The sequence below is a fragment of the Sulfitobacter sp. M39 genome (assembly GCF_021735935.1).
In the GTDB taxonomy this organism is placed as follows: Bacteria; Pseudomonadota; Alphaproteobacteria; order Rhodobacterales; family Rhodobacteraceae; genus Sulfitobacter.
The window spans coordinates 1,927,350-2,154,705 of record NZ_WMDZ01000001.1; the positions used below are offsets into that span (position 1 = coordinate 1,927,350).

Annotated in this window: 213 protein-coding genes, 2 tRNA genes and 1 pseudogene (2 of these 216 only partly in view); 119 read left to right on the plus strand and 97 right to left on the minus strand. The window is 60.5% G+C overall.

Going from position 1 to position 227,356, the window contains the following annotated elements; all coding sequences use genetic code 11:
- The 4 genes from GLP43_RS09380 to GLP43_RS09395 form a co-directional block, all read left to right on the plus strand.
- Window positions 1-1,192, plus strand: partial view of a helix-turn-helix domain-containing protein gene (locus GLP43_RS09380; protein WP_237279103.1) — the 3' portion only. The gene continues 53 nt to the left of window position 1, outside the view; only the last 1,192 of its 1,245 coding nucleotides appear in the window; its start codon lies beyond the left edge, outside the window; it ends in the stop codon at window positions 1,190-1,192.
- Window positions 1,193-1,290: 98 nt separating this feature from the next.
- Complete coding sequence (ispG, locus tag GLP43_RS09385) at window positions 1,291-2,424, plus strand: flavodoxin-dependent (E)-4-hydroxy-3-methylbut-2-enyl-diphosphate synthase (RefSeq protein WP_237279104.1); 1,134 nt, start codon at window positions 1,291-1,293, stop codon at window positions 2,422-2,424.
- A 60-nt stretch (window positions 2,425-2,484) separates the two neighbouring features.
- A complete protein-coding gene (locus tag GLP43_RS09390) occupies window positions 2,485-3,639 on the plus strand; it encodes a DNA cytosine methyltransferase (protein ID WP_237279105.1) in 1,155 nt (384 codons plus the stop codon).
- Window positions 3,636-4,175, plus strand: coding sequence for a GIY-YIG nuclease family protein (locus GLP43_RS09395; protein ID WP_005853274.1), 540 nt, complete (start codon window positions 3,636-3,638; stop codon window positions 4,173-4,175). Before GLP43_RS09390 ends, GLP43_RS09395 begins: the two co-directional genes overlap by 4 nt.
- Window positions 4,176-4,178: 3 nt before the next feature.
- Here the strand turns inward: GLP43_RS09395 and GLP43_RS09400 are convergent, their stop codons facing one another.
- The gene (locus GLP43_RS09400) at window positions 4,179-4,661 is read right to left on the minus strand and encodes a disulfide bond formation protein DsbA (RefSeq protein ID WP_237279106.1); all 483 of its coding nucleotides are present in this window, start codon (window positions 4,659-4,661) and stop codon (window positions 4,179-4,181) included.
- Between the two features lies 1 nt (window position 4,662).
- Window positions 4,663-5,406 (minus strand): DsbA family protein, encoded by a 744-nt coding sequence (locus GLP43_RS09405; RefSeq protein WP_074635200.1) that lies wholly within the window; start codon window positions 5,404-5,406, stop codon window positions 4,663-4,665.
- A gap of 139 nt (window positions 5,407-5,545) precedes the next feature.
- Here GLP43_RS09405 and GLP43_RS09410 point away from each other — a divergent pair, with 139 nt between their 5' ends.
- From GLP43_RS09410 to GLP43_RS09430, 5 genes are all read left to right on the plus strand, one after another.
- Window positions 5,546-6,688, plus strand: coding sequence for a pyridoxal phosphate-dependent aminotransferase (locus GLP43_RS09410; protein WP_237279107.1), 1,143 nt, complete (start codon window positions 5,546-5,548; stop codon window positions 6,686-6,688).
- 68 nt (window positions 6,689-6,756) lie between these two features.
- Window positions 6,757-7,971 (plus strand): N-acetylmuramoyl-L-alanine amidase, encoded by a 1,215-nt coding sequence (locus GLP43_RS09415; RefSeq protein WP_237279108.1) that lies wholly within the window; start codon window positions 6,757-6,759, stop codon window positions 7,969-7,971.
- 129 nt (window positions 7,972-8,100) lie between these two features.
- Entirely contained in the window at window positions 8,101-10,653 is a 2,553-nt protein-coding gene (locus GLP43_RS09420) for a penicillin-binding protein 1A (RefSeq protein ID WP_237279109.1), read from the plus strand.
- A gap of 102 nt (window positions 10,654-10,755) precedes the next feature.
- A complete protein-coding gene (gene prfB, locus GLP43_RS09425; RefSeq protein WP_237279110.1) occupies window positions 10,756-11,880 on the plus strand; it encodes a peptide chain release factor 2 in 1,125 nt (374 codons plus the stop codon).
- A 116-nt stretch (window positions 11,881-11,996) separates the two neighbouring features.
- A complete protein-coding gene (locus GLP43_RS09430; protein ID WP_237279111.1) occupies window positions 11,997-13,409 on the plus strand; it encodes an amidase in 1,413 nt (470 codons plus the stop codon).
- A 3-nt stretch (window positions 13,410-13,412) separates the two neighbouring features.
- Here the strand turns inward: GLP43_RS09430 and GLP43_RS09435 are convergent, their stop codons facing one another.
- A complete protein-coding gene (locus GLP43_RS09435) occupies window positions 13,413-14,195 on the minus strand; it encodes a helix-turn-helix domain-containing protein (protein WP_037944174.1) in 783 nt (260 codons plus the stop codon).
- A gap of 209 nt (window positions 14,196-14,404) precedes the next feature.
- Between GLP43_RS09435 and GLP43_RS09440 the strand changes: the two genes are divergently transcribed.
- Window positions 14,405-14,749 carry a hypothetical protein gene (locus tag GLP43_RS09440; RefSeq protein ID WP_237279112.1) on the plus strand — a complete coding sequence of 115 codons (345 nt, stop codon included), beginning with the start codon at window positions 14,405-14,407 and terminating at the stop codon, window positions 14,747-14,749.
- Window positions 14,750-14,792: 43 nt separating this feature from the next.
- Here GLP43_RS09440 and ilvN read toward each other — a convergent pair whose 3' ends face one another.
- The 4 genes from ilvN to GLP43_RS09460 form a co-directional block, all read right to left on the minus strand.
- Window positions 14,793-15,353: an acetolactate synthase small subunit gene (gene ilvN / locus GLP43_RS09445; protein WP_009826946.1), complete on the minus strand. Its 561-nt coding sequence runs from the start codon at window positions 15,351-15,353 to the stop codon at window positions 14,793-14,795.
- A gap of 76 nt (window positions 15,354-15,429) precedes the next feature.
- Window positions 15,430-17,181 carry an acetolactate synthase 3 large subunit gene (locus GLP43_RS09450; RefSeq protein WP_237279113.1) on the minus strand — a complete coding sequence of 584 codons (1,752 nt, stop codon included), beginning with the start codon at window positions 17,179-17,181 and terminating at the stop codon, window positions 15,430-15,432.
- 334 nt (window positions 17,182-17,515) lie between these two features.
- Window positions 17,516-18,178 carry a response regulator transcription factor gene (locus GLP43_RS09455; protein WP_237279114.1) on the minus strand — a complete coding sequence of 221 codons (663 nt, stop codon included), beginning with the start codon at window positions 18,176-18,178 and terminating at the stop codon, window positions 17,516-17,518.
- 35 nt (window positions 18,179-18,213) lie between these two features.
- Complete coding sequence (locus GLP43_RS09460; protein WP_237279115.1) at window positions 18,214-19,617, minus strand: cache domain-containing protein; 1,404 nt, start codon at window positions 19,615-19,617, stop codon at window positions 18,214-18,216.
- A 260-nt stretch (window positions 19,618-19,877) separates the two neighbouring features.
- On the opposite strand from GLP43_RS09460, the gene GLP43_RS09465 reads away from it, so the two are divergent.
- From GLP43_RS09465 to GLP43_RS09475, 3 genes are all read left to right on the plus strand, one after another.
- Window positions 19,878-20,966, plus strand: a complete 1,089-nt coding sequence (locus GLP43_RS09465; protein ID WP_005853304.1) for a TRAP transporter substrate-binding protein — start codon at window positions 19,878-19,880, stop codon at window positions 20,964-20,966.
- A gap of 141 nt (window positions 20,967-21,107) precedes the next feature.
- A complete protein-coding gene (locus tag GLP43_RS09470; protein WP_237279116.1) occupies window positions 21,108-22,076 on the plus strand; it encodes a TRAP transporter small permease subunit in 969 nt (322 codons plus the stop codon).
- A gap of 15 nt (window positions 22,077-22,091) precedes the next feature.
- Window positions 22,092-24,446: a TRAP transporter large permease gene (locus GLP43_RS09475; protein WP_237279117.1), complete on the plus strand. Its 2,355-nt coding sequence runs from the start codon at window positions 22,092-22,094 to the stop codon at window positions 24,444-24,446.
- Window positions 24,447-24,542: 96 nt separating this feature from the next.
- On the opposite strand, the gene GLP43_RS09480 is transcribed toward GLP43_RS09475, so the two are convergent.
- The 3 genes from GLP43_RS09480 to GLP43_RS09490 form a co-directional block, all read right to left on the minus strand.
- Window positions 24,543-25,364 (minus strand): arginyltransferase, encoded by an 822-nt coding sequence (locus GLP43_RS09480; protein WP_237279118.1) that lies wholly within the window; start codon window positions 25,362-25,364, stop codon window positions 24,543-24,545.
- A 67-nt stretch (window positions 25,365-25,431) separates the two neighbouring features.
- The gene (locus GLP43_RS09485) at window positions 25,432-25,878 is read right to left on the minus strand and encodes an RDD family protein (RefSeq protein ID WP_005853312.1); all 447 of its coding nucleotides are present in this window, start codon (window positions 25,876-25,878) and stop codon (window positions 25,432-25,434) included.
- Between the two features lie 69 nt (window positions 25,879-25,947).
- On the minus strand, window positions 25,948-26,355 hold the full coding sequence (locus tag GLP43_RS09490) for a DUF2852 domain-containing protein (RefSeq protein ID WP_237279119.1): 408 nt from the start codon (window positions 26,353-26,355) through the stop codon (window positions 25,948-25,950).
- Between the two features lie 227 nt (window positions 26,356-26,582).
- Between GLP43_RS09490 and GLP43_RS09495 the strand changes: the two genes are divergently transcribed.
- From GLP43_RS09495 to GLP43_RS09515, 5 genes are all read left to right on the plus strand, one after another.
- On the plus strand, window positions 26,583-29,396 hold the full coding sequence (locus tag GLP43_RS09495) for a bifunctional [glutamine synthetase] adenylyltransferase/[glutamine synthetase]-adenylyl-L-tyrosine phosphorylase (protein ID WP_237279120.1): 2,814 nt from the start codon (window positions 26,583-26,585) through the stop codon (window positions 29,394-29,396).
- Window positions 29,393-29,665 (plus strand): hypothetical protein, encoded by a 273-nt coding sequence (locus tag GLP43_RS09500; RefSeq protein WP_237279121.1) that lies wholly within the window; start codon window positions 29,393-29,395, stop codon window positions 29,663-29,665. The genes GLP43_RS09495 and GLP43_RS09500 overlap by 4 nt, the downstream gene beginning before the upstream one ends.
- Window positions 29,666-29,813: 148 nt before the next feature.
- Window positions 29,814-30,431 (plus strand): DUF6778 family protein, encoded by a 618-nt coding sequence (locus GLP43_RS09505; RefSeq protein ID WP_237279122.1) that lies wholly within the window; start codon window positions 29,814-29,816, stop codon window positions 30,429-30,431.
- Window positions 30,432-30,488: 57 nt separating this feature from the next.
- On the plus strand, window positions 30,489-31,715 hold the full coding sequence (locus tag GLP43_RS09510) for an RSP_2647 family RNA methyltransferase (protein WP_237279123.1): 1,227 nt from the start codon (window positions 30,489-30,491) through the stop codon (window positions 31,713-31,715).
- Entirely contained in the window at window positions 31,715-32,260 is a 546-nt protein-coding gene (locus GLP43_RS09515; RefSeq protein ID WP_237279124.1) for an RSP_2648 family PIN domain-containing protein, read from the plus strand. Before GLP43_RS09510 ends, GLP43_RS09515 begins: the two co-directional genes overlap by 1 nt.
- Here GLP43_RS09515 and GLP43_RS09520 read toward each other — a convergent pair.
- The 6 genes from GLP43_RS09520 to GLP43_RS09545 all read right to left on the minus strand — a co-directional run bounded on the left by GLP43_RS09520 (window position 32,257) and on the right by GLP43_RS09545 (window position 37,483).
- On the minus strand, window positions 32,257-32,940 hold the full coding sequence (locus GLP43_RS09520; RefSeq protein WP_237279125.1) for a M48 family metalloprotease: 684 nt from the start codon (window positions 32,938-32,940) through the stop codon (window positions 32,257-32,259). The genes GLP43_RS09515 and GLP43_RS09520 overlap by 4 nt on opposite strands.
- A 111-nt stretch (window positions 32,941-33,051) precedes the next feature.
- The gene (locus GLP43_RS09525; RefSeq protein ID WP_237279126.1) at window positions 33,052-33,477 is read right to left on the minus strand and encodes an OsmC family protein; all 426 of its coding nucleotides are present in this window, start codon (window positions 33,475-33,477) and stop codon (window positions 33,052-33,054) included.
- 83 nt (window positions 33,478-33,560) lie between these two features.
- On the minus strand, window positions 33,561-34,748 hold the full coding sequence (locus tag GLP43_RS09530; RefSeq protein WP_237279127.1) for a vWA domain-containing protein: 1,188 nt from the start codon (window positions 34,746-34,748) through the stop codon (window positions 33,561-33,563).
- 3 nt (window positions 34,749-34,751) lie between these two features.
- On the minus strand, window positions 34,752-34,925 hold the full coding sequence (locus GLP43_RS09535; protein ID WP_005853331.1) for a hypothetical protein: 174 nt from the start codon (window positions 34,923-34,925) through the stop codon (window positions 34,752-34,754).
- Window positions 34,926-34,943: 18 nt separating this feature from the next.
- Complete coding sequence (locus GLP43_RS09540) at window positions 34,944-36,308, minus strand: DUF2927 domain-containing protein (RefSeq protein WP_237279128.1); 1,365 nt, start codon at window positions 36,306-36,308, stop codon at window positions 34,944-34,946.
- A 335-nt stretch (window positions 36,309-36,643) separates the two neighbouring features.
- Window positions 36,644-37,483: an AAA family ATPase gene (locus GLP43_RS09545; RefSeq protein WP_037945011.1), complete on the minus strand. Its 840-nt coding sequence runs from the start codon at window positions 37,481-37,483 to the stop codon at window positions 36,644-36,646.
- Window positions 37,484-37,646: 163 nt separating this feature from the next.
- On the opposite strand from GLP43_RS09545, the gene dksA reads away from it, so the two are divergent.
- Window positions 37,647-38,069 (plus strand): RNA polymerase-binding protein DksA, encoded by a 423-nt coding sequence (gene dksA / locus GLP43_RS09550; RefSeq protein ID WP_037945012.1) that lies wholly within the window; start codon window positions 37,647-37,649, stop codon window positions 38,067-38,069.
- Window positions 38,070-38,182: 113 nt separating this feature from the next.
- A complete protein-coding gene (locus tag GLP43_RS09555; RefSeq protein WP_237279129.1) occupies window positions 38,183-39,352 on the plus strand; it encodes an FAD-dependent monooxygenase in 1,170 nt (389 codons plus the stop codon).
- A gap of 24 nt (window positions 39,353-39,376) precedes the next feature.
- On the opposite strand, the gene GLP43_RS09560 is transcribed toward GLP43_RS09555, so the two are convergent.
- Both GLP43_RS09560 and rocF read right to left on the minus strand, forming a co-directional pair.
- Window positions 39,377-40,426, minus strand: coding sequence for an ornithine cyclodeaminase (locus GLP43_RS09560; RefSeq protein WP_184582176.1), 1,050 nt, complete (start codon window positions 40,424-40,426; stop codon window positions 39,377-39,379).
- Window positions 40,427-40,447: 21 nt separating this feature from the next.
- Entirely contained in the window at window positions 40,448-41,368 is a 921-nt protein-coding gene (gene rocF, locus GLP43_RS09565; RefSeq protein WP_009826964.1) for an arginase, read from the minus strand.
- A gap of 111 nt (window positions 41,369-41,479) precedes the next feature.
- Here rocF and GLP43_RS09570 point away from each other — a divergent pair, with 111 nt between their 5' ends.
- Window positions 41,480-41,917, plus strand: a complete 438-nt coding sequence (locus GLP43_RS09570; protein ID WP_184582174.1) for an Lrp/AsnC family transcriptional regulator — start codon at window positions 41,480-41,482, stop codon at window positions 41,915-41,917.
- Window positions 41,918-41,938: 21 nt separating this feature from the next.
- Here the strand turns inward: GLP43_RS09570 and GLP43_RS09575 are convergent, their stop codons facing one another.
- Entirely contained in the window at window positions 41,939-42,406 is a 468-nt protein-coding gene (locus tag GLP43_RS09575) for a disulfide bond formation protein B (protein ID WP_237279130.1), read from the minus strand.
- Window positions 42,406-42,984, minus strand: a complete 579-nt coding sequence (locus GLP43_RS09580; protein WP_184582170.1) for a YqaA family protein — start codon at window positions 42,982-42,984, stop codon at window positions 42,406-42,408. The genes GLP43_RS09575 and GLP43_RS09580 overlap by 1 nt, the downstream gene beginning before the upstream one ends.
- 123 nt (window positions 42,985-43,107) lie before the next feature.
- Between GLP43_RS09580 and GLP43_RS09585 the strand changes: the two genes are divergently transcribed.
- Window positions 43,108-43,191 (plus strand) — tRNA-Leu (locus tag GLP43_RS09585).
- A 171-nt stretch (window positions 43,192-43,362) separates the two neighbouring features.
- Here the strand turns inward: GLP43_RS09585 and GLP43_RS09590 are convergent.
- The 7 genes from GLP43_RS09590 to GLP43_RS09620 form a co-directional block, all read right to left on the minus strand.
- A complete protein-coding gene (locus GLP43_RS09590) occupies window positions 43,363-44,289 on the minus strand; it encodes a carbohydrate kinase family protein (protein WP_237279131.1) in 927 nt (308 codons plus the stop codon).
- Window positions 44,286-45,842 carry a mannitol dehydrogenase family protein gene (locus GLP43_RS09595; protein WP_237279132.1) on the minus strand — a complete coding sequence of 519 codons (1,557 nt, stop codon included), beginning with the start codon at window positions 45,840-45,842 and terminating at the stop codon, window positions 44,286-44,288. Before GLP43_RS09595 ends, GLP43_RS09590 begins: the two co-directional genes overlap by 4 nt.
- A 50-nt stretch (window positions 45,843-45,892) precedes the next feature.
- Window positions 45,893-46,897 carry an ABC transporter ATP-binding protein gene (locus GLP43_RS09600; RefSeq protein ID WP_237279133.1) on the minus strand — a complete coding sequence of 335 codons (1,005 nt, stop codon included), beginning with the start codon at window positions 46,895-46,897 and terminating at the stop codon, window positions 45,893-45,895.
- Between the two features lie 12 nt (window positions 46,898-46,909).
- The gene (locus GLP43_RS09605) at window positions 46,910-47,740 is read right to left on the minus strand and encodes a carbohydrate ABC transporter permease (RefSeq protein WP_237279134.1); all 831 of its coding nucleotides are present in this window, start codon (window positions 47,738-47,740) and stop codon (window positions 46,910-46,912) included.
- A gap of 10 nt (window positions 47,741-47,750) precedes the next feature.
- Window positions 47,751-48,617: a carbohydrate ABC transporter permease gene (locus GLP43_RS09610; protein WP_005853360.1), complete on the minus strand. Its 867-nt coding sequence runs from the start codon at window positions 48,615-48,617 to the stop codon at window positions 47,751-47,753.
- Window positions 48,618-48,734: 117 nt separating this feature from the next.
- Entirely contained in the window at window positions 48,735-50,036 is a 1,302-nt protein-coding gene (locus tag GLP43_RS09615) for an ABC transporter substrate-binding protein (RefSeq protein ID WP_237279135.1), read from the minus strand.
- A gap of 114 nt (window positions 50,037-50,150) precedes the next feature.
- Window positions 50,151-51,182 carry a LacI family DNA-binding transcriptional regulator gene (locus GLP43_RS09620; RefSeq protein WP_237279136.1) on the minus strand — a complete coding sequence of 344 codons (1,032 nt, stop codon included), beginning with the start codon at window positions 51,180-51,182 and terminating at the stop codon, window positions 50,151-50,153.
- 1,263 nt (window positions 51,183-52,445) lie between these two features.
- On the opposite strand from GLP43_RS09620, the gene GLP43_RS16330 reads away from it, so the two are divergent.
- Window positions 52,446-57,677 (plus strand): Hint domain-containing protein, encoded by a 5,232-nt coding sequence (locus GLP43_RS16330; protein ID WP_443069466.1) that lies wholly within the window; start codon window positions 52,446-52,448, stop codon window positions 57,675-57,677.
- A 114-nt stretch (window positions 57,678-57,791) separates the two neighbouring features.
- Here the strand turns inward: GLP43_RS16330 and GLP43_RS09640 are convergent, their stop codons facing one another.
- Window positions 57,792-58,394 (minus strand): nucleotidyltransferase family protein, encoded by a 603-nt coding sequence (locus tag GLP43_RS09640; protein ID WP_237279137.1) that lies wholly within the window; start codon window positions 58,392-58,394, stop codon window positions 57,792-57,794.
- 174 nt (window positions 58,395-58,568) lie between these two features.
- On the opposite strand from GLP43_RS09640, the gene GLP43_RS09645 reads away from it, so the two are divergent.
- Window positions 58,569-59,936 (plus strand): DUF2254 domain-containing protein, encoded by a 1,368-nt coding sequence (locus GLP43_RS09645; RefSeq protein WP_237279138.1) that lies wholly within the window; start codon window positions 58,569-58,571, stop codon window positions 59,934-59,936.
- A 9-nt stretch (window positions 59,937-59,945) separates the two neighbouring features.
- Here GLP43_RS09645 and GLP43_RS09650 read toward each other — a convergent pair whose 3' ends face one another.
- Window positions 59,946-61,250 (minus strand): HlyC/CorC family transporter, encoded by a 1,305-nt coding sequence (locus tag GLP43_RS09650; protein WP_237279139.1) that lies wholly within the window; start codon window positions 61,248-61,250, stop codon window positions 59,946-59,948.
- Between the two features lie 64 nt (window positions 61,251-61,314).
- On the opposite strand from GLP43_RS09650, the gene GLP43_RS09655 reads away from it, so the two are divergent.
- Window positions 61,315-62,142, plus strand: a complete 828-nt coding sequence (locus GLP43_RS09655) for a metallophosphoesterase family protein (RefSeq protein ID WP_237279140.1) — start codon at window positions 61,315-61,317, stop codon at window positions 62,140-62,142.
- Here GLP43_RS09655 and GLP43_RS09660 read toward each other — a convergent pair.
- From GLP43_RS09660 to GLP43_RS09670, 3 genes are read right to left on the minus strand one after another with little or no spacing between them, the layout of a single operon-like run.
- A complete protein-coding gene (locus tag GLP43_RS09660) occupies window positions 62,079-63,053 on the minus strand; it encodes a site-specific tyrosine recombinase XerD (RefSeq protein WP_237279141.1) in 975 nt (324 codons plus the stop codon). The two genes, GLP43_RS09655 and GLP43_RS09660, sit on opposite strands and share 64 nt — an antisense overlap.
- Window positions 63,053-64,621 (minus strand): hypothetical protein, encoded by a 1,569-nt coding sequence (locus tag GLP43_RS09665; protein WP_237279142.1) that lies wholly within the window; start codon window positions 64,619-64,621, stop codon window positions 63,053-63,055. Before GLP43_RS09665 ends, GLP43_RS09660 begins: the two co-directional genes overlap by 1 nt.
- Window positions 64,618-64,767: a hypothetical protein gene (locus tag GLP43_RS09670; protein ID WP_005853380.1), complete on the minus strand. Its 150-nt coding sequence runs from the start codon at window positions 64,765-64,767 to the stop codon at window positions 64,618-64,620. The genes GLP43_RS09665 and GLP43_RS09670 overlap by 4 nt, the downstream gene beginning before the upstream one ends.
- An 80-nt stretch (window positions 64,768-64,847) precedes the next feature.
- On the opposite strand from GLP43_RS09670, the gene GLP43_RS09675 reads away from it, so the two are divergent.
- Together GLP43_RS09675 and aroB are read left to right on the plus strand one after the other, a co-directional pair.
- Window positions 64,848-65,438 (plus strand): shikimate kinase, encoded by a 591-nt coding sequence (locus GLP43_RS09675; protein WP_009826981.1) that lies wholly within the window; start codon window positions 64,848-64,850, stop codon window positions 65,436-65,438.
- The gene (gene aroB, locus GLP43_RS09680; protein WP_237279143.1) at window positions 65,438-66,553 is read left to right on the plus strand and encodes a 3-dehydroquinate synthase; all 1,116 of its coding nucleotides are present in this window, start codon (window positions 65,438-65,440) and stop codon (window positions 66,551-66,553) included. Before GLP43_RS09675 ends, aroB begins: the two co-directional genes overlap by 1 nt.
- Window positions 66,554-66,638: 85 nt before the next feature.
- Here aroB and GLP43_RS09685 read toward each other — a convergent pair whose 3' ends face one another.
- On the minus strand, window positions 66,639-67,163 hold the full coding sequence (locus tag GLP43_RS09685) for a single-stranded DNA-binding protein (protein ID WP_272903189.1): 525 nt from the start codon (window positions 67,161-67,163) through the stop codon (window positions 66,639-66,641).
- Window positions 67,164-67,383: 220 nt separating this feature from the next.
- Between GLP43_RS09685 and GLP43_RS09690 the strand changes: the two genes are divergently transcribed.
- On the plus strand, window positions 67,384-67,968 hold the full coding sequence (locus GLP43_RS09690; RefSeq protein WP_237279144.1) for a lytic transglycosylase domain-containing protein: 585 nt from the start codon (window positions 67,384-67,386) through the stop codon (window positions 67,966-67,968).
- A gap of 173 nt (window positions 67,969-68,141) precedes the next feature.
- Window positions 68,142-68,669 carry a hypothetical protein gene (locus tag GLP43_RS09695; protein ID WP_237279145.1) on the plus strand — a complete coding sequence of 176 codons (528 nt, stop codon included), beginning with the start codon at window positions 68,142-68,144 and terminating at the stop codon, window positions 68,667-68,669.
- Window positions 68,670-68,742: 73 nt separating this feature from the next.
- Here the strand turns inward: GLP43_RS09695 and GLP43_RS09700 are convergent, their stop codons facing one another.
- The 5 genes from GLP43_RS09700 to miaA form a co-directional block, all read right to left on the minus strand.
- Window positions 68,743-70,830: a dipeptide ABC transporter ATP-binding protein gene (locus tag GLP43_RS09700; RefSeq protein WP_237279146.1), complete on the minus strand. Its 2,088-nt coding sequence runs from the start codon at window positions 70,828-70,830 to the stop codon at window positions 68,743-68,745.
- Window positions 70,831-70,926: 96 nt separating this feature from the next.
- A complete protein-coding gene (locus tag GLP43_RS09705; RefSeq protein WP_237279147.1) occupies window positions 70,927-72,351 on the minus strand; it encodes an ABC transporter permease in 1,425 nt (474 codons plus the stop codon).
- 13 nt (window positions 72,352-72,364) lie between these two features.
- Window positions 72,365-73,450 carry an ABC transporter permease gene (locus tag GLP43_RS09710; RefSeq protein ID WP_237279148.1) on the minus strand — a complete coding sequence of 362 codons (1,086 nt, stop codon included), beginning with the start codon at window positions 73,448-73,450 and terminating at the stop codon, window positions 72,365-72,367.
- 260 nt (window positions 73,451-73,710) lie between these two features.
- Entirely contained in the window at window positions 73,711-74,499 is a 789-nt protein-coding gene (locus GLP43_RS09715) for a helix-turn-helix transcriptional regulator (RefSeq protein WP_237279149.1), read from the minus strand.
- A 103-nt stretch (window positions 74,500-74,602) separates the two neighbouring features.
- Window positions 74,603-75,493, minus strand: a complete 891-nt coding sequence (miaA, locus tag GLP43_RS09720) for a tRNA (adenosine(37)-N6)-dimethylallyltransferase MiaA (protein ID WP_237279150.1) — start codon at window positions 75,491-75,493, stop codon at window positions 74,603-74,605.
- Window positions 75,494-75,592: 99 nt separating this feature from the next.
- Between miaA and pyrH the strand changes: the two genes are divergently transcribed.
- The 13 genes from pyrH to lpxB all read left to right on the plus strand — a co-directional run bounded on the left by pyrH (window position 75,593) and on the right by lpxB (window position 87,719).
- Window positions 75,593-76,321, plus strand: coding sequence for a UMP kinase (gene pyrH, locus GLP43_RS09725; RefSeq protein WP_237279151.1), 729 nt, complete (start codon window positions 75,593-75,595; stop codon window positions 76,319-76,321).
- A gap of 99 nt (window positions 76,322-76,420) precedes the next feature.
- Complete coding sequence (gene frr / locus GLP43_RS09730; RefSeq protein WP_009826991.1) at window positions 76,421-76,984, plus strand: ribosome recycling factor; 564 nt, start codon at window positions 76,421-76,423, stop codon at window positions 76,982-76,984.
- 63 nt (window positions 76,985-77,047) lie between these two features.
- On the plus strand, window positions 77,048-77,791 hold the full coding sequence (uppS, locus tag GLP43_RS09735) for a polyprenyl diphosphate synthase (protein ID WP_237279152.1): 744 nt from the start codon (window positions 77,048-77,050) through the stop codon (window positions 77,789-77,791).
- A gap of 23 nt (window positions 77,792-77,814) precedes the next feature.
- Window positions 77,815-78,609, plus strand: coding sequence for a phosphatidate cytidylyltransferase (locus GLP43_RS09740; RefSeq protein ID WP_237279153.1), 795 nt, complete (start codon window positions 77,815-77,817; stop codon window positions 78,607-78,609).
- A gap of 10 nt (window positions 78,610-78,619) precedes the next feature.
- Window positions 78,620-79,792 carry a 1-deoxy-D-xylulose-5-phosphate reductoisomerase gene (gene dxr, locus GLP43_RS09745; protein ID WP_237279154.1) on the plus strand — a complete coding sequence of 391 codons (1,173 nt, stop codon included), beginning with the start codon at window positions 78,620-78,622 and terminating at the stop codon, window positions 79,790-79,792.
- 4 nt (window positions 79,793-79,796) lie between these two features.
- Window positions 79,797-81,149 (plus strand): RIP metalloprotease RseP, encoded by a 1,353-nt coding sequence (rseP, locus tag GLP43_RS09750; RefSeq protein ID WP_443069467.1) that lies wholly within the window; start codon window positions 79,797-79,799, stop codon window positions 81,147-81,149.
- Between the two features lie 119 nt (window positions 81,150-81,268).
- The gene (locus tag GLP43_RS16335) at window positions 81,269-81,391 is read left to right on the plus strand and encodes a hypothetical protein (RefSeq protein ID WP_005853414.1); all 123 of its coding nucleotides are present in this window, start codon (window positions 81,269-81,271) and stop codon (window positions 81,389-81,391) included.
- Between the two features lie 250 nt (window positions 81,392-81,641).
- A complete protein-coding gene (gene bamA, locus GLP43_RS09755) occupies window positions 81,642-83,912 on the plus strand; it encodes an outer membrane protein assembly factor BamA (protein WP_237279156.1) in 2,271 nt (756 codons plus the stop codon).
- 7 nt (window positions 83,913-83,919) lie between these two features.
- Window positions 83,920-84,471: an OmpH family outer membrane protein gene (locus GLP43_RS09760; protein ID WP_237279157.1), complete on the plus strand. Its 552-nt coding sequence runs from the start codon at window positions 83,920-83,922 to the stop codon at window positions 84,469-84,471.
- 68 nt (window positions 84,472-84,539) lie between these two features.
- Window positions 84,540-84,998: a 3-hydroxyacyl-ACP dehydratase FabZ gene (gene fabZ / locus GLP43_RS09765; RefSeq protein WP_005853421.1), complete on the plus strand. Its 459-nt coding sequence runs from the start codon at window positions 84,540-84,542 to the stop codon at window positions 84,996-84,998.
- On the plus strand, window positions 84,998-85,780 hold the full coding sequence (gene lpxA / locus GLP43_RS09770; RefSeq protein WP_237279158.1) for an acyl-ACP--UDP-N-acetylglucosamine O-acyltransferase: 783 nt from the start codon (window positions 84,998-85,000) through the stop codon (window positions 85,778-85,780). The genes fabZ and lpxA overlap by 1 nt, the downstream gene beginning before the upstream one ends.
- Window positions 85,780-86,571, plus strand: coding sequence for an LpxI family protein (locus GLP43_RS09775; RefSeq protein WP_237279159.1), 792 nt, complete (start codon window positions 85,780-85,782; stop codon window positions 86,569-86,571). The genes lpxA and GLP43_RS09775 overlap by 1 nt, the downstream gene beginning before the upstream one ends.
- Window positions 86,568-87,719 (plus strand): lipid-A-disaccharide synthase, encoded by a 1,152-nt coding sequence (gene lpxB, locus GLP43_RS09780; protein ID WP_237279160.1) that lies wholly within the window; start codon window positions 86,568-86,570, stop codon window positions 87,717-87,719. Before GLP43_RS09775 ends, lpxB begins: the two co-directional genes overlap by 4 nt.
- A gap of 96 nt (window positions 87,720-87,815) precedes the next feature.
- Here the strand turns inward: lpxB and mnmA are convergent, their stop codons facing one another.
- Window positions 87,816-88,958: a tRNA 2-thiouridine(34) synthase MnmA gene (gene mnmA, locus GLP43_RS09785; RefSeq protein WP_237279161.1), complete on the minus strand. Its 1,143-nt coding sequence runs from the start codon at window positions 88,956-88,958 to the stop codon at window positions 87,816-87,818.
- A gap of 167 nt (window positions 88,959-89,125) precedes the next feature.
- On the opposite strand from mnmA, the gene sciP reads away from it, so the two are divergent.
- From sciP to GLP43_RS16340, 5 genes are all read left to right on the plus strand, one after another.
- Window positions 89,126-89,404, plus strand: coding sequence for a CtrA inhibitor SciP (gene sciP / locus GLP43_RS09790; RefSeq protein ID WP_237279162.1), 279 nt, complete (start codon window positions 89,126-89,128; stop codon window positions 89,402-89,404).
- Between the two features lie 97 nt (window positions 89,405-89,501).
- Window positions 89,502-90,221: a response regulator transcription factor CtrA gene (gene ctrA / locus GLP43_RS09795; RefSeq protein WP_005853432.1), complete on the plus strand. Its 720-nt coding sequence runs from the start codon at window positions 89,502-89,504 to the stop codon at window positions 90,219-90,221.
- 85 nt (window positions 90,222-90,306) lie between these two features.
- Window positions 90,307-92,427, plus strand: a complete 2,121-nt coding sequence (ligA, locus tag GLP43_RS09800) for an NAD-dependent DNA ligase LigA (RefSeq protein ID WP_237279163.1) — start codon at window positions 90,307-90,309, stop codon at window positions 92,425-92,427.
- A complete protein-coding gene (gene recG, locus GLP43_RS09805) occupies window positions 92,424-94,514 on the plus strand; it encodes an ATP-dependent DNA helicase RecG (protein WP_237279164.1) in 2,091 nt (696 codons plus the stop codon). The genes ligA and recG overlap by 4 nt, the downstream gene beginning before the upstream one ends.
- A 98-nt stretch (window positions 94,515-94,612) precedes the next feature.
- Window positions 94,613-94,741, plus strand: a complete 129-nt coding sequence (locus tag GLP43_RS16340; protein ID WP_005853439.1) for a hypothetical protein — start codon at window positions 94,613-94,615, stop codon at window positions 94,739-94,741.
- Between the two features lie 275 nt (window positions 94,742-95,016).
- On the opposite strand, the gene GLP43_RS09810 is transcribed toward GLP43_RS16340, so the two are convergent.
- Window positions 95,017-95,472 (minus strand): iron-sulfur cluster assembly scaffold protein, encoded by a 456-nt coding sequence (locus GLP43_RS09810; protein ID WP_237279165.1) that lies wholly within the window; start codon window positions 95,470-95,472, stop codon window positions 95,017-95,019.
- 75 nt (window positions 95,473-95,547) lie between these two features.
- Here GLP43_RS09810 and hisI point away from each other — a divergent pair, with 75 nt between their 5' ends.
- Window positions 95,548-95,913: a phosphoribosyl-AMP cyclohydrolase gene (gene hisI / locus GLP43_RS09815; protein WP_206338386.1), complete on the plus strand. Its 366-nt coding sequence runs from the start codon at window positions 95,548-95,550 to the stop codon at window positions 95,911-95,913.
- A 3-nt stretch (window positions 95,914-95,916) separates the two neighbouring features.
- Here hisI and gluQRS read toward each other — a convergent pair whose 3' ends face one another.
- The 3 genes from gluQRS to GLP43_RS09830 all read right to left on the minus strand — a co-directional run bounded on the left by gluQRS (window position 95,917) and on the right by GLP43_RS09830 (window position 99,162).
- Window positions 95,917-96,753 carry a tRNA glutamyl-Q(34) synthetase GluQRS gene (gene gluQRS, locus GLP43_RS09820; RefSeq protein ID WP_237279166.1) on the minus strand — a complete coding sequence of 279 codons (837 nt, stop codon included), beginning with the start codon at window positions 96,751-96,753 and terminating at the stop codon, window positions 95,917-95,919.
- A complete protein-coding gene (trmFO, locus tag GLP43_RS09825; protein WP_237279167.1) occupies window positions 96,750-98,102 on the minus strand; it encodes a methylenetetrahydrofolate--tRNA-(uracil(54)-C(5))-methyltransferase (FADH(2)-oxidizing) TrmFO in 1,353 nt (450 codons plus the stop codon). The genes gluQRS and trmFO overlap by 4 nt, the downstream gene beginning before the upstream one ends.
- Window positions 98,103-98,382: 280 nt before the next feature.
- The gene (locus GLP43_RS09830) at window positions 98,383-99,162 is read right to left on the minus strand and encodes an enoyl-CoA hydratase (protein WP_443069480.1); all 780 of its coding nucleotides are present in this window, start codon (window positions 99,160-99,162) and stop codon (window positions 98,383-98,385) included.
- Window positions 99,163-99,225: 63 nt separating this feature from the next.
- On the opposite strand from GLP43_RS09830, the gene GLP43_RS09835 reads away from it, so the two are divergent.
- The gene (locus GLP43_RS09835) at window positions 99,226-99,645 is read left to right on the plus strand and encodes a PaaI family thioesterase (RefSeq protein WP_138923348.1); all 420 of its coding nucleotides are present in this window, start codon (window positions 99,226-99,228) and stop codon (window positions 99,643-99,645) included.
- 87 nt (window positions 99,646-99,732) lie between these two features.
- Here the strand turns inward: GLP43_RS09835 and GLP43_RS09840 are convergent, their stop codons facing one another.
- The gene (locus GLP43_RS09840) at window positions 99,733-99,963 is read right to left on the minus strand and encodes a DUF1127 domain-containing protein (RefSeq protein WP_005853453.1); all 231 of its coding nucleotides are present in this window, start codon (window positions 99,961-99,963) and stop codon (window positions 99,733-99,735) included.
- A gap of 98 nt (window positions 99,964-100,061) precedes the next feature.
- Here GLP43_RS09840 and GLP43_RS09845 point away from each other — a divergent pair, with 98 nt between their 5' ends.
- The 4 genes from GLP43_RS09845 (at window position 100,062) to GLP43_RS09860 (ending at window position 103,786) form a co-directional block, all read left to right on the plus strand.
- Window positions 100,062-101,492: an aminotransferase-like domain-containing protein gene (locus GLP43_RS09845; protein ID WP_237279169.1), complete on the plus strand. Its 1,431-nt coding sequence runs from the start codon at window positions 100,062-100,064 to the stop codon at window positions 101,490-101,492.
- 162 nt (window positions 101,493-101,654) lie between these two features.
- Window positions 101,655-102,116 (plus strand): 50S ribosomal protein L13, encoded by a 462-nt coding sequence (gene rplM, locus GLP43_RS09850; protein ID WP_005853457.1) that lies wholly within the window; start codon window positions 101,655-101,657, stop codon window positions 102,114-102,116.
- Window positions 102,117-102,118: 2 nt separating this feature from the next.
- Window positions 102,119-102,619, plus strand: coding sequence for a 30S ribosomal protein S9 (rpsI, locus tag GLP43_RS09855; RefSeq protein WP_005853459.1), 501 nt, complete (start codon window positions 102,119-102,121; stop codon window positions 102,617-102,619).
- Between the two features lie 177 nt (window positions 102,620-102,796).
- Window positions 102,797-103,786 carry an LLM class flavin-dependent oxidoreductase gene (locus tag GLP43_RS09860; RefSeq protein ID WP_237279170.1) on the plus strand — a complete coding sequence of 330 codons (990 nt, stop codon included), beginning with the start codon at window positions 102,797-102,799 and terminating at the stop codon, window positions 103,784-103,786.
- On the opposite strand, the gene GLP43_RS09865 is transcribed toward GLP43_RS09860, so the two are convergent.
- From GLP43_RS09865 to guaA, 8 genes are all read right to left on the minus strand, one after another.
- Complete coding sequence (locus GLP43_RS09865) at window positions 103,783-104,400, minus strand: TetR/AcrR family transcriptional regulator (RefSeq protein WP_005853462.1); 618 nt, start codon at window positions 104,398-104,400, stop codon at window positions 103,783-103,785. The two genes, GLP43_RS09860 and GLP43_RS09865, sit on opposite strands and share 4 nt — an antisense overlap.
- Complete coding sequence (gene ppk2, locus GLP43_RS09870; protein ID WP_237279171.1) at window positions 104,393-105,262, minus strand: polyphosphate kinase 2; 870 nt, start codon at window positions 105,260-105,262, stop codon at window positions 104,393-104,395. Before ppk2 ends, GLP43_RS09865 begins: the two co-directional genes overlap by 8 nt.
- 52 nt (window positions 105,263-105,314) lie before the next feature.
- Window positions 105,315-106,277 (minus strand): alpha/beta fold hydrolase, encoded by a 963-nt coding sequence (locus GLP43_RS09875; protein ID WP_237279172.1) that lies wholly within the window; start codon window positions 106,275-106,277, stop codon window positions 105,315-105,317.
- Between the two features lies 1 nt (window position 106,278).
- Complete coding sequence (gene metA / locus GLP43_RS09880; RefSeq protein ID WP_237279173.1) at window positions 106,279-107,211, minus strand: homoserine O-acetyltransferase MetA; 933 nt, start codon at window positions 107,209-107,211, stop codon at window positions 106,279-106,281.
- 83 nt (window positions 107,212-107,294) lie between these two features.
- On the minus strand, window positions 107,295-108,149 hold the full coding sequence (locus GLP43_RS09885; RefSeq protein ID WP_237279174.1) for an ATPase: 855 nt from the start codon (window positions 108,147-108,149) through the stop codon (window positions 107,295-107,297).
- 162 nt (window positions 108,150-108,311) lie between these two features.
- Window positions 108,312-109,418, minus strand: coding sequence for an OmpP1/FadL family transporter (locus GLP43_RS09890; RefSeq protein ID WP_237279175.1), 1,107 nt, complete (start codon window positions 109,416-109,418; stop codon window positions 108,312-108,314).
- Window positions 109,419-109,561: 143 nt separating this feature from the next.
- The gene (locus GLP43_RS09895) at window positions 109,562-110,425 is read right to left on the minus strand and encodes a DMT family transporter (protein WP_237279176.1); all 864 of its coding nucleotides are present in this window, start codon (window positions 110,423-110,425) and stop codon (window positions 109,562-109,564) included.
- 73 nt (window positions 110,426-110,498) lie between these two features.
- On the minus strand, window positions 110,499-112,061 hold the full coding sequence (gene guaA / locus GLP43_RS09900) for a glutamine-hydrolyzing GMP synthase (protein ID WP_237279177.1): 1,563 nt from the start codon (window positions 112,059-112,061) through the stop codon (window positions 110,499-110,501).
- 200 nt (window positions 112,062-112,261) lie between these two features.
- On the opposite strand from guaA, the gene GLP43_RS09905 reads away from it, so the two are divergent.
- The gene (locus GLP43_RS09905; protein WP_237279178.1) at window positions 112,262-113,800 is read left to right on the plus strand and encodes a trimethylamine methyltransferase family protein; all 1,539 of its coding nucleotides are present in this window, start codon (window positions 112,262-112,264) and stop codon (window positions 113,798-113,800) included.
- On the opposite strand, the gene GLP43_RS09910 is transcribed toward GLP43_RS09905, so the two are convergent.
- Window positions 113,793-114,092: a DUF6477 family protein gene (locus GLP43_RS09910; RefSeq protein WP_237279179.1), complete on the minus strand. Its 300-nt coding sequence runs from the start codon at window positions 114,090-114,092 to the stop codon at window positions 113,793-113,795. The genes GLP43_RS09905 and GLP43_RS09910 overlap by 8 nt on opposite strands.
- A 243-nt stretch (window positions 114,093-114,335) precedes the next feature.
- Between GLP43_RS09910 and GLP43_RS09915 the strand changes: the two genes are divergently transcribed.
- Complete coding sequence (locus tag GLP43_RS09915) at window positions 114,336-115,430, plus strand: DUF6456 domain-containing protein (RefSeq protein WP_237279180.1); 1,095 nt, start codon at window positions 114,336-114,338, stop codon at window positions 115,428-115,430.
- A 114-nt stretch (window positions 115,431-115,544) separates the two neighbouring features.
- The gene (gene lipA, locus GLP43_RS09920; protein ID WP_005853478.1) at window positions 115,545-116,492 is read left to right on the plus strand and encodes a lipoyl synthase; all 948 of its coding nucleotides are present in this window, start codon (window positions 115,545-115,547) and stop codon (window positions 116,490-116,492) included.
- A gap of 68 nt (window positions 116,493-116,560) precedes the next feature.
- Here the strand turns inward: lipA and GLP43_RS09925 are convergent, their stop codons facing one another.
- Window positions 116,561-116,734: a hypothetical protein gene (locus GLP43_RS09925; protein ID WP_237279181.1), complete on the minus strand. Its 174-nt coding sequence runs from the start codon at window positions 116,732-116,734 to the stop codon at window positions 116,561-116,563.
- Window positions 116,731-117,267 (minus strand): hypoxanthine phosphoribosyltransferase, encoded by a 537-nt coding sequence (gene hpt / locus GLP43_RS09930; RefSeq protein WP_005853480.1) that lies wholly within the window; start codon window positions 117,265-117,267, stop codon window positions 116,731-116,733. Before hpt ends, GLP43_RS09925 begins: the two co-directional genes overlap by 4 nt.
- A 67-nt stretch (window positions 117,268-117,334) precedes the next feature.
- Between hpt and GLP43_RS09935 the strand changes: the two genes are divergently transcribed.
- Complete coding sequence (locus GLP43_RS09935) at window positions 117,335-117,790, plus strand: type II toxin-antitoxin system RatA family toxin (protein ID WP_237279182.1); 456 nt, start codon at window positions 117,335-117,337, stop codon at window positions 117,788-117,790.
- Between the two features lie 52 nt (window positions 117,791-117,842).
- On the opposite strand, the gene GLP43_RS09940 is transcribed toward GLP43_RS09935, so the two are convergent.
- The 4 genes from GLP43_RS09940 to GLP43_RS09955 form a co-directional block, all read right to left on the minus strand.
- Window positions 117,843-119,024, minus strand: coding sequence for an ammonium transporter (locus tag GLP43_RS09940; RefSeq protein ID WP_237279183.1), 1,182 nt, complete (start codon window positions 119,022-119,024; stop codon window positions 117,843-117,845).
- Window positions 119,025-119,184: 160 nt separating this feature from the next.
- Window positions 119,185-119,652, minus strand: coding sequence for a CinA family protein (locus GLP43_RS09945; protein WP_272903190.1), 468 nt, complete (start codon window positions 119,650-119,652; stop codon window positions 119,185-119,187).
- Window positions 119,645-120,142 carry a phosphatidylglycerophosphatase A family protein gene (locus GLP43_RS09950; protein WP_005853484.1) on the minus strand — a complete coding sequence of 166 codons (498 nt, stop codon included), beginning with the start codon at window positions 120,140-120,142 and terminating at the stop codon, window positions 119,645-119,647. Before GLP43_RS09950 ends, GLP43_RS09945 begins: the two co-directional genes overlap by 8 nt.
- The gene (locus GLP43_RS09955) at window positions 120,139-121,281 is read right to left on the minus strand and encodes a bifunctional 2-C-methyl-D-erythritol 4-phosphate cytidylyltransferase/2-C-methyl-D-erythritol 2,4-cyclodiphosphate synthase (RefSeq protein WP_237279184.1); all 1,143 of its coding nucleotides are present in this window, start codon (window positions 121,279-121,281) and stop codon (window positions 120,139-120,141) included. The genes GLP43_RS09950 and GLP43_RS09955 overlap by 4 nt, the downstream gene beginning before the upstream one ends.
- Window positions 121,282-121,463: 182 nt before the next feature.
- Between GLP43_RS09955 and dusB the strand changes: the two genes are divergently transcribed.
- The 5 genes from dusB (at window position 121,464) to ntrX (ending at window position 128,677) form a co-directional block, all read left to right on the plus strand.
- The gene (dusB, locus tag GLP43_RS09960) at window positions 121,464-122,450 is read left to right on the plus strand and encodes a tRNA dihydrouridine synthase DusB (RefSeq protein WP_237279185.1); all 987 of its coding nucleotides are present in this window, start codon (window positions 121,464-121,466) and stop codon (window positions 122,448-122,450) included.
- The gene (locus GLP43_RS09965; RefSeq protein WP_237279186.1) at window positions 122,450-123,541 is read left to right on the plus strand and encodes a two-component system sensor histidine kinase NtrB; all 1,092 of its coding nucleotides are present in this window, start codon (window positions 122,450-122,452) and stop codon (window positions 123,539-123,541) included. The genes dusB and GLP43_RS09965 overlap by 1 nt, the downstream gene beginning before the upstream one ends.
- A gap of 2 nt (window positions 123,542-123,543) precedes the next feature.
- A complete protein-coding gene (locus GLP43_RS09970) occupies window positions 123,544-124,917 on the plus strand; it encodes a response regulator (protein ID WP_005853488.1) in 1,374 nt (457 codons plus the stop codon).
- A gap of 132 nt (window positions 124,918-125,049) precedes the next feature.
- Window positions 125,050-127,272: a sensor histidine kinase NtrY-like gene (locus tag GLP43_RS09975; RefSeq protein WP_237279952.1), complete on the plus strand. Its 2,223-nt coding sequence runs from the start codon at window positions 125,050-125,052 to the stop codon at window positions 127,270-127,272.
- Complete coding sequence (gene ntrX / locus GLP43_RS09980) at window positions 127,265-128,677, plus strand: nitrogen assimilation response regulator NtrX (protein WP_237279187.1); 1,413 nt, start codon at window positions 127,265-127,267, stop codon at window positions 128,675-128,677. The genes GLP43_RS09975 and ntrX overlap by 8 nt, the downstream gene beginning before the upstream one ends.
- Before the next feature lie 9 nt (window positions 128,678-128,686).
- On the opposite strand, the gene GLP43_RS09985 is transcribed toward ntrX, so the two are convergent.
- Window positions 128,687-129,157, minus strand: coding sequence for a hypothetical protein (locus GLP43_RS09985; RefSeq protein ID WP_237279188.1), 471 nt, complete (start codon window positions 129,155-129,157; stop codon window positions 128,687-128,689).
- A 153-nt stretch (window positions 129,158-129,310) separates the two neighbouring features.
- On the opposite strand from GLP43_RS09985, the gene trkA reads away from it, so the two are divergent.
- From trkA to GLP43_RS10010, 5 genes are all read left to right on the plus strand, one after another.
- Window positions 129,311-130,687, plus strand: coding sequence for a Trk system potassium transporter TrkA (trkA, locus tag GLP43_RS09990; protein WP_005853494.1), 1,377 nt, complete (start codon window positions 129,311-129,313; stop codon window positions 130,685-130,687).
- Between the two features lie 34 nt (window positions 130,688-130,721).
- Window positions 130,722-132,257: a TrkH family potassium uptake protein gene (locus tag GLP43_RS09995; RefSeq protein WP_237279189.1), complete on the plus strand. Its 1,536-nt coding sequence runs from the start codon at window positions 130,722-130,724 to the stop codon at window positions 132,255-132,257.
- A 141-nt stretch (window positions 132,258-132,398) separates the two neighbouring features.
- On the plus strand, window positions 132,399-132,638 hold the full coding sequence (hfq, locus tag GLP43_RS10000; RefSeq protein WP_005853497.1) for an RNA chaperone Hfq: 240 nt from the start codon (window positions 132,399-132,401) through the stop codon (window positions 132,636-132,638).
- Window positions 132,639-132,694: 56 nt separating this feature from the next.
- Window positions 132,695-133,933, plus strand: a complete 1,239-nt coding sequence (hflX, locus tag GLP43_RS10005) for a GTPase HflX (RefSeq protein WP_237279190.1) — start codon at window positions 132,695-132,697, stop codon at window positions 133,931-133,933.
- Window positions 133,934-134,045: 112 nt separating this feature from the next.
- A complete protein-coding gene (locus tag GLP43_RS10010; protein ID WP_237279191.1) occupies window positions 134,046-134,447 on the plus strand; it encodes a DUF2177 family protein in 402 nt (133 codons plus the stop codon).
- Window positions 134,448-134,524: 77 nt separating this feature from the next.
- Here GLP43_RS10010 and GLP43_RS10015 read toward each other — a convergent pair whose 3' ends face one another.
- A complete protein-coding gene (locus tag GLP43_RS10015; protein ID WP_037944262.1) occupies window positions 134,525-135,088 on the minus strand; it encodes a pseudouridine synthase in 564 nt (187 codons plus the stop codon).
- A complete protein-coding gene (locus tag GLP43_RS10020; protein WP_237279192.1) occupies window positions 135,085-137,553 on the minus strand; it encodes a penicillin acylase family protein in 2,469 nt (822 codons plus the stop codon). The genes GLP43_RS10015 and GLP43_RS10020 overlap by 4 nt, the downstream gene beginning before the upstream one ends.
- A gap of 98 nt (window positions 137,554-137,651) precedes the next feature.
- On the opposite strand from GLP43_RS10020, the gene GLP43_RS10025 reads away from it, so the two are divergent.
- Window positions 137,652-138,524, plus strand: a complete 873-nt coding sequence (locus GLP43_RS10025; protein WP_237279193.1) for an NAD(P)-dependent oxidoreductase — start codon at window positions 137,652-137,654, stop codon at window positions 138,522-138,524.
- A gap of 45 nt (window positions 138,525-138,569) precedes the next feature.
- Here GLP43_RS10025 and GLP43_RS10030 read toward each other — a convergent pair whose 3' ends face one another.
- Together GLP43_RS10030 and hemB are read right to left on the minus strand one after the other, a co-directional pair.
- Complete coding sequence (locus GLP43_RS10030; RefSeq protein WP_005853509.1) at window positions 138,570-139,136, minus strand: YSC84-related protein; 567 nt, start codon at window positions 139,134-139,136, stop codon at window positions 138,570-138,572.
- A gap of 143 nt (window positions 139,137-139,279) precedes the next feature.
- Complete coding sequence (gene hemB, locus GLP43_RS10035; protein ID WP_237279194.1) at window positions 139,280-140,278, minus strand: porphobilinogen synthase; 999 nt, start codon at window positions 140,276-140,278, stop codon at window positions 139,280-139,282.
- 153 nt (window positions 140,279-140,431) lie between these two features.
- On the opposite strand from hemB, the gene GLP43_RS10040 reads away from it, so the two are divergent.
- Both GLP43_RS10040 and mfd read left to right on the plus strand, forming a co-directional pair.
- Entirely contained in the window at window positions 140,432-140,959 is a 528-nt protein-coding gene (locus GLP43_RS10040; RefSeq protein WP_237279195.1) for a component of SufBCD complex, read from the plus strand.
- Window positions 140,960-140,990: 31 nt separating this feature from the next.
- Window positions 140,991-144,479, plus strand: a complete 3,489-nt coding sequence (mfd, locus tag GLP43_RS10045) for a transcription-repair coupling factor (protein ID WP_237279196.1) — start codon at window positions 140,991-140,993, stop codon at window positions 144,477-144,479.
- Window positions 144,480-144,530: 51 nt separating this feature from the next.
- On the opposite strand, the gene GLP43_RS10050 is transcribed toward mfd, so the two are convergent.
- The 5 genes from GLP43_RS10050 to mazG all read right to left on the minus strand — a co-directional run bounded on the left by GLP43_RS10050 (window position 144,531) and on the right by mazG (window position 149,233).
- Window positions 144,531-145,352 (minus strand): DUF533 domain-containing protein, encoded by an 822-nt coding sequence (locus tag GLP43_RS10050; RefSeq protein WP_237279197.1) that lies wholly within the window; start codon window positions 145,350-145,352, stop codon window positions 144,531-144,533.
- 141 nt (window positions 145,353-145,493) lie between these two features.
- Entirely contained in the window at window positions 145,494-146,906 is a 1,413-nt protein-coding gene (locus GLP43_RS10055) for a protein adenylyltransferase SelO (protein WP_237279198.1), read from the minus strand.
- 42 nt (window positions 146,907-146,948) lie between these two features.
- Window positions 146,949-147,398 carry a GNAT family N-acetyltransferase gene (locus GLP43_RS10060; protein WP_005853523.1) on the minus strand — a complete coding sequence of 150 codons (450 nt, stop codon included), beginning with the start codon at window positions 147,396-147,398 and terminating at the stop codon, window positions 146,949-146,951.
- Window positions 147,395-148,336, minus strand: a complete 942-nt coding sequence (locus GLP43_RS10065) for a nucleoside hydrolase (RefSeq protein ID WP_237279199.1) — start codon at window positions 148,334-148,336, stop codon at window positions 147,395-147,397. The genes GLP43_RS10060 and GLP43_RS10065 overlap by 4 nt, the downstream gene beginning before the upstream one ends.
- Window positions 148,337-148,408: 72 nt before the next feature.
- Window positions 148,409-149,233: a nucleoside triphosphate pyrophosphohydrolase gene (gene mazG, locus GLP43_RS10070; protein ID WP_237279200.1), complete on the minus strand. Its 825-nt coding sequence runs from the start codon at window positions 149,231-149,233 to the stop codon at window positions 148,409-148,411.
- Window positions 149,234-149,295: 62 nt separating this feature from the next.
- On the opposite strand from mazG, the gene GLP43_RS10075 reads away from it, so the two are divergent.
- From GLP43_RS10075 to GLP43_RS10085, 3 genes are all read left to right on the plus strand, one after another.
- A complete protein-coding gene (locus tag GLP43_RS10075; protein WP_237279201.1) occupies window positions 149,296-150,465 on the plus strand; it encodes a M20 aminoacylase family protein in 1,170 nt (389 codons plus the stop codon).
- A gap of 1 nt (window position 150,466) precedes the next feature.
- On the plus strand, window positions 150,467-151,444 hold the full coding sequence (gene speB / locus GLP43_RS10080; RefSeq protein WP_237279202.1) for an agmatinase: 978 nt from the start codon (window positions 150,467-150,469) through the stop codon (window positions 151,442-151,444).
- A 72-nt stretch (window positions 151,445-151,516) separates the two neighbouring features.
- On the plus strand, window positions 151,517-151,948 hold the full coding sequence (locus tag GLP43_RS10085; RefSeq protein ID WP_237279203.1) for a DUF1499 domain-containing protein: 432 nt from the start codon (window positions 151,517-151,519) through the stop codon (window positions 151,946-151,948).
- On the opposite strand, the gene GLP43_RS10090 is transcribed toward GLP43_RS10085, so the two are convergent.
- Complete coding sequence (locus GLP43_RS10090) at window positions 151,889-152,194, minus strand: hypothetical protein (RefSeq protein ID WP_237279204.1); 306 nt, start codon at window positions 152,192-152,194, stop codon at window positions 151,889-151,891. The two genes, GLP43_RS10085 and GLP43_RS10090, sit on opposite strands and share 60 nt — an antisense overlap.
- Before the next feature lie 62 nt (window positions 152,195-152,256).
- On the opposite strand from GLP43_RS10090, the gene prfA reads away from it, so the two are divergent.
- The 3 genes from prfA (at window position 152,257) to GLP43_RS10105 (ending at window position 155,054) form a co-directional block, all read left to right on the plus strand.
- Window positions 152,257-153,312, plus strand: a complete 1,056-nt coding sequence (gene prfA / locus GLP43_RS10095) for a peptide chain release factor 1 (protein WP_005853534.1) — start codon at window positions 152,257-152,259, stop codon at window positions 153,310-153,312.
- The gene (gene prmC / locus GLP43_RS10100) at window positions 153,309-154,151 is read left to right on the plus strand and encodes a peptide chain release factor N(5)-glutamine methyltransferase (protein WP_064216527.1); all 843 of its coding nucleotides are present in this window, start codon (window positions 153,309-153,311) and stop codon (window positions 154,149-154,151) included. Before prfA ends, prmC begins: the two co-directional genes overlap by 4 nt.
- A gap of 216 nt (window positions 154,152-154,367) precedes the next feature.
- Complete coding sequence (locus GLP43_RS10105) at window positions 154,368-155,054, plus strand: DUF4167 domain-containing protein (protein WP_237279205.1); 687 nt, start codon at window positions 154,368-154,370, stop codon at window positions 155,052-155,054.
- 84 nt (window positions 155,055-155,138) lie between these two features.
- Here GLP43_RS10105 and rsmA read toward each other — a convergent pair whose 3' ends face one another.
- The 6 genes from rsmA to lptF are packed head-to-tail and all read right to left on the minus strand — an operon-like array spanning window position 155,139 to window position 162,592.
- A complete protein-coding gene (gene rsmA, locus GLP43_RS10110; RefSeq protein ID WP_237279206.1) occupies window positions 155,139-155,981 on the minus strand; it encodes a 16S rRNA (adenine(1518)-N(6)/adenine(1519)-N(6))-dimethyltransferase RsmA in 843 nt (280 codons plus the stop codon).
- A 40-nt stretch (window positions 155,982-156,021) separates the two neighbouring features.
- The gene (gene pdxA, locus GLP43_RS10115) at window positions 156,022-157,008 is read right to left on the minus strand and encodes a 4-hydroxythreonine-4-phosphate dehydrogenase PdxA (protein WP_237279207.1); all 987 of its coding nucleotides are present in this window, start codon (window positions 157,006-157,008) and stop codon (window positions 156,022-156,024) included.
- Entirely contained in the window at window positions 157,005-158,222 is a 1,218-nt protein-coding gene (locus GLP43_RS10120) for a peptidylprolyl isomerase (protein ID WP_237279208.1), read from the minus strand. The genes pdxA and GLP43_RS10120 overlap by 4 nt, the downstream gene beginning before the upstream one ends.
- Window positions 158,223-158,227: 5 nt before the next feature.
- A complete protein-coding gene (locus GLP43_RS10125; protein ID WP_237279209.1) occupies window positions 158,228-160,366 on the minus strand; it encodes an LPS-assembly protein LptD in 2,139 nt (712 codons plus the stop codon).
- 1 nt (window position 160,367) lies between these two features.
- Window positions 160,368-161,465 (minus strand): LPS export ABC transporter permease LptG, encoded by a 1,098-nt coding sequence (gene lptG, locus GLP43_RS10130; protein WP_237279210.1) that lies wholly within the window; start codon window positions 161,463-161,465, stop codon window positions 160,368-160,370.
- Window positions 161,462-162,592 carry an LPS export ABC transporter permease LptF gene (lptF, locus tag GLP43_RS10135; RefSeq protein ID WP_237279211.1) on the minus strand — a complete coding sequence of 377 codons (1,131 nt, stop codon included), beginning with the start codon at window positions 162,590-162,592 and terminating at the stop codon, window positions 161,462-161,464. Before lptF ends, lptG begins: the two co-directional genes overlap by 4 nt.
- Before the next feature lie 139 nt (window positions 162,593-162,731).
- Between lptF and GLP43_RS10140 the strand changes: the two genes are divergently transcribed.
- The gene (locus GLP43_RS10140) at window positions 162,732-164,204 is read left to right on the plus strand and encodes a leucyl aminopeptidase (protein WP_237279212.1); all 1,473 of its coding nucleotides are present in this window, start codon (window positions 162,732-162,734) and stop codon (window positions 164,202-164,204) included.
- 5 nt (window positions 164,205-164,209) lie between these two features.
- A complete protein-coding gene (locus tag GLP43_RS10145; RefSeq protein ID WP_237279213.1) occupies window positions 164,210-164,668 on the plus strand; it encodes a DNA polymerase III subunit chi in 459 nt (152 codons plus the stop codon).
- 27 nt (window positions 164,669-164,695) lie between these two features.
- Here the strand turns inward: GLP43_RS10145 and GLP43_RS10150 are convergent, their stop codons facing one another.
- Genes GLP43_RS10150 through abc-f form a run of 3 tightly spaced genes read right to left on the minus strand, consistent with a single transcriptional unit; the run spans window position 164,696 to window position 167,883 of the window.
- Window positions 164,696-165,280 (minus strand): retropepsin-like aspartic protease family protein, encoded by a 585-nt coding sequence (locus tag GLP43_RS10150; protein WP_237279214.1) that lies wholly within the window; start codon window positions 165,278-165,280, stop codon window positions 164,696-164,698.
- 51 nt (window positions 165,281-165,331) lie between these two features.
- The gene (locus GLP43_RS10155) at window positions 165,332-165,967 is read right to left on the minus strand and encodes a MarC family protein (RefSeq protein WP_237279953.1); all 636 of its coding nucleotides are present in this window, start codon (window positions 165,965-165,967) and stop codon (window positions 165,332-165,334) included.
- 53 nt (window positions 165,968-166,020) lie between these two features.
- Window positions 166,021-167,883 carry a ribosomal protection-like ABC-F family protein gene (gene abc-f, locus GLP43_RS10160; protein ID WP_237279954.1) on the minus strand — a complete coding sequence of 621 codons (1,863 nt, stop codon included), beginning with the start codon at window positions 167,881-167,883 and terminating at the stop codon, window positions 166,021-166,023.
- 104 nt (window positions 167,884-167,987) lie between these two features.
- Between abc-f and ndk the strand changes: the two genes are divergently transcribed.
- Window positions 167,988-168,410: a nucleoside-diphosphate kinase gene (ndk, locus tag GLP43_RS10165; protein WP_237279215.1), complete on the plus strand. Its 423-nt coding sequence runs from the start codon at window positions 167,988-167,990 to the stop codon at window positions 168,408-168,410.
- Window positions 168,411-168,501: 91 nt separating this feature from the next.
- On the opposite strand, the gene GLP43_RS10170 is transcribed toward ndk, so the two are convergent.
- A complete protein-coding gene (locus GLP43_RS10170; RefSeq protein WP_237279216.1) occupies window positions 168,502-168,918 on the minus strand; it encodes a DUF4112 domain-containing protein in 417 nt (138 codons plus the stop codon).
- A 93-nt stretch (window positions 168,919-169,011) separates the two neighbouring features.
- Entirely contained in the window at window positions 169,012-169,338 is a 327-nt protein-coding gene (locus GLP43_RS10175) for a TfoX/Sxy family protein (protein WP_237279217.1), read from the minus strand.
- 377 nt (window positions 169,339-169,715) lie between these two features.
- Between GLP43_RS10175 and GLP43_RS10180 the strand changes: the two genes are divergently transcribed.
- From GLP43_RS10180 to GLP43_RS10200, 5 genes are all read left to right on the plus strand, one after another.
- Entirely contained in the window at window positions 169,716-169,883 is a 168-nt protein-coding gene (locus GLP43_RS10180; protein WP_235183784.1) for an RSP_7527 family protein, read from the plus strand.
- 83 nt (window positions 169,884-169,966) lie between these two features.
- Window positions 169,967-170,185: a DUF1127 domain-containing protein gene (locus GLP43_RS10185; protein WP_237279218.1), complete on the plus strand. Its 219-nt coding sequence runs from the start codon at window positions 169,967-169,969 to the stop codon at window positions 170,183-170,185.
- Window positions 170,186-170,506: 321 nt separating this feature from the next.
- Window positions 170,507-171,259, plus strand: coding sequence for an amino acid ABC transporter substrate-binding protein (locus GLP43_RS10190; RefSeq protein ID WP_005853554.1), 753 nt, complete (start codon window positions 170,507-170,509; stop codon window positions 171,257-171,259).
- Between the two features lie 6 nt (window positions 171,260-171,265).
- On the plus strand, window positions 171,266-171,940 hold the full coding sequence (locus GLP43_RS10195; RefSeq protein ID WP_005853555.1) for an amino acid ABC transporter permease: 675 nt from the start codon (window positions 171,266-171,268) through the stop codon (window positions 171,938-171,940).
- Window positions 171,937-172,719, plus strand: a complete 783-nt coding sequence (locus GLP43_RS10200) for an amino acid ABC transporter ATP-binding protein (protein ID WP_237279219.1) — start codon at window positions 171,937-171,939, stop codon at window positions 172,717-172,719. The genes GLP43_RS10195 and GLP43_RS10200 overlap by 4 nt, the downstream gene beginning before the upstream one ends.
- Window positions 172,720-172,722: 3 nt before the next feature.
- On the opposite strand, the gene GLP43_RS10205 is transcribed toward GLP43_RS10200, so the two are convergent.
- The gene (locus GLP43_RS10205) at window positions 172,723-173,490 is read right to left on the minus strand and encodes a DeoR/GlpR family DNA-binding transcription regulator (protein ID WP_237279220.1); all 768 of its coding nucleotides are present in this window, start codon (window positions 173,488-173,490) and stop codon (window positions 172,723-172,725) included.
- 169 nt (window positions 173,491-173,659) lie between these two features.
- On the opposite strand from GLP43_RS10205, the gene GLP43_RS10210 reads away from it, so the two are divergent.
- The 16 genes from GLP43_RS10210 to cysG all read left to right on the plus strand — a co-directional run bounded on the left by GLP43_RS10210 (window position 173,660) and on the right by cysG (window position 193,462).
- Window positions 173,660-174,628, plus strand: coding sequence for an ABC transporter substrate-binding protein (locus GLP43_RS10210; protein WP_237279221.1), 969 nt, complete (start codon window positions 173,660-173,662; stop codon window positions 174,626-174,628).
- Window positions 174,628-176,331 carry an ABC transporter permease gene (locus GLP43_RS10215; RefSeq protein ID WP_237279222.1) on the plus strand — a complete coding sequence of 568 codons (1,704 nt, stop codon included), beginning with the start codon at window positions 174,628-174,630 and terminating at the stop codon, window positions 176,329-176,331. The genes GLP43_RS10210 and GLP43_RS10215 overlap by 1 nt, the downstream gene beginning before the upstream one ends.
- Entirely contained in the window at window positions 176,319-177,362 is a 1,044-nt protein-coding gene (locus GLP43_RS10220) for an ABC transporter ATP-binding protein (RefSeq protein ID WP_237279223.1), read from the plus strand. The genes GLP43_RS10215 and GLP43_RS10220 overlap by 13 nt, the downstream gene beginning before the upstream one ends.
- 51 nt (window positions 177,363-177,413) lie before the next feature.
- Window positions 177,414-178,430 (plus strand): MBL fold metallo-hydrolase, encoded by a 1,017-nt coding sequence (locus GLP43_RS10225; RefSeq protein ID WP_237279224.1) that lies wholly within the window; start codon window positions 177,414-177,416, stop codon window positions 178,428-178,430.
- Window positions 178,430-178,975: a histidine phosphatase family protein gene (locus GLP43_RS10230; protein ID WP_237279225.1), complete on the plus strand. Its 546-nt coding sequence runs from the start codon at window positions 178,430-178,432 to the stop codon at window positions 178,973-178,975. The genes GLP43_RS10225 and GLP43_RS10230 overlap by 1 nt, the downstream gene beginning before the upstream one ends.
- On the plus strand, window positions 178,972-179,436 hold the full coding sequence (locus tag GLP43_RS10235; RefSeq protein WP_237279226.1) for a phosphatase domain-containing protein: 465 nt from the start codon (window positions 178,972-178,974) through the stop codon (window positions 179,434-179,436). Before GLP43_RS10230 ends, GLP43_RS10235 begins: the two co-directional genes overlap by 4 nt.
- A gap of 185 nt (window positions 179,437-179,621) precedes the next feature.
- Complete coding sequence (locus GLP43_RS10240; protein WP_237279227.1) at window positions 179,622-180,206, plus strand: ANTAR domain-containing response regulator; 585 nt, start codon at window positions 179,622-179,624, stop codon at window positions 180,204-180,206.
- On the plus strand, window positions 180,203-181,348 hold the full coding sequence (locus GLP43_RS10245) for a CmpA/NrtA family ABC transporter substrate-binding protein (protein ID WP_237279228.1): 1,146 nt from the start codon (window positions 180,203-180,205) through the stop codon (window positions 181,346-181,348). The genes GLP43_RS10240 and GLP43_RS10245 overlap by 4 nt, the downstream gene beginning before the upstream one ends.
- Window positions 181,349-181,598: 250 nt before the next feature.
- Window positions 181,599-182,969 (plus strand): CmpA/NrtA family ABC transporter substrate-binding protein, encoded by a 1,371-nt coding sequence (locus GLP43_RS10250; RefSeq protein ID WP_237279229.1) that lies wholly within the window; start codon window positions 181,599-181,601, stop codon window positions 182,967-182,969.
- A gap of 80 nt (window positions 182,970-183,049) precedes the next feature.
- Window positions 183,050-184,123 (plus strand): ABC transporter permease, encoded by a 1,074-nt coding sequence (locus tag GLP43_RS10255; RefSeq protein WP_009825830.1) that lies wholly within the window; start codon window positions 183,050-183,052, stop codon window positions 184,121-184,123.
- A gap of 5 nt (window positions 184,124-184,128) precedes the next feature.
- Window positions 184,129-185,793: an ABC transporter ATP-binding protein gene (locus GLP43_RS10260; protein ID WP_237279230.1), complete on the plus strand. Its 1,665-nt coding sequence runs from the start codon at window positions 184,129-184,131 to the stop codon at window positions 185,791-185,793.
- A 5-nt stretch (window positions 185,794-185,798) separates the two neighbouring features.
- On the plus strand, window positions 185,799-188,225 hold the full coding sequence (nirB, locus tag GLP43_RS10265) for a nitrite reductase large subunit NirB (protein ID WP_237279231.1): 2,427 nt from the start codon (window positions 185,799-185,801) through the stop codon (window positions 188,223-188,225).
- A complete protein-coding gene (nirD, locus tag GLP43_RS10270; RefSeq protein ID WP_237279232.1) occupies window positions 188,222-188,557 on the plus strand; it encodes a nitrite reductase small subunit NirD in 336 nt (111 codons plus the stop codon). Before nirB ends, nirD begins: the two co-directional genes overlap by 4 nt.
- Complete coding sequence (locus GLP43_RS10275) at window positions 188,554-191,130, plus strand: nitrate reductase (protein WP_237279233.1); 2,577 nt, start codon at window positions 188,554-188,556, stop codon at window positions 191,128-191,130. The genes nirD and GLP43_RS10275 overlap by 4 nt, the downstream gene beginning before the upstream one ends.
- Window positions 191,127-192,062, plus strand: a complete 936-nt coding sequence (locus GLP43_RS10280) for a glycosyl transferase family protein (protein ID WP_237279234.1) — start codon at window positions 191,127-191,129, stop codon at window positions 192,060-192,062. Before GLP43_RS10275 ends, GLP43_RS10280 begins: the two co-directional genes overlap by 4 nt.
- On the plus strand, window positions 192,059-193,462 hold the full coding sequence (gene cysG / locus GLP43_RS10285; protein WP_237279235.1) for a siroheme synthase CysG: 1,404 nt from the start codon (window positions 192,059-192,061) through the stop codon (window positions 193,460-193,462). The genes GLP43_RS10280 and cysG overlap by 4 nt, the downstream gene beginning before the upstream one ends.
- A 62-nt stretch (window positions 193,463-193,524) precedes the next feature.
- On the opposite strand, the gene GLP43_RS10290 is transcribed toward cysG, so the two are convergent.
- On the minus strand, window positions 193,525-194,244 hold the full coding sequence (locus tag GLP43_RS10290) for a TetR/AcrR family transcriptional regulator (RefSeq protein WP_237279236.1): 720 nt from the start codon (window positions 194,242-194,244) through the stop codon (window positions 193,525-193,527).
- A gap of 350 nt (window positions 194,245-194,594) precedes the next feature.
- On the opposite strand from GLP43_RS10290, the gene GLP43_RS10295 reads away from it, so the two are divergent.
- Both GLP43_RS10295 and GLP43_RS10300 read left to right on the plus strand, forming a co-directional pair.
- A complete protein-coding gene (locus GLP43_RS10295; protein ID WP_237279237.1) occupies window positions 194,595-195,803 on the plus strand; it encodes an efflux RND transporter periplasmic adaptor subunit in 1,209 nt (402 codons plus the stop codon).
- A complete protein-coding gene (locus tag GLP43_RS10300) occupies window positions 195,800-198,973 on the plus strand; it encodes an efflux RND transporter permease subunit (protein ID WP_237279238.1) in 3,174 nt (1,057 codons plus the stop codon). Before GLP43_RS10295 ends, GLP43_RS10300 begins: the two co-directional genes overlap by 4 nt.
- A gap of 115 nt (window positions 198,974-199,088) precedes the next feature.
- On the opposite strand, the pseudogene GLP43_RS10305 reads toward GLP43_RS10300, so the two are convergent.
- From GLP43_RS10305 to GLP43_RS10320, 4 genes and pseudogenes are all read right to left on the minus strand, one after another.
- A pseudogene (locus GLP43_RS10305) lies at window positions 199,089-199,475 on the minus strand (IS5 family transposase); the annotation flags it as partial.
- 277 nt (window positions 199,476-199,752) lie between these two features.
- Window positions 199,753-200,820, minus strand: a complete 1,068-nt coding sequence (gene tcuB / locus GLP43_RS10310) for a tricarballylate utilization 4Fe-4S protein TcuB (RefSeq protein ID WP_237279239.1) — start codon at window positions 200,818-200,820, stop codon at window positions 199,753-199,755.
- On the minus strand, window positions 200,810-202,195 hold the full coding sequence (gene tcuA, locus GLP43_RS10315; RefSeq protein ID WP_237279240.1) for an FAD-dependent tricarballylate dehydrogenase TcuA: 1,386 nt from the start codon (window positions 202,193-202,195) through the stop codon (window positions 200,810-200,812). The genes tcuB and tcuA overlap by 11 nt, the downstream gene beginning before the upstream one ends.
- Entirely contained in the window at window positions 202,192-202,872 is a 681-nt protein-coding gene (locus tag GLP43_RS10320) for a GntR family transcriptional regulator (protein WP_237279241.1), read from the minus strand. Before GLP43_RS10320 ends, tcuA begins: the two co-directional genes overlap by 4 nt.
- 88 nt (window positions 202,873-202,960) lie before the next feature.
- Here GLP43_RS10320 and GLP43_RS10325 point away from each other — a divergent pair, with 88 nt between their 5' ends.
- Window positions 202,961-204,007: an AbrB family transcriptional regulator gene (locus GLP43_RS10325; protein ID WP_237279242.1), complete on the plus strand. Its 1,047-nt coding sequence runs from the start codon at window positions 202,961-202,963 to the stop codon at window positions 204,005-204,007.
- Here GLP43_RS10325 and GLP43_RS10330 read toward each other — a convergent pair.
- The 6 genes from GLP43_RS10330 to GLP43_RS10355 all read right to left on the minus strand — a co-directional run bounded on the left by GLP43_RS10330 (window position 203,982) and on the right by GLP43_RS10355 (window position 210,230).
- Complete coding sequence (locus GLP43_RS10330) at window positions 203,982-204,956, minus strand: D-2-hydroxyacid dehydrogenase family protein (protein WP_237279243.1); 975 nt, start codon at window positions 204,954-204,956, stop codon at window positions 203,982-203,984. The genes GLP43_RS10325 and GLP43_RS10330 overlap by 26 nt on opposite strands.
- Window positions 204,957-204,966: 10 nt before the next feature.
- Window positions 204,967-205,125 (minus strand): hypothetical protein, encoded by a 159-nt coding sequence (locus tag GLP43_RS10335; RefSeq protein WP_009826174.1) that lies wholly within the window; start codon window positions 205,123-205,125, stop codon window positions 204,967-204,969.
- Window positions 205,126-205,132: 7 nt separating this feature from the next.
- Window positions 205,133-205,948 (minus strand): universal stress protein, encoded by an 816-nt coding sequence (locus GLP43_RS10340; protein ID WP_237279244.1) that lies wholly within the window; start codon window positions 205,946-205,948, stop codon window positions 205,133-205,135.
- Between the two features lies 1 nt (window position 205,949).
- Window positions 205,950-207,038 (minus strand): 4-oxalomesaconate tautomerase, encoded by a 1,089-nt coding sequence (locus tag GLP43_RS10345; protein WP_237279245.1) that lies wholly within the window; start codon window positions 207,036-207,038, stop codon window positions 205,950-205,952.
- Window positions 207,039-207,049: 11 nt separating this feature from the next.
- Window positions 207,050-209,080 carry a tripartite tricarboxylate transporter permease gene (locus tag GLP43_RS10350; RefSeq protein WP_237279246.1) on the minus strand — a complete coding sequence of 677 codons (2,031 nt, stop codon included), beginning with the start codon at window positions 209,078-209,080 and terminating at the stop codon, window positions 207,050-207,052.
- 73 nt (window positions 209,081-209,153) lie between these two features.
- Window positions 209,154-210,230: a tricarboxylate transporter gene (locus tag GLP43_RS10355; protein ID WP_237279247.1), complete on the minus strand. Its 1,077-nt coding sequence runs from the start codon at window positions 210,228-210,230 to the stop codon at window positions 209,154-209,156.
- A gap of 149 nt (window positions 210,231-210,379) precedes the next feature.
- Between GLP43_RS10355 and GLP43_RS10360 the strand changes: the two genes are divergently transcribed.
- Window positions 210,380-211,051, plus strand: a complete 672-nt coding sequence (locus GLP43_RS10360) for a response regulator transcription factor (RefSeq protein WP_237279248.1) — start codon at window positions 210,380-210,382, stop codon at window positions 211,049-211,051.
- The gene (locus tag GLP43_RS10365; RefSeq protein WP_237279249.1) at window positions 211,048-212,406 is read left to right on the plus strand and encodes a sensor histidine kinase; all 1,359 of its coding nucleotides are present in this window, start codon (window positions 211,048-211,050) and stop codon (window positions 212,404-212,406) included. The genes GLP43_RS10360 and GLP43_RS10365 overlap by 4 nt, the downstream gene beginning before the upstream one ends.
- A gap of 74 nt (window positions 212,407-212,480) precedes the next feature.
- Here the strand turns inward: GLP43_RS10365 and GLP43_RS10370 are convergent, their stop codons facing one another.
- Entirely contained in the window at window positions 212,481-213,350 is an 870-nt protein-coding gene (locus GLP43_RS10370) for a LysR family transcriptional regulator (RefSeq protein WP_237279250.1), read from the minus strand.
- Between the two features lie 164 nt (window positions 213,351-213,514).
- Here GLP43_RS10370 and GLP43_RS10375 point away from each other — a divergent pair, with 164 nt between their 5' ends.
- Window positions 213,515-214,630 carry an S-(hydroxymethyl)glutathione dehydrogenase/class III alcohol dehydrogenase gene (locus GLP43_RS10375; protein ID WP_237279955.1) on the plus strand — a complete coding sequence of 372 codons (1,116 nt, stop codon included), beginning with the start codon at window positions 213,515-213,517 and terminating at the stop codon, window positions 214,628-214,630.
- Window positions 214,631-214,736: 106 nt separating this feature from the next.
- Here the strand turns inward: GLP43_RS10375 and GLP43_RS10380 are convergent, their stop codons facing one another.
- Window positions 214,737-215,645 carry a LysR family transcriptional regulator gene (locus GLP43_RS10380; protein WP_237279251.1) on the minus strand — a complete coding sequence of 303 codons (909 nt, stop codon included), beginning with the start codon at window positions 215,643-215,645 and terminating at the stop codon, window positions 214,737-214,739.
- Window positions 215,646-215,740: 95 nt separating this feature from the next.
- On the opposite strand from GLP43_RS10380, the gene GLP43_RS10385 reads away from it, so the two are divergent.
- The 3 genes from GLP43_RS10385 to GLP43_RS10395 all read left to right on the plus strand — a co-directional run bounded on the left by GLP43_RS10385 (window position 215,741) and on the right by GLP43_RS10395 (window position 217,591).
- The gene (locus GLP43_RS10385) at window positions 215,741-216,028 is read left to right on the plus strand and encodes a DUF2218 domain-containing protein (RefSeq protein ID WP_237279252.1); all 288 of its coding nucleotides are present in this window, start codon (window positions 215,741-215,743) and stop codon (window positions 216,026-216,028) included.
- 240 nt (window positions 216,029-216,268) lie between these two features.
- The gene (locus GLP43_RS10390; protein ID WP_237279253.1) at window positions 216,269-216,679 is read left to right on the plus strand and encodes a nuclear transport factor 2 family protein; all 411 of its coding nucleotides are present in this window, start codon (window positions 216,269-216,271) and stop codon (window positions 216,677-216,679) included.
- Between the two features lie 63 nt (window positions 216,680-216,742).
- Window positions 216,743-217,591, plus strand: a complete 849-nt coding sequence (locus tag GLP43_RS10395) for an NAD(P)H-binding protein (protein WP_237279254.1) — start codon at window positions 216,743-216,745, stop codon at window positions 217,589-217,591.
- A gap of 162 nt (window positions 217,592-217,753) precedes the next feature.
- Here GLP43_RS10395 and GLP43_RS10400 read toward each other — a convergent pair whose 3' ends face one another.
- Complete coding sequence (locus GLP43_RS10400; RefSeq protein WP_237279255.1) at window positions 217,754-218,935, minus strand: MFS transporter; 1,182 nt, start codon at window positions 218,933-218,935, stop codon at window positions 217,754-217,756.
- An 84-nt stretch (window positions 218,936-219,019) separates the two neighbouring features.
- Between GLP43_RS10400 and GLP43_RS10405 the strand changes: the two genes are divergently transcribed.
- Window positions 219,020-219,916: a LysR family transcriptional regulator gene (locus tag GLP43_RS10405; protein ID WP_237279256.1), complete on the plus strand. Its 897-nt coding sequence runs from the start codon at window positions 219,020-219,022 to the stop codon at window positions 219,914-219,916.
- Window positions 219,917-220,472: 556 nt separating this feature from the next.
- Here the strand turns inward: GLP43_RS10405 and GLP43_RS10410 are convergent.
- Window positions 220,473-220,562, minus strand: a tRNA-Ser gene (locus tag GLP43_RS10410).
- A 147-nt stretch (window positions 220,563-220,709) separates the two neighbouring features.
- On the opposite strand from GLP43_RS10410, the gene GLP43_RS10415 reads away from it, so the two are divergent.
- From GLP43_RS10415 to proB, 9 genes are all read left to right on the plus strand, one after another.
- Window positions 220,710-221,552, plus strand: coding sequence for a DUF2059 domain-containing protein (locus GLP43_RS10415; RefSeq protein WP_237279257.1), 843 nt, complete (start codon window positions 220,710-220,712; stop codon window positions 221,550-221,552).
- 2 nt (window positions 221,553-221,554) lie between these two features.
- The gene (locus GLP43_RS10420; RefSeq protein ID WP_237279258.1) at window positions 221,555-222,364 is read left to right on the plus strand and encodes a hypothetical protein; all 810 of its coding nucleotides are present in this window, start codon (window positions 221,555-221,557) and stop codon (window positions 222,362-222,364) included.
- A 223-nt stretch (window positions 222,365-222,587) separates the two neighbouring features.
- Entirely contained in the window at window positions 222,588-223,301 is a 714-nt protein-coding gene (locus GLP43_RS10425) for a 50S ribosomal protein L21 (protein ID WP_005853569.1), read from the plus strand.
- A gap of 12 nt (window positions 223,302-223,313) precedes the next feature.
- Entirely contained in the window at window positions 223,314-223,583 is a 270-nt protein-coding gene (rpmA, locus tag GLP43_RS10430; protein WP_005853571.1) for a 50S ribosomal protein L27, read from the plus strand.
- 98 nt (window positions 223,584-223,681) lie between these two features.
- Window positions 223,682-224,278, plus strand: a complete 597-nt coding sequence (locus tag GLP43_RS10435; protein ID WP_237279259.1) for a GNAT family N-acetyltransferase — start codon at window positions 223,682-223,684, stop codon at window positions 224,276-224,278.
- A complete protein-coding gene (locus GLP43_RS10440) occupies window positions 224,275-224,877 on the plus strand; it encodes a LysE family translocator (protein WP_009824636.1) in 603 nt (200 codons plus the stop codon). Before GLP43_RS10435 ends, GLP43_RS10440 begins: the two co-directional genes overlap by 4 nt.
- Window positions 224,878-224,879: 2 nt before the next feature.
- Window positions 224,880-225,416, plus strand: a complete 537-nt coding sequence (locus tag GLP43_RS10445; protein ID WP_005853576.1) for a GNAT family N-acetyltransferase — start codon at window positions 224,880-224,882, stop codon at window positions 225,414-225,416.
- A 27-nt stretch (window positions 225,417-225,443) separates the two neighbouring features.
- Window positions 225,444-226,481, plus strand: coding sequence for a GTPase ObgE (gene obgE, locus GLP43_RS10450; protein WP_005853579.1), 1,038 nt, complete (start codon window positions 225,444-225,446; stop codon window positions 226,479-226,481).
- Window positions 226,469-227,356, plus strand: the 5' portion of a protein-coding gene (gene proB / locus GLP43_RS10455; protein WP_237279260.1) for a glutamate 5-kinase. It continues 222 nt past the right edge of the window; the window shows 888 of its 1,110 coding nt (coding positions 1-888); the start codon lies at window positions 226,469-226,471; its stop codon lies off the right edge, out of view. The genes obgE and proB overlap by 13 nt, the downstream gene beginning before the upstream one ends.

Sequence of the window (227,356 nt, forward strand, 5' to 3'; positions counted from 1 at the left end):
AGGTTTCGACGCGTTCGACTTGCGCCTTGGTGATCTCATGCGCGGTGAACGCGCGACGCTTGGTAAATCGCTGCTGGATGTTCAACGCGAGCTTCGGATCAAAGCCTCTTACATTGCCGCGATCGAAAACGCTGATCCCGAGGCCTTCGATACACCTGGATTCATTGCCGGTTACGTGCGGTCTTATGCGCGCTATCTGAACATGGACCCGGACAAGGCGTTCGCAGCCTTCTGTGCTGAATCCGGTTTTGCCGTGGCGCATGGCATGTCCTCTAAAGCGTCCGTCGTCAAAAAGCCCACCCGCGAAGAGCGTATGACACGCAATGGCGAGAGCGATATCTTTGCCCGCCCTGCGACGCCCTTCACCCCCGTCGGTGATTCCCTTCTGGCGCGAATAGAGCCCGGTGCTTTGGGCTCGCTGCTGGTGCTCGTCGCTTTGATCGGCGGGATTGGTTACGGCGGGTGGAGCGTTCTGAAAGAAGTGCAGCGCGTGCAGGTCTCTCCCGTGGATGAAACCCCTGTTGTGCTGTCGGATCTTGATCCGCTTCAAGGCGCGCTTGCCTCCGCCCCCGAAACGACAGAAGACCCCGATGCGCCGACCGCGATGGCGACGCCACGTTCCGACGCGCTGGACCGTCTTTATCGTCCTGCCGCACTGGATGTGCCTGTTCTGGTCGCGCGGGATGCGCCGATTTCTTCGATTGATCCGCGCAGTATCGGCAGCTTTGCCTCGACTTCGCCTTCGCCATCCGTAGGGGATGCGTTGCGCACCGCAGAGAATACCGTGGTCCAGCGGGATGCGCCCGATGTGCTGCCGGGGGGCGTGCCGCAGGTGGTCGAAGGGCCCGCGCCGCAACTGCGTATGGTTGCAGCCTATCCATCCTGGGTGCGCGTACGCGCCGCAGACGGCAAGGTTATCTTTGAAGGCATCATGAACAAGGGCGACAGTTGGGATATCCCCGCGACCGAAGAGCCCCCGACGCTGCGCACCGGCGAATCCGGCGCGCTGTATTTCGCGATGGACGGGCAGTACTTCGGGCCTGTTGGCGATCGTGGGGCTGTGACGTCGAACCTGCCGCTGCACCGTCAGGCGCTGGCGGAGCTTTACGAGCCAGCCGTACTGGAAGAGAATTCCGCGCTCGCGACAATGGTGGCCGAGCTGAAGAATGCGGCGACTTCGCCGACGGAATAAGCCGGATACCATTGCAACAAAGCGACGGGCTGAATAGGTGTAGGGCGAACCGAACCTGACAGACCCTTCGACTGTTTCATTGCCAAAGGTAGCTTTGCATGTCCCTCAATCACATTCGCCCGTGGCGCAACATTTACCGCCGGAAGTCCCGTCAGATCATGGTGGGGAATGTGCCGGTCGGGGGCGATGCGCCGATCACGGTGCAGACGATGACGAATACGCTGACGACGGATGTCAAAGCGACCATCGCGCAGATTCAGGCCGCTGCCGATGCGGGGGCGGATATCGTGCGTGTGTCGGTGCCGGATGTCGAAAGCTCCAAGGCGCTGAAAGAGATCGTGCGCGAGGTCTCGGTGCCGATCGTGGCGGATATCCATTTCCACTACAAACGCGGGATCGAAGCCGCCGAGGCGGGGGCCGCCTGTCTGCGGATCAACCCGGGCAATATCGGCGATGAAAAGCGTGTAAAAGAGGTGATTAAAGCCGCGCGGGACAACAATTGTTCGATCCGTATCGGCGTGAATGCTGGATCGCTGGAACGTCACCTGCTTGAGAAATACGGCGAACCATGCCCCGATGCGATGGTCGAAAGCGGGATGGATCACATCAAGATCCTGCAAGACAATGATTTCCACGAATTCAAGATCAGCTGCAAAGCTTCTGACGTCTTCATGGCCGCCGCCGCGTACCAGCAGTTGGCCGAGGCGACGGATGCACCGATCCACCTTGGCATCACCGAGGCGGGGGGGCTGACCTCTGGCACGATCAAATCGGCCATTGGCCTGGGCAATCTATTGTGGATGGGTATCGGTGACACGATCCGAGTGTCCCTGTCTGCGGACCCCGTGGAAGAGGTCAAGGTTGGCTACGAGATCCTGAAATCCCTTGGTCTGCGTCACCGTGGTGTGAACATCATCAGTTGCCCCAGCTGCGCGCGGCAGGGGTTTGACGTGATCAAGACCGTCGAGGCGCTGGAACAACGGCTGGAGCATATCAAGACCCCGATGAGCCTGAGCATCATCGGCTGCGTCGTCAATGGCCCCGGCGAGGCGCTGATGACGGATGTGGGCTTTACCGGCGGGGGCAACGGGTCAGGCATGGTCTATCTTGCAGGCAAACAAAGCCACAAGCTGGGCAATGACGCGATGATCGATCACATCGTCGAACAGGTTGAAGCCCGCGCCGCCGTCATCGAAGCAGAGACCCAAGCGGCTGAGCAAGCAGCCGAGTGACTTTGCCCCAAGCGGCGCATTTGCCATCGACAGATATTTGCGTATTCCATATCAATAGATATGCCTGATCACGCCGCCAAGACCCCGACGTACGCCGAGTTTTTCTGCGGCGGTGGCATGGTGCGCGCGGCCTTGCAGGACCGGTGGGATTGCGTGCTGGCCAATGATATCGATGCGATGAAATGCAAGGTCTATGCCCAGAATTGGGGGCAGGCGGCCTTGCATCAGGGCGATATCGCGGCCATGCCCGATGACCTTCTGACGCGTCAGATCGATATGTATTGGGCGTCGAGCCCTTGTCAGGATTTCAGCCTTGCGGGCAAGGGGCGGGGATTGGGCGGCGCGCGCAGCGGTGTCTTTGCCCATTGGGCCGACAAGATTGCCACGGCCATAAAAGCAGGATTTGCGCCGCGTATTATCGCCTTTGAAAACGTCGTCGGGTTGGTGTCGCGCAATGGTGGCGCGGATATGAACACCGTACTCGCGACCTTTGTGCGGCTTGGCTATAAGGTCGGCGCGCTCGAGATCGACGCGCGGCGTTTCCTGCCGCAAAGCCGGCCGCGTCTGTTCGTTGTCTGCGTGCGCGAGGATATCGACATCTCGGGGCTGACGGTGCCAAAACCGTCCCATGTCTTTCACGGCAAGAAGCTGCAGAAGTTCCTGGCCTCTGCGTCGCGTCCTGTGCGGTCGAACTGGGTCTGGTGGAAGCTGGGGGACGCCCCCGCCGACGAACAGGCGCTTGAGCGCGTGCTGGAACGGCGTGCCACCATGCCGTGGTTCAGTGCGGCGGATACCGACCGTCTGCTGACGCTGATGTCGCCCCCCAGCCTTGAACGGCTGCGCGTGGCGCGCAAGGCGGGGCGCACGGTGGTGGGCACGATCTATAAACGCGGGCGCCCCGATGCGGATGGGAATGTCCGCCAACGGGCAGAGCTGCGCACCGACGGGATTGCGGGCTGCTTGCGGACGCCTGCGGGCGGGTCCTCGCGGCAGATCCTGATGTTTATCAAGGGCAACCAGACCAAGGCCCGGCTTGTTTCCTCGCGCGAGGTGGCGCGGCTGATGGGGTTGCCGGACAGCTACAAGATGCCCGATACCTATAATAACGCCTACCGCGTGGCGGGGGATGGGGTCGCCGTGCCTGTCGTGCGTTATCTGGACGAGGTGCTATTCGCGCCCCTGCTTGAACGTCAGTCACTGGGGGCAGTCGCGTGAACGCGGCGCAGGCGTTTCGGGGCAAGGCACTGGCGGCGCTGACCAATCAGATCGGCGTCTATGCGCTTTGTGATCTGGACGGCAATCCGATCTATGTAGGCCAGTCGGTCGATGGTATCCGGACGCGGGTGCGCCGGCATCTGACATCGGCGCGGTCCGACGTGATTGCCAACCGTCAGATCGACGTGTGGGAGATCGCCTTTGTCTGGGCCTGGCCGGTGGCGACGAAGGCTGAGGTGGAACCGCTGGAACGCGCGATCTTTGCCCATTACGACGCCGAGCTGCCGTTGATGAACGGCAAGGCGATGGTGGCCGATGCGCCGCTGTTCGACTGGCCGGAAAAGCAGGTGGTGCAGGTCATCGACGAAGAGGAACGGCAGTCGCGCCTGACCCCGTCAAACCGGCTGCCGCGCCAGATCAAACAGTATGACTTGCTGGTCGATTATATCCTCAACGTGAAAGAGGCCCCGCATCTCAAGCGATCGCTTGATGCGCATTTCAAACGCATGGTGCGCTATCATCAGCGGTTTCTCTAGGCGCTACGGAGCCAGATACCGACGCAGCACGATGTCGGGCATATGGCCACGCAAAATGCGGTCTGCCATCACGTAGAAGGGAGGATCGGTCATGCCAAGCTGTGCGGCAAGAGCGGCGCTGGCAGGATTGGACATCATGTGATGCGTGAGGGTGATGTTATATGTATCTGTTATCGCTTCTAATTCCGCCACTGCGCGATCACAGTCTGCGCAATCGTCGCCGGTAAACAACGCAATCGGCGCTCCGGCCAATACTTGATCTGTCAGGGATGCGATAAGCGCGAGATCCGCCTGCGCCTTCTCATGATAGGCTTCGGCAGCATAGTTGCGAGGGGCCACAGCGGGTGCTGCAAGCTCGGGCTCTGCCAGAAGCAACGCCCGCACTTCTTCCCCCAAGGCGCGCCGTTCTGCATGGGTTAACGCGCCAAAGTCGGTCTGCGCGGCAACCGGGAAGGCCGCCACGCAACAGGCTAGTGCCAAGCGCATCTTAGCCGCGTTTTTCTTCCAGAATGGCTTTCATCTGGTCGTAAGGCAGATAGCCGCGCAGCAGTTCGTCCTGCATCACAAAGGTCGGTGTGCCGGAAATTTGCAGCGTTTGTGCCAACGCGCGGGTCTTTTCGATCTCGGCGGTGACTTCGGCGCTGTCCATCTTTTCCTGAATGGCCTCGGCGTCCAGATCAAAGCTGCTGGCCAAGCGACCCAGCGATGTTGGTGTGATGTCGCCGTTAAAGCTCATCAAGGCGTCATGCACGGATTTATAGGCCTCGTCCCCTGCAACGATCTTGGTCGCGATGGCAAAGCGCGAGGCGACCATGGATTGTTCGCCCAGGATCGGCAGCTCTTTCACGATAAAGCGGATGTTGCCGTCGCCGTTGACCAGTTTTTCGACCTCGGAGAACGCTTTTTTGCAGTAACCGCACCGGTAGTCCATGAACTCTACGATGGTCATGTCGCCTTCGGGATTGCCACCGACATAAGAATAGCCGTCGTCAAAGATCGCGGCCGCATTGTCGGACACCAGCGTGAAATCCGCCTGCGCCTGTGCTTCGGCCTGACGGGCCTGCAACTGGTTCACCGCCTCCATGATCACTTCGGGGTTTTCCATCAGATAGGCGCGGACCTCGGCGCGGAATTGCGCGCGTTCGGCATCGGTCAGTTCGGTCAGGTCCATCGCGTGGGCGGGGGCTGTCAGGGACAGGGCCATCAGGGCGGGGGCGATCAGCTTTTTCATCAGGGTCACTCGCTTGTTGTTGCGCGGGGGTGCAGGCACCGGTTGCAAGGGTGGTGCGCGATTTTGCCAGCGCGCACAAGGGTTGACGGCACCGGCGGGGTGCGGTGAAAGGTCCGGGCTCAACAGTAGGATCAAGCCCATGCGCATTTCAACCCGATCTCAGGTCGATCCCTTTATCGTGATGGATGTGATGCAGGCCGCCGCCGCCGCCGAGGCGGAGGGCCGCCACATCATCCATATGGAGGTCGGCCAACCCGGCACGGGCGCGCCCAAAGGGGCGAGCACCGCATTGACCGCCGCGATGGAGCAGGGCGCGCTTGGCTATACCGTCGCATTGGGACTGCCCGCGCTGCGCCAGCGGATCGCGCGGATGTACGGGGAGTGGTACAATGTCGATCTGGACCCGAACCGTGTGGTGATCACCTCTGGCTCTTCGGGCGGGTTCATCCTGACGTTTACCTCGCTCTTTGACACCGGGGACCGTGTGGGCATCGGGGCACCGGGTTATCCCAGTTACCGCCAGATCCTCAAGGCGCTGGACCTCGCTCCCGTCGATCTGCCCACTTCGCTTGAAAACCGCTTGCAGCCGGTGCCTGCGGATTTCGCTGGCATGGATCTGCAGGGGCTGTTGGTGGCGTCGCCGGGCAACCCGACGGGCACGATGCTGGATCACGCTGCCATGTCCGCGCTGATCGACGCGACAAAAGCGCAGGGGGCCTCGTTCATCTCGGACGAGATTTACCACGGCATCGAATACGAGAAAAAGGCCGTGACCGCGCTTGAGATCACCGATGATGTCTATGTCATCAATTCGTTTTCCAAGTATTTCTCTATGACCGGTTGGCGTGTCGGCTGGATGGTTGTGCCAGAGGATCACGTGCGGGTGGTCGAACGGATCGCGCAAAACATGTTTATCTGCGCCCCCCACGCCAGTCAGGTTGCCGCCCTTGCCGCGATGGATTGTACGGACGAGCTTGAGGCGAATATGGATGTCTACCGCGCAAACCGCGCGATGATGATCACCGGCCTGCGCGAGGCTGGCTTCACTCGTTTTGCGCCCCCCGACGGGGCTTTCTATGTCTACGCCGATGTGTCCGAGCTGACGGATGACAGCCGCGCGTTGGCACGCGATATTCTGGACAAGGCAGGTGTGGCCGTGACCCCGGGGCTCGATTTCGATCCGCTGCGCGGGCATCACTGGCTGCGGTTTTCCTATGCGCGCAGCACCCAGGATATTGCCGAGGGGCTGGGGCGGCTCAAGTCCTATATGGCGGCTCGCTGAAAGGCTGGTTCGGGTCGCGGCGGGGTGCTATACCTGCCGCAACCACCCCGAGCAGAACGGTGACAGGCATGCGTATTCTTCCCATTATCGCAACGGTTTGCGCGCTGTCCTTGCCAGCGTCCGCGCAGGATCTGACCGCGCTGGCGCGCGTGGACCCTGCCAAAAGCGCCATCTCTGATGGTTGGTTCGGGGGCACGACACTGACGCTGGGGCTCAGCCAAGGGGTGCCGTTTCGGGTGTTCTTGCTGGATGATCCGGCGCGGCTGGTGGTCGATTTCCGCGAGGCCGACTGGAGCGGTGTAAACACCGAAGACTTGTTGCCTGAACCCGGGCGGATTACCGGTCTGCGCTTTGGCCCGTTCCAGCCCGGTTGGTCGCGGCTTGTCGCGGATCTGGCCGAACCGATGATCCCGCGCGAGATCGGGATGCCGGTCAACAAGGGCTCAGGCCACGCCACGCTTGAGATCGCGATGAAATCCGCCACCCCCGAGGAATTTGCCGCCGCCGCCGGTGCGCCCGTCGATCCGGCGTGGACCATGGCGCTGGCCGCACCGCCCAAAGCGGTTGCCGACCTGAAAGAGGTGCCGTTTCGCGTGGTGCTGGACCCCGGTCATGGGGGCGTTGATCCGGGGGCAGAGACAGACGGTATCCTGGAAAAAGACCTGATGCTGTCCTTTGCCCAAGCGCTGCGCGACACGTTGGTCCGCGACGGGATCGATGTGGTGATGACGCGCGACACGGATCATTTCGTCGCACTGGAAACCCGCGTCGCCATTGCGCATCAGGCCGAAGCCGATCTATTTATCTCGCTTCATGCGGACAGTCTGCAGCACGGCGGGGCAAAGGGCGCGACGGTCTATACGCTGTCGGACGACGCCAGCGATACCGCCACCGATCATCTGGCCGCACGCCACAACCGCGCCGATATTATCGCGGGGGCCGATCTGACCGGATCGGATGACGAGGTCGCCAGCGTGCTGCTTGATCTTGCCCGCCAAGAGACAGAACCACGGTCGGTCGCCGCCGCCAAGGTGCTGGTTGAAGGGATGAAAGCCGCCGGCGGGCCGATGAACCGTCACCCGCTGCGCAACGCGGGTTTTTCGGTGCTGAAATCGGCTGACATCCCGTCGGTCCTGATCGAAATCGGGTTCCTTAGCTCGAAACGTGATCTGGCCAATTTGCGAGACCCGATCTGGCGGGCCGTGATGGTGTCGGCGATTGCGGATTCTATCACAACATGGCGCGATGCGGATGCCGCGCTCAAGCCCTTGATTCGCCAGTAAACCGGACCCGAACGCCCCCTCTAGGTGTTGCGCGGGTTACCGCACAGGGCCACTGCATCGTGTTTTGACGATTCCCGCAGGGTTGCGTATAGACGGGTCACCAACCCTCCTTGCAAGGAACTGCCAGCCGTGTTTCGTTTGATCCTGTCTTTCTTCGGGGGTATTTTTACCACCCTCACCATGAGCATCGGTATGGTCGCGCTGACCATCGGCGCGGTGTTCTGGATGTATGGCCGCGATCTGCCCAGTCACGAATCCCTTGCGCAATACACGCCCCCGACGATCAGCCGGATTTATTCAGGGCAGGGGCGGTTGATCGACGAATTCGCCAAGGAACGCCGCCTGTTCGCGCCGGCCAACACGATCCCGCCGCTGATCAAGCAGGCCTTCATCTCGGCTGAAGACAAGAACTTCTACACCCACGAAGGCTATGACCTGCGCGGCATCGGTGCGGCGGCGGTAGATGCGGTGCGCACACGGGGCAAGGACGTGCGCGGTGCATCGACCATCACGCAGCAGGTGATGAAGAACTTTCTTCTGTCCGGCGACCGTCGGGCCGAACGCAAGATCAAGGAAATCATCCTCGCCGCACGGCTTGAGGAAACGCTGCCCAAGGAAAAGATCCTTGAACTTTATCTGAACGAGATCTTCTTGGGTCAGAACTCCTACGGTGTGGCTGCTGCGTCGCAGACCTATTTCAACAAGACATTAGGGGAACTCGCCCCTCACGAGGCTGCTTTCCTTGCCTCGTTGCCCAAAGCACCGTCGGACTATCACCCTGTACGCCGCAAGGACCGGTTGCTGGCACGCCGGAACTTCGTGCTGCGCGAGATGAAGGAAAACGGCTACATCACCCCCGCCGTCTATGAGACCGAGGTCGCGCAGCCGCTGCGATCGGTGCAGAACGGGGACTTTGAAAGCTTCAAGGCCGAACTCCCGCCGCGCGATTACTTTACCGATGAAATCCGCCGCCAACTGTCCGAGAACTTTGGCGAGGGCGAATTCTTTACCGGCGGTCTGACCGTGCGTGCCACCATCGACAACGAAATGCAGCCCATTGCCGCACAATCCTTGCAGCAGCAGCTTGAGGAATATGATCGCGGCATCGGTATCTACCGTGGCACCGGCAAGAAGATCGCACCCGAAAAGCTGACCACCGAGGCGGATTGGCGCGAGGCGCTGTCGGACACCCGCGTGCCCCGCGACGTTGATCTGGAAAACCCGTGGTATCCCGCCGTGGTGCTGAGCCTGACCAATGACGCCGCCCGCATCGGGATCGAAGGCGTGGATGAGGACGCAGACGGTCATTTCATCCCTGCCAAGGATGTCCAATGGGCGCGCAAACGTCTAGAAAACGGCAAGCTCGGCAACCGCGCCCAAGTGCCCGCAGACCTGCTTGAGGTCGGCGACGTGGTGCTGGTGCGCCGCATGACTGCGGATAGTGACGGGTCGTTCATCCGTTGGACCCTGCGTCAAATCCCGGAAGTGCAGGGCGGCTTTGTCGCGATGGATGTGAACACAGGGCGGGTGATCGCGATGCAGGGCGGTTTCTCCTATCAGGCGTCGGTGTTCAACCGTGCCACACAGGCGAAACGTCAGCCGGGGTCGAGCTTTAAACCCTTTGTCTATGCCGCGGCATTGGACAGCGGCTATACCCCTGCGACCATCGTCGTGGATGCCCCGATCGAGATCAACACACCCCAAGGCATGTGGCGGCCGCGAAACTCGTCGAACAAGTTCTACGGCCCGACGCCCCTGCGGACGGGTATCGAACAGTCGCGGAACCTCATGACCATCCGTCTGGCGCAAGAGGTCGGGATGAACACCGTTGGCGATTATGCCGAACGGTTCGGAGTTTATGACAACCTGTCGCCGGTACTGGCCAACGCGCTTGGCTCGCAGGAAACGACGCTCTACCAGATGGTGTCGGCCTATGCGATGTTCGCCAATGGCGGCGAACGGGTGCAGCCGACGCTGGTGGACCGTGTGCAGGACCGCTATGGCCGCACTGTCTACAAACACGACCAGCGGATCTGCAACGATTGCCAGCTTGAAACGCTTGCCCCCGGTGTGGGGCCGCGCATCATCTCGAACCGCGAACGGGTGATGGACCCGATCACGGCCTATCAGCTGACATCGATGATGAAGGGCGTCGTGGATCGCGGGACGGCGCGTGGGGCGGTGAACCTGCCCGTGCCAATCGCGGGCAAGACCGGCACCACCAACGACGCCAAAGACGTCTGGTTCGTCGGCTTCTCAAGCAACATCGTGGCGGGCTGCTATATCGGTTTCGACAACCCGCGCTCGCTGGGGCGTCGCGCCTATGGGGCGGGGATGTGTGGTCCTGTGTTCCAGCGGTTCATGAGCGAAGCGATCAAGAAGTACGGCGGCGGCCCGTTCGAAGTGCCCCCCGGCGGTCACTTCATCAAGATCGACCGCTTCAGCGGTGCGCGTCTGTCTGACAGCGCCGCAGGCCCCAACGTGGTGGCCGAATACTTCCGTGACGGCGAAGAGCCGCTGTTCGGGATCACCTTTGATGGCGGCTTTGCGATGGGTGCGGATCTGCCTTTGGTCGAAGAAGCCGGCGGCGGCGCGCGCGAGGTCACGACCTCTACCGGTAAAAAGGCGCGTGTCGGGCCAAAGGCAAGCTTTGGCAGCATCAACTCTGGTGGGTTGTACTAGGCTCGACCCCATTCTACAGCGCTTGCCCAAGTTGCGGCGCTGGTCTATTTGAAACGCGGCCCCGGCTATTCGGGGCCGCGATCTATTTAAAGGCAGGATACCATGCGCGCAGATGCACAAAACACAGCGGATAAGATCAGCAAATCGCTGGAGCTGTTGGCGCAGCGTCTGGACGTCGAAACCGCGCCATACCGCCTGGAAGAATTCAACGCCCGTGTCGAAGACCCCAATCTGTGGGATGATCCCGATGCGGCACAAAAACTGATGCGCGACCGTCAGGCGCTGGTCGATTCCATCGCCACCTACGAGGGCATCAAGCAAGAGCTGGCAGACAACATCGAGCTGATCGAATTGGGCGAGATGGAAGGCGACGAAGAAGTCATCGCAGAGGCCGAGGCCGCGTTGAAAAAGCTGGCCGAGACAGCCGCCCAGAAAGAGCTGGAAGCGCTGTTGAACGGCGAGGCCGACGGTAATGACACCTTCCTTGAAATCAACGCAGGGGCAGGCGGCACCGAAAGCTGTGACTGGGCCAATATCCTGTCGCGCATGTATGTCCGTTGGGCCGAGAAAAAGGGCTATAAGGTCGAACTGCAAGCCGAAAGCGCCGGTGAAGAGGCGGGGATCAAATCGGCGACCTACAAGATCAGCGGCCCGAATGCCTATGGCTGGCTCAAGTCGGAATCCGGTGTGCACCGTCTGGTGCGGATCAGCCCCTTTGACAGCGCCGCTAAACGGCACACGTCCTTTACCTCTATCTGGGTGTATCCGGTGGTAGACGACAATATCGAAATCGACATCAACCCCAGTGACATCCGCATCGACACCTATCGGTCCTCGGGGGCCGGTGGTCAGCACGTAAACACCACTGACTCGGCCGTCCGGATCACGCACCACCCCACCGGCATCGTGGTTACCAGCTCTGAGAAATCGCAGCACCAGAACCGCGACATCGCGATGAAGGCGCTGAAATCGCGGCTGTATCAGATGGAGCTGGACCGCCGCAATGCGGCCATCAACGAGGCCCATGAAAACAAGGGCGACGCGGGCTGGGGAAACCAGATCCGGTCCTACGTCTTGCAACCGTACCAGATGGTAAAAGACCTGCGCACCAACTTTGAAACCTCGGATACCAAAGGGGTGCTGGATGGCGACCTTGACGGGTTGATGGGGGCCGCGCTGGCACTTGCCGTGTCGGGCAAGACCCGCGCCGAGGCGCAAGAAGGCTAAGGCCAAATATCAGGCATCTTCGCACGGGCGGCTTTGTCGCGCGCAGCAGTTTTGCCGGCACCCCTTGCATCCCGCTGCCGCCTTCCGTTCTATGACCCCGAACGGAGGGCTCGGCCATGAACATACTAGACATCGGGGCCTTGGCCCAATCTGAGGCTTTGGCGAACGGCAGCCTGACGGCGCGTGCTTTGATGGAGGCCACGCTGGAGCGCATCGACGCCGTGAACGGCGCGGTCAACGCCATCGTCGCGCTGCGCCCGCGGGCCGAGCTTTTGGCCGAAGCCGACAAGGCGGATGCCACGCCGCGGGTCGGATGGCTGCACGGTATTCCCATTGCGATCAAGGATTTATCCGATGCCAGGGGCTTGCCAACCGCCAAGGGGTCACCGCTGTTCGCCGATACGATTGCCCAGAAGGACAGCGTTTTCGTCGCCCGCATCCGCGCGGCGGGGGCCATCATCATCGGCAAGTCGAACACGCCTGAATTCGGCCTTGGCAGCCACACGTTCAACCCCGTCTATGGCCCAACGCGGAACCCCTATGACCAGACAAGGTCGGCTGGCGGGTCTTCGGGCGGGGCGGCGGCTGCCTTGGCCTCGGGGATGCTGAGCGTCGCGGACGGGTCCGACATGATGGGCAGCCTGCGCAACCCCGCGGGCTGGAACAACGTCTACGGCATGCGCCCCAGCTGGGGCACCGTACCGGCGGAGCCAGAGGGCGATATGTTCCTGCATCAGCTGAGCATGGCAGGCCCGATGGCGCGCTGCCCCCGCGATCTGGCAGCCTTGCTGGACACGATGACCGGAGAGGACCCCAAACAACCCCTCGGCCTGTCACCCGCGCCGAGCTTGCCGCAGATGGACACCGCGTCGCCCGCGCGACGCATCGGGTGGCTGGGCGATTGGGGCGGGGCCTTTGCCTATGAAGACGGGATCGAGGACGTGAGCAAAGCGGCCCTGGATCAACTGGCCGCTCTGGGGCATCAGGTGACCGATGTGCCAGCCCCCTTTGACGCAGACGCGATGTGGGACAGCTGGACCATGCTGCGGTCTTTTGCCGTTGCTGCCGGATTGGGCGCGCTCTACCGCGACCCGGAAACCCGCGACAAGCTCAAGCCCGCCGCCCAATGGGAGATCGAGCGCGGGCTCGGGTTTACGGGGCAGCAGGTGCAGCAAGCCAGCCTGACGCGGTCGGATTGGTATCGCCGTGTCACCGCGCTGTTTGACGAGGTTGACGTGCTGGTGCTGCCTTCGGCGCAGCTTTGGCCCTTTGACGTGGATCAGGTGCATCCGACACAGATCGCCGGACGGGACATGGATACCTATCACCGCTGGATGCAGGTCGTGGTGCCCGCCGGTCTGGTGGGGTTGCCTGTCGTCAACATCCCCGCCGGTTTCGGCGCGGCGGGGCTGCCGGCAGGGCTACAGATGATCGGACCGCGGGGAAGCGATACGGCGCTGCTTCAACTGGCGCAGCAATGGCACGCGGCAACGCAGTGGCCCCAGATGCGCCCGCCGCAGCTGGCGTAGCGGTCATTCAAAGGCGAATTCGGTACGCAGGAGGTGGCGGTGAAAGGGTTCAAGATCGTTTGCCTCGCACAGCCCCTTCAAGCGGGCGGCCTGCAACACGGCCGACGGGGTTTGCGGCAGGTATTCATAAACCAGCCGCGTCGCTCGCAACCCGATCGAATTTTCCGGCACGGTCCGGGTGATATATCCGACCCAAAAATTGTTGTTGAACGACGCGATCCGCCCCAGATAGTTGAACGAAGAGGTCATCGCGCCGCGCCGCGAGGCGATAATGGCGATGCCTTCTTCCTGCTGCAGCACCACGCCGCGATACTCGCGCAATTCCGAATGGGTGGGCAGGCTTTGGATGCGCATAGCGTGAGGGGCCTCGTAGCCGCGCAGATAGGTATGCCGGCCACTGCGAAACACCATAACCAATCCCAAGGCGAATTTCTCGGGGTAAAGGAAACTGCGACGCGAGAACCGGTAGAAACCGCTGGGAAACGTGGCTTCGGGCAGGTCCAGCGCGCCCGAAACGATGAAGTCGCCCATGAAATCCGGCGGGGTGGGTTCGATCTTCTTGATCTCTTCCAAGGGCTCCAGAAGGACACGCGCATCAACGTCGAAAAACTTGCACATCCGGTCCAGAATATCGGGGCGCGGAAAGCTTTCCCCCGATAGATATCGATTGAACTGTGTGCGATTGATCCCCAGTTCCTGCGCGAGGTAGGTGATGGAGGGGTAACCTACTGAAAGTTTTTTTAAATTTGACCCGAAAATTGTCCTGATATCGGCGGGGTTCGTCATGAAATCAGTCCGTTAAAATTAATTGAACTAAACTTCACAACCTTTGAACGAATTTGCAAGGAGATTTGCAATATACGGCTGTGTAGTGACGCTATTCAGCGTCAATTTTGGGTGCGCGCGACACAAATTGATTTCGTAAAAAAATCGACAATTTGTAAAAATGACATGATTATCTCTCATGTCTGCAAGCATCTGGAAGGAACAGTTAAATGTACGGTGTGGTACTTTGGAGCGATGCCCGAGCCAACAAAGCTGTGTTCTGGTGCGAGGATCACGGCGACCTTGCATATTTCCAGGGTGACCCCGCGACAGTGAACCAGACGACAAGCTGCTTCGATGCTGGTGATCTGGTCCAGTTCGATGTCTACCACGAGGCCAAATTGCGCAAAGCGCTTAACCCCAAGGTCGTGCGATCCAAGGCGGACGCTGATTTGCCGAACAAACTGCTGCGCCATTCCGCCGGCATTACGCGAAAGCAAACAGGCGGCGAGGTGCTTCCATTCCGCCCAAAAGCCGCCCCGCCGGTAGAGTTCCGCCATCGCGGTCAGGCCTAGTCCGGCCGAAGCCGGCCAGACGTCAACCTGCCACCTCGGCGTATCAGTCGCCGCGCGACAGGGCTGCCACACCCGTACGTGCCACTGACACCAGCCCCAAGGGGCGCATCAATTCGGCAAATGCGTCAATCTTCTCGGGCGCGCCGGTGATCTCGAATACGAATGTTTCCAAGGTGCTATCGACAACGTTGGCGCGGAAGATATCCGCCAGACGCAGGGCTTCGACACGTTTATCGCCGGTGCCATTGACCTTGAACATCGCAAGCTCACGCTCGACCACGGGGCCTTCGACGGTCAGGTCATGCACCTCGTGTACCGGCACAATCCGCCCCAGCTGCGCCTTGATCTGCTCGATCACCTGCGGCGTGCCCGAGGTGACGATGGTGATGCGGCTGAGGTGACCTGTGTGGTCGACCTCTGCCACGGTGAGGCTGTCGATATTATAGCCACGGCCCGAAAACAGACCAATGACGCGCGCCAGCACACCGGGTTCGTTTTCAACCAATACGGCCAGCGTGTGGCGTTCGATCACATCCGAGAAATTGGGACGTAGGTTATAGGCGGAATGGCTGTTGGAGCCTTTTTTGATCTTTAGGGCTGACATGACACTGTCCTTCTAAGATTTGTTCAATCTCGGCGCGCGACCCCGCGCCGATGTGTTTCCTTGTGCCGTTGGCGGCTTAGACCAAGACCGATCCCTTGGCGTCAATCACACCTTGCGTATCGACACCGGCCAGCATCATGTCGTTATGCGCCTTGCCCGACGGGATCATCGGGAAACAGTTTTCGTGTTTTTCGACCAGACAGTCAAAGATCACCGGACCGTCATAATCGAGCATCTCCATGATCGCGTCGTCCAGATCGTCGGGGTCCGAACAGATGATCCCCTTGGCCCCGAAGGCTTCGGCCAGCTTGACGAAATCGGGCAGGGATTCAGACCAGCTTTGGGAATAGCGCTCGCCATGCAGCAGCTCTTGCCACTGGCGGACCATGCCTAAGCGTTCGTTGTTCAGGATGAACTGTTTCACCGGCAGACCGTATTGCATCGCGGTGCCCATCTCCTGCATGTTCATCAGCCAGGACGCTTCGCCCGCGACGTTGATGACCAACGCGTCAGGATGCGCCATCTGCACGCCGATGGACGCAGGGAAACCATAGCCCATGGTCCCCAGCCCACCAGAGGTCATCCAGCGGTTCGGATCCTCGAAACCAAGATATTGCGCGGCCCACATCTGGTGCTGGCCCACTTCGGTGGTGACATAGCGGTCACGTCCTTTGGTCAGCGCTTCAAGCCGCGAGAGCGCGTATTGTGGTTTGATGATCTTGCCCTTTTGCTCGAACTTGAGGCAGTCAACGTTGCGCCATTCCTCGATCTTCTTCCACCATTTGCCAAGGGCTTCGGTGTTTGTCTTGCGGCCGCGCGATTTCCAGACCTTCAGCAGGTCTTCCAGCACATGGCCCACGTCGCCGACGATAGGGATGTCCACGCGGATGATCTTGTTGATCGACGAGGGGTCGATGTCGATATGCGCTTTCTTGGATTTCGGGCTGAACATGTCGACGACGCCGGTGATCCGGTCGTCGAAGCGCGCGCCGATGTTGATCATCAGATCGCAGTCGTGCATCGCCATGTTTGCCTCGTAAAGACCATGCATCCCGAGCATCCCCAGCCATTTGTCACCCGACGCCGGATAGCTGCCAAGCCCCATCAAGGTAGAGGTGATGGGAAAGCCTGTCGCCTCGACCAATTCGCGCAGCAGTTGCGACGCCGCAGGGCCCGAGTTGATGACGCCGCCGCCAGTATAAAAGACAGGGCGTTTGGCGGATTCGATCGCGGCCACCAGTTCGGTGATCTCGGTCATGTCGCCTTTGACGGGCGGCTGGTAATGCGAGGTGGACGGCTTCTTGGGCGTGTATTCCCCCGTGGCGAATTGCACGTCTTTCGGGATGTCGACCAGAACGGGGCCGGGGCGCCCGCTGGTGGCCACGTGGAAAGCCTCGTGCAGGACGCCGCCCAGCTTGTCGGTCTCTTTCACCAGCCAGTTGTGCTTGGTGCAGGGGCGCGTGATGCCCACGGTATCGGCCTCTTGAAACGCGTCAGAGCCGATCATGAAGGTCGGCACCTGACCTGTCAGGACCACCAGCGGAATGGAATCGAGCAAGGCATCCGTCAGGCCGGTCACCGCATTGGTGGCACCGGGGCCCGAAGTTACAAGAACAACGCCCGGCTTGCCGGTCGAGCGCGCATAGCCTTCGGCGGCATGGACCGCCCCTTGTTCGTGGCGCACCAAAACGTGTTTGATGCTGTTTTGTTGGAACACCTCGTCATAGATCGGTAGGACAGCGCCGCCGGGATAGCCAAATACGGTATCGACACCCTGATCAATCAGGGCTTGAACGATCATCTTCGCTCCGGTCATTTTACGTGTCATCTTGGTGCTCCGTCAGGCGGTGGTTTATCAAAAAATACGTTGCGCAAAAAAAAGCCCCCGATTTTGACGGGGGCGCATGGTGACTATTATGGTCTGCCGTTACCGGCCCATGCGCGTGTGTCTTAGAATGACGACGATATCTGTCAAAGCTAGATCTGTCATAGCCAAAGGCCCCTCATTGCGTGCATGGACATTATGAGCGCCACAAAGGGGCGTCAATGCCCTATTGTCGATAAATGTGTCGCTAGATGCGAATAATCTTTTCATTTATTGCGCGAAATCCTGAATTTTCTAATTTTTGCAAAATCGAGCGCATTTCTTGGCCCGATATCAGCTAGAGTCGCACTCCGGTTCCTTGCAGCACGCCGTGTTCCATCGCATAGCGCGTCAGCCCTGCGGTGGAAGAGATGCCAAGCTTGCGCTTGATATTCTTGCGGTGGGTTTCGACGGTGCGCACAGAGATATCCAAGGTTTGCGCGACCTCTTTGTTGGATTTCCCCTGCGCCAGTTGCAGCAGGATCGTCTGTTCGCGTTCGGTCAGGGATTCACGCGCGGCGTCCTTGGGTTCAAGCGAGCCTTGCGCGCCGGTGCACAGATACCGTTCGCCGCGCATCACCGTATCGATCGCCAGCTTGATCTCGTCTGTCGGCACATCCTTGAGGATATACCCCATGGCGCCGTGGCTCAGCGCCGAAGAGATATATTCGGGGTTATCATGCATCGACAGGATCACGATGCGGGTGTCGGGCTGGCGTTCCAGCAAGATCTCGGTCGCGGACAGCCCGCCGATCTCTGGCATGTTGAGGTCCATGAGGATCACATCCGGGTCCAGTTCCGCGACGCTCTCAATCGCGGCGCGGCCATTGGGTAGGCAGCCGACCACATTGATGTCATCATAACTTTCAAGAATGGACTGGATGCCTTCGGCGACCATCGGGTGATCGTCCACGATCATCACTTTGATCAACTCGGGTGGCTGGGTGTCTGTAAGGGGCATGGGGCAGCTTTCGGCGGATGTGAAACGGTCAGAGCTTAGGGCAGGGCTATGGGTGGCGGGCGCAGCATATGGGTCAGCGGGACGGTGGCGGTAATCTCGGTGCCGCCTTGGGCAGAGGTTTGCATGGTCAGCGTTCCGTCTAGCTGCTCGATCCGCTCTTGCATATTGCGCAGGCCCAACCCTCCGGCGGTGGAGCGTGTTCTGGCCAGCCCCAGCCCGTTGTCCGAGATCGACAGCGTCGCGCCCTGTCGGTGACCGCGCAGATCGACGATGACTTCGGTGGCGCGGGCGTGGCGTTCGATATTGGTCAGCGCCTCTTGCGCGATCCGGTAGAGCGCGGTCTTCGCCTCGTCGTCCAACCGGTTGCGGAACACCACGGTGTCGAACTGACATTGAATACCGGTGCGTAGGGCGAATTGTTCGACCAGTGTTTTCAGCGCGGGACCAAGGCCCAGATCATCAAGGATACTGGGGCGCAGGTCGCGGCTGATGCGGCGCACTTCCGATATCGCCTGCGCGAGGCTGTCGATCCCTTTGCCCAATGGCTCTGCCGCGCGGGCGTCGCCCCTTTCCAGCCGGCGTCGCGCATTGTCGAGCGCATAGCGCACCCCCACCAGGATCTGGCTAATGCCGTCATGCAGTTCGCGCGCCACGCGGCCGCGCTCTTCCTCTTGGGCGTCAAATACCCGCTGGGTCAACTTTTTGAGCTTCGCGTCCGCAAGCCGCCGTTCGCGCAGGTTGACCAGCATGCCCGTGCCAAACACCAGCAGCAGGGCGGTCACCGTAATAACGCCGATATAGAAGAATGTCCGCTCTACTCGTGCCTGCACGTCGGCGCGGGCGTTGGCCCCGCTGGCAAGGACATCGTCGATGAACACACCGGTGCCCACGGCCCACTGCCAGCTGGGGAAGGACGTCACATAGGTGATCATCTGCGCATTTTCTCCGGTGGAGGGTTTGGGCCACATATAGGTGTGATACCCGCCGCCATTACGTGCGATGCGGATCAGCTCGTCCACCACGGGCGTGCCGTCGCTGTCCGTTTCGCCGGCAAAGTTGCGGTTGATCCGGTCGGTCTGGCGCGGGCTGACAAGGGCGGTGCCGTCGTAGTCATAGACAAAGAACTGACCTTCCTCGCCATAGATCATCGCCGCGAGGATCTGCGCCACCTGCGATTTCGCTGCCCCGTCATCAGGAGAGGCGGACCCGTAAACAAAGTAAAACCCGTTGCGCGCCTGCGTCACATAATTGCGCAGCTCGACCTTCTTGGCGTCCAGCAACTGCTGCTCGAGCGTTGAAATCTCGCGGTCGGCCACCGCGCGCGCCTGCAGTGCCACGACAAAGGCAATCGCCGTCACCGCCAGCACAAGCGGCACAGAGGCGATGAGCGTCAGCTTTTGGGCGTAGGTGGGGGCGATGAGGAAAGACGGGCGGCGCATGCAGCGCTGATACTGGGAAATCCACGCGAATCAAAGTGCTAGATGCGGTCACAATTCACCCGCTAAACGCGTGTATGCACAACATATGGCAGGTGTGGCGGAACATTTGCCGCATATTTGGGCGGTAAATATATGTGCTCTACGTAGTAGTTGGTATTTTCAACGTCCCGCTTTTGCGTAGAGTAAACGACACTTGAAATGACCCGCGCGCACAAAATGAAGCGCGGGCACCCTCATATAACTCGGGAGGAGTATCCAATATGGACCGTCGTTCATTTCTGAAGACATCCGCGCTTGGCGGGTCTGCCGCCGCTGCATCGACACTGGCCGCACCGCTGTACGCCCAAGGCAAACGCACGCTGACAATGGTCACCGCATGGCCCCGTGGCTTTGCCGTGCTTGATGACGCCGCGACCTACCTCAACAACATGGTTAACGAGATGTCTGACGGCACGTTGACCATCGAAAAGAAAGCCCCGGGCGAACTCGTCGGCGCGTTCGAGGTCTTTGACGCTGTTTCCTCCGGTCAGGCGGATATGTATCACGCGGCTGACTACTACTTCATCGGCCAGCACCCCGGTCTGGCGTATTTCACCGCCGTGCCTTTCGGTGCCACAGCGCAAGAGCTGACCAACTGGTATCTGCACGGTGGCGGCCATGACCTGCACAACCAGATCGGTGAAATCTTCAACATGAAGATGTTCCTCGCCGGTAACTCCGGTTCGCAGTCCGGTGGCTGGTTCCGCAAGGAAATCAACTCTGCCGCGGACTTCAACGGCCTGAAATTCCGTATGCCCGGTCTGGGTGGCAAGGTGCTGGGTAAACTGGGCGCGTCCGTTCAGAACATCCCCGGTGGCGAACTGTATCAGGCGCTGTCCTCCGGCGCGCTTGACGGGCTGGAGTGGGTTGGCCCCTTCGCGGATGAGCGCGCGGGCTTCCAGGAAGTCGCCAAGATCTACTATACCGCTGGTTTCCACGAGCCAGGGTCGGGCCTGACCGCATCGGTCAACCTTGATGTGTTCAACGACCTGACACCGGCGCAGCAGAAGATCATCGAATACGCGTCGATGGCGACCACGCACACCGGTCTGGCCGAAACGCTGGCCAACAACGGTGCCGCCTTGGCGCGTCTGCAGCAGCAGGGCGTGAAAACCATGCAGTTCCCCGATGACGTCTGGGATGCATTCGGTGCGGCCTCCAAAGAGGTTATGGACGAGAACATGGACGACTCCCTGTTCGCCGACATCCGCAACAGCTTCGAATCCTCGCTGTCCGCATCGGCTGAATGGCTGTCCAAATCCGACGCCTACTATGTCGAACAGCGCCAGCGCGTTCTGGGCAAAATGTAAGCCATCCCCACGGGATGACAGGGGGGCTGCCTTTGGGCGGCCCCACACGCGACTTTGCGATCCGGAAAACGGGCGCGCAAAGCGAGGATTATTTTCGCACCAAGCCCACGCTGAAACCGGGCGGGCGAAGGGGGGATAACAATGGCAGAAGATGCAGTATGCGCTGGATTTTTCCGCGCGGCGGAAGGAGCCAAGATCAGCTGCTTGGACCAGTTCCAAGAAGGCAACCTGATCAGCTTTGTTCTGGGCAACCTACTTGAAGCGTTCTACAATTTCTTTGCAGCGGTGCTGAACCCGTCCATGTGGCTGGACTGGTCCAATAGCGAAGCCTTGATGCGGTTCATCTATTACGGTGCCTCGGTAGAGCTGTTCTTTGTCTTGCTGGTCGGGCTGCTGATTGTCACGGCTGTCGGCATCTGGAAACGCAGCTTTATGTGGGGCTGTGTGCGCGGGCTTGAGGGCTTCGCCAATGTCACCGGGCGTTTCTTTGCCTGGGCCGGGCTTTTGATGGTGCTGCAACAGATCATCATCGTCTTCATGCAACGTATTTTCACCCGGCCTGATATCTCTATCGGCTTTGGTATTCCGCTGCAATTCGACATCAGCTGGTTCGCGGAAGAGTTGAAGCTTTTCAACGCGTTGGTCGTCTGTCTTTGTGTGTCCTACACCTTTGTACAAGGCGGGCATGTGCGCGTTGACCTCTTCTATGCCGGCGCAAAATTCCGCACCAAGCGCGTGATCGACATGTTCGGCGCGCTGTTCTTCATGATCCCGTTTGCGATTGTCACATGGCTTTATGGCTGGTTCTTCCTGTGGCGCCATCTGGTGACACCGAACCCATCGGCCTCTGACCGGTTAGAGCTGCTGCTGCGCAAGGCGCGCTTGCTCAAGTGGAACGTGGAAACCATCGGCTTTTCGCCCAACGGGTTCAACGGCTACTTCTTGTTCAAGATCCTGCTGTGCGCCTTCTGCGCAATGGTGATCTTACAAGCAATATCAGTGTTTTATCGCGCTTTGTTAGAGTTCCGTGAAGGGCCTGAAAGCGAAGATAAATATCTCGACCGCGATACGTTGGGCGAGGGCGAAGAAGCCTATGAGGGCACACATTAATTCAAGGGGCGTCCCATGCTATTTGGTCTCGACGGGGTCGAAATTGGCCTGATCATTGTTTTTGCCTGCCTCTTTGGCGGCATCCTGTCCGGTTTCCCGGTGGCCTTTGCCATCGGCGGTGCTGGCATCATCTCTTTCGGTATCATCGCCGCACTCGATAGTGCGGGTCTGATGGTGCATCAGGCGATTGATCAATCGTCGCAAGCCTATCGCGATCTGGTGAACTCGGGCGTTCCCAATGACGCGGTATCGAAATTCCGCTATCCCGATTTACCGCTGATCGGTGAATCTGTCTTCCCCCAAGGCTGGGAAGTCGCGCTGGACCGGAACGTCAGCTTCATCGTGAACCGTATGAACGAACGCGTTCTCGCGGGGCAGTCGATCGAAACGTTGCTGGCGGTTCTGATGTTCGTTTTGATGGGCATCACGCTTGAACGGTCGAAGATCGCGAACGACCTGTTGACCACGATGGCGCGCGTCTTTGGCCCGCTGCCCGGCGGTTTGGCGGTGTCGATTGTGGTTGTGGGCGCGTTTCTTGCGGCCTCCACCGGGATCGTAGGCGCGACGGTTGTAACCATGGGGCTGCTGGCGCTGCCGACCATGTTGCGCAACAACTATTCGCCTGAAATCGCGACAGGTGTCATCGCAGCCTCCGGTACTTTGGGCCAGATCATTCCGCCTTCTATCGTTATCGTCCTTCTGGGCACTTTGGCGGGCGATCTATACTCCGCCGCCCAAGAAGCGCGCGCGACGTCGGTAGGCTGTACCGATGCGCTGACCTACCTTGGCCAGCCTGCGGTTGTGTCTGTGGGGACGCTGTTCCAGGCCGCGTTGCTGCCGGGGATCATGCTGGCGTTGCTTTATGCGCTTTACGCCTTTGTCTATGCGTTGCTGAACCCTGAAAAGGCTCCGGCCGTGCCGATGGGGGCGACCAATGCCGAACCCATCACGCGAGGCGAAGGTTTTACCTGGTTCCTTGGCATGCCAGCGCTGCTGATCGTAGGCACGATTGTTCTGGGCAACCTTGGCATCGTGGGCAGCCAGTCGACTGTCGTGTCCAGCTTTAGCGATATCGGGCAGGGTGCCAGTCTGCGCACCAATGTAGGCGAGGCCTGTCAGGCCGCGATGATCGAACTGCACGGGCAAAGCGCTTGGGATCAAGCGGTGACCGAGCAAGCCGCGATCGAGGCGGCGGGCGGTCAACAGGCCAGCGAAAAACTGACCGAAGAAGCCCTGGCCGCCAAGCAGGCTGAAAAGATTGCCAATGCCGCCCCCATCGGGACCGGTGTCGCGATCATCCTGATCCTGCTGGCGCTGGTCATGACGACCGGTCGCGGTGTCGCTCCTTCGGCGGACAAACGGCCGCTGATCATCGGTGGCATCGGACTGGTGCTGACGGTGCTGGTCGATATCCTGCTGGTCGGTCCGGCCACGTCCTCGGGCACGATGGTGCTGCTGATGGCGCTGCCTTTCGTGGCTGTCATGTATGGTGTGGTCTATGCGCTGAAGCTTTGCGCCGGTAACGAGCTGATCCGCGTGGTCTTCCCGCCGCTGGTCCTGATCGTTGCGGTACTGGGGTCGATCCTTGGCGGGATCACCAACCCGACGCCCGCCGCGGCCTTGGGGGCAGGTGGCGCGATCATGCTGGCCGCCTATCGCAAGCTCAAGGATATGGACCGGTCGCCCAAGGTGATCATCTGGTCCACGCTGGCCATCCTGATCGCGATCCTTGTCGGCGTGAACTTTGACCTGCGCATCAACCAAGAGGGTGTGAGCGTCGAAAGCTGGTTCGCCTTCTTCGTTGCCTACGGCGCGTATCTATACGCGGTGTTCGGTCTGCTGTTCTCGTGCTGGATCCTCTATACTTCGGGCGTGCTGAGCCCCGTGGTCCGCGAGACGGCCAAGGTGACCTCGATGGTGTTTACCATCCTGATCGGGTCGCAGTTGCTGAACCTTGTGGTGATCTCCTTTGGTGGGGAACACTACATCCAGCAGTGGCTGAAAAGCTTCGACAACGAGCTGACGGTCTTCCTGATCGTGATGCTAGTGCTCTTTGTGCTGGGCTTCGTGCTCGACTTCCTCGAGATCATCTACATCGTGATCCCGATTGTCGGGCCGGTGATCTACGGCGGCACCTTTGACCCGAAGTGGGTGACGATCATGATTGCGGTGAACCTGCAAACGTCGTTCCTGACACCGCCCTTCGGCTTCGCGCTCTTCTACCTGCGCGGCGTCGCCCCGGCGAGCGTCACCACCTCGCATATCTACCGCGGGATCATTCCTTTCGTCTTGATCCAGGTCGGGGCACTGGCGCTGTTGTGGATGTTCCCGGTCATCGTGACCATCGTGCCGGACCTGATCCCCAACTGATCGGGGGTTAGGCACCAAAAAAACAAAAGGCACCCTGCGGGGTGCCTTTTTCGTTTCAGCGGGTGACAGCGGTCCAATGTGCCGCGGCGTTACGATTTACCCTTTGGTAGGGCTCAGATCGGGGAGGGCGATATTGGCCACCTGTTCGGCAATCGGGTCGGTGATCAGCGGATGCTGATCGGGTTCGAAATCATCGGGGTTGCGCATCTTCTGCCACGCACCGCCCATATAGACCTCAAGCCCCGAGAATTTGGCCTTATATCCCATCTTGGGGCTGCCGGGCACCCAGTAACCCAGATACACATAGGGCAGACCCGCCGCACGGGCGATTTCGATGTGGTCGAGGATGATGTAGTTGCCCAACCCGTCACGGGGCCGGTCAGGGCTATAGAACGAATAGACCATGCTCACCCCGTCATCGAGCACATCTGTCAGGCAGACGCCAATCAGCTCGCGGGTTTGGGTATCGGTATATTCGATCACACGGCTGCGGATCGGGGTTTCCTCGATCATCGCGGCGAATTCAAAGACATCCATATCGGCCATGCCACCGTCTGCATGGCGGCTGTCAAGATAGGTGCGGAAGAGGTCGTATTGCTCTTCCGTGGCCCAAGGCGACGTCGCCCGCCGCGTCAGCCCCGCGTTGCGCTTGATCGTGCGCTTCTGGCTTTTGCTGGGGGTGAAGTCGGCCACGTTGATGCGCGCCGACAGACAGGCCGCGCAATCCGTGCAAGACGGGCGATACAGTACATTCTGCGACCGCCGGAAGCCTTGCCCCGACAGGCTGTTATTCAGCTTGGTCGCAGAGTCGCCCTGCAGCGCGGTGAACAGTTTACGTTCCATCCGGCCGTCCAGATACGGGCAGGGCTGGGGCGCAGTCACATAGAACTGCGGAGCGATGGGAAGTGTATGGCGCATGAAAATCCGTTGTTGTTCGGAGGAAATTCTAACAACTGGTCCAAAGCGCGCCAAGCACAAGTTTGGGTCAGTTCACGCTTTCGACACGACGGTTCAGCGGGACTGTGCCGAGGATCACGTCGCTCAGGCTCTGATGGCGCGAGGTCGCACAGATCAGAATAATCGAAATCACCTGCAAAGGCATCATGGCAACGCTGACCGTATAGCCCGAAGTATGCAAAAACGCCGAGGCCAGATCCAGCGGTTCATCGCGTGCCGTGCGCAACTCCATGCCGAACAGGCGCATGCCCCAGGTGGCCGACCCGCTGGCAAGCGTCGCGACACGGTAGGTAAAGCCCACCATCAGCATCAGCAGCGGGAAAAAGAACAGGCCGGTGAAGGCGGTGAACGGCAGTATCAACACGCTGGCGATCAGCACCAGCAGGGCGTCAACAACCCAAGCCATGAACCGCTTGGTCGGAATACCGCTATAGAATTCAGGCTGGTCGAATGGATCGGGGGTGGTGGGGGTCATCATGTCCTGTCCCTTGAAAATTGTGGTCCCCCCGCCAAGGCGGAGGGGGTGTTGATTGAACGCGCAGCCTTAGGCCTTTTGCGTATCATCGTCGTTTTTGGAGCCTTCGGCCATGAACTGGTCGAACTCTGCCTTGTCCTTGGCTTCGCGCAGACGGCTCAGGAAGGCTTCAAAATTGGTCTGCTCTTCCTCCAGACGGGCCAGTGTATCGGCCTTATAGGCATCAAAGGCGGCGTTTCCGGTTGAACGTCCGGTGATAGACCCACGGCGGGCGCGTTTGCTGCAAGACGAAGATTTAAACATGCGTTTGCTCCAGATCATATAGGCAAGAAGGGCAAGGCCAAGCGGCCAGAAAAGAATGAAACCGACAACCATGGCGGCGATCCAGGCCCCTTTGCCCTTGTCGTCAAGAAAGTCCTCGGTACGGCCCAGCCAACTGCGTTGTGCGGTGTAGGTGGGTGCATAGGTCTGTGTCATCAAGTTCCCTTTCGGTCAGAGTGTGGTGGCCCTGAACGCTGCGGGCCGGTGCGGTGGCGGGCAATGTAAACGCCTTTCACATTACATTAGATCGGGGTGCGCCCTGTGGTTTGCAAGGGATAATGTAAATCTTTTTTACATTATTTGGATTTGCACGTGTTTGGTGGGGGTTAGCAGGTGCCACGGCCCCATTGACGACGGGCATAGAACCAGCGAATGCTTGGCGTATGAGAACACTTGCCAGCCAGATCACCCGCTTTCCCCGCATCTTTACGGCCGATCAGGCGCAGGATGCGCGCGCGCTCTTTCCCGATGCGCAGTCCGAAATTGCCGCGCTTGTGGCGGGGGCGGGATCGACGTCGCCCTATCTTCTGGGGTTGATGCAAAAGGAAACCGACTGGTGTCGTGCGGCCTTCGATGATCCCGCAGGGGCGGTGCAGCAGGTGATCGACAGCGCGGGCGCAGTCGCCCCGGACCAGTTGTCCAGTCATCTACGGCAGGGCAAGCGGCGCGTGGCGCTGATGACGGGGCTGGCCGATCTGGCGGGGGCTTGGTCGCTTGAGGACGTGACCGGCGCGCTGACCGATTTCGCCGACGCCGCCGTCCAAGCCGCGCTGACCGCAGGGCTAAAAGCGCAGATCAAACGCGGCAAGCTGCCCGGCATGACGGAAGAGGACGCCGACAGCGGCGCAGGCATGGTCGTGCTGGCTATGGGCAAGATGGGTGCGCGCGAGCTGAACTATTCCTCCGATATCGATCTGATCTGCCTGTTCGACGAAACACGCTTTGACGCCAGCGATTTTCACGACGCCCGCACCGCCTTTGTCCGCGCCACTCGCGCGATGAGCGGGACGCTCAACGATCTCACGGGCGAGGGCTATGTCTTTCGCACAGACCTGCGGCTGCGGCCCGATTCCGGTGTGACGCCCGTCTGTATCGCGATGGAAGCGGCCGAACGGTATTACGAAAGTCTGGGCCGCACATGGGAGCGTGCCGCCTATATCAAGGCACGCCCTGCGGCGGGCGATCTGGCGGCGGGTGATCAGTTCCTCTCGGTGCTGCGGCCCTTCGTCTGGCGCAAGCATCTGGATTTTGCCGCGATACAGGACGCCCATGACATGCGCCTTGCGATCCGCGAGCACAAAGGGTTGGGGGGCAGTGTCTCGCTTTCGGGGCACAATATGAAGCTGGGGCGCGGCGGTATCCGCGAGATCGAATTTTTCACCCAGACCCGTCAGCTGATCGCCGGCGGGCGCGACGCAGATCTGCGCGTGCGCGGCACTTGCGAAGGCATGGCCGTGCTGGCGGAAAAGGAATGGATCCCCTCAGAGGTTGCCGAGACGCTGTGCGATCACTACCGCGCGCATCGCACCGTGGAACACCGCGTCCAGATGATCCGTGACGCCCAGACCCATACGTTGCCCCAAACGGAAGAGGGGTTCGACCGGCTGGCCGCGATGATGGATATGGATGTCCCCGCGCTGCGCAGTGACCTTGAACGGCGGCTGGAAGAGGTTCACCAACTGACCGAAGGTTTCTTTGCTGGCTCGACCTCAAGCCCTGAAGCGGCTGCCACGCCCGAGGAGCATGTGTTTGACGCCGCGATTGTGGACCGTTGGCTGAGCTATCCCGCTTTGCGCAGCGCGCGGGGGGCAGAGCTGTTCGCAGAGCTGAAACCCGGATTGCTGGCGCGTCTCGCACGGGCCACCAAACCGGACGAGGCCTTGCTGGCCTTTGACGGCTTTCTTGGCGGTCTGCCCGCGGGGGTGCAGTTATTCTCTTTGTTGAAGATCAACCCGCAACTCTCTGATTTGCTTGTCGATATTGTCAGTGCGTCACCTGCGCTCGCTGCCTATCTGTCGCGTAATGCGCAGGTGTTCGACGCGGTGATCGGCGGTGATTTCTTCAGCGAATGGCCGGCAGAGGACGCTTTGGTCGACAGTCTGACAGAGGTGCTGGAGGCCGAAGAGGATTATGAGGCGCGGCTGGATACCTGTCGTCGATGGGCCAAGGAATGGCATTTCCGGATCGGGGTGCATCACCTGCGCGGGCTGATTGATGCCGCGACGGTGGGGGCGCAATATGCCGATCTGGCGCGGGCGGTGTTGCGCGGGCTCTGGCCGGTGGTGATCGACGAATTCTCGCGCCGTCACGGGCCGCCGCCGGGGCGCGGTGCGGTGCTGGTCGGGATGGGATCGCTTGGCGCGCGCCGCCTGACCGCTGCCTCTGATCTGGATATGATTGTGGTCTACGATTCCGCTGGCGTCGAAAGCTCTGACGGCGCGCGCCCGCTGGCGTCGCGGCTCTATTATGCGCGGTTGACGCAGGCGATGATCACCGCGATGACCGCGCCGATGGCCCAAGGCAAGCTCTACGAAGTGGACATGCGCTTGCGGCCCTCGGGGACACAGGGGCCGGTGGCGACCAGCCTTGCGAGTTTTGAAAGCTATCAGATGGGGCAGGCCTGGGTGTGGGAGCATCTGGCCCTGACCCGCGCCGATTGTGTGACCGGCCCCGATGATCTGATGCAGGATGTTGCGCGCCTGTGCGACAAGGTGCTCGCCCGTCCGCGCGGCCGTGCCGATACCCTGCACGAGGTCGCGGCGATGCGTGGACGTCTGGCAACGGCCAAGGTGGCGGGCGGCATTTGGGACGCCAAGAACGGGCCCGGGCGCTTGCAGGATATCGAATTGCTGGCGCAGGCCGGGGCCCTGCTGGCGGGCACCACGGCGCGGGATATCACCTCTGCGCTTGGCGATGCGGAGGCACAGAACGTCATCACCGCCGATCAGGCAGAGGTGCTGCGCCGCGTCTACCGCACCTGCTGGGCGCTGCAATCCGCGACACGGCTGTTGTCATCCTCTGTCCTGCGCGAGGATTCACTGGGGCAGGCGGGTCTGGGCTTCTTATGTCGGTCGCTTGATGTAGACACGCCCGAAGACCTGCATGCCCATCTCGCGCAAAGCTACGATCAGGCCGCGACGATCATCGGCGATGCACTGGCCGCTTACGTGAACAAAGCAGACGGGGGCGCGACATGAGCAAATGCGACCCCGACGATCCCAAAGGGCTGATCTTTGAATCCTACCGCATAGAGGGGATTACGCAGGCGGAGTGTCGGTCAATCTTTCTGGATTGGGCACTGAGCCTGCCGGTTGAGGCGGATACCAAAGCCGCCCTGCGCGCCTTGTTGGACCGCGTTGCGCCTGAAAACCATGACCACCCCATGACCCAAGTGATGCAAGAGGGGTTGATCGACATGGCCACGCCCCGGCGACGCGGCGGATGGAGAACCCGACCGCGCAGCTAGACAGGCTGACATTAAGGCGCAAACGTGCCGAAATACCCTAATGATGCCTCAGGTTTTGAACATTCTCGCCCCATTCCTGCCTTAATTGAGCAGCATTACCGTTTCATAGCTGCACAATCCGTATCATCAGCAGCTTTTGGAGGGGTAAATGAAACATCATAAACTGTTGATCGCTTTGTCCTGTGCCGCTGCCGTGTCCGGTTGTGCACCGGCGGATATTGCCAGCCGTAACGCGATGTATGACACATCCTCGACCCGCATGTCCTTGCTGGACAATCTGAACGCCTACCAGCCCGATACCTTGCTGGACGCAGTGCATATCCAGCACACCAACGTCTCTGTGCCCGATCACCTGCGGGTCGCACAAGAGCCAAGCCTGCTTCAATCGGCGGACATCGTCTGGCATGGCGAAGCAGACACTGACCGCCGCGATCAGGTTCGCGCGATCTTCGAGGCCGCGATCCGCCAGGGGGCGGTGACCGCCTATGGTCCCGTGCCTGCCGCGCTGGAGGTCGAGGTATTGCGGTTCTACAACCCCGCGTCAGAATCCCCGTCGGCAGAGTTTATCCTGACCGTTGTCGATGCGCGCAATGGCAACCCGCTGGCCGAACCCCGTCAGGTCGCGGTAGAGCTGAGCAGCTTTGCGCCCCCCGTCGCAGAGGCGCAGCCGGACAATGCGGTGATGGTCCATGATCTGGCCCGTGCGATCGAACAGCAGCTCGCCACACCGGGCAGCTATAAACGCACGAAACTTGCCGCCTATTAGGGCAGCAATCGAACTCTGCGCTTCCCCAAACGCGCGGAACCGACTAATGGGGGCGGTATGACAACGCCCCTTTCCCCTCCCGCTTCGACCGACCCTTCCGATTTGCCTGTGGTGCGCCTGCTGCCCAAGGCGAATGCCCGCGCCATCCGGCACGGGTTTCCCTGGGTCTATGCCAATGAAATGGTCACCGACCGACGCACCAAGGCGCTTGCGCCCGGCAGTCTCGCGCTGCTGGAAGACAGTGCCCGTCAGGTGATGGGGGTGGTCGCGGTGAACCCGGCCTCCAAGATCTTCTGCCGGATGCTGGACCAGAACGCCGAAGCCGTGGTGAACCAGAACTGGTTCGAGGCCCATATCAATCGCGCCGTGCAACTGCGTGACCAGATGTATGACGCACCCTATTATCGGTTGATCCACGCCGAAGCCGATGGGTTGCCCGGTGTGGTGATTGACCGCTTTGGCGACACGGCCGTCATTCAGGCCAATGCCGCATGGGCTGATGTGCATATCGATGCGCTGACAGCAGCGTTGGTGGAACAAACCGGCGTGCGCCACGTGCTCAAGAACGCGTCGGGCCGGACCCGCAGCCTTGAAGGGCTGGATGACGTAAGCGGTGTGCTGCATGGCGAGGCACCAAGCGCGCCTGTGCAAGTGCCGATGAACGGCGCGATCTATATGGCTGACCTCACCGGAGGCCAGAAAACCGGCCTGTTCTATGACCAACGCCCGAACCACGCTTTCGCGGCAAACCTGTCCAAAGGCAAGCGCGTGCTGGATGTCTTCGCCCATGTTGGCGGGTTCTCACTCGCGGCGCTGGCAAATGGCGCGTCCTCTGCGGTTGCGGTCGACGGATCGGCACCCGCGCTTGAGCTGGCGCAGCAGGGCGCGGAGGCTATGGGCGTGTCAGACCGTTTTGCCACGCGCCAAGGCGATGCCTTTGACATCCTGACAGCACTGCGGGCCGAGGGCGAAGAGTTCGACGTGGTGATCTGCGATCCGCCCGCCTTTGCCCCCGGTAAACCCGCGCTCGAGGCCGGTCTGCGGGCCTATGAACGTGTGGCGCGTCTGGCGGCGCAGCTGGTTGCCGAAAACGGCGTGCTGGGTCTGTGTTCCTGTTCCCATGCGGCGGATCTGACCCAGTTCCGCACCGCATCTGTGCGCGGTATCGGTCGGGCAGGGCGGCGCGCAGCGCTGCTGCATACGGGCTTTGCCGGTCCTGACCACCCACAGCTGCCGCAACTGGCCGAGACGGGATACCTCAAGTCGTTGTTCTTCCGCCTGTAATGGCGCTGCGCATCCTGATCGACGCCTGCGTGCTCTATCCCACCGTCATGCGCGAGATGGTGATGGGTGCGGCGCGGGCGGGGGTGTTTGAACCGCTGTGCTCCGCGCGCCTGTTGGAGGAATGGGCGCGCGCCGCGATCAAGCTTGGCCCCGAGGGCGAGGCACAGGCCCGCGCAGAGATCGCCTTGCTGCGCGCCGCCTGGCCCAAGGCGGAAGTACCCCCAAGCCCCGGTGTGGCGACACGGCTGTACCTGCCGGATGAAAACGACGTGCACGTGCTCGCCGCCGCGATCACCGGCCATGCCGATATTATCATGACACTGAATGCCAAGGATTTTCCCCGTGGCACCTTGGCTGAAGAGGGATTGGCGCGGGTTGATCCCGACAGCTATCTGCACGGCGTCTGGCTGGTGCAGCCCGAGGTGATGGAAGCTGTCGCCGAAAATGTCCTGGAAGAGGCACGCCGCCTGTCGGGCCATCCGTGGGAGATGCGACCGTTGCTAAAGAAAGCACGGCTGCCGCGGCTGGCAAAGGCGCTTGGTTAACGGTCCCAGGCGGATTGCAGCGCCGTGAGCGCGCCGATCCTGTCTGCGGTCTTCGGGTGGCTCAGCAACCAGGCGGGGGCGGTGCCGTGGTTGCCTTGGGTCAGCGCCTCCAGCTTCTCGAACAAGGAAATCTGAGGCGCGATGCCGATACCCGCTTTGGTCAGCAGGGCGGCGGCATAGGCGTCCGCCTCGTATTCATCGCTGCGCGACAAGCGCGCGGCCAGTAGCGTCGCTAGCATATTGGCGATCCAGATGCCGACACCGGGGAGGATACGCCCCAAGATCATCCCAAGTGCTGCGCGCATGGCGTTCTGGCCGGAAAAATCGATCATGCGTCGACGTGAATGCCCCAAGGCCACATGGCCGAGCTCATGTGCAATCACGCTCGCAAGTTCTTCGGCGGTGACGGCACCGGATTTGAATTTCTCGTAAAAACCGCGGGTAATGAAGATCCGTCCATCGGGAGCGGCAAGACCATTGACGGGGGCGACTTCGTAGATATGCACCTTGATCCGCGGCAGATCGAGGGCGCTGGCCAGTTTCGATGTCATCTCGCGCAGGGCAGGGTCGAGCAGTTCAGTCGATTTCTCATCCAGTTCCTTCGCGGTGCGCCAAGCAGAAAAGCGATACATGGCCAGCCCGTAGAGCACGGCGAGAAGTATGGGGAGGATGCGGATCATGCACCCAATATGGACGCAGGCGAGCGGGGTGCAAGGGTGGAATGAGTATTTGGGAAAAGGGTGAAGGGGGCGTGGTAGGGGCCGCGAGCGCGAGCGGCCCCTGAGGCAGGATCAGGACAGTTTTGCGTCCATCGTGATTTCGGCGGTCATCAGTTTGGAGATGGGGCAATTTTCCTTGGCGGTTTTGGCCGCCTCTTCAAACTGCTCTTGTGTGGCATCGGGGATGACACACTCCACATCAAGGTGGATCGTCGGCACGTGGAAGCCGCCGTCTTTTTGTTCAAGGAAGACCGTCGCCTTGGTTTCGATACTATCGGCGACCAGATCGTAGTCTTCAAGGATCATCGACAGCGCCATCGAAAAACAGGACGCATGGGCCGCGCCAATCAGCTCTTCCGGGTTGGTGCCGTCTTTGCCTTCGAAACGGGTATTAAAGCCGTAGGGCTGGTCACTGATCACGCCGGTCTGGGTGGAGACATGGCCTTTGCCCTCTTTGAGGTTGCCTGTCCATTTTGCGGAGCCTGATTTCTTGATCATGGGAATTCCTTTCACCATTTGGGTTCATGGTGAAAACGCGGGGGCGCGGGGGAATGTTCCGATCAGTGGTGGGCGGCGGCTGATTACCGGGTCAGGGTCTTCATCCCGCGGCTTAGCCCTTCGAGGGTCATGGGCACCATTGCCTCTGCGCCAAAGATTTCCTGAACCATCTTGATGGATTGCGTGTAGGGCCAGTATTTCTCGGGGATTGGGTTGATCCAGAGGTTGCTGTTCCATTGTTCCCGCGCGCGAGAGAGCCAGACCGATCCGGCCTCGGCGTTCCAGTGTTCATTGGCACCACCGGGGTAGGCGATTTCGTAAGGGGACATGGACGCGTCGCCCACGAAAATGCATTTGTAATCCGGTCCGTAAGTGCGCAGCACTTCCATCGTGTCCAGCTGTTCTGTCCAGCGGCGGCGGTTGTCACGCCAGACGCCTTCATACAGGCAGTTGTGGAAATAGAAATATTCGAGGTGTTTAAATTCGGCCTTGGCAGCGCTGAACAGTTCTTCGACGGTTTTGATATGCGGGTCCATAGAGCCACCCACATCCAAGAACAGCAGCACCTTGACCGCGTTGCGCCGCTCGGGCCGGGTTTTGACGTCGAGGTAGCCGTGTTCGGCGGTGGCACGGATGGTGCCGCCCAGATCAAGTTCGTCATTTGCGCCGTCACGGGCCCACCGGCGCAGACGTTTTAGCGCGACCTTGATGTTGCGGGTGCCCAGTTCGACCGTGTCGTCGAGGTTCTTGAATTCGCGTTTGTCCCAGACCTTGACCGCGCGCTGGTGGCGCGATTCATTCTGGCCGATGCGCACGCCTTCGGGGTTGTAGCCATAGGCCCCGAAGGGCGAGGTGCCTGCGGTGCCGACCCATTTATTGCCCCCCTGATGGCGGCCTTTCTGTTCCTCGAGCCGTTTGCGCAGCGTCTCCATCAGCTTGTCAAAACCGCCCGCGGCCTCGATCTCGGCCTTTTCCTCGGGGGTGAGGTGCTTTTCCGCCATTTTTTCCAGCCACTCGTGCGGGATGTCCACGGCCTCCATCACATCGTCGAGGCTGATGTTTTCGAGACCCGAGAAGGCGGCCGCAAAGGCGCGGTCGAACTTGTCGATGTTGCGTTCGTCTTTGACCATGCTGGTGCGCGCGAGATAGTAGAAAGCATCGACATCATAGGTCGCGAGCCCGGCTGCCATCCCGTCGAGAAAGGCGAGAAACTCGCGCATGGACACCGGCACCTTGTGTTGGCGCAGTTGGTCAAAGAATGGCAGAAACATGAACTACGCTCCGGTTAGGACTCGGTCCAGAACGACTGTAAGGATCATGCCGACGATGATAAAGGCCATCGCAAACCCGGCCGCGTATTGTGCGATATCCTTGCGGTTGCCGTTGCGTTTACGGGCGGTCAGCCCCCCGATAACAGCGCCGATCACGGCGAGAAGTATGACGATCATTTTAACCCGTTTCGCTAGTTATTTGAGCGGGTTAAGCGACGCGATCTCGCGCATTTTTGCCCGCACAGCCCAGTCAGAGCCAAATCCGTACCGTGCCCAGCCCAAACTGTCCACCCTGACGGCCTGTGCCTCGGCCGCGCGGTTCTCAAGCTCAAGCGCTTCGGCACGCAGCAACAGCAGGGTGCTGAGCAGGGCGGCGTTCTCGCGGCGGCGTGCGGTGTCGATATGCGGCGCGATCAGGCGCAGTGCCTCGGCACCCTGACCCTTGGAGACCGAATAGGCCCCCAGTTGCGTCGCCACATAGGCGCGGTGCAGATCGGTGCCGGGGGTGCGGGCGTAGAAGAGGTCGGACATCTTGTATTGTTCATGCGCGGCTTCGGCATCCCCAGATTGCAACGCGCGCCCCATGGCGTAATGGGCAAACGCGCGGCGGTGATCCTGCCAGCCCAGGCTTTGTGCGATCTTGATGGCGCTATAGGCCGCGTCCTGGCGTTGCCCGCTGGAGCGTCCGGGCCCAAGCGCGCCCTGAACGGCGGCATTCCAGGCGCGGGGGGTGCGGATCAGGAAGCGTGCTTTGGTCGATGTGCCGCCCGGATTGATCCGCGCCAGAATACCGGGCAGGGCGTTTGCCACCTGGCCCCGTGTCATGCCCGACCGCAGCGCCGGATCATAATAGGCGCGCAGGATCATCATATCAAATCCGGTCAGCACGGTATGCACGTTGTCATCGTTAAAGACGGAATCCGGCAGGCGATACAGATCGTTAAGCGGGCCAAGCGCTTGGGCCAGTTCTTCGTGCAGACAGTCGCGGACCTCTTGCGGGCTGGCGTCATTGGGGATGAAGATCGACACGCGGCTGCGGGTTTTGAGCAAGGACCAGTTGGTCTGCGCGGTGCGGCGGACTTTCTTGTATTCATCAAGGCTGCTGACATTCGGGGCCACAAAACATGCGGCTTGCGGCAGCACTTTGCTGATGGTGCGGCGGCTGACAGCCTCGACGGTGATATTGGCATTCGGGCCGCTGGTCGGGCTGATGTTGATGCGGGCCTCTTGCCGCAAGCGATTGAGCAGCGCGGTCAGATCGGGGCCAAGGGTCGGGGGCGGCGCACCGATGACGCGCACGGTGACCGGACCTTCGAAACGGGTGAAAACGGGCAGCTCCTTGCCGCTTTCCATGCGGAACGACAGTTCGATAAAATCGAGGCTGAGGTCGTTGTTGGAGCGCGGTGCCGGCAGCGATTGGTGCACGGTGAACCGTTTCATCGCGGGCAGGGATGAGGTCGAAGCGGGCTCCATCGCGGCACGTGTTACCACACCGGGATGCGAGGCTGGAACGCAGGCGCTGATCGCCAGCATCAAGGGCAGCAAAAGGTATTTCTTCATGGATGCGACCCCGTTGTGGCAGGTGCAGGGACCGCAAGGACAACTTTAACAGTCTCCAACACGCGGCGCACGAACGGTGCAAAAATCATATCCATCATCTACCTGACTGCCCTTTTGAGCTGATTACAGGTGTTTTTCGCCCGCCATCCAGACCATTCTAGGGAGCAACCATGTCAAAACAGAGAAAAATGTTAACAAATAAGGCAGGCTTATGACCATCGTTGCTTAGACGTCACAAATAGGACGGGCGCGTTTGCAGCCGTGAAATAACGCGCGGGCGGTTGGATATTCCTTTTATGCGGGATCAGGGCGCGGCGCACCGCGCCCCTTTGGGGTCACTTTTGCGCGCGTGCCATGAAGGCAAGCCGTTCGAACAGATGCACGTCCTGTTCGTTTTTCAGCAGCGCACCGTGCAACTTTGGCAGGGCGGACTTGCCGTCTTTTTTCAGATCGGCGGCATCCATATCTTCGGCCAGCAACAGCTTGAGCCAATCCAGCACTTCCGACGTGGATGGTTTTTTCTTCAGCCCTTGCTGTTCGCGGATTTCGTAGAATTGGGTCAGCGCCGTGGTCAACAGGGATTCCTTGATGCCGGGGTGGTGGACCTCGACGATCTTGCGCAGTGTGTCCATCTCGGGGAACTGGATGTAGTGGAAGAAGCAGCGGCGCAAAAAGGCGTCGGGCAGCTCTTTTTCGTTGTTCGAGGTGATGATGACGATGGGGCGGTTTTCGGCTTTGATCGTTTCGCCTGTCTCGTAGACGAAGAACTCCATCTTATCGAGCTCTTGCAAAAGGTCGTTGGGGAATTCGATGTCGGCCTTGTCGATCTCGTCGATCAGCAACACGGTTTTGCCTTCGGCCTCAAACGCCTGCCACAGCTTGCCCTTGCGGATGTAGTTTTTGACATCATGCACACGCTCTTCGCCAAGCTGGCTGTCGCGCAGACGGCTGACGGCGTCATATTCGTACAGACCCTGTTGCGCGCGGGTGGTTGATTTGATGTTCCATTCGATCATGGGCAGGCCAAGGGCGGCTGACACTTGTCGGGCTAGTTCCGTTTTACCTGTGCCGGGCTCACCTTTTACAAGCAGAGGTCGTTCCAGCGTCACAGCCGCATTTACCGCAATCGTGAGGTCATCGGTGGCGACGTAATCTTGAGTACCTTGGAATTTCATCTTGTTTTCAACCTTCTTCAACGCGCTATTCTTGGTCCTTAAACCAACAAACATAAGCATTGTGTAGTGACAATCCGCTAACGCTGCGTTAGATGCACGCCACGGGAGTGATGTCGGGAGACGCGCCTTCATGACAGGATTAAAGACCGCGATGGGGAATGATATGAAGCAGGAAGTTTTTTTGGCGGATGGTTATACACCTGCTGAAGACGAGCCGTTCATGAATGATCGGCAAGTCGAATACTTCAGACGCAAACTACTGAACTGGAAAGCCGAGCTGCTGGCAGGAAGCCGGGACACGATCGAGGGCTTGCAAGACGGGACACGCAACATCCCCGATGTGAACGATCGCGCCTCCGAGGAAACGGATCGCGCGCTGGAACTGCGCACACGGGACCGCGCCCGCAAGCTGGTCAGCAAGATCGACGGGGCGCTGCGCCGCATCGACGAGGGTGAATTCGGCTACTGCTCCGTCACCGGAGAGCCGATTTCGCTGAAGCGTCTGGATGCGCGTCCAATCGCCACGATGAGCCTTGAGGCGCAAGAGCGTCACGAGCGCCGCGAGAAAGTCCACCGCGACGATTGATCGTCCGATAACGGGCTGCAAATGACGGCATTTGCGCGAGAATGATAATGAAAGCGCCGCGGTGTGAGCCCGGCGCTTTTGTGTGTGAAGCTGGCAAGACAGGCTAAAACGACATGGGCATCAGCAACGCAATCGTCATTGGAGGGGGTATCGGTGGCTTGGCCGTCGCAGCGGCTTTGTCGCGCCGCGGCATGGCTGTCACGCTGCTGGAGCAGGCTGAGGCGATCACAGAGGTCGGTGCCGGTCTCCAGATTAGCCCCAACGGCATCGCGGTGTTGCGTGCGATGGGGCTGGAGGCCAAGCTGACCGAACGCGCGGCGGTGCGCGGGCAGGCGGTGGTCTTGCAGGATTACAAGGCTGGGGCGCGTGTGGCGCGGCTGGACCTGATGCGCGGGCAGGGGGCGCATCCTTATATGTTCGTGCACCGCGCCGATCTGGTGGATATCCTCTTGGGCGCGGCCAAACGGGGCAATGTCACGATAGAGCTTGGGGCCGAGGTAGCAGAGGTTACCCCCGGTGCCACACCACAACTGCGCCTGACCGATGGCTCGCGCCGACGGGCAGAGCTGATCGTTGACGCCAGCGGGATCCACAGCCGTGCGCGTGCGGTGTTGAATGGCGCGGATCAGGCGAAGTTCACCGGTCAGGTCGCATGGCGCGCGGTTGTGCGGAATGACTTAGACCACCCAAACGAGGCCCATGTCACTATGGGGCCGGGTCGGCATCTGGTCAGCTACCCTTTGCGCGGCGGGCGGCTGGTCAATCTGGTCGCGGTAGAAGAGCGTGACAGTTGGGCCGCCGAAGGCTGGAACCATGCGGATGATCCGGCAAACCTGCGCCACGCCTTTACAGACTTTGGCGGGCGAGCAGCGGCGATGATCAACGTGGTAGAGAAGTGCACGCTTTGGGGGCTTCACCTGCATCCGGTTGCACAGACGTGGCATCAGGGCGGGGTTGCTTTGCTGGGGGATGCCGCGCATCCGACGCTGCCGTTCCTAGCGCAGGGGGCCAATATGGCGCTTGAAGATGCATGGGTGCTGGCCGACAGCGTGCTGAACCACCCCGCAGAACAAGCACTCGCCCGCTATCAAAACCTGCGCCAACCCCGTGTTACCCGTGTTGTCAAAGCCGCGGCAGGCAATGCCGCGCGCTATCATTTGCGCCCCGGGCCTTTGCGGTCGGCCGCGCTTTTCGGGTTGAAACTGGGCAGCACCCTTGCACCTTTGGCGATGGTCGGCGCGTTCAACTGGCTGTACCACCATGATGTGACCGCGCCGAAATAGGCTGACTTCGCACTTACTTCGCCGTTACTTGGCCCGTTGCAACATGCCGAACAGATCCCGCGGATCCTCGGGGTCGGCCAGCAGGTCAAGCGGGTCGAACAGATCGGTCGCCTTGATCTGGTCGCGCACATAGCGCAGCGCCGAGAAATCCTCGATCGCGAAACCGACGCTGTCGAACAGGGTGATCTGCTTGTCATCGGTACGCCCCTGCGCCTGACCAGTCAGCACCTGCCAGATTTCGGTCACGGGGTGATCCGGTTCAAGCTGCTGTATCTCGCCCTCAATCCGGGTCTGTTCGGGGTATTCCACAAAAATCCCTGCGCGGTGCAGGATCGCGGGGGCAAGTTCGGTCTTGCCCGGACAGTCGCCGCCGATGGCGTTGATGTGGATGCCGCTGCCGACCATATTATCGGTCAGGATGGTGGCATATTGCTTGTCCGCCGTGCAGGTGGTGACAATCTGCGCGCCCAGCATCGCTTCTTCCGCGGTGTCGCAGGGCACGACCTTGATGCCCAGACCTTGCAGGTTGGCGGCGCATTTGGCGGTGGCATCTTTGTCAATGTCATACAGCCGCACCTCGTCGATGCCGACGATGGCCTTCATCGCGAGGGTCTGGAATTCGGACTGCGCGCCGTTTCCGATCATCGCCATCACATGCGCGCCCTTGGGGGCCAGCAACCGCGCCACCACGGCAGAGGTCGCCGCCGTGCGCAGCGCCGTTAGCATCGTCATCTCGGACAGCAACACCGGATAGCCGTTCGCGACATTCGCCAGCAGGCCAAAGGCGGTCACGGTCTGCAACCCCTCCGCCGTGTTCGAGGGGTGGCCGTTCACATATTTGAACCCGTAGACCTCGCCATCCGAGGTCGGCATCAGCTCGATCACGCCCTGTTCCGAATGGCTGGCCACGCGCGGGGTCTTGTCAAACAGCTCCCACCGTTTGAAATCCGCCTCGATATACTCCCCAAGCCCGATCAGCATCGGTTCAATCCCGATGTGGTGGATCAGCTTCATCATATTGTCGACGGAAACGAAGGGCACCAGCGCCTTGTCAGAAGGGGTCAGATTGGTCATGGTCGTGGTCCTTTACTCAAATCAATAGGCGCGGGTGGGGCGGTCGAATACGCGGCGGCCAAAGGCAGAGGCGGCCAGATCGACCATCAGCTGCGCGGTGCGGCCCCGTTCATCCAAGAATGGGTTCAGCTCTACCAGATCAAGCGAAGTCATCAGCCCGCTGTCATGCAGCATCTCCATTACCAGATGGCCTTCGCGCACGGTCGCACCGCCGGGGACGGTCGTGCCAACCGCGGGGGCAACGGACGGATCAAGAAAATCGACATCGAGCGAGACATGCAGCATCCCGTTCGCCGCAGCGACCTTTTCGAGGAAGGTGTTCAGCGGCGTGGCGATGCCCGTCTCGTCAATCTCGCGCATGTCGACGCGCTGGATGGTGGTTTCCTGCAGCGCCGCACGCTCTGCCGCGTCGACAGACCGCAGGCCGATGATTGCGATATTATCATGCGGCAGCGGGTAGGGCAGATCGGGGAAGGCATCAAAGCCTTCGCGCCCTGTCACATAGCCCAAGGGCGTGCCGTGCAGGTTGCCGCTGTCGGTGCTTTCGGGCGTGTGGAAATCGCTATGCGCGTCCAGCCACAGCACAAACAGGGGGCGTTCCTCCGCCTGCGCATGGCGCATCGCGCCCAACACGGTGCCGGAGGCGAGCGCATGATCGCCGCCCATGATGATCGGGGTGCCGTCCTGCAAGGCGGCTTGGGTGGCCTCGGCCAGACTGTGTGTCCAGGCGATGGTTTCCTCAAGCGCGTGCAGTTTCGGATGCTGGCCGGGCGTGAAGGGCGCAGGCGCGACATTGCCACGGTCTGTGACGCTATGGCCCAGATCGGTCAGCGCGCCCGCCAATCCGGCGGTGCGATAGGCATCGGGGCCCATCAGACAGCCCAACCGGCGCTTGCCGCTATCCAGCGGGGCCCCCAGAAGAATACAGTTTTGTCCAGACATAGGTGAGATCCTTTCGTCAGCGTTTCCGCGACGATATCTAGCTGGTCTGGTCAGAAACAATCTTCTAAAGTGACCAAATCGGAGATAATTTGACCAAATTGGACAGCTAAGATGGACGCAACGGACGAAGCAATTCTGGCAGCGCTGCGCGACGACGCGCGGGCCTCTCTGTCTGATCTGGCGGCGGCCCTGCGGCTGTCGCGTACCACCGTGCGTGCGCGTCTCGCCCGTTTGCAACAAAGCGGAGAGATACTGGGCTTTACCGTCGTGACGCGCTCGGACGTGCGTGCCGATCCGGTGCGCGGATTAATGATGATCGAGATCGAGGGCCGTGGCGCTGAACGCATCACCCGCACGCTGGCCGGTATGGCGGCTTTGCGGGCAGTACATTCGACGAATGGCAGATGGGATGTGATCGTCGAGATCGGCACCAAAACGCTTGAGGAGTTCGACGAGGTTCTGGCCCGCATCCGCAAGCTCGACGGGGTGGTCGCGAGCGAGACGAGCCTCTTGCTCAAGACGCGCAAGGCAGGGCAGGCCGCCTCCTAGGGCGGCGGCCTGCGAGATTGTTCAGCGCGGCGTGCGCGCGGCAGAGACCCAGAACGCCAGCAGGACGGCGCATGCGACTGCGTTCCAGCCCGCCATCGACAGACCGAAAAGCTGCCAGACGATGTCGTCACACATGACCAGACCGGACGGCGCGCTGGTGGACAGAAGATCGCTACCGCTCATCGTGCCAAGGTCCATGCCGCCGCCCGTGCAGGACGACGGACCGGGCCAAAATTTCCATTCCACCCCCGCATGATAAACGCCGATGCCGCCAGTGATAGCAACCGACAGCGCGCCCAGCCAAATCAACGCCCGCGGCGCACCAAAGAGCACGATCACCCCGATGATAATCGCCGCGGCATGGGGCCACCGCTGCCACAGACACATTTGGCAAGGCGCATAGCCGCCGATGTGTTGGAAGCCGAATGCGCCTAGCAATAAGGCCGCAGATCCTAGTGTGGCGATCAGGACATAAAAATTTCGCGTCATCAGAGATACCTCAGCAAGAAGAAGCTGCCGAACAGCAGCACGACAAATACCGTAAATACCAAAGGCAGACGGCGTTCAATAAAGTCGCGGATAGGTGCGCCAAATTTCCACAGCAGCGCCGCCACGATGAAGAACCGCAGCGCGCGCGCAAGGATCGAGGTCACGATAAAGGTCGCCAGTGGCATCCCCGTCCACCCCGACATGATCGTGATCACCTTGTAGGGGAAGGGGGTGACGCCCGCAGTCAGCACAGCCCAGAAGCCGACGCCGTTGAACCGGTCCGAGAATTCCGCCATCGCGTCGCCTTTGCCAAGGCTGGCAAGGATCGGTTGGCCCAGTTGTTCAAAGGCCAGCGCACCAATGGCGTATCCCAGCAGCCCCCCCAAGACCGACGCGACCAGCGCGATCCCCGCAATCAGCCAAGCGCGGTTCGGGCGCGCAAGGATCATCGGGATCATCAGCACATCCGGCGGAATGGGAAAAACAGAGCTTTCAAGGAACGCCACAACCGCAAGGGCCCAAAGCGCGTGCGGGTGGTTTGCCAGGCCCAGAACCCAGTCATATAGCCGTCGGATCATACTGCGGTCTCCGGTATTGATTTCTGTTCAATGGCAACACCAGAACAATCGGACGGGGTCAAGCAAAAGCGGTAAAATTGCTCTTGCCGTGGGGCGCGTGGCACGGTAACAGACCCCCATTGTGCCCAAGTGGCGGAATGGTAGACGCAGGGGATTCAAAATCCCCCGCCGCGAGGCGTGCCGGTTCGAGTCCGGCCTTGGGTACCACCTTGTTTTGGCAAGGCTTTCCGTAAAATTAAGTTTCGATCGTCGATAGGTGTGAAGGTTGCTTTTGCAGCCTTGGCGATGTCGCGTCGTCTTTGGCGTTATATGCACAAAGCCACGCAGGGTAGTGCTGCGTGGCTTTGTGAAAGGGTCCCTCTGGCCTTGTGGTCGGCGCTAAAGCTCGTTCGCCCAAGGCGGGTTGGCACCGGCGCGTGACACGGTGATGGCGGCGACGCGGGCACCATATGCCATCGCGTCGCGCAAAGCGTCAGGATCAAGCGCGCCAAGGGCTTCAGGGGTCAGCAGACCCAGTTCGGACAGCTTCGCCAGAAAGCCCGCATTGAACGTATCACCGGCACCGATTGTATCGACGACGTTGGCTTTCACTGCAGGGACCGTGATCGATGTGCCGTCCGAAAGCGTTGCTGTGGCACCCTCGGCCCCTTGGGTGACAATCACAACCGACGGACCGGTGTCGAGCATTGCGCTGATCTTTTCGGCCTGCGTCAACGGGGCGGGGTTCAGCCAGTCGAGGTCCTCGTCCGAGACCTTGACGATATCCGCCTGGCCAATCATCTCCGCCATCCGCCGGCGATAGCCATCCTCGTCAGTGATGAAAAGGGGGCGGATGTTGGGGTCGATCATCACCGCCCGCGGCCCGCCCTGACGTTCCAGCAAGGCAGCATAGGCACTGGCACTGGGGTCGCTGGCAAGGCTGATACCGCCAAAGAAAAGCGCGGTGATATCGCTCGGCAGCGCTGGCATATCCTCGGCGCGGATCATCCGACCGGCGGAATTTTCGTCGAAGAATGAATAGCTTGCCTGCCCATCTTCAAGTTTCACAAAAGCCAATGTGCTCGGACGGTCAGCGCGGATGATATGCGCGGTGTCCACGTCACTGGCCTTGAGCGCGTCTGCCAACTGGTCCCCGAACATATCACGCGACAATCCGGTAAGCATGCCTGCGCGCGCGCCCAATCGGCCAAGCGCGATGGCGGTGTTAAAGACCGCGCCGCCCGAATGGGGCACGAACCCGTCCGGCCCGTCGAGCGACGGGGCAGCGACCATATCGATCAATGCCTCCCCGCAACACAGGATCATTGCCCCATCCCCGCGCGGTCACCGGCCAATGCGGCGGCCACATCCGGCTGATCAGTATAGACCGCAAGCGCGGCCTCGCAGCCTTCGGCCCAGATAAGCGACAGCCAGTTTTCAAACGCCTCGGCAAAGGCCTGATGCTCGGCCAGATCGCCATAGATATGACGCTGCGCGAGCCAGAGCTGGGGTGCTTCGCGCGCCGCCAGGGCCACAGCGTTGAGGCTCGCCCATTGCGGGTCGTTCGGCTCGATCTCTGTCCCGTCCATGCGGGTGCCAGCACACATACGGGCCCACAGCGCCTCTACCAGGGCCAGACCGGTGCAGCTGCCCTTTGCCGCCAAGGCGTCGCGCAGAACCGGCAGGACAAACCCCGGATGTCGTGATGACCCGTCAAAAGCCACGCGCCGTGTCGTGTCGCGGATCGCGGGGTTGGCGAAACGTTTGGCGATCAAGTCCACATAGGCCGCCGGTTCTTGACCGGGCACGGCGGCGATGTAGGGTGCGATTTCCTCGGCCTCGATCTTGCGGAACATGGCAGAGGTCAACGGGTGCGCCATACAATCGGCAATGGTTTCCAAGCCCAGCAACTCTCCGGCGTTGGCCAAGACCTGATGGCCGGCGTTGAGGATGCGGATTTTCATTGCCTCATAGTCATGCACCGCATCGGTAAAGATCGCCCCCGCCTTGTCCCAGTCAGGGCGTCCGGCGCAGAAGTCGTCTTCGATCACCCATTGGCGGTAGTTCTCGTGGGTCACCGGTGCCGCGTCATCGACGCCAAGGCTTTGCGCCAGCGCGATTTCGTCAGGGCCGGTGGCGGGCACGATGCAATCCACCATAGAGTTCGGGAAGCTGCAGTTTTGCTCGATCCACTGGGCAAGCGCCGCGTCACTTTGGCGGGCCAGGGTCACGACGGCTTGGCGCGTCGCGGTGCCATTGCCGCGCAGGTTGTCGCAGCTTTGGACCGTGAACGGACCATGGCCCGCATCGCGCCGCAGCTTGAGCGCGGCAATAATCGCGCCGAAAACCGTCTTGGGCTGTTCGGGCTGCGCGCGGTCATGCTGGATATCGGCGTGGGTCAGATCAAGCCCGCCGGTTTCGGGGTCGATGAAATACCCGCCTTCGGTCACGGTCAGCGACACGATGCGGATCGCGGGGTCCGCCATCGCGGCAATCAGTGGCGCGTTGTCTTCGGCAATTGGGATGTAATCGATCATCGAGCCGACGACCTCTGCCGTGACACGACCGGGGGCCAGTTCGATCAAAGTGGTCAGATAGTCCTGCGCTTTAAGCTTGTCGCGCATCGCGCTGTCATAGGCCCGCACGCCGGCCCCGATCAGCGCCCAATCCTGCGCTAGCCCCTGTTGCATCAACTTGTGCAGATACCACGCCTGATGGGCGCGATGGAAGTTGCCCAGGCCGATATGGATGATCCCCGCCGAGAGCGCGCCGCGATCGTAGTCGGGCGTACCGATACGGGCTGGCAGGTCGCCAAGGCGATCCAGGGACAGCGGCACCGGAGGCGGCGCGTCTGTGTTTGTTGTGGTCGGTTCATTCATGAGACCGCTTTCGTAGAAATCAAAATTAAAGGGCAGTGTCACACGGCGCTTCATGCGATGCGCAAGCCGTTACCGTCGAAGCGGTGCAGCGCATCTTCGCGGGGGGTCAGGAACACACGGTCACCGTGGCGCAAGCCGACTTCGCCGCGGGCACGGACGGTCATCATTTCGGTCAGGCCTGTGTCATAGACGTGGAAAAACGTATCCGACCCCAAATGCTCCGACACTTTGACCACGCCGCTCCAGGTGCCTTCGGTTGTCGATACGTCAATGTGTTCAGGGCGGATGCCGATGGTATGCGCACCGTGTTTCGCCGCCTCGGGGCCCGAGATCAGGTTCATCTTGGGCGAGCCGATAAAGCCCGCGACAAAGGTGTTGCGGGGTGTGTGGTAAAGCTCGAGCGGGGAGCCGACCTGTTCGATCACACCGGCCTGAAGCACCACGATCTTGTCGGCCATGGTCATCGCTTCGACCTGATCGTGGGTTACATAGATCATCGTCGTTTCAAGCCGTTTATGCAGCTCGGAGATTTCAAGCCGCATGCCCACGCGCAAAGCAGCGTCAAGGTTGGACAGCGGTTCGTCGAAAAGGAAGGCCGCGGGTTCGCGGACAATCGCCCGACCAATCGCCACACGCTGGCGTTGCCCGCCCGACAGCTGGCCGGGTTTGCGGTCCAGATAATCGGTCAGGTTCAGCGCTTTCGCAGCGGCATCGATGCGGCGGTTCTGTTCGTCCACGGGGATGCCCGCCATGCGCATCGGAAAGGCGATGTTCTTGCGCACGGACATATGCGGATACAGCGCGTAGGACTGGAACACCATCGCCAGACCACGCTTGGCGGGGGGCACATGGGTGGCGTCCTGCTTGTCGATGCGGATCTGCCCGCCCGAGGTATCTTCGAGCCCTGCAATCAGGCGCAGCAGGGTGGATTTGCCGCAGCCCGAGGGGCCGACAAAGACGGTGAATTCGCCGTCTTCGATGGTCAGGTCCAGCGGCGGGATGACTTCGACGTCACCGAAGCGCTTGGAAACCTTGTCTAATGTGATGCGTCCCATGGTGTTGTTTCCTTATTTCACTGCGCCAAAGGTCAGGCCGCTGACAAGTTGTTTCTGGCTGAACCAGCCAAGGATGAGGATCGGCGCGATGGCCATGGTCGAGGCCGCGCTGAGCTTGGCGTAGAACAACCCTTCGGGGCTGGAATAGCTGGCGATAAAGGCCGTCAGAGGGGCAGCCTTGGCGGCGGCGAGGTTGAGGGTCCAGAAGGCTTCGTTCCAGGCGAGGATCACGTTCAGAAGCAGCGTGGAGGCGATGCCGGGGATCGCCATCGGCGTTAGGATATACAGCACCTCTTCGCGCAGGCTGGCACCATCCATACGGGCTGCCTCTAGGATCTCTCCGGGGATTTCCTTGAAGTAGGTGTAGAGCATCCAGATAATGATCGGCAGGTTGATCAGCATCAGCACGACCACCAGACCCAGTTTGCTGTCCAGCAGACCCAATCGGATAAAGATCAGGTAGATCGGATAAAGCACCCCGACCGCTGGCAGCATCTTTGTGGACAACATCCACAGCAGGATGTCTTTCGTGCGGTTGGACGGCACAAAGGCCATCGACCAAGCCGCGGGAACGGCGATCAGGATGCCCAGAATGGTAGAGCCCCCCGCGATCACCACCGAATTCCACAAGAAGCGGCCGTAGTTCGAGCGTTCCTGCACCGCGGCGTAATTTTCCAGCGTCCAGTCAAAGAACAGGAACACCGGCGGGTCTGCAATCGCCTGGGCTTCGGTCTTGAAGCTGGTCAGGATGGTCCAGAGGATGGGGAAGAAAATCAGCAGCCCGACGCCCCATGCGAGTGCGGTGTTCAGAGCCTTGCGTTGTGTGGTCGTTGCACGTGCCATGACGGGCTCCTTATGCGTCGAGGTTCTTGCCAACCATGCGCATCAGGAAGATGGCAACGATATTGGCGAGGATGATGGCATAGACACCGCCGGCAGAGCCGAGCCCGATGTTCTGGCTTTCCAGCACACGCTGGAAGATCAGATAGGTCAGGGTTTTGGTGCCAAAGGCGCCTTGGGTGGTCACGAAAATTTCGGCGAAAATAGAGAGCAAAAAGATCGTCTGGATCAGCACCACCACGGTGATTGCCCGCGACAGGTGGGGCAGGGTGATGAAGCCAAAGCGTTTGACGGGCGATGCGCCGTCCATCTCGGCGGCCTCCAGTTGTTCGCTGTCCAGCGACTGGATCGCGGTCAGCAGGATCAGCGTCGCAAAGGGTAGCCACTGCCAGCTGACAATCAGAATGATGGATTGGGTCGAGGCTTCGGTCAGCCACACCAGCGGTTCAGCCCCAAACAGGCCCCACAAGTGGGCGAGCAGCCCGTTGACAGGATCCATGAACATGTTCTTCCAGACCAGCGCCGATACGGTCGGCATCACGAAGAACGGGGCAATCACGAGGATCCGAACGATCCCTTGACCCCACATCGGCTGGTTCAGCAAGACGGCCAGCAACACACCCAGAACGACGGTGATGAACAGGACGCCGCCCACGATCACCAGTGTCGCCTGAACCGACGGCCAGAAGGCGCTGGACGATACGAAGCGGACGTAGTTGTCAAAGCCGACCCATCCCAGATCACCGCCGCGCAGGGGCAGGTATTTGCGAAAGGAAAAATACAGCGTCATCGTCAGGGGGACGAGCATCCATCCCAGAAGCAGCACGACAGCGGGGGCCATCATCAGACGGGCGGCCGATCGTGAGTGTTGCGTTGCCATTGAATATACCTCCTCCGTTGACGGGCTAGGGCCGTCCCGGACGATCATGCACGTGTTGGAAAAAAGGGGCCAGTCAGCAAGGGGGAGCTTTGCTGACTGGCCCCGAGGGCGATCAGATCAGTAGCCGGCGGCTTCCATCTCATCGGTGGTCAACGCTTGGGCGTTGGCCAGGGCTTCATCGACGGACTGCTGTCCTGCCAGCGCGGCAGAGAACTCTTGTCCGACCTGTGTGGCGATGCCTGCGAACTCTGGGATAGCTGCAAACTGCACACCGACGTAGGGCACCGGATCAACGGTTGGTGCGGTGGGATCAGCCGACAGGATGCTGTCCAGTGTCATCTGCGCGAAAGGCACTTTTTTGTATTCGGCGTTTTCGTACAGCGATGTCCGCGTGCCGGGAGGAACATTTGCCCAACCGTCTTTCTCGGCGACCAGCTCAAGATACTCTTTGGACGTGGCCCATTCGATGAATTCTTTCGCGGCGGCTTCGTTATCGGTGCCGGCAGGGATGCCAAGCGCCCAAGCCCACAGCCAGTTGCCGCGTTTGCCTTTGCCGGTGTCAGGTGCCAGCGCAAAGCCGACCTGATCCGCGACGGTGGAATCTGTCGGGTTGGTCACAAAGGACGCCGCAACAGTCGCGTCGATCCACATGCCGCATTTGCCCTGTTGGAACAGCGACAGGTTTTCGTTGAACCCGTTGTTCGCCGCACCCGGAGGGCCCGCGTCGTTCATCAGGTTCACATAGAACTCAAGCGTTTCTTTCCATGCAGGCTGATCAAATTGCGCGGCCCAGCTTTCGTCGAACCAGCGCGCACCAAAGGCGTTTGCTGTCGCGGTGAGGAACGCCATGTTCTCGCCCCAACCGGCCTTGCCACGCAGGCAGATACCGTTGATGCCAGCGTCACGGTCGGTCATTGCGCGGGCCGCTTCAGCGACGAATTCCCATGTGGGCGCGTCGGGCATGTCCAGTCCGGCTTTCTCCATCAGGTCCTTACGGTACATGATCATGGAGCTTTCGCCGTAGAAAGGCGCCGCATAAAGCGTGCCGTCGACGCTCAGACCGCCGCGCATCGCGGGCAGGATGTCGTCGGTGTCATAGTCAGCCGACAGATCGTCCAGCGGTACCAGCCAGCCTTGTTTGCCCCAGATCGGGGTCTCGTACATGCCGATGGTCATGATGTCGAACTGCCCACCTTTGGTGGTGATGTCCGTGGTCACACGTTGACGCAGGACATTCTCCTCCAGCGTGACCCATTCGACTTCGTGGCCGGTTTTGGCTGTAAAATCATCGGTAAAGCCCTGCATCCGGACCATGTCGCCATTATTAACCGTGGCGATCGTGATCGTATCTGCAGAAGCAGCGGCTGCCGTCAAAAGTGAAATGGCGGTCGCCGTTCGAAACGCGTTCAAAACAAACATCTTCTACCTCCCTGATGAGATGTTAGCGACAAGCTTACGGCTATTGGTGAACTCGCGTCAATTTGAATTTTACGCGCGTCTATTTTTACGATTTAGATGCGTGTTTTCAATTCTCTAGGCGGAGCCCCTGAGCACGAGCTTGCCGTCAAACAGCGTCTCTGTACGCGAATCAAGAGAATCATCTGCCTCGATCAGCGCCAGCAGGGTGGTCGCGCTTTTCTCGGCAATGGCTTCGTAGTCTTGGGACACGGTGGTCAGGCGCGGGCAGGTGAAGCGCGAGAAAGGATGGTCGTCATGGCCCGCGACGCGGAAGTCGTGGCCTGCCTCAATCCCGACGCTCATCCCCGCCTCGAAAATGGCGGACAACAGCCCGATGGCCAAACGGTCGTTGCTGCACAGTATTGTTTTCGACGGCAGGCTTCGGTCGCGGATCACGCGGGTGCCTTCGCGAAACCCGATCTCTTCGAATTCCCATCCCTCGCCACCGACCTGGATCAGATGCGGCGTCTGGCCCAGACGTTCCATCGCCCTGACATAGGCCGCGCGCCGTTTGTACGCGTTGGGGTTCATCGGGTCTTTCATCTCGAAAAACGCAGGCGGCTCGCCCGTGCGGCACAGGTAGTCGACGATCAGATCAACGCTTTGTTCATTGTTGGAACCTATGAACGCCTTGCCGACCTTTTCGATGTTCGCATCGAACAGGACGGTAGGGACCTCTGCGGTAAAGGTCTGGATCTGCGCGTGGTCAGAGCTGCGCCCGAAAGCGGCCAGCAATACGCCCGCCGGTTTCAACATGCGCAGGTTTTCGAGGTTCTCCAGCTCCATCTCGGGGCTGCCGTGCGACCCAAGCAGGACGGGCCGGAAGCCCTGACGCAGGATGTGTTCTTCGATCGTGCGGGCAATTTTGGCAAAGAAAGGGTCGGCCAGATGCGGCACCACGACGCCGATGTTCTTGGTCAAACGGCGGTTCTGGTTCATGGCGTAAAGATTGGGCCGATAATCATATCGGTCCAGCGCTGCCTCAACCCGCTTGCGGGTGCTGCTACGCACGCTGGTGGGGTCGTTGAAGAACTTGGAAAGCGTCGGACGGGAGATCCCGCTGACGGCGGCAAACTCTTCCATATTTTTGATTTTCCGACTGCTCATCAAACGCTTCTTCTGGTGGTGGCAGAGGCCAAGTGACGACGCCATGTTCCTGTATCTGTTGGATCAGCATACTTGTCGCGCGGCAAATATCACCCCCTAACATGATGAGACAGTAGGATTTTGCTGCGAATTATTCGAAAATACTCTCTTACGGTTGTAGCGGCAGATGTTCGCTCAGGCTGATGCTGCGGCGTCACATCTGTGGTGTCGCCTCTTTGCATTTGGTGTATGGCCGCCCCACCTAAAGGGCTGGCGACTATACTTCAGGTAGCGTTGCGATTCGGTTTCGTACTGGCAAACTATCCGCAAATTTCGAAAAAATACGCGCCTCAGCAACCTATTGGTTCCAATTCAAGAATTAGGGCCACCGTGCGGATCAGCTGCTCTGAATTTAATCGAGGGCACGATTTACTGTGTCCTGTTGCGAAACAGTGGACATGTGTTCGTTTCTAAATTCGTTAAATTTCCGTAAATATAGACGTGATTTCGATGTCTAAGCGCGCCAGAATCTGCAGCCTCGGAAACAGTTTGCTACCTATGCGGGTTTTCATAAGGTCTCTGTCGAGTCAAAAAAGGCGGAAAAGAGGCGCGTCTGCGAATTCTTGCCACTTTTCTCTTCCCGCAGCGTCAACGCCCAGTTATCAAAGGCATGCCCAACTGGGGGGCAAAGTTTTTTAGGTTTCGGGGGCGACCGCATCGAACGCACGTGTTGTGCGGGGAAGATGTGTTCGCTTGGCTCTCAAGAGCCGATGAATATACCACTGCCGGTTGCGCGGCAGCGGGCAGCTGTCTGCGGTTGATCCTCCCTTCAGAACGGTAGAGTTCTTTGTGTGTCGTCTGTGACCGCGGAGCTTTGCTAGGGGTATTATGCGCCGTTTTTAACGGCCCGCCACGTTGGCGGAAGGAGGAGAAACTGATGGGAAACTGTATCTACAGACCACAACTGCCGGACCGTTCGGGTATGGGTGATGTTGCAACTCTGCGTTGCTCCGCCGCTGCCGGCACCGTCTTGATTTCTTCCCCGAAGCGCCGTTTTCGGATCACATCAAGAACACAAATGACCCGTATCCAGACGGCTGCAGATTTGGGCGTGTCACGCGATGCACCCGTCCGCGCGCCGTATGTTTCATTGCAGCAGCGTCGCGGGCAGGGCGTTGCTTTGTCCCGCCTTAGTACCCCGGCACAGAATTGGTGCCATGTGAATTAATAAGCTTCGCCCCTGACTGGGCACCCGATTTTTACGGCTGACGGTACAACCGTAGCGTGCCTGACCTGATTTTGGAGACGACCGATATGACCATCTTTTTGAATAAACTGTGGCTTTTTGGAAAAACCTCGACCGCCGAGGCCGAGAAAACCGCGACCGAGGCTCCGGCCGACGGGCCGAACGGGATCGTGGACGGCAACCAGCAGGGCAACAAGATCGACGCCAGCTATAATGATGACCCAAGCGGGGACCGTGTTGACGGCAACGACGCGGTTTTTGGCAACGTCGGGTCCAATGATGACATCATCCTCGCGCGTGGCGGCAATGATACGGTCAACGCTGGTTTGGGGAATGATACGGTCGTTGCAGGGTCGGGCAATGATTACGTCGACGGTGGTAAGGGCAACGACATCCTGATCGGTGATGGCGCGACCAAGGGCAACTACGGCGATACCCGCGAAAGCTTTGAATGGTCCAAGGCACCTGACCCATCTGGGGACGGCTCCGCGATCGACGACAATGACAACCTCAAGGGCGGGTTCACGCAGAACACCGGCACCGTAAACGTCACATTCGAGCTTAAAAGCTTTTCGCCGCGCAACAATGCGGATCAGGAATTCAGCGACAGCAAACAGTTCACTGGCAATGTCGAGGGCGATGCCCACGGCGTGAACGATAACAGCTCGTTTGAATCGCTGGCCAATTGCACGGGCGAAACAAAGTTCGAACTGCGGTTTGACGAGGCCGTGGGCAACGTGTCCTTCAACGTGAACGACATCGACAACGGCGGCGCTGTGAAGGTGCTTGCCTATGATGCGTCGGGCAAGATGATCGACGTTGATCTGATCGCCAACAGCAGTTCCAGCGGTGTGACGCTCAAAGACACTGACGGCAAGTTCGGTGCCGACAAGGCGATCAGCAAGGGCGGCGACGAAGGCCCCTCTGGCAGCAAGTATTCTGTCAACGTGTCCATCGACGGTCCCGTATCGCGGATCGAATTCATCCACACCGGTGAGACAAGCAGCAACTCTGGCGTCAACGTGACAGATGTTTTCTTCGACAACCCTGCGGCCTTGCTGGCGGATGACGACGGCACTGTCGGTAACGACACCCTGCACGGCGGCGAAGGCGATGACATCATCTTTGGCGATAGCGCCGGCCTGACCAAAGCGCAGCCCGTCTCGAAGACTGTTGAGCCTGTATCGGGTGCGGATCATACCGTTCTGACATGGGATCTGGCAAATGTGACGGTGGCTGGCGGTTCAAGCCCCTTCCAGAACAGCGATGTGGGCTCCGGCGATCTGTCTGGCAAGTCGTTCACCATCAACGAAAATTCAGCACCTGTCGCGGTTGGCATCAATGATGACGACGACAAGTTGAATGACAACGATAATTCGCAAACCCTGGCAAAGACCACCAAGTTGGACGGCAACACCGAATACGCCGGCGACAAGATCATCCCCGAGTATTCCTATATTGTGCGCCCCGAAGGCGCAGTAGATTCCTCGCAGGATGTGACAGTCTACGTCGTGAACTTTGACGGCAACGATGCCGTCGGCTTCGTGACAGACAAACCGCTGGAAATCGGCAAATCCTACGATTTCGTCAGCCACAACTCTAACCTGCCGTCGATCAAATACGACCACATCGCCAAAACCTTTACCGTGAGTGATGACAGCACGTCCCCAACCGATGGCACCGTTGGTGGCGACGATGTGCTGACCGGCGGAAATGGCAACGACACGATCTTTGGTGAAGGCGGCAACGACAGCATCGAAGGCAATGCGGGCCACGATTCGATCGAAGGCAACCACGGCGATGACACCATTTCCGGTGGCACCGGCGATGACACGATCTATGGCGACAACAACACCGGCGGCGCCTCTGCGCCCGGCGGCACGACAGAGCGTGAGAGCTTTGAGTGGGACAAGGCACCAGACCCCCACGACAACTCGGCTGTCGATAATAACGACAATCTGGGCGGTGGATTTGTTCAGGACACGGGCAACGTCAATGTGACCTTCTCGGTTACCGGCAGCAGCAAAACGCCCGAGACGACGTTCTCCACTGACCAGCAGAAGGTGCATTCGATCACCGGCGACGGTCAGGCGACCAATGCGAACAGCTCTTTGGCGTCTCTGGCGAACCAGGATGGCGAAAGCGCGACCTATCGCCTGGACTTCTCGAAGGATGTGACCAACATCAGCTTCCGCATCAATGACATTGATAACGCGTCGAAAGTTGTGATCGTGGCCGTTGGCCCCGATGGTACACGGACGCCGATTGACGTCAGCACAGGTGGCGGCATTCAGGCGCAGAACCAGGACGGCGTTGGCGGGAATGAAACGCTGATCAGCCGCGGTGCCGATGGCCCGGATACAGATCCAAGCCACTCGGCGCTGGTGAACATCTCGGGTCCGGTGGATTACCTTGAAATCACCCATACGATGGATCAAAGCCTGTCGCCCGGGAACCACGCGGGCATCAACATCACCGACGTCTATTTCGACGCGCCTGTGGGCGGCGTTGACGGGGGTGCTGGCAATGACCTGCTCATGGGCGACGAGGGCGATGACCTGATCGACGGCGGTGCGGGCAATGACACGCTGTTTGGCGGCGATGATGAAGATACGCTGATCGGCGGCGACGGTGATGACCAGCTCACTGGCGGCGAAGGCAAAGACAACATCAGCGGCGGCGCGGGCAAGGATACCATCTTTGGCGGCACCAACGGCGATGAGGTTGACGGTGGTGCAGGCGGCTTCAATGCCGACCCTGCGCTGAACACCGATGACGACACGCTGGACCTGACCGGCTTGAACTTCCGCCTGCGCGATCTGACACCCGATGACAATGGCAACGGTCAGAACGGTACGGTTGATCTTTACAACGACGACGGCACATCCGCGGGCTCGTTCAAATTCACCGAGATCGAGAACATCATCGGGACGGAATATGTCGGGCCGGTTGACGGTCTTGATGATAGCGAGGCCATGACCCCCGGCTACACAGATGCCCAAGGCGACCAGATCGACGGCACCGACGGGATCAACGATACGATCTTTGGCAACGGCGGCGACGACACCATCGACAGCGGTCTTGGTGACGATACGGTAGACGGCGGCGCGGGCGATGACCGGTTCACGCTGACCGACGGCATCGATAACGATGTCATCATCGGCGGCGAAACCGACGAAACTGACGGGGATGTCATCGACAGCACTGCCGTGGACGATGACCTCACCGTCACCTTCACCGCCCCCGAAGAAGGCACCCTGACCGACGGTGCCGACACCACCAAATTCACCGAGATCGAGAACCTCGAACTTGGCGGTGGGGATGACACGGTCACCGGCTCGGACGGAAATGAAAATATCCTGACCGGCGGCGGCAATGACGTTGTTGAAGCGCGCGGCGGCCATGACGTGATCGACGGGCAAGGCGGCAATGACACCATCGACGGTGGCACCGGCGACGACACGCTGACCGGCGGTCAGGGGAACGACTCCCTCGTCGGTGGTGAGGGTGACGACGTTCTGACCGGCAACAAACCCGGCGTGATTGGTGTGCCCGACACGGACGTTCCATTGGTGCCCACACCCTTTGATCAGGATCCCAACCCCAACGACGACAAGGACACGCTGATCGGCGGTGCCGGCAATGACACGATCGATGGCGGTGATGATGCCGACTATATTGACGGTGGCGACGATGATGATGTCATAGAAGGCGGCATCGATAATGACACCATCTATGGCGGCAGCGGCAACGACACCATCACCGACATTCAAGGCGCGGATAGCATCTTTGGTGGTGATGGCGACGATCTGATCAACGCAGGTATCGACACCTTCTCTGATTACGAAAATGATCAGCCGACCTTTGGTGGTAAGCCGAACCCCTTCTATGAAACCGGCGATCCGAACCAGGAGGATGGCCGTGATTACGTCGATGGCGGCAGCGGCAACGATACCATCCGTACCGGCGACGACTCAGACACGATCTATGGCGGTACAGGCCAAGATTACATCAACGCGGGAATCGACGACGATCTGGTCTACGGTGAAGATGGCGATGATGTTATCATCGGCAGCCACGGGTCGGACAGCCTGTATGGCGGTGAAGGGAACGACACCATCTACGGCGGCTTTGGCCCCGAACCGATCGCGGGCTACGAGGGCGAAGAAGTCGACGCCACCGATCCACAGCCAAACAACGGTAAGGATTATATCGAAGGTGGTGCCGGTAAAGACGTCATCTACGGCGAAGACGACGACGACACCATCTATGGCGGTGCCGACAACGACTATATCGACGGCGGTATTGATGACGACCTTCTTGACGGCGGCGATGGCGATGACACCATCGTGGGCGGGCAGGGCGACGATACAATCGTCGGGGCCGCAGGCAACGACAGCATGCGTGGCGACGCCGGTCGGGATACCTTTACCAACGTTAACGGTGGCGACACCATCGACGGTGGTGCCGGCACGGACGAAACCGACTATGACGTCATCGATCTGCGGGGATCGCTAAGCCCCGGTGGCGGCTACCGCATCGTGAACGTCACAGAGGATACGGATCCGGGCGATGATACGGACGGCGACAGCCCGAACGATGGTATCGACGGCACGATCGTCTTTACGGATGCGTCCGGCACTGAAACCGGTCGTCTCGACTTCACCAATATCGAAGAGATCATTCCCTGCTTCACGCCGGGGACCTTGATCGCTACGCCTAAAGGGGAACGTCGGGTCGAAGATTTGGTGGTGGGCGACCGTGTCATCACCCGTGACAACGGTATTCAGGAAATCCGTTGGGTCGGTGCCCGTGAGATGACCGGACAAGAGCTGGCGCATAAAGCGCATCTGTTGCCGGTTCTGATCCGTCAGGGCGCTTTGGGCAACAACCTGCCCGAGCGTGACATGCTGGTCAGCCCCAACCACCGCGTTCTGGTGGCCAACGACAAGACAGCGCTCTACTTCGAAGAGCGCGAGGTTCTGGTCGCGGCGAAACATCTGACCGGTCTGGAAGGCGTTGATATCGTTGAAACCTCTGGCACGACCTACATCCACGTGATGTTCGACCAGCACGAGGTGATCCTGTCTGACGGCACATGGACCGAAAGCTTCCAGCCGGGTGACATGAGCCTTGCAGGTGTCGGCAACGCGCAACGCAACGAGATCCTGGAGCTTTTCCCGGAACTGGCGACGCGCGAAGGGGTGGACGGCTACGTCGCCGCGCGCCGCACGCTGAAAAAGCACGAGGCGAAACTTCTGACGAAGTAAGCGCCACTAAATATGCAGCGACACGCCTGTATCCCCTAGGGGGTGCGGGGCGAAGAACGGGGCAGGCGACTGTCCCGTTTTTTCTTGTTGAGGGTTACGTGGGTCAGGGGCCGGTTAACGTGCGGCGCGCCATGCGGCCCATGCTTCGGGCGTATCAAGGTCCAGTCGCGCGCGGTTCTCCGGCAGGAGGATCAGCAGCGTTTGGTCCTGGGCCTGTGTGGTGATCTCTTTCCCGCCGGTGTCACCTTGCATCTGGGCAAAATGATCAAAATGGCAGGCGGCAAAAACCGTCGGGTGACCCGGCTTTCCATCTGCCGTCGCACCGCGCCATATCGTGTAATTTGATTTTAGATCAACGGCTTGAAAGACGGTGGTCAAGTCATCCTCGGTCAGTTCCGGCAGGTCGGCAAGCAGCACCATCGCGGCAGGCGTACCGGTGGGAAGCACTGAAAACCCCGCGCGGAGCGAGGCGTTCATCCCCTCTGCCGCATCGGCAACGGGGAGCGCTTCAACCTCCATATCAGACACAAGCGCGTAGCGCGGGTGGGGCGCAGGTGGCAGGGCTACGATGACCTCCCCCCGCGTCGCCGCCCGCGCAATCCGTGCCTGCCGGCGCAGCAGCGGTTCGCCCTCCACGAGCTCTAGCAATTTGTCGCGCCCCCGCATCCGCGAGGATTGCCCCGCGGCCAGCAGGATGATGGGGATGTCATGGCTCATACACCGACCATAGCCAGAATTCTCAACCACCGTAAGAGCATAGCATCGTTCACCCCCCTCGATTAGCTCTGGGTATATTTGAACCATCGGGCGGAATAGGGCGTTGGGCTTGTAAGCCAAGTGATCTCCGCGCAAGCTTGTTGAACATGGCACTTCATGAAGCGGACTTACCCTATGAATCTTGACTTCCTTTTGCCATCGACACTGATCCGCAAGGGCCGTGAATACAGCCGCAAGCTTTGGGTGCGGGTGCTGATCATGGGGTTGCTGGCGGTGCTGTCGCTGCTGCTGAGCATGTTGATCGAACGCTGGATACCCCAATCGCTCGCGACCTATCTGACCGGCAGTGCGGCGGACCGGTTGCTGTCGATCATCGCCAACGCGATGCTTGCAGTCACCACCTTTTCGCTTAGCGTCATGGTCACGGTATATCGCAGTACCTCGACCCAATGGACCCCGCGCATTCACCGCTTGATCGTGCAGGACCGCACCACCCAGAATACGCTGGCCGTCTTCATCGGGGCCTATGTTTATGCGCTGATCGCCATCATCCTGCGCGAACTTGGCGTGTTCGACGACAAGCGGTCTTTCGTGTTGTTCGTCATGACGGTGATCGTACTGACGGTGATCGTGTTCAGCCTGATCCGCTGGGTGCTGCATCTGCAAACCTTTGGCAGCCTGATCGATACCTCGCGTCAAGTCGAGGATCAGACGCGCCGCACCTTCAAGGAACGTCTGCGTAACCCCTGCCTCGGGGCCAACCCGCTGACGGGCGATATCCCCGACAGTGCAAAGCCGTTCACCGCGGATGAAAATGGCTATATCCAGCATATCTACCCCGAAGCGTTGAACACCGTGGCGGAAAACCACGGGGTGAAGATCTATCTCAAGCGCAACATCGGCAGCTTTGTTTTCGTCAACGAACCTTTGATGATGATCGACCGCGTGGGGCAGCCCAAGGACGATGAACACACCGATGAAACGCTGCACGCCGGGATCAATGCCAGCATCATCATCGGCGATTTGCGTACCTATGATCAGGATCCGCGCTTTGGCCTCATCGTGATGGGAGAGGTCGCGTCAAAGGCGCTGTCGCCCGGCGTAAACGACCCCGGCACCGCAATTGATGTGATCACCCGCATTGGCCGCATCCTCAGCTTTTACGAGGACGAGACCGAAAGCGACCGCGACGAGGTGCTGGACCACATCTATGTTGCACCGCTGGATCCGTCGGACCTGATGCAGGACGCTTTTGGCGCACTGGCACGGGATGGGTGTACCGTGGTCGAAGTGCAGCAGCGGCTTCAAGCGACGCTGAACGGCCTTATGCGTCACCCCGACAAAGGGCTACGCACCGCAGCGCGCACCGCCGCCGAACGTCACCTCAGACGCGCGCTTGCCAAGATCGACTTTGAACCCGACCGGGCGCAGTTGATGGAAAGCGCCAGCCAAGACGTGCGCGATGCAGTGCGTGACGCGGTAAAGCGCAGCGATACAGAGGATGACGCGCCAAAGATGGACAATGACACCGACACCACCTGAGGGCGGCTTTTACAGGGGGCGGATTTTCAGCTGTGTGATCCGGTTGCCATCGCGGGCGATGACCTCGAACCGGAAGCCGTGGAAAGAGAACACCTGATTGGGCGTCGGGATCATCTGCGCTTCGTGGATCACCAGACCGGCGACGGTATTGGCCTCTTCGTCGGGCAAGTCCCATTCCGTGGCGCGGTTCAGGTCACGGATCGTCATGGCACCATCGACGAAATATTGCCCGTCCTCGGCCTTGGTCACCCCGTGGTCCGCGTCTGGATCGAATTCATCGGTGATCTCGCCGACGATTTCTTCGAGGATATCCTCGAGCGTGATCAACCCCTGCAGCGAGCCATATTCATCCACCACCAGCGCGAAATGGGTGCGGCGTCGCAGGAACTGGCGCATCTGTTCGTCCAGCGTAGAGGTCTCGGGCACGAAGTAGGGCTTCATCGCGATATCGGCGATTTTGAACGTCTTGAAGGGCGCATCATCCTCGGCACCGCTGATGTGCTTGTACATGGCCCGCAGCAGGTCCTTGGCATGGATCACACCGATGATGTTCTCGGGGTCATCGCGGTAGACGGGCAGGCGTGTGTGGTTGCTTTCAAGGATCTGCTCAAGGATCTGTGAGGGGTCATTGGCGGCATCGATCATCTCGATCCCTGACCGGTGGAGCATGACCTCTTCCACCATCCGTTCGCGCAGGTCGAGCGCGCCTAGAATACGGTCGCGGTCTTCCTTCTCTACCACCCCTTCAGAGCGGCCGATTTGCAGCGCGCCTGCAATTTCCTCGCGTACGGCAAGGATGTTGCTGTCAGGGTCGATGGTCACGCCGAAAAGGCGCAGGATGCCGCGGACCAGGAACCGCACGGCCGACACCACGGGGCTGAAGATCAGCACGACCAGCGCAATGGGCCGCGACACGGCGGCGGCGGCGGTTTCAGCATTGGTGATCGCATAGGTCTTGGGCAGAACCTCGGCAAAGATCAGGACCAGTAGCGTCATCACCAGCGTCGCCAGCGCCACACCGGATTCGCCAAAGACCCGCGTGAACAGCGCCGTCGCAAGCGAGGCTGCAAGAATGTTCACAAGATTGTTGCCCAGCAGGACAGAGCCGATCAGCCGCTCATTATCCTCGGTGATCTTGAGCGCACGTTCCGCCCCCTTGGACCCTTTATCCGCTTGACCCCGCAGCTTGCCCCGCGATGCCGCCGTCAGCGCCGTTTCCGAGCCCGAAAAGAAGCCGGAAAGCACCAGAAGAAACAGGATGATACCGCTGCTGATCCAAAATGCGCCGTCTAGGATTGCGGGGGCCGTGTCCATTTGTGAGTATACCTTATCCGTTTGCTCATAGGGTTATGGGCGTGTGTGCGGTTTCATTCAAGGGATGAGCAGGGTGAACCATCAAGATTTGGGGCAATTGAACGGGCCGATTGTGCTGTTCGGCGGTCCGTATTCCAACCTGCAGGCGCTTGACGCGCTGTTTGACCGTGCGCGGGCATTAGGGGTGGGGCCGGACCGGATGATTTGCACCGGGGACGTGGTAGCCTATTGCGCCCATGCCCATGCCGTCAGCGACAGGATGCAGGACAGCGGCATCGCGGTGGTGGCGGGGAATTGTGAAAAGCAGCTTGCCGCAGGTGCGATGGACTGCGGCTGCGGATTCGAGGATGGCAGCGCCTGCGATCTGCTTTCGGTCGGCTGGTACGGCTACGCCAGCGCGCAGATCACCCAAGCGCAACGCGACTGGATGGGGCAGGTGCCGGATATCCTCAGCTTTCACCACGCCGGAAAACGCTATGCCGTGATCCACGGGGGGCACCACGATATCGCGCGGTTCATCTGGCCCGTCTCGCCCGAGGATGTGTTTGACGCGGAGTGGCAGGCGGTGGAGCGGAGCATCGGTCCGGTGGATGGGATCATCGCAGGGCACAGCGGGGTGGCTTTTGAACGGCAGACGGCGCGGGGGAGGTGGATCAATGCCGGTGTCATCGGCATGCCGCCCAACGACGGCACGCCGCAGACCCGTTTTTCGGTGCTTGATGCGGGGCAGGTGTCGTTTCACCGGCTTGACTATGACCATGCCGCCGCCGCCCGCGCGATGGTGCAGGCGGGGCTGACCCAAGGCTACCACAAGGCGCTAGAGACCGGCTATTGGCCGTCAGAGGATGTCTTGCCGCCGGAGTTGCGCCGGCCCGCCTTGGCCAGCGGATGATTTTCCAGCACCAGCTCGGACAGACGTGCCTCTAGGACATGGGTGTAGATTTCGGTCGTGGCGACATCGGCGTGCCCCAGCATCGTCTGGATCGCCCGCAGATCGGCCCCATTGGCCAGCAGATGCGTTGCAAAGGCGTGGCGTAGGGTGTGGGGGGTAACCTTGGACGGATCAACACCGGCGGTCAGGGCAAATTCCTTGATCAGCAGATAGAAGCGGTGGCGCGTCAGATATCCGGCGCTGCCGCGACTGGGAAACAGGTAGATCGACGCGGGTTTGCCCTTGGCCTGCGCGGCCTCGTCGGTTTTATCGCGCTGCACCAGCCATGCCGCCAACGCCTCGCGCGACGGGTCAGACAGGGGCACCAGACGTTCCTTGCCGCCTTTGCCCATGATCAACAGCAAACGCGGATCGCCGCGTGCTGCGCTGACCTTAAGGCTCACCAGCTCGCTCACCCGCATACCGGTGGCGTAGAGCAGCTCCATCAAACAGGTGTTGCGCAGCTGGTCCGAGGTGTTGCGCCCCGAGTGGCGCGCCGCGTCGAGCAGCTGGTCAACCTCGTCTTCTGACAACACCTTGGGCAGCCGTTTGTCCTGTCCCGGACCCGCAATCTGAATCGCGGGGTTATCCGTGCGCCACCCTTCTTCAAAAGCGAAGCGGTACAGTTGCTTGATCGCCGACAACCGCCGTGCGCGGGTGGATTTGGCTAGTCCCTGCGCGTCGCACCAGACCAGATAGGCCTCGATATCCTTGCGACCGACCGAGACGAAATCCAGTGCGCGGCGGGCGAGGAAACTGTCAAAATCCTTCAGGTCGCGCCCATAGGCAAGTTGCGTGTTCGTGGCCGCGCCCAGTTCCGCCGCCTGCGCCTCTAGGAAGGTCGAAATCCAATGCAGCAACTCGGTCTGCATCAGTCACGCTCCAGCAAAGACGTCTGCAAGGCAGCCCGCCGCGCGGCATCTTCAAGCCCTAGGGCCCGCAGGGTAGAGATCGCATCGCGCAGGGCAGCCGTGTCACCGCGGGCACCGTCCTCTAGCAGGGCAATCGTATGCAGGATGGCGCTGCCCAACTGACCGTTTTGCGCCATCTCGACCAGCCTCTTACGTGGTGTTGGCGTCGTGAAAGCGCTGGCAATCCCCTGTGCGTGGGAGATGTCGGGCGTGGTTTTCGGGGTCTCTCCCTTCGCGATCTGCGACAGGAATGTAATCTCTGCCGGTGTCGTATCGGCGCTGGCAACCTGCTCGTAAAGCGGTGACAGAAGCAGGATACGGTCGCGCAGGGCCGCGCTGGCACCGGTAAGGTCGGTGCTCTGCAAAGCCTCGGCATAGAGGGTGGCGAAGGTCACTTCGGTTTCGGCCTGCTGCATGGCGCGCCACGCGGGGCGCAGGGCTTTGGCGATTGCCTCTGTATTGCCGCTGGACATGGCCGTGTCGAACCGCTGCAAGGCCTCGACACGGTCCCACACCCCGCCAGAGGCCGCAGGCTCACGGTCGGTATAAATGCCCAGAAACCGGTTGTCGGGCAGGGCACCGATACGGGTCAGACGCTCCGCCGCATCCAGCTGCGCCTTCCAGCCCGCGATATCGCGCAGATCGGCCACCGCATAGGCGGCGGGCAGGTTCCGCGTGGGCTGCGGCTCTCCGATTGCCTCGAGAAGCCGGAACTTGAGCGGCGTCATCTCGCGCGGGCCGGGCAGGGGCGCGGTCCCTTCGTAGAGGTCAGGGTTGAGGAACCGGTCCAGCAGCGACAGATCGCTTTCGGGCAGCAGCGCCAGCGCTTGGGCAGACCCCAGCGTCAGCGCCGCCGTGTCCCATTCCCCCGACCGCGCAGCGCAAAGGATGCGCACGCCATAATCCGTTGTCAGGAAGGGCTTATCCTTCAGCCGCAGGCAGGCACGGTCTTCTGTGCCCAAAAGCAGGCTCACCTGCATCCATAGGCCAAAGTGATCCGGCGAGGTCTCGACGCCCGCCTGTTCGATCAGCGACATCGCAGGGTCGAGCGCCGCAGCATCCATCAAGGTGCGCACACGGGCGAGGGCAAGCGCATCGCCCTGTTTTGCGTCCCCTTGCGGCGCGGTTGCTTGCGCCAGCAGCAGGGTAAACAGCAGCGAATGGGCCACGGGTAGGCGAAGCTCTGGCAGACGGTCAAGCTGATGGGCGATGTCTTCCGCGGTGCTGCCCGTCCATAGATCCTGCGGCAGCCCTGTCACCTTGGTTGGCACCAAGCCGATGGCGCGCGGCCCGCCTTTGCCCAAGGGGGCCACGGTCACGACAGGGGGCAGCGCGGTCCGCGCCACGGGGGCCTCGTCCGGCTTTACGGGGGCCTTGCGCGTTGGTTTCGGCGTCTTGGGACGCTCGCCCAGCCAGTCGATCACCGACAAAGGCGCGTTGCGGTCATTCTGCGCCGCGGTTTGCGCGGCGACACCAAGGGGGAGGGCAATCAGGCAAAAAACGCTTAGCTGCCTGACAAATCGGATCATTGCTGCTCCAACGTCACGGATTCGCGGATTTCGACCTGGGGTGGTGCAAAGTCCGCCCCGAAGAACGGCCCCACATAGGCATAGACCGCAAGGCCGATGAACCCGATAATTGCGAGGTAAATCAGAAACTTGATCAGCTTGCCCATGGAATCCGCCTGCTTTCTTCTGCATCTTTTGACTATTCTATATATGGCCTTTTCGGCAAGATCACGTCATTCACACAAGAATGAGCGAAATTCAGCAATCCCCAGCCGATACGGCCCAAAACACCCCTCGGTACCATCTTAAGAAGACGGTTGTCATGGTGGGTATGATGGGCGCAGGTAAAACCGCCGTGGGCCGCGCTTTGGCCGCGAAACTCGGCGTGCCCTTTGTGGACAGCGACCACGAGATAGAGGCCGCTGCCAATCTGACCGTGCCCGAAATCTTTGAACGCGACGGCGAGCCCTTCTTTCGCAAGCGCGAGACCGAAGTGATCTCGCGTCTGCTGGATAAAGAGCCCGGCATCCTGTCGACCGGCGGCGGCGCCTTTCTGGCGGAAGCCAACCGCGAGAATATCTCGGCGCGCGGGGTGTCGGTGTGGCTGGATGCGGATCTTGACCTGCTGTGGAACCGTGTGCGGTACAAGACCTCGCGCCCGTTGCTGCGCACCGCTGACCCCCGCGGCACCCTGACCGAGCTTTACGAAAAACGTGTGCCGATCTACCGGCTTGCGGATATGACGGTTGCCAGCACGCCTGCGCTGTCGATTGACGCGATGGCGCAGCGCGTGGTGGATGCGCTGGCGGATCGCCCAGATGTACTTGAGGTGCTGTGATGCGAGAAACGGTTCATGTCGGTCTTGAGGGCCGCGCCTATGATGTGGTGATCGGCCCCGATCTGTTGGCCGAAGCAGGCACGTTAATTGCCCCGCTGTTGCGCCGCAAACGTGTTGTGGTGGTTAGCGATGAAACCGTTGCGGCGCACCATCTGGACAGTTTGCGCGCCGGACTGGACGCCGCTGACATCAGCGTCGAGGCGCTGGCATTACCGCCGGGCGAGGCCACAAAATGCTGGGCAGAGCTGACCCGCACGGTCGATTGGCTGATGGATCAGAAGGTCGAACGCAACGATATCGTGATTGCCTTTGGCGGCGGTGTCATCGGTGATCTGGTGGGCTTTGCCGCCGCGATCCTGCGCCGTGGTGTGCGCTTTGTGCAAATCCCGACCTCGCTTTTGGCGCAGGTCGACAGTTCGGTCGGGGGCAAGACGGGGATCAACGTATCGCAAGGCAAGAACCTTGTCGGCGCGTTTCATCAGCCGTCCCTTGTATTGGCCGATACGGCTGTGCTTGGCACATTGCAGGCGCGCGATTTCCTTGCCGGATATGGCGAGGTCGTCAAATACGGGCTGCTGGGGGATGCGGCGTTTTTTGACTGGCTCGAGGTGAACGCCCCCGCGATGGCCGCTGGCGATATGGCGCTGCGCGTAGAGGCGGTGCGCCGGTCTGTCCAGATGAAGGCCGATATTGTGCTGCGCGACGAAAAGGAACACGGCGACCGCGCGCTGTTGAACCTCGGCCATACCTTCTGCCACGCGCTTGAAGCGGCGACGGGCTATTCCGACCGGTTGCTGCATGGCGAAGGTGTGGCGATCGGCTGTGCGATGGCGTTCGAATTGTCCGCCCGTTTGGGGCTTTGCGCGCAAGAGGATCCCAGCCGCGTCCGCGCGCATCTGCGGGCCATGGGGATGAAAACCGACCTGCGCGACATCGACGGTGATCTGCCGGACGCCGCCTATCTGCTTGATCTGATGGGGCAGGATAAAAAGGTCATCGACGGCAAACTGCGCTTTATTCTGGCCCGCAGCATTGGTGATGCGTTTGTCACAGCCGATGTCCCCAAGGACGCGGTGCTGCAGTTGTTGGATGACGCACTGGCTGAACGCCACTAGGCCGCCACGCCCACCGGTCTTAAGTCACGACAAAGAAAAAGGCGGGGAATTCCCCGCCTTAACTATGTTTGGTATCCGATTGATATCAAAATGGAATTTCATCATCCAAGTCGCGCGAGGAACCGCGACCAGCGTCGTTGCCGCCGCCCGAGGGGCCGCTGTCATACCCGCCGCCGTAGCCGCCCTGATCCGACGGGCCGCTGTCGTAGCCGCCACCGCCGCCGCCGTAGTTGCCGCCACCACCGGAGCCACCACCGTCGCGGCCATCGAGCATGGTCAGCGTCCCGCCAAAGCCCTGCAAAACGACTTCTGTGCTGTATTTATCTTGACCGGACTGGTCTTGCCATTTGCGGGTTTGCAGCTGGCCTTCGATATACACTTTGGAGCCCTTTTTCAGGTATTGCTCTGCAATGCGCACAAGCCCTTCCTGAAAAATCGCGACCGAATGCCATTCGGTCTTTTCGCGGCGCTCGCCGGTGTTGCGGTCTTTCCATGTCTCGGAGGTCGCGATGCGCAGGTTGCACACTTTGCCGCCGTTCTGGAACGAACGCACTTCGGGATCGCGCCCCAGATTCCCGATTAGGATCACTTTATTCACTGAGCCGGCCATGATGCCCCCATTTGCTGCAAGTTTACGGGCCACGCGCGAATCCCGCACGCACCTTGGATTGGCCGACGTTATACCCAGCAGGGTTTGCGATAAACAGGGGGGAGGCGCGATTATCGCCCTTGCGACCCACGCAGATGTGACAGGGGGCAATAAAGGGTGGCACCAACGGGTCAGTTTGATATGGTCTGCGGGAATTGAGACTGCGTGGGGCAGGGACAATATGCGATTATTACTAACGGCGGCGCTGTGCTGCCTTTCTGTGGGCACAGCACCGGTTGCCGCCGATGTGTTTTCATCCAAGAACCGGACCAAGCTTTTTGCGTCCCAGACCAAGATTTTGGACACACGCGCGTCAAAGCAATATGCGGCCTCTGTGCGGCTGCAGCCACAACGCGTGGTCACCCCGACAAAATGGGACACACCCAAATATCGCGGCAAGTACAAGGGCGTCTATCTTGGCATGGCGCGCGAAGCCGCGATGCGCCATGGCATTCCGGCGGATCTTTTCCTGCGCCTCGTGCAGCAGGAAAGCGGCTGGAACCCCGCGGCGCGGTCGCATAAAGGCGCGCTTGGTCTTGCGCAGCTTATGCCGGAAACGGCGCGTATCCTGCGTGTGGACCCGACCGACCCCTACGAGAACCTTGATGGTGGTGCACGTTACCTCAAGCGTCAATATCAGGCGTTCGGGTCATGGAACCTCGCGCTTGCGGCCTATAACGCGGGGCCGGGGGCGGTGAAGAAATACGGTGGCATCCCGCCCTACGCCGAAACCAAGAACTATGTGAAGGTGATCGCGGGTCTGTGATGCGCCGCGGTAAGTGATTGTACAGAATACATATATCGCCGTGCTATGCTGATTTCCGCTTGCCGTTTTTCGGGGCAACGGAACCTTATTGCCCCGACTGATGTTCCCTTTCCACAGCGTCAGCAGGTCGTCTTCTACGGTCTGCGCGCATCAGAAAGATAAGGAGCATTCACATGTTCAACTCAGTTAAATCGATCGCCTTGGCCACTGGTGTAAGCTTGGCCGCATTGTCCTCTGCCGCACTTGCGGACGAAAAGGTTGCCTTCTCTGCGATTGACGTAAGCTCGTCCATCAACGCCGCGCAGGACGCTAACGCGATGGAGTATTACCCCCAGATCACCGAGGATCTGAAAGCCGCCGTGGCCGCCCGCGTATTGGGCAGCGATGATGCCAGCGATCCGACGATCAACATCGACATCCGCAAAATCTCGCTGGATGGGGATACCATGCTGAGCGATAGCCAGGAATTCAACGAGATCGAAGGTGTGGTCGATATCACATCACCCAATGAATCCATCGGCGCGCGTAGCTTCCCTGTGAATGTCGCCGCCTATTCGGTCGATCAGGTCGTGCCCGAGGGCTATATCGCCGTGGCCCCGACCGAGGGTGTTTTTTACGAAGTGATGATCAACGGTTTTGCCGATGAGGTGGCCGAACAGGTAGGCAATCTGAACACCGCAGGTAGCGGCGTCAGCAAATAAGCCACCCTGCCTCGATCAGGCAGAAGCGGCCATCGCACATGCGGTGGCCGTTTTTTCATGCGTAGCGAAGGGTTTAGCGCGCCGACACGTCCATCTCGATCACCGGCTCCATCGCTGCAAGCTGCGCGTCATCCAGATGACATTTCACCGTATGCCCCTCCGCCAGCGCCCGCAGCTCTGGCACTTGCGTCTCGCACAGATTTCCCGGCACCTGAGATTTCCATCGGCAGCGCGTCTGAAAAGGGCAACCGGGCGGCGGGTTCATCGCCGAGGGGACATCGCCTTCCAGCACGATATGTTTTTTCTTCACCCGCGTGTCGGCGATCGGCACCGCCGAAAGCAGCGCTTCGGTATAGGGGTGATAGGGCGGAGAGAACACCTGATCCGTGGTGCCCAGCTCGACGACATGCCCCAGATACATCACCATTACACGATCGCTGAGGTAACGCACGATGCTCAGGTCATGGCTGATGAACAACAGGCAGGTCTGTTGCGCCTGCTGGATCTCCATCAACAGATCCGTCACCGCCGCCTGAACCGAGACATCAAGCGCCGAAACAGGTTCATCCGCCACCACGATCCGCGCGTCTCCGGCAAAGGCACGGGCAATCCCCACGCGCTGTTTCTGCCCGCCCGACAGTTGGCGCGGCATGCGGCTGGCGAATTCCCGCGGGAGTTTGACCAGATCCAGCAGCTCCAGCATACGTGCCTTACGGTCACGCGCGGATGTGCTTACGCCAAAAACCTCAAGCGCGCGGATGATCTGGCGGCCCACAGTCATTGACGGGTTCAATGTGTCGAAAGGGTTCTGAAACACCATCTGGATATCAGCGACGGTCTGTGTTCCCCGATCCTCGATCGCGGTGGTGCCAATATCACGGCCATCCAGCAGCAGATGACCGGCTGTGGCCGTCTCCAGCCCCATAAGAACCTTCGCAAAGGTGGACTTGCCGCAACCGGATTCCCCCACGATGGCAAGGGTTTCACCCGCACGCGCTTCAAAGCTCAGCTCTTCGTTTGCCTTAACCACTTTGGTACCGGTGCCGCCAAATATGGAGTGCGCCGCCACCTGATAGTATTTCTTGAGCTTGTCCATTTTCAGAACGACGTCGCCAACCTCTCCCTTCGACTTGGTCGCCGCATGCGCCATCGGCGCGGACCAGTCGATTTCATCGTGGCGGATACAGCGGGTCGCGTGTCGCGTGTTTTCGGGCACGTGCAGCATCGGAATGGCACCCTGATTGCAGCGCCCTGCGACAAAGTAATCGCAGCGCGGGCCAAAGTTACAGCCTTCGGGGCGTTCATGGGGCAGGGGGAAATTGCCGGGGATGGCGACCAGCGGACGCGCGGTTTTGTCGGCACCGGGCAGCGGGAACGACCGGAACAGAGCCTGTGTATAGGGATGGCGCATGCCGTCGAACACATCCGCAATCGACCCGCGCTCGACCGCCTCGCCGGAGTACATGACACAGATGCGATCGCAGGTGTCCAGCACCAGCCCAAGGTTGTGGCTGATGAACAGCATAGAGGTGCCGTATTTGCGCCCCAGATCCTTGACCAGATCAATGATCGCCGCCTCGACCGTGACATCCAGCGCGGTGGTCGGCTCGTCCAGGATCAGCAAGGACGGCTCTGACATCAGAGCCATCGCGATGACGATGCGCTGCTGCTGTCCGCCTGACAGCTGATGCGGATAGGCCTTAAGGATACGTTCAGGGTCCGGCAGCTTGACGTCGGTCACCAGTTGCAAGGCGCGGGCATGGGCCTCGCGTTTCGACATGCCACCGTGGATCATCGGCACTTCCATCAACTGCTGCCCGATCCGCATGGCGGGGTTCAAAGAGGCCATAGGCTCCTGATAGATCATTGCGATCTCGCTGCCCCTGATCTGACGCAGCTCGGTCGCGCTCATCTGGGACAGATCGCGCCCCTTGAACTTGATGGACCCGCCTACGATCCGCCCGTTCACCCCAAGGTCCTGCATCACGCCCAAGGCGACAGTTGATTTACCACAGCCGGATTCACCAACCAGCCCCACAGCCTCGCCCGGTTTGACCGAGACAGAGAAATCCATCACCGCCGGAATTTCGCGCAGCCGTGTGAAGAAAGAGATCGACAGCGCGTCGATCTCCAGAATTGGCCCGTCATATGCCTCGCCCATGTCCAACTCCCTTACCTTCAACCGCAACCATATACTTCATTTTGCCAAGTAAACTCCGGGGGTGCGGGGGCTGGCCCCCGCGGCGGTTCCCCCAAATCAATCCCGCAAACTCTCTTCGCGCAGCCCATCCGCGAGCAGGTTCAACCCCAGCACCAGGCTCAGCAGGGCCAGCGCCGGCGCGATTGCCGCATGGGGGTAGAGCGCCAGCAGGCGCCGCCCGGCATTGATCGTGGTGCCCCAATCGGGGCTTTCGGATTCCAGCCCCAGCCCAAAGAACCCCAGCGTGCCAAGCAGGATCGTGGTATAGCCGATACGCAGGCAGAAATCGACGATCAGGGGGCCGCGGGCATTGGGCAGGATCTCCCATAACATGATGTACCACGGTCCTTCGCCGCGGGTCTGCGCCGCCGCCACATAGTCGCGTGTCTTTATGTCCAGTGCGAGCCCGCGCACGATCCGGAATACTGTGGGCGCGTTGACGAAAACCACCGCGACAAAGACCACGAGCAACCCCGGCCCGATATCCAGGAAATCCAGAAACGCAGGAAGGCCCGGGATCTCGTAGGTCTGGGTTCGCACCAACGCCCCATCGTCCGAGATCATCGCGAGGTAAAGCCAGCCCACCAGCCCCAGTACCACGACCAGCACCGGCGTGCGGGTGCTTGGCTGCGTGCGCAGACGTGTGTTGAGCAGCACCCCAAGGAACACCAGCGGAAAGATGAACAGCACAATTGCCATGTAATTCGGCAGTCCGGTCAGCACGATCTCGGGGGTGACCAGAAGATAAAAGATCAAGATCACCGGAAAGGCGAGGATCAGATTGGCAAGAAAGCTCAGGAATACGTCCAGTTTACCGCCATAGTAGCCCGCAGGCAGCCCCAGCGTGATCCCGACCATAAAGGCAAAGACCGTCGCCATCGGCGCGATCTGGATCACCACCCAGGCGCCTTTGATTAAGCGGCTGAACACATCGCGGGCAAGGTTATCGCCGCCCAGCAGGAACCACGGGTAGTCGCCTTCCTTAGCACGGGCCAGCGGTGTGCCGGGAAGCTTGTTCTTCATGCCCGAGGTCTGGCTGAGGCTGTCATGGGTCACGATCATGTCGAACACCCCGCCGAACAGCCCCGTATAGACCCAGAACATCACCAGCCCAAAGCCGATCATGCCAACGGTGCTGTCAAACAATTTGCCATAAAGCCCCAGCCGGCGTTTGAAGGTGATCGACAGGGCAAAGGTAGCGATTAGCGCAATCCAGACCGGCAGCAACCGCTGCGACATGCCACCAATGATCCCCGCCTCGTCTCCCATGACGATGCCCCCGACAACATAGACCATCAGCGCCGCCGTCGCCGCCGCGATCCCCGCCGAGGTGAGCTGCCCCAAGCGGCGCGTCCCCGCAGGGGAAGTGGGCAGCAGGGGCCAGACCATCTGCATCGCGATGCCAAGCAGCACGACCAACACCGCGCCCCCCAGCAATGGGTTCACCCAGTCCAGCGCACCTGTCCATGTCAATGGGTCCATCTGCATTGTCTCCTCAGGTGATCCGGATGCGCGGGTTCAGCAGGACATAGCCGATGTCCGAGATCAGCTGCGTTGTCAGCACCACGATCACCGACACGACCGACACAGCCAGCAACAGCTCGATGTCATTATTCGACGCGGCGCGGACCAGCAGCCAGCCGAAGCCCTTGTAGTTAAAGAGGGTCTCGACGATGACGACCCCGTTCAGAAGCCACGGGATTTGGAGCATGATCACCGTGAACGGCGCGATCAATGCGTTGCGCAGGGCGTGTTTCAGGACGATGTTGCCAAAGCTCACCCCCTTCAGCCGCGCCGTGCGGATGTATTGCGCGGTCATCACCTCGGTCATCGAGGCACGGGTCATGCGCGCGATATAGCCCATCCCGTAAAGCGAGATGGTCAGCACCGGCAAAAAGAAATTCCAGAAGGTCGCGTCTTTCATCGCACTGGCGGCGGAGCCCAGAAACAGCGTTTTGCTGTCGATCCAGCCCCAGTCGGTCAGCAGGGGCGACAGCCCAAATCGAGAGGAGGCAAGCAGGGCAATGAACACGACACCAGAGACATATTCAGGCGTCGCGGTTGTCAGGATTGAAAAGGTCGACAGGGTCCGGTCCGTCCGCGACCCTTCGCGCATCCCCGCCAGCACGCCCACAATCAGCGCCATCGGCACCATCAGCAGGATCACGCAGCCCATCAACTTGCCCGTCAGCGCCAATCGCGTCAGGACAGTGGGGCCGACATCCTCTTGGAAAACAGTCGAAAATCCCCAATCCCCTTGCAAGATACCGCAAAAGCGACGGCGGTCGCCCTCGGGCGTGTCTTTGGTGTAGCACCGCCCGAAACTGGTGCCGTCATCCTCTTGCGTCACCCATCCGGGCATGACGCCCAGCCATTGCCCGAATTTGACCGGCAGCGGGTCAAGATAGCCGCGATCCCCCAGGTAGCTTGCGACCGCTTCGTCCGACATGCGGAAGTTGCCTTGGGTCTTGGCGAGCTTTTCGAGGTTTGGATAGAGGTTGGTCAGCCAGAACACGATAAAGGTCAGGCATAGCGCTGTTACCACCATCACGCCCAAACGGCGCAATATGAAAATACCCATGTGATGACCCTGTTGCGCGGCGGTACGGCGACACCTTGAAGGCGCGCGGCTGCGTTTGAATTTGTCGCAGCGCGGTCCGGCTTTTGCCGATACGTTGCGCGCTGCGCGGCTCCCTTATTCTCCGCGTTCCGCCATGACATTGGCGGTGCGGATGTGTTTTTCTTGAATGCCAGTCAGCCACAGGTGGCGGTGGCAGGTCAACTCGGTACTTTGGAAAAGGCGCTTACCCGAGCGTCCTTGCGGCCACTGGTCCTGACTCGTCAGGCCGCCGTTGCCCGCAGGCGCGAGGGTGTCAGGCCGGTGTGTTGCTGCATGAACCGAGTGAAATAGGCGGCAGAGCCAAAGCCAAGGTGGCGCGCGATGTCCTGTGCGGAATGCTCTGTCGTGCCAAGCAGGTGCCGTGCCTCATGCACCACCCGTTCGGTCAGGATATCCGCCGCAGTCTTGCCGGTGGCGGATTTTACGGCCCGTGACAGATGCGTCGGCGTGACCTCTAGGCTTTCGGCGTATTGGGCCATCGGTGCGCCGCTGCTGTAGCGTTCAGAGACCATCTGGCAGAACCGCGCGCTGAGCCGTGCGGCGGCGTTGCGCCGGTTGGGCACATGTTCGTCCTGCATGATCTGACGCCGCAACCAGACCGACATCAGCGCCGCGTGCCCCTCTAACGCGTCATGATACAGCGGGCGCTTGGCCTGTTGTTCGCGCTGCGCGGCTTCGATCAGGCCGGTCAGTTCGGTCTGGGCCTGCACATCCCGAATACGCAGGTGGCGCGGCATTTGGGGCAGGCGCAGCTCGGTGCCGTCGGGGATCACCACCGCTTGCCCGATGCCCTGCCGCCCCATATCGAGAGCAAAGAGCGCACGGGCAGGGATGAACACCGCGTTATGCGCCCCCAAGCCGCGCCGCTGGCCGTCAAGCTGCAGCAACCCCTGACCGCGGGTGATCCAGATCAGCATATGCGCAGGCCGGTCATGACAAAGCTGCACGCGCCAGTCCTGCCCTTGCGACAGTTGCGCCAGCGTCAGCAATTCGATCGTGTTCTCCGTCATTGCATGACCCTATCAGCAAAAGACAAGTGAACACTATCGTTATACAGAGATACGGAAAGATAAAGGCAGTAAAAGATAATTTCGCCGTTTCGGCAACTGCGTGCTACGCCGGCACATATTGCAGCCAATCGGCGGTGTTCTTGCGCATCCACGTGCGCTGCCGCTTGGCATACTGCCGTGTCGCGATGATGGCATCCTGTCGCGCCACGTCAAGCGGTGTCGCGCCGTCAAGGTAGCGCATCAGCTCGGGCACGCCGATGGCACGGTGCGCGGGCAGGGCGGGGTCGTAATCGGGGCGCACGGCGGCGACTTCGTCCAGCGCGCCTTGGTCCAGCATCTGGTCAAAGCGACGGATGATCCTGTCGTTCAGCCAGTCCTTTGACGCGGCAACGGCGACAGGCTGACAGCGCTCCATCGGCAGGATGGGGGGCGGCGTATCATCTTGCCACGCGGCCAGCCCGCGCCCTGTGGCTTGCTGCACCTCCCACGCTCGCTGGACGCGCATGGGGTTATAAAGATCGATGCGGCGCGCCGTCTCTGCGTCAAGCGCGTCGATCATCGCCGCGCGGGTCATGGTGTTGCCCGCGGCGCGCACCGCATCGGGGGTCGGGGGGATGTCCACCAACCCCTTGGTCAGCGCCGCGAAATAAAGCCCCGTGCCACCGACAATGATCGGGCGTGCGGGCTGGCGCAGCACCTCGGTCACCTCGCGCAGCCAGTGGCCGACCGAATAGGGGTCGTGTGCCGCGACATGGCCATACATCAGATGCGGTGCCAAAGCCTCTTCCTCGGCCGGGGGGCGGGCAGAGATCACGCGCCAGCAGCTGTAGACCTGACTGGCATCCGCGTTCACAATCACCCCGCCCTGAGCCTGCGCAATTGCCAGCGCCAGCGCCGATTTACCCGACGCCGTGGGCCCCGCAATCAGGACAGGCCCGGCAGGGTCGATACAAGAGACTACGTCAGAGACGCGGGACAGCGGGGCATCTGGCATTTCTTTGCGTGAACCTCTGACGGAGCATTGAATGTTTGCGCTATTTGCGACATTTTACGGCGCAATGAAAACCCCTCCCACACCCTGAAAGGTGCGCCCATGCCCGAGAGCCAGTCAAAAGTAACATTCAACCGGGTCATGCTGAAGATTTCAGGCGAAGCATTGATGGGCGATCAGGGGTTCGGGCTGAACCCGCCAACCGTGCAACGCATCGCGAACGAGGTCAAATCGGTTCACGATCTTGGCGTCGAAATTTGCATGGTCATCGGGGGCGGCAACATCTTCCGCGGGCTGCAAGGTTCGGCCCAGGGGATGGAACGTACCACCGCCGATTATATGGGGATGCTGGCCACCGTGATGAACGCGCTGGCGATGCAATCCGCGCTGGAGGAACTGGGAATTCATACCCGGGTGATCTCCGCGATCACGATGAACGAGGTCGCCGAACCCTACATCCGCCGCCGCGCTGTGCGCCACCTTGAGAAGAAGCGGGTCTGCATCTTTGCCGCAGGCACCGGCAACCCGTATTTCACCACCGATACCGCCGCGACGCTGCGCGCCAATGAAATGGCCTGCGAAGCGATCTTCAAGGGCACCAAGGTCGATGGCGTCTATGATAAAGACCCCGCCAAATTCGACGATGCGGTACGCTATGACACCGTCAGCTATGACGACGTTCTGCAAAAGCGCTTGGGGGTCATGGATGCCTCGGCGATCGCCTTGGCGCGCGACAATAACCTTCCAATCATCGTCTTCTCTTTGGACGAACCGGGCGGCTTCAAGGGGATTCTCGCGGGCGAGGGCACATACACACGGGTTCAGGGCTAGGCCCCAACCTACGATAGATGCGGGCCTCCCTATACAAGGGGGGCTTGTTCGCGTTATATCGGTTCAAATTTAGATAGTTACAAAACCACCGGGGACATCATGTCAGACGATTTTATGCTGGACACAGACGATCTTGAGCGGCGCATGAATGGCGCGATCACATCGTTGCGTACCGAATTTGCCTCTTTGCGCACAGGCCGCGCCTCCGCCTCTATGCTGGAGCCTGTGATGGTCGATGCCTATGGCAGCAGCACGCCGATCAACCAGGTGGGCACCGTCAACGTGCCCGAGCCGCGCATGGTCACCATCAACGTCTGGGACAAGGCGCTGGTCGGCAAGGTCGAGAAAGCGATCCGTGAATCCGGTCTGGGCATCAACCCGCAGCTGAACGGCACGATCATCATGCTGCCGATCCCCGAGCTGAACGAGGAACGCCGCACCCAGCTGACCAAGGTCGCGGGGCAATATGCCGAAAGCGCCCGTGTCTCCATCCGCAACATCCGCCGCGACGGTATGGACCAGATCAAGAAAGCCAAGGCCGACGGCATGTCGGAAGACGATCAGAAAGTCTGGGAGGGTGAGGTTCAGGACATGACCAACAAATTCATCGCCCAGATCGACGAGCAGCTTGAAAGCAAACAAGCCGAGATCATGCAGGTTTAAGTACCTTACTCGATGCGCGCGACCCCAAGGTCCGCGCATCGGCCTGCAGTTCGATAAGGATAGATGATGCCTGCTGCGACCGACCAGACCTTCCAGCTTGTCCCAGGGGCACCGCGCCATGTTGCGATCATCATGGACGGAAACGGCCGTTGGGCGACCCAGCGAGGGCGTCCGCGTCTGTTCGGGCATCATGCCGGTGCCAAGCGTGTGCGCGAAATCGTCGAGGCATGCCCCGATTTCGGCGTCGAATATCTGACGATCTTTGCCTTCTCGACCGAGAACTGGAAACGTACTCAGGTCGAGGTGGCGGGACTCATGAGCCTGTTCCGCCGCTATATCACCAAAGAGACCAAGGCGCTGAAAGCCAAGGGCGTGCGCGTCCGATTTATCGGTGACCGTGTCCGGCTGGATGCGAAACTGGTCAAGCTGATGAATGTGCTAGAGGCAGAGACAGCGGAAAACACCCGGACCCATCTGACGATTGCCCTGAACTACGGCGGTCGCGACGAGGTCGCGCGCGCGACGCAGCGGCTGGCACAGGACGTCGCAGCGGGTCTGCTCAGCCCTGTGGACGTCGACGAAGAAACCCTGCCGCGCTATCTGGACACCCATGTTTTGCCGGACCCCGATCTGGTGATCCGCACCAGTGGCGAGGCGCGGATATCGAACTTTCTGCTGTGGCAATCAGCCTATGCCGAATATGAATTCATTGATACGCTCTGGCCCGACTTCACCAAGGCCGAGTTTGGCAATCTTTGTGCGGCCTTTGGCAATCGCGACCGGCGCTTTGGTGCCGTGTCCTCCTGATCGTACGACGAAAGGAAAGCACTATGACACCTTCTTCGGAACGCTGGTCCGACCTCACGGCGCGCGTCGGTTCGGCGCTGGCGATGATCGTGGTCGGTCTGGGCGGTATCTATCTGGGCGGGCCCGTGTTCCACGTTCTCGTCGCGATCATTTGCGGCGTCATGGCGTGGGAGTTGGTGGGCATGCTGAACCCGTCAAACCGTGGTGCGCGGATGCAGATGGGGCTGCTGGTCGGGGTGGCGACGCTCGCCGCGATCTACCTACCCGTGGGCTTTGCCCTGCCGGTGCTGCTGGCCCCCGCGTTGGTGGGTTTTGGCCAGTTGGAAAAGCACCGCACCATTTTCATGTGTTTCACCGTGATGATCATGCTGGCCGGTTTCGGGCTGACGCAGGTCCGCGATGATTTCGGCTTTGGCTGGCTGATGTGGTTGGTGCTGGTTGTGGTGATCACCGATGTCGTTGGCTATTTCGCCGGACGTGCCATCGGTGGGCCGAAGTTCTGGCCCAAGGTCAGCCCCAAGAAAACATGGTCCGGCACGGCTGCGGGCTGGATCGGGGCCGCGGCTGTCGGTTTCCTGTTCTCGATCAACACCGGTGTGGGCTTGCAGCTGGTCGGTGTCTCTGTCGCCATGTCGATGGCGTCGCAGATGGGTGATATGGCAGAATCCGGGATGAAGCGTCGCTTGGGGGTCAAGGACAGCTCTAACCTGATCCCCGGTCATGGTGGCTTGCTGGATCGGTTCGACGGTATGCTGGGGGCGGCGCTGTTCCTGCTGATCATTGGTCGTTTCCTGACCATCACCCCCGCGCTAAGCTGATCTTCACCCCATGAAGAAAGTCAGTATTTTCGGGGCCACGGGCTCTATCGGGCAGAACACCATTGATCTGATCGCGCGCGCGCCCGACGCCTATGATGTCGTCGCGCTGACCGGTGCCAGCAATATTGCGCAGCTGGCAGAAGATGCGCAGCGGTTGAATGCGCAGCTTGCCGTCACGGCCCATGAGCATCTGCTGGACGACCTGCGCGACGCGCTGTCGGGCACGGGGGTAGAGGCCGCCGCCGGTATCCAAGCCATTAACGAGGCCGCCGCACGCCCCGCCGATTGGGTCATGTCCGCCATCATCGGGGCCGCGGGTCTGGCACCGGGGGTGGAGGCGTTGAAACAAGGGGCGACGCTGGCCCTTGCCAATAAAGAGTCGCTGGTCTGCGCCGGTCAGCTGATGCTGGACACCGCCGCGGCACATGGGGCCACCATGCTACCGGTCGATAGCGAGCATTCCGCCGTGTTTCAGGCCCTGATCGGCGAGGATATCTCGGCGGTGGAACGGATCATTATCACCGCCAGCGGCGGGGCGTTTCGGGATTGGCCGCTGGAAAAGCTCGCCGATGCCACGCTAGAGCAGGCGTCGAGCCATCCGAACTGGGACATGGGCCAACGCATCACCATCGACAGCGCGTCGATGTTCAACAAGGCGATGGAAGTCATTGAAACGCGTGAATATTTTCGCGTTGACCCTAACCAAATCGAAGTGTTGGTACACCCGCAGTCGATGATCCATGCGCTGGTGGGGTTCAACGACGGTGCCTTGATGGCGCATATCGGCCCGCCCGACATGCGCCACGCCATCGGCTTTGCCTTGCATCACCCCGACCGTACCCATTTGCCGGTAGAGCGGCTGGATCTGGCGAAGATCGGCAGTTTTGATTTTCGCGCCCCCGATGACACCCGTTGGCCCGCCCTGCGCCTCGCGCGCGAGGTGATGGCGCGTGGTGGCATGGCCGGTGCGGTGTTCAACGCCGCCAAAGAGGTCGCGCTGGACGGGTTTATCGACGGCAAGCTGCGCTTTCCCCAGATGGCAGAGATCGTTGAAGACACGATGGAAGCGCTTTTCCCTGACAATGGGGTGATCGATGCGGCCATCACACTTGATAACGTCGCGCAGGTGGACCATCTGGCAAGGCAGGCCGCATGGGCCGCAATAACAAAGAGGGCAGGGTAGAGTTTTGGATATAATGGCATTGATCCCGCAGTTTGGCGGGCTGATCTGGACGCTTCTGGCTTTTGTAATTGCCCTGTCGGTCATCGTCGCGATCCATGAATACGGTCATTACATCGTCGGACGCTGGTCCGGCATCCATGCCGATGTCTTCTCTCTCGGGTTTGGCCCTGTGATTTATAGCCGCTACGACAAACGCGGCACCAAGTGGCAGATCGCGGCGCTACCCTTTGGCGGCTATGTGAAATTCGCGGGCGATGCGGATGCGGCCTCGGGCAAGGATGTGGCCGCAATGGAAGCGGCCGAGGCGGACCCGAAGCGGTTGCGTGCGACCATGCATGGTGCGCCGCTATGGGCGCGTGCCGCCACCGTCGCTGCGGGGCCGGTGTTCAACTTTGCCCTGTCCATTCTGGTTTTCGCGGCCATCGGCCTGTCGGTCGGCGTGCCGCGCGACCCGATGACGGTCGGGGAATTGCACCCGCTGCCGTTTGAACAGAATGAACTGGTTGAAGGGGACGAGATCGTCTCTATCGGCGGGGTGACCCTGCCGCCGGTGTCCGATGCCACCGCCTATGCCGACGCCTTCGCCAGCATCCCGCTGGATCAGCCGCTTCCCTATGAGGTGAACCGTGGCGGGGACGTCGTGACTGTAGATGGGCCTTACGTCATGCCGTCGCTGGTCAAGCAAGTGATGCCCCAATCCGCCGCCTATGAGGCCGGTCTGAAAAGCGGCGATGTGATCACCTCGGTCGACGGGGCAGAGATTTTCGCCTTTCGCCAGCTGAAGACCGCTGTTGAAGCGTCTGAAGGCACACCGCTTGAACTTGATATCTGGCGCGACGGGGAAACGCTGGACATCACCCTGCGCCCCAAAGTGACGGACGAACCGCAGCCGGATGGCAGCTTCAAGTCGCAGATGCGCATTGGCATCGTGGGCGGCACCGCCTTTGACACCGCCACCACGAACCCTGGCGTGCTGACTGCGCTCTGGGGCGGGGTAGAGAACACAGGCCGGATCATCAGCGGGTCGCTGTCGGGTCTCAAGCATATGATCGTCGGCAATATCAGCACCTGTAACCTGAGCGGTCCGGTGGGGATCGCGCAAACCTCTGGCGCGATGGCGTCGCAGGGCGCGCAAAGCTTCATCTACTTTATCGCGGTGCTGTCGACGGCGGTGGGTCTGCTGAACCTCTTCCCGATTCCGGCGTTGGATGGCGGACATCTGGTGTTTTACGCCTATGAAGCCGTGACCGGCAAGCCACCCAGCGATGGCGCGTTGCGCATCCTGATGTCCATTGGTTTGACCTTGGTACTGGGGTTAATGGTCTTTGCCTTGGGTAACGATTTGTTCTGCCCTTAGGCGATATTTTGCCGTCAAAACTGGGCTAAAAGTTATAAAAGTCTTATTGCTGCCTTAATTGGTCAAACGAGCGCCGCAATCGCCTGCGATAGTCAATCCAAGTTACAAAGGATACGAGTATGCAGACGTTTAAGACAAGTTATCGCGGTTTGAGCCTTTTGGTTGATCTGAACTGGGACCGCGCTTTGTACTTCGGCTTCCTGATCATCGCGCTGACCGCCGGCGCGTGGATCGGCGCATAACGCCGTTCTCTCTCCCTATCCAAGTGCCCTCCCGCACTCTATCGTGATCCAACTGGCCGCCATACACTCTATATAGGTGTATGGCGGTCTCTTCGTTTTGACAAAGGCCGCTAACCTGTCTAGTCAGGACGAAAGAGTTTTTTGACAGCGGGTAGGGCAAATGATGCACAACGACAGGTGGAATAAGCCCACCGAAACAGCGGTTTTCACTCCTTTTGCGAAATCCTTGCGCAGCGCTTCTTTTTGCGTAATGTTATCAGTCGCTTGGCTGGTTCCAGCACCACATGCTGACGCGCAAAGCTATCAGTTCAATACAGTTCAGATCGACGGCAACGAACGGATCGGCGACAGCGCCATCCTAAGCCGCGCAGGAATCGCGCGCGGTCGGGCGATTAGCGCGGGCGAATTGAACGATGCTTATCAGAACCTTCAGGCATCCGGCCTGTTTGAAAGCGTCGCGCTTGAACCGCGCGGCGGGACACTGGTGATCACGGTCGTAGAATTCCCCACGATCAACCGCATCAGCTTTGAAGGCAACGCGCGCATCGATGACGAAGCGCTGGCTTCGGTCGTTGATTCAGACGAACGCCGCGTCTTTAACCCGACCCAAGCCGAAAAAGACGCCAATGCCATCGCGCAGGCCTATAGCAACGATGGCCGTATCGCGGCCCGCGTCCAGCCCAAGGTCATCCGCCGCGACCAGAACCGCGTTGATCTGGTGTTCGAAGTCTTTGAAGGCGACAACGTCGAGATTGAACGCCTGAGCTTTGTCGGCAACCGTGAATATTCGGACCGTCGTCTGCGCCGCGTGCTGGGAACCAAGCAAGCGGGGCTGTTCCGCCGTCTGATCAAACGCGACACCTTTGTGCCCGAACGCATCGAGGCCGACCAACAGATGCTGCGCGATTTCTACCTGTCGCGCGGGTATGTCGACATGCGCATTTCGGCGGCGAACGCTCAGCTGACCGAAGAACGCGACGGCTATTTTGTGCAGTTCAACGTGCAAGAGGGGCAACAGTTCAAGTTCGGCGAACTGACCGTGACCTCGACCATTAACGGGGTGAACGCTGAAGATTATCGTGGCGTGATCAAAACCAAGTCCGGTGCCGTCTATTCGCCGTCGCTGGTCGAGACGGATATCGCCCGGATGGAGCGCAAAGCTATCCGTGACGGTGTAGACTTTCTGCGGGTCGAACCGGTTGTCACGCGCAATGATCGCGACCTGACGCTGAACGTCGAATATCGTATCTCTCGTGGTCCACGCGTCTTTGTCGAACGGATCGACATCGAAGGCAACACCACCACGCTTGACCGTGTTGTGCGCCGACAGTTCGACAGCGTAGAGGGTGACCCGTTCAACCCGCGCGAGATCCGCGAAAGCGCCGAACGCATCCGCGCGCTTGGCTATTTTGAAAGCGCCGAAGTCAACGCCCGCGAGGGGTCTTCCCCCGAGCAGGTCGTCGTTGACGTGAATGTTGTGGAACAGCCGACAGGCTCGCTCAACTTCGGTGGGTCGTTCTCGTCCAGTGACGGGATCGGCGTCGCGGTCAGCTTTGCCGAGGATAACTTCCTGGGGCGCGGTCAGAAGCTCAAGCTGACGGTCAGCACGGCTGAAGATGCACAGCGTTATGGCTTCAACTTTATCGAGCCGAGCCTCTTGGGGCGTGATGTGGCGTTCGGCCTGAACCTTGATTATGCCGAAACAAGCTCGTCCTATAACTCCTTCGACACAGAGCGTATCATTCTGCAGCCGACGCTGTCGTTCCCTGTCAGCGAAAACGGGCGGTTGAGCCTCAACTATACCTATGACGATCTTGAGATGTCAGAGCGTGACGACACCACAACCGGTTTCGTCGTCGCAAATGACATCGCCGCAGGGCGTCAGGTGACCTCGTCTATCGGGTTTAACTACAGCTACGACACCCGCCGCGCCGGTTTGGACCCGACATCGGGTGTGCTGCTGCAATTCGGGCAGGATTTCGCAGGTCTAGGGGGCGACACCAAGTTCGTGAAAACCACCGCCAAAGCCATCGGCGAAAAGCGTATCTTCAACGAGGAAGTTACCCTTCGCGCCACCTTGCAAGGTGGGGCATTGGCATGGAGCGAAGGCAACAACCGCGTGTCCGACCGCTTCTTGATCGGCCCGTCGATCATGCGTGGCTTTGAAACCGGCGGCATCGGGCCTCGCGACCAAAGCAACGGGTCTGACGACTCCCTTGGGGGTAACCTCTTCGTGGTTGGCAGTCTTGAGGCGGAATTCCCGCTGGGTCTGCCCGAAGAGTACGGCATCAGCGGCGGCGTCTTCTATGATGTCGGCAACGTCTGGAACCTTGACGATGTTGAGATCCCTCTTGGATCGTCGATCGTCGGAGAATCCGGATCGTTCCGCCACGTGATCGGTGTCTCGCTCTTCTGGGATACGCCTGTTGGTCCACTGCAGTTCAACGTCTCTAAAGCCTTGAAAAAAGAGGACTATGACGAGGAACAGAAGTTCGAAGTGACCCTACGGACCGATTTCTGAGGCCGTTATGAAACTGCGGGCACTCTTGATTTGCCTTCTGCCGGTACTGCCCCTTGCGGCGGTGCCGGTTTTTGCACAACAGCAGTCTGAACGGCGCGTGGTGCAAAGCCCGATCCTAACCATCGATTCCGACCGTGTGTTCAACGAAAGCGCTTTTGGTCTGCGGGTCGCGGATGACGTCGAAACCCAAAGTGCTGAAATCTCTGCCGAAAACCGTCTGATTGAAGCGGATTTGAAGGCCGAGGAGCGCAAGCTTACGGACCAGCGCAGCAAGCTTAGCCCCGACGCGTTCAGCGGGCTGGCAGATGCCTTTGACGAGAAAGTTCAGAAAACTCGCGCTTCACAGGCCGCCAAGGGGCGGGCGCTGAATGAATTGGTCGAGAAAGAGCGCCAGGTGTTTCTGGCCGCTGCGGGCCCTGTGTTGGAACAGATGATGCGTGAAGCCGGGGCGGCCGTGATCCTTGAACGCCGGTCGGTCTTTGTCAGCGCCAACGCCATCGACATCACCGACGAAGCCATCGAGCGGCTTGATGCGTCGGTCGGCAGCGGCAAGAACTGATCCCCCCGCTTGCCCATGGCGGCCAGAATTGGTAGCCAACTTACAGCTTATAACAGACAGGACATGCAATGACTGACACCCTGCCAAGTGCCGATATCCAGATGATCCAGCGGATCATTCCGCACCGCTATCCCTTTTTGCTGGTCGATAAAGTGGTCGATATCCAGGGCACGCAAAGCGCTGTCGGGATCAAGAATGTAACGATGAACGAACCGCATTTTCAGGGGCATTTCCCCGGCATGCCGATTATGCCCGGCGTCACCATCGTAGAGGCGATGGCGCAGACCGCTGCGGTGATGGTCGGTGTCACGCTTGAGATGGCGGATAAGGACATGAAGGTTTACTTCATGGCCATCGACAAATGCAAATTCCGCCGCAAGGTCGTTCCCGGTGACGTCGTCCGGATGGAGTTGAACACCCTGCGCGGCAAACCCGGCGGCAAGGTCTGGAAATTCGGCGGCGTCGCGTCGGTCGAGGGCGAAATGGCGGCCGAGGTCGAATTCACTGCGATGATGGACCTGTCCTGATGGGCAACATCCACCCAAGCGCCGTGATCGAGGAAGGGGCGCGGATCGCAGCCTCTGCCACGGTCGGCCCGTTCTGCGTCATCGGCCCTCGGGTCGTGCTGCATGACAATGTTGAGGTGAAATCCCACGCCATCGTCACCGGCGAGACGGAAGTCGGCGAAGGCACGGTGATCTTTTCCTTCGCGGTGATTGGTGAAATCCCGCAAGACCTTAAGTTCAAAGGGGAAACGAGCCGGCTCGAGATTGGAAAACGAAACCGTATCCGTGAACATGTCACCATGAACGGCGGTACCGAAGGCGGCGGCGGTGTGACCAAGATCGGCGATGACGGGCTGTTTATGGCGGGCTGTCACATCGCCCATGATGCGATCCTTGGCGATCGGGTGATCGTGGTGAACAACGCCGCCGTCGCGGGCCACTGCATTATCGAAGACGACGTTCTGATCGGCGGGCTGGCCGGTATCCACCAATTCGTGCGCATCGGTCGCGGGGCCATCATCGGTGCTGTGACGATGGTCACAAATGACGTTATCCCCTACGGTCTGGTGCAAGCGCCCCGCGGGGTCTTGGACGGGCTCAACCTTGTCGGGCTCAAGCGTCGCGGCGTCACCCGCGCCGACATCACGGCCCTTCGCGCGGCGTTCCAGATGCTGGCGCAGGGTGAGGGGACATTCCACGACCGCGCCCGGCGCTTGGGCGAGGAAACCGGCAGCGACTACGTCCGCGAGATCGTTGATTTCGTGCTGGCCGACACGGGCCGCCATTTTCTGACACCGGGTTGATGCTGGCGCTGATCGCGGGGGGCGGCGGACTGCCTCAACGGGTGGCCGGCGCGCTGACTGACGTGCCTTTGATCTGCGCCTACGAGGGGACGACACCCACCGGGCTGGTGCCGGATCTGGTGTTCCGACTTGAGACGCTTGGCACGTTGCTGGCCGAGCTGACTGCGCGCGGCGTGACGCAGGTGTGTTTCTGCGGTGCCGTGGCAAGGCCGGCCTTCGACCCGTCCAGGCTGGATGCGGCAACGCTGCCCTTGGTGCCGGTCTTCCAGAAAGCCCTCGCTGCGGGGGACGACGGTGCCCTGCGCGCCGTGGTCGATATTTTCCAGACAGCCGGGCTGACCGTCGTTGCCGCGCATGACCTCGCGCCCGACTTGATGGCGCGCGAAGGTGTGCTCAGCCAGCGTCAGCCGGATGCGCAGATGCGCGATGACGCCGCGCGCGGTGCTGCCTTGGTGCGCTGCCTTGCCTCGATGGATGTGGGGCAATGCTGCGTCGTCGGGCAGGGGCAGGTCATGGGGATCGAGGCGATTGGCGGCACGGATCACCTGCTGTCGACCCTGCCTGATCGTGCGCGCTCGACCAGCGCGGTGCTGTTTAAAGGTCCGAAACCGGGCCAAAGCCATCTTGTCGATATGCCCACCATCGGGCCCGACACCCTGCGCCGCGCCCATGAGGCAGGGCTGGCAGGTGTCGTGATCGAGGCTGGATCTGTCATCCTGCTGGAACCAGAAGTCTGCATCGCATTGGCGGATGAATTAGAGCTCGTGCTATGGGCAAGGGCCGCGACATGAAGGTGTTCATCATCGCGGGCGAACCTTCGGGCGACCGTTTGGGGGGGGCGCTGATGGCGGGGCTGAAATCCCTGCGCCCCGACATCACCTTTGACGGGATCGGCGGGACGGATATGGCCGCCGAGGGGCTGACCAGCCGCTTTGATATGTCCGAACTGTCTGTCATGGGCATTGCCGAGATCCTGCCGAAATACAAATCCCTGATGGCGCGGATCAACGAGACGGCGCAGGCCGTGATCGACGCCAAGCCCGATGTGATGATCACCATCGACAGCCCCGATTTCTCGCTCCGGGTGGCCAAGCGGGTCAAGGCGGCGTCTGATATTCGCACGGTGCATTATGTCGCGCCCACGGTCTGGGCCTGGCGACCCGGGCGCGCGAAAAAGATGGCGCGGTATATCGATCACGTGCTTGCACTTTTCCCCTTCGAGCCGCCCCTGATGGAGGCCGAGGGCATGGCCTGCGATTTCGTCGGGCATCCCGTAGTAGGAGAGAAGATCGCCACACACCGCGAAGCCGCTGCCTTTCGTCAAGCGCATGAGATCGGCGATGCGCCCCTGATGCTCGTCCTGCCCGGATCTCGGCGGTCAGAGGTGGCGCGGCTTTCGGATGTGTTCGGCAATGCGGTTGCCCGTTTTGCCCAGACACATCCTGATCTGCGCGTGGTCATTCCCGCCGCTGGTCCTGTGGCAGATGCGGTGATTGCGCAGACCCAAGGCTGGACGGTGCGCCCCATCGTGCTGGACCCGCGTGCGGGCAGCAGGGAGGAAGCGGCCGCGATGAAACGGGCAGCTTTTGCCGCCGCGGACGTGGCCCTTGCGGCCTCTGGCACCGTGTCGTTGGAACTGGCCGCCGCATCGCTGCCGATGGTGATCGCCTACCGGATGAACTGGCTCAGCTTCCGTCTGATCAAGGCGATGGCGCTGATTGATACGGTGACTTTGGTGAACCTTGTATCCGACACGTGCGTCGTACCGGAGTTTCTGGGCCCTGATTGCACCGCCGATAAGATCGCTGGCGGTTTAGCGCATGTCCTTGCGCATCCCGAGGATCAAAAGGATGCGATGGCGCTGACGATGGAGCGGCTTGGCAAGGGGGGCGAACGCCCGGGCCTGCGCGCGGCGCGGGCGGTATTGGCACGTCTCTAGATCTAGAGACAAATATAGATCTAGAGACAAGCTGTAGAGTGAAATGAGGGGCCCTGCCCCTCAAACTCCCCGGGATTTTAAGCCATTTGGAAGGGGTTAGCCTTTGTGAATCCAGCCGCCGCCGAAGATGCGGGTGCTTTCGGGGTCGTAGAAGACGCAGGCTTGACCCGGCGAGATCCCTTCCTCGGGGGTGAGCAGTTCTACCGTCGCTTCGGTATCCGAGATCGGACGCAAGATCGCGTCTGTCGGAGGGCGGGTAGAGCGTACGCGCACAGCAATGGGCCATTCGCTTTGCGACATGAGTGGGGTGTCACCAAGCCAGTTGATCTCTTTCACGGGCACGGTACGGGTGGCCAGCAACGATTTCGGCCCCACGACGACCTGCGCGTTATCCGCATCCAGTTTCACCACATAGAGCGGATCGGCCAAGCCGCCGATACCAAGGCCACGGCGCTGCCCAATGGTGTAGTTGATCACACCGTCGTGCTGCGCCAACACAGTGCCGTCGGTGTCGACGATATTGCCGGGGTTGGCGGCTTCGGGGCGCAGTTTGCGGATCACCGAGGCGTAGTCGCCATTCGGAACAAAGCAGATATCCTGACTGTCGGGCTTGTTCGCCACGCTCAGCCCGTATTTCGCTGCCAGCGCCCGCGTGTCATTTTTTGACGGCAGGTGGCCAAGGGGGAAACGCAGATAGTCCAGTTGTTCGGGCGTGGTCGAGAACAGAAAATAGCTTTGATCACGATTGGCATCCGCGGCGCAATGCAGTTCAGCCCCGTCTGGGCCCATCTTGCGCTGGATATAGTGACCGGTCGCCATGCAATCGGCATCCAGATCCTTGGCCGTTTCCAGCAGATCCTTGAACTTCACCCGTTCGTTGCAGCGGATGCAGGGCACGGGCGTGGCCCCACCCAGATAGCTATCGGCGAATTCGTCAATTACGGCGTCCTTGAACACGTTTTCATAATCCAAAACATAATGCGGGAACCCCATGGATTCCGCGACACGCCGCGCATCATGGATATCGATGCCCGCACAGCAAGCCCCCTTGCGCGCCAGTGCCGCACCGTGGTCGTAAAGTTGCAGGGTGACGCCGACGACGTCATAGCCTTCTTCGGCCAGCATGGCGGCGACCACGGAACTGTCGACACCGCCCGACATCGCCACAACGACGCGGGTGTCGGCAGGTGCTTTGGCAAAGCCCAACGAATTGAGCGGCGGGGTGCGATCAAGCGGCATGAGAATACTCCGGGAGGTTTGAGGCTTAATATAGGAAAATTAGCGGTACTCTCAAGGGGCGACTTCACGGGTCGTTAACATGCGGCGACCTAGCCTGCACCGGATTAAGAACGGGCCGTGAACAGGGGCGCGCGTCTTATGTGTAAGGGGTGAAAAGGGGAAAACTTGTGTATTTGAAAAAGGTCGAACGACCCAGGGCGGTGACCTTGCCCGACGGGTCCAGCTTTAGCCTTGCGGATCTGCCGGATCGCAATACCAGCCGATGGGTCGCATCGCGCAAGGCTGCGGTGGTGCGGGGTGTATTATACGGGCTGATCTCTGAGGCGGAGGCGGAAGAACGCTATGGTGTGGGGCGGGCGGAATTTGTCGAATGGGTGCGCGCTGTCTCTGAACATGGGGAAGCGGCCTTGCGGGCCACAGCGCTACAAAAGTATAGACAACTTTAAGTTGCTCACCTAACAAGTTGAGCACTATTAACGAGTGGTTAAACTATTTTGTTCACGGTGCCTTTTATACCAAATCCATTTGAGCGGAGTGAGACACATGCGAATTTTGTTGGTCGAAGATGACCCAACCACCTCCAAAAGCATCGAACTGATGCTGACCCATGCCAATCTGAACACCTATACCACCGATCTTGGGGAAGAGGGCATCGATCTGGCAAAGCTCTATGACTACGATCTGATCCTGCTGGATCTGGATCTGCCGGATATGAACGGGCATGATGTCTTGCGGCAATTACGGCTGAGCAAAATCCAGACGCCGATCCTGATCCTCTCCGGCTCTGACGACACGGAAAACAAGATCAAGGGGTTCGGCTTTGGTGCCGATGATTATCTGACCAAACCCTTTCACCGCGAAGAACTGGTGGCGCGTATCCATGCGATCATTCGGCGGTCCAAGGGGCATTCGCAATCGGTGATCAACGTCGGACGCGTGTCGGTCAATCTGGACGCCAAATCGGTGACCGTGGGGGATAAGCCCGTGCATCTGACGGGCAAGGAATATCAGATGTTCGAACTGCTGAGCCTGCGCAAAGGGTCGACCCTGACGAAAGAGATGTTTCTGAACCATCTTTACGGCGGCATGGATGAACCCGAGCTCAAGATTATCGATGTCTTCATCTGCAAATTGCGTAAAAAGCTTAGCAATGCCACGGGGGGCGAGAATTACATCGAGACGGTCTGGGGCAGGGGCTATGTGCTGCGCGATCCGGCCACCATGGGCTACCCCGAACAGGAAAGATTGGCCGTCGGCGGCTAGCCACAAAGGAGAGGGAAATATTCTAGACGCGGGGGAGTTCCCTGCGTATCTAGACCCCAGTTGAAACAGCAGGCTGGGGCTTACCGTGACTGATAAAACCGCACTTCAGGACCTTTCCGAGGAGGAGGCCAGAGCTGAATTGGCGCGGTTGGCTGACCTGTTGGGGCGGGCAAATGCGGCCTATCACACGCAGGACGCACCCGACCTATCGGACGCGGAATACGATCGCCTGAAACGTCGTAATCAGGCGATCGAGGAACGGTTCCCCGGCCTCAAACGCGCTGACAGCCCCAGCGACAAGGTCGGAGCCGCCCCGGCGGAAGGGTTCGGCAAGGTCCGGCATGACGTGGCGATGCTGTCCTTGGGCAATGCCTTCGAGGATGAGGATGTTGTCGATTTCGATGCGCGCATCCGCAAATACTTGGGGCTGCCGAGCGGCACGCCGCTGGCCTTCACCGCAGAGCCCAAGATTGACGGGCTGTCGCTGTCGCTGCGCTATGAAAACGGGGATCTGGTACAGGCCGCGACCCGTGGGGACGGTGCGGTCGGCGAAAACGTCACCGCCAACGCGCGCACGATCGATACCATTCCAGCGCGGATCGAAGGCGCACCGGCGCTGCTTGAGGTACGCGGCGAAGTCTATATGCGCCACGACGACTTTGATGCGCTGAACGCCCGCCAGACGGCCAACGGGGGCAAGACCTTTGCCAATCCGCGCAACGCCGCCGCCGGATCCCTGCGCCAGTTGGACGCCGAGATTACTCGCGCACGACCGCTGGCGTTTTTCGCCTATGCCTGGGGGGCCTTGTCCGAGCCGCTGGCCGAAACGCAGTTTCAGGCGATAGAGCGGCTCAAGGCATTCGGGTTTGACACCAACCCGTTGACGACGCTCTGCGATGGCCCGCAAGAGATGATCGCGCATTACCGCAAGATCGAAGAGCAACGCGCGACGCTTGGCTATGACATCGACGGCGTCGTCTACAAGGTGAACAATCCGGCGTTGCAAGACCGGCTTGGCTTTCGCTCCACCACCCCCCGTTGGGCAATTGCGCATAAATTCCCTGCGGAACTGGCCTGGACCCGGCTGGAGGATATCACCATTCAGGTCGGCCGCACTGGCGCGCTGTCGCCGGTTGCGCGGTTGCAACCGGTGACCGTGGGCGGCGTCGTTGTCTCGAATGCGACGCTCCATAACGAGGATTATATCAAAGGGCTCGACAGTAAGGGGGCCCGTATCCGCGAGGGCAAGGATATCCGCGTCGGCGACTGGGTGCAGGTCTACCGTGCGGGGGACGTGATCCCCAAGATTGCGGATGTGGACTTTGGCAAGCGACCCGAGGACTCCGAAGCCTATGTCTACCCAAAGACCTGCCCGGAATGTGGCAGCGATGCCATCCGAGAGGAAGGTGATGCGGTGCGTCGCTGTACGGGTGGACTGATCTGCCCTGCCCAAGCCGTTGAAAAGCTGAAACATTTTGTCTCGCGCGCGGCTTTTGATATTGACGGTCTGGGCGCGAAACAGGTCGAACAATTCTATGCCGATGGCTGGATCGCGGAACCAGCGGATATCTTCACGCTCAAGGCACGCTATGGCAGCGGCATGCAGCAGCTCAAGAACCGCGAAGGCTGGGGCGAGAAATCTGCCGACAAACTGTTTCAGGCCATTGAGGATAAACGTAAAATCCCCTTGTCGCGGCTGATTTTTGCGCTTGGTATCCGCCATGTGGGCGAAGCGGCGTCGAACCTGATCGCGCAGCATTACGGCAGCTGGACCGCGTTCGAGGCCGCGATGGGGCATGCCAAATCCGGGGAGGGCCCCGCCTGGGACGATCTAATCGGTGTGGACGGCGTCGGTCAGGTCATGGCGCAAAGCCTGGTAAGCACCTTTGCCCAAGAAGCCGAGCGGGCCTCGATCGACCGGCTGGTGGCGGAACTTTCGGTGCAGGATGTGGCACGCCCTGATACCGAAGGGTCCCCCGTGGCGGGAAAAACCGTGGTCTTCACCGGTACGCTTGAAAAAATGACCCGCGCCGAGGCGAAGGCGCGCGCCGAACGTTTGGGGGCCAAGGTCTCTGGCTCGGTCAGTGCGAAAACCGATATTCTGGTCGCGGGGCCGGGGGCTGGCTCCAAGGCCAAGAAAGCGGCGGATCTGGGCATTCAAACATTGGACGAGGACGGCTGGCTTGCGCTGATCGACGGCGCATGACCGGCCGGCCCGAGGCGCTTTTCCCCCTCTTTGCCAAGCTCGAAACGTTGGAAGGGGTCGGGCCGAAGACCGCGCAGAACTTTGCCCAGCTTGGGGTGATGGCCCCGCGGGACCTGTTGTTTACGCTGCCGTATTCCGGCATCGACAGACGGCTGCAGCCCAGTGTCAAGGATGCGATCCTGCCCGCCACTGTTACCGTGGCGGTCACCGTTGGCGCGCATCGGGCCCCTGCAAACAAGGGCGGGGCCTACCGTATTCATGTCGAAGACAGCGCCACCGCCTTTCAACTGGTCTTCTTTCACGCGCGCGGGGATTACTGGAAGCGACAGATGCCCGAAGGGTCACGGCGCGTGGTGTCGGGGCGGGTAGAGCTTTTTGACGGCATTCCCCAGATGGTGCACCCGGATTTCGTTGTGCCCGAGGCCGAGGCGGGCGATATTCCGACGTTTGAACCGGTCTATCCGCTGACCAGCGGGATCACGCAAAAGCTGATGTATAAGGCTACGCGGGCCGCATTGTCGCGGGTGCCAGAGGTCGGCGAATGGATTGACCCCAATCAGAAAAACCAAGAGAACTGGCCAGATTTTCCCGATGCGCTGCAACAGGCGCATGCCCCGAACGACATGGCTGACCTTTCTGCCGCGGCGCCAGCGCGGGCGCGGCTGGCTTATGATGAATTGCTCGCCCATCAACTGACGCTTGCCCTTGCGCGCGCCAAGGACCGGCGGAAGGCGGGGCGCAAGACGGTTGGGGATGGCCACCTGCAGCAGCGCGTGCTTGGCGCATTGCCCTATGCGCCCACCGGTGCACAGACACGCGCCATCGCCGAGATTGCAAAAGACATGGCCAGCGGGGCGCGGATGAACCGCTTGCTGCAGGGGGATGTGGGCGCGGGCAAAACGCTGGTCGCCTTCATGGCATTGTTGCGCGCGGTCGAGGCAGGCGGGCAGGGCGTGCTGATGGCCCCGACAGAAATCCTTGCGCGTCAACATCTTGAAGGCTTGCGCCCCCTGGCCGAACAGGCGGGTGTGGTGCTTGAGCTTTTGACCGGACGCGACAAAGGGCCCGAACGGCGCGCCAAGCTGAGCGCGCTGGAAAGCGGCGCGATCCAGATCCTTGTGGGCACCCATGCGGTGTTTCAGGCCGATGTCGCCTTTGGCGATCTGCGCCTTGCGGTGGTGGATGAACAGCACCGTTTTGGGGTGCGCCAGCGGCTTGAGCTTGGCAAAAAAGGGCAGGCCGTCGATGTTTTGGTCATGACCGCGACGCCGATCCCGCGGTCGCTGGCCCTCGCGCAATATGGCGATATGGACGTGTCTGTGCTGGATGAAAAGCCGCCCGGGCGCACACCCATCCGCACCGCCCTGATTGCCACCGACCGGATGGAGGAGGTCGTGACCCGCTTGCGCGTCGCCATCAGCGAAGGGCGGCAATGCTATTGGGTGTGCCCGCTGGTCGAAGAAAGCGAGGTCAGCGATCTGATCGCCGCAGAAGCGCGGTTCAAACACCTGCGTGCGGCATTGGGCGAAGGCGTGGTCGGGCTGGTCCATGGGCAGATGCCGCCCGCCGATAAAGACGCGGCCATGCGTGCCTTTCAGCAAGGGCAGACCAAGCTGCTGGTCGCCACCACGGTGATCGAGGTGGGCGTCGACGTGCCGAACGCCAGCATCATCGTGATCGAGCGCGCCGAAAGTTTCGGGCTGGCACAGCTGCACCAGCTGCGCGGGCGCGTGGGACGGGGGCAGGCGGCCTCTACCTGTTTGCTGATGTATCAAGCCCCGCTCAGCGAAAGCGGCCGCCAACGACTGGAGGTGCTGCGCGAAAGCGAAGATGGTTTTGTGATCGCCGAGACGGACCTGAAGATGCGCGGCACCGGTGATCTGATCGGCACGGCGCAATCCGGCGTACCGCGGTTTCGGGTGGCGGATCTTGAGAAACAGGCGGCCTTGATGCAGGTCGCCCAATCGGATGCGCGCGCCTTGCTGGCTGTGGACCCTGATCTGACCACCCCGCGCGGCAAAGCCGCCCGGCTGCTGTTATGGCTGATGCGCCAGGACGAGGCGATCCGTTTGATATCAGTGGGTTAGCAATTTAATCCCATTTTGTTCTCCTTTGTTCTCATAAAGTTCTTTACACAGGGGTTTGAAAATGAGAACAAATAGGCAACGGAAACGGGAGAACGCAAATGACCACGATCCTTACAGTCAAAGCCATTGCCAAACGGTCGAAAGACACGCTGTTGCAAGATGCCGCAGGGGCGGCTGCCTTGGTTGTCATCCTCGTGGTCGGTCTGCACCTTCCCGCCTTCGTTTGACTTCTGCCTGCGTAAACCGTGTTGTTTTGATCTAGCCCGCGCATCTGTCCCAAACTCTATGCGTTGGCGAAGTCTGCAATACCTTCGTCCCTGTGCCCGAGTTGTCCCCTCTGTCACGGATCAAAACGAGCCTTCACGGTCACCGCACCCTTACGCCGCCATCCTGCCCGGATGTGCGGCGTTTTTTTTTTGCAGGCGTTCGGTGGGGGGGGCGTTCACGGCTCGGGCGGCATCGCCGCCGCGGCGCTATTGGCGCAGGTGGCCGCGGAACGGGCCTAGCCGTTTTGCGCGACCGTTTGGGTTTGTTCCATCGCTTCGGCCAATGCCTCTATCGTCAGCAGGATGGACGCATGACGGTTTTTATAGGCCACCGCGGGGGTCAGGACCTCGAACCCGTCAAAGGGGGCGTCGGGCACGGGGCCTTTGCCTTTCAACATCGCTTTCAACTGATCCCGCGCCGTCTGGATCTGATCTAGCGACGCACCAACCGCCGCCGCACCGGCCACCGCGGCAGAGGCTTGCCCCAAGGCGCAGGCCTTCACATCCTGACCCATCTGCGCCAGCTTGCCATCTTCCACCACGACATCGACCGTGACGGTGGACCCACAAAGGGGCGAGCGCCGCGTGACGCTTGCCTCGGGATTTTCCAAGCGCCCCAGATGCGGGATGTCAGCCGCAAGCCCCAAAATCCGCGCTGAGTATAGCTTGATCAGGTCTGTCTCGTCACTCATGGCTGTTCCTCTGTCTCATTAACCCCTACATAAGCCTCCACGCGGATGATGCAAAAACAAACTGAAGGCACGGCGATGGACTTTGACACCAGCACATTGAAATTCAACGAAGCAGGGCTGATCCCCGCGATTGCGCAGGATGCGACCACGGGCGACGTGTTGATGATGGCGTGGATGAACGCGCAGGCCGTTACGCAAACGCTGGAAACCGGCCGCGTCACCTATTGGAGCCGCTCGCGCCAGTCGTTCTGGATTAAGGGCGACACCAGCGGCCACGTGCAAGAACTGGTGGAGCTGCGCATCGACTGTGACCGCGATTGCCTGCTGGTGAAGGTGCACCAGACGGGGGCGGCCTGTCACACAGGACGGCGAAGCTGTTTTTACACGCTGGTCGAGGATGGTGCCGAACGCATCACGCTTGACGTAATGGATGATGAATAGACGCTAAAGACCTATCATTGCACGAATATCTTGTGGTGACGCGCCTTCACTCCGGTACAGGGAAATCGCGCGCGCGTCATCGCGTTTTGCCAGCCGTTTGCCATTTTCATCACGGATCAGATCGTGGTGGAAATAGCGCGGGGGTTTGTGGCCCAGCAGATCCAGCAGCAACACTTGCACCTGAGTGAAGTCAAACAGGTCCACGCCGCGCACCACATGGGTGATCCCCTCGCGGATATCGTCGATGGCAGAGGCAAGGAAATACGCGGCGGTCTGGATGTCTTTGCGTCCCACCACGATATCACCGATCTTCGCCAAAAGGGATGCGTGATCAAGGGGATGCGGGCCAGCGTGTAGCGGCCCGTCTTCAACAAAGCTCAGCCTGTCTGACGCCTGCTTAAGCGCGCGGTCCATATGCAGGCGAATTGCGTCATTCGGTCCGCGGTCGTCCATGCTGCGCGTTTTGCAGGTTTGCGGATAGACGCTGTGCGGTGCCCCTTCCTGCGGCGCGGCGAGCGCGGCGGCAATAGCTTTGCGGCTACAGCGGCAGGGATAGGTCAATCCACGTAAAGAAAGCGCCTCAACACTTTGATTATACACATCAAGGTTTTCGGATTGCATCAGAGGCGGTGCATCCCATGTGATACCCAGCCACGCCAGATCGTCCAACGCTTGGCGGATGTATTCCGGCTTTGATCGCTCCAGATCCGTGTCCTCGAACCGCAGCAAAAAGCTGCCACCTTTTGCGCGCGCCATATCGTGGGCCACCAGCGCCGAATAGGCGTGACCCAGATGCAGCGGCCCGGTGGGCGACGGCGCGAACCGGGTGCGAAAGCTCATGCTGCGGGAGTGGCGCCGTCCAACCAGCCCTGCCAGTCAGTCTTGGCGCGGTCGGTGTAGGCTTTATAGCGATCCTTGCGGCCGCGACGGCCGGATTTAAGCCCCTCGACCGGTGGGAACAGGCCAAAGTTGACGTTCATCGGCTGGAAGGTTTTCGCATCCGCGCCGCCGGTGATATGGGTGATCAAGGCACCGGTCGCAGTGGTCGGCGGGGGTGGTGCGGCCGCTTCGCCCTTGATCTCGGCCACGGCCAGACGCCCGGCAAGCAGCCCCATCGCGGCGCTTTCCACATAGCCTTCGACGCCGGTGATCTGCCCCGCGAACCGCACGTTCGGCTGGCTGCGCAGACGCATCTGATCGTCCAACAGCGTGGGCGAGTTCAGGAACGTATTGCGGTGGATACCGCCAAGCCGCGCGAAGGAGGCATTTTCAAGCCCCGGGATCATCCGCAGCACTTCGGTCTGGGCCCCGTATTTCATCTTGGTCTGGAAGCCGACGATATTATACAGCGTGCCCAGCTTGTTATCGCGGCGCAGCTGCACCACGGCATAGGATTTGGTGTCGGGATCATGGGGGTTGGTCAGGCCAACGGGCTTCATCGGACCAAAGCGCAGCGTTTCGCGCCCGCGTTCGGCCATCACCTCGATCGGGAGGCAGCCATCGAAGTAGCCCGCCGTCTCGCCTTCCTTGAATTCAGTTTTATCCGCGGCGAGCAGCGCGTCGATGAACGCCTCGTATTGGTCCTTGGTCATCGGGCAGTTGAGGTAGGCGGTACGCTCTTCCTCGGTCTCGCCCTTGTCATAGCGCGATTGCATCCACGCTTTGCTCATATCGATGCTGTCGTGGTAGATGATCGGCGCGATCGCGTCGAAAAAGGCCAGCGCTTCGGCACCGGTTTCGGCAGCAATGGACTGCGCCAGATCGCCCGAGGTCAGCGGGCCGGTCGCGATGATCCAGTGACCCTCGCGCGGCAGATCGGTGATCTCGCCATATTCGACCGAGATATTCGGATGCGCCATCAGTGCGTCTGTCACCGATTGCGCGAAGGGATCACGGTCCACCGCCAAGGCACCGCCGGCGGGCAGGCGGTGTTTCTCCGCTGTCGCCATGATCAGCCCGTTGGCGGCACGCATCTCCCAATGCAGCAGCCCCACGGCGTTCTGTTCGTTATCATTCGAGCGGAAGGAGTTGGAGCAGACCATTTCCCCCAGCAGCCCCGTCTGATGCGCGAAGGTGCCGACCTTGGGCCGCATTTCATGGAGCACAACCTGAATGCCCGCGTTCGCCGCCTGCCAGGCAGCCTCTGATCCGGCCATGCCGCCGCCGATGATATGGAGTGTATGTGTCATGCCAGCGATGTAGGGCAGGGGCTGGCGCGGTGCAATAGCCAGCGGTGGCTGTCGCCCCTTGGGCCGTCAAACATATCGATTGAATGTGAAGGAGGATTTTTGGGGTCGCCGCTGCGGGAACGGTCGGTCAGTGAGAGGCTGACCTGGAGGGACCTTCCGCCGGCGGCGACCCAAAATTATCAAGGCATATGCCTTGTCTTATTTGTGCCACAAAAGCGCCCGAATTGAAAGCACGAATTCGTGATCTGTGCGGCATCATCGGAAACAGTCTGTTTCCGGCTTACTGATCCCACTCAGGGGTGCGTTTTTCCAGGAAGGCCGCGATGCCCTCGGCTGTGTCGGGGTTGAGCATGTTTTCCACCATCACGTCGCCCGTGTAGACATAAGCTTGCGCGACCGGCATGGCGAGCTGCGCATAGAAGGCCTGTTTGCCGATCTTGACCGCTGTGCCCAGCTTGTCCGCGATCTGCTGGGCCAGCGCTGTCGTCTGCGTCGCAAGCTCGTCTGGTGGGGCGAAGCGGTTAATCAACCCCAGCTCGCGGGCGCGGGCTGCATCGATAAACTCGCCCGTGGTCAGCATGTCGAACGCCTGTTTGCGCGGGATATTGCGGCTGAGCGCGACCATCGGGGTCGAGCAGAACAGGCCGATATTCACCCCGTTTACGCCAAAGCGCGTATCCTCGGCCGCGACCGCAAGATCGCAGGTCGCGACCAGCTGACATCCTGCGGCAGTGGCGATGCCGTGGACTTGCGCGATCACGGGTTGAGGCAGGGACTGGATACGCGCCATCAGACGGGCGCAGCGTTCGAACAGGTCTTGGAAGCCGGCGACACCCCCATCCTTGGCGTCGCGCAGTCCCGTCATTTGCTTTAGATCGTGCCCGGCGCAGAACGCTTTGCCCGCCCCGGCAAGGATGACGACCCGTATATCGGGACGATGCGCGATCTCGTCCAGGCGCGCCTGCAACGCGGCCAGCATCTCGTCCGACAGCGCGTTCAACCGGTCCGGCGCGTTCATCGTCAACCGGACTACCGCACCGTCACATGCCATTTCGACCATTGTCATCTTGAACCCCTCCCGCTTTTCCCAGAGCCTAGCCGCGACATATGAGGGAGGACAAGTATGCCAATTATGATGGATGCCGATGCGCTTTCGGTTTTTATGAAAGACGTGTTCAAACAGGTCGCCGATGATTTCGCCATCGACCATGTCGGAGAGACGGATCTGACCACACGTTTGCTCACCGCGGACCGGCACCTGCGCCCCGGCGGCACCGTGTCCGGCCCGTCGATCTTCGCCCTGGCCGATGTCAGCGCCTATCTGATGACCTTGGCGCGGATCGGGCCCAAGGCGCTGGCGGTGACCACAAACTGTTCGATCGATTTCATGCGCAAGCCTGCGGCCAACACCGATCTGATCGCCAAGACGCGGCTGCTCAAGCTCGGCAAACTGCTGTCGATTTGTGATGTGTTGGTCTATTCCGACGGGCTGGATGACCCTGTCGCGCGGGCATCGCTGACCTATGCCATTCCGCCACGCTGATTGTACCCCACGCTGACAGGTACAATTGAAAAAAGGGCCGGTATTTACCGGCCCGAGTGAAGAGGTCTGGAATGCGCCACAGGGACGTTACGCCTTCCAGAACACCCGAATAGACTCGTCATGAGCCTGTCGCGGTGTGAGTCCCACGTCTGCCAACTGCCAAGGCTCAAGCTGTGCGAGCGCTTTGCGTGTCCGGCGACGCGATGCCATCTTCGTGACGCAGACCGCAAATTTGACCGCAAGAACAGCGGCAAACGGTGTGCTGCGCTGGTTCAGGATTGCCACAGTTTCGTGGTTGAGGGTCAGGGTCTGTGTCATGAGAATCTCCTATTTCTAAATTGTATTGACACAATGTTACGTTTTGCCGTAACAAAGGGGTACAAAATGCGATACATTTTGAAAAGGAAAACATTGTAATGGGTACAATTTGGCGACCTGATCAAATTGACGGGCCTGGCCCCAAATACAAAGCCGTTGTTACAATGATACGAAACGGTATCTCGAACGGCGCTTTATCGGCGGGGGAAAAACTGCCGCCGGTGCGGGAACTGGCATGGAAGCTTGGCGTCACGCCGGGGACCGTGGCACGGGCCTATACGATGCTGACCGAAAGCGGGACGTTGCAGGCCGAGGTCGGGCGCGGCACCTTTATTGCGCTGCCGCCCACGACCCCCGATCGCAACAGCCCGATCGAGATGGATGTGATCGCCCACCACGTGCATCAAGGGACAAAGAACTACCCCGCGGACACCTATGCGGTGAACATGTTTTCACCGCACCTCCCATCGGCGGGGCAGGCGACGCTGATCCGCAATCTGATGGCGGAGGTCGCTCAGGATCCGGCGTCGGGGGTGATGCATTATCCCAGCCGCACAGGCGCGCGCCCCGCACGCGAAGCTGTGGTCAAATGGCTGGCCGGCACGCCGCTGGGATCCTTTACCGAGGCCGATGTGATCCTGTCTCACGGCGGGCAAAACGGTCTGTCGCTCGTGTTCCAGTCCATCCTGCAAGGCCGGCGCCCCGCCATCGCGATTGAAGATCTGTCGTACCCCGGTTTCCGCCGCGCGGGCGAGCTGCTGCGCGCCGATGTCATTCCGGTGGCCATGGATAAAGACGGCGTGATCCCCGAAGCGCTGGACGAGGTGGCGCGGAACCATGATCTTCAGATTTTCTGCACCTCGCCCGAAGTCCATAACCCGACCGCCGGTTTCACACCTGTGGCGCGCCGCGAGGCGCTGGTCGAGGTGGCGCGCAAACATGACTTTCAAATTGTCGAGGACGATTGTTATCGCATGCGCGTAGAGCGTGCGCCGACCTACCGGATGCTTGCCCCTGAACGCGGCTGGTATGTCTCGTCACTGGCCAAGACCCTGACCCCTGCGCTGCGCATCGGCTTCGCCATCGGCCCGCGCCAGCGCACACCCGATCTGCGTCGCGTGGCCGAATATAATTGCTTTGGCCTTGCGACCCCGCTGATCGACCTTTGTGCCAAGCTGCTGGTTCATCCAGATATCGACGCCATCGCCGAAGGCACGCGTCAGGGCTTTAACGCCTATGTCCAAAGTGCGGTGAATATATTGGGCGGATACGATGTGGCGTGGCGGATCAACGTGCCGTTCCTGTGGCTAAGCCTGCCGGTTGGCTGGCGGGCGGGTGCGTTCTGTCAGGCTGCTGAAGGACAGGGTGTGCAAATCCGCTCGGCCGAGGAATTCGTTTGCCGCGATGCCCGCGCGCCCCATGCGGTGCGGCTTGCGATTAACGCAGGCGTGGCGCTGCATAGCTTTGAGGATGCAATCATGCGCCTGCGACATCTGCTGGACTCTCCGCCGGAGCAGTTGAGTGTGTGATTTTCATGGGGTATAATAATACCTAATTTGCAAGGCATTGTTTTTGTTTAACAAAATAGGGAATGTGGCGCTTGACGTGGCGAAGGGCGTGTTTATAACCCAGTCATCAGATAGCGGGGTTCGGTTTCGGACCCTTTCACCAAAGTAACGGGAATTCCCTCCATGAAAACCTTTTCTGCAACACCGGCAGATATCGACAAGAAATGGATCATCGTCGACGCTGAAGGCGTCGTCCTTGGCCGTCTTGCGTCGATCATTGCCATGCGTCTGCGCGGCAAGCACAAGCCTTCCTACACACCTCACATGGATTGCGGCGACAACGTCATCGTGATCAATGCCGAGAAAATCCAGATGACCGGCAAGAAGCGTGAAGAAAACTTCTACTGGCACACTGGCCACCCCGGCGGGATCAAAGAGCGTACCAAAGCTCAGATCCTTGAAGGTGCGCACCCCGAGCGTGTTGTGACCCAAGCGGTCAAGCGCATGCTGCCCGGCAACCGCCTGAGCCGCCAGATCATGACCAACCTGCGCGTTTACGCCGGTTCCGAACACCCCCACGAGGCGCAAAGCCCCGAGGTTCTGGACGTGAAATCCATGAACTCTAAAAACACGCGGAGTGCATAAGCATGGCTGATGAAATCAAAACACTCGAAGGCCTCGAAGCGGCCGTAACCGAGAACATCGGTGGCGTTCAGGGGACAGAAGTTGAAATGACCCCACGCGAGCCTGTGCGTGACGCGCAAGGCCGCGCCTATGCAACCGGTAAGCGTAAAGATGCGGTTGCCCGCGTCTGGATCAAACCAGGTTCCGGTAAAGTCATCGTAAACGGCAAAGCGCAGAACGAATATTTTGCACGCCCCGTTCTGCAGATGATCCTGGCACAGCCATTCACCATCACAGGCACCGACGGTCAATTCGACGTTGTTGCAACTGTGAAAGGTGGCGGTCTGTCCGGTCAGGCGGGCGCGGTGAAGCACGGTGTTTCCAAAGCACTGCAGCTCTACGATCCCTCCCTGCGCGGCGCGCTGAAAGCGGCAGGCTTCCTGACACGTGACAGCCGTGTTGTTGAGCGTAAGAAGTACGGTCGTGCGAAAGCGCGTAAGAGCTTCCAGTTCTCCAAGCGTTAAGCTTTACTTTACAGTTTTTGGAAAAGGCCGCTCCTGCCGGGGCGGCCTTTTTCGTATGCGCCCGCAGCAAGGCGACCCTTCGGGGAGAGTTTATTTGGCAAAATGAAGCCAGCGGGGTGGTTTTGTTTTCGATGCCGCATGCTTAGGTAAAGGATGCGTTAAAAACGGAGCCGCCTCATGCGATATTCAGTCCTTGATCTTTCCCCCGTGCCCGAAGGGTCAGATGCCCGCCAAGCCATTGCGAATACGATTGATCTGGCAAAGCGGACCGAAGCGGCGGGTTATCATCGCTACTGGATGGCAGAGCATCACAACATGCCGGGGATCGCCTCTGCCGCGACATCGGTGTTGATCGGGCATGTGGCGGATCACACCTCTCGCATCCGTGTGGGCGCGGGGGGCATCATGTTGCCGAACCACGCGCCGCTGGCGATTGCAGAGCAGTTTGGCACGCTTGCCACGATTCACGGAGACCGGATTGATCTGGGCCTTGGTCGCGCGCCCGGTGGGGATCAGGCCGTGTACCATGCCTTGCGGCGCGGGATGCAGGGCGGCGACCGTTTCCCCGAAGATGTGGCCGAGCTGATCGGCTATCTTGGCGAGGCCCCTGCGGGCGCGCGTGTGATGGCGCATCCGGGGCAGGGCACGCATGTGCCGGTGTGGATCTTGGGCTCTTCGCTCTATGGCGCGCAGCTGGCGGCGCATTTCGGGCTGCCGTATGCCTTTGCCTCGCATTTCGCCCCCGACGCGTTGGAAGACGCCGTGGCGATTTACCGTCGCGATTTCAAACCCTCGGCGCAGTGGGAGAAACCGCATTTCATGTTGGCGGCGAATGTTTTCGCGGCGGATACCGATGAAGAGGGGGCCTACCTTCGGACCTCCATGCAGCAGGCTTTTGTGCGATTGCGCACCGGCAAACCGGGCAAGCTGCCGCGTCCCGTGCGGGATATTGATGCCGAGGTTGGCGTTCAGATGCGTCAGGCCGTTGATCAGGCGCTGCGGGTCACTGCCGTGGGCAGCCCCGAGAGCGTCGCGCGGCAACTGTCGCAGATGATTGAGACATATCAACCGGATGAATTGATCCTGACAGGGCAGATCCACGACCACGACGCGCGGGTCAAATCCTTCGAGATCGCGGCGCAGGCCTTGGCGGAGATCGCCGCCTAGTCGTCCGGCCCCACCAGACCAAGGCCGCGCAGGTAGATGCCAATGCCGCTTTCCAGCAGATCATCTGCGGGAAAGGGCGAGGCCCTGCCGGGGGAATTCCGCGCGAAAAGTTCCACCACCCCGTGGCTAAGCGCCCAGATATGAGCCGAGAACATCGAAGCGGGCGGGCGTTTTTCCAACGGGATATGCTGGCTGAGATCGCTTGCAGCCTGTTCCAGGACCCCATTGGCCCGCGCCGCAGCGGCGGCCAGATCGGGGGTGCGGTTGACGGAAATGCCGCTTTCGAACATCGCGATGTAATGGCCCGGATAATCGCGGGCGAAAGCAAGATAGGCGCGGCCTGTCGCCTCGAACGCCTTGAGCGCGGAAGGCTGGCCGGATTGATACGCGGCTTCCATCAATTCGGCAAAGATATCATAGCCTTGCAATGCGCCTTCGGCGATCAGGTCTTCGCGGCCCTCGAAATGGCGATAGACGGCTGCGGGTGTGACACCCGCCTGTTTCGCCGCCTCTGACAGGGTGAACCCCGTGGGGCCGCGGTCCTCGATCAGTTTGAGCGCGCCGTCGATCAGCGCCTGTCGCAAGTTGCCGTGGTGATAGCCGCGTTTAGGCATCCCAGATATCCGGCCCGCCGCAAATCTGGTCATCAATCGCGCCGATCGCCTTGGTATCTTTGCCTGTATAGTCAAACGCGTGGAGCACGGTCCGGATCGCTGCCAGCCGCGCGCGGCGTTTATCGTCAGAGCGGATCACCGTCCACGGGGTCTGCGGCGTGTGGGACCGCAGCAGCGTGTCCTTGATCGCGGCGCTATAGGCGTCCCATTTCGCCAGCCCTTTGACATCGATGATGCTGAGCTTCCATTGCTTCAGCGGGTCGCCTTCACGCGCGAGCATCCGCCGCAGCTGTTCGCCGCGGCCTACGTTGAGCCAGAATTTGAACAGGTGCAGCCCATCGTCCACCAGCATCTTTTCCAGCGGGACCACCTGATCGAAGAAGGCTTCACGCTGGGCCTCGGTGCAAAAGCCGAACACCGGTTCGACGACGCCGCGATTGTACCAGCTGCGATCAAAGAACACCATGTCACCGGCGGTAGGCAAATGTTTGATATAGCGCTGAAAATACCACTGACCTGCTTCGGTTTCGGTGGGTTTGGGCAGGGCCACCACATGTGCGGAACGCTGGTTCAAATTCTGACGGAAGCGCGAGATCGTGCCGCCTTTGCCGGCAGCGTCGCGGCCTTCAAAGATCATAGCGATACGCGTGCCGGTGTCGCGCGCCCATGCTTGCAGCTTGACCAGTTCGATCTGGAGCCGATCCATCTCGCGGTCATATTGCTTGCGCCCCAGACGTTCGGAATGGGGGTAGCTGTCGCTCAGGATATCGTCCTTGTCGGCGCGTTTGATCGCCTTGTTGATGGGCGCGGGCGCGTCGTTTTCGAAATAGGCGCTGATCGCACCGTCAAAGGGCAGGTCCATGGGGGCCTCCTCAAATATCCTGTTCACCCTAACTTATGGAGCGTTCTGCCCCCTAGCGCAAACCCGCACGTGTCGCTGCGCGGTCGATGGCGGCAATGACGTCGGGTTGGGTCACATGTTGCGGCATATGGCCGATGCCGGGCAGGGTGGTCAGCACCGCATCGGGTAGCTGCGGGGTCGCGATTGCCGCGTGGACATCCAGCGGGACGATGGTGTCTGCGGTGCCGTGGATCAGCTCGACCGGCATGGTCAGCGTAGCATATTTCGGGACCATCCTTTTGATTTCGGGCAGCAGCGAGTTCACCTGGTGCGCATTGGCGCGCATGGACATGCGGCGCAGGGATAGGCCGGTGCCGATGTGGTCACTATAGCCGTCAGGCGCGTCTTGCGGGGCAAAGATCGCGTCGACGCTGGCGCGTACAAATCCCTGCGGCACAAAGGCGGTGACCAGCGGTATCACAATACCCGACCCAAAGGCAGAGCCGGTGAGCTTGTACTGCCAGCCAAGGTCACCTTCCCACGGCTCGGACACGCCAGACACCAACACCAGCGCCGCCGTGTCATCGGGCCGCGATAGCCCCCACGCCAGTGCCACGGCGCCGCCGTAGCTGTGGCCCAGGACGATCGGCGTGTTCACCCCAAGCCGGTCCGCTGCCTTTTGCAACAGCGCGGCCTGTTCATGTGGTGTGGCCGCAGTGGCATTCCATGCGCCCGCGTGTTGGGGCAGGTTGTCGGTCCAGCCGAGCCCCGGACGGTCGAACAGGATAACGCGGTAGCGGTCGGAAAGCTGGTCCACCATATCAAAGGTGAAATCCCGCATATTCCCTGACGCCCCGTGGATCAGCACCAGATCCGGCCCGCTGCCCTGCACCTTGGCATGGACCTTGACGCCGTCGATATCGATCAGCTCGCCAATCGGCGGGTAGGCGGCGTTGGCCGCAGCCTCGCGGGTGCTGGCCCGCCAGTGCACCACGATCACCAAGCCCACGGCGACCAGCGTCAGGATCAACAGCATGCTACGTCCCAAAATTGCTGCGACCGATGTCGTTCAGATCGTAGTGGGTGGTCTGGTAGATCTCGTTGATCCAGTTGCCGTACAGCAGATGCGCGTGGCTACGCCAGCGGTTCAGCGGCACCTGCGTGGGGTCGTCATCGGGGTAATAGTTGCAGGGCACGTTGATCGGCGTGCCTTGGGCGACATCGCGGTCATATTCGTCCTTCAATGTGTCGCGGTCATATTCAAGGTGATTGAAGATATAGAGCGCCCGATGCCCTGCATCCTCGACCAGACAGGGGCCGACCTCCTTGCTGCCGAGCAGGGTGGTCAGGCTCGGCACGGCGTCGACCTCTGCCGCCCGCATTTCGGTCCAACGGCTGACCGGCACAACCAGATCATCCGAGAACCCGCGCAAATAGGGCGACGAGGGTTCAAGGTTGCTGTGGCGGAAACAGCCGAATGCCTTGTCCTCTAGCAGATGCTTTTTGATACCGTGGAAGTAATTGATCATCGCCATGCCGCCCCAGCACACACCGAAGGTCGAATGGACATTGGTCTGGGTCCAGTCAAAGACGCGGGTAAGCTCTTCCCAATAGGTGACGTCATCAAAGTCCAGATGTTCTATCGGGGCACCGGTGATGATCAGCCCATCGAATTTCTCGTGGGTGACTTCCTCGAAGGGGCAGTAGAAGCTTTCAAGGTGATCTGCGGCCGTATTGCGCGACTGGTGGTCGGACATGCGGATCAGGCTGAATTCGATCTGCAGGGGCGTCGCCCCGATCAACCGCGCGAACTGGTTTTCTGTCTGGATCTTTTTCGGCATCAGGTTCAGCAGGGCAATGCGCAAAGGCCGGATATCCTGACGCGCCGCCATTTCCTCGTCCAGCACCATGACACCTTCGCGCGTCAGCACGTCGTAGGCAGGCAGGTCGGAAGGCAGTTTAATCGGCATGTCGGTATTCCACGTCTAGGGGCTGAGGTCTTGCATCATCTGCGCCGGATTTAGATAAGCGCCCGCGCAGAGGGCGCCAAGGGTCACGCGCTTAACGTCCCCGCGATCAGGTCATTGAAGTCATCCTCGGATTTGAGCCCGGCCACCTGATCGGCAGTCACGGTCACCCCCCATCGCGACATCGCCTCGTAGCGCGGCTGTCGGTGGGCGAGCGCTTGGGCGTAGGTCCAGCGGATAAAGGCATCCGGATCGACATCATCCTCTTGGCAGTTGTTTTCGCTCAGATATTCTTGCCACACCCGCAGCAGGAACTCGGGCTGGTAGGCCATCGGCTTGGGGGCTTTGTCAAAGCGGCGGATCAGCTCTTGGGTGTGAGCATCGTCGCCCTTGATCCAGACCGGCAGACATTCCGCCGACAGGGTTTGCATCAGCGGATCATTGTCGTCATCGGGGTCCACCCATTCACAGATCGAGCCGCCGGTGTCACAGATGAAATGCGGATAGCCATAAAGCGTCTCCGCACGGCGGGCGAAATGGCCGGTGTCGCACAGGGCCGCGATCTCTGCCTGTTTGAACGCTTCCTGTCGGGAGGTATACTCCGCCATCGGCAATCCCCCCTTGGCCGCATCGCCGGGCTTGCCCAGCCAGGTCGCCACGGGCGAAAGGTTATCGAAAGTGATGTTTGACCCGATGTAGATGCTGTCGCTCAGGAGAAGATCCCGCAGGAACGGCACCTTCATCGCTTCGGCCTTGGCATTGTCGGCGATGGTTTCACCCAGGTATCGCGTGCCGATCCGGTAGTCGATAGAGTAGTGAAACCACCCCCCCGATTGCCGCAGCAGATGCGCCATATGCGTCTTGCCCAGACCCGACATGCCAAAGACCAGCACATGTTTATGCGGCGCGGCACGCCACGCATCGGCAGAGGGGTAAAGCATGGGTCGTCTTCCTTGGAACGTCTTGTTTCGCAATGAGTAGCCTAGCCTGTGCCCAGACACCAGACGCGAGCCATCGGCCACGAGACATCAGACATCGCGCCCCCATGAAAAAGCCCGCCACATTGCTGGGGCGGGCTGATAGAGCGTTAAATGCGGTAGAGCTTAGAAGGTGAAGCCGACTTTCACACCGATTGCGACAGCGTCGTTGTCTTCGAATGTCGCCGCGGTCTGACCGCCACCGAGCGTCGTTTCGGCGTCACCGATGTTGATGTAGCGGATGCCGGTCGTAACTTTCATACTGTCGCGCGTATAGGTCGCTGCCAATGCAAGGCTCTTGTTGCCGTCAGTCGGTCCCAAGTTGCTCGAAAAGCCACCGTTGGATTTCTCGTAACCGACGGACGCCGCAACGGACCACGTGTCACTCAGTCGGCGACCGACACCTAAGGAGTAGGTGTAGACGTCGTCTTCGTAGCTCAGCAGTTTTCCACCGCCTGTAAGGGTTGAATAATCGTTTGGCGCGATTTCGAATGATGACCAGTCGACCCAACGCACACCACCGAAGACAAGCGTGTCTGCTGCAACGCCGGTTTGAAATTCAAGATTAACCGACTGAGGTGTTTCTACCTCTGTCTCAGTTACATTGGATCCAAGAAGCGAATTCTCAGAGGTGCGGACGTCGTAGCTGATCTTGGAATTATAAGTCAAAGACACGCGCAGCGCGATTTCAGGCTTTTCATACGCGACACCGGCAACATACCCGACGCCTGTATCACGGTCTCCGTCTACGCTGTAGTTCGCGATGAAGGGGATGGCAGCGCTGGCTTCAATGGTTTGCACCCGAATACCGCCATGCACACTGAAGTTGTTCGGCATCTTGTAGCGCAACAGGCCTGTCAGCGCGTGGCTGTTGAACTCGGCGCTGGACCCTGCCGCGAAGTAGTCTGCGTCTGCCGGGTAATCTACGTCGGCACCGAATGGTTGATCATAAATAATAGCGTATGAAAGCTGATCGTTGATATCCGCCTTATAGGCTGCGCCGAATGTGAAGAAATTGTCGGTCATGTTTCCGGAGTTGCCTACCCCAGTTGGAGGTATCGCATTCGGGCCAACCCCCGATGTATTCGGCGACACCGACCCAAGGCTGAACTCAGCATAACGGCCACTCTCGAACAGGGCCGTGATCGACTGACCCGACCGGTCAATACCCCCCGCGTGCAACGTGGATGCGCTGCCCAACAGGGCCGCCATTGCGATTACTCGATACGTCATCTCTAAATACTCCTCCCCAGAAGCGATGCAGCCACAACGCGCAGCCACAATTTATACAGCTACTGAACGGCAGGGTGCGTCAATCTGTCAATTCTTGACCAAAGGGAAGTCTGCGCCCCTATGCCAGAACTGTTGCAGTTTCGTTACGAAACGCGGCGGGATTCGGTCCAGAGGTTCATGTAATTGCCGGCAAAGATAATCGCGCCGCCGATGAATACCCAGATATCCAAGGCCTCGGCATAAACCAGCATACCGATGACGGCGATCAGTGGCAGGCGGACAAAGTCAATCGGGACGACCACTGTCGCAGGCGCAATGGACAAGGCGTTGGTCAGACAGAAATGCGCCATAAGCCCTGCGATCCCGATCAGCAACAACAGCGGCATCTGTGCCACCTCGGGCACCGTGATATCCCCGTCGTAACCGGCCATGATCACGCCGAAAACCAGTTGCGTCACGGTCAGGTAGAACAGGATGCAGGTGATCGTCTGGCTGCGCGTCAGCCGCTTGGTCAACATAATCGTCAGTGCAAAGAAAATCGCCGAGGACGCCGCCGTGATCACGCCAGCATTCAGCCCGGCAATTGTCGGACGGGCAACACAAAGGATGCCGATAAACCCAAGAACCGCCGCCAAAGCCCGCATCTTGGTAAGCCGTTCGCCCAAAATCAGCGGCGACAGGACAATCACCCAAAGCGGAGAGGTGAACTCAAGCGCAAAGACCTGCGCGAGCGGGATCACGGTAACTGCGTAAAACCACAGGTTCTGTCCGGTGAAATGCGCCAGATTGCGCCCTATCTGCGTGCCGAAATCGCGGCGGTTGATCTGCCCCCAGGTTCCGTAAACGGTCGCGAGCGTAAACACAGCGATCACGCCCACCAGCGACCGGTACATCATGATCTCGAACGTATCGAGGCTGCCGCCAAGCTCGCGCCCGGCGACGGCCATCGCAGAGAAAGACGTGATCGACCCCATCATCCACAAAGCCGCCCTGAGTGTCGGGGTCATGGTCTCTCTTCCAAATGGAAAAAAATCCCCGCCGGAGGCGTCTGTGTTATGCGGCCGATCACAGCCATTCAGATCACTCCCATTCAATCGTGCCGGGAGGTTTCGACGTAATATCGTAGGTCACCCGGTTGATGCCCGGAATCTCGTTGATGATCCGCGTCGCGGTCTCGCCCAGGAATTCATGGGTGAACGGATAGTAATCCGCCGTCATCCCATCGACCGAGGTGACAGCCCGCAGGGCACAGGCGAAATCATAGGTCCGCCCGTCGCCCATCACACCCACGGTGCGGACAGGCAGGATCGCCACAAAGGCTTGCCAGATTTCATCGTACAGCCCGTGTTTACGGATTTGGTCAATATAAACCGCGTCCGCCTCGCGCAGAATGTCGAGCTTTTCGCGGGTGATCTCGCCGGGGCAGCGGATAGCGAGGCCGGGGCCGGGGAAGGGGTGGCGGCCGATAAAGGACGGGGGCAGACCCAGCTCGCGGCCAAGCTCGCGGACCTCGTCCTTGAAAAGTTCGCGCAGCGGCTCGACCAGCTTGAGACCCATCTTTTCGGGCAAGCCGCCCACGTTGTGATGCGATTTGATTGTCACCGACGGGCCACCGGAAAATGACACGGATTCAATGACATCGGGGTACAGCGTGCCCTGTGCGAGGAAGGTGGCATCGCCGACGTCCTTGGCGTGCTTCTGGAACACGTCGATGAACAGTTTGCCGATGATCTTGCGCTTGGTTTCGGGGTCAGACACGCCGTCCAGCTCGCCCAAGAACAGCTCTTGTTCGTCGGCGTGGATCAGCGGCATATTGTAGTTGTCACGGAACATGGTGACGACCTCTTCGGCCTCGCCCTTGCGCAGCAGACCGTGGTCGACAAAGACGCAGGTAAGCTGGTCACCAATCGCTTCGTGGATGAGCACGGCCGCGACCGAGGAATCGACCCCGCCGGACAAACCGCAGATGACCTTTTGATCACCGACCTGTTCACGGATCGCAGCGATGGCCTCGTCGCGGTAGGCGCTCATTGTCCAGTCGCCCTTGAACCCCGCGAGACGCACAAAGTTTTCGTACAGGCGCGCACCATTGGGGGTGTGGTGCACTTCGGGGTGGAACTGCACGGCATAGAAATTGCGCGACACATCGCCGGTGACCGCGAAAGGCGCATGGGGCGAGGTGCCGTAGACTTCGAAACCAGGCGCGATGGCGCTGACGTGATCGCCGTGGCTCATCCAGACTTGCTCTTTCTCGGTGAGGAACCAGCCTTCCAACAGCTCAAGACGGGCCTCGGAGGGGGTCACATAGGCGCGTCCGAATTCAGCGGTGCCGTGACCGCGTTCAACCTTGCCGCCCAGGCAATGCATCATGACCTGTTGGCCGTAGCAGATGCCAAGGATCGGTACGCCAAGCTCGAACACCGATTGCGGCGGCATGGGTGCACCTTCGGCGAAGACCGAGGACGGCCCCCCCGACAGGATCACCGCCTTGGGCGCAAAATCCTTGAGAAAGGCATCATCCACCGTGTTGAACGGGTGGATTTCGCAAAACACATTAAGTTCACGCAAACGGCGGGCGATCAGCTGGGTGACCTGGCTGCCGAAGTCGATGATGAGAAGGCGGTCATGGGAGATATCTGTCATGCAGACTGATTATGGGCGGATGGCCTGCGTGGCAAGAGTGGAGTGGGGGCCAGCCCCCAGACCCCCGGAGTTTATTTTGGCAAAATGAAGGGGTCGGCGGATCATGATGTCGGTTTTTGACCTCTAAGGCCGTAAACCGCGTAAAGCCCGCTGCGTGAATGGGGTAGCTAGGCGTCAGTTTTGGCGGAAAGGAAGACCTCATGGCGGAATCAGCAAGACGCGGGCGCGGTGGTGGCGGTGCGGCACGTCGGGCGGCACGCTCGGCTGTGTCCTTCGAGACAGCGAAATACATCGAACGCAACATTCCCAACTACGAGGTGCTGACCGAAGAGGCGCTACAGATCATCGAGTATAACGCCGATACGGTGTTGGAAGAGATCGGCGTGAACTTTCCCGACAACCCCGAGGCGCTGGCGCTGTGGCGCGCGGCCGGGGCAGATGTGACCGGCGACCGCGTGCGTATCCCCCGCGGGCTGGCGCGCGAGCTATGCAAGACCGCGCCGTCGCAGTTCACCCAGCACGCGCGCAACCCTGCGCGCAACGTCGAGATCGGCGGGCGCAATCTGGTGTTGGCCCCGGTCTATGGCCCGCCCTTCGTACGCGACACCGCCGGGGGCCGTCGCTATGCCACGATGGAAGATTTCAACAAATTCGTGAAGCTTGGCTATATGTCCAAGTGGTTGCACCATTCCGGCGGCACGGTCTGCGAGCCCACCGATGTGCCCGTCAACAAGCGCCATCTGGACATGCTTCATGCGCATATGACGCTGAGCGATAAACCCTTCATGGGATCCGTCACGGAACCGAGCCGCGCGCAGGATTCCGTGGACATGTGCAAGATTCTGTTCGGGGCGGAGTTCGTCGACCAGAACACGGTGATGACGTCGCTGGTGAACATCAATTCGCCCATGACGTTTGATGATGTGATGATGGGTGCGCTGAAGGTCTTTGCCGAGAACAATCAGGCGTCGATCATTTCGCCCTTTATTGTTGGCGGCGCGATGGCACCGGTATCTGTGGCTGGGACGTTGACGCAGGTTCTGGCCGAGGTCATGGCGGGCATCGCCTATAGCCAGCTGATCCGTAAGGGCGCGCCAGTGATTTTCGGGGCGTTTGTGACCTCGATCGACATGAACTCGGGCGCACCGACCTTTGGCACGCCGGAGGCCGCGCATATTACCTATGGGGCGGGGCAGTTGGCGCGGCGGATGAACCTGCCATTCCGGTCCTCGGGTTCGTTCTGCGGGTCAAAACTGCCCGACGCGCAAGCAGCCTATGAGACGGCGAACAGTTTGAACATGGGGCTTTTGTCGGGGGTGAACTTTATGCTCCATGCCTGTGGCTGGCTGGAAGGCGGTCTTGTCGCGTCGTTCGAGAAATTTGTAATGGATGCGGATCAGCTGGGCGCGTTGCACCATTTGGCGCGCGGTGTCGAGATTGACGAAAACGCGCAAGCGCTGGATGCGATCCGCGAGGTTGGTCCCGGCGGGCATTATCTGGGCTGCGCGCACACACAGGCCAACTTTAAGGAAGCCTTCTGGAAATCCGATCTGCTGGACTACAAACCATTCGAGACATGGTCAGATGAGGGCGCGCGCGATACCCAGTCGCTGGCAGCGGCGCGTGTTGAAAAGCTGTTGGGCGACTATGTGCAACCGGCCATGGACCCCGAGACGCGTGCGGCGCTTGATGCCTTTGTCGCGGAACGCAAAGCGACGGAGCCTGACAGCTTTATGTAGCCGCATCTCGCAGAGTTTCGCGCAAGAGCGCGGCCTCGGCAATGAGCGCGATCATCACCTCTACATGACGGACCAGGTTATAGCCTGCGTCCGTCTTTTTGCGTCTGGCGTTCAGGTCTGCCTCAATGTCGATCAGCTGAAGCAGTGCGATGGTGCTGCGCGGCAGGGTCGTGCGCCCCAGAATGCGGCGCAGGGCGGGACCGCGGCGATAGGTTTGGGCACCGATATTGCCTGCCCGGACAAGAATAGCGGGACGGTGGATGCCGCTGAGACGCGATAGAATATCTTGCATAAAATCAAATCCTTGCTGGTTGCGCTGGCATGCATTGGCATGGCCGACCACCGTCAGGATTTCACGCTAGATACTGGTGTTGCTCGCGCAGCAGGGTCATCGTGCGTCGCGGTTACCACTGTTTACCAAATGGAAACAATTATGGGCTGTATCGGTAAATATTAACAAATCCCTAACCAATTAACCTTTTGGTATTGTGGATAAGGCTGTGGATAAGCGCACGGCCTTGGGAAAGGAGATTGCATGACCCAACTATCAAATACGTCACCGGACGGGCGCGGATTGCCCGGATGGGTACCGGCCGCCGCGCGGCATTATGTGTCGCATGTGGAGATGGGCCAGCCGATCCGGGCGCTGGCGCGATCAGCTCAGTGTCACGCCTCTACCATCCTGCGTCAGATCCGGCGGCTGGAAACACGGCGCGATGATCCGCTGGTGGACGACGTCCTTGATCTGCTGGGGCAGGTCAGCCGCTTTGAAACCCACCCTATGCAGGAGCCCGCCGCGATGAATGACACCTCCCACCCCATGATGCCCGATGATGAAACTCTGAGCAGCGAGGCGCAACGCATCTTGCGGCGCTTGTGCGAAACCGGTGCGTTGCTGGCCGTGGCGGCCGAGATGGACAAGGCCGTTGTCGTGCGCAGTGGTCCGGACGGCGCGCAGACGCGGACTGCCGTGGTGGACCGCTGTGTCGCGCAGGCTATGGCGCTTAACGGGTGGATCGCGACCGATGGTGAAGGGCGCATCCTGCGCTATCACATCACCGCCGCTGGACGGCATGCGCTGGAAGAGATGATGGGTCAGGGCGCACAAAACGGTTTTGCCGAAGCCCAAACCACTTTTGCCCCTGCGCCGCCGCTGCCAGAGGGGGCGCGGCAGAAAACGGCACGACGCTTGCGCTACACGCTGGCCGAAAGCCCGTTGGCCGCGCTCGCCCGCAGACGCGACGCAAAAGGCGCGCCGTTCCTGTCCGACAGTCTCGTCCAAGCCGGAGAGCGCCTGCGCGAGGATTTTGAGCTGGCGCAAATGGGCGAGGCGGTGACGCAGAACTGGGACCGGTTTCTGGCACCGGGCGGGCAGGGCGACAGCGTCAGCTTTGAAGGCAGCGCACCCTCTGCAGCCCGGGCACGGGTGGGATCGGCGCTGGCGGATCTGGGACCGGGTCTGTCGGATATTGTGCTGCGGTGCTGCTGCTATCTGGAAGGGCTGGAAACCACGGAAAAGCGCCTTGGCTGGTCGGCGCGGTCGGGAAAGATCGTTCTGCGTATCGCCCTGATGCGCTTGCGCAAACACTATGCGGAAACGCTTGGCCCCGGGAGTGCGATGATCGGCTAGGCAGCGGATCTGGATCGGCGCGCACCGCATGGCTGCCCCGCAGGTGACAACTGCCTCTTTCATGCGCCGCGCGAACCTACTACATAAGGGGCGTATTCCAAACGGAGCCTGATCATGCGAGACCTGAAAATCCCCGAGCAGCGCCACCCTGAAAAGGCCCGACGCCCCGACAATCCACAGCCGAAAAAGCCGTCGTGGATCCGGGTGAAGGCGCCGGGTGGCAAAGGCTATGCGGATACCGCAAAGATCATGCGCGAGAACAAGCTGGTGACGGTTTGCGAAGAAGCGGGCTGCCCGAATGTCGGCGAATGCTGGTCGCAGGGCCATGCCACCATGATGATCATGGGGGAGGTCTGCACCCGCGCCTGTACCTTCTGTAACATCGCGACAGGGCGCCCACCGGAAGCGCTGGATATCTTTGAACCCGGGCGCGTGGCCGATGCGGTGTCCAAACTGGGGCTGAACCACGTCGTAATCACCAGCGTGGACCGCGACGACATCGAAGACGGCGGAGCAGAACATTTTGCCCAGACCATCCGCGCCGTGCGCAAACGGTCCCCGGGCACCACGATCGAGATTCTGACCCCCGATTTCATCCGCTGCGATCCCAAAGTGCTGGAAACCGTGGTCGAAGCGCGGCCGGACGTGTTTAACCACAATCTGGAAACAGTGCCCGGCCTCTACCCTGAGGTGCGCCCCGGCGCGCGGTATTTCCATTCGCTGCGTCTGTTGCAGCGGGTGAAGGAGCTTGATCCGACGATGTTTACCAAATCCGGCATCATGGTCGGTCTGGGCGAGGATCGTCAGTCCGTCATGCAGGTCATGGAAGACATGCGCGCCGCGGACATCGATTTTCTGACCATCGGGCAATATTTGCAACCGACACCAAAGCACCACGCGGTGGACCGTTTTGTACACCCCGATGAATTCGCCGCCTATGAAAAATCGGCCTATGGCAAGGGGTTCTTGATGGTATCTGCGACGCCTCTAACGCGGTCGAGCTACCACGCGGGCGATGACTTTGCGCGGCTGCAGGCGGCGCGGTTGGCGAAGCTGGGGTAACTGCGTTGCATTGAATTTGAGGGGCGCTGCCCCTCAAACTCCCCGGGATTTAAATCCATTTGGAAAGGTTAGAACGGGTTTTTGATCCGTTGGGTCGTGGCCCATTCAGGCCAGTAGCCAAAGTATTCTGCGGCAAAGATCAGCGCGCCGGCCAAGACCACAGCAAAGACGAATTTGACGCGGCCGGCCGACGGCGGGTTTTGCACCCACCGTTTCATCCGCATCAACCAAGCGACGTTCATGTAAAACGAACCTTGCCGATAAAGGGCTGGTTGCGGTCGCGCTGCGCGAAATCGATGCCGTAGCCCACAACAAATTCATCCGGAATTTCAAAGCCGATCCAATCGGCCTTCATATCCACCTCGCGGCGGCTGGGTTTGTCGAGCAGGGCGATGGTTTTCAGCCGGGCGGGTTCGCGCGACATCAGCAGGTTGCGCACATGATGCAAAGTATGGCCCGTGTCGACAATATCTTCGACGACCAGCACATCACGCCCTTCGATTGCGCCGCGCAAGTCCTTGAGAATACGCACTTCTCTGCTGCTTTCCATGCCATCGCCATAGCTGGAGGCCTCGAGGAAATCCACCTCGATCGGGAGGTCAAGCTCGCGCACCAGATCGGCGATAAACACGAAAGATCCGCGCAGCAGCCCCACCACTGTCAGCTTTTCGGTGCCGGCGAATTCGCTTTGGATTTCGCGGCAAAGGGTTTCGATCCGCGCGGCGATTGCCTTGGCCGAGATCATTTCATCGATGACATAAGGTCGCGTCGTCATGGGTTTTACCTTGAAAAAGGGGGAGATAGGATTTCATAAGGGCTAACTTCATGACAGATGGAAATCAATGCCTACCCATTCAGAGACCCGCGAACTGCCCTACACCGCCCAACAGATGTATGATCTGGTGGCCGATGTGGCGTCATACCCAGAATTTTTGCCCTGGACCGCCGCCGCGCGGATCAAAAGCTGTGAGGACAAGGGCGATCACGAGGTAATGGACGCCGATCTTGTCATCAGCTTCAAAGTGTTTCGCGAACGTTTCACCAGCCGGGTGGTGTTGTGGCCCGAGGCCAAGAAGATCGACACCGAATATCTGGATGGTCCGTTCAAATACATGAAATCGAACTGGGCGTTCGAGGACAATGGCGACGGCAGCTGCAAGGTGCATTTCTTCGTCGATTTCGAATTCAAGAACGCGATTTTGCAAAAGATCATAGGCGTCGTCTTTAACGAGGCGATGCAGCGGGTAGTGCGGGCGTTCGAGAAACGCGCGGCGGCTCTTTATGGGGCCGGGGCCTAGAAACGACAAAGGCCCCGATGCGGGGCCTTTGTGTGGGTCTTTGACTTCCCGATCAGCTGCTTAGATCATAGGCCCGTTCACCGTGGACGGACAGGTCAAGCCCGTTGACCTCGACCTCTTTGCTGACACGTAGCGGGGTGATCGCCTTGCAGACCAGCACCAGCACGACGGTCACCACCGTGGTATAGACACCGACGATCGCCAGCGACCCCAGTTGTGCGGCCCAAGACCCAGCCCCGAGGGCTGCGATCATGATGGTGCCGAAGATCCCGCCCACGCCGTGAACCGCGAAAACATCAAGCGTGTCGTCGATCTTGGCCTTGTTGCGGATCAAGACCACCGCTTCCTGGCACAAGATCCCGGCAACCGCGCCGATCAGCAGCGCTGCCCAAGGGCCGACGAAACCCGACGCAGGCGTGATGGAGGCCAGCCCCGCGATGGTGCCTGTGACGATGCCGACCAGGGAGGCTTTGCCGAATTTGATCCGCTCCCACAGCGCCCAGGTGAGAGAGGCGGTGGCGGCGGAGATATGGGTCACCGTGATCGCCATGGCCGCACCTCCGTCTGCGGCCAGTTGCGAGCCGCCGTTAAAGCCGAACCAGCCGACCCAGAGCATCGCAGCACCGATCATCACGAAGCCTGGGTTATGCGGCGGGGTGTTGTGGTTAAGGCGTGGACCAAGGAAGACTGCAAGGATCAGCGCCGCAAGGCCAGCTGTTTCATGCACCACGATGCCGCCCGCGAAATCGCGCACGCCGACCTCGCCAAAGATGCCACCATCGGCCAGGAAACCGCCGCCCCAGACCCAATGCACCACGGGCGCGTAGCACAGCAGCATCCAGAGCCCCGAGAAGAGCATTACGAATCCAAAGCCGATCCGCTCCACATAGGCACCGACGATCAGCGCGGGCGTGATCACTGCGAATGTCATCTGGAAAGCGAAGAACAGGATCTCGGGCAGGGTGCCTGACAGGCTGTCAGCAGTGACGCCCGACAGGCCGATCTTGCCCAATCCGCCCCAGAGCCCCGATGTGTCAGGACCAAAGGCGATGGAGTATCCGGCGAAGAACCACAGCACGCTCATCAGACAGGCGACGCCGTAGCAATGCATGAAAACGCTCAGCACGTTGCGGCTGCGCACCAGCCCGCCATAGAAGAGCGCGAGCCCCGGTAATGTCATGAACAGGACCAAGGCCGTGGCGGTCATGATCCAGGCCGTATCAGCTGCGTTCATCTTGGTTTCCTCCCGAAAGGTTTTTGATTGCAGACGGGTGAAACGGATGTGCGCGCGCGACAAAAGTTAAAATGTGGGCAAAGCCGGTGATTAAACGGGCATTTCGACATTCGCCACATATTTAGGCAGCAATTTAGCCATGCCGCCTGTTTTGCGGGCGTTATGTAATCGCCTCAGAAATCAGCCCCAAGGCGAAATCGCGGGCAGCGTGGCGGACTTTCTCGCGGCCCAATGCGCCGAACTCTTGCGTTTGGGTGGTGATACCAGACGCCGTGGCGAGGCCGAAACAGACGCGGCCTTCGGGCTTATGCTCTGACCCGCCGGGGCCTGCGATACCGGTGATCGACACGGCGATCTGCGCGCCGGATCGTGCCAAGGCACCGCCCGCCATTTCAAGGGCGACCTGCTCGGACACCGCGCCGTGGGCGGTGAGTGTGTCTGGGCTGACGCCAAGCAGGTCAATCTTGGCGGCATTGGTATAGGTGACAAACCCACGGTCAAAGATCGCGGAGGATCCGGGGAGGTCCGTCAGGGCGGCGGCCACCATGCCGCCCGTGCAGCTTTCGGCGCAGGCGATCATGACCTCGCGCGCGCGGGCGCGGTCCAGAAGGGCGTGCACATCAGGCAAAGAGATACACGTGATACAGCACGGCCAGTGCGATCACCCCCAGCAGGGCGAAAATGCCTGCAAAGATATCATCCAGCATCACGCCAAGCGCATCGCCGCGCCGGTCGGCCCAGCCGATGATCAGCGGCTTCCAGATGTCGAAAAGTCGGAAAAGCGCAAAAGCCGCAATCCAGCCGGGCCACATCACAAGGATGTTCATATCCATCGTCCAACTCGCATAGCTCAGCGGCAGCAGCGCGACCCATTGGCCCGCAACCTCGTCGATCACGATTTCCGACGGATCATGATCAGCGCTTCCGGCGGTCATGCGTGCGGTGGCCCACCAACCTGCAGCAAAGGTAAGCACGATGCCTGCGATCAACAGCGGCAGCCCCCCGATGACATGGAGCAGCCAGGCCCAGGGCAGCGCGACGAGCGAGCCCCAGGTGCCAGAGGCAGGGCGGATGTAGCCCACCCCCAGAACAGTCGCGATCAGCTTTGCCAAAGTCATAGTTTCACCAATGTTGCTGTGGCCATGCAGGCGATGCCTTCGCCGCGGCCGGTAAATCCCAAACGTTCCGAGGTCGTCGCCTTGACCGACACACGGCTTTCTTCGAGAGACAGGATATCCGCCATCACGCGGCGCATCTCTGCGGCATGAGGCCCCACTTTGGGGTATTCGCAGATCAGCGTGCAATCGACATGGGTCAGGGTGAACCCTTCGCTGCGCGCCAGATCGGCGGCGTGGCGCAGAAAGATATGGCTTTGCGCCCCTTTCCACTGCGGGTCAGACGGGGGGAAATGCTGGCCGATGTCGCCCATAGCCAGCGCGCCATAGATCGCATCGGTGACCGTATGCATGCCGACATCGGCGTCGGAATGACCGACAAGCCCTTGATCATGCGGGATATTGACTCCGCAAAGTGTGACATGATCCCCCGGACCGAAAGCATGTACATCAAACCCGTTGCCGGTGCGAATATCCATCGAAGACTCCAATATGCGGGCGGCGCGGGTCAAATCGCCCGGCACCGTGATTTTCAGGTTATCGACGCTGCCGGGGGTGATGGCAACCGCAACACCGGCGGCGCGGGCGACCTCTACATCATCGGCGGCAATGCCTTCAAAGGCGGCATGGGCGGCGCGGATCGTGGCGGCATCAAAGCCTTGCGGGGTTTGGGCGGCATAAAGCGCGGTGCGGTCCTGCGTTCCTGCGACGGCACCGTCTTCGGCCACCCAAAGCGCGTCGGTGACAGGCAGGCCGGGGGCGGCTGCGGCATCTGTGGCCAGCGCGTCGATCACACCGTCGATGATCTGCGGCGTGACACAGGGGCGGGCGGCGTCATGGATCAGCACCAGATCCGCATCCCCCAGCAGCGCCAGACCGTTACGCACCGATGCTGCACGATCCGCGCCCCCTTCGGCGACAAGACAGCCTTGCGCGGTAAACCCGTCGGCCTGCGCCATGTCACTGGCGTTCAATACGATGATGATCCGGTCCACCTGCGGATGCCGCTGGAAAGCCGCAAGAGTGTGATCGATCACGCGTTTCCCGCACAGCGGCTGCCATTGTTTGGGCACGGCACCCCCCGCACGGGTGCCACGTCCGGCGGCCACGATAAGCGCTGCGATTTTCGGTGTCGACGCCATCGCGCGCCCCCTTTGATAAACTCGCCCCGTTCTATGCCTGCAACGCGGCCTGTGCAATCGTCCGCGCCGTGTGCTTAAATTTTAGGCAATAGGTCAGTTTCTCACCAGTAAAAGCTTTTGGTTTGATTGAGTTTCGGCCCACCCCTCGGTAAACCAAAGTCAATTGCACAAGGATTAAGCGTTTGGATCTCTCGGATCTGCCCTTCAAACTCGACCCGCCCGTTTTGCTGGCCCCGATGGCGGGGATCACCGATCTGCCGTTCCGCACGTTGGTGGCGTCTTTTGGCGCAGGGTTGGTGGTCTCAGAGATGGTCGCAAGCGTCGACATGATCAACGCCCGCCCCGGGACGCTGGAAAAGGCCGAACTGGGACTTGGCATCGAAGGCACTGCGGTACAGTTGGCGGGACGCGAGGCCGCCCCCATGGCCGAGGCCGCGCGGATGGTCGAAGGGCAGGGCGCGCGGGTGATCGACATCAATATGGGCTGCCCCGCCAAGAAGGTGACCCAAGGCTATTCCGGCTCTGCGCTGATGAAAACGCCCGACCACGCGCTACGCCTGATCGAGGCGGTGGTGAACGCGGTGAACGTGCCCGTCACGCTCAAGACGCGGCTGGGGTGGGACGACAATATGCTGAACGCGCCGCAGATCGCCGCGCGGGCCGAAGCTGCGGGGATCACCATGATCACCATCCACGGGCGTACGCGCTGCCAGTTCTATAAAGGCTCCGCCGATTGGGCCGCGATTGCGGGTGTCAAACAGGCGGTCTCTGTTCCTGTGATTGCCAATGGCGATATCATCAGCACCGATGCCGCGCGGCAGGCGCTGGCGCAGTCGGGGGCGGACGGCGTGATGATCGGGCGCGGCGCCCAAGGTAAACCGTGGCTGCTCGCACAAGTGGCCCATGATCTGTTCGGCGCGCCCGCACCGGTTATCCCGCAGGGTGCCGATTTCGCGCGCATGGTGTCCGACCACTACGAGGCGATCATCCGGTTCTACGGCGAGGTGATCGGCCTGCGCGTCGCGCGCAAGCATCTGGGGTGGTACATGGGCACCAGCAACACTCCCGCCGATCTGCGCCGCGCGGTACTGACCGCTGCCAGCCCCGCCGAGGTGCACCGTCTTATCCCGTCCGCCTGTCTGCCGGACCACCAGTTGGAGGCCGCTTGATGTCGCTGGATACTGTTTTCGCATCGCTGCCCGTGCCCGCTATTCTGATAGATACAGACGACATGATCGCCGAGTTGAACTCGGAAGCCGAAGGGTTTCTGAACGCATCTGCCAAATCCGTGCGCGGTGTGCCGGTGTGGGACATGATCGCCGTCGACGCCCCTCTGGAAGAGGCCTTCACCCGCGCCCGCGTCAATGGCACGCCCTTGTTCGTCAATGATGTGGATGTCGGCAGCGGCCAGCGCCCGCCGGTGCAATGCGCATTACACTTTGCGCCGCTGATCGATGCGGCGGGGCAGATGATCCTGATGATCACCCCGCGCGAGATGGCCGGTCGGATGACGCAGAATAATTCGGTCAAATCCGCCGCCAAATCCGCCATCGGCATGGCCGAGATGCTGGCCCATGAGATCAAGAACCCGCTGGCAGGGATCACGGGCGCCGCGCAACTGCTCAGCATGAACCTCAGCACCGAGGATTTGGAGCTGACAGACCTGATCGTCGCGGAATCGCGCCGGATCGTGAAGCTGCTGGAACAGGTCGAACAATTCGGCAACCTGATGCCGCCGGAGCGCAAGGCGGTAAACCTGCATGACGCGCTGGACCGCGCGCGCCGGTCCGCATTGCTGGGGTTTGGCGCGCGCATGAAGATCATCGAGGATTACGACCCCTCGCTGCCGCCGGCCTTGGGCGACAAGGACCAGCTGTTGCAGGTGGTGCTGAACCTGATCAAGAACGCGTCAGAGGCGGCGGGCCCCTCGGGCGGGACGATCCGGTTGCACAGCTATTATGAACATTCGTTCCGCATGCGCCGATCCGACGGCACGGCGCAATCGTTGCCCTTGCAGATCGAAGTCATCGACGACGGCCCCGGTCTACCAGAGGCGATCCGCGCTGACGTGTTCGAACCCTTCGTATCCGGGCGCGAGAACGGCACCGGGCTGGGGCTGGCGCTGGTGAGCAAGATCATTTCCGACCACGGCGGCTGGATCACGGTGGATTCTGTGCCCGGCAAGACCGTGTTCCGCATCTCACTGCCGCGGGCCGATAAGACCCAAATTGAAAATACCGCTTCCGATCAGGAGAATTGACGATGGATGGCACCGTTCTGGTCGCTGATGACGACCGCACAATCCGCACCGTTCTGACACAGGCACTGACCCGCGCGGGCTGTAAGGTGCACGCGACATCCAGCCTGACCACCCTGATGCGTTGGGTGGGCGAGGGCAAAGGCGACGTTGTGATCTCGGATGTGGTGATGCCCGACGGCAATGGGCTCGAGATGCTGCCCAAGATCGCGCAGGACCGACCCGGTTTGCCTGTGATCGTGATCTCGGCGCAGAACACGATCATGACCGCGATCAAGGCGGCAGAGGCGGAGGCCTATGACTACCTGCCCAAGCCTTTCGACCTGCCTGACCTGATGAAACGCACCGCCCGCGCGCTAGAGCGCAGCGGGCCGGCGCGCCGTCCGGCGCAGACCAGCTCTGACAGCGATGGGGACCGAGATGATCTGCCGCTGGTGGGGCGCACGCCGGTGATGCAAGCGCTCTACCGCGTGGTTGCGCGGGTGATGAACACGGATCTGCCCGTGTTGATCTGGGGCGAATCCGGCACAGGAAAGTCGCTGATCGGCAAGGCGATCCACGATTTTTCGGACCGGCGGAACCTGCCGTTCGTCACCGTCACCTCGGCCGAGCTGCAAGACCTTGAGGGCCCGACACGTGTCTTGGCGCGGGTCCGCGGCGGGACGCTGCTGATTGACGAGATCGGCGATTTCTCGGAAGAGATTCAGGCCCGTATCGCGCGCATGATGGACACGCCCGGTGAACACGCGCCGCGGTTCCTTGCGACCAGCCAATCGGATCTGGCCGCCGCGATGAAGGCGGGCACCCTGCGGCGCGATCTGTATTATCGTCTCTCGGGGGCGACGCTGCATGTACCCGCGCTGCGCGACCGTGTGGATGATATTGCCTTGCTTGCCGCGCATTTCCTTGAACGGTCCGAAACCGGCAATACCGCGCCGCGCGCCCTGTCCGAAGGGGCGGCGAAGGTCTTTGCCAACTATCAATGGCCCGGCAACGTGCGACAGTTGGAACATGCGATGCGGCAGCTCGCGCTGACCAGCCGCGCGCCGGAAATCACCCAATCCGAGGCAGAGCATGTACTGGGCGCGCAACCCGACCCCGAACCGCTGCGCGCGCAGGCCAATACCGAAAAGCTCGGCGCGTCGGTCGAACGTCACCTCCAGCGATACTTTGACCAGCACGGATCAATGCTGCCGCCGCCCGGACTTTACGCCCGTATCCTGCGCGAGATCGAAGCCCCGTTGATCGAGATCGCCCTTGCCGCAACCGCTGGCAATCAGGCGAAATGCGCCGACCTTCTGGGAATCAACCGCAATACGCTGAGAAAAAAGATCACGGACCTCGATATTGAGGTGACACGCGGTCGAAAAATGATGTAAAAGCGCCACATAACCGTGGCCATCTAGCCTCAAAGCCGGATCAGGACCACAAAAATGGGCGGTTGATGCATAGGTGCATCACATCATCGGTGAGGATAGCGGGTGCTTACCCGGTCACGCAGCTATTATCTTATGCGGCTTGAGCGCCTGCGCCGAATCCGGCGCGTGCGCAATCTGGCGACCTTGGGGCTTGTGGTTCTGGGGCCGGTGCTGGCGCTTGTCACCTATCTGGTGCTCGGCCCGCTTGAACAGGGCGGAAACACCCCAAGCCTGCGCATCATTCTGCTGATCGATCTGGTCTATATCCTGCTCGTCGCCGCCCTTGTGTTGAGCGAGGTCGCGCGGCTGGTGGCGGCGCGGCGGGCGAAGTCGGCGGGTTCCCGGCTGCACCTGCGTCTGACGGGGGTGTTCGCGCTGATGGCGCTGATCCCAACGGTGAGTGTTGCGATCTTTGCGGGGCTGACGATCAACGTCGGGCTTGAAGGCTGGTTCTCGGATCGGGTGCGGTCGGTGGTGGGCAATTCGCTGGCCGCCGCCGAAGCCTATGAGAACGAGCAAAGCGATGACCTGCGCGAAGATGCCATCGCCTTGGCCCGCGCAATTGATCAAGCGCGCGATCAGGGCGTTGATGTGCCTGACACGCAGCTTCTGGCGGACGGGCAACGCCTGATCCAGCGCGGGTTACGCGAGGCCTATATGATCGACGGCACCGGCCAGATCCGCGCGCGCGGCGACAGGTCGTATCTGTTCGATTTCGAAGAACCGACACCCGAACAGATCCGCGAGGCACAAGAGCTCGACGGCGCGCCGCTGGTGATCGAGGATTGGGGCAACAACGAATTCCGCGCGCTGGTGCTGATGGAAGCCTTTGTCGATCGCTATCTTTATGTCAGCCGCGATGTGGACGGAAAAATCCTGTCGCTGCTGGACGATACCAAGGAAACGGTGCGACTGTACCAACAGCTTGAAAACGAGCGCGGCAAGCTGCTGTTCGAATTCGGGCTGCTTTATGTGGGCTTTGCGGTGATCCTGATTCTCGCAGCGGTCTGGCTGGGGCTGTGGTTTGCCGAACGTCTGTCAGGGCCGGTGGGTCGCCTAACCGGCGCGGCGCAGCAGGTCGGTGCCGGTGATCTTGAGGTTCAGGTCCGCGAGGAAGAGGGCGATGACGAGATCGCCATGCTTGGCCGCTACTTCAACCAGATGACCAAACAGTTGAAAGGCCAGCGCGAGACGTTGCTTGATAACACCCGCCAGATCGAACGCCGTCGTCGCCTGTTCGATTCGGTGCTTAGCTCCGTCACCTCGGGCGTCGTGGGGCTGGACCCCGAAGGGCGGGTGACCTTCGTCAACCGCTCTGCCGCGCGGCTGCTGGACTGGAGCGAGGACCAGCAATCGCTGGCGCTCTCTGTCGCGGTGCCGGAGTTCGGCCCGCTGTTCAATTCGGTCGTCAAAGGGCAGAACGAGGTCGCGCAGGGCGAGATCAAGGTCTCGCGTCAGGGGCAGATGGAAAACCTGCTGGTGCGCGTCGCCACACGGCGCAGCGAAGACGGGCGGCTAGAGGGCTATGTTGTCGCCTTTGACGACGTGACCGATCTAGTAAGCGCGCAGCGCATGGCCGCATGGGGCGACGTGGCGCGGCGTATTGCCCACGAGATCAAGAACCCGCTCACCCCGATCCAGCTGAGCGCCGAGCGGATCAAACGCAAGTTCGGCCCTAAGCTGCCCGACGACGCCGCCAGCCTTGACCAGATGACCGGCGTGATCATCCGCCAGACTGGTGACTTGCGGCGTATCGTCGATGAATTCTCCAAATTCGCGCGCATGCCAGAGCCTGAAACTTCTGTGCAGAATGTCGTTCAGGTGCTGCAGGACGCAGTCTTGTTGCAGCAGTCGGGCCAGCCCGACGTGACCATCAGCGCCAATCTGCCGACACAAGAGATACTGGCGCGGGTGGACCAGACAATGCTGTCGCAAGCCTTAACAAATTTGATTAAGAACGCAGGCGAAGCCATTGAAAGTCGTAAGCAAAATGACCCAGAGGCCGACATAGACCCGCGTATCGAGGTGCAGTTGACCACAACCCAAACGGCGCTACAAATCACCATAGCGGATAATGGCATCGGATTGCCGGAAGACCGCGCGCGACTGTTCGAGCCATATGTCACCACCCGATCCGAAGGGACTGGCCTTGGCCTGCCCATCGTGAAAAAGATCATCGAAGAACACGGCGGGACGTTGTCGTTGGAAAACGCGCCGATCTTCGCGGGCGAAACACATTTCGGCGCAATGGCGGTGATCACGCTACCCCTTGCTGCCCCCACCGGAACCCCAGAACTGGAGACCCATAATGAGTGACATCCTGATCGTTGACGACGAACGCGACATCCGCGAGTTGATTTCGGACATTCTGGAAGACGAGGGCTTTGTGACGCGGTTGGCCGGCAATTCGGACGAGGCGATCTCGGCCATCAACGCGGAACCGCCGGCGCTGATGATCCTTGATATCTGGTTGAAAGACAGCCGGATGGACGGGATCGACATTCTGAAAACGGTAAAGCGGGACAATCCGGATGTGCCTGTTGTTATCATCTCGGGGCATGGGAACATCGAAATCGCGGTCGCGGCGATCAAGCAGGGCGCCTATGACTTCATCGAAAAACCGTTTAACATCGACCAGTTGATGGTGGTGATCCGCCGCGCGATGGAAACCTCGCGCTTGCGTCGCGAGAACCACAGCCTCAAGCGGCGCGAGGTCGCGAGCACTGATATGATCGGCAACTCTACCTCGTTTAAGACGCTGATGGGGCAGCTTGATAAGGTCACGAAATCGAACGGTCGGGTGATGCTGCGCGGCCCTGCGGGGGCCGGCAAAGAGATCGCCGCGCGCTATATACATGCCAATTCCAACCGTGCCTCAGCCCCCTTCGTAACGGTCAACTGCGCCAGCGTGGCGCCAGACCGCATGGAAGAAGTGTTGTTTGGCCGCGAAACCCCTGACCGTGGGGTAGAGCCGGGCCTGCTGGAACAGGCGCATGGCGGGGTGATCTTCTTTGACGAGGTGGCCGATCTGCCGCTGGGGACGCAATCGAAAATCCTGCGTGTGCTGGTCGACCAGCAATTCACCCGCGTTGGCGGCAACGACAAGGTGCGTGTCGATCTGCGCGTTATATCCAGCACAAACAAGGACTTGGACGCCGCGATTAAAGCAGACACCTTCCGGCAAGAGCTGTTTCACCGGCTCAACGTCGTGCCGATCTCTGTCCCGTCGCTAGAGGACCGCCGCGAGGATATCCCCGTCTTGGCGCGCCACTTTATCGCGGACTTCAACGCCTCGCAGGGGTTGCCGCTACGCGAATTCTCGGGCGATGCAGAGGCGTTGCTGCAGACGATGGTTTGGCCAGGGAACGTGCGTCAGCTCAAGAACCTGGTGGAACGTGTGCTGATCCTTGGCGACGGCACCGGCCCGATCGAAGCGCGCGAGCTGCCGGGCGAGGAAGAAACCACCGACGAAGAGGGCCGCGTGGTGCTGTCCGGTGCCTTGGCGACCTTGCCCCTGCGCGAGGCCCGCGAGGCGTTTGAACGCGAATACCTGCTGACCCAGATCAACCGGTTCGGCGGCAACATCAGCCGCACTGCGAATTTCGTCGGCATGGAACGATCGGCGCTGCACCGTAAGCTCAAAAGTCTCGGGGTGGTGACCTCGGCCAAGTCGGGCACGCGGGTGGCACATGTGGATGATGACGGGGCAGCCGATAGCTGACCCCGTTCGCTACCCCCGCGTCACGATCTGGAAACTGCCGTCGTCATTGCGGATCACGCAGGCGTTTTCAGTCAGCGCGGGCAGGGCGGTCGTGCGCCCCTGCGGCGCGGCCTTGGCGATGCCGGCGGGGCATTGCGGGATCGACACTGGCGCAAAGCCCGCATCGGCCATACATTGCGTTTCAACTCTTTTGCGCAGATCGGCATTGGGATCGACCGTATAGGTCTGCCCGGGCTCGAAATATCCCGCGCGGGAAGTGCAACGGCCATCGGACCGGCAGATGCGGCGCGGCGGGATGAAACGGGGCGGGGTGCGGACAGTTTGAAGCGCCACGGGCACCTGCGCCAAGGCATCGACCTGACATTGCGTGGTCTGCCGTTCGACCATCGCGACAGTAGCACCGGGCTTGTAGTAGGTGTTCAACGGTGCGCAGGCCGCCAGTGCCACGCTCCCACAGATGATCAAAGCCGTTTTCCGCATATGCGCCCCCGTCCTGCTATGGAAGCAAGTCTGACATTTGAATTGACCCTTGCATAGCCATCTGTCATTCAAATCACTGGCATATCACGGGTCACGCGGGCAAGCCCCAGCTGGTGACGCAAGGCAAGGCTTCACGCCAAAGGAACCCCATTTATGAAAGTGATCATTTGCGGCGCAGGGCAGGTCGGGTGGCAGATTGCCCGCCATCTTTCGGGCGAACGCAACGACGTCACAATCGTTGACAGCAACGCCGATCTGGTGCGCCGCGCCACCGATACGTTGGATGTGCAAGGGATCGCCGGCTTTGCAAGCTACCCCGACGTGCTGGACCGCGCCGGTGCCCGCGATGCCGAGATGATCATTGCCGCGACCCATTCGGACGAGGTGAATATGGTCACCTGTCAGGTGGCCCACTCGGTCTTTGGCATCAACCGCAAGATCGCGCGACTGCGCAGCCAATCCTATCTGACGGCGATCTATTCCGATCTTTATCGTCGCGATCACATGCCGATCGACGTTGTGATCTCGCCTGAAAAAGAGGTGGCGAATGCGGCGTTGCAGCGGCTTTCGGCCCCCGCGGCCTTTGATACAGAGACCTTCATGGACGGGATGGCGCATCTGATCGGTATCCAGATCGACGAAGACTGCCCGGTCGTGAACACGCCGCTGCGACAGTTGACAGATCTGTTCTCGACGCTGCGCGCCGTTGTCGTCGGGGTGCGCCGCGACGGGACGCTGTTTGCGCCGGAATCCAAGGACCAGCTGTTTGTCGGTGACGCCTGCTATGTCTTTTGCCACCGCGATGACATCCCCCGCACCCTCGAGATTTTTGGCAAGACCACCAGCAAGCTTGAACGTGTCGTGCTTGTGGGCGGGGGGAATGTCGGGCTGGCCGTGGCCCAGAACCTCGAGGCGCGCGGCAAGCGGGTACGCACCAAGATGATCGAGAAGAACCGCCGCATCGCGGAACGCGCCGCCGAGGCGTTGGAGCGGACAATCGTGCTTAACGGTGACGGGCTGGACGCGTCCCTACTGGCCGAAGCCGGGATTGGCCGCGCCGATGCGATGATGGCGATCACCGATGATGACAAGACCAACATGCTGGCCTGCGTGCGCGCCAAATCCGAAGGCTGCCCCTATGTCATCGCGCTGATCAACGACCCCACGCTGGTCCCGCTGATGGAGCCTTTGGGCATCGACGCCTATATCAACCCGCGTTCCACCACCGTCAGCTCTATCCTGCGGCACATCCGTCACGGGCGGGTGCGGTCGGTTTATTCCATCGGCGACGCCGAGGCAGAGGTGATCGAGGCCGAGGTGCTATCGACCTCTCCGATTGCGGGCAAACGCGTTTCTGACATTGATTTTCCCGAAGGGGCATTGATGGGCATGGTCCGCAAGGGCGACGAGGTGATGCGCCCCCTCGGCACCACACGCATCGAAGAAGGCGACGTCATCGCTGTGTTCTGTCTGGCCAAAGACGTGCCGCAGGTCGAACAGCTGATGCAGGTCTCCATCGACTTTTTCTGATGGTGCCTGCGTCCAAATTACCGGAGCGCCGCACGTGAGACGCAAATCCTATATCCGCCGCGAAATCCTTGAACTGCCGCTGTTCTTGCTGATTTTCGGTGTGTTCAGCGCCTCGACAATCTTTCCGGCGATCTTTGCGCTGACCACCCAAGACCATCTGGCATCGCGGGCGTTTTTCTATTCGGGGCTGCTGGGGGTGATTATCTTTACCCTGATCGCCGTCGCCCATGCCGGACGGCGTGCGCGGCACGGGGCCTTGGGGCCGTTGATGTCGCTGTTTTCCAGCTTTGTCTTTTTGCCCGCGCTGCTGGCGATCCCGTTTCTTGAGGCCCTGCCGACCACGCGCTTCCTGCACGCCTATTTCGATATGGTCAGTTCTATCACTACGACAGGCGCGACGCTGTTTGATGATCCCGGACGGATCAGTGACACGCTGCATCTGTGGCGTGCGCAGGTCGCCTGGATGGGTGGGTTGCTGATGTGGATCGCGGCGTCGGCCATTCTGGCCCCCTTACACCTTGGCGGATTCGAGGTGACCTCGCAGGCCGAACCCGGCAACCCGGACGAACGCCGCAGCAATATGGGACAGATCAACCCGCGCCAACGTTTGCTGCGGTCCGCGGCGGCGCTGACGCCCACCTATCTCGCGCTGACGCTTTTGCTTTGGGTGCTGCTGCTGGCCAACGGGGACCGATCGCTGGTGGCGCTGTGTCATGCGATGTCGGTGCTGGCGACCTCGGGCATCTCGCCGCTCGGGGGGACGCATGACACTGGTGTCGGCTTTGGGGCCGAGGCGATGATGATGCTGTTCATGCTGTTCGCGCTGTCGCGGCTGACCTTTTCCAAAGACACGGTGACGGCGACCCAAGGGGGGCTGTTTACTGATCCCGAATTCCGCATGGGGCTGGCGCTGATCCTCGGCGTGCCTGTGGTGCTGTTCGTACGTCATTTCCTTGGCGCTTTCGATGTGGATGCCAGCGCCGAAGCACTTGAGACCGGCAGCGCCTTCTGGGGCGCCATGTTCACGGTCACCTCCTTTCTGACCACCACCGGATTTGTCAGCGCTTCCTGGGCCGAAGCGCAAAGCTGGTCGGGGCTCGAGACCCCGGGGCTGATCCTCATGGGACTGGCGCTGATCGGTGGCGGGGTGGCGACCACGGCCGGAGGGGTCAAGCTGTTGCGGGTCTTTGCGCTGTATCGCAACGGCGTCCGCGAGATGGAACGGCTGGTCCATCCACACTCTGTCTCGGGCGCCGGTCAAGCGGGGCGGCGGCTGCAAAGCAACGGGGCGTTCATCGCCTGGATATTCTTTATGCTGTTCGCGCTGTCGCTTGCGGGGGTGACCCTGCTGCTGACCTTCGTCGGCGCGCCCTTTGCCGATGCGCTGGTGATGTCGGTGGCCACACTGGCGACAACCGGCCCGTTGATGGAGTTTGCCGCCGATGCTCCCATCGCGTTGATCCAGCTGGGCGACGGGGCCAAGATGATCCTATGTGCGGCGATGGTGCTGGGGCGGCTGGAAACTTTGGCGATTATTGCGCTGCTCACCCCTGATCTGTGGCGCGCGTGACACGGGATGCGGCTTTGCGCGCAACAGTTCTGACATTTTGGGGTGGAAACTCTGTGCGCGGGTCTTCATAGTCTTCCGAAGGGGTAAACCGATCCGCGGTTGCCAGCAAGAACAACAGCAAGAATAAGAGCGAGACCAACAATGGCGGCTGACCGACAAAACCTGCAAGACGCATTCCTGAACCATGTGCGCAAGACAAAGGTGCCGGTAACGATTTTCCTGATCAACGGTGTGAAGCTGCAAGGCGTCATCACATGGTTTGACAATTTCTGTGTTCTTCTGCGCCGTGATGGGCAATCGCAGCTTGTTTACAAACATGCGATTTCCACGATCATGCCAAGCACGCCGATCTCGCTATACGAGGGTGAAGACGCTAATTGAGCCGTCCTCCGTTTCAAATTGATGACACCGCAGGCCCGAAGCGTACCCGGGCTTGGGTGATTCACCCTGACATCAAGTCAGACAATGACCGCCGCATCGCGGAGCCCGCCTTGGCGGAAGCTGTCGCCTTGGCCCGTGCCCTGCCGCATCTGGATGTGGAAGGGGCCAATATCGTGCCCCTGCGCACCGTCAGCGCGGGGATGCTCTTCGGCTCTGGCAAGATCGAGGAGCTTAAGCACATCTTTGAAGAGGCCGAGGTTGAACTGGTGCTGGTCGATGGACCAGTAACGCCGGTCCAGCAGCGCAACCTTGAAAAAGCGTGGGGCGTCAAACTTCTTGACCGTACCGGTCTGATCCTCGAGATTTTCAGCGACCGCGCCGCCACCCGCGAAGGTGTGCTGCAGGTCGAAATGGCTGCGCTGAACTATCAGCGCACCCGTCTGGTCCGCGCCTGGACCCACCTTGAACGTCAACGGGGTGGATTGGGCTTTGTCGGGGGCCCCGGCGAAACCCAGATTGAATCGGACCGCCGCGCTATTGACGAACAATTGGTGCGCTTGCGCCGGCAGTTGGACAAGGTCGTCAAGACACGCGCCTTGCACCGCGCCGCGCGGGCCAAGGTACCGTTCCCCATCGTGGCGCTGGTGGGCTATACCAACGCAGGCAAATCGACGTTGTTCAACCGGATGACCGGGGCCGATGTGATGGCGAAAGACATGCTTTTCGCCACGCTTGACCCGACCATGCGCAGCCTTGTGCTGCCCGACGGGCCAGAGATCATCCTGAGCGACACCGTGGGCTTCATCTCTGACCTGCCGACTGAACTGGTCGCCGCCTTCCGCGCCACACTGGAAGAGGTTCTGGCCGCCGATATCATCTGCCACGTGCGCGATATCTCTCATGCAGAGACCGAAAGTCAGGCACGCAATGTGCGCGATATCCTGACGTCCTTGGGCGTGCCCAAGGATACGCGCAGCTTCGAGGTCTGGAACAAGCTCGACCAACTGGATGACGACCGTGCCGCCGCCGTACGCGCGCGTGCGCAGCGCGACGACAGTGTTCTTGCCATCTCTGCCATCACCGGCGAGGGGTTGGACGAACTGCAAGCGGTCATCGCCGAAGCGCTGCAAGGTGCTGTGCGCGAAGCCGAGCTGACGCTGGCCTTTGCCGACGGCAAAAAACGCGCCTGGCTGTTCGAACAGGATGTCGTGATCGAGGAAACCCAGACCGAAGACGGGTTCAATCTGGTCGTGCGTTGGTCGGCACAGCAAGAAGCGCAATACCAGCGGCTGTAAGGCCGGCGGGTCTCGGGACCATACCAAATGAGATAAAAACGCTCGGAAAAGTCGCATTTTCCGGGCGCTGCTGCATATGATTGGGGAGCGTTGATTTTTCCCGGAGCTCCCGATGACTTTGATTATTCTTTATGTACTGACATTCGCGATCTTTCTGGGGCTCGATTTTCTGGGCCTCAGCTATTTGATCAAACCGGTTTTCACCCGCGATATCGGCCCCTTGCTGCTGGACCAGTTCCGGCTGCTGCCTGCCTTTGTCTTCTATGCTTTCTATATTGCTGTGCTGCTGTACTTCGTCAGCTGGCCCGCGATTGCACAGGATAAATCCTTGCTGTGGGTCTTTGGCAATGCGGCGCTGATCGGGGCCTTGGGGTATGGTACCTATGAGTTCACCAACCTCGCGACGTTGAAAGACTGGACACCGCAGATGGTGGCGACGGATTTCTCGTGGGGGGTGGTGCTGACCGGGACCTCTGCCACGTTGGGCGTCTGGGTCACGCGGGTGTTTTCCTGACGGTTCAGGGGGTCAGGGAAGAGGGGGGCCAGCCCCCCGGCCTTTGGCCGCCCCCCGGGATTTAGGGCCATTTGGAATTAGCGGCCAAGCTCGGACGAGAAGCGCCATGCGCCGGGTTGGAGCTTGTGCAGTTCCCAGTCTCCGACGCGCGCGCGGATCAGGCGCAGTGTCGGCAGGCCGACATGGGCCGTCATGCGCCGTACTTGACGGTTGCGACCTTCGGTGATCGTGATCTCGAGCCAGGCATCAGGGACGGATTTGCGAAACCGCACCGGCGGGTCGCGGTCCCACAGGGGGTCGGGCGGATCCATCAGCCGCGCCTTGGCGGGGGCGGTCTTGCCGTCTTTGAGCGTGACACCGCTGCGCAAAGCGGCGAGCGCTTGTTCATCCGGCGTGCCTTCGACCTGCACCCAATAGGTTTTGGCCAGTTTATATTTCGGATGCGAGATACGGGCTTGCAGCGGGCCGCTGTCGGTCAGCACCATCAACCCTTCGCTGTCGCGGTCCAACCGTCCGGCGGGGTAGAACCCTTTTTCATCAATATAGGCCGACAGGGTCGGGCGCGGCGAGCCTTCGGTGCCCTTGTCGGTGAATTGGGACAAGACGCCAAAGGGTTTGTTGAAAAGGATCACGCGGTTCATTCTGTCTCCGGTACCAGCTTGGTGATGCCGACGGGGGCGGCGCGGGCGAGCTCTTCGTCCAGCGACATGGGGATGTATTCGCCGCGCCGCCAGAGCTGTGCCAGATCGTCGTAGTGATGCGACAGGAAGTGGCCCGATTGGCCCGTCGAGGTGATGAACACCGATGAATCCGGGTCAGCGAAGTCATAAACCCCGCGGAAGCCTGCGCCGTGGACATTGGCGAAAGGGTCAGGCCCTGTGCCGCGGGTGCGGCCGCGCAGCAGGGTATTGTCACCGCCCGAGGTCGATTGACGGATGTTCATGAAGTAGCGCAGCACGGGTACTTCGCCCAAGGTCTGGTGGTCGTGGGTGGCTTGGTGTGCGTCGCCCCACCGCAGGGATTCGAGCTGGCTGCCCCATGTCTCGTTGATCCAGATCAGCGCGTCGTCCAGCGCCATGCGCGCCATGTCAGGGCAGGTCTCTTTCGGGGCGGATTGCAGCACATCGCACCATGCCGCCGCACCGTCCACATCGCGGAAAACACGTTCGATGAACAGCGGATCGACATGATCGAATTCCTGTGCCAAGGCCCCAAGCTCGTCCTGGATCAGCCGTTCCTGCAATGCGCGCAGCCAGGCGGCATAGATCAACGGTTCGGGCAGATGTTCGTTCATCTCGCCCGACCAGCCGGCAAGCAGGGTCAGCGCCCGTTGGCGTTGGCGCTCAGACGTGCCTTCAACCGCGGTTTCGCCGGTGAACCAAAGCTCGGCCCCGATCAGCGGTAGCAGAGAGCGCGCGGTGAAGCTGACGGTATCCAACTGCGCCTCGATAAAGCTGTCGCGGGTGTGTACCTGACGGCGCTGCATCAGATTGCGCCACCGCTGGATGCGTTGCGTATCGCCCCATAGGAAGGACACGTGGTTGGGGAAGGGGCGGTCCACCGTCTTGTTGTTGGTATTGCCAATGATCCCGCCACGGGGCGACAGGAATTCGGGGTTTGCGCTATAGGGCAGGCGTCCCTGCCAGCGGTTCGCCGCGATCCAGCCCGGTGTGGGCATGCGCCCTTGGCTTTGATGCGCGGCGTCGCGGGCGGGCAGCGCGCCGATGGTTTTCATCGCGATGGTCGTCACATCCACCAGCGTCAGGTTTTGCGACGGCGCGATATAGTCCTCGCCCGCGGTGATCCCTTCCTCGACGGACTTGGCCTCCATCAGTTGCATGGCCGCGGCGATTGAGGTATCGGCGGGGTCAAGCACGGTCCAGTTCAACGCGGCGACATGACCCGGCGGGGTGATCGCGGCAAGGTTATAATGGCTGCCGGGAAGCACCGGCCCATTGTCGGTCCAGCGCAGGGTGAGCGTGATCGGATCAGCATCCTTGACCGTGATGATCGACGCGCGTTTGGCGAATTTCTTGAACCCGTCGGGGGTGCGGTATTCCTCGCTATTGTCGGGGTTCAGCTCTTCGATATAGACGTCCTGATCGTCAGCATAGGATGAGGTGATACCCCAGCCAAGCGCGCTGCTGCGCCCTGTCAGCACCACGGGGATACCGGGGATCGTGCCGCCGATGACACCGCCCGATTGCAGTTCGAGCCGCGCGAGGTACCAGATGGTCGGCGCGGTGAAGCCCAGATGCGGGTCATTGGCAATCAGCGTTCCGCCCGAGGCAGAGCGATCCCGTGCGGCAGCCCAGGCGTTGGACGCGCCTGCCAGATCAAAGGATTTGAACGGCGACAGCGGGGAGGGATCGAGGGGGATATTGGCGGCGAACTGCGGCAGGCCGGGGGCCAGCTGCGCATATTCGGGCAGCGCGGCGATGCCACTGCCGGGGGCGTCAGGCAGGATATCGGACAGGCGCTTTTGATCGGGCAGCGCCAACGAGGTGCGGGCGCGCTTGACCTCGGCATCCAGATGCCCTGACAACTGCAAGGCCATCAGCTTGACCAGCGCGACGGAATCCGCTGCGCGCCAAGGGGCGACGGGGGCATCAAACAGCAGCATTTCAGGGGCACCGCGGCCCAGGGCTTCGTTGTTGATCTGATCCAGCCGGGCATTCACCCCAGCGGCATAGGCATCCAGCGCCGCGCGGGTCTTGGGGTCGAGCGCCTGAAGCGACTGCACCGATAAGGTATAAAGATCAAAACGGCGCAGCAGGCGGTCGATACGGACGGTCGTGGTGCCGAAAACCTCGGACAAGCGGCCTTGCACCGTGCGGCGCATGGTGATCATCTGCCACAGGCGGTCCTGCGCATGGGCAAAGCCCAGCCCATAGAATACGTCTTGGTCACTTTCCCCGAAGATATGCGGCACATTGGCGTTGTCGCGCACGATCTCGACCTCGGCCCCAAGGTTGGATACGCGGACCGTATCGTCGTAGTCTGGCAGCGACCGCGAAGCGAGCCAATAGGCACCGCCGACACCAATTACCGCCAACACCACCAAGAGCGTTGCAAGTCGCATCAGCCACCGAAAAACCACTGCCATGTTACGCTCCTGGGTATATCTACGCGCGATTGACCAATGCGCGCAGGGTGATAGGTTCCTCTCAGGCAATAGCGCAACTGAATGACAAGGAAAAGACGATGGCAAAGCTCGCATTTTTGGGACTGGGCGTGATGGGGGCGCCAATGGCCGCGCATCTGCAAAAAGCGGGGCATGACGTGACCGTGTACAACCGCACCACAGAGAAGGCGCGCGCTTGGGCAGAAACGCACGGTGGCAAAATGGCAGAGACGCCCAAAGCCGCGGCCGAAGGGGCAGAGATCGTCTTTTCCTGTGTCGGTAATGATGACGATCTGCGATCCGTCTGCGTTGGCGACGACGGCGCTTTTGCCGACATGAGCGAAGGCTCGATTTTCGTCGATCACACCACAGTCTCGGCCGCGGTTACGCGCGAACTGCACGCGGCGGCGGATGCGCGCCAGATCAGCTTTGTCGATGCGCCGATTTCTGGCGGGCAGGCGGGGGCGGAGAATGGCCAGCTGTCCATCATGTGCGGTGGCGATTCCGGTGCCTTTGATCGCGCGCTGCCTGTGATGGAGGTTTATGCCAAGATCTGCCGTCGTCTTGGCGACAGTGGTGCTGGCCAAATGACCAAGATGTGCAACCAGATTGCCATTGCTGGTCTGGTGCAGGGCCTGAGCGAGGCGCTGCATTTCGCCCAGAAGGCCGGATTGGACGGGCGCGATGTGGTCGAGGTGATCAGCCAGGGTGCCGCAGGTAGCTGGCAGATGGCCAACCGCTACGAGACGATGCTCGACGATAAATTCGACCACGGTTTTGCCGTGGACTGGATGCGCAAGGATCTGGGGATTTGTCTGGACACCGGCAACGAGATCGAGGCGAGCCTGCCTGTCACGGCGCTGGTCGATCAATTCTATAAGGATGTGCAGAAAATGGGGGGCGGACGTTGGGATACGTCGGCGCTGTTCAAACGTCTGAACGCCTTGGGCTAGGCCAAAAGCTGCCCGATCCGCGATGGTGCGGATCGGGCGTTATGCTTAGGGAATGATGCGCGAATATTTCGTGCCTTCCAGCGTCGCACCGATGCGCAGACCGGCGCGGCCAAAGACGGCGGCCAGCACAGGGGCAAGCACGGTTGTGGTATCCGCTTCGACGCTTTCGCCACGATCCGAGATGACATATTCCAGATCGGCACCCGCAGCCCAACCGGGGGAGCGGCGGAAATCGCTCAGCGCGGCTTCGGTCATGAAGAACAGCACATGCGCATATTGCTGCGCCCCGATCTGCAAGCCGCCCGTCGCCTTGGTGACCGAGTAATAATCCACGGTCACATTATTCACCCGCAGCGCACCACGGCCATAGGCACCGCCAAAGCCAAGTCCGGCCTCGGTCACCAGCGGCATGATCAGCATACCGTTGGATTTTTCAGCCAACTGCCGGGTGTTGGGAAAGCTGCGGTACATCGCATTGAGCGTCGCATCGACGCGGGCGTCGATCATCCCGCTGCCACGGCTGCCGACACCGTTGCCACATGCCGCAACGGCACCCGCGCTTGCAATCGCACCCAAAGCGAAAGCCCGGCGCGAAAAAGTGTTGTTTGTCATAGTCTTCTGCCTGTAATTGCCTGTGCCGGTTCATCCGGTTTCTGCGCGATCTTATGCTCAAAACCCGCGGGTGTCACGAATTTAGGGCTTGAATCGGCGGTGATCTGCCACAAGTGGCGTCTTATTTGCGCATCGAAGCCGCGTTATCCGTTCATCAACCGCGCCACGGCGGGGGCAAAATAGGTCAAGACCCCGTCACAGCCCGCGCGTTTGAACCCCATCAGGCTCTCCATCATCACGCGTTCCTCGTCGATCCAGCCATTCTGGGCGGCGGCTTTCACCATGCTGTATTCACCCGAGACCTGATAGGCAAAGGTCGGCGCTCCAAAGCTGGATTTCACGCGGTGGCAGATATCAAGATATGGCATGCCGGGTTTGACCATGACCATATCGGCCCCTTCGCGCAGATCACGCTCAATCAGGCGGATCGCCTCGTTGCTGTTGGCGTAATCCATTTGATAGGTCTTCTTGTCGCCGGTCAGCGCCCCCGAGGCCCCAACAGCATCGCGGAACGGGCCATAGAAGGCCGAGGCGTATTTCGCCGCGTAGCTCATGATCATCACGTCGGAATGGCTAGCCCCTTCAAGACCTTCGCGGATCGCGGCGATGCGCCCGTCCATCATATCGGACGGCCCGATGATATCCGCGCCTGCGTCGGCCTGCGCCAGTGCCATCTTGACCAGCGCCTCGACCGTGCGGTCGTTAACGATGATCCCGTCTTCGACAAAGCCGTCATGGCCGTTGATATTATAGGTATCCAGCGCGACATCGGTCATGAGGACCATATCGGGCACCGCCTTGCGGATTGCACGAATGGCGCGGTTGGCGTTATTTTCAGGATCCCAGGCGCCGGCGCAATCCTCTGTCCGGTCCTCGATACCGGTGTAGGGGAAGATACACATCGCCCCGATCCCCAGATCAGAAGCCTCGCGCGCGGCATCGACCAGCTTGTCAACGCTGCGCCGATAAACGCCCGGCATCGATGGCACGGGCTCTTCCACGCCCTCACCGCTGCGTACGAACACCGGCCAGATCAAATCCCCCAAAGACAGCGCATTCTCACGCACCAATGCGCGGACGCCCTCGGATTGACGGGTGCGGCGCAGGCGGGTGGAGGGAAAGGGGGCTTGTTGGGGTCTCATGCAAAAATACCTCAGATGCTATCGGGCAAGGCTTGCCACGTATTTTTGCACGGCTCAAGGCTAGGAATTTCGACAACGCGCCGCTATGACAGGCAGACGATTGTAGGGCAGCACGTCTGAACACAATGATTTCACTTCAAAGATGAGCGCACCTTGACCCTCTATCAGACAATTCTCGAAGTCATCGACATGCGGTCTTTTTCCAACCTGTGGTACTGGATTGCGGTCGCTGTGATCTGGTCTTCTGCCAGCCATTGGGTCTTGGGCGTGCCCTTTGATATGGTGCTGCGCGCGCGGCGCAACGGTGAACAGGCGCTGGTAGACCTGGAGGATATGGCGCGCATCAACGTGAACCGTATTCTATATATCACCCAAGTGTCCGGCATCTGGATTTTGGGGTTCACCTGCTTTTTCATGACGATGCTCTTTACGCTGGCGGTTTTCTACCGGTTCGAATTCGCCCAGGCCGTGCTGTTACTGGCCTTTCCGTTGTGTCTGGTAGGGGTGCTGAGCGTGTCGACCGCGCAGCAGATCCGCGAGGATTCCGGCACCGGCGACCGCCTGATCAAACGGCTGAACCGTCACCGTCTTTATACCCAGATCATCGGGATGATTTCGATTTTCATCACATCGATGTGGGGCATGTACCAAAACCTTTATACAGGTCCGTTTGGCGGTTGAAAAAACCGCGATAGGATACAGGTAGCTGCTGATGTCAGAGAAATCCCAAATCACGCTGTCCGGCGTTCCCGAAGGTTTTGACGCACAGGCGGTGCTGAAAGAACTGGGCAAAAGCGGCACACCGGTGTTGCATATTGCCCGCGATGATAAACGTATGGCGGCCATGCAGGCGGCGCTGCGCTTTTTCGCGCCGGATGTGCCTGTGGTCGTCTTCCCCGGATGGGATTGCCTGCCCTATGACCGCGTGTCTCCCAATGCCGATATCTCGGCGCAGCGGATGGCGACGCTGGCGGGACTGGTGCATGGGATGCCAGACCGTTTTATCCTGCTGACCACGCTGAACGCCGCGACCCAGCGGGTGCCTGCACGCGATGTGCTGCGCGACGCGGCGTTCTCGGCCCGTGTGGGCGACCGGATAGACGAGGCAGCCTTGCGCGGGTTCCTTGTCCGCATGGGCTTTGTCCAGAGCCCGACAGTGACCGAGCCGGGCGACTACGCGATCCGCGGCGGCATCATCGACATTTTCCCACCCGGCGATCTTGGCCCTGTGCGGCTGGACCTCTTTGGCGATACGCTTGACGGGGCGCGCCGCTTTGATCCGGTGACGCAGCGCACCACCGAAAAGCTGGAGCTCGTGGAGCTTGCCCCCGTCAGCGAAGTCATCCTAGACGAAAGTGCTATCACCCGTTTCCGCCAGAACTACCGGATCGAATTCGGGGCCGCGGGCACCGATGATCCGCTATACGAAGCGATCAGCGCAGGGCGCAAGCATCAGGGCGCGGAACACTGGATGTCGTTCTTTCACGAGACGCTCGAGACCTTGTTCGACTATGTGCCGCAGGCGACGATCACGCTGGATGACCAACTGACCGCGCAACGTCTGTCGCGGTGGGAGAGTATCGCGGATCAATACGAAACCCGCCGGCTGGCGATGGCGAACCGGTCGAAGATGGACAGCGTCTATAAGCCCGCACCGCCCGAGGGGCTGTACCTGACAGACACCGCATGGGAAACCGCGCTGATCGGTAAACGCGTGATCAACTTCAAGCCACTACCACAGCCGACAGGTCCAGATGTGCTGGATGCGGGTGGACGCTTGGGGCGCAACTTCGCGCCCGAACGTCAACAGGAAACTGTCAGCCTTTTCGGTGCTTTGGCCGCACATATTAAAGCAAAACTTCAAGAAGGGCCGGTGGTCATCGCCAGCTATTCCGACGGCGCGCGCGAACGTCTGACCGGCCTGATCGAAGACGAAGGCATGGGCGAGACCATCGCCATCAAGAACGGCACCCGCATCGGCAAACGCGGTCTGCATCTGGCGGTTTGGGCGTTGGAACACGGGTTCGAAGCCCCTTGGGAAAGCGGCAGCAGCGCGTCGAAACTGACCGTCATCTCAGAACAGGACATCCTTGGCGACCGCTTGATCCGCGCGCCGAAACGTAAACGGCGGGCCGAGAATTTCCTGACCGAGACACAATCGCTTAGCCCCGGCGATCTGGTCGTGCATGTGGATCACGGCGTCGGCCGCTATCTGGGAATGGAGGTGGTGACCGCCGCCGGTGCCGCCCATGAATGTCTGCTGCTGGAATATGCCGAAAGCTCGAAGCTCTATCTGCCGGTCGAGAATATCGAACTGCTGTCGCGCTATGGCCATGACGAGGGGCTGCTTGACAAACTGGGCGGTGGCGCGTGGCAGTCCAAGAAAGCCAAGCTCAAGGAACGCATCCGCGAGATGGCGGACAAGCTGATCCGCATCGCCGCCGAACGTGCGCTGCGCAAAGCGCCTGTCATGGACCCGCCCCCCGGCATGTGGGATGCGTTTTCCGCGCGCTTCCCCTATACCGAGACCGACGACCAGATGAATGCCATCTCGGATGTGCTGGACGATCTGACCAGCGGCAACCCGATGGACCGGCTGATCTGCGGCGACGTCGGCTTTGGCAAGACCGAGGTCGCCATGCGTGCTGCCTTTGTCGCGGCGATGTCGGGGCTGCAGGTGGCGATTGTCGCGCCGACGACCCTGCTGGCACGTCAGCACTATAAATCCTTTGCCGAACGCTTCCGTGGCTTCCCGCTTGAGGTGCGCCAGCTGTCGCGTTTTGTCACCGCGAAAGAGGCCACAGCCACCCGCGACGGCATCAATCGCGGCACCGTCGATGTGGTGGTCGGCACCCATGCGCTGCTGGCAAAGACGGTCAAGTTCAAGAACCTCGGCCTGCTGATTATCGATGAAGAACAGCACTTTGGCGTCGGTCACAAGGAACGTCTGAAGGCCATGCGCACGGATATTCACGTGCTGACCCTGACCGCCACGCCGATCCCGCGCACCCTTCAGCTAAGCCTGACCGGCGTGCGCGACCTGTCGATCATCGGCACCCCGCCTGTCGACCGTCTGGCGATCCGCACCTATGTCAGCGAATTTGATGCCGTCACCCTGCGCGAGGCGCTGTTGCGCGAACATTATCGCGGCGGGCAGTCCTTCTATGTGGTGCCACGGATCACCGATCTACCCGAGATCGAAGCGTTCCTGAAAGAGCAACTGCCGGAGCTGACGTATCTTGTTGCCCACGGACAGATGGCCGCCGGAGAGCTCGACGACCGGATGAACGCCTTTTACGACGGGAAATATGACATCCTGCTGGCGACGACGATTGTGGAATCCGGTCTGGATATCCCGACTGCCAACACGATGATCGTGCACCGCGCCGATATGTTTGGTCTGGCGCAGCTGTACCAGATCAGGGGCAGGGTGGGCCGATCAAAAACCCGCGCCTATGCCTATCTGACAACCAAACCCCGTGCCAAACTGACCGCCACGGCTGAAAAGCGTTTGCGGGTGTTGGGCAGCCTCGACACGCTTGGGGCAGGCTTTACGCTGGCGTCGCAGGATCTCGACATTCGGGGTGCGGGCAACCTGCTGGGCGAGGAACAATCCGGCCAGATGCGCGACGTGGGGTTCGAGCTATATCAATCCATGCTGGAAGACGCGATTGCCAAAATCAAGTCAGGCGAGCTGGAAGGCGTGATCGACGACGATGGGCAGTGGGCACCGCAGATCAATCTGGGCGTGCCGGTGCTGATCCCCGAGAATTACGTCCCTGATCTGGATGTGCGCCTTGGGCTCTACCGTCGCCTGTCCGAACTGACCACCAAGGTCGAGCTGGAAGGCTTTGCTGCCGAGCTGATCGATCGTTTCGGCAAGCTGCCGAAAGAGGTGAACACGCTGATGCTGGTCGTGCGGATCAAGGCGATGTGCAAACGCGCCGGTATTGCCAAGCTGGATGGCGGGCCCAAAGGCGTCACGATCCAGTTCCACAACGACAAATTCGCCTCACCCGAGGGGTTGGTCACCTTCATTCAGGACCAACGCGGGCTGGCAAAGGTCAAAGAGAACAAGATCGTCGTCAAGCGTGACTGGAAAACCGATGCGGATAAGATCAAAGGGGCCTTTGCCATCGCCCGTGATCTGGCAGAGCATGTGATCGCCAAGGAAAAGAAGGCCAAGAAAGCAAAAGCCTGACCCGTTGCCGGATCAGGCTTTCACAACCGTCGGTCGTCAGGACGCGCCGCTTTAGGTGTACAGCGACGGCACTCCCATCTGGGCGTGGATCTCGTTTACCGCAGCGGGCTGCATGCCATAAGCGCTGGCCAGCTTGTGCAGATATTGCGCCTCTTCCTGCGTATCCAGATCAATTGCCAGCAGCGACATCGCATAGATTTGCGGGCCCATGCCGTCGGGTGTCTGGGCGACCAGCGCGTCGACATCCACAGGAGCTTCCATCTGGCCTTGCACGAATGCGGCCTCGTCGGCGTCCACGTCGCCCAGATGGTTCAGCAGCTTTTCACGCTCGTTCTCATCAAAAGTGCCGTCGGATTTCGCGGCTTGGATCATCGCGGCGATCATCAGCGCGGCAGTGGCCTCTTGATCGCGCGAGGGCGTGATCTCGGGGGCAGGGTTGCTATCGAATTGCGAGTTCAGCACCGCGCCAAAGTCTGCCTCTGGCCGTTCGGGGGCTTTTTGGCTGGCACCGCCCAGGCTGGACAGCAGACCGCCCGCACCTGCGGCACCGGCAAGCCCACCCAGTAGCCCGCCAAGGCCGCCCGAGCTGCCCGAAGTGCTGGTGCCTGTGCCGCCGCCAAGATGGTTCAGCAAACCGCCCAAGCCGCCGCTGCTGGCACCGGACGATCCGCCCATCAATCCGCCTAGCATATCTTGCAGGTTACCGCCCGAGCCGCCCGTGCTGCCGCCGGTCAGACCACCCAGCAATCCGCCCAGTCCGCCGCCGCTGCTGGCGCTGCCGGTTGTGGATTTATTCTTGTTCATCATGGCGCTGGCCCCTTTGGCCACAGCCACGCCGATCGCCACTTTGGCCAATGTTTTCATCAAGCTCATTATCGATAATCCTTTTGGGTCAAATCGCCTGCAAGTCTGTTGCAGTTTACTGTGCAAAACAACCAAAAGATCGCGGGGGTTCCCGCTTGTCGACATGCTTGACGGCGGGGCAACGGGCGGCAGGTGCAACCCGATTGCCATTCAAGTGCCGCAGAAGGTGGCCGGCACGATCTCCTGCGTCGTCGGCGCGCGGTGCAGATCGGTGTCGGTTTCGCGGTACGGGCGTGCAAGCGCTGTCATCAGCCGGTGGAACGGGTCCATATCACCAGCGACGGCGGCGTTGATCATCGCCTCTATCCGGTGGTTGCGGGGGATCACGGCGGGGTTGGCGGCATCCATTACCGATTTAGGGTCAGGCTCGGCCGCGATACGCTGCTGCCACGCATCGCGCCAGTTGGCAAAGGCCGCGCGGTCGGTGAACTGGCCGGCGGCGTCATCGCCTGACAGCGCGCGGAAAGCATTGGTAAAATCCGCGCCATCCGTTTGCATCATAGACAATAGCGCATCGATCAGCGCAGTATCGTCAGCCTTGGGCGTCGTGATCCCGATCTTGGCGGCAAAGCGTTTGAGCCAGGCTTGCTCGATCAGCGCGGGCATGGCGTGCACGATCTCTGTCGCCTCGGCCACACCGCTTTTGGGATCATCAAGCTGCTGCAACAACGAGGTTGCGAGCTGCGCCATATTCCACACGACGATCTGCGGCTGATTGGCATAGGCATAGCGCCCCTGACGGTCGATGGAGCTGAACACACGGTTGGGGTGGAACGCATCCATGAAGGCGCAGGGGCCGTAATCAATCGTCTCGCCCGAGATGGCGCAGTTGTCGGTGTTCATCACCCCGTGGATAAAGCCCACAGACATCCACGCCGCGACCAGATCAGCCTGCGCTGCGCAGACCGCGCGCAGCAGGCCCAAGGGCCCGTCTGCCTGCGGGTAGTGCCGCTGGATCGCATAGTCGGTGAGGCGGCGCAGGTTTTCAACCTCGCCCCGATGGGCAAAGACCTGAAACGTTCCCACACGCAGATGGCTTGCGGCGACACGGGTCAGCACGGCACCGGGCAAGGCGGTTTCGCGAAAGACATCCTCGCCACTTTGCACAGCGGCCAAGGCGCGGGTGGTGGGGATGCCAAGGGCGTGCATCGCCTCGGACACCACATATTCACGCAAGACCGGCCCAAGCCAGGCCCGCCCGTCGCCGCCACGGGAATAGGGCGTGCGCCCTGATCCTTTCAGCTGGATATCGCGGCGCTGGCCCTTTGCATCCAGCACCTCACCCAAGAGGATCGCGCGACCATCGCCAAGCTGCGGGTTGTAATTGCCGAACTGATGCCCCGCATAAAGCTGCGCCAGCGGGTCGGCACCGGTGGGAAGTTCGTTCCCGCCGAAGATAAAGGCCAGATCCTCGGTCGATCCGTGGGTGATCCCCAGGGTCTTTGCCAGCGGCGCGTTGTACGCCAGCAGTTTGGGGTCTGCCACCGGAGTCGGGGTGGTGCGGGTGAAAAAGCCAGCGGGCAAAGCCGCGTAGCTGTTATCGAAGGGGGCTGATAATGTCATAGGGCAGATATAGGGGCCGCGGCTCCACCTTGCCAGCCCGCGTCAGAATTTGCGCGACATGAACATGTAGTTTTCACGGGGGCGAAAGCCTGCACGGTGGTAAAGCTTCTGCGCTATCTCGTTGCTACGCTCTACCTCAAGATGGATCGCGCGCAGACCGCCGCCCGCCAGCGCATTTGGGACGGCCAGCAATGCCTCTGTCGCGATGCCACGGCCACGCACGCCGGGGCGCACGTAGATTTCATCGATGATCGCGTCCAGACCGCCGAATTCAACCGACCAGCCGAAGGTGATGATGATATAGCCGATGGGCGCACGGGCTGGGCCGATCAGATAGGCCACCCCATAGGGTGTCCCTTCCAGCAGCGGTGCCAGCCCGTTGCGGCGGTCATCATCCGTCTGCTCGATCCCCGTCTCGGCGTGAAAGCTGCCCACGAGGGCCACGAGACGGTCCAGATGCTCTGGCTTGGCAAGGGTGAAGGCCGCGCTCATAGACGGGCCAGCCGTTCGGTCAGCAGGGCAAAGAAGCCGTCAGAGTCCAGATCGCCCATAAAGGTCGCATTGGGGGCGCGGTCGGTCACGCCCCACCAATCGGCGACGGTCATGCCCATGGTAAGCTCTGACTCTGTCTCGATCTCGACGTTGATGTGGCGGCCTTTGAACAGATCGGGGTTGATCAGATAGGCGGTGACGCAAGGGTCATGCAGCGGCGCGCCGTCGGAGCCGTATTTCTCTTTGTCGAACCGTTCGAAGAAATCGGTCATTTCCGCCACGGCGATGCCCACAGGCGTGCCAAGGGCGCGGAAGGCGTCGTTGCGCGCTTTGGTCACCAGCGCCTTATGGGTGACGTCCAGCGGCATCACAACGATAGGAGCGCCGGATTTAAACACGATATCAGCAGCTTGCGGATCGACGTAGATGTTGAACTCTGCCGTTGGGGTGATGTTGCCCCCTTCGAAATAGCCGCCGCCCATCAGCACGATCTTGGCGATGCGATCGGCGATATCGGGTGCTTTTTGCAACGCGGTGGCGATATTGGTCAGCGGCCCCAGCGGGCATAGCGTGACGGTTCCCGGAGCGTTATCGCGCAGGGTGTCGATGATGAAATCCACGGCATGGCCTTCAGCCATCGGCATCGTAGGGTCGGGCAGATCGGGGCCGTCCAACCCGGTCTTGCCGTGCACATGCTCTGCCGTGACCAGCGCGCGGCCCAGCGGGCGGTCGCATCCGGCAAAGACTTTGACATCCCGTTTGCCGGCCAATTCGCACACGATCCGCGCGTTACGCGAGGTGAGGTCCAGCGGCACATTACCCGCGACGCAGGTGATCCCCAGAACATCAAGCTCTTCGGGGCTGGCCAAAGCGACAAGGATCGCTACGGCGTCATCCTGACCGGGGTCCGTGTCGATAATTATCTTGCGCGGTGTCATGGGCTCTCCTGTCTTGGCTGTGCCAGAGCCTTGCCGCAAGTGCCGCGACTTGTCCAGCAGGCACGGGCGGTCCTAGCTGCGTTCCGCCCGTTTTACATCCTCCCACAAGGCATCCATCTCGGCCAGATCACTGTCCGAGGGCGATTTACCTCGTGCGGCCAACCGTTCCTCTACACCGTTGAAGCGACGAATGAATTTGGCGTTGGCGGCGCGCAGGGCGGCTTCGGGTTCGACCCCAAGATGCCGGCCTAGATTGGCCATGACGAACATCAGATCACCGTATTCCTCGGTTACCTCGGCCTGGGTCAGAGTCTCGCGCGCCTCGACCAGTTCGGTTGCTTCTTCGGTGATCTTGGCGATCACGTCATCCACTTGCGGCCAGTCAAACCCCACTCGGGCCGCCCGTTTTTGCAGCTTGTAGGCGCGCAGCAGTGCAGGCAGGCCAACGGCCACGCCGTCAAGCGTCCGCCCTTGGGACTTGCCCGCGCGTTCTGCCGCCTTGATCTTTTCCCAATCCGCGGTCTGCTGCTCGGCCGATTTATCGCGGCTTTCATCGCCGAAAACATGCGGGTGCCGCGCGACCATCTTGTCCGAGATATTGCGCACCACCGTCTGAAAGCTGAACCGCCCGTCCTCTTCTCCCATAGCCGTGTGATAAACGGTCTGGAGCAGCAGATCGCCCAACTCTCCCTCAAGCTCGGGCCAGTCGCGACGCTCGATCGCATCGGCGACTTCATACGCTTCTTCAATGGTATAGGGGGCGATGCTGTCGAAATCCTGTTCGATATCCCAAGGGCATCCGGTTTGCGGGTCGCGCAGGCGGCGCATGATTTCCAGCAAGCGTTCGATCCCGGCGTCGCGATCGTGGATCAACGCATCATTTCTTGTCTCGGCCATTGCAGCCCCCATGTGTCTGATGTCAGATGCAACCTGACCAACATCCCCACAGGAGTCCAGTAATGCCCGTCGTGAACCGTATCGCGGATTATGCCCCCCAGATGACAGAATGGCGCAGATATCTGCACACGATTCCGGAACTGGGGAACGACTGCTTCAAGACCGCGGCTTTCGTGGCGGAACGTCTGCGCGAATTCGGCGTGGACGAGCTGCACGAAGGCTTTGCCACCACGGGCATCGTCGCCATCATCAACGGTCAGGCCGAGGGGCCGACCATCGGGCTGCGCGCCGACATGGATGCGCTGCCGATCCCCGAGGAAACCGGGCTGGACTATGCCAGCACCCACGCAGGCAAGATGCACGCCTGCGGGCACGACGGGCATACAACGATGCTGCTGGGGGCGGCGAAATATCTGGCGGAAACGCGCAATTTCGCGGGCCGCGTGGCGCTGATCTTCCAACCCGCTGAAGAAACCGGCGGAGGGGCCGAGGTGATGGTCGAGGAAGGGATCCTTGATCGCTTCGACATCGGCCAGGTCTATGCGCTGCACAATGCGCCCGGCTTTGAGAAAGGGGGCTTTTACACATCCCCCGGCGCGATGATGGCGGCGGTCGATGAATTTCACATCTACATCAAGGGCTTGGGCGGTCATGGCGCCACACCGCATCTGACCCGCGATCCGGTCGTCGCCGCCTGTGGCATTGCGACAGCATTGCAGACCATCGTCAGCCGCAACCACTATGCACAGGATGATCTTGTCGTTTCGGTCACGCAGATCCACACGGGCACCACCGACAACGTGATCCCCGAGACAGCCTATATCAACGGCACGGTACGCAGCTTTGACAAAGAGGTGCAGGCCATGGTGATCCGGCGGATGGAGCAGATCGTCGCCGGACAAGCCGCCAGCTATGATGTCAGTGCGACACTGGAATATGAAAAGGGCTATCCCGCCACAGTGAACACCCCAGAAGAGGCCGGATTTGCCGCCTCCGTTGCCACCGAGATTGCGGGCGAGGACCGCGTGATTGCCGATAATGGCCGCGAGATGGGGGCCGAGGATTTTAGTTATATGCTCGAAAAACGCCCCGGTGCCTATTTGTTCATCGGGCAGGGTGACACCGCAGGGCTGCACCACGCCGCCTATAACTTCGACGATGAGATCGCGCCTGTGGGTGCATCCTTTTTTGCCCGCATCGTCGAGCGGGCCCAACCACTAGGAGCCAAATAACATGGGTTTGGAAGACGCTAAAAACCAGGTTGATCAAGCCTTTACCCGCGATGATCTAAAAGGGCCGAGCTTCGAGAACGCCTTTGGCGGGGCCACGTCCTTTCTGCGCCGGCGCTATACCAAAGACCTGCGCGGCGTGGACATCGCCGTGACCGGCGTGCCCTTTGATCAGGCCGTGACCAACCGTACCGGCACCCGTCTGGGCCCGCGCGCGATCCGCGAAGCGTCTTCCTTGCAGCCCTACGACCCGCCCTATGGCTGGGATTTCGACGTGCTGAGCGAGTTTGCCATCGCCGACTATGGCGATCTGGCGTTCGACTATGGTCACACAAGCCAGTTTCCCGCCGCTTTAACAAGCCATATCAAAGGGATACTGGACGCAGGTGCAGCAAGTGTGACCCTGGGCGGAGACCACTACATCAGTTTCCCGACCCTCAAGGCCTATGCCGAAAAATACGGTCCTATCAGTCTGTTACAGTTCGATGCGCATTCGGATACATGGCCCGACGATGATATGGACCGGATCGACCACGGCACCATGTTCTACAAGGCGGTGAAATCGGGCATCGTTGATCCCAAAACCTCGGTTCAGGTGGGCATCCGCACGACCAACCCCGATACGCTTGGCGTGACAACCATCGACGCGCGCGAGGTCCACGAGAAGGGGCCGCAGGCAGCCGTTGCCAAAATAAAACAGGTACTTGGCGACCGTCCTTGCTATCTTACATTCGATATCGACGCGCTTGATCCGGCCTTTGCGCCGGGCACAGGCACACCGGTATGGGGCGGGCTCACGTCGGCGCAGGCGGCGATCATGATGCGGGATCTTGCGGGGATCAACATCGTGGGCGGCGACATCGTTGAAGTCTCTCCGCCTTTTGACACGACCGGTGCGACAGCGATCGCCGGTGCCCATGTGGCGACCGAGATCCTGTGCTTGCTGGGGTGGAATATGCGGCAGACCAAAGCCCGCGCGTAGCCACCGGCGGCGCAGTTTGCGATGGCAGGACGCTCCGCGGGGAGTTTATTTGGCAAAATGAAGGTAAAGATAATGATGGCATTTTTCTGGATCGCACTGGCGATTTTCGTCGCCTTGCAGGCGTACATCCGCCTTGCACCCGCCCCCGCGGCCCGCTGGGAATTGGGCGCGGTCGACAAGGCCCCCGGCGATTACCCGTCGGAGGGGGGCTTTATGGCCGTGCGCGACGTTGAAGGCGATGGCACGGCGTTCCTGAACCGGTTTGACGACGCGATGCTGTCGTTGCCCCGAACTCAGCGGATCGAAAGCAACGCAGGTCAGGCGCTTTATGTCACACGCTCGGGCTTCTGGGGCTTTCCCGATTACACCAGCGTCGCGGTCGCCCCCGTTGACGGGGCGGATCAGAGCCGCGCGGTGGTCTATGGGCGGCTGCGCTTTGGCCGGTCAGATATGGGTGTGAATGCCAAGCGTTTGAAGCGGGTTCTGGCCCAAGCCGGGGTCTAGGCGCTGTGCGAGGCCGGGGCAGGCCTCATCGATATCGCGCCACATGGGCACATTCAGCGACATCTGGCATTGCGCGGCAAAGCGACGACCGTTGACGTCGAGGCAGATCGTTTGCCCCAGCTCGACCCGCTGGCCGTTGCGGTCGGTGCAATAGCACTCCACCGTTTTGCGTCCCGAGGGTGCAGGGTCCGCCGCAAGCGACGGGGCAAGGCAGATCAGACTGAAAACCAGCGAAATGCGTTTCATAGGGGCATCATAGCACAGGCTGGGTCTTGACCATAGCCGCTTCATCAGCGACATCCAGCGGTATGATCCCCATGGACCGCCTTGCCCAAATCACCCAACGTTTCCAATTTCTGGAGGCATCGATGTCTGCTGGCTCTGACGGGGCGGATTTTGCCAAGCTGGCCAAGGAATACGCCGATCTGCGCCCCGTGGTCGAACAGATCGACGCCTATCGCCAGTTGCTGCAAGACATGGACGACGCCCGCGCCATGCTGAAAGACCCCGAGATGGCGGAGCTGGCCGAGGAAGAGCTGCCGCGCCTGAAGGCCGCGTTGCCGCAAGCCGAGGCTGATCTGCAATTGGCGCTGCTGCCGCGAGATGAGGCCGACAAAAAGCCCGCGATGCTGGAGATCCGCCCCGGGACCGGCGGGGATGAGGCAGCACTTTTCGCCGCCGATCTGCTGCGGATGTATCAACGCTATGCCGAGGCGCGTGGCTGGAAGGTCGAGCTGATCGAACAACAGTTCACCGAGCTTGGCGGCGTCAAAGAGGTCGTGGCTCATATCAAGGGCGAGAATGTCTTTGCCCGTCTGAAATACGAATCCGGTGTGCACCGTGTGCAGCGTGTGCCCTCTACCGAAAGCGGCGGGCGTATCCATACCTCTGCCGCGACTGTCGCCGTTCTGCCAGAGGCAGAGGATGTGGATATTCACATCGACGCCAATGATCTGCGGATCGATACAATGCGCAGTTCAGGGGCGGGCGGGCAGCACGTCAACACCACCGATTCTGCCGTGCGCATCACTCACCTGCCGACAGGGCTGGTGGTGACATCTTCCGAGAAATCGCAGCACCGCAACCGCGAGATCGCGATGCAGGTGCTGAAAGCGCGGCTTTATGATATGGAGCGTCAGCGGGTGGACAGTGAACGATCGGCCAGCCGTGCGGCGCAGGTGGGGTCGGGGGACCGGTCTGAACGGATCCGGACCTATAACTTCCCGCAAGGGCGCCTGACCGACCACCGGATCAACCTCACGCTCTACCGGCTTGAAGCCGTGATGCAGGGCGATCTGGACGAGATTGTCGATGCGCTGACCGCGGATGCGCAGGCGCAGCTGCTGGCCGAGATGGGGCAGTGAGCGCGCCAACCGCCGCGCAAGCCATGGTCGCCGCCACAGCGCGATTGCGCGCGGCGGGCGTGCCTGACCCCGCACGGGATGCGCGGATCTTGCTGGCGCATGCGGCCTCGGTTGATGCGGCACGGGTCACGTTGATCGCGCCCGAGGAAATCGCGCCGGATATTGCCGAACGTTACGAAAAGCTGATCGCCTTGCGGGCGGTGCGCGTGCCGGTCTCGCATCTCGTGGGGCAGCGGGCGTTTTACGGGCGCGACTTCAAGGTCAGCCGCGATGTGCTGGACCCGCGGCCCGAGACCGAATCCCTTATTGAACTGGCGCTGTCCGAGCCCTTTGAACGGGTGCTTGATCTGGGCACCGGATCGGGCTGTATTCTGGTGACGCTTCTGGCCGAACAGCAAGACGCACGCGGCGTGGGACTTGATCTGTCCGAAGCTGCCTGTCTGCAGGCCAGCGCCAACGCGGTGTTGCACGGGGTGCAGGCACGGGCAGAGATCACGCAATCGGACTGGTTCAGCGCAGCCGAGGGGCGGTTCGATCTGATCGTATCCAACCCGCCTTATCTGGCACAAAGCGAGATGGCGGATGTCTCGCCCGAATTGCGCTTGCACGAACCCGAGATGGCACTGACCGACGGGCAGGACGGGTTGAGTGTTTACCGTATCATCGCGGCGCAAGCACAGGGGTATCTGACCCCTACAGGCCGCGTTCTGGCAGAGATTGGCTGGCAACAGGGTGCCGATGTGAAAGCAATATTTGAGGCGGCCGGTTGGGGCCGGGTGCGCATCTTGCCCGATCTGGGCGGGCGCGACCGTGTCCTTTGGGCCGATACGCCAGCATAAACACGCCAAAACTTGTCATTTCGCGGTGTTTTTCGCCAATTTCCACTTGCTCCAAATCATTTGCCGTGCTTATTCAAGGATGTTGCAGCGGTGGATGCCTTTTCGGCGGTCCCGCGCGGCGTTAAGCCCAACAGAGCGTAAAGCTAGCTTTTCAGGGACGCGACTGCGTCCGGCAGCTTATTCCGAAGCCCAGCATAACAAGGCTGAACTGATTACATGAAATCTTCCAGATCACGGTCCCGGTCCAAGAATAATCGCAACCGTCAGCCGCAAGGTGGCAACGTCGTTAACCGCGTTTTCGACAGTTCTGGCCCCGAAGGCAAGGTCCGCGGCACGCCGCAGCAGATTATCGAGAAATACAATCAGTTGGCGCGTGATGCCCAGCTGAGCAACGACCGCGTGGCGGCAGAGAACTTCCAGCAGCACGCCGAACATTACCTGCGTATGCTGTCCGAAGCACAACGCGAGATTGACCAGCGTCGCGATCAGCAAGAACGCGAGAACCGCGAACGTCAGGCAGAGCGTGACCGCGAGCGGGTAGAGCGTCAGGAACGCGAAGCCGCCCAGGCCGGTCAGAACACTGCTGATCAACCTGCTGCGGAAACAGATACGGCCGAAAAACCCGACGCGCCCCAGCAGGACAATGCCAAGGGCGATGCCCCCAAGCGCCGCCGCAGCCGCAGCAATAACAACCAGAATGACAACGCTCCTAAGTCGGACAGCGCGCCAAATTCGGATGGTGATAACTCGCAAGACGGCAGCGCGGCAGAGGACAATCTGGTCGACACGCCCGAGAACAAGCCCAAGCCCCGTCGCGCACCGCGCCGCAAACCTGCCCCCAAGGCAGAGGCGAGCGAACCGGCCAAGGACAACAGTGGCGACCAGCCCGAAGCGGCTGAGTAAGCGCTTTCAACTCGTAACAAAGGCCCCGCGATTGCGGGGCCTTTTGCGTTTCAGACGGTGAGTGTGTTGTGGTGACCTTAGCCCTTAGCCCTTGGCGATCTCGCGGGCCAGCGCGCAGAAGCCTTCTAGCGGCACCTGTTCGGCGCGCTCCGTCGGTTTCAATCCGGCCGCAAGCAAGCGATCCTCGATATCCGGTGCGGTTCCTTTGAGGGCCGAGCGTAGCATTTTGCGCCGCTGATTAAAGGCGGCCGCCACCACGCGGTTCAACACATCAGGATCCGCTGGAAAGCGGGGTTCGGGCAGGGCCGTCAGATGCACCACAGCGGAGGAGACTTTGGGCGGCGGGGTAAACGCCTCTGGTGGCAGGTTCAGCACGATACGCGCATCGGCCCGCCACTGTGCAAGCAGCGCCAGACGGCCATAGGCCTTGGAGCCGGGCTTGGCCACGATCCGCTCGGCCACCTCGCGCTGGAACATCAACGTCAGGCTTTGCCAGAAGGGTGGCCATTCCTGCGGGGTCAGCCAACGTACCAACAGCTCTGTCCCGACGTTATAGGGCAGGTTCGCCGCGATACGGATCGGTGGGGTCAGATGGGCCAGCGGGTCGATTTCAAGGGCGTCGCCTTCGATCACCGTCAGACGGTCGGGATAGGCCTCGGAGATCTCGGCCAAAGCGGGCAGGCAGCGTTTGTCTTTCTCGATCGCCAGCACGCGGCGCGCGCCTTCGGACAGCAACCCGCGCGTCAACCCCCCGGGGCCCGGCCCGATTTCAAGCACATCACATTCGGTCATATCGCCCGCTTGTCGCGCGATCTTGGCGGTGAGGTTCAGGTCGAGCAGAAAGTTCTGGCCCAGCGATTTGCGCGCCTTCAGGTCATGGGTATTGATCACCTCGCGCAGGGGCGGCAGGTTGTCGATTGTGCTCATTCTTGGACCTGTGAAACAGAAGGGTTCTGGGGGCGCGGGATCATGATTGTGCCATGCGATAGGCCATGCGCAGCGCCTCGACCATGCTGGTGGGGTTGGCGATGCCCTGACCCGCGATGTCAAAGGCGGTGCCGTGATCGGGCGAGGTGCGGATGAACGGCAGACCGAGCGTCACATTGACGCCGCGGTCGAAATCCAGCGTCTTGATCGGGATCAGCGCCTGATCGTGATACATGGCAATCGCCGCGTCATAGCGCGCACGTGCGGCGGCGTGGAACATCGTATCGGCAGGGTGCGGGCCGGTCAGGTCATAGCCTTCGCCCTGCATCTGGGTGACCAGCGCCGTCATCCAATCGGCTTCCTGACGGCCCATTGTACCGCCTTCGCCCGCATGGGGGTTCAGACCTGCGATGGCGATCCTGGGGGCCTTGATCCCGAATTGAGAGCGAAGCCCCGCCGCCGTAATCTCTATCACGCGACGCAGATGCGCGGAGGTCAGCACATTGGGGACCTGATCCAGCGCGATATGGATTGTGGCCGGCACCACCCGCAGTTGGTCAGAGGCGAGCATCATCACCACATCGCTTCCGCCCGCCAGCGCGGCAAGGTATTCGGTGTGGCCCGGATAGGCAAAAGCAGCCCCGTCTTTCAGCGCCTTTTTGTGAATGGGCGCGGTGGTCAGCGCACATGCAGCCCCGCTGCGCACCAGGTCAACACCACGCGCGATCACGTCGATCACCCCTCGGGCATTGGCGGGGTCCGGCTCGCCCGCAACGGCACCGGCGGCGAAGTCATGGCGCAGCACGGGCAAGGCGTCGCTGCCCGCGGCAAGCGCGTCCGACGGGCTGTCGATGATGCAATGGGGGATGTCTTGGGGCAGGTGGCGCGGATCACCGATCCAGGCGAGCGGCACTTCGCCCGCCAGCATCGCCCAGGCCCGTGCGGCGACCTCTGGCCCGATGCCAGAGGGTTCGCCGCAAGAGATCACAACCGGCTTGTCGGCCAAGCCCGTCTTGGCTTGGGTCATTTGCGAACGATGCGCGCGTCGGCCCGCAATTGCTCCAGCAGCTGTTCGGCATAGCCGGTCAGTCGTTCCTGACGCAGCGCGTTGGTCACATCCTCGCGCGAGGCGGAGGCATTGGCGGCGGCGGTACGCCCACACATCATCAGCAGCATCAGCGTCTGACCATTGGCGCGGGTCAGCGTGGTCGAAACCTCGCCTGTGTCGAGCTTGGACAGTTCAATCGCCACGTCCTGCGGGATATCCGAGGGGGCTTTCTTCACACGCTCCAACACTTCTGCCGGCTGGCCCTTGGCGATGCCGTAAAGGTCATCGCAGGTATCGATGCGGCCACGAATCTGCGCTGCCTGTGCCAGCGCGGGTTCTATGCGGCCACCGGGGATATAGTAGGCTGCGTATTCAATCTCGGAATAGGTCGGCGCGGCGACGCTAGTTTCCTCGATGTCGCGCAGTTGGAACAGCGCCACGGCGTTGGGGATCGGCAGCGGGTCGGTAACCTCGCCCGGTGCGAGGTTCAAGATCAGCGGCTGCAGGCTTGGCGGCAGGTCCGTCAGGTTCTGCCACGGCAGCCGCCCGCCACGCCCGCGCGAGGCGGTCGCGGAATAGCGGCTGGCATAGTTCGAAAACTCTGCCGTTGATTTGGATTGCGAGATTTGTTCTGCCAGCGCGTTCACCCGTGCGGCTTGCTGGGGCGGGGCGGGAATGATGATCTCGGACACGAGAACGCGCACACCGCTGCCTTGGGTTTCGCCCAAAGCGCGGCTGATTTCAGCATCGGTGATCTGTACGCGGCTGGCATAGCGGGCACGCACCAGTTCACGCCACCCGACCGAATTCACGACGAAATCGCGAAACGTCTCGCGCGAGACGCCGGATTGACCAAGGGCCTGGGTGAATTCTTCAGTGCTCAGATCCGCGCGCGAGGCAAATTCGGCAAGGCTGTCGTTGATGCCCTGCGGCGTCAGTTCGATGCCAGCTTCGGCCACGGCCTCGTTGCGCAGGCGTTCGTCGATCAGCGAGGTCAGCGCGCCTTCGCGGGTCGCGCCCGGTGCGTTCAACACCTCGAGAAAGCGCTGGCGCTGCTGAACTTCGAATTCGGTTACAACGGATTCATTCACCTTGGCGACGGGCGCAAAGAGGTTTTGCGCCGAAACGGGGGCAGCGGTCATCAGACCCAGCCCAAGGACGGCGATGCTTCGTGTCAGACGGTTCAGGTTCATCTTACTTATTTCCCACATGATCGCTCATATCTTTCTGTTCCGTTGGAGGCCGAGAAGCCCCGCAGGCCGATGTTAAACCCGATATCGGTAGAGGGCTCAACACTTGTTGAGGAGGTATAGCGGCGGCGCACCGAAAGGTCGACGCTCACACATTCATTATTGTAGGTCAGGCCAAGCCCCGCCGTCGCCGCTGTGCTGTTTTGCACGTCATAGCGCACATCGGCGCTGGCGGACCATTGCTTGTTGATGTCGTAGCTGCCGTCAAGCGACACCTCGGAAATCGCTTCGGTCCGGTCTTCGTCCAGATCAGCCTCAAGCCAGACATAGGTGCCTTCGACGGTGGTTTTACCAAAGCTCCACCCGCCGCGCAGTTCCGCCTTGGAGATGTCGAAATCGGAGTCGACCAAGGTCCGCGCGGTCAGCGAAAGACCGGCGTTATTCTTGATCTGCCCCGCCAGCAGCACGTCAGAGCGCACGCCCGACAGGCCGGATGTATCGGTGAATGCAGGGTCGCTGACGCTGCGAAACACCTGACCGACCGCGACATAAGTGTCCCAGCCATTGGGGTCAAAGCGCGACCAGTTCACCGCTACTGCCGCGGTTGTGCCGCGTTCGCGCCGGTCGGGGCGCGGAAAGCGCGAGAGCGACAGGATATTGCCCTGATCGAATTCCACGCGGGTGCTTTCCTCGTTCGGAATGTCGAGCCTGCTGCCATCTGTCCACCCCAGTTGCACCACGGGCGTCAGCACCTGCGACGCACCACCGGCCTCGCGACGTGCCATCGGGTAGCTTAGACCGACCGCTGCGAAAGGCGCGATGTCGCTGTGGTTCTGCGGTAGATTGGCATCTTGAGTGATGTCAAAGAAATTGAACGTTGTACCGACCTGCGCATCGGTGACCAAGCCGGAGCGGTGGGTGAAGCGACGCAGATACTTGAGCGACCCGTTGATCCTAGAGATGTCGCGACCATCTACCTCTCCATCGTTATTGGCGTCAGTATCCACATCGGACGAGCGCCAATGACTATGCGCCTCAAGTCCGAACCGCAGCTCGCCACCCCACGCTTTAGGGAAAAAGCGTCGTTCGAATTCACCGTCGATCACGACCGTGGGCAGGGTGCTGTTCAACTCTCCGGGGCGCAGGGTTTCAAAGTTGTAAAGGCTGGTACGCACAAAGCTGTCACGTCGCGCGCGTGAAAGTGTGAGGTCACTGCGCAAACGGTCGTCGTCCGAATAGCCGTATTCAGTAAAGTAAGAGCTGTCGCTGACGGCCTCGATCGTGAAACTCAGCTTGTAGCCGCGCTCAAGCTCAAAGCTGCCTTCACCGAATAGATAGCCACGGGTCTCATCTGGCAGTTGGTCATCGCGGGTGTAGGCTCCGTTAAACTCGATATCACCATTGGTGAACGCCTGCCGATAGCGAAATTCAAGGGTGCGGGTCGAGGACGACAGATAGGGCGTCAGAGTCAGGTCGCGGCTTTCGCCCAAGGTGATGAAATAGGGCAGCTTCAGCCCTGTGCCCAACAGCGACGTTGTGCGAATAGATGGGGCGAGAAACCCGTCCGCGCGGTCCAACGTCGGGTCGGGCAGACGCAAACGGGGCAGGTAGAACACCGGCACCGACCGGATGTGGAACGTCGCATCATCGAAATACAGTTGCTGCGCCACGGTATCATGCACCACGCGGCGCGCGCGGATCTGCCAGAGGGGCAGCTCGCCGTCATTGCAGGTTTTGCATGAGGTCACGGCGGTCTTGTACAGTTGGCTATAGCGCCCCTCGACACGGTCGATCTGGACGGCGGCCATCTGCACCTGCTGGTTCAGCACCATACGTGCGCCACGCAGCAGACCGTTCTGCAACCCCTGGTCCAGCTCTGCCGCATCAGCGAGAATGACGGTGCCATCGCCATCGTTCAGCACAATCGGCCCTTCGATCACCAAGGCACCGGTTTCATCATTATAGCGGATCGCCGAGGCACGGATGCGGGTCGTGCCCTGAAACGCCTCTACGTTGCCTTGGGCGACCAGTTCCCGGTTACGGGTAATGAACAGGTCATCGGCCACCAGAACGGCAGGGCGTTCGCTGTCTTGAGCGGCAGCGGGCAGACCAAGGGCGACGAGAAGGGTCAGGAGCAAACGGCGCATGTCAGCCATCCTCTGAATGAAGTAGAAGACCAAGCGCCAGAAGAATGGACGCGACAGGCGGCGCCCAGGCCGCAAGAAGAACTGGAATCTGCCCGTTCTCCCCCAGAATTTGCGCAAAACTGCGAATAAAATACAAGCCGAACCCCATCAGAACAGAGGCCAGCACCGCGACGCCCGTGCCTCCGAACCTCGTATGGCGCATGGTAAACGCGCTCGCAACCAGAACCATCGCAACCAGAAAGAAGGGCCGCGCCAGTTCGGTCTGCAGCCAAACCTTGTGGCGGCGCGGGCTGAAGCCTGCCAGTTCAAGTTGTTTGATGTAATCGGGCAAATCATAGATCGAGACGGCACCGGGATCGGTGATGCTGTCGCGGATACGGTCGAGCGTCAGGGTCGAGGGCAGGGTGAGCGTGTCAAACGTCTCTGCCGCGCCTTCGGCGTTCACCCCCACTTCAAGCGGCCATGACTTCGCATCGGTCAACGTCCAGATGCCATCTTCCAGCGCGGCGCTGTCCGCTTCGATCCGGCGCGCGGGACCGCCCTCGGGGGCGTAGCTGAGGAACGTGACATCATAAAGCACCGAGGCGTCCTTGTTCGACCGCCATGCACGGATCACGGTCTGCCCCTCGTCACTGCCCTGGCGCAGCCACAGCCCTTCGTCGCTGACGGACAGGACAGAGGTCCCGCCCGCGCGAATGCTGTCGCTGAGCTGGATGTAACGTTTCGCGGTCGCCGCAACGATGGGGTTCAGCATGCCCACAGCCATCACGCCAATGATGAACGCCACCCAGATCGGGGCCTGCAACGCGCTGAGCGCTGACCGGCCGGCGGCACGGGTCACCACCAGTTCTGACGAGCGTGCGAGCGACAAAAACAACACCACGGTCGCGAGGATCATGATCAGCGGCAAGATCAGGTTCATGGTTTGGGGCGCGTTTAACAACGTCATCCCGAAGAGGCGCAGCCAGCCGATATCGTAGCTGCTGAACCGGCGTGCCTGATCGACCATATCCACCAACGCAATCAGCGAAAACAGCACGGCGGAAATGAGGATAAACCCCACGACAAAGCGGCGCGCGAAATAGAGATGCAGGATCATGCGACGCCCCTTTGCTTGCCCATCCGTTTGGTCCAGCCCGGATGCGCGGTTTGCCAGATCATCCCGATCACGATCACAGCGCCAATCAGGCTGGGCAGAAACAGCAGCGGCCAGCGGCTGGCATCGTCGCGCACCGTTTCAACCAAAGTGCCGCGCAACCCGTCAATCGCGATGAGCAGACCAAATGCGATCACGATCTCGCGCCAGACCCCGAAGCGTGAAAACCCTCCGAGCACCAGTGTCGCATAGCCGATCATCGCAGCGATCATACAAAACGCCGCCGAGGCAAAGCGCGCCGTCAGCTCTTCTGCGATCTCGCCCGCGCTGGATTTGGTGATCGTCTCAAGCTGATCCCACTGGGCAAACATCTCTGCCGTGGGCATGGCGTCGATGGATTGGGTACGAGGTTTGTCGCTGCTGACCAATGCCGAGATATCGAACGAGAAATCGCGGAACTTGGCGGTCGACAGGCGTTTGCCCGCCATCTCAAGCCGTTGCGCCATGCCATCGACCATGATCAGCGTAGTACCATCGCCATTGCGGATCAGATAGGCTTCGGACGCGGTATAGATCACGCCCTCGTCGGGGTTGCGCCGGTCCGACAGGAACACATCGCGCAATACCCCGTCGGCGGCGATCACGCGGGTATAGAATGTCACCTTGGAGGTCGGATGCAGGAATGTGCCTTCGGTCAGCAGCCGCGCGGTGACGTTTTGCGAAATCTCGGCCTCGCGTTCAGACAACTGTCCGTTGGACAGGGGCAAAAGCAAATGGGTCAGCACCGACATCATGATCGCGACGCATAGGCCATAGACGAACACGGGCCGCGCCAGACGCCAAGGGCTGGTGCCCGTTGCCTGCAACACCGTCAGCTCGGATTCGCTGGTCATCCGGTTGATCACATAGACCGATCCCGCAAAGGTCGCGATCGGCAGGACGGTGGTGATCAGCTTGGGCAGCCCCAACACCGTAAATTCCAGAAACACCAGCGCCGTCTGGCCGTCGCCAATCAGCCGGTCAAACAGCACCACAGCGCGGTTGATCCAGAAAATCGCCACCAAGATCAACGCAAAGAAACTGAACAAAATCAGGAACTGGGACAACATATAGCGGTCGAACTTGGCCAATCTGCATCCCTTGGGTATCAACACGGGTGAACTTTCGCCCGACAATAAAGTAAATTTCCGCCCACGAAAACTGCTATCTGGCCTTAACGGCGCACGCAGGATACGTCTAAGCGAAATTCAGACAAAAGGGGTTCACCTGATGACCGCATTGACGCCAATGACATTTACTGAAACCGATATTGACCAGATCGCAGGCCACACGGGCCGTGTGGCTGTGACTGTGGGCGCGGATGGCAAGCTCAACCCCTCCGCGCGGCGCATCAACAAGCTGACCAAAGGCGCGTTGGAACGTCTGGTGGCCAGCGACAGCTTCACGAAATTGTCAGCGGGCGATGCGGTCAGCCTTGGGTTTCCCACCGGCATGGCGGCCGAGGCCGTGGATGTGGTGCAACTGGCGAATAACGCCGACCAAGAAGCCCTGCGCGCAGCCGGTGCGGCGCTTGCGAAACGACGTGGCGATGCGGGTCTGCTGGTGTTGACGGGCGGTTTGCGCAAAGCGGCCGAGCTTTGCTTTGGACTGGCCATGCGCGACTACACGTTTGAGGATCGCAAAAGCAACGGCAAGCCGCGCAAGGGGCAGGTCGTGATCATGAATTCCAAACCCGAAGAGGTCGAAGCCGCTGCTGCGCCTCTGCTGGCCATCGCCGACGGCGCCTTTATGACCCGCGACCTGACGAACGAACCCGCGAACATCCTGACCACCACCGAATTCGCCGACCGTCTGGCCGAGATGGAGTCAATCGGCCTTGAGGTCGAAGTGCTGGACGAAGCCAAGCTGGAAGAGCTGGGGATGCGCACCTTGCTCAGCGTCGGGCAGGGGTCTGCCAGCCCGTCCTACGTCGTGGTGATGAAATGGAACGGCGGCGAGAAAGACGCGGCCCCGCTGGCGCTGGTCGGCAAGGGCGTGGTGTTCGACACCGGCGGCATCAGCCTGAAACCGGGCGCGGGCATGGAAGACATGACAATGGACATGGGCGGCGCGGGCGTTGTCTCGGGGGTGATGCGCAGCCTTGCCCTGCGCAAGGCCAAGGCCAATGTCGTCGGTCTTGTCGGTATCGTAGAGAACATGCCATCCAGCACGGCAACCCGCCCCGGTGACGTGATCAAGACGATGAAGGGCGACACGGTCGAGGTGATCAATACCGACGCCGAAGGCCGTTTGGTGCTTTGCGACGTGCTTTGGTATGCGCAAGAGCGGTTCAACCCCGCGGGCGTGATCGACTTGGCCACGCTGACCGGCGCGATTATCATCGGCTTGGGTCATGACAATGCGGGGGTTTTCTCGAACGACGATACGCTGTGCAACGCCTTCCTCAAGGCAGCAAAAACCGAGGGTGAAGGCGCGTGGCGCATGCCCATGGGCGCGGGCTATGACAAGCTGCTGAAAAGCCGCATCGCCGACATGAAAAATATCGGTGGGCGTCCCGCCGGGTCGATCACTGCGGCGCAATTCCTGCAACGGTTCATCAAGGAGGGCACGCCGTGGATTCACCTTGATATCGCCGGTGTGGCTTCTGTCAAAACCGAGACAGCGCTGGCACCCGTCGGGGCCACGGGCTGGGGCGTTGCTGCGCTGAACCGTTTGATTACAAACCTCTACGAGACAGAGTAAACCTGATGGGTGCCGCGTATTTCTACCATCTGACCCAGCGACCGCTGGTCGAAACGCTGACCATGCTTTTGGGCAAAGCCCAAGGTGCGGGCTGGCGTGTGGCGGTACGCGGCACCGATCAAAACCTGCTCGAACAGCTGGATGTTGCCCTGTGGCGCGGGCCCGAGGATGGCTTTTTACCGCATGGACTGGCTGGTGGTCCCCATGACGCCGAACAGACGGTTTTGCTGACCACGGACAGCCAAGTGCCCAATAACGCAAGCTGCGTGTTTTCGATCCACGGTGCGGCTGTGTCGGCACAGGAGGTCGCGGCGCTGGATCGGGTGTGCATCCTGTTCGACGGGCTGGACGACCACGCCTTGAACGTCGCGCGGGATCAGTGGAAATCGCTGAAAGCCGCAGGAGCCTCTGCGCAATATTGGTCCGAGGAATCGGGTCGGTGGGAGAAAAAGGCAGAGACCTGAGGGCATTCCGCCGCGTTTCAACGCGTTCTAACGGGTGAGGATCAACTCTCCGTTGGTGATCTCGATCCGGCCCCAGCGTTGCAAATAGCCCATCCCCAGCAAGGATTGCCGCATCTCGCCTTCGTTCACGACCGCGGGCACATCGGTATCGCGCACCCCGCCCAGTTCAACCTCGTCCAGCCGCACATAGGCGGTGCGTACTTCGCCGTTGGCGGTGCTGGCACGGCCCAGATAGTTCAGGCTATCGGGCGAAAGCCCTGCGGCTTCGGCGTCGGCGCGGGTCAGCACCATATCCGTCGCGCCGGTGTCCACCACAAAGCGGAGCGGCGTGCCGTTGATCGTCGCCGTCAGATAATAATGCCCGTCGCGGGCGCGTGGTAGGGTGACGCTGCCGGTGCTGGCCTCATAGGCTTGGCGCGGGATGTCACCTTGCCGGTTGATATCCTCCCAAAGGCCGTAGCCCGCGGCTGCTCCGGTAAAGATCATGGCCCAGACAGCGACCTGTTGCAGCGTCTTGTTCCAGCCCTGACGGCTTTGCATAAAGAACCAGCCCGCGACCATCGCCATGAGCACGATCAGATAGATCAAACGTCCTGTTTCAATGTCCGGCATCGTATATCCTTTGGCAATCTTCCAAAGATATGGGGGCAGGGCGCGGAAAAGTCAGCCCGGACCCGGCCCGAAACCGAAAGCGCTAAGCCCGTCGAGCACGAATTGCACCGACAGCGCGGCAAGCAGCATACCCAAAAGCCGCGTAATCACGTTGATCCCGACCTTGCCCAAAGCGTTTTCAAGGTAACCGCTGGCCTGCATCGTGATGCCCATGATGATCAGGACGGCGAAAGTGATCGCGACGACGGTCACCAGCCCTTCAAGGCCCGGTTTCTCGCCCGTCAGCAGGATTACCGACGCGATAGAGCCGGGGCCCGCGATCAAGGGGATGGCCAGCGGAAATACCGATGGGTCGTCGTGATCGTCATCCGCCTCGGCATGGCCCTCGCGGCGTTTCGTGCGGCGGTCGAACAACATATCAAGCGCGGTCAGAAACAGCAGCACGCCCCCCGCGACACGGAAGGCGGGCATGGAGATGCCGATAAAGCCAAGCACAGCCTCGCCAAAGGCGGCAAAGACCAGCAGCAGCAGCCCCGCGATGATGACCGACCGCCATGCAATCAATCGGCGCTGGCGCGGGGTCATACCGGGGGTCAGGGCCAGAAACATCGGGCCGATCGCAAAGGGATCAATGATCACGATCATCGTCGCGAAAGCGGTGATCATGAATGCCAGATCAAGTGCCATCATAAAACGTCACCGGGGCCAGCCCCGTCCTTATCCCTTGCGCCGCGCGGGCGTTACGCCGACGCGGTTTCCAGTTTCTCCAACGCGCCCATCCAGATCGCCTCTGCCCGTTCAAGGGCGGCCATGACTTCGGCGTATTTCTTGTTCCAGACCTCAAGTTCGCCGACTTTGTCCTTTTCGTAAAGGGCAGGGTCCGCGAGCTTTTTCGCCAGCTTGTCGCGCATGTCGTTGATCTTGGTCACCCGCGCCTCGGCCGTGCGCACTTCGGAGCGTAGCGCAAGGATGTCTTCGCGGTTGGCGCGCTTGGGTTTTGGCAATTCCTTGACCGGTTTGGCGTTCTTGCTGACCGGCTTTTCCACGGTCAACAGCATCTTGCGGTAGGCTTCGAGGTCATCCTCATAGGGTTTGACTGTGCCGTTCGACACCAGCCACAGACGGTCCGCGACCATCGACAAAAGGTGCATATCGTGGCTGACAAGGATCACAGCGCCCGAATAGCGGGTCAACGCCTCGACCAGCGCCTCGCGCGATTCTATATCAAGGTGGTTGGTCGGCTCATCGAGGATCAGCAAATGCGGCGCGTCCAATGTGGCGAGCAGCAGCGACAGACGCGCCTTTTGCCCCCCCGACAGACGACCCACTTCGGTATCGGCCTGATCCGGTCCCAGACCGAACCCCGCCAACTGTGCGCGCAGCTTGGATTGCATCACACCGGGGCGCGCGCTGATCATATGCTGCAGCGGCGTTTCATGGACGATCAATTCGTCCACCTGATGCTGTGCAAAAAACCCGATGCGCAGCTTGCTGGAGTTGATCGCCTTGCCCTCGAACAACACCAAACGGTTGGAGAGCAGTTTGGACAGGGTAGATTTACCCTGACCGTTTTTGCCCAACAGCGCGATGCGGTCGTCTTGGTCGATCCGCAAGTTCAGGCGCGACAGGACGGGTTGGCCCTCGGTATAGCCGGTCGATCCGCCTTCGATACTGATGATGGGCGGCGAAAGCTCATCGGGCTGCGGGAAGGTAAAGACCTTGCGCGCGGCTTCCTCCGGCGGCGTGATTGTCACCATCTTCTCGATGGCCTTCATCCGCGACTGCGCCTGTTTCGCCTTGGAGGCCTTGGCCTTAAAGCGGTCCACAAATGCCTGCATATGCGCCTTATGCGCTTGCTGCTTTTTCGCCTGCGCTGTCAGCTGCGCACGCTTTTCGGCCCGCATTTTCGCGAATTGGTCGTAATTACCCTGATAATACGTGAGCTTACGGTCTTCGAGGTGCAGGATACCACCGACGGCACGGTTCAACAGACCACGGTCGTGGCTGATGATGATCACCGTATGCGGGTATTTCGACAGGTAGTTTTCCAGCCACAACGCGCCTTCAAGGTCGAGGTAGTTGGTCGGTTCGTCCAACAGCAGCAAATCTGGCTGCGCGAACAGAACGCCCGCCAGCGCCACACGCATCCGCCACCCGCCCGAATAGGCCGAACAGGGCTGCTGCTGATCATGGTCGTCAAAGCCGAGCCCCTTGAGGATCGCGGCGGCACGGCCTTCGGCGGACCAGGCATCGATATCGGCAAGGCGGGTCTGCACCTCGGCGATGCGCGCGGGATCATCCGTTGTCTCTGCCTCGTGCATCAAGGCGGCGCGTTCGACATCGGCGGCGAGCACCGTATCGATCAGCGACACGTCAGAGGACGGGACCTCTTGGGCGATGCCCCCGATCTTGGCGCGCGAGGGCAGGCTGATGTCGCCCGCGTCCAGCGACAGCTCTCCGCGAATGATTTTGAACAGCGTGGTTTTACCCGCACCGTTTTGCCCGACCAGACCCACTTTGTGGCCTTCGGGGATGACCGCGCTGGCTTCCTCGAACAAGGGGCGGCCTTCGACGGAATAGTTGATTTCTGAAATGCTTAACATGGACGCGGTGTGAACCATGTCTGGCCCCGCGTCAATCGCGGCTTTTCACGGGGGATGACCCATGCTAGGGAGCGGCCAAATCAACCCCACCTAGGAGAGCTATCATGGCCCTTGAGCGCACATTCTCGATCATCAAACCAGACGCAACACGCCGCAACCTGACCGGCAAAATCAACGCCAAATTCGAAGACGCCGGCCTGCGCATCGTCGCACAAAAGCGTATTCACATGACAAAGGCGCAAGCCGGCGTTTTCTATGCCGTGCACGCCGAGCGTCCTTTCTATGACGAACTGTGCGAATTCATGGCGTCCGAGCCTGTTGTTGTTCAGGTTCTCGAAGGCGAAGGTGCCATCGCGAAAAACCGCGAAGTGATGGGCGCAACCAACCCAGCAGACGCAGCCGAAGGCACGATCCGCGCAGAATTCGCCGAATCCGTTGGCGAAAACTCCGTTCACGGGTCCGACGCGCCTGAAACAGCCGCAGTCGAAATCGCGTATTTCTTCTCCGGTCTGGAACTGGTTGGCTAAATCTTCACAGGTTTGGACAGATGAAAAGGGTCGCAGGCAACTGCGGCCCTTTTTTCATGCAACGGGGACCACATTACGGCGGCCGATCTGTTCAGCCTTTAAGGGTCGGATGGTGTGACGACAGCTCACCGTCCACTGGGCTCACAGTTTTCATCGGCGCCGTTTGTTCAAGATGACGGTGCAATAGATCGACGTTGCGGATGTTTGCCTTCCAGCCTACGTCAAAGATGTCACCGATCAGGGGGATCGCACCAATCGCAAGGTCGATGCCCACATTCGCCCCCATACGCGCCAGGACCGACCGGCTTGCGCCCATGCGATGCGCTTCCTTCAGGATATAGCCCGCTGGTGCCAAAGTCAGAACGTCGCCAACACCGGGTATCAGGCCAAGGATGCTGTCCCAGCCCAGCCGAATGCCCAGCACAGGCACGCGCAGGGCGCTGTCCATCGTACGGGCAAGGCCACGCAGCCGGTCAAGGTCGTGTTGAACGTCGGGGGTATGTGGCATGGGGCAGTGTGTCCTGTTGGGGCTACGTTTACGACCCAACGCCTATGGAGGCTGTGCCGTTCCGCTGCCGCCTTCAGGTTTCGCAAAGGAACCTTACGCCTCGCGCACACCGATCAGGTTCATCATGCGTTCGAATTCAGATCTTCCGGTATCATGGGCACGGGCCTTGATCGCGTCGAACTTGACCCGCAGGGCTTTCTTTTCTTCCCCCTTGCAGTCGTTCCACGGGCGCCCCTGAAGCCCCATCACCAGAACATAGTACCCGATGAAGTGGGGGCGCTGACCATTTTGCAGCAACCTCTCATAGGCCGCATCGGCACCAAGGTCGCGCAATTCGTCGGCAGAGTGGATGCCCGCACGTGCGCAGCTTTCCTCGAACGCGGGGCCAAGATTGCGGATGGAAGAAACAGGGTCAGTCATACCGGGCTGTTTATACCGCAGCGTGCCGCCTGTCACTTTCAGATGCTGGCGTAATCCGTAAATATCACCGGCTGGGGTTTTTCCGGCGCGGGTTTGGGTGGGGCGGATTGTTGCTGCTGCGGCGATTGCTTGGTCATGGGTCTTCTCCGGCTTGTGTTGGTCTCTCCGTTTCAGGGGCTACCAACGTTCGGGCGGCCCTTTCGTTCACGGTGAAGTCGAAAACTGCCGGTTTAAGGGCCGGATATGGGCGGTTTTGGGGCGAAACTGTGCCATTTAAGCCATGCGTTTTCCGCATATCCACTATGGTTTGCACCTTTGCTGCACCGCGCACATATGACGGTCACGGGCATCGAAGCCCTGAAATGGAAAGCTGGAAAATGAAAACCGAAGCTACATACAAAACCGCCACTCCGGTCGAAGTCGACCGTCTTCTTGCCGAAGCGAACGCGCTGCGCAGTGCCTATATCTCTGCCGCTGTTGCCAAAGCATCGCGCAAGTTTACAGGCCTGTTCCGCACCGCACCCCGCGGCACGGCAGCAGCCTAAACCGCCAGCGCTTCGCTGACGGAACATACCAAACCGAATGCGGTGGATAGGCCGCCGCATAGACGTGAAAGAGAGAATAAGAAATGAGCTATACATCCACATATACCGCCGCACCTGTTGTGGGTCTGATGCCCAAGCTGCGCCAGTCGCTTGATGCATTCCGTGCCTACAGCGCTGATCAACGCGCCAAACGCCAGACCTTCCGCGAGCTGTCGGCGATGAATGACCGAGATCTGGCAGATATCGGTGTTGCACGTGGCGAGATCCGCCATATTGCCTCGCAAGCGGTTGCCCTGCGCTAACAACGACGCCGAACGCCACAAGAATTTTCCCGCCGCAAAGTCCTCCCACTTTGCGGCGGTTTTATTTTGTCTGATCAGACGCTTATGCGGTGAAATCCGGCGCTGATGATTCCCCCAATCAGCCACTGCGTCGCTTGATATTTTCCCCAAAAGCCCCAACCGCCGCTGCGGCCTCCGAAACAGCGTTTCGCGATCAAAGCGCTTGCCAGAATAATATTCCTGACCAAGAATGAATGACACCACCGCGGACTTGCTTGACGCTGCGCCATTGAAGCGCGGCTGCGTCATGTTACCTCCCCCTTAGACGTAACGGAGAATATCATGATCAAACACGCCACACTCACCGCAATCGCCCTTGCTACCGGCGTCAGTGCTGCTCAGGCAGAGACGCTGAATGTCGGCATGTCGGGCGGGTACTTTCCCTTTACCTTCGTAAAGCTTGACGAGCTTCAAGGGTTCGAGGTCGATTTCATCAACGCCGTCGCCAAGGAAACCGGCGACGAGGTGAATTTCGTCACCATGTCCTTTTCCGGCCTGATCGGCGCGCTGGAATCCGGCCGCATCGACACGATCGCCAACCAGATCACCATCACCCCCGAACGCGAGGCGAAATTCGCCTTTTCGCAGCCCTATGTCTTTGACGGGGCGCAGGTCGTGGTGAAAGAGGGCAACGAAGACACCATCGGCAGTGTCGAGGATCTGAGCGGAAAGACCGTTGCGGTCAACCTCGGCTCCAACTTCGAGGAACTGTTGAACGAACTGCCAAATGCGGGCGAGATCGACATTCGCACCTATGAAAGCAACATTGCGCAAGACACGGCCCTTGGTCGCGTGGATGCCTTTGTGATGGACCGCGTTTCCTCGGCCCAGCTGATCGCGGAAAGCCCGCTGCCGCTGGCGCTTGCGGGCAAACCCTTTAGCGAGATCCGCAACGCGCTGCCCTTCCGCAACGATGACGAAGGTCAGGCCCTGCGTGACCGGTTTGACGCCGCGATCACCAAGCTGAAAGAAGACGGCACCCTGACCGAGATTTCGGAAAAATGGTTCGGCTCTGACATCACAACAGCCGAGTAACACAAGATGCGGGGACTGGATTTCGAATATATGTGGGGCTTGCTGCCCGTGTTGCTGGGCTATGTCCCGCTGACGCTGTTCATGGCGTTTGTGGGCATGGTCTGCGCATTGGTGCTGGCCTCGGTGCTCGCGGTTGAACGGGTGTTTCGGGTTCCGGTCCTCGACGTTTTTGTGCGGCTGTTCATCAGCTTCTTTCGCGGCACGCCGTTGTTGGTGCAGTTGTTCCTGTTCTACTACGGCCTGCCGCAAGTCCTGAGTTTTCTTGGCAAGATCGACGGCGTCACCGCGACCATCATGGGGCTGACGCTGCATTTCTCGGCCTATATGGCGGAAAGCATCCGCGCCGCCATTCTGGGTGTGGACCGCAGCCAGTGGGAGGCCGCGCAGGCCGTTGGCATGACCCAAGGCCAGATGATGCGCCAGATTATTCTGCCACAAGCCTCGAGGGTCGCGGCACCGACATTGGTGAACTACTTTATCGATATGATCAAAGGCACCTCGCTGGCCTTTACCCTTGGCGTGACCGAACTGATGGGGGCGACCCAGAAAGAGGCGGCGGGCAGCTTCCTCTACTTCGAAGCCTTTCTCGTCGTCGCCGCGATCTATTGGGTCATGGTAGAGACATTGGCCTTCGCACAGCGTCACCTAGAGGTCTATCTGAACAAGGCACATGCGCGATGACCACGACACAAAGCAATCCAGCGACGGGCAGCGCGACGGGTGACGGGATCACCATATCCGGCCTGACCAAATCCTTTGGCAGCACCGCGGTGCTGAAAGACATCTCGCTTGATATCGCCCAAGGAGAACGGGTGGTGATCATCGGGCCGTCGGGCACGGGGAAGTCCACCTTGCTGCGCTGCCTGAACTTTCTTGACGCGCCTGATGCGGGCATCATCCGCATTGGCGATATGTCTGTCGATGCAGCTACGGCGAAACGGGCCGATATTCTGGCGCTGCGGCGGCGGACGTCCTTCGTGTTTCAGAACTACGCGCTGTTTGCCAACAAGACCGCACGCGAGAATATCACTCAGGCGCTGATCACCGTTCAGGGCTATAGCAAGGCGGAGGCCAACGCCCGTGCCGATGCGACGCTGCGCGAAACTGGTCTGTTCGAGAAAGCCGATAGCTATCCCGCAGCACTGTCGGGCGGCCAGCAGCAACGGGTGGGCATCGGCCGCGCGATGGCGCTGGATGCGGATCTGATGCTGTTTGACGAACCGACCTCGGCGCTGGACCCCGAATGGGTGGGAGAGGTGCTCGACCTCATGCGGCGCGTGGCCGAGAAACGACAGACCATGCTGATCGTGACCCACGAGATCCAGTTCGCGCGCGAGATTGCGGATCGGATCGTCTTTATGGACGAGGGACGGATTGTCGAACAGGGCCCACCGGCAGAACTGCTTGATGCGCCCAAAGACCCGCGCACCCAATCCTTCTTGCGGCGTGTCACGGGCTAGGGACTAGACCTTGATCACCGTGCACCCATGGGCGGTGGCGCGGGACAGCAGATCGGGCGACAGCGCGGCCCCTGTGACAAGGTAATCATAGGCCCAGATCTCCCCGTGCTGGCAGGCAAGGTCCAAATCCGCCTTGCCCTGATCGGCCACCAGGATCGTTGTCTTGGCGCAGCCGGCAATCGCCTTGCGCGCCAGCACCTCGTCCGAGTTATAGTCCATCACCGCGCCCGACCCCGACAGCCCGCCGCAGCTGAACACCGCGTAATCCATGCGGTAACCCGCAAAAAACGCCAGCGCTGCAGCGCCGATCAGATCCAGATCGCGCATCCGTACATTGCCGCCCGCCAGCTCTACCACCACGCCCGCGGCATTCTGCAGGGCGCAAACCGCGTGGATGCTGTTGGTCGCGACGAATAGGTCTTTGTGCGACGACAGAAACCGCGCGCAATGCTCCACCGTCGTCCCCGTCCCAAGCGCCACCCGTGCGCCGTCGGGGATCAGGTTCTTGACCGCCAAGGCGATGCGCTGCTTTTCCTGTCGCGCGATGGTTTCGCGGGGCAGGTAGCCGATGTTCTCGCTTTGCTGGCGCAGCTGCACCTTTCCCTTGCGACGCTGCACCAGTGCCGCGTCATCAAGGTCGCGCAGGTCGGCGCGGATGGTCTGCACCGAGACATCCAAACGCTGCGATAGTTCGGCAGGGGACAAAGCGTCGTTCTGCGACAGCAGCGCAATGATCCTGTCGCGCCGGTCAGTCAGAGTAGGTCGCGCCATCTATTTTCCTTCGAAAACAACTCAAGGTTAGCCGGACCCTAGAGCGACCCCGTCCACGGCGCAATATAATTAAATCCGTTACGTAAATGTCATAAATCTGTAGCGTAAGATGGGAATAAGGCGAGCGTGAAATGCTTTCGTACGAAAGCTACTTTTTCAGGAGAGCCCCATGAAAACCATCCTCACCACCACCGCTTTTGCCCTGATGGCCAGCACGGCCCTTGCAGATACAATCACACTTTACACCTCGCAGCCCAATGCCGACGCGCAGCAGACTGTGGACGCCTTCAAAGCCGCCAACCCCGATACCGATGTCGAATGGGTCCGCGACGGCACGACCAAACTGATGGCCCGTCTGCGCGCCGAGATTGAGGCAGGTAACCCGCAGCCCGACGTGCTGCTGATCGCCGACACCGTGACACTGGAAGGCATGGCCCAAGACGGTCTGCTGACCGCCTACCAATCCCCCGAGGCTGCCAATTATGACAGCGCGCTTTATTCTGCCGATGGCTTCTATCACTCGACCAAACTGATCACGACAGGCATCGTCTATAACACCGGCATCGAGACGGCCCCAACCTCGTGGAACGACCTGAGCGATGCGGCCGTGAAAGGGCAGGTGGCCATGCCATCTCCGCTGTATTCCGGTGCGGCGCTGATCCATCTGGCGACCCTGACCGGCGATGACAGTCTTGGCTGGGGCTATTACGAACAACTGGCGGAAAACGACGCCCGCGCCCAAGGCGGCAACGGTGGCACGTTCAAGGCCGTGGCCTCGGGCGAGAAACCTTATGGCATGGTCGTCGACTTCCTTGCGATCCGCAACAAGGCCGAAGGGTCGCCTGTCGAATTCGTCTTCCCGTCCGAGGGCGTATCCTATGTGACCGAGCCTGTGGCGATCATGTCGACCGCCAAGAACGTCGAAGGCGCACAGAAGTTCGTCGATTTTCTGCTGAGCGCGGAAGGTCAGGATGTGGTGCTTGAGATGGGCTATATCCCCGCGCGTGACGGCATGGGTGTGCCGGCCGGTTTCCCTGCACGCGAAGACATCAAACTGATGGATTTCGATCCCGCGACCGCATTGAAGGACGCCGAAGCCAACAAGGCCAAATTCACAGAGCTGTTTGGCGCCGAGTAATGAGCGTTTTGACAAAAAACGGGGGCAGCCGGTCCGAGGGGTGGCTGCTCTCTACCATTTTGATTGTGGCGATCACCCTGACCCTTGCGCCGGTGCTGCGCCTGTTTGTCGAGGGGGTGACGGATCAAGACGCTGTGGGCCTGTCGCTTGCGGGCGAGGTGCTGCGCCAGCCATCGACGCTGAGCGCGCTGAAACATTCACTGGTGACCGCAGGGTTTGGCACCTTGGTCTCGGTGGTTCTGGGGTCTGCCTTTGCGTTTCTGGTGGCGCTGACCGATCTGCGCGCCAAGGCGGCGCTGGTGTTCTGCCTGATGATCCCGATGATGATCCCGCCCCAGATTACTGCGTTATCATGGACCCAGATCATGGGGCCGTCGTCGGTGTTGCTCAAGACCTTGGGGATGGCCCCGCCGCTGGGGTCACCGCAGCCGCTCTATTCGGCGCAAGGTATCATTCTGTTGCTGGGCATCCAGCATATGTCGATCATTTTCCTGACCCTGCGTGCAGGTCTGCGGGCCATCCCGCAAGAGGTGGTAGAGGCGGCGCGCATCAGTGGCGCGCGGGGGCTGCGCACGTGGTGGCAGGTGGTCATGCCCCTGACCCTGCCCAGTTTGGCGGCGGGAACCGCGATCACCTTTGTCACCGCCCTTGGCAACTTTGGCATTCCTGCGATGCTGGGTATTCCGGCGGGCTATGCGACCCTGCCGACACTGGTTTACCAAAAGCTGGCGGGCATGGGCACCAGCGTGCTGGCCGAGGTATCGATCCTCGCCATGCTGATCGGTGCGGTGGCTGTAACGGGCATCCTGACGCAACGGTTCTTCCAATCGCGCCAACGGGTCTATCTGGTGGGGGCCACCTCGCGCCCCTTGGCGATCCCGCTTGGGGCGGCGCGTCTGCCGGTTGAGGTGTTGCTATGGGCCGTGGTCTACACGATCCTTGTGTTGCCCATGTTTGGCCTGCTGGCGACCTCGCTGGTGCCTGCCTATGGCGTGCCACTGCGGCTTGATACTGTAACCCTTCAGGCGTGGACCGAGGTGCTGCTGCGCCAGCCGGTCACGACGCGGGCCTTTGCGAACTCTTTTGGTCTGGCGATCGGCGCGGCGGCTGTGCTCATGCTGCTCTGCCTGCCGCTGGCGTGGTTGATGGAGCGGAACCCGACGCGGCTGTCGCGGCTGTTCGATAGCCTGCTGGATCTGCCCTATGCCTTGCCCGGTGTGGTGCTGTCGATTGCAATGATCCTGCTGCTGATCAAGCTGCCGTTCACCGATGCGACGCTGTACGGCACGATCTGGATCATCTTCTTTGCCTATCTGGCGCGGTTCTTCGCGGTGATGTTCCGCCCCGTGCAAGCGAGCCTCAAGCAGTTGGACCCCGCCATGGGCGAAGCCGCGCAAACGGTGGGGGCATCGCTGTTCCAGCGGCTGCGCGATGTGATCGTGCCGCTGTCGGCACCGGCGGCGGCGGCAGGGGCGATCCTTGTGTTTCTCACCGCGTTTAACGAACTCACGGTTTCCGCGCTGCTCTGGTCCTCGGGGACCGAGACGTTGGGCGTGGTCATTTTCAATCTGGACGACAGTGGCGAGACCGCAATGGCCAGCGCGCTGGCGATGACCATCGTGCTGGTGGTTATGGCGCTGATGGTGCTGGTGCAGCTGATGTCCCGACGTTTCCCGAAAGGAGTAGTCCCATGGCAGACATAAGCCTGTCCGCGCTTGGCAAATCATTCGCCGGTGCCCCCGCGCTGCATGACATCACCACCACGTTCAAGGATGGCGAATTCGTCGCCCTGCTGGGGCCGTCGGGCTGCGGCAAGACCACACTGCTGCGCTTGCTTGCGGGCTTCGAGATGCCGACGACGGGGCAGATTTCCATCGGCCCGCGCGAGGTCGCGCATGTGGCCGGCAACCGCATGGTCCCGCCCGAAGACCGCAACATCGGTTTCGTGTTCCAGTCCTACGCGCTTTGGCCCCATATGAACGTGCGGCGCAATGTGTCCTATCCGCTGGAAATCCGGCGTTTTTCCAAGGCCGAGATCACCGCGCAAACCGATCAGGCGTTACAGGCGACGGGGCTGACGGACTATGCCGACCGGATGCCGTCCGAACTGTCGGGTGGGCAGCGTCAGCGGGTCGCTTTGGCACGCTGTCTGGTGTCGCACCCCGATGCGGTGCTGCTGGACGAACCGCTGGCCAACCTTGATGTGGCGCTGCGGGCATCGATGCAAACGGTGTTCACCGACTTTCACAAGCGCACCGGCGCGACGATGGTTTATGTCACGCACGATCAGTCAGAGGCTATGGCCATGGCCGACCGGATCGCCGTGATGGACAAGGGCCGCATCCAGCAGTTCGACACGCCCCAAACGCTGTACGAACGCCCCAAGAACCGCTTTGTCGCCGAATTCGTCGGGCGCGGTACGGTGGTGCCTATGCGCGGGGTCGAAAAGAGCGATAGCGCCCTGCACGGCCATGTCTTGGGCACGCGGATCGCGGTGCAAAGCGGCGATGACCTGCCAAGCCATGTCTGCCTGCGCCCCGAAAACCTGACCATCAGCGAAACCGGCGACCTGCGCGCCAAAGTGGCGCGGGTGACCTATCTGGGCGGCAAATACCTTCTGGAAACCGTCGCCGACTGCGGCACGCGTCTGCTAGCTGAAACACGGGCTCGGTTTGATGTCGGCATGCAACTTGGTCTGACGATCACCACCCCATGGGCATTCTCAGAGGATTAAATGCAAAGCGTAAGAGTACTTTCCGGCATCGGGGACAAGGGCCCCGCATGCATGCAATTGAACACCGGCAACCGGCGCTGGCTGCTGGACTGCGGCTTTGGCCCCGAGGCCCACGCCCATTTTGACCCGCGCTGGCTGAAGGGCGCGGATGCGGTCTTTATCACCCACGACCATATCGACCACATCGGCGGGGCGATCTATGCGGTAGAAGCGGGGCTGCCGATCTATGCCACCGCGCAAACCGCCAAGGCGCTGCCCCCTGCCGCCAAGGTCAACCTGCTGCCCGAACAGGGGGTATCCGTGATCGATGGCGTGCAGCTGACCACGGGGCGCAACGGGCACGCCATGGGCGGTGTCTGGATGCATTTCGCCTTGGGCGAGGGGCTGTTCTACTCGGGCGATTGGTCCGAGGAATCCGACTGGTTCCCGCTGGACCTTCCGCCACCCGCGGCAACGGCGATCCTGGACTGTTCCTACCAACTTGACGATGTGCCCCAAACCGAAAGGTTTGCAGCACTTGACGCCTTGCTGGACGGGCTTGCGGGGCAGGTGCTTTTGCCAGTGCCGCCATCGGGCAGGGCGGGCGAAATGGCCTTGCACCTGATCCGGCGCTATGGTCACGCCAGCGTCATGCTGGACCCTGAATGTCAGGCGGTGTTGGCGACGGGTCTGCGCAGCGGCACGCTTGGCGTGGATGCGGCAGAGATCGCCCCGCTGCTGGCGCGCGGGCCGCTGGACGAGGCGCGGTTTCTGGTTTGCGACACCCCCAATGCCGATGGCGGTGCCGCCTGGGGCTATGTGCGCGCCTGGCATGAAAGCGGCCGTTTGGGGCGGGACGCGCATGTGGTTTTTACCGGCCATATGACCGCCCATGCCCGCGGGATCTGCAGCGTGCATGGGGGATATTTCCAACGCTGGAACGTGCACCCGCCGCTGCGTGATCAGGTGCGCATGCTCGAACGGCTTGGGGCGAAACGCTTTGCGCCAGCCTTCTGCACCCAGCCCGAGGATTACCTGATCGAAGATCTGGGCGTCGAGGTTTTCATGCATGATCTGGTGCGCCTGTGATGGTGCGAGCCCTCCCGCCCTCGGATTTTTGCCTGATCCGCCACGGGGAGACGACCGCCAATGCGGATAGCATCATCGCAGGGGTAACCGATGTGGCGCTGACCGCCCGCGGCCGCGATCAAGCGCGTGCGCTGGCCCGTCGCCGCTGGCCGCAGCCTGTCACGCTTTTCGCCAGCCCCGCCGCACGGGCTCGAGAAACCTGCAAGCTCGCCTTTGCGCAGCGCGGTTTTACCGTGATTTCCGCGTTGCGCGAACGCGATTGGGGGGCGTTCGAGGGGCAGCCGCTGTCGCAGCAACCCATACGCGAAGACACCCCCGAAGGCGGCGAAAGCTGGCCCGCCATGCTTGATCGTGTCGCAGGCGCGATCCACGCGGCCTGTGCCGCCACACCCCCCGGCCACCTTCCGGTGCTGGTCTGCCATTCCGGTATCATCCGCGCCGCGCGCGTGCTGTGGACACCCCATGACGCGGGCACACGCCCGCCAAACGCCATCCCGATCCTGTTTCAGAGGTCGGGCACATTTCTTGAGGAGAAAGAGCTATGACATCCGCCCCCCTGACACCTTGCGTGGTATTTGACGTCGACGGCACCCTGGCCGAGTTCGACGCGGCAAAGCTGGGCCATCTGGTGCATGGCGTCGAGAAGCAATGGGATGCCTTCCACATGGCGATGGCCGACGCCCCGCTGATTGCCCCCATCGCCAAACTGATGCGCAGCCTGAAGCAAAGCGGCGAGACGATCGTCATCTGCTCGGGCCGTCCTGACGGTTGGGCAGAACACACGATCGCATGGCTGCACAAACACGATCTGCCCTTCGACGGTGTTTACCTGCGCGCCAAGGATCAGGACGCCGCAAGCGATCCGGACGTCAAACGCCAAGCGCTGGCGCAAATGCAAGCGGATGGGCTGGCCCCTTGGTTGGTGATTGATGATCGCAGTTCGGTGGTTGACGCATGGCGCGGAGAGGGGCTTGCCTGCTTGCAATGCGCACCGGGGGATTTCTGACAACGCGGCGGGACCCGCGCCTGAAATGACCCCGCTATCTGCCACCCCGCGGTGATATCTTAAGGTGCACAACAGTTAGGCGACCCTCGCGTACATGCCTATTGTTTAACCACCTCAGGCCAACTTTACTGCGCCGCCACGAAGCCGCCCGTTGATCTTCTGCGGGGGTTCTCCAATCAAGGTGCATGAATGAAAACCTCTGCATCCTTGTTGTAGAACCCAATCCCGAGCGTCTAAGCGGTATCGTGGACGCGCTGCGCGAGGCGGGGTGGTCCGATGTCAAAGCGCTTGCCCAGATATCAGAGTTGGACCGCACCGTCAGGGAATGCACGCCTGATATTGTGCTCATTGATCTGGCCAACCCCGACCGCGACACGCTTGAACATATCTCTTATGCCACTGAAACGACCAAACGGGCCGTCGCCCTTTTTGTGGACCAGACCGACGACGCGCTGACACAGGCCGCGCTGAATGCCGGCGTCAGCGCTTATGTTGTTGATGGCCTGAAGATGGACCGGATCAAGCCCGTGCTGCAAACGGCCATCGCGCGGTTCAAGATGATGCGGCAGATCCATTCAGAGCTGAGCGCCGCCAAACAAGCACTGGAGGACCGCAAAACCATCGACCGCGCCAAAGGCATATTGATGCGCCAGCGCGGCATGTCCGAAGACGCGGCGTATAATCTGTTGCGCAAAACCGCCATGAGCCAGAACCGAAAGGTGATCGATGTGGCGCAGGCCCTCGTCACTGCGGCGGACCTGCTGTCATGAGCGAGACAATCTTGAATTGCGGATATGTGCCACTGGTCGACTGCGCGCCTTTGGTGATCGCGAAAGAGCTGGGGTTTGCGGCGGAACACGGGCTCAGGCTTAATCTGGTGCGTCAGCCCTCGTGGTCGGCGTTGCGCGACATGCTGGCCTTGGGGCATCTGGACGCCGCACAGATGCTGTCGCCAATGCCTGTTGCCATGTCGATCGGCATGGGCGGGCTGCCCGCGCGGGTGGATGCGCTGATGGTGTTGTCGGTGAACGGGACGGTATTTGGCGTCTCGAATGCGGTGGCCTCAGAATTGGGGGATGTACCTTTTGGCGACACCGCAGGATTACTGTCCGCGCTTGGTGCGCGCGGCGGGGAACCGTTGCGCGTGGGTATTCCGTTCCATTATTCGATGCATCGGCTGCTACTGTCCTATTGGTCATCCCAAGCCCCCGATCTACAGATACAAGAGGTTACCATCCCGCCGATGCGCATGGCCGACGCCGTGGCCGACGGGTTCGTCGATGCCTTCTGGGTCGGCGAGCCTTGGGGCGGCGTGGCGGTTCAACGAAATGTCGCCCGGTTGATGATGGCAGGGCGGGATGTCTGGCAGTTCGCACCGGAAAAGGTTCTGGCCGCGCGTCACGACTGGATCGCGTCCAACCCCGACAGCGTACGACGCCTGATGCGGTCGGTATATCAGGCCGCCGCATGGCTTGACGCGCCCAAGAACAAGCCGCTGGCCGTAGAGATTTTGGGCCGCAGCGAACATCTAAGCGTGTCGCAAGACCTTATTGATCCCGCTTTGACAGGGCATATCGCACCGAGCCATAACGCCAACCCCATCGCCGTCGACCGTTTTTTGCAATTCCACAACCATGCTGCATCATTTCCTTGGCGCAGCCAGGCAGCCTGGATCGCCCATCATCTTGGAGCCGACGCTGCGGGGATCGAAAAGGCAAAGGCGTGCTTCCGCTCTGATCTGTACCGACAGAATCTGTCCGATATCGGGGCCGATATGCCCGGTGCCTCTGAAAAAGAGGAGGGCGCATTAACCACACCAACAGCCGTTGCCTCGTCACGGGGGCAGATGGTTCTTTCGCCGGATGCCTTCTTTGACGGCAAGATGTTCGATTTCAGCGCAAACAAGCGATGAAATATCAGGCGCTCTCTGCACCGCCGCACGAAATGATGCGGCAATGCAGAAAATTCATTGCCTAGGGGCCTGCCTTTGCGCCAGCCTTGATCCCAAGGGGCAACGTTGCCCGACATACTGCGCTGACCAATGCTGGTCGCACATCACTCAGAGCAATGCCGCTCGTACGGAACACGGATCTCTTTCCCCCGTGGACCATACGTGCGGCATTTTTTGTTTTTGCCCTTCGGGCGATGAAAGGAACCGACCCATGAAGAACTCCCTTGCACTTCTGCTCGCCTCGACAAGTCTGCTGGCGACGGCGGCGTCGGCCGAAATGCTGGCGCTCGAGAAAGAGGAGCTGACCTTTGGCTTTATCAAGCTGACCGATATGGCACCTTTGGCCGTGGCCTACGAGCTGGGCTACTTTGAGGACGAAGGGCTTTTCGTCAGGCTTGAGGCGCAGGCCAACTGGAAAGTGCTGCTGGACGGCGTGATCGACGGCCAATTGGACGGCGCGCATATGCTGGCGGGCCAACCGCTGGCGGCAACGATCGGCTATGGCACCAAAGCGCATATCATCACGCCCTTCTCGATGGACCTGAACGGCAATGCGATCACCGTTTCCAATGACATCTGGGACGAGATGAAGCCGAACGTGCCCACGATGGACGATGGTCGGCCGCAGCATCCCATCAGCGCCAGTGCTTTGGCTCCGGTGGTCGAAGGCTACAAGGACCGCGGCGAGCCGTTCAATATGGGCATGGTCTTTCCCGTTTCGACCCACAACTACGAGATACGCTATTGGCTCGCGGCTGGCGGCTTGAAGCCCGGCTATTACAGCTCGCAGGATATCTCGGGGCAGATTGATGCGGATGTTCTGCTGTCTGTGACGCCACCACCACAGATGCCTGCCACGATGGAAGCGGGAACCATCTCTGGCTACGCAGTGGGGGAGCCTTGGAACCAGCAAGCGGTTTTCAAAGGGATCGGCGTGCCGGTGATCACCGACTACGACATGTGGAAAAACAACCCCGAGAAGGTCTTTGGCATCACCGCCGAATTCGCCGAAGAAAACCCCAACACCACGCTGGCCTTGACCAAGGCATTGATCCGCGCCGCCATGTGGCTGGACGAGAATGACAACGCCAACCGCGAGGAAGCGGTGGAGATGCTGTCGCGGTCCGAATACGTCGGCGCGGATGCCGAAGTGATCGCAAATTCAATGACCGGCTTTTTCGAGTTCGAAAAAGGGGATGTGCGCCCCGCCCCCGACTTCAACGTCTTCTTCCGCTACAATGCGACCTTTCCGTTCTATTCAGACGCGATCTGGTATCTGACCCAGATGCGTCGCTGGGGCCAGATCGACGAGACAAAGCCGGATGAATGGTATTTCGAGACGGCTGCAGACGTGTATCGCCCGGACATCTACCTGCAGGCCGCAAGGCTGCTGGTGGACAAAGGTATGGCCGACGAAGCGGCGTTTCCTTGGGATAGCGACGGCTTCAAAGCACCGACACCGGCTGCCGATATCATCGACGGGATCAGCTACGACGGACGCGCACCGAACGCCTATATCGACAGCCTGCCCATCGGTCTGAAGTCCGGTCAAACGGTCATCGACAGCAAGGTCGAAGGCTAAACCCCGCCCCCGCGCTTTGCCACACCGTAAAGTGCGGGGAGGGAGCCACTTTCATCAAAAGCAGCAATTGGACAGCCGATATGACCGCGATTGACACAAACACACTCGATATCGAAGCCCGCCGCGCGCGGCGCTTTGCCCGGATCAACAAGGCCGACGCATGGTTCAGCGTCTTTGGCCTGTCTTGGATGACACCGATCCTGAAAGCCGCCGCGGGGGATAATCCGCGCGCGCAGGCCGGCGAGATCTGGCGGCTTCTGGGCGTGCCGCTCTTGGCAATTGCGATCTTCCTGACCCTCTGGGCAAGCTTGGCCCCCAAGGTTCAAACCTCTCTCGGGGCTGTGCCCGGCCCTGCCCAAGTCTGGGAGCAGGTGGGCGAGTTGCATCAGGACGCCATCCGCGAGGGCGAACGCGAAGCCGCCTTCTACGAGCGGCAAGAGGCGCGCAACGCAAAGCATATCGCAAGTGGCAACACAGATCGTGTGCGTGATCGCGCCTATACAGGCAAGCCAACCTACTACGACCAGATCTGGACCTCGATCAAAACGGTGCTTTTCGGTTTTCTCATTGCGTCGATCGTTGCGATCCCATTGGGCATCGCTGCGGGCTTGTCTGTAACAGCGAATGCGGCGCTGAATCCGCTGATACAGATCTTCAAACCGGTCTCGCCACTGGCATGGCTGCCCATCGTGACCATGATCGTATCAGCCGTCTATAGCACCAATGACGGTATGTTCTCCAAGTCGTTCCTCATTTCGGCGATCACTGTTACGCTCTGCTCGCTCTGGCCCACGCTGATCAACACATCCCTTGGCGTCGCCAGCATCGACAAGGATCTTGTCAGCGTCAGTCGCGTGCTGAAAATGAATACCTATACCAAGATCACCAAACTGGTGCTGCCCTCGGCGCTGCCATTGATCTTTACCGGGCTGCGGCTGTCGCTTGGTGTAGGCTGGATGGTTTTGATCGCGGCGGAAATGCTGGCGCAGAACCCCGGGCTTGGAAAGTTCGTCTGGGACGAATTCCAGAACGGCAGCTCGCAAAGTCTGGCGCGGATCATGGTCGCGGTGCTGACCATCGGCATCATCGGCTTCCTTCTGGACCGTGTGATGTATGCGCTCCAGTCCATGTTCACCTTCTCGAATAACCGGTGATCGATATGGGTATCTTGAACTTCAACAATGTCACCAAAACCTATGGCACCCAACCCGTTCTCAAGGACATCTCCCTTGAGGTTGCCGAAGGTGAATTCGTCGTCATCCTCGGGTTTTCGGGCACCGGCAAGACCACGTTGATCAATCTGATGGCGGGGCTTGAGCAGCCGACCTCGGGCAGCGTGACCTACAAGGGAAAGCCCATCACCGAACCGGGCCGCGAACGCGGTGTGATCTTTCAGAACTATTCGCTGATGCCGTGGCTGACGGTGCAGGGCAACGTCAGGCTTGCTGTCGATACGATGTTTCCTGATCTCTCCAAACTCGAACGGGCGGCCAAGGTCGATCACTATGTCAACATGGTGGGCCTGTCCCATGCGGCCACGCGCCGCCCTGCTGAATTGTCCGGTGGGATGCGCCAGCGGGTCAATGTGGCACGCGCCCTGGCGATGGATCCCGAAATGCTGCTGCTGGATGAGCCGCTGTCGGCGCTCGACGCCCTGACCCGCGCCAATCTCGCGGATGAGATCGAGGCGATCTGGGACGAAGACAAGAAAACTTGCGTCCTGATCACCAATGATGTGGATGAAGCGATCATTCTGGCGGATCGGATCATCGCCCTTAATCCGGACGGCACGCTTGGGGACGCATTCAAAGTCGACATTCCCCGCCCCCGCGACCGGATTGCGATGAACAATGACGCGGCATTCAAGGCGCTGCGTGGGCAGGTCACGACCTATCTGATGGACATCGGTATCGCGTCAAAGCTCGAAGGGTCGCGGATACTGCCTAACGTGACGCCGATACATGCGACCCCCGCTGCCATGGCCAAGGCGCAAGAGGGCGGTTTGGAAGAAAGATACCTGAATTTCTCGCAACTGGACAAAGTCTATCCAACGCCCAAGGGACCGCTGACCGTGGTCGAAAACTTTGACCTCAAGATCAACAAGGGCGAATTCGTCTCGCTGATCGGGCATTCGGGCTGTGGGAAATCGACGGTTCTGACAATGGCGGCGGGGCTTAACCCGATCTCGAAAGGGGCGATCAAGCTGGACGGGTGGAACGTCGAAGGCGCGGACCCGGAACGCGCGGTGGTCTTTCAGTCTCCTAATCTGTTCCCGTGGTTATCCGCCAAGGAGAACGTCGCCATTGGTGTCGACAAGGTCTATCCCCGCGCGTCGCAGGCCGAGCGTCAGGACGTCGTCGAATACTACCTTGAACGGGTCGGGCTGGCCGACAGCATGGACAAGAATGCCGCCAGCCTGTCAAACGGGATGAAGCAGCGCGTGGGCATCGCGCGCGCCTTTGCGCTGTCGCCCAAACTACTGCTGCTGGATGAACCTTTCGGCATGCTTGACAGTCTCACCCGGTGGGAGCTTCAAGAAGTCCTGATGGAGGTCTGGTCGCGCACCAAAGTCACGGCGATCTGCGTGACCCATGACGTGGACGAGGCGATCTTGCTGGCCGACCGTGTTGTGATGATGACCAACGGTCCGCAAGCGACCATCGGCAAGATCACGGACGTAAAACTGCCCCGTCCGCGCACGCGCAAGGCGCTGTTAGAACATCCCGATTACTATGCGTACCGGCAGGAAGTGCTCGATTTTCTTGAAGAATATGAACACGGCGCGAAACCGAAACCCAAAGCAAAACCCATAGCAGCGGAGTGAGCGATATGACCCAGAAACTGATCGTCATCGGTGCAGGCATGGCCACGGGCCGCATGCTGGAGCATCTTTTTGACGCGGGCGCAGATTACGATGTGACACTGTTCAACGCAGAGCCTCGCGGGAACTACAACCGGATCATGCTGTCTCCGGTTTTGTCCGGCGACAAGACCTATGCAGAGATCGTGACCCATGATGACACATGGTACGCAGCGCAAGGCGTGACCTGTCGTTTCGGCGAACGCATCGCCACGATCGACCGTGCGGCCAAGACGGCGACCGCGCAAAATGGTGATGTGCTGCCTTATGACAAGCTGGTGTTCGGAACCGGGTCGAACCCGTTCATGATCCCGCTGCCAGGGCACGATTTGGAAGGGGTGATCGCCTACCGAGATCTGGAAGACACAACCCGCATGATGGATCTGGGGCCGGCCAATAAATGTGTGGTCATCGGCGGTGGCCTGCTGGGGCTAGAGGCTGCGGCAGGCATGGCCGCACGCGGTGTCGACGTCACCGTCGTGCATATCATGGGCCACCTGATGGAGCGACAGCTGGACGAGGCCGCGGGCTATCTGCTTCGCCGCGCATTGATTGACAAGGGGATCACCGTCAAATGCGCGGCCAATTCCAAGGAAATTCTAGGCGAAAACGGCCACGTCCGTGCGTTGCTGCTGGACGACGGGACAGAGCTGCCTTGCGATCTGTTGGTCATGGCCGTCGGGATCCGCCCCAATGTGCAGTTGGCCCAAGATACAGGGCTAGCGGTCGGCAAGGGGATCCATGTGGACGACCAGATGCTGACCTCTGACGCTGATGTGCTGGCTGTGGGTGAATGCGTCGAACATAACGGCGCGATCTTTGGTCTGGTGGCACCGCTCTACGACCAAGCCAAAGTTGCCGCGCAGACGCTGATGGGAGAGCAAGCGCAGTTCGTGCAAAAGGAAATCTCGACCAAACTCAAGGTCACGGGCTGCGACCTGTTCAGCGCGGGTGATTTCGCCGACGGGGAAGGGCGCGAGGATATCGTGTTTCGCGATCCGGCGCGCGGGGTCTACCGCCGTTTGGTGATCGAAAACAACATTGTGCTGGGTGCGGTGATGTATGGCGACACAGCCGACAGCAACTGGTTCTTTGGCCTGATACGCGACAAGACCGACATCGCGGACATGCGCGATACGCTGATTTTCGGCCCGGCCTACCAAGGGGGGACCCCCCTGGACCCTTTAGCAGCTGTTGCAGCCTTACCGCGTGACGCGGAGATCTGTGGCTGCAACGGTATCTGCAAAGGACAAATTGAAGACGCCATCGCGGCGGGCGCCTCTGATCTGGGCGCGATCAAAGCGACGACCAAGGCCAGCGCATCCTGCGGGACGTGCACCGGGCTGGTCGAACAGGTACTGGCGGTCACGCTGGGGGATGATTTCGTCTTGCCTGCGGCGGCGTCGATCTGCGGCTGCACCGACATGACCCACGAAGATGTGCGGCGGATGATCAAGTCGCAGCGACTGACCTCGATGCCAGCAGTCTGGCAGGAATGCGGGTGGAAGACGCCCGACGGCTGCCATGTCTGCCGCCCTGCGTTGAACTTCTATCTGCTGGCTGATTGGCCGCTGGAATATCGCGATGATCCGCAATCGCGTTTCATCAACGAACGCAAACACGCCAACATCCAGAAGGACGGCACCTACAGCGTCGTGCCCCGCATGTGGGGTGGGATCACCACGCCGGACGAACTGCGTGCTATTGCCGATGCGGCGGATAAATACATGGTGCCGACGGTCAAGGTCACCGGCGGGCAGCGGATTGACCTATTGGGCGTTAAAAGCGAAGACCTGCCAGACATCTGGGCCGATCTGAACGCGGCCGGCATGGTGTCAGGACATGCCTACTCCAAAGGGCTGCGCACGGTCAAAACTTGTGTCGGCACGGATCATTGCCGCTTTGGTACTCAGGACAGCACCGGTCTGGGCATCCAGCTTGAGAAAGAGCTCTGGGGGGCCTGGACGCCGCATAAGCTGAAACTCGGGGTGTCGGGCTGCCCGCGCAACTGCGCCGAAGCGACCTGCAAGGATATCGGCGTCATCTGTGTCGACAGCGGCTATCAGATCAGCATCGGCGGGGCGGCCGGTATGGACGTCAGGGAAACCGAATTGCTGATCCAAGTGCCGACCGAGCAAGAAGCGATCAACGTGATCAAGGCGGTGACGCAGCTGTATCGCGAGAATGCCAAATACCTTGATCGCATCTACAAATGGATGGCCAAGGTCGGTCTGGACTGGATCAAGGAACGGGTTGCTGCCGAAGGCGACGCTTTGGTTGATCGCTTCGAGCTGAGCCAGACGATCTACCGCAAAGACCCGTGGGCCGAACACGTGACCCAGCAGGCCGAGCGCTACAAACCCCTTGCAAACCTGTCACTGGAGGCTGCTGAATGACGAGCTGGATTGATATCGCAGCGCTTGATGATGTGCCACAGCGCGGTGCGCGGATGATCAAGACCGCGCTTGGCTGTGTCGCGGTGTTCCGCACGGCTGAGGATGAAGTCTTCGCGCTTGATAATGCCTGTCCGCACAGGGCGGGGCCGCTGGCCGAAGGCATCGTCCATGGCAAATCCGTAACCTGCCCGCTGCATAACTGGGTGTTCTCGCTCGAGACCGGAGAGGCGCAGGGCGCGGACGAGGGCCGTGTCGCGACCTATCCGGCGCGGGTGGAAAGCGGGCGCATCCTGCTGGACCGGACGTTCCTGCAAGCGCGGAGCGCCGCATGACCCTAACGCGCACCACTTGCCCTTATTGCGGTGTCGGTTGCGGTGTGCTGGCGGCTTCCGATGGCACGATCAAGGGCGATCCGGATCATCCGGCGAACTTCGGGCGGTTATGCTCCAAAGGCGCTGCCTTGGGGGAAACCATTGATCTGGACGGGCGGCTTCTGCATCCGCAGATCAACGGGGCGCAGGCGGATTGGGATACCGCGCTTGATCTGGTGGCGCAAAAATTCAGCGATGCCATCGCAACGCATGGGCCGGAAAGCGTGGCTTTTTACGCCTCGGGCCAGATGCTGACCGAAGACTATTATGTCGCCAACAAGCTGATGAAGGGGTTCATCGGGGCGGCCAATATCGACACGAATTCACGTCTGTGCATGGCGTCCTCTGTCGCCGGACACAAGCGTGCCTTCGGCACTGATACCGTTCCCGGCACCTATGAAGATTTGGAACAGGCCGATCTGGTCGTGCTTGTCGGCTCCAATCTGGCGTGGTGTCATCCGGTTTTGCACCAGCGTATTGCCGCAGCGAAAGAAGCGCGCCCCCATATGCGGATCGTCAATGTCGATCCGCGTCGCACGGCCACCTGCGATCTGGCGGATGTGCATCTGAGGATCGTCCCCGACGGGGATGTTGCCTTGTTCAACGGGTTGCTGGCCTATCTGGCAGAGACCGGAAAACGCGACACGTCCTATACGGAAAACCATGTGAATGGGCTGGAAGCGGCACTGGTGGCTGCGCAGGCCAGTGATCCGGCGGACAGCGGGCTAAATGCTCAGGAACTGGCTGATTTCTATGCGCTTTGGGCAAACACGCCCAAAGTCGTCACCGCGTACTCCCAAGGCGTCAACCAATCGGTCTGCGGCACAGACAAAGTGAACGCGATCCTGAATTGCCATCTGGCCACAGGACGCATCGGCAAGGCGGGGATGGGCCCGTTCTCATTGACCGGCCAGCCCAATGCCATGGGCGGACGCGAGGTCGGCGGTCTGGCCAATATGCTGGCCAATCACCTCGATCTGGAAAATGAGGCACACCGGGATACGGTACGGACTTTTTGGCAAAGCCCGACGATCTGCACCAAACCGGGGCTAAAGGCTGTCGATCTTTTCGAAGCCTGTGCCGACGGGCGGATCAAGGCACTGTGGGTCATATCCACCAACCCCGCGGTGTCGCTGCCCGATGCCGATGGCGTGGCAGCAGCAATTGCAAATGTGCCCTTTGTTGTTACGTCTGACATCATGGAGAAGACGGATACCAACGATCTGGCGAATGTCCTGCTGCCCGCCACGGGCTGGGGTGAAAAAGACGGCACCGTGACCAACTCAGAACGCCGCATTTCGCGCCAGCGCGCCTTTCTACCCGCCCCCGGTGAGGCGCGGCCCGACTGGAAGATCATCAGCGACGTGGCCACGCGTATGGGGTTTGCGGATGCCTTTTCCTATGGCTCATCCGCAGATGTCTTTGCCGAATATGTCGCGCTTGATCAGGCGGCTTCGGCCTTCCCGCGCGACCTTGATCTGAGCATTTTTGCCGATGCGGATTACGCGAAAATGGTGCCGACCCAATGGCCGCGCAACGGGGCGCGTTTCTTTGCCGACGGGCAATATTATCATCCTGACGGGAAGGCGCAGATGGTTGCCGTGACATCGCCCGTGTCGCAGAACTCACGCTTTACGCTCAATACCGGACGGAACCGCGACCAGTGGCACACGATGACGCGTACGGGTAAATCGGCGCGGCTTGGGGCACATCTGGCCGAACCCTATGTAGAGATTAACCCAGTTGATGCCGCCGCGTTGGGGGCACTCCCCGGAGCGTTGATCGCGCTGCAAAACAGCCGTGGTCGCGTTTTGATGCGCGCGTTGATCACCCCGCGCGTCGTCCAAGGCGCGTTGTTCGCGCCAATGCACTGGACACGTCAGCGCAGCACCGCGGGCACGGTCAATAGCGTCATGACGCCGCTGACCGATCCGATTTCAGGTCAACCCGCCTTGAAGGCCAGCGCGGTCACTGCCGAGGTTTTTAAGGCCAAATGGTATGGCTTTCTGGCAAGCGTCGCGGAACCCGCGCCGCAAACCGCCTATGCCGCCGTGGCCCGCACCAATACCGGCTGGCAGGCAGAGCTGGCGGGCAGCAAAAACCCCGAGGATTGGGAGGCCCAGGCCCGCCTTCTGACGGGGCAGGCGGAGGGTGATCTGTCGCTCCAGTCCGACGCGGCAACCGGCGGCGTTCGGATTGCGATAACCAAGGGCGGGCGGATCACCGGGCTGCTTTTCGTATCCCCCAATCCGGTGGTCGTATCGCGCGGTGCGATTATCGCGCTGCTCGGGACGGACACATCGGCGTTGGCGGCGCTCGCTGGGCGCAACTCCTCTGACCGGCCGGACCCGGGTGCTACGGTCTGTGCCTGTTTTGATGTGGGGCGCAACACCTTGCTGGCCGCGATCGCCGGCGGGGCCTCTACCGTCGCGGCCTTGGGCGATGCCACCTGCGCGGGGACAAACTGCGGGTCGTGCAAACCCGAACTCGCAGTGCTGTTGGATCAAGCCTTGCAACGGATGGCCGCAGAATGAGCCTGGCCCCCTATGTCCGGATCGTGGCGCGCGGCAAGGGGCGTGCCCGCGCTATGACCCTGGCCGAGGCTCAGGACGCCATGGCGCTGATCTTACGCGGTGATGCGGCCCCAGAAGCAGTCGGCGCGCTGTTAATGGTCATGCGTCTGCGCGGCGAAACGCCCGAAGAGATCGCTGGTTTCACCGCAGCATTGCGCGCCCATGTGACGGGGACGCTTGCCCCGGCAGACCTTGATTGGCCATCCTATGCCGCCGGTCGCAGTCGAGGCACCCCCTTGTTTCTGCTGGCTGCACGGCTTGTGGGGCAGGCGGGGTATTCCATTTCCATGCACGGGTGGAATTCACATCAATCCGCTTCTGCGTCGGTACGCGAAGCGATTGATCTGGCGGGGCCTGATGTGACCTATACGCCGTTGGAAACGCTTTGCCCCGCAGCGTTCAAGCTGCTGAACCTGCGCGACGTCCTTGGCCTTAGGTCGTGCTTCAACACGGTGTTGCGCATGTGGAACCCGTCGGGGGCTGCAGCAACGGTGCAAGGCGTGTTTCATCCATCCTACCGTAGCCTACAAGCACAGGCGGCGCAGATGTTGGGCCAGCAAGACCTGAGTATTATCAAAGGCGGTGGCGGCGAATTCGAACGCCATCCCTCAAAGGAGATTGCCGTGTTCGGTCTGCGCAACGGCGCGCATCTCCAACAGCCCGCCGCGCCACTGCTAGAAGACACGCGTCGCCTGCATGAAGCGGGGGATATCCCTGATTTGCGCGGCTTGTGGCACGGGCACTGCGCCGATCCTTTTGCGGTGGCAACAATTACCGGTACAGCTGCGCTTGCGCTTTGGACGCTCAGGGCGGCCCCCACAATGACCGAAGCAGAACATATGGCGCGCGACCTTTGGAACCAGCGTCATCACACAGAAAGCCAAAGCTCATGAAGACATTTCCCATGTTCTTGCAAATGGCAGGACGCCGCGTTGTCATCATCGGCGGAGGCGAACAGGCAGCACAAAAGGCCAGGCTGATCCTCAAAACCGAAGCTCAGGTCGAGATTTGGGCACCCGGCCTTGATCCCGAGCTCTCGGCGCTTGCTGCCTGCGGTCGTGTCCGTCATCAGACGGGGCCCATCACGCCGGAAACGACATCGGGCACCGCGCTGACCTTTATTGCGACAGGCTGTCCGGGGGCCGATATGGCCCTGCATGCGCTGGCAAAGCAGGGCGGCGCGACAGTCAACGTTGTCGACCAGCCGCAGCTATGCGATGCTATCACCCCGTCAATCGTCGATCGCGATCCTGTCGTCGTTGCCATCGGCACCGAAGGGACGGCCCCCGTTCTGGCACGCCAGATCAAGACAAAGATGGAACAGCTTCTTGAGCCGCGGCTTGGTGATCTGGCAGCCCTTGCCGGTCGCATGCGAACAGAGGCCGCCGCTCGCCTTGGACCACGTGCACGCCGCGATCTGTGGCGGTGGGTTTTTAACGACAGCCCGCGCCGTTTGTTCACCAGCGGAGCCGAACGCGACGCGACAAAGCTGATCAAGGCGGCGATCAAGACAGGCGATTTCGGGGCCACCCCCCGCGGCAGCGTCAGCCTTGTCGGTGCGGGCCCAGGGTCCAAGGATCTGATCACCCTGCGCGGTGTGCAGCGTTTGCAAGAGGCGGACGTGATCTATTACGACCGGTTGCTTGACCCCGACATTTTAGAACTGGCGCGACGGGACGCCGAACGGATTTACGTGGGCAAAGCACCCGGCTGTCACAGCTGGCCGCAAGAGAAAATCACGCAGACGCTGGTATCCGCCGCCAAACGGGGCCAGCGGGTCGTGCGATTGAAATGTGGGGATCCCGGCGTCTTTGGCCGCAGCACCGAAGAGATCGAGGCGCTGCAAGAACATGGTATCGACTACGACATCGTCCCCGGTGTGACAGCCGCCTTAGCAGCAGCGGCGAGCATCGGAGAAAGCCTCACCGACAGGGGCAATATCGATACGCTGATGATCACGACGGGCCACCGGCGCGACGGATATACTGTACCCGACCCGATCAAGGATATCAGGCCGGGCACATGCGTCGCGCTTTATATGGCCGTTGGTGCCGCGCCCCAAATCACAAAGCAGCTTGAGACGCAGCACCCCGGCGTTCCGTTCGACGTTAAGGTCGTCGCAAAGGCTCAGCGCATGGGGCAGGTGGTTGTGCGATGCCTCTTGGGCGAGCTGCCTCAGACACTGGAAGCTCACGGCATCGCGGGAGAAGCCATGCTGTTCATTTGTTGGTCCCGCGCGGTACCAAAAGCCGTATCGGCGAACCCATGTCACCAGATGCTTCGCCACGTCTAGCGCCCCTCAGTGATGGGGGCAGCGACGGTGTGGCGGATTCGTAAGCCCCGCCAGTTTCGTCGCTACGGCACCAATCCTGCCAACATTCGCCGGTATTCGGTGGGATTTGACAGAGCGACGCTGCCGACGGGGAGGCCAAGCAAACGGTCGCAGATGCCACCTTCGGACCGAAGTCGTGCGTCTAGCGTATCGACTGCGGCATCGAGGTCGCGCTGGCTTGCCAATGCAAACACCTTGATAAGAACCTCGCCCCGGCCTTGTGAAAGGCTTAACATCAATTCAGCGGTCAGCCCCGCATCAACGGGATCGAATGTCCCTTCGTCGATACCCGCTTTGATGATCGTCTCAAGAACGGGCATCACGACAGCGGCCTCGGCATCGCATATTCGGCGATAGGGAATTTCGTTTCCGGGACGAGAAAAAATCTGCACGAACCCCCGAAGCGCGTCGACGTTATCGGCCGTCCATTGTGCTGCACCGTTTAGCAAACCGTTCAACTTGGTAAGCGCATCCCCGTCAGTGTGGTTCACCGCGGCTTCAGTGGTCTGGATCGCCTGTTCCGTCATGCGGGCGATAAGGCCGGTCAGCAGGTCTTCTTTTGCAGCAAAGTGGTGGTAAAAGCCGCCGCGGGAAATGCCTGCTGTGTCCTGAACATCCGCGATGGTGACGCTGTCCCAACCCTGTTTCATGAAGAGCGATTGGGCGGCATCAAGGATCATATCGCGCCGCGCTTCGGGGGCCATGCGCACGCGGCTCTCGGCTTTTGTTGTGTGCTTTGCCAATGCGATGACTCCGTTGTCCTACTGGTCGCCATACTGGTCATGGGTCGGTTGTTACTTAGGTTCGTGCGGATCGCAGGTCAATGAGGGGCACCGCTTGACCGCGATAGATCGGGCTGTGGCGGGCGCAAACGCTTAAGAAATTTGACAGGCCGGAAGTGTGGCCCAGCTAGCGTGGTAAGTTCTGGGTGCCTTTACGTCATATTGAAATTTACGGTGCATCGTCTATTTCAGCCTTACAGACTGCTGGTCTGTTCCCGAAATGCATTATATAGTGCGACTTCTTTGACCGACTGCGCATATGTTACGCATGTTAAAAAGAGTCTGTGTGTGAGAGTGAAGGCCAACTGAAAATGAGCGACAGCGAAAACAAAGAGCAATTGTCTTTCGAGGACGATAAAGGCGCGTCGCGGTCGGCGTGGATTGCCGCGGCTTTGGTTGTCGCCATCGTCGGCTGGATGGGCAGCGGGTATATCCTGCCCTCGGGTGACCAAGACGCAGAGCAAGCTGAAACTGCCCCCGCCAAGCCCGTTGCTGTGGCGGTTGAAAAGTCGACGCCTCAACAGGTCACGATATCCTTTCAGGCGGAAGGGCAGGCGCAACCCGACCGCGATACGTCGATCCGCGCCGAGGCGTCAGGCGACGTCGTGGATGTCTTGGTGATGGAGGGGGAAGAGGTCGAGGGCGGCGCGGTGATTGCTCGGCTCTCTGCGACGGGAGCTCAGGCGGATTTATCTCGGGCACGCGAAGAATTCGCCCGTGCGGACCGAGAGTTCAAAAACGCAACTGAGCTTTTGAACAGAGGGGTGGCGACTGCCGATCGGGTCAGCCAAGCGCGCGCCACGCTTGCCGCCGCCGAGGCGTCCGTGACCGCAGCGGAAGAAGCGATAGAGGCGCTTGTTATCACGGCCCCGTTCACCGGACGTGTCGAAGAGCTGTCACTTGATGCGGGTGAGTTTATTCAAGCGGGTGCCGAAGTCGGGCGCATCGTTGATAATCGGCCGCTTACAGTCGCGTTGCAGGTGCCACAGCAGGCGCTTGGTCAGATCAAAAGCGGCCAGACGGCGACGGTGAATTTCATCACCGGAGAAGAGCGTGAAGGCAACGTGAGCTTTGTCAGCACGGCTGCAAATGCCGAAACCCGCACGTTCCTCACCAAGATCACCGTGCCGAACGAAGACGGTGCCATTCCCGCCGGTATTTCCGCGGAAATTCGAATCCCGACGGGGTCGACAAGCGCGCATTTCGTGCAGCCCTCTACGATATCGCTTAGCCCAGAGGGGCGCTTGGGCGTCAAAACCGTTGATGAGAATGATATGGTTGTGTTCACCCCCATTCGCATCGTACGGGCAGAGATCGATGGCCTGTATATAAGCGGCCTGTCGGACGCGGTGCGGATCATCACTGTGGGTCAGGGGTTCGTGAACGAGGGCGAAAAGGTGGCACCGTCGTTGCAGACCAAGGCGGATGAAGGTGAGGAAAACAGTACCCCTCAAGATGGGCAGCCCGCGCTTCCCATTCCCGATAGTGACGCGGCAAGCGACGAAGGGCAGCGGGAATGAATACGATTATTGACGGCGCATTCTCGCGTGGCCGTGTCGTTCTGATGGTGCTTTTGATGCTCTTGGGGGTAGGCGCGGTGGCCTATGTCGCCATCCCCAAAGAAGCCAACCCCGAGGTGCCTTTACCGCTTGTTTACGTCTCTACGGGCCTTGAAGGGATCAGCCCGTCTGATGCCGAACGCCTGCTGATCGAGCCGATGGAATCCGAATTCGCCGCGATTGCCGGGCTTGAGAAGATCCAAAGCAATGCGTCCGAAGGCTATGCGAATGTCCAGCTTGAGTTCACCCCCGGCGGAGATATCGACGAAGCGCTGCGCAAAGTCCGGGAAGCCGCAGACAGGGTCGAGGGCGATTTGCCCGAAGATGCCTATGACCTCACAGTGACAGAGATCAACACCGCGCTCTTCCCGATTATCACCGCGCTCATTTCAGGGCCGGTGCCGGAAAGAACGCTGAACGCCATCGCCGATGACGCTCAAGAAGCCATCGAAGGGCTTTCCGGCGTTCTCGAGGTCGAGATTGGTGGCGCGCGGGATGAATTCCTTGAGGTGCTGATCGACCCGACGGTGTTCCAAACCTACAACCTGAGCTTTGACGAGCTAATCGGCCAGCTTCAGCGGAACAACCGTTTGATTGCGGCGGGGGCCATTGAGACGGGGGGCGGCCGCATCGTGCTCAAGGTGCCGGGCCTGATCGAGGACCTGCAAGACGTCATGGAAATTCCGGTAAAGGTGCGCGGAAATACGGTGGTGACATTCGAAGACGTCGCAACCGTCCGCCGCACCTTCCAAGATCCGACGGGCTACGCGCGCATCGACGGGCAACCGGCGCTTGCGCTTGAGGTGAAAAAGCGGTCCGGAGCGAATATCATCGAAACAGTCGCGGCGACGCGTGCGGCGCTGGAAGAGCTGCGCAAGGATTGGCCCGAAAGCATCGAGGTAACCTACCTGCAAGATCAGTCCGAGCAGGTAGAGACGTTGCTGAGCGACCTGGAGGCAAACGTCATTGCAGCGGTTTTGCTTGTTATGATCGTCATCGTGGCTGCCCTTGGCCTTCGGTCGGCGATCCTTGTCGGACTTGCCATTCCGGGGGCGTTTCTGGTGGGGGTAACGGCCCTTTGGACGATGGGGTTCACGATGAATATCGTGGTTCTCTTTTCGCTGATTTTGGTCGTCGGGATGCTGGTCGATGGGGCCATCGTAACGGTCGAGCTCGCGGACCGTCGTCTGCAAGAGGGGGATGATGCGCAAACCGCCTATGCCTATGCCGCCAAGCGCATGGCGTGGCCGATCATCGCCTCAACCGCCACGACGTTAAGCGTATTTTTCCCGCTGCTGTTCTGGACCGGCATGGTCGGCGAGTTCATGAAGTTCCTGCCGATTACCGTGATCCTGACCCTGTTCGCGTCCCTTTTCATGGCGCTCATCTTCATCCCTGTACTGGGTGGCCTCATCGGGAAACGCCAGCCGCAAAATGCGGCGGCCAAACGTGCGCTAAGCGAAGCTGAAAAAGGCGACCCACGGCGCATTGGCGGGCTGACCGGGGCTTATGTCCGTGTGTTGGAATGGGCAATCCTCAGACCCGGCGCTACGGCGTTGCTGGCGCTTGCCATGCTGCTTGGCAGCTTTGGTCTATACGGGCAGTTCGGCACCGGCCTGTCGTTCTTCCCCTCGGTAGAGCCCGAGTTCATGCAGGTGCAGGTGCTTGCCCGTGACAACTTCTCTATCTACGAACGTGACGCGTTGGTGCGCAGAGTTGAGCAGCGATTGATGGGCTACGATGAAGTGGCCACCGTCTATGCCCGATCCACGATGAGCGCAGGGCAAGGCAGCGAAGAAACCATCGGTACGATACAGCTTGAGCTCACCGAATGGGACAGGCGGCGCGCGGCAGAAGCCATCGGCACCGATATCCGGCGTGATGTCGCAGACATTGCGGGCATTGATGTTCAGGTCCAGACCGAAAGCGGCGGTCCCACCGCTGGCAAGCCGATCAACCTTCAGATCGCGGCGCGCAATCCGGCCGTGCAGGGCGACGCTGTCGCGCAGGTCTTGTCCATCATGGAGCAGATCGGCGGCTTCACGGATGTGACCGATACGCTGCCGCTTCCGGGGGTAGAGGTGTCCATCCGCGTGAACCGGGCGGAAGCCGCGCGATATGGCGCTGATGTCAGTCTTTTGGGGCAGGCCGTTCAACTGCTGACCCAAGGGATCGCCGTCGCGGATTACCGGCCCGAGGACGCGGACGGAGAGCTGGATATCCGCGTACGTTTCCCGGCCGAGGAACGGTCTTTGTCAGAGCTTGGAAACCTGCGCGTTCCCACCTCTGCCGGTTTGGTGCCGATCTCAAACTTTGTCACCTTTGAACCGGTTGAACGGACGGGCACGATCACACGTGTCGATGAAAAGCGCGTAGTGACGATAGAGGCAAATGTCGCACCCGGTTTGTTGGTCAACGATCAGGTGACGGCTTTGCAACAAGCCCTGGACGCCGCGGATTTGCCCGACGGGGTCAGCTATAGCTTCGCAGGCGAGGCGCAGGACCAGACCGAAGCGATGGTGTTCCTTGTTGGTGCCTTCGTGGCCGCGATTGTTTTGATGCTGGTGATCCTCGTTCTTCAGTTCAATAGCTTCTACCAAGCCTTCGTCGTGATGAGCGCGATCATCTTCTCGGTCGCGGGTGTTTTGCTTGGCTTGATCGTCACGGGGCGCCCTTTTGGCGTTGTGATGGGGGGCATCGGGATTATCGCGCTGGCGGGCATCGTGGTGAACAACAACATTGTTCTGATTGATACCTACAATGATCTACGATCCTCTGGCATGAACCCGCGAGAGGCCGCCTTGCGCACAGGCGCACAACGTTTGCGGCCTGTTCTTCTGACATCAATTACCACGGCGCTTGGCCTGATGCCGATGGTGCTGGGGGCCAACCTGAATTTCTTTACGCGCGAAATCGTCTTTGGCGCGCCATCGACCCAATACTGGACCGAACTGTCGAGCGCGATTGTAGGTGGTCTGGTTGTTGCGACCCTTCTGACCCTCATCCTGACACCTGCCATGCTGATGTTTGGACAAAAGCAAAGCTTGCAAGGGGACGAGGCAACGCGAGCGGAACGGCCGAGGAGAATGGGGCTGCCAAAATTTCTACGGCGAAAGCAGACAGAACCGTGATGAACCGCAGTAAATTTTAGGGCACGCTCCCTCTTTGGGGTTGGACCCTTAGCTCTGTTTCACTCGGTGAAATACTTGGATTGAAGAGGTTCAACCTAGTCCCTTGGGGGCAGGCTCATAGCCAGAGTATGACGGTTGCTGCGAGGGCGATTGCGGAGAGGAATACGGTTGGCGATCTGTCGTAGCGGGTTGCGATGCGCCGTCAATCCTTGAGCTTGCCGAACATTCTCTCGATGCGATTACGTCGCTTGTAGCGGCGCTTGTCATACTTGACGATGTTCTTGCGCGTCTTGCGGCCTGAAATGCGATGCTTTTTGCCCTTGTCCACAAGGGCTTCACGGAACCAATCAGCATCGTACCCTCTATCAGCGCGGAGCCATTTAGCCTTAGGCAAATCATTCATCAAGGCGGCTGCACCAGTTTTGTCACTAACTTTTCCCGCTGTAATGAAGCGGCGGATTGGTCGTCTGCTGGTGTCGGTGATTGCGTGCAACTTGGTATTTGCGATGTACGTGCCGGTTCGGCTATGCGCGTGGCGTCATCTGTCGGCGAAGGGTCGATCTTCATGAGCGCAGTCTGCACCCATCTTGACAGTTAAACCCAGACCACAATTTTGCGACAGCCCTCATGCGAGTAGATTTTGAAGACGGAGGGACAGGTGGGCGCCATATCACCCACATCGAAGGTGGCGAGGCCGTGTCGACCTTTTCTAAAAGGCGGAGAGATTTGGGGAGTGAAACAGAGCCTGTCCATCCATTCAGTGGTGCTAGCCCAGATAGTTAGCCCCCCTCACGCCGCTGCGCATCCCGTACCAAAGCCGCCATTCGGTAAAACCCATGTGCCATTTTGGTAAAAGGTGTCAGCAGAAAGAACGCGAGCACAGCGCCGAGGTGAATAACCAACAGGCCCGGCATCCAGTCAGAACCGCTTGCCGCATAGAGCAACAGCCCGCTCAGCCCGACAAACCCTAGCAACCCGGTAAAGGCAATCTCTCCGCCAAAAGCGTTGGTCGCACCGAGCGATTTGTCCGACCGCAACTTCAGCCAGACCATTTTGCTACAGCCCAACACCAATAGAACACCGCCCGACAGTCCAAGGATTTTGGGGGCGGAGAACAGCCCGTAAGGAGCGGGCATACCAAGCAGGTAATGCATCAGCGTCGCCACACTGGTCGAGGCAAAGCACAACAGAAAGCCGTACATGATCGCCTGATGCGCATAGCGGCGGGCATGGGTGAAACGGTCTTCGTCTTCAAAGTTGCAACCGTCGCCGTGACCACCCTTGAGGTTGCGCATATTCGCGATTGAGGCGATGGCCCCGCGCAGATGGCGCAGACGAACCGGGGCACCGCCGACTGTTTGCCAGTAACGGCGCAACCCGATGGCAATGCTCGCCAGCGGAAACAGAAAGGCGGGCAAAAAGATCGCCACCATCGCATTGTGAGACAGCACCGCATAGAAACCTTCGCCCCCTGCACCGGCCAGCGCACGGGCGGCCCAGAACAGCAAGGCAAAGCCCAACACGGTGGCGAGCACAATCGCGAGGCCGTTTTTCTGGAAGGCTTTTCCGGCGGCACGGGGAAAGGCAAACTCTTCCCAACTGTCTTGGCGCAGATCGGCCAAGGCTTGGGGCAGGTTCAGGTCAAACTCATGCGGGGCGGTGTACTGGCAGGCGTAGTAGCAGCCCCGGCAGTTGTGGCAAAGGTTCGCCAGTTGCGTCAGATCCCCGTCAGAAAAGGCGCGTTCGGCCTGAAGGGCAGGGAAGACCGAACAGTAGCCTTCGCAATAGCGGCAGGCGTTGCAGATTTCGGCCTGACGGCGTGCCTCTTGGAGTAGATCAATTTGCATGGGCTGCGGCCTCCTTGCCTGCGATACGTCCGAAGACGGTGCCGATGGTCATGCCAAACCCGGCAAGATACCCTTGGCCCAAGATTGAGCCCGCCATTGTTTCGCCCGCCGCCCAGAGGTTGCTGACAGGGCGGTCGCCGATGGAGCATTGCGCGTTTTCATCCACCTTCAGCCCGAGATAGGTAAAGGTGACGCCGGTGCGCAGCGAATAGCCGTAGAACGGCGGCTCGGTGATTGGCCGCGCCCAATTGGTCTTGGGCGGGGTGAGACCCGTGGTCGCCACGGCATCAAGCTCGGTGGGGTGGAAGGCACTTTGATCGCCGCAGGCTTCGTTGAACCCGGCCACGGTGTGCTCAAGCGCATCAGCGGGCAGGCCCATCTTACCCGCCAGTTCCGCCAGCGTATCGGCTTTGATTGGGGGGAAGACCGAAGGCATGAACAGGTTCAGCGACTTCGCGTCGATGATGACATAGCCAACCTGATCGGGCTGCGCGGCCACCAGTCGGCCCCAGATGGCGTAGCGTTTGGGCCAGACATCCTCGCCCTCATCATAGAACCGCTGCGCATCTTTGTTCACGACGATGGAGAAGGGCACGCAGTCCAGCCGCGTCACGATCCCGCCGTCGAACTTTGGCGCGCGTCCGTCAATCGCGACGGCGTGACACTGGGTCGGGTCGCCCACCTGTGCGATGCCTTGGTCCAGCAGGTCCGCCAATACCACGCCGCGGTTATAGGGCGTGCCCCGGATCAGGAAGTTCTTCGCCGCGGGCCCCCATGCGCGCGCGAGCCAGTCGGTGTCGGCCTGAAAGCCGCCAGAGGCCACGACGACGGATTTGGGGGAGAGGCTCTTGGCGGCCCCCTCATGCGTATAGTCCACCCGCGTCACCCGGTCGCCGTCCAGTTCGAGATGGGTCACGGCGGCGTCATAAAGCACATCCACGCCCAATCCATGGGCGGTGCGGTAATAGGCATTCACAAGGCTTTTGCCACCGCCACGGAAGAAGGCGTTGGTGCGGGCAAGGGACAGGGTGCCCGAGAGCGAAGGCTGAAACCGCACGCCATGTTCTTCCATCCACGGCAGGCATTCCTCAGAGGTACGGATGGCGAGGCGCGCAAGATGTTCATCGGTCTTGCCACCCGTCACCTTCATCAGATCGGCGAGGTATTCCTCTTCCGTGTAGCTCTCGACCAGCGGCCCCAGTGGCCCGTGGTGCATGCAGCGGAAGTTACGGGTGTGGCGCGAATTGCCGCCCCGGTAGGGTTTTGGCGCGGTCTCAAGGATCAGCACGCGGGCGCCGTCTTCGGCGGCGGTGATCGCGGCACAAAGCGCCGCATTGCCGCCACCGATCACGACAATATCGTAAGCTTCGGTCACAGCAGGTCTCCGTCATATGTCTCATCACGCGAGGGCTGCGCGCGCAGGGCGCGAACCCGGACCCGCTGGGCCGCTTCGATATGCGCACGCATCGCCGCTTCGGCGAGGGCGGCATCGCGGGCCTTGATCGCGTCGAGAACGCCAAAGTGCTCCTCCACCGCATTCTCGGCGCGGGCAGGGTCGGTCAGCGTCGTCGGTCCGAGGATCATCAGCGTCTTTTGCAGCGTGTGGATCGACCGGGTTAGGAAACGGTTTTTCGCGGCGTCCAGAAGCGCTGCGTGAAACTGACGGTTGAGGGTGAAAGCCTCGGGCACGTTGCCCAAGGTGGCGAGCTGCTGGTTCATGTCCTGAAGCTCTTCGATCTCGATGTCCGAGGCGGCGCGGGCGGCCAACCGTGCGGCGGTGCCCTCCAACACGGCGCGCATCTCGTAAAGCTCCATCACCTCGGCATAGTCTAGCGTGCGGATGCTCGCCCCTTGGCGGGGGATATGCGCCACGACGCCATCAGCTTCCAACTGGCGGATCGCTTCACGCACGGGGGTGCGAGAAACGCCCAAGCGTTCGGCCAACTCTGTTTCACGGAGGCGGTCGCCGGGATTCAGCCGTCCGGCGCGTAGCTCATCCATCAGTTGAGCATAGGCAGAGTTGCCCTGTGGTGTGCGGTCTTCTTCGCTCATAAACGCCCCTACGATCACTATTGCATACAGATGGATACAATAGTATGCAATACAGGTCAAGCCCGGAAGAAAAAGTGAATTGAACCCTATGCGCCTCTCCCAACCGACCCGCCGTCGTGCGCTGACCTTGATCCTCGCCGCGGCTGGCACTTTGCTCTTTTGGGGGCTTGATCTACCACTACCCTTCCTTTTCGGGCCGATGGCCGCCTGCCTTATCGCGGCATTGTCGAACGTGCCGATCAAAGGCTTCGGCCAAGTCTCAGTCGCGGCGCGCACGATCCTTGGTGTGGCGGTGGGGGCCTCGATCACACCCGATCTGTTCCACCAACTGCCCCAGATGGCGATGTCGGTGGCGCTGGTCCCGGTCTTTATCGCGCTGATCGGGGTTATCGGTGTCCCTTTCTTTCGGCACGTTTGGGGGTTCGACGCGCCGACGGCCTATTACGCCGCGATGCCGGGCGGCTTGCAGGACATGGTGATCTTTGGCACCGAAGCGGGGGGCGATCCTCGGGCGCTGTCATTGATCCACGCCACGCGGGTGCTGTTTATCGTCACCCTTGCGCCTGCTTTCCTGACGCTGGCATACGGGGCAGGGCTGACCAATCCCATCGGCGCGCCGGTAACGGAACTGCCGGTGGGGGAGATGGCCTTGATGGCCGCGGCAGCCCTGATCGGCTGGAAAGGAGGAGAGAGGATCGGCCTATTTGGCGCGTCCATCCTTGGCCCCATGATTGTGACCGCCGTTCTGTCACTGGCCGGCCAAATCCACAGCCGCCCGCCAGCCGAGGCCATCCTTGCCGCGCAGTTCTTTATCGGCTGCGGGATCGGCGTGCATTTTCTGGGCGTGACATGGGCTGAGCTGACGCGGGTGGTGCTGGCGGGCATCGCCTATGTACTGGTGCTCGCCGTCTTGGCCGCAGGTTTCACCGGCCTCGTCACTTGGGCCGGATTGGGCGATCCGGTCGAGGCATTCCTTGCCTTCGCGCCGGGCGGGCAGGCCGAGATGACGGTGCTGGCCATCGTGACCGGTGCGGATTTGGGCTTTGTCATCACGCACCACCTGACCCGCATCGTGCTGGTGATCGTCGGCGCGCCGCTGGTCGCGGGGTTTATGGCGCGTAGACGGAAGGGTTGATCATATGGATCGGAGCGCCCGCTGCATAGGCGTTCACCTGTTCGAAGATATCCGCGAATTGCTTGTCGAATTCATCCTCGGTGACAAAGCCGATATGCGGGGTGGCGATCAGTTTGGGGTGCGAGAGCAGCGGGTCATTGGGTTCCGTTAGCGGCTCCCGGTCAAAGACATCCACCGCCGCCGCGCCGAGATGCCCGGCGTTAAGCGCTTGCAGAAGCGCGCCTTCGGCAATCAGCCCGGCGCGGGAGGTGTTCACCAGTACCGCGCGGGGCGACATGGCGCTGAGGTCTTCCGCGGTGACACTGCCGCGGGTTTCAGGGGTAAGCCGGAGATGCAGAGAGACCACGTCGCATGTCCCGAAAAACGACGCGCGATCCTCGGCGACGGTTTCACCATCGGCCTTGGCCCGCGCGCGCCCGGCCTCGGAACTCCACCAGATGACCTCCATCCCGAAGGCGCGGGCATAGTCCGCCACCACACGCCCAATGCGCCCATAGCCATAAAGCCCCAGTCGCCGCCCGCGCAGGCTGCGTCCGACGCCCATCTGCCAGTTGCCCGCCTTCACGCTCGCCATCTGCTGCGGCAGTTGCCGCATGGCTGAAAGGATCAGCGCAAAGGTTAGCTCCGCCGCCGCATGGTTGGCCCGATCCGTACCTTTGTTTGAACACAGCAGCACGCCCTGATCGGTGCAGGCCGCGACGTCGACATGCGGATAGGCACCGCGCTGTGAGATCAGGCGCAGGTTTGGCAGGCGCTCCAGCAACCCCGGCGTCACCTTGGTCCGCTCGCGAAAGAGTACGATGCAGTCGGCATCCTGCAAACGGTCGGCCAAGATCGCCTCGTCAGGCTGATGGTCCGTCCAGACGGTGACATCATGCCCCGCCAGCAGGTCAAAGCAGGGCAACCCGCGCAGGGTGTCGAACCAGTCGTCGAGGATATGAACCTTCATCCCGGGCACCCTATGCGGAAAGCGCGTTGATCGCTTTGCTGACCCGCTCGTGTAGGATCAGCAGATCGGGGTCGCGGTCTTTCTGCGTATTGAGGCTGGCGATCAGCTCGGCACGCAGTTTTTCCAGATCACGGCGGGCGGTTTTGATTTTCTCGTAATTGGTCATCATTCGCTTCTCAATGGGACAATAAAACGGGGATTTTGATCTTTTCCAGCACCTCGGCGGTCACGCCGCCAAGGAAATCTTCGCGAAACTTGGAGTGTTCATAGGCACCGAGCACCAGCAGCGAGGGGTCATGGCGCTCGCAATAGGAAAGCAGAGTCTGTGACACCGGATGGGTTGTCGGAAAGTCCTCATGCACCGCTTCGACGCCGTGGCGGTCGAGGTGGGTCATCAGATCGGTGATCGGCCAGGATGTGCGTTTGCCCACCGTCAGAACGCTGACACGGCCATCGACCTCAAGCAAGCGCAGGCTGTCCGACAGCGCTCGCGCGGCGGCGCGCCCGCCGTCCCATGCCAGCGCCGCGTGGCTGTGCTGCGCGCCTGCGTCATAGCCCGCGGGGACCACGATCACCGGACGCCCTGATTGCAGCGCGATCCGGTCTGGGTGGTGGGTCACATGGGCATCATCGCTTTCGGCCCGGGCGCCGACGATCAGCATGTCGTAATAGCGCGCGCCTTCTGAAAGCAGCGTGTCGACGCGGCCTGTCTCTTCGCGAAAATCCAGCGCGTCGCCCAGGTCAAGCTCGGGGCGTAGTTCCTCAAACCGGCGGGTGACCTCGGCCAAGATTTCGCTATTGGCTGCTTCCAATAGGGCGCGGGCCTCTTCGGGGATCCAGCGCGAACGACGGTCGATCACCTCATGCGCGGTATGCGCAAGGATCCCCGTCACATGTGCGCCGCGCCGTTTCGCGAGCGAGGCCGCATAGCGCAGCGCGGCGACGGAGGCGTCGGAGCCGTTGAAGGCGACAAGCAGGTTCATCACGGGCATGTCAGCGACCCTCCCATATGCGTGAGGGGACAAAAACGCAGCCATCCGCCAGCTTACGCGCCGTCCGCAGCAACCCGGCGGAGTTCAGCGCGAAGCCGTCCGACGTGTCGTAATCCACCAGCACGTCGATCGTGCCAGAGGCATGTTCGAGCACCACATCAGCGGGGCTTTGGCCGGGACGCTCAAGCAGACCGTCTGCCACACTGCCGGGGGTGAGCGCACAGGAGGCAAGGCATTGCGCCCCGGTCACCGCCATCGAGGGGTGCGTGTTCCACGGCATGAAATAGCGCGTCGCGATGGTGCCGCCGTTCTGGGCTGGTGCCAGCAGACCGAACTTGGGCGTGACGGATTTCGACACGTCTCCCATGCCCATGGCGGCCCCGGCCTGAAGGCGGATGGCTTCCATACGGGCAAAGAAATCCTTGTTCGCGTCTAGCTCGGCGACGCTCTCATACCCCGTCAGGCCAAAGTCCTCCGCGCGGGCAATGACCATCGGCATGGCCACATCCATGCAGGTGACGTCGATCCCGTCAAAGGTATCGCGGATGTTGCCCGTGGGCAAAAACGCCCCGGTCGAAGAGCCGACGACGCCCATAAAGTTCAACGCGATAGCGGCACCGGCACCGGGCACGCCCGCAATCTCGGTGTCGCCGTCATAGGTGAGCACGCCACCGGGCGTCAGTACTTTGGAGAGCACCTTGGCCCCGGTGTTGACGGCGTGGATTTTGACATCCGTTACATCGCCGGTGGGCTGGACGAGGCCCAATTCCACCGCCGCAGGGCCAACACCCGACAGGATGTTTCCGCAGGTCGGTTTGAAATCGACCAGCCGATCCTCGACCGAGACTTGGGCAAAGAAATAGTCCACGTCGGCCCAGTCATCGTCAGAAGGCGAGAGCATCGCGACTTTGGTGGTGACCGCCGCGCCGCCACCGAGGCCGTCGATGTTCAGCGGATGGCCCGAGCCCACCACGGCGAGCAGCACTTCGGCCAGCGTTTCGCGGTCCTCCGGCAGATCCGCGCGGTTGAAGTATGGCCCCCGCGAGGTGCCGCCGCGCATGAAGAGATAAGGGATAGCTGTCTGTGTCATCTCTAAACTCCTCAGTTCAGCGGCCAGGGCAGATCGACTGCGCCTTGCAGCAGACCCGGCGGGAAATCACGGTTGAGCGCACCGGCCATGACGCACATCAGCGCGATGCCGCAGGCCGTCAGGATCAGGGTTTTCGGCCAATGCGCCTGTGCACGAACCCGCAGGAAGCTGATCAAAAAGCCCAAGAGCGCGAGGATGAAGCCGACGAAGTAGGTCGCGACGATCAACCCCACGAACCACGCGAGCGTGCTCCAGAGGCCATAGGGCGCATCAGCGTCCTCACCCGAGACTTCCTTGTCGGCAAAGATCGCATCGTTTTCGGGACGCAGGATCATCTGCACCAGCAAGATCAGCAGCGCAGCCAAGGCGATGCCCCCTACAACCAGCGGCACGATCTTGTCGGTCATGTTGTAGTCGGGGATCAGCGACGCATTGATCAGCGCGGCCACGACGTAACCCATGATGATCAGCAAAAAGACCAACGGCGCGCGTTTGGAGCCGGACTGAACATCGCCCTCGGCCATGATCGACTTGGCCTGACGCAGACCCAGCACGACAGAGACCACGGTGATGATTAGCAGCACGATGACGATGGGGGAGAAGACATACTCCATGCCTTCCTCAAAAGATTTGCGGAACCGGAACGATGCGATCTGGAAGGCTTGGTTCGAGAATTTCTCGACCGGGTTGGACAGCACGAAACCGATCAGGAAGGCGGGGCGCGACCAGTCAAAGCGGCGCAGGAAGATGCCGATCAGTCCGATTGCAAATAGCGCGAGGATGTCTTCGAAGTTCTGCCCCGACTGGAACGCCGCGAAGGAGATCAGCATAAAAAGGAAAGGCGCAAGGTAGGTGAAGCGGATCGTGGTCAGCTTGGCGATGCCGCCCGAGGCCGCGATACACAGCAGCGTGCCCACAACATTGGCCAGCGCCAGCAGCCAGACGATGGAATAAGTGATGTCGAGATTGTCGCGCAGCATCGAGGGGCCGACTTCGATCTCGCCGGAACCTAGCAGGGCGATGGCACCGATGAAAATCGCCATGGAGCCAGAACCGGGAATGCCGAAGAGCAGGGTAGGGACCAAGCCGCCGCCCTCTTTCGCGTTGTTCGAGCTTTCCGGCCCGATCACGCCGCGCACTTCGCCTTTGCCGAAGTTCGATTTGTCTTTCGTCGTTTGAACCGCGTGCCCGTAGGCGATCCAGTCAACCACCGATCCGCCAAGGCCGGGGATAACGCCGACGACCACGCCGATCAGCGAACAGCGCACCGACAGCCATTTATTGGCAACCCAATCGCGCACGCCTTCACCCCAGCCCGCGCCGAGTTTGGCTTCTTTGGAAATCGCCCGGTCTTGGCGCAGAAGCGATACGATCTCTGGCACGGCAAAAATGCCAAGGCCGACGATCACCAGTTTCAACCCGTCCGTCAGGTAGGGGATGTCATAGGTCGCCATGCGCAGTGAGCCGCCCGCATCAGCCTCACCGATGGTGCCGATCAGCAGGCCGAGGCCCGCGGCCGCCAGACCTTTGAGCGCCACGCGCCCGGCCAGCACCGCGACCATCGACAGACCGAGGATCGAAATCATCAACATCTCGGGCAGGCCGAAGGACAGCACGATGGGACGCGCCACAACGATGAACAACGTCAGGAATGCCGCGCCGACCAGCCCGCCGAAAAGGGATGACGTGAAAGCCGCCGAAAGGGCCCGCGCGGCTTGTCCCTTTTTGGCCATTGGAAACCCGTCAAGCACTGTGGCTTGGCTGGCCGAAGACCCTGGAATGCCCATGAGGACCGAGGCGAAAGTGTCTGAGGTTGGTACCACCGCGACCATGCCGATCATCAATGCTAGACCCAGCACCGGGTCCATGCCGAACATGAAGGGCAAGAGCAGCGACAATCCCGCGATCCCTCCGAGGCCGGGAAAGACCCCGACAGCCAGGCCCATGACGACGCCTAACACCAGATATCCCAGTACTACAGGTTGCAAAATTAGAGCCCATGCCTGGCCAAGCGCAGGCAGAGCGGTTGCGAACAGATCCATCGCACCGACCTCGAAATGTTAGATTAAAGGGGGGGGGGGCCCCGGGGCGCGCCCGGGGCCGTGGGGGTCTCGCTTACTTCAGCGAAACGCCGTAGGCTTCTTGCAGCCAGTTGGTCACAAAGGCTTTCGCCTCTGCAGAGACGGTCGTGCCGCGTTGCGTCGCCTTTGCCGCGCCTTCGCCTACGAAGACGGGGTATTTCCCGACACGTTTCTCGGAGATTTTGGCAAAGTCGTCGCGGTTGCGCACCGCGTCAAAGGCCGTCGTGTAGGTCGCGATCACATCGTTAGGTGTGCCTGCGGGCAGGAAAGCAATCTTTTGAACCGGGAAACCTGCGATAAAGAAGGCTTTCCATGCGTCCCAAGCCTCACCTTCGGTGGCGCAGCCTTCGGTGGCTTCGCAGACTTCCTTAAAGGTCAGGATGTCGGGGAAAGTGGGGTCACGAACGATGTTGCCATCGTCGTCAAGTGCGCCCCACGTCATCATCGGCACGGCCTGACCCTTTTCGACCAGATCGGCAGAGGCCCCGAGGTAGCTTGACGAGGTCTGATAGTCGATCGTGGCTTCGCCGCGCTCGAACATCAGACGGCCATCGCCACGGCCCTTGATGCCGAAAACAGGCTCTACGTTCATGCCCAGCATTTCCCATGCCAGCAGCGGCACGAGGTCAAGGCGCGTGGCACCCTGTGAACCATAGATAAAGCTGATGTCTTTGAGGTTATTGGCAGTGCCGTCGAACTCTTCACCATCCGTGGGGTTCAGATAGGCAACGCCCCCGGTGCCCGATGCCATGACAGGCTTCCAATCGCTGTACTCGTACCGCACACGCGGATCGTCCAGCAGGTAGGGGAACTGGGTCGAACCGGAGGTGCCGAAGAGGACCGTGCCCTCGTCATGCTCTTGCTCTTGGAACCAGTTGGCACCTTTGGTCGAACCAGCACCGGGCATGAACTTGACCACGACGGTGGGGTTGCCCGGAAGTTCTTCGGACAAAAGTGGCGCAAAGAAGTTGGCCCATTTGGCCGAGCCGCCGGTTTCCGAGAAGGGGATAACCCACTCGATTGTCTTGCCAGCAAAGTCGACCTCGGCCAGCGCCGGGGCGGCGAGGCAAGCAGCAGATACAGCGGTTGCGGCGAAATACTTGATAGTCATTGGTGTCCTCCCGTAGACATTCTGTATCGGTCAGACTTTCACGTCTGCCGTAATTCGTATTTGTTTCAGGGACGAATCCCTCCTCCAACACGGGCACACTGCCTTTCCAACCTTGCGCGAAACTTGCGCATCAGGATTAAGTTTTAATCATGCGCATAGCAGTCATCGAAGACAATGAGGCTCTGGCACAGGGAATTGCCCATCGCTTACGCGATCGGGGCCATGCGGTGGACCTGCTGCATGACGGGGAAGATGCTGACATTTTCCTGCGTCACGAGGGGGCAGACCTGATCGTGCTGGATTGTAACTTGCCCGGTTGTGACGGGCTGGAGGTTCTAAGGCGACTGCGGCGCCGTGGCGATGGCACGCCGGTGATCCTGCTGACTGCACGGGCTGAAACATCAGAGCGGGTTGCCGGGCTGGATGCCGGAGCCGATGATTACCTGACCAAACCCTTCGAGATGGATGAATTAGAGGCGCGACTGCGGGCTATGGCGCGGCGAAAGAACCTTGAATTCGCCGCCCGCGACGCGATTGGCCCCTTGGTCTTTGATCGCACAAACCGTCAATTGTTGAAAAATGAGGAGCCATTGGCTTTCCCCCGCAAAGAGTTGGCGACGCTGGAATGCCTGCTGGAACGGCGCGGGCGGATCGTGTCAAAATCCCAACTGATCACCCATGTCTATGGCACCGGGGCCGAGCAGGAAGACAGCGCAATCGAGCCGCATGTCTCGCGTCTTCGCAAACGGTTAGAGCCCTTCGGCATCCGCATCAAAGCTGCCCGTGGGCTGGGCTATATGCTTGAGGTCGACAGCGCATGACCGCGATGTCGCTGCGCTCTAGGCTTTTCATGCTGATCCTGCCGCCGCTGTTGCTGCTCTCTATCATTCTGGGGTTCTGGCGCTTTGAGGTGGCGCAGCGCACTTCTGAAACTCTGTTTGACCGGAGCTTGCTGGCCGCAGCGCTGGCGATCTCCCGCGATGTGGCGATTTCGGGCGGGGATGCGCTGTCCCCCAGCACGCGGGATTTCCTATCGGACGCCGGGGGCGGGGAGCTTTTTTATCACGTCACGGGGCCGGGGGGCATCTACATCACTGGCTACGCCTATCCTCCCGTCTCTGGCAGTCGCGCGAGCGAGGATCGGTTGAACTACACGATGGCTGAGTATCGGGGTGAGCCTGTGCGCGTCTTGCGGATGACGGAAAGCACGACGATCGGCAACCTGACCGGCGACACGATCGTCACAGTCTGGCAAAGGGACAGTGATCGCAACGCCTTTGCCGCCGCATTGGCGCGGCGCGCTGCTGCTTTAATCGCCAGCCTGATGGCGGCACTAGCCTTGGTGGTCTGGTTCGGCGTGAAAGTCGGCCTGCGCCCCTTGAACGATCTGCAGGACGCGATCCAGCATCGATCTCCAGACGATCTGGGCGATATCCGCCGCCCGGTACCGGCAGAGGTCGTCGGAATTGTCGCGACGTTGAACCGGCTTTTCGAGCAGGTGCGGCAAAGCATTGAGGATCATCAGGTTTTCATCTCTAACGCGGCGCATCAGTTGCGTAATCCCGCATCGGCACTGTTGTCGCTGGCCGAAGTTTTGCCCGATGTCAGCGACCCGCAAGAACGTCGCCTGCGCGAACGTGAATTGATCGCCGCCGCCCGTAAATCGGCGCGGCTCGCCAATCAGTTGTTGTCTCTGGAACGGTTGCGTTACGACGAGACACCAACATTCGATGCCCTTGAACTCAACGCTGTCGCTGCCGAAGTCTGCAGTGACTTCGCCCCGACGGTCCTGTCGCGGGACATCGGCTTTGGCTTTGAGCCATATCTGGCCCCTTTGCCGGTGAATGGCGATAGCGTGCTGCTGGGTGAGGCGATCACCAATTTACTTGAAAACGCGCTATCCCATGGTGGTCCAGGCCTCTCCGCGATCCGCGTGAGCACCGTGGCCGAGGGGCGATATGCGGTGCTGACCGTCGAAGACGATGGCATTGGTATTCCGGAAGGCAGCGGACAGGCAGCGTTTCAGAGGTTTGGTCAATTGAGCGAAGGGGAGGGCAGCGGCCTTGGCCTTGCTATCGTCCAAGATGTTCTGCGTCGTCATGGCGGGGAAGTCGATCTGTTGCTGCAGGAGAAGGGACTGGCCGTCGTGCTACGACTTCCCTTGATCCATCAGTGATCACAAGCGCTTGGCGGCTCTCTCCACGATTATAAACACTATCTCTTGAAGTGCAGAGCAATGGCATCTGCGATTCATCGCAGCCCTTTGCCAAGGTGATCAAGCAGCAGCCGCACTTTTGGTGAAAGATGACGGTTCTGCGGATAGATCGCCCAGATGCCATCGTCCGGCGCGCGGTACTCGTCTAACACAGAGATCAAACGCCCGGCCTGAAGTTCAGCCTCGACATAGTAATCAGGCAACTGGATGATCCCCAGGTTCTTCAATGCTGCATCAACCAGCGCCGCACCACTGTTGCAGCGCAAATTACCCTTCACCCGGATATGCCGTGTCGTCGCTTTCTCCTGAAACCGCCAATAGCTCAAAGTGCCCTGAAGACAGTTGTGCGCATCAAGATCGGACAGGCTTCGGGGGGTTCCGTGAGCGGCAAGGTATTCCGGCGCAGCGCAGGTGTAATGCCTGCGGGAAGCCAACCGCTTTGCCATCATGGAGCTGTCTTCCAACTCTCCCAGCCGGATCGCGAGATCATAGCTTTCGGCCACAAGGTCGAGCAGCTGATTGGTCAGCCTAAGGTTGACCTCAAGATCAGGATAGCATTGCACAAAGTCGTTCACCAAGGGTGCGATGCGGTTCTCGCCAAACGTCACTGGTGCGGTAAGGTTCAGCCGACCCTTCGGGCTCTGATGCAGATCGGCAATCGCGCGCTCGGCTTCGGCCAGCCCATCGAGCACCTGCCGGCAATGGTTATAATACACCTGACCCGTCTCTGTGATCGAGACCTTTCGTGTGGTGCGGTAGAACAGCTTGGTGTTCAATCGCGCCTCAAGCGCGCCGATCTGGCGGCTGACCTGCGCCGTGGAAATCCCCAAGCTGTTGGCGGCAGCTGTAAAGCTTTGGGCTTCAGCGACGGCCACAAATTCTGATACTCCCTCCCAACTCAGCATGATGATCCTTCCAAGTTTATTGCGGCACACCCATTACCATTTCGTAATAGTCTTTTTCGAAAAGTCATGATTATCGCCAATGGGAAACAGTGTAAACGGCAGCGCTATACACTGTCACCCGTCAGATGAGCCACAAACGCAAAGTGAGACCCATGACCGATATCATCAAATGCAAAGCGGCCGTCGCCTGGGCCGTCAACGAACCACTCTCGATTGAAGAAATCGACGTAATGCCGCCAAAGGCTGGCGAAGTGCGCATCAAGATCATTGCCTCAGGCGTTTGCCATACCGATGCTTTCACCTTGTCGGGCGAAGACCCCGAAGGCCTGTTCCCGGTCATCCTCGGCCATGAGGGTGGCGGGGTTGTCGAATCCGTGGGCGAGGGCGTCACCAGCGTCGCGGTAGGTGACCATGTGATCCCGCTCTACACGCCCGAATGCGGCGAGTGCAAATTCTGCAAATCCGGCAAAACCAACCTGTGCCAGAAAATCCGCGAGACACAAGGCCGCGGTCTGATGCCCGACGGCACCAGCCGGTTCTACAAGGATGGCCAGCCTATCCTGCACTACATGGGCTGCTCAACCTTCTCGGAATACACAGTGCTGCCCGAAATTTCGCTCGCCAAAGTGAACCCTGAAGCGCCGCTGGAAGAGGTCTGCCTTCTGGGCTGCGGTGTCACGACCGGCATGGGTGCGGTTATGAACACCGCCGAGGTCGAGGAAGGCTCAACGGTTGCGATCTTCGGCATGGGCGGTATTGGTCTGTCCGCCGTGATCGGTGCGGCGATGGCCAAGGCCAGCCGGATCATTGTGATCGACATCAACGAAAGCAAATTCGATCTGGCCCGTAAGTTGGGAGCGACCGACTTCATCAACCCCAAGGACCACGACAAGCCGATCCAAGAGGTGATTGTCGAGATGACGGATGGCGGCGTGGATTACTCGTTCGAGTGTATCGGAAACGTGAATGTCATGCGGTCGGCGCTGGAATGCTGCCATAAGGGCTGGGGTGAATCCGTGGTGATCGGTGTCGCGGGTGCAGGGCAGGAAATCTCGACCCGTCCGTTCCAATTGGTCACCGGCCGCGTCTGGCGCGGGTCGGCATTCGGCGGGGTCAAGGGGCGCTCTGAACTGCCCGAATACGTCGAGCGTTACATGAACGGCGAATTCAAGCTGAATGATTTTATCACCCACACCATGGGGTTGGAAGAGATCAACGAGGCTTTCGAGCTCATGCATCAAGGCAAAAGCATCCGCTCGGTTATCCATATGACTGCGTAGCTGTCGACATGGCCGTGTTACGTTTTGTGTAGCTTGGCCAGGATGCCGCAGGCGGGCGCGGGCACCTTCGAACAGGAACATATCGGAAGCGAGGTTTTTGGACCGTTCACATGCTCGTTTGCTGAGTCATCTGCTTTGCTTCCCACTCCGCCACAAAGCGTACAAAAAGCAAGGTCAGGCTCTCGCGGCGCGACGTGTCCGGCCAGACGGCAAAGGTGCCAAGTGGGCGCAAGTGCCAGTCAGGGAGCAGACGCACCAACATGCCATCGGCCTCTCCCTGGGCGGCAAGATGCTCGGGCAGGACGGTGGCACCGAGGTTCTGCAAGGTGAGATGGTTCAGGGCATCGATGCTGTCCACTTCCATACGGGACTGGCCAGTCACCTTCGCCGTGACACCCCCCGGGCCGTGCAGCGTGGTCACGTCAGAGCGGTGCTTGTAACGCAGCCAGTCCCAGTCCTCCATCTCGGATGGATGCGACGGGCGGGGTCGGGTCGCAGCATAGCCCGTTCCGGCCACCAGCGCGCGTGCGCTCTCGCCCAATTTGCGCGACATCATCGAACTGTCATCCAGCCAGCCCGCGCGAAAGTTGACGTCGAACCCGTCGTCCAACAAATCCATGCGCGCATCGGTAAAGCTAACCGACAGCGCAACAAGCGGGTGACCCCGGACAAATTCGGCGATGGCCGTGGCGAGCGTGGATGTGGACATATAAGCAGGCATCGACACGCGCAACGCACCCACCGGTTCGAGCGAGAGCGCGTTGAGCTCATTCAGGCCGTTTTCGGCACTGCGCAGCATTTCCGCCACGCGAGCATAGAACATCCGCCCTTCGTTGGTCAGCGCAATCTTGCGCGTCGTCCGGTAAAGAAGTGTGACACCAAGAAAGGTCTCAAGCTCTGACACGGTTTCGCTCACGCGCGACGGCGCAAGCCCGATGGCCTTGGCGGCCCCCCGAAACGACCCCTCATCGACGACCCGTGCGAAGATCGCCATATGGCGCAGATGCTCGATCATTGTTCTATCAGTCCGAATTATGACTTCTGATTTCCGTGAATACCCCGATCAGTGTCGCGAGGATAGATGTTGGTTGCAAGACAAGGAGCGACAATATGAATGCGAACACATTTTTCACCACACCGAACGCGGAACGCTATCTGGGTACACTGTGCAAACATTTCGGCCACAAAGTCCCGGTTTCACATAAGCCCGGCTTCGGACGGATCGAGCTGCCCTTCGGGCAATGCGACCTTCGTGCTGATGAGACCGGTTTCCACCTGAGCATCACAGCACCAGATCAGCCGAAACTGGACAAAGCCGCTAAAGTGATCTCCAGCCATCTGGACCGCTTCGCTTTTCGCGAAAATCCCAAGCTGGATTGGCAAGTCGCAGCGGCGTGACCTCCGCGCGCAAGCCTCGGCCACCTCGGGATCCGACGCCGTTCCGCTGGTGCCCAGTGCCCTTGGTCCGGTGCTTTGGATCATCGCCCTTGCGCTCTCGACCATCGCATTGAAAATGCGCACCGCTTTCGCAACATCAACCAACATAGAGGCCATTCAATGAACCGCAGAACACTATTGAAAACTTCGCTGGGCGCATCGCTCGCGATCATTCTTGGACAACACGCAGGAGCACAGACAATGGACGAACAGACACAAGCCAGCTTTGACACCGTGATGGGCTTTATGGGCGCTATGGGATCGGGTGACATGGAGACAATGGGCAAGTTGATGGCCGATGATATGGTCTGGCACAACGAAGGCGACGCCAGCCTGCCTTGGATCGGCGGCGCGGAGGGTAAAGAGAACGTCTTTGCATTCCTCGGTGTCTTCTCCGAGAATTTCCAGACCACCGAATGGGAAAACACCGATGCCTTCGCCTCGGGTGACACTGTGGCCGTCTTTGGCAAGATGAACGGCGTCACGGCTCATTCAGGCAAAGAGATCGGCGAATTCACCTTTGCTTTGCGCGCCAAGGTTCGCGATGGTCAAGTCGTGCTGTGGCATTGGTTCGAGGACAGCTTTGCGGTGAGCCAAGCCTATCACGGCTAAGCCGGAACCTTATGGCAGAGCCGCCCGAGGCTCTGCCTTCATACCGAGCAGTGAGGACTTATCATGACGACATATGCTGTAACCGCCGTATCCGGCCAGCTTGGCCGCGAGATCGCCCGCAAGCTTATCGATCTGCCGGGCGATGCACCCGTGATCGGGCTTGCCCGCACGCCCGAGAATGTCTCCGATTTGGCGATTGATGTGCGCCCCGGCGATTATGACCAGCCCGAACAGTTGGAAACCTCGCTCAAAGGTGTCGATGCGCTGGTGATTTTGTCCGGCATGGCCCCGCCCGAAGACCGCATCCAGCAGCACCGCAACGTGATCAACGCCGCCCGCGCGGCGGGTGTGAAAAAGCTGGTCTACACCAGCATCATCGGCCCCGAGGATGGCACGCGCTTTTCGCCGGTGGTGCAAAGCAACCGCCAAACCGAAAAGGACATCAAGGCCAGCGGTCTGGATTGGGCGATCGGGCGCAACGGGATCTATATCGAGCCGGACGTTGAATATATCGACAGCTACAAGGCGCGCGGCGAGATCGCCAACAGCGCTGGCAACGGCAAATGCGGCTATACCACGCGCTCGGAACTGGCCCATGCCTATGCAGCGCTGCTGACAAAGGATGACCTGAATGGCGGCACTTTCGACCTTAACGGCACGCCGATCACGCAGGAAACGCTGGTAGGCTATCTTAACAGCGCCTTCGGCACCAATCTGACCTACCGCGAGATGACACCCGAGGATTTCGTCGCCGACCGCAGCGCTGAACTGGGTGATTTCCTCGGCCCGATCATCGGCGGCATCTACGAAGGCATCCGCAAAGGCGTCTACGACCGCCCCGGCGATTATGCCGCTGTCACCGGACGCCCACATCAATCGTGGGGTGATTATTTCACCGCGCTCACGGCCTGAAGACCGCGGTAGGGGCCAAATGCAATGCACGGCGTGCAGCCGCCAAGAAAGCCGAGATAGGTGAGCGAGCCGATCACCTGTTTTTGCATCCCCAAAGATGGGAGCGTGAACCGGCACGTCCCGCTGCCCCGCCGCATCAAAAACGCGGCGAGGCAAGTGAGGCTATTCGGCAGCGACGGCTTGGGGCACTGCCCCGTTCAGGCGGCCTGACAAGCGCACCAAAACGATCCCGACAACCACCACTCCGGCAGCAATGTAGGGGGCAGCCGCAAGGCCGATACCTTCGACGACCAGCCCACCGGCCCATGCGCCGCCTGCGATGCCAAGGTTGAAGGCTCCGATGTTCAGGCCAGACGCCACATCCACCGCACCGGGTGAGACTTCGCGTGCGATTTGCACGACATAGGATTGCAGTGGCGGCACGTTGGCAAAGGCAAACCCGCCCCAGAAGGCCGCAACCGCGATGGCTGCAATCGGGTTGGTGAGGAACGCGCCCAATGCAACCAGTGATATCGCAAGGCCGGCAAAGATCACCGTGAGGGACGCCACTGCCCCGATCCGGTCAGCCAGTTTGCCGCCAGCGATGTTACCCACTGCGACAGATGCACCGTAGAGCAGCAACACCACACTAACCGCGCCTGCAGATAGGCCAGTGACTTCGTTCAGCATCGGCGCAAGGAAGGTGAAGGCGATGAAGTTGCCACCATAGCCGACAGCCGTGATCAGATAGACCAGCAACAGACGCGGCGAGGTCAGCACCTGCAACTGCGCCTTGATTCCTGCCGAGGCAGCTTTGGTCAGATTGACAGGCACTAAGATGGCAGAAGCAATAAAACCGATCACGCCAAGCGCAACAACGCCAAGGAAGGTCGACTGCCAGCCAAAGTTCTGGCCGATGAACGTCCCCAATGGAACACCCGTCACCAGCGCGACCGTCAGACCAAGGAACACCAGCGCGATGGCTGAGCTTTCCTTTTCAGGCTCCACAAGATCGGTGGCGATGGTCGAGGCGATGGCAAAGAACACGCCATGCGCGAGACCCGTGATAAAGCGCGCAGCGACAAGGCTGCCGTAATCCGGCGCGAAGGCTGCATAAGCGTTCCCAAGTGTGAACAGCCCCAGCAAGAGCAGCAACAGCGTCTTGCGCGGCACGCGGTCTGCCATGGCGGTTAGCACTGGCGCGCCGATGGTCACGCCAAGCGCATAGAGGCTAACCAACAGGCCAGCGGAAGGAATGGAAACGCCAAGATCGGCGGCGATGGTGGGAAGCAAGCCGACGATAACGAACTCGGTCGTTCCGACGGCAAAAGCGCTGATGGTCAGCGCCCAAAGGGCAAGGGGCATCGGGTTTCTCCAATAAATTTGATGTCGACGCCGTATATGCCAGCGGCTATCTATTGCGAGAACAGACAAGTTTGGAATGGATCATTGCAGAAACCGCACGAATTGTTGCGCATGGTGGATTTGGCGGCTTTCGTCGGGATCGTCGATGATGGCGGCTTTGCTGAATCCGCGCGGCGCAGAGGGGTATCGGCCTCAACACTCAGCCGGTCAGTGTCGCGGCTGGAAGAGCAGTTGAAAGTCACACTCCTGCGCCGGACTACGCGGTCCATCGAGATCACCCCCGAAGGCGCTGCTGTTCTGGCTGAGGCGCGCGAGATTTTGGATCGCAGTGAAGCCCTGCAAGAGATAGCAACCAGCGGACAGGCCCCCGCCGGACCGCTGCGGGTGAATGCGCCTGTGCCTTACGTCCTGCATGTCCTTGCCCCGCGGTTGGCCGAGTTTCGTGCGGAGTACCCCGGCATCCAGCTGTCGATCGATATGACCGATGCCCTGGTGGACCTTATCGGCAGTCACGCGGACGTTGCCATCAGGCTTGGCCAGCTACCCGATAGCGACATGTTGCATCGTCCCTTGGGGTGCACAGCTTGGAAATTAGTTGCTGCGCAGGAGTACCTTGATCGCAAAGGCTGGCCAAAAACACCAACCGACCTCGCAAAGCTGGAGCAAGTGCGCTTTGCGGCACCAGATCATATCAACACGCTGCGCTTTGCTGGTCTGCCCACCCCCGTGACGGTCCCCACCGCCCTGACCGCAGGCAATGGGGAGGCCGTGCGTCAGATGGTATTAGGCGGTCTGGGCATCGCGCGTTTTTCCGATTTCATGATCGCTGACGATATCAAGGCGGGCCGATTGGTTGAGCTTTTTCCGGGCCAGCTTGACGCCACCCCGCTGGATATTTCAGCCCTCTACCTTACCCGCGTCTCGGGGCTGCGCCGGTTGGGTGTTTTTCTGGATTGGTTGGGGACCATTGATGGATGTTAAGTTACACAAGTCCCCATGGATCAAGCATTACTTCACCCCAAAGCCGCCAGCGTCGAAACATTCGACCGGGGCACCTTGGAACAGTCAGTATCTAGGTCCGCGCCAAGACTGATAAGGCTGTGTAATTCCGGACAAACGGCAAGCGCGTTGAAGCGGAGTTTGGTCCGTAGACAGCCCAGTATAAAGTTTGTTCGGTTAATCCGTGTTAGACGGGTATCACCTCGCGGCCCGCACTGGAACAGCACGTGCCGCTCAAACGCCGCTTATCCGAAAGCAACGGCTCTGAACACCCGACCATTAAGGTGGTGAATATGTGGAATCTTGAAGTGAACAATTGTTTGACTGATCAAAGGAAGCAATTCCTCGCGCAATCTTGCGCCGGAGAAGAGGTTTCTTCGACTAACATGGGCGGTATTTAATGCGCCGGACGTGTCCCAAGATGCGTCCCAAATCGGGACCCAAACTTGATGACCCCGGCAGGAAGAGCTGTAACAGCACGAAGAGCTATAACTTTATAGGTTTTACTGCTGTATTCTCAAAATCAACTTAAGTGTAATGGCGGAGAGACAGGGATTCGAACCCTGGGAACCCGTGAAGGCTCAACGGTTTTCGAGACCGCCCCGTTCGACCACTCCGGCACCTCTCCGCATCGGTGTGGTGCGTCCGTTTAGGATGGATTTTGCGGGGTGGCAAGGGGGGCTAGGCCAGTTTTCGCGGACACGGGGAATTTCATTGCTGACAGATGGGTTTCGCCTAAGTTCTTGGGGTGGATCAACTTGAAAGGAATGCCCTGATGCGCCGACTGTCCCGTTTGCCGTTAACTTTATGTTTTGGATTGGCGGTCATGGTGTCGCTGATTGCACCGATGGCACGGGCCGCCGACAGGGAAAGGGTCGATGCATTTTTAGAAGTCACAGGTTTTGATGTCGCCCTTGAAAGCATCCGGCTGTCTGCAAATTCCGCGCCACAAATGCTGGGGATTGATGCGGATGCCTTCGGCTCTGAATGGTCGCGTCTGGTGCGCGAGGTATTCGAGACGGATTTAATGCTGGACATGGGGGCCGGTATTCTCGCGCAGGCGCTCAGCGATGATGCGCTGGAACATGCGTCGGATTTCTACGCCAGCGATCTGGGCCAACGCCTGGTTGCCGCTGAAAACGCCTCGCATATGGAGGAAGACGACGCCGCGAAGGCAGAGGCGGGTGATGCGATCCTGAATGGGCTGCGCGGGATCGATTCTCCGCGTGTGGATCTGTTGGCGCGTCTTAACGGGGCAAGCGATGTCGAAGAGAGCTCGATCAAGGCGCTGCAAGAGGTGCAGATCCGTTTCCTGATGGCAGCGGCAGGCGCGGGTGTGATCGAATTGCAGATGGAAGAACCCGACCTGCGCGAAGCGATGCGTGCACAAGAGCCCGAGATGCGCGCCTCTATTAAAGTGAATGCGCTGGCGGGGGCGGCCTATACCTATCAGGCGTTCTCGGATGAAGAGGTGCTGGTCTACGCCAAAGCGCTGGAAGATCCGCAGATGCAGGAGGTCTACGCACTGATGAACGCCGTGCAGTTCGAGATCATGGCGAACCGGTTTGAAGAGGTCGCACAGCGGCTTGGCACCATGCAACCCAGTCAGGACCTGTAACCATGCGCGCCTTTGTTCTTGCTGCTGGCATGTGGATGCTGGCGCTGCCGCTGTGGGCCGACGCGCGGTCAACCGTGCTGGTGGATGTCCTGCGTCTTGGCGAGCTGGCCGAGATTTTGCAGCGCGAGGGGTTGGAGAACGCGGAAACGCTTGATCGCGATATGCTGGGCGGGCAGGGCGGCGCGGGGTGGGCGCTGCAGGTGCGTGCCATCTACAACCCCGAACGGATCGTCGAAACCCTGCGCGGGGCATTGGATGCGGGCTTGCAAGGGCAGGCCCGCGAGGATGTCATTGCCTTTTTCGCGCAAGACACGGGCGCAAGGATCATCACGCTCGAGAACGAGGCCCGCGCCGCCATCACCGACCCCGAGGTGGAAGACGCCGCCCGTAAAGGTTTCCATGACTTTGAGGGCAGCAACGACCCACGTCTGGCGCAGATCACCACATTGATCGACAGTGGCGATATGATCGATCGCAATGTCACCGCAGCGATGAATTCCAACTTTCAATTCATGCGTGGGATGGCAGATGGCAACGCGCTACAGATGACAGAGGCCGAGATGCTGGCAGACGTGGCGCAGCAGCAAGAAGAGATCGCGCAAGACACGCGCGGCTGGCTTTATGGCTATCTGCTGCTGGCGTATTCTCCGCTGGAGGATGCAGAGCTCGACCGCTATATCGCCTTTGCGCAAAGCGATGCGGGGCGCAGCCTGAATACAGCGCTGTTCGAGGGCTTTGGCACCGCGTACGAAGACGTGTCCTATGCCCTTGGTCGCGCAATTGCTTTGAACATGGTGGCCGAGGAATTATAGCCAGCCGCACCGCCTCTGCGATAAGTCCCGCGAGGCCCGTGCTGGCCCTTGACATCAGGGGGGCGGTGCATCATACGGCAAGCCTCAACCTAAGGGTGCCCGTTTCGGGTGCCTTTGTTATTTCATGAACATCCCGAAACGGGATGCGCTGTCCGAGGTGGGCCAAGGCCCGACAAACTCCCGAACGGGGACCACAGGATGCGGAAACAGTAAAGGAAGACGCATGTTTGCGGTCATCAAGACAGGCGGCAAGCAGTACAAAGTTCAATCCGGCGATATGCTGCGGGTAGAACGTTTGGCTGCTGACGCGGGCGAAACAGTCCAATTCAACGAAGTTCTCATGCTGGGCGGCGATTCCCCCAAGCTGGGTGCTCCTTTGGTCGCAGGGGCCGGCGTTCAAGCCGAGGTCGTCGATCAGATCAAGGGCGAGAAAGTCATTCACTTCGTCAAGCGCCGCCGGAAGCACTCTTCCAAGCGTACCAAAGGCCACCGTCAAAAGCTGACACTGGTCAAGATCGGCGAGATCCTGTCGTCCGGCGCGGATAAATCCGACGTCAAAGCGGCAATCGGCACCGGTTCCGTCAGCGCTGCTGCCGTGACAGCCATGGAAGAGCGTTATGCGCTGAACAAAACCGATCAGGCCGAAATGGCCAAGCGCGTAAAAAACAACCAGGCCGAAGAAAAATCGGCTAAGCCTGCCAAGGCGAAGAAGGCTAAAGCTGCACCCGCAGCCGAAGGTGCCGACGATCTGAGCAAGATCTCCGGTGTTGGCCCCGTCATCGTTGGCAAGCTGAACGGTGAAGGCATCACAACCTTCGCACAGATCGCTGCTTGGACAGACGCTGACGTCGAAGCTATCGAAGAGAAACTGTCGTTCAAAGGTCGCGTCGGTCGTGAAGACTGGATCGCACAGGCCAAAGAACTCGCAAAAGGCTAAGGAGAGACACCAATGGCACATAAAAAAGCAGGCGGCTCATCCCGTAACGGCCGCGACTCAGCAGGTCGTCGTCTTGGCGTGAAAAAATATGGCGGCGAAGCTGTCATCCCCGGTAACATTCTGGTGCGTCAGCGCGGTACAAAGTACTGGCCCGCTGAAGGCGTTGGCATGGGCAAGGATCACACGATCTTCGCAACCGTTGATGGTAAGGTCCAGTTCCACAAGGGGCTGAAGAACCGTACGTTTATCTCGGTCCTGCCAGCGGCAGAAGCCGCAGAATAAGCCGCACCCGAGAGGTTTGAAAATTTAGGGATCGGCGGAAACGCCGGTCCCTTTTCTTTTTTGTCGCCCAATGTTCACTCAAGAAGGGAGGGGCCGTTATGTCACGATCAAACCGCCCCGAGCTGAGCGATGGCATCATCCGCCTGCGCGCGCCCGAACACCGCGACATCGACGCCCGTTTCAAGCTTGGAAACACGCCCGAAATCCACCACATGTTCGGGGCAGAGCTGAACGCAGTGCCGGTGATGACCAAGGCACTGGCCGAACGCTGGTATGAAACGCAGCAGGTTGAACCGCTGGCCTGGGTCATCGAACATCGCGGCAAGATGATCGGTGCGCTGCGCCTGCACAGTCTTCGTCCGTGGGATGCCAGCGCCGATGTCGCGATCGGCATTCTCGCCCCCAAGAAACTGGGGAAGGGGTTGGGCACGCGCGCGCTGCATCTGCTTGCGGCCCACGCCTTTGGCTCGCTGTCGCTGCACCGCCTCTCTGCCCGTGTGCTCGACATCAACGAACGCGCTGCGGCCTGTTTCACCAAAGTCGGCTTTGCCGCCGAAGGGCGTGCGCGGCAGTCGTCTTTTCTGGGGGGCGAATGGCACGACAACCTGTTGTTCGGGCTAATCAAACCTGATTATGTTCCGCCCGTCTATGACGCCAAGCCGCGGCAAAAGCGCAAGAAGAAGAGCCAGTCATGAGCGTCGCCCTGACATCCTTTATCGTCTTTGCTGCAAGCCAGATCGGCACACCCGGACCGGCGAATATGGCGTTGATGGCCACTGGCGCGCGCTTCGGCTTTCGCGCGGCAGTACCTTTTGTCGCGGGCGTGGCCCTTGGCAAACAGCTGGTGATCTGGCCAGTGGGTTTCGGGTTGATGCAACTGGCCGACCGCGCGCCGGGGGTTTTCGTCGCGCTGAAATTCGCCTCGGCCGCCTATATCATCTGGCTGGCGTGGAAGGTTGCGAACCTGCGGTTGGGGCAGGGCGCACGAACCGAGGCTGCGCCGGGCTTTCTGGCCGGGCTGATCGTCCACCCGCTGAACCCCAAGGCCTGGGCGATGATCGTGGGCAGCTTCACGGCCTTCATCGCGCCCGGCACACCTGCGCTGGCGGCGACGGCCACGGTGGCCGCCGTGCTGCTGGGATGCCAGATCGTGCTGCATCCCTTGTGGACGCTAGCCGGTGCGGGGATCGCAAAGACGGTCGCAGGCACCGTTTGGGAGAAATATTTGATGTGGACCTTGGCCGCTTTGACGGTGGCCTCTGTCTTGTTCGTGCTGTTCGGAGGAGGGACATAACGATGGAAGATTTAACAGTGTCGCAACAGCAAGTGATTGAAACAGAACGGTTTGACCTGCGCCCTGTGCGCATGTCGGATCGTGGGATGATCGAACATTATGCCAGCGATCCACGGGTTGCGATGCGCACCGCATCCATTCCGCACCCGCTGCCGCCCGGCGTGATCGAAAGCTTCATCACCCGCGCCACCAGCACCCCCCGGACGGAAGATGTCTGGGTGATGGACGGGCTGAAAACCGGCGGCTCCGAGGTGATGGGCGTGATTTCCCTCATCCGGATGGACCGCGATCAATCCGAAGTCGGCTATTGGGTCGCCCCGGCGTTCTGGAATACGCATCTCGCGTCCGAGGCCGTGCAGGCGCTGGTGCAGGCCAACCCGCTGCGCAACAAAAATATGTTCGCCTCGGTGTTTCGCGACAACCCTGCCTCTGCCAAAGTGTTGACAAATGCGGGCTTCCGCTATCTTGGCAATGCGGAAACCTATTGTCTGGCACGCGAGACCTGCGTACCAACCTGGACGTATAGCCATAAACTATGACCACACGTGCCCCGAAAGGCCCTTTTGATGAAGTTTCTTGACCTGTGCAAAGTCTATATCCGCTCTGGCGCAGGCGGGGGCGGTTGCGTGTCTTTCCGGCGCGAAAAATACATTGAATACGGCGGTCCCGATGGCGGGGACGGCGGGTCGGGCGGATCGGTCTGGGCCGAAGCCGTGGACGGGTTGAACACGCTGATCGACTTCCGCTACCAGCAGCACTTCTTTGCCAAGAACGGCCAGCCCGGCATGGGCAAGCAGCGCACCGGCAAGGATGGCGATGACATCATCCTGCGCGTCCCCGTGGGCACCGAGATCCTTGATGAAGATCAGGAAACTGTGCTGGCGGATATGACAGAGCTTGGCCAGCGGGTCGAACTGGCGCGCGGGGGCAATGGCGGCTGGGGGAACCTGCACTTTAAATCCGCGACGAACCAGGCACCGCGCCGTGCCAATCCCGGACAGGAAGGCGTGGACCGCACGCTGTGGCTGCGTCTCAAGCTGATCGCGGATGTGGGTCTCCTTGGCCTGCCAAACGCGGGCAAATCGACCTTCCTCGCCGCGACATCGAACGCGCGGCCGAAGATTGCCGATTACCCGTTCACCACGCTGCACCCCAATCTCGGCGTTGTGGGGGTGGATAATACCGAATTCGTCGTCGCCGATATCCCCGGCCTCATTGAAGGCGCGTCCGAAGGGCGCGGTCTGGGCGATCTGTTTTTGGGCCACGTCGAACGCTGCGCGGTGCTGCTCCACCTGATTGATGGCACGTCGAACACCATTGCCGAAGATTACCAGACCATCATCAACGAACTCGAAGCCTATGGCGGCGAGCTGGCGGACAAACCCCGGATCACCGTGCTGAATAAAATTGATGCACTGGATGAAGATGATCGCGTAACCGCCCGCGAAGAATTGGAAAAAGCCTGCGGCGCAGAGGTCATGATGATGTCTGGCGTCGCCCGCGAAGGCGTCACCGAGGTGCTGCGGGCGTTGCGTGGCCAGATTGACGACGACCGGCTGCGTTTCCGGTCCGAAGATGAAGAAGAGGCACCTTGGCAACCCTAAGCGACGGCACCCGTATCGTTGTAAAAATCGGCTCGGCGCTGCTCGTCGATCGGGCCACCGGCCAACTGCGCCGCGATTGGCTGCAAAGTCTCGCGCAGGATGTGGCGTGGCTCAAGGGGCAGGGCAAGGATGTGGTGCTGGTGTCTTCGGGCTCCATCGCATTGGGTCGTGGCGTGCTTGGCCTGCCGCCAACCACGCTTGCGCTGGAACAATCCCAAGCCGCGGCGGCGGTGGGTCAAATCCGTCTCGCCCGCGCCTATGAAGAGGCGCTGGAACCCTATGGGATCACCGCCGCGCAGGTGCTTGTCACCCTAGAAGACAGCGCGGATCGTCGGCGGTATCTTAACAGCCGCGCCACGATGGAGCAGTTGTTGTCCATGGGCGCGGTACCCATCGTCAACGAGAATGACACCGTCGCCACGGACGAGATTCGCTTTGGCGACAATGACCGGCTCGCGGCGCAGATCGCCGTGACCGTGGCGGCAGACCGGTTGATCCTGCTGTCGGATGTGGATGGTTTCTATTCTGCCAACCCCAATGACGACCCCGATGCCATCCGCTATGAGGTGATCGACACGATCACCCCAGAGATCGAGGCGCAGGCGGGCGATGCGGGCTCTGGCCTGTCCAAGGGCGGCATGAAGACAAAGCTGATGGCCGCGAAAACCGCGACCGCCGCGGGCTGCGCCATGGCCATCTCCGAAGGATCACCGTTGCGGCCTTTGCTTACCCTCGAAAACGGTGCCAATGCCACGTGGTTCACCGCGCAATCCGACCCCCAAACCGCGCGCAAACAATGGATTACGGCACTCAAACCCCGCGGCAGCGTCACATTGGATGCCGGTGCGGTGACTGCCATGTCCAAGGGCAAGTCG

What these genes read in the sequence shown, in the direction of transcription:
- GLP43_RS09460 (WP_237279115.1), bottom strand. Translation starts at nt 19,617, where the DNA reads ATGCGCCGCCCGTCTTTCCTCATCGCCCCCACCTACGCCCAAAAGCTG.
- GLP43_RS10150 (WP_237279214.1), bottom strand. Translation starts at nt 165,280, where the DNA reads ATGCCGGACATTGAAACAGGACGTTTGATCTATCTGATCGTGCTCATG.
- GLP43_RS10195 (WP_005853555.1), top strand. Translation starts at nt 171,266, where the DNA reads ATGCGGGGACTGGATTTCGAATATATGTGGGGCTTGCTGCCCGTGTTG.
- GLP43_RS10060 (WP_005853523.1), bottom strand. Translation starts at nt 147,398, where the DNA reads ATGAGCGCGGCCTTCACCCTTGCCAAGCCAGAGCATCTGGACCGTCTC.
- prfB (WP_237279110.1), top strand. Translation starts at nt 10,756, where the DNA reads ATGCGCGCAGATGCACAAAACACAGCGGATAAGATCAGCAAATCGCTG.
- GLP43_RS09620 (WP_237279136.1), bottom strand. Translation starts at nt 51,182, where the DNA reads ATGAGCAGTCGGAAAATCAAAAATATGGAAGAGTTTGCCGCCGTCAGC.
- GLP43_RS09580 (WP_184582170.1), bottom strand. Translation starts at nt 42,984, where the DNA reads ATGATCCGACGGCTATATGACTGGGTTCTGGGCCTGGCAAACCACCCG.
- GLP43_RS10250 (WP_237279229.1), top strand. Translation starts at nt 181,599, where the DNA reads ATGAAGAACTCCCTTGCACTTCTGCTCGCCTCGACAAGTCTGCTGGCG.
- trkA (WP_005853494.1), top strand. Translation starts at nt 129,311, where the DNA reads ATGAAAGTGATCATTTGCGGCGCAGGGCAGGTCGGGTGGCAGATTGCC.
- hfq (WP_005853497.1), top strand. Translation starts at nt 132,399, where the DNA reads ATGGCGGCTGACCGACAAAACCTGCAAGACGCATTCCTGAACCATGTG.
- pdxA (WP_237279207.1), bottom strand. Translation starts at nt 157,008, where the DNA reads ATGACCCAAGCCAAGACGGGCTTGGCCGACAAGCCGGTTGTGATCTCT.
- GLP43_RS10245 (WP_237279228.1), top strand. Translation starts at nt 180,203, where the DNA reads ATGAGCGAGACAATCTTGAATTGCGGATATGTGCCACTGGTCGACTGC.
- ispG (WP_237279104.1), top strand. Translation starts at nt 1,291, where the DNA reads ATGTCCCTCAATCACATTCGCCCGTGGCGCAACATTTACCGCCGGAAG.
- GLP43_RS09645 (WP_237279138.1), top strand. Translation starts at nt 58,569, where the DNA reads ATGAATCTTGACTTCCTTTTGCCATCGACACTGATCCGCAAGGGCCGT.
- prfA (WP_005853534.1), top strand. Translation starts at nt 152,257, where the DNA reads ATGATCCCCATGGACCGCCTTGCCCAAATCACCCAACGTTTCCAATTT.
- hpt (WP_005853480.1), bottom strand. Translation starts at nt 117,267, where the DNA reads ATGACGACGCGACCTTATGTCATCGATGAAATGATCTCGGCCAAGGCA.
- GLP43_RS09965 (WP_237279186.1), top strand. Translation starts at nt 122,450, where the DNA reads ATGTCGCTGGATACTGTTTTCGCATCGCTGCCCGTGCCCGCTATTCTG.
- frr (WP_009826991.1), top strand. Translation starts at nt 76,421, where the DNA reads ATGTCAGACGATTTTATGCTGGACACAGACGATCTTGAGCGGCGCATG.
- GLP43_RS10400 (WP_237279255.1), bottom strand. Translation starts at nt 218,935, where the DNA reads ATGCCCCTTGCCCTTTGGGCGCTGACCATCAGCGCTTTTGCCGTCGGA.
- GLP43_RS09390 (WP_237279105.1), top strand. Translation starts at nt 2,485, where the DNA reads ATGCCTGATCACGCCGCCAAGACCCCGACGTACGCCGAGTTTTTCTGC.
- GLP43_RS10365 (WP_237279249.1), top strand. Translation starts at nt 211,048, where the DNA reads ATGACCGCGATGTCGCTGCGCTCTAGGCTTTTCATGCTGATCCTGCCG.
- GLP43_RS10065 (WP_237279199.1), bottom strand. Translation starts at nt 148,336, where the DNA reads ATGACACCGCGCAAGATAATTATCGACACGGACCCCGGTCAGGATGAC.
- GLP43_RS10395 (WP_237279254.1), top strand. Translation starts at nt 216,743, where the DNA reads ATGACGACATATGCTGTAACCGCCGTATCCGGCCAGCTTGGCCGCGAG.
- GLP43_RS10190 (WP_005853554.1), top strand. Translation starts at nt 170,507, where the DNA reads ATGATCAAACACGCCACACTCACCGCAATCGCCCTTGCTACCGGCGTC.
- GLP43_RS09500 (WP_237279121.1), top strand. Translation starts at nt 29,393, where the DNA reads ATGAGCAAATGCGACCCCGACGATCCCAAAGGGCTGATCTTTGAATCC.
- nirB (WP_237279231.1), top strand. Translation starts at nt 185,799, where the DNA reads ATGACCCAGAAACTGATCGTCATCGGTGCAGGCATGGCCACGGGCCGC.
- ctrA (WP_005853432.1), top strand. Translation starts at nt 89,502, where the DNA reads ATGCGAATTTTGTTGGTCGAAGATGACCCAACCACCTCCAAAAGCATC.
- GLP43_RS10090 (WP_237279204.1), bottom strand. Translation starts at nt 152,194, where the DNA reads ATGAAACGCATTTCGCTGGTTTTCAGTCTGATCTGCCTTGCCCCGTCG.
- GLP43_RS09975 (WP_237279952.1), top strand. Translation starts at nt 125,050, where the DNA reads ATGCGGCTTGAGCGCCTGCGCCGAATCCGGCGCGTGCGCAATCTGGCG.
- gluQRS (WP_237279166.1), bottom strand. Translation starts at nt 96,753, where the DNA reads ATGAGCTTTCGCACCCGGTTCGCGCCGTCGCCCACCGGGCCGCTGCAT.
- tcuB (WP_237279239.1), bottom strand. Translation starts at nt 200,820, where the DNA reads ATGCAAATTGATCTACTCCAAGAGGCACGCCGTCAGGCCGAAATCTGC.
- GLP43_RS09510 (WP_237279123.1), top strand. Translation starts at nt 30,489, where the DNA reads ATGACAACGCCCCTTTCCCCTCCCGCTTCGACCGACCCTTCCGATTTG.
- GLP43_RS09985 (WP_237279188.1), bottom strand. Translation starts at nt 129,157, where the DNA reads ATGCGGAAAACGGCTTTGATCATCTGTGGGAGCGTGGCACTGGCGGCC.
- GLP43_RS10390 (WP_237279253.1), top strand. Translation starts at nt 216,269, where the DNA reads ATGGACGAACAGACACAAGCCAGCTTTGACACCGTGATGGGCTTTATG.
- GLP43_RS09685 (WP_272903189.1), bottom strand. Translation starts at nt 67,163, where the DNA reads ATGGCCGGCTCAGTGAATAAAGTGATCCTAATCGGGAATCTGGGGCGC.
- GLP43_RS09470 (WP_237279116.1), top strand. Translation starts at nt 21,108, where the DNA reads ATGGCAGAAGATGCAGTATGCGCTGGATTTTTCCGCGCGGCGGAAGGA.
- cysG (WP_237279235.1), top strand. Translation starts at nt 192,059, where the DNA reads ATGAAGACATTTCCCATGTTCTTGCAAATGGCAGGACGCCGCGTTGTC.
- GLP43_RS09555 (WP_237279129.1), top strand. Translation starts at nt 38,183, where the DNA reads ATGGGCATCAGCAACGCAATCGTCATTGGAGGGGGTATCGGTGGCTTG.
- GLP43_RS09405 (WP_074635200.1), bottom strand. Translation starts at nt 5,406, where the DNA reads ATGAAAAAGCTGATCGCCCCCGCCCTGATGGCCCTGTCCCTGACAGCC.
- GLP43_RS09700 (WP_237279146.1), bottom strand. Translation starts at nt 70,830, where the DNA reads ATGGGCGAGGCATATGACGGGCCAATTCTGGAGATCGACGCGCTGTCG.
- hisI (WP_206338386.1), top strand. Translation starts at nt 95,548, where the DNA reads ATGGACTTTGACACCAGCACATTGAAATTCAACGAAGCAGGGCTGATC.
- GLP43_RS10120 (WP_237279208.1), bottom strand. Translation starts at nt 158,222, where the DNA reads ATGAACCTGAACCGTCTGACACGAAGCATCGCCGTCCTTGGGCTGGGT.
- GLP43_RS10240 (WP_237279227.1), top strand. Translation starts at nt 179,622, where the DNA reads ATGAATGAAAACCTCTGCATCCTTGTTGTAGAACCCAATCCCGAGCGT.
- GLP43_RS09590 (WP_237279131.1), bottom strand. Translation starts at nt 44,289, where the DNA reads ATGATCCTGTGTTGCGGGGAGGCATTGATCGATATGGTCGCTGCCCCG.
- GLP43_RS10235 (WP_237279226.1), top strand. Translation starts at nt 178,972, where the DNA reads ATGACATCCGCCCCCCTGACACCTTGCGTGGTATTTGACGTCGACGGC.
- GLP43_RS10180 (WP_235183784.1), top strand. Translation starts at nt 169,716, where the DNA reads ATGAAAACCGAAGCTACATACAAAACCGCCACTCCGGTCGAAGTCGAC.
- GLP43_RS10175 (WP_237279217.1), bottom strand. Translation starts at nt 169,338, where the DNA reads ATGACTGACCCTGTTTCTTCCATCCGCAATCTTGGCCCCGCGTTCGAG.
- GLP43_RS09885 (WP_237279174.1), bottom strand. Translation starts at nt 108,149, where the DNA reads ATGCTTTACCCCTCTGCCGATGCGTGGCGTGCCGCGCCGCATAAACAT.
- GLP43_RS10230 (WP_237279225.1), top strand. Translation starts at nt 178,430, where the DNA reads ATGGTGCGAGCCCTCCCGCCCTCGGATTTTTGCCTGATCCGCCACGGG.
- GLP43_RS10350 (WP_237279246.1), bottom strand. Translation starts at nt 209,080, where the DNA reads ATGGATCTGTTCGCAACCGCTCTGCCTGCGCTTGGCCAGGCATGGGCT.
- GLP43_RS10330 (WP_237279243.1), bottom strand. Translation starts at nt 204,956, where the DNA reads ATGAAGGTTCATATCCTCGACGACTGGTTCGACACCCTGCGCGGGTTG.
- GLP43_RS09675 (WP_009826981.1), top strand. Translation starts at nt 64,848, where the DNA reads ATGAGCGAAATTCAGCAATCCCCAGCCGATACGGCCCAAAACACCCCT.
- GLP43_RS10015 (WP_037944262.1), bottom strand. Translation starts at nt 135,088, where the DNA reads ATGAACCGCGTGATCCTTTTCAACAAACCCTTTGGCGTCTTGTCCCAA.
- GLP43_RS09895 (WP_237279176.1), bottom strand. Translation starts at nt 110,425, where the DNA reads ATGACCCCGACACTCAGGGCGGCTTTGTGGATGATGGGGTCGATCACG.
- recG (WP_237279164.1), top strand. Translation starts at nt 92,424, where the DNA reads ATGACCGGCCGGCCCGAGGCGCTTTTCCCCCTCTTTGCCAAGCTCGAA.
- GLP43_RS09575 (WP_237279130.1), bottom strand. Translation starts at nt 42,406, where the DNA reads ATGACGCGAAATTTTTATGTCCTGATCGCCACACTAGGATCTGCGGCC.
- GLP43_RS09695 (WP_237279145.1), top strand. Translation starts at nt 68,142, where the DNA reads ATGTTCAACTCAGTTAAATCGATCGCCTTGGCCACTGGTGTAAGCTTG.
- GLP43_RS10105 (WP_237279205.1), top strand. Translation starts at nt 154,368, where the DNA reads ATGAAATCTTCCAGATCACGGTCCCGGTCCAAGAATAATCGCAACCGT.
- GLP43_RS10210 (WP_237279221.1), top strand. Translation starts at nt 173,660, where the DNA reads ATGAAAACCATCCTCACCACCACCGCTTTTGCCCTGATGGCCAGCACG.
- GLP43_RS10425 (WP_005853569.1), top strand. Translation starts at nt 222,588, where the DNA reads ATGTTTGCGGTCATCAAGACAGGCGGCAAGCAGTACAAAGTTCAATCC.
- GLP43_RS09840 (WP_005853453.1), bottom strand. Translation starts at nt 99,963, where the DNA reads ATGACACAGACCCTGACCCTCAACCACGAAACTGTGGCAATCCTGAAC.
- GLP43_RS09430 (WP_237279111.1), top strand. Translation starts at nt 11,997, where the DNA reads ATGAACATACTAGACATCGGGGCCTTGGCCCAATCTGAGGCTTTGGCG.
- GLP43_RS09690 (WP_237279144.1), top strand. Translation starts at nt 67,384, where the DNA reads ATGCGATTATTACTAACGGCGGCGCTGTGCTGCCTTTCTGTGGGCACA.
- GLP43_RS09475 (WP_237279117.1), top strand. Translation starts at nt 22,092, where the DNA reads ATGCTATTTGGTCTCGACGGGGTCGAAATTGGCCTGATCATTGTTTTT.
- GLP43_RS10020 (WP_237279192.1), bottom strand. Translation starts at nt 137,553, where the DNA reads ATGGCAGTGGTTTTTCGGTGGCTGATGCGACTTGCAACGCTCTTGGTG.
- GLP43_RS10140 (WP_237279212.1), top strand. Translation starts at nt 162,732, where the DNA reads ATGACCGCATTGACGCCAATGACATTTACTGAAACCGATATTGACCAG.
- speB (WP_237279202.1), top strand. Translation starts at nt 150,467, where the DNA reads ATGGGTTTGGAAGACGCTAAAAACCAGGTTGATCAAGCCTTTACCCGC.
- lpxB (WP_237279160.1), top strand. Translation starts at nt 86,568, where the DNA reads ATGAAGGTGTTCATCATCGCGGGCGAACCTTCGGGCGACCGTTTGGGG.
- GLP43_RS10435 (WP_237279259.1), top strand. Translation starts at nt 223,682, where the DNA reads ATGTCACGATCAAACCGCCCCGAGCTGAGCGATGGCATCATCCGCCTG.
- GLP43_RS09760 (WP_237279157.1), top strand. Translation starts at nt 83,920, where the DNA reads ATGAAACTGCGGGCACTCTTGATTTGCCTTCTGCCGGTACTGCCCCTT.
- GLP43_RS10260 (WP_237279230.1), top strand. Translation starts at nt 184,129, where the DNA reads ATGGGTATCTTGAACTTCAACAATGTCACCAAAACCTATGGCACCCAA.
- GLP43_RS09640 (WP_237279137.1), bottom strand. Translation starts at nt 58,394, where the DNA reads ATGAGCCATGACATCCCCATCATCCTGCTGGCCGCGGGGCAATCCTCG.
- ndk (WP_237279215.1), top strand. Translation starts at nt 167,988, where the DNA reads ATGGCCCTTGAGCGCACATTCTCGATCATCAAACCAGACGCAACACGC.
- GLP43_RS10055 (WP_237279198.1), bottom strand. Translation starts at nt 146,906, where the DNA reads ATGACATTATCAGCCCCCTTCGATAACAGCTACGCGGCTTTGCCCGCT.
- GLP43_RS10355 (WP_237279247.1), bottom strand. Translation starts at nt 210,230, where the DNA reads ATGACTATCAAGTATTTCGCCGCAACCGCTGTATCTGCTGCTTGCCTC.
- uppS (WP_237279152.1), top strand. Translation starts at nt 77,048, where the DNA reads ATGATGCCTGCTGCGACCGACCAGACCTTCCAGCTTGTCCCAGGGGCA.
- GLP43_RS09560 (WP_184582176.1), bottom strand. Translation starts at nt 40,426, where the DNA reads ATGACCAATCTGACCCCTTCTGACAAGGCGCTGGTGCCCTTCGTTTCC.
- rplM (WP_005853457.1), top strand. Translation starts at nt 101,655, where the DNA reads ATGAAAACCTTTTCTGCAACACCGGCAGATATCGACAAGAAATGGATC.
- GLP43_RS09710 (WP_237279148.1), bottom strand. Translation starts at nt 73,450, where the DNA reads ATGGGTATTTTCATATTGCGCCGTTTGGGCGTGATGGTGGTAACAGCG.
- pyrH (WP_237279151.1), top strand. Translation starts at nt 75,593, where the DNA reads ATGCCCGAGAGCCAGTCAAAAGTAACATTCAACCGGGTCATGCTGAAG.
- GLP43_RS09515 (WP_237279124.1), top strand. Translation starts at nt 31,715, where the DNA reads ATGGCGCTGCGCATCCTGATCGACGCCTGCGTGCTCTATCCCACCGTC.
- GLP43_RS09600 (WP_237279133.1), bottom strand. Translation starts at nt 46,897, where the DNA reads ATGGGACGCATCACATTAGACAAGGTTTCCAAGCGCTTCGGTGACGTC.
- GLP43_RS10420 (WP_237279258.1), top strand. Translation starts at nt 221,555, where the DNA reads ATGCGCGCCTTTGTTCTTGCTGCTGGCATGTGGATGCTGGCGCTGCCG.
- GLP43_RS09410 (WP_237279107.1), top strand. Translation starts at nt 5,546, where the DNA reads ATGCGCATTTCAACCCGATCTCAGGTCGATCCCTTTATCGTGATGGAT.
- GLP43_RS09940 (WP_237279183.1), bottom strand. Translation starts at nt 119,024, where the DNA reads ATGAACGCAGCTGATACGGCCTGGATCATGACCGCCACGGCCTTGGTC.
- metA (WP_237279173.1), bottom strand. Translation starts at nt 107,211, where the DNA reads ATGCCGATTAAACTGCCTTCCGACCTGCCTGCCTACGACGTGCTGACG.
- GLP43_RS09950 (WP_005853484.1), bottom strand. Translation starts at nt 120,142, where the DNA reads ATGACTTTGGCAAAGCTGATCGCGACTGTTCTGGGGGTGGGCTACATC.
- GLP43_RS09650 (WP_237279139.1), bottom strand. Translation starts at nt 61,250, where the DNA reads ATGGACACGGCCCCCGCAATCCTAGACGGCGCATTTTGGATCAGCAGC.
- GLP43_RS09605 (WP_237279134.1), bottom strand. Translation starts at nt 47,740, where the DNA reads ATGGCACGTGCAACGACCACACAACGCAAGGCTCTGAACACCGCACTC.
- GLP43_RS10255 (WP_009825830.1), top strand. Translation starts at nt 183,050, where the DNA reads ATGACCGCGATTGACACAAACACACTCGATATCGAAGCCCGCCGCGCG.
- GLP43_RS10325 (WP_237279242.1), top strand. Translation starts at nt 202,961, where the DNA reads ATGCGCCTCTCCCAACCGACCCGCCGTCGTGCGCTGACCTTGATCCTC.
- GLP43_RS10440 (WP_009824636.1), top strand. Translation starts at nt 224,275, where the DNA reads ATGAGCGTCGCCCTGACATCCTTTATCGTCTTTGCTGCAAGCCAGATC.
- GLP43_RS09810 (WP_237279165.1), bottom strand. Translation starts at nt 95,472, where the DNA reads ATGAGTGACGAGACAGACCTGATCAAGCTATACTCAGCGCGGATTTTG.
- GLP43_RS09705 (WP_237279147.1), bottom strand. Translation starts at nt 72,351, where the DNA reads ATGGACCCATTGACATGGACAGGTGCGCTGGACTGGGTGAACCCATTG.
- GLP43_RS10335 (WP_009826174.1), bottom strand. Translation starts at nt 205,125, where the DNA reads ATGATGACCAATTACGAGAAAATCAAAACCGCCCGCCGTGATCTGGAA.
- GLP43_RS10225 (WP_237279224.1), top strand. Translation starts at nt 177,414, where the DNA reads ATGCAATTGAACACCGGCAACCGGCGCTGGCTGCTGGACTGCGGCTTT.
- GLP43_RS09715 (WP_237279149.1), bottom strand. Translation starts at nt 74,499, where the DNA reads ATGACGGAGAACACGATCGAATTGCTGACGCTGGCGCAACTGTCGCAA.
- GLP43_RS10280 (WP_237279234.1), top strand. Translation starts at nt 191,127, where the DNA reads ATGAGCCTGGCCCCCTATGTCCGGATCGTGGCGCGCGGCAAGGGGCGT.
- GLP43_RS09860 (WP_237279170.1), top strand. Translation starts at nt 102,797, where the DNA reads ATGCGATATTCAGTCCTTGATCTTTCCCCCGTGCCCGAAGGGTCAGAT.
- GLP43_RS10170 (WP_237279216.1), bottom strand. Translation starts at nt 168,918, where the DNA reads ATGCCACATACCCCCGACGTTCAACACGACCTTGACCGGCTGCGTGGC.
- lpxA (WP_237279158.1), top strand. Translation starts at nt 84,998, where the DNA reads ATGGGCAACATCCACCCAAGCGCCGTGATCGAGGAAGGGGCGCGGATC.
- GLP43_RS09570 (WP_184582174.1), top strand. Translation starts at nt 41,480, where the DNA reads ATGGACGCAACGGACGAAGCAATTCTGGCAGCGCTGCGCGACGACGCG.
- ilvN (WP_009826946.1), bottom strand. Translation starts at nt 15,353, where the DNA reads ATGTCAGCCCTAAAGATCAAAAAAGGCTCCAACAGCCATTCCGCCTAT.
- GLP43_RS09440 (WP_237279112.1), top strand. Translation starts at nt 14,405, where the DNA reads ATGTACGGTGTGGTACTTTGGAGCGATGCCCGAGCCAACAAAGCTGTG.
- GLP43_RS09545 (WP_037945011.1), bottom strand. Translation starts at nt 37,483, where the DNA reads ATGAAATTCCAAGGTACTCAAGATTACGTCGCCACCGATGACCTCACG.
- GLP43_RS10185 (WP_237279218.1), top strand. Translation starts at nt 169,967, where the DNA reads ATGAGCTATACATCCACATATACCGCCGCACCTGTTGTGGGTCTGATG.
- GLP43_RS10345 (WP_237279245.1), bottom strand. Translation starts at nt 207,038, where the DNA reads ATGACACAGACAGCTATCCCTTATCTCTTCATGCGCGGCGGCACCTCG.
- GLP43_RS09665 (WP_237279142.1), bottom strand. Translation starts at nt 64,621, where the DNA reads ATGATCCGATTTGTCAGGCAGCTAAGCGTTTTTTGCCTGATTGCCCTC.
- dksA (WP_037945012.1), top strand. Translation starts at nt 37,647, where the DNA reads ATGAAGCAGGAAGTTTTTTTGGCGGATGGTTATACACCTGCTGAAGAC.
- GLP43_RS09955 (WP_237279184.1), bottom strand. Translation starts at nt 121,281, where the DNA reads ATGGCGTCGACACCGAAAATCGCAGCGCTTATCGTGGCCGCCGGACGT.
- GLP43_RS10200 (WP_237279219.1), top strand. Translation starts at nt 171,937, where the DNA reads ATGACCACGACACAAAGCAATCCAGCGACGGGCAGCGCGACGGGTGAC.
- GLP43_RS09525 (WP_237279126.1), bottom strand. Translation starts at nt 33,477, where the DNA reads ATGATCAAGAAATCAGGCTCCGCAAAATGGACAGGCAACCTCAAAGAG.
- GLP43_RS09910 (WP_237279179.1), bottom strand. Translation starts at nt 114,092, where the DNA reads ATGCAAGATATTCTATCGCGTCTCAGCGGCATCCACCGTCCCGCTATT.
- GLP43_RS09660 (WP_237279141.1), bottom strand. Translation starts at nt 63,053, where the DNA reads ATGCAGACCGAGTTGCTGCATTGGATTTCGACCTTCCTAGAGGCGCAG.
- GLP43_RS09615 (WP_237279135.1), bottom strand. Translation starts at nt 50,036, where the DNA reads ATGTTTGTTTTGAACGCGTTTCGAACGGCGACCGCCATTTCACTTTTG.
- GLP43_RS10050 (WP_237279197.1), bottom strand. Translation starts at nt 145,352, where the DNA reads ATGAGCTTGATGAAAACATTGGCCAAAGTGGCGATCGGCGTGGCTGTG.
- GLP43_RS09540 (WP_237279128.1), bottom strand. Translation starts at nt 36,308, where the DNA reads ATGAAGAAATACCTTTTGCTGCCCTTGATGCTGGCGATCAGCGCCTGC.
- hemB (WP_237279194.1), bottom strand. Translation starts at nt 140,278, where the DNA reads ATGAGACCCCAACAAGCCCCCTTTCCCTCCACCCGCCTGCGCCGCACC.
- GLP43_RS09520 (WP_237279125.1), bottom strand. Translation starts at nt 32,940, where the DNA reads ATGATCCGCATCCTCCCCATACTTCTCGCCGTGCTCTACGGGCTGGCC.
- GLP43_RS09435 (WP_037944174.1), bottom strand. Translation starts at nt 14,195, where the DNA reads ATGACGAACCCCGCCGATATCAGGACAATTTTCGGGTCAAATTTAAAA.
- GLP43_RS10085 (WP_237279203.1), top strand. Translation starts at nt 151,517, where the DNA reads ATGATGGCATTTTTCTGGATCGCACTGGCGATTTTCGTCGCCTTGCAG.
- rsmA (WP_237279206.1), bottom strand. Translation starts at nt 155,981, where the DNA reads ATGAGCACAATCGACAACCTGCCGCCCCTGCGCGAGGTGATCAATACC.
- obgE (WP_005853579.1), top strand. Translation starts at nt 225,444, where the DNA reads ATGAAGTTTCTTGACCTGTGCAAAGTCTATATCCGCTCTGGCGCAGGC.
- GLP43_RS09480 (WP_237279118.1), bottom strand. Translation starts at nt 25,364, where the DNA reads ATGCGCCATACACTTCCCATCGCTCCGCAGTTCTATGTGACTGCGCCC.
- GLP43_RS10370 (WP_237279250.1), bottom strand. Translation starts at nt 213,350, where the DNA reads ATGCTGAGTTGGGAGGGAGTATCAGAATTTGTGGCCGTCGCTGAAGCC.
- GLP43_RS10360 (WP_237279248.1), top strand. Translation starts at nt 210,380, where the DNA reads ATGCGCATAGCAGTCATCGAAGACAATGAGGCTCTGGCACAGGGAATT.
- fabZ (WP_005853421.1), top strand. Translation starts at nt 84,540, where the DNA reads ATGACTGACACCCTGCCAAGTGCCGATATCCAGATGATCCAGCGGATC.
- aroB (WP_237279143.1), top strand. Translation starts at nt 65,438, where the DNA reads ATGCGAGAAACGGTTCATGTCGGTCTTGAGGGCCGCGCCTATGATGTG.
- GLP43_RS10030 (WP_005853509.1), bottom strand. Translation starts at nt 139,136, where the DNA reads ATGACAAACAACACTTTTTCGCGCCGGGCTTTCGCTTTGGGTGCGATT.
- abc-f (WP_237279954.1), bottom strand. Translation starts at nt 167,883, where the DNA reads ATGTTAAGCATTTCAGAAATCAACTATTCCGTCGAAGGCCGCCCCTTG.
- mfd (WP_237279196.1), top strand. Translation starts at nt 140,991, where the DNA reads ATGTCAGAGAAATCCCAAATCACGCTGTCCGGCGTTCCCGAAGGTTTT.
- GLP43_RS10205 (WP_237279220.1), bottom strand. Translation starts at nt 173,490, where the DNA reads ATGGCGCGACCTACTCTGACTGACCGGCGCGACAGGATCATTGCGCTG.
- GLP43_RS10340 (WP_237279244.1), bottom strand. Translation starts at nt 205,948, where the DNA reads ATGCCCGTGATGAACCTGCTTGTCGCCTTCAACGGCTCCGACGCCTCC.
- GLP43_RS10380 (WP_237279251.1), bottom strand. Translation starts at nt 215,645, where the DNA reads ATGATCGAGCATCTGCGCCATATGGCGATCTTCGCACGGGTCGTCGAT.
- lipA (WP_005853478.1), top strand. Translation starts at nt 115,545, where the DNA reads ATGCGAGACCTGAAAATCCCCGAGCAGCGCCACCCTGAAAAGGCCCGA.
- GLP43_RS09915 (WP_237279180.1), top strand. Translation starts at nt 114,336, where the DNA reads ATGACCCAACTATCAAATACGTCACCGGACGGGCGCGGATTGCCCGGA.
- GLP43_RS10125 (WP_237279209.1), bottom strand. Translation starts at nt 160,366, where the DNA reads ATGCGCCGTTTGCTCCTGACCCTTCTCGTCGCCCTTGGTCTGCCCGCT.
- GLP43_RS10300 (WP_237279238.1), top strand. Translation starts at nt 195,800, where the DNA reads ATGAATACGATTATTGACGGCGCATTCTCGCGTGGCCGTGTCGTTCTG.
- miaA (WP_237279150.1), bottom strand. Translation starts at nt 75,493, where the DNA reads ATGCCAGATGCCCCGCTGTCCCGCGTCTCTGACGTAGTCTCTTGTATC.
- GLP43_RS09485 (WP_005853312.1), bottom strand. Translation starts at nt 25,878, where the DNA reads ATGACCCCCACCACCCCCGATCCATTCGACCAGCCTGAATTCTATAGC.
- GLP43_RS10215 (WP_237279222.1), top strand. Translation starts at nt 174,628, where the DNA reads ATGAGCGTTTTGACAAAAAACGGGGGCAGCCGGTCCGAGGGGTGGCTG.
- GLP43_RS16335 (WP_005853414.1), top strand. Translation starts at nt 81,269, where the DNA reads ATGCAGACGTTTAAGACAAGTTATCGCGGTTTGAGCCTTTTGGTTGAT.
- GLP43_RS10385 (WP_237279252.1), top strand. Translation starts at nt 215,741, where the DNA reads ATGAATGCGAACACATTTTTCACCACACCGAACGCGGAACGCTATCTG.
- GLP43_RS10320 (WP_237279241.1), bottom strand. Translation starts at nt 202,872, where the DNA reads ATGAGCGAAGAAGACCGCACACCACAGGGCAACTCTGCCTATGCTCAA.
- rocF (WP_009826964.1), bottom strand. Translation starts at nt 41,368, where the DNA reads ATGTCTGGACAAAACTGTATTCTTCTGGGGGCCCCGCTGGATAGCGGC.
- GLP43_RS09400 (WP_237279106.1), bottom strand. Translation starts at nt 4,661, where the DNA reads ATGCGCTTGGCACTAGCCTGTTGCGTGGCGGCCTTCCCGGTTGCCGCG.
- GLP43_RS09610 (WP_005853360.1), bottom strand. Translation starts at nt 48,617, where the DNA reads ATGGCAACGCAACACTCACGATCGGCCGCCCGTCTGATGATGGCCCCC.
- GLP43_RS10145 (WP_237279213.1), top strand. Translation starts at nt 164,210, where the DNA reads ATGGGTGCCGCGTATTTCTACCATCTGACCCAGCGACCGCTGGTCGAA.
- GLP43_RS09775 (WP_237279159.1), top strand. Translation starts at nt 85,780, where the DNA reads ATGCTGGCGCTGATCGCGGGGGGCGGCGGACTGCCTCAACGGGTGGCC.
- GLP43_RS09835 (WP_138923348.1), top strand. Translation starts at nt 99,226, where the DNA reads ATGCCAATTATGATGGATGCCGATGCGCTTTCGGTTTTTATGAAAGAC.
- GLP43_RS10155 (WP_237279953.1), bottom strand. Translation starts at nt 165,967, where the DNA reads ATGGCACTTGATCTGGCATTCATGATCACCGCTTTCGCGACGATGATC.
- GLP43_RS10295 (WP_237279237.1), top strand. Translation starts at nt 194,595, where the DNA reads ATGAGCGACAGCGAAAACAAAGAGCAATTGTCTTTCGAGGACGATAAA.
- GLP43_RS09865 (WP_005853462.1), bottom strand. Translation starts at nt 104,400, where the DNA reads ATGCCTAAACGCGGCTATCACCACGGCAACTTGCGACAGGCGCTGATC.
- GLP43_RS09845 (WP_237279169.1), top strand. Translation starts at nt 100,062, where the DNA reads ATGGGTACAATTTGGCGACCTGATCAAATTGACGGGCCTGGCCCCAAA.
- GLP43_RS09415 (WP_237279108.1), top strand. Translation starts at nt 6,757, where the DNA reads ATGCGTATTCTTCCCATTATCGCAACGGTTTGCGCGCTGTCCTTGCCA.
- mnmA (WP_237279161.1), bottom strand. Translation starts at nt 88,958, where the DNA reads ATGCCGCTTGATCGCACCCCGCCGCTCAATTCGTTGGGCTTTGCCAAA.
- dxr (WP_237279154.1), top strand. Translation starts at nt 78,620, where the DNA reads ATGAAGAAAGTCAGTATTTTCGGGGCCACGGGCTCTATCGGGCAGAAC.
- GLP43_RS10445 (WP_005853576.1), top strand. Translation starts at nt 224,880, where the DNA reads ATGGAAGATTTAACAGTGTCGCAACAGCAAGTGATTGAAACAGAACGG.
- GLP43_RS09970 (WP_005853488.1), top strand. Translation starts at nt 123,544, where the DNA reads ATGGATGGCACCGTTCTGGTCGCTGATGACGACCGCACAATCCGCACC.
- GLP43_RS10025 (WP_237279193.1), top strand. Translation starts at nt 137,652, where the DNA reads ATGGCAAAGCTCGCATTTTTGGGACTGGGCGTGATGGGGGCGCCAATG.
- GLP43_RS09490 (WP_237279119.1), bottom strand. Translation starts at nt 26,355, where the DNA reads ATGACACAGACCTATGCACCCACCTACACCGCACAACGCAGTTGGCTG.
- GLP43_RS09455 (WP_237279114.1), bottom strand. Translation starts at nt 18,178, where the DNA reads ATGCCCCTTACAGACACCCAGCCACCCGAGTTGATCAAAGTGATGATC.
- GLP43_RS10075 (WP_237279201.1), top strand. Translation starts at nt 149,296, where the DNA reads ATGCCCGTCGTGAACCGTATCGCGGATTATGCCCCCCAGATGACAGAA.
- rpmA (WP_005853571.1), top strand. Translation starts at nt 223,314, where the DNA reads ATGGCACATAAAAAAGCAGGCGGCTCATCCCGTAACGGCCGCGACTCA.
- GLP43_RS10010 (WP_237279191.1), top strand. Translation starts at nt 134,046, where the DNA reads ATGACTTTGATTATTCTTTATGTACTGACATTCGCGATCTTTCTGGGG.
- GLP43_RS09925 (WP_237279181.1), bottom strand. Translation starts at nt 116,734, where the DNA reads ATGAACGTCGCTTGGTTGATGCGGATGAAACGGTGGGTGCAAAACCCG.
- GLP43_RS09875 (WP_237279172.1), bottom strand. Translation starts at nt 106,277, where the DNA reads ATGCTGTTGATCCTGACGCTGGTCGCCGTGGGCTTGGTGATCGTGGTG.
- GLP43_RS16340 (WP_005853439.1), top strand. Translation starts at nt 94,613, where the DNA reads ATGACCACGATCCTTACAGTCAAAGCCATTGCCAAACGGTCGAAAGAC.
- GLP43_RS10415 (WP_237279257.1), top strand. Translation starts at nt 220,710, where the DNA reads ATGCGCCGACTGTCCCGTTTGCCGTTAACTTTATGTTTTGGATTGGCG.
- mazG (WP_237279200.1), bottom strand. Translation starts at nt 149,233, where the DNA reads ATGGCCGAGACAAGAAATGATGCGTTGATCCACGATCGCGACGCCGGG.
- lptG (WP_237279210.1), bottom strand. Translation starts at nt 161,465, where the DNA reads ATGATCCTGCATCTCTATTTCGCGCGCCGCTTTGTCGTGGGGTTTATC.
- GLP43_RS09595 (WP_237279132.1), bottom strand. Translation starts at nt 45,842, where the DNA reads ATGAATGAACCGACCACAACAAACACAGACGCGCCGCCTCCGGTGCCG.
- GLP43_RS09740 (WP_237279153.1), top strand. Translation starts at nt 77,815, where the DNA reads ATGACACCTTCTTCGGAACGCTGGTCCGACCTCACGGCGCGCGTCGGT.
- GLP43_RS09505 (WP_237279122.1), top strand. Translation starts at nt 29,814, where the DNA reads ATGAAACATCATAAACTGTTGATCGCTTTGTCCTGTGCCGCTGCCGTG.
- GLP43_RS09670 (WP_005853380.1), bottom strand. Translation starts at nt 64,767, where the DNA reads ATGGGCAAGCTGATCAAGTTTCTGATTTACCTCGCAATTATCGGGTTC.
- GLP43_RS09495 (WP_237279120.1), top strand. Translation starts at nt 26,583, where the DNA reads ATGAGAACACTTGCCAGCCAGATCACCCGCTTTCCCCGCATCTTTACG.
- nirD (WP_237279232.1), top strand. Translation starts at nt 188,222, where the DNA reads ATGACGAGCTGGATTGATATCGCAGCGCTTGATGATGTGCCACAGCGC.
- GLP43_RS09830 (WP_443069480.1), bottom strand. Translation starts at nt 99,162, where the DNA reads ATGGTCGAAATGGCATGTGACGGTGCGGTAGTCCGGTTGACGATGAAC.
- GLP43_RS09465 (WP_005853304.1), top strand. Translation starts at nt 19,878, where the DNA reads ATGGACCGTCGTTCATTTCTGAAGACATCCGCGCTTGGCGGGTCTGCC.
- GLP43_RS09890 (WP_237279175.1), bottom strand. Translation starts at nt 109,418, where the DNA reads ATGACGTATCGAGTAATCGCAATGGCGGCCCTGTTGGGCAGCGCATCC.
- guaA (WP_237279177.1), bottom strand. Translation starts at nt 112,061, where the DNA reads ATGACAGATATCTCCCATGACCGCCTTCTCATCATCGACTTCGGCAGC.
- GLP43_RS10275 (WP_237279233.1), top strand. Translation starts at nt 188,554, where the DNA reads ATGACCCTAACGCGCACCACTTGCCCTTATTGCGGTGTCGGTTGCGGT.
- ppk2 (WP_237279171.1), bottom strand. Translation starts at nt 105,262, where the DNA reads ATGGACCTGCCCTTTGACGGTGCGATCAGCGCCTATTTCGAAAACGAC.
- bamA (WP_237279156.1), top strand. Translation starts at nt 81,642, where the DNA reads ATGTTATCAGTCGCTTGGCTGGTTCCAGCACCACATGCTGACGCGCAA.
- GLP43_RS10220 (WP_237279223.1), top strand. Translation starts at nt 176,319, where the DNA reads ATGGCAGACATAAGCCTGTCCGCGCTTGGCAAATCATTCGCCGGTGCC.
- GLP43_RS09535 (WP_005853331.1), bottom strand. Translation starts at nt 34,925, where the DNA reads ATGATCGTCATACTTCTCGCCGTGATCGGCGCTGTTATCGGGGGGCTG.
- GLP43_RS09905 (WP_237279178.1), top strand. Translation starts at nt 112,262, where the DNA reads ATGGCGGAATCAGCAAGACGCGGGCGCGGTGGTGGCGGTGCGGCACGT.
- GLP43_RS09530 (WP_237279127.1), bottom strand. Translation starts at nt 34,748, where the DNA reads ATGTTTCTGCCATTCTTTGACCAACTGCGCCAACACAAGGTGCCGGTG.
- GLP43_RS09655 (WP_237279140.1), top strand. Translation starts at nt 61,315, where the DNA reads ATGAGCAGGGTGAACCATCAAGATTTGGGGCAATTGAACGGGCCGATT.
- GLP43_RS09935 (WP_237279182.1), top strand. Translation starts at nt 117,335, where the DNA reads ATGCCTACCCATTCAGAGACCCGCGAACTGCCCTACACCGCCCAACAG.
- ntrX (WP_237279187.1), top strand. Translation starts at nt 127,265, where the DNA reads ATGAGTGACATCCTGATCGTTGACGACGAACGCGACATCCGCGAGTTG.
- GLP43_RS09450 (WP_237279113.1), bottom strand. Translation starts at nt 17,181, where the DNA reads ATGACACGTAAAATGACCGGAGCGAAGATGATCGTTCAAGCCCTGATT.
- trmFO (WP_237279167.1), bottom strand. Translation starts at nt 98,102, where the DNA reads ATGACACATACACTCCATATCATCGGCGGCGGCATGGCCGGATCAGAG.
- rpsI (WP_005853459.1), top strand. Translation starts at nt 102,119, where the DNA reads ATGGCTGATGAAATCAAAACACTCGAAGGCCTCGAAGCGGCCGTAACC.